The sequence below is a fragment of the Salinibacterium sp. NYA9b genome (genome assembly GCF_976973725.1).
In genome coordinates this window covers 2,219,741-2,446,941 of record NZ_OZ333476.1, presented here as the reverse complement: position 1 = coordinate 2,446,941, position 227,201 = coordinate 2,219,741, and the positions used below count along the sequence as shown (strand labels likewise).

Sequence of the window (227,201 nt, the reverse complement as noted above, 5' to 3'; positions counted from 1 at the left end):
ATTCATCAGATACTCGCAAGCACGCCGAAGTGGTTGGCGACTTCATCCACGGCTGCATTGCCGACGCTGGGTGCGCCGTAACCGACCTGACCGGTGTCGTGGCGGGAATGGGCCCAGGGCCCTTTACCGGCCTGCGGGTGGGCATCGTGGCGGCTCGAGCGTTTGCGTTCGGCGCTGGCGTGCCTGTGCTGCCCGTTGTGACCCACGACGCGATTGCCCTTGGCGAAACGGAACCGATCGTTGTGGCGACCGACGCCCGTCGCAAAGAACTTTACTGGTCGACATATGAAGGGTCGGATGCCGCGGGCTTGCCCGTGCGCGTTGCTGGACCCGCGCTCGCCCCTGCCGCCGCGCTCGCCGCGAGCGTTCCGAATTTCGACCACTTTCAGCTGAGGGACTCGGAGCCTGTGCTGGCCTCGAACCTGGCTCGCCTTGCGTTTCTGCTGCGCGAACACAATCGCCCCTTCGCTGGCGAAGAAGCGCTCTACTTGCGTTCGCCAGACATCACGCTCTCTGCAGGGCCGAAACGAGTGACCGCATGAGCTGGCAATTGCGCCGCGCTACTGAGAGCGACCTCGATGGAATCATGGCCATCGAGCACAGCGAGTTCGCAAACGACGCGTGGTCGAGCGACATGATGCGTGCCGAGATTCGTGACAACCACGGGTACTACGTGATCGCGCATCCGGTGGGGGAGCCCACGGTGGTGACGGCCTATGCAGGTTTACGGTCACCCTTTCGGTCGCCGCAAGCGGACATCCAGACGATTGCTGTTTCTTCGGATGCCCGCCGCCAGGGCATCGGCCGGGCGCTCATGCATGCGCTCATGGTGGAAGCTCGTGATCGTGGAGCGAGCGAACTCTTTCTCGAGGTGCGCGACGACAATCCTTCTGCGCAGCGCTTGTACGATTCGCTCGGGTTCGAGCGTATTGCGGTGCGACCGAACTACTACCAACCGGATGGGGTTGATGCCATCGTGATGCGACTCACTATTCCTGAACCCAAGCTTTCACCGGCGGTGGGCGCATGATGACGAATTCAGTGCCAGCGGTAGCACGCTCTCCCCTTTCGGGGCAGCTTCCCGCCAACACCACGAATCCCCTTGTGTTGGGTATCGAGACGAGCTGCGACGAGACCGGCATCGGTATCGTGCGTGGCAACCATTTGTTAGCCAACGTGATCTCATCCTCGATGGATGAACATGCCCGTTACGGGGGAGTGGTGCCGGAGGTTGCGGCCCGCGCGCACCTCGAGGCGATGCAACCGGCGTTGGAGCAGGCGCTCGCCGAAGCCGGCGTTGAGTTGTCAGAGCTAGATGCGATCGCGGTCACGAGTGGTCCGGGGCTTGCAGGCGCGCTCATGGTCGGAGTCGCGGCGGCGAAGGCGCTCGCGGTGGCCACGGGTAAACCGCTGTATGCGGTCAATCATTTGGTGGGCCACGTCGGCGCGGATGTTTTGCGTGACGATGGAACTGAGATTGAACTTCCCACGATCGCGCTGTTGGTGTCCGGCGGCCATACGTCGCTGCTCGAAGTGCGTGACCTGGTTTCTGATGTTGAGCTCCTCGGCGAGACGATCGACGATGCTGCGGGCGAGGCTTTCGATAAGGTCGCGCGTTTGCTCGGCTTGCCGTATCCGGGCGGGCCGCACATCGACCGTGTGGCGGTGGGAGGCAACCCGAAGGCGATCCGTTTTCCACGGGGACTCACCCATGCCAAAGACGTTGACCGTCACCGCTACGATTTTTCGTTCTCGGGCCTCAAAACGTCGGTTGCTCGGTGGGTTGAGCGCGAGCAAGACGCGGGTACTGATTTTTCGATTGCGGATGTCGCGGCAAGCTTCCGCGAGGCCGTCGTTGATGTTCTCCTCACCAAGGCCGTCTCAGCGTGTGTCGATCGCGGAGTTCCTCGCCTTTTGCTCGGTGGCGGAGTCGTGGCGAATGCGCGAGTTCGCGAGCTCGCTCGGGAGCGTTGCGCGGAGGCAGGGATCGAATTGCGCATTCCGCCGTTGTCGCTCTGTACCGACAACGGGGCGATGATCGCAGCGCTGGGAGCCCAGCTGATTATGGCAAGCAAAGAACCCTCAACGTTGGGCTTTAGTGCTGATTCGACGCTCCCGGTCACCCAAATTCAGGCGTAACACTGGCGAGAAATCTGGGTGTGCTGCGTTGACAGGCTTCTTTCAGGCTGAGAATATAGGTGCGCCGGTTTCGGCATCATCACCAAAGGAGACCTTCGTCATGTCAGAACCCACGCCTTACGCCGCATCGCCCGCAGGCGCGCCGGTTGCCAAATGGAACGTCCTCTCGATCATCTCCCTCGTGACGTCGGTTCTCGGCCTCAGCCTCGTCGGCATCATCCTCGGGCACATCAGCCTGAGCCAGATCAAGAAGACGGGTGAGCAGGGCAACGTGCTCGCCATCATCGGCCTCATCCTCGGATACCTCGGTTTCGTTGTCTTCCTCTTCCTCGCCATTGGCTTCGTCGTCACTCTCGGCGCTGTAGGAACCTCGTACTAAGTAGCAACTCACGAAAAGGGCCCGCACGCGAGTGCGGGCCCTTTTCTGTGGGGAGAGTCTTGCTAAAGTGTGCGCATGGCTACCAACAACTCAGACGACTCAATTCCGTCGATCTCAACGCCCGGCGCGTCCTCAACTTCCGGCGAGCCCCTGGCGAAGGCCACTCCCTCAGCTAAGAAGCCCGCAGCGAAGAAGTCGACTACCTCCAAGTCGACCACTGCATCCGAATCGACTTCTGCGGCCAAGGTAACCGCCGGGCCCAAGGTCAGTGCAGCAAAGAACACTCCAGCTAAGTCCGCAACCGCTAAGGCCTCAACAACGAAGGCTACGGCGACGAAGGCCGCCACTGCGAAGTCGACGACGGCCAAGGCTGCCACGACGAAAGCCGCGGCAACTAAGGCTGCAGCGGCCAAGACGACCGCTGCCACGACTGCAGCGGCTAAGACTGCCAAGGCAAATGAAACGGCTGCGCCCGCGTCTGCTGCGCCGACCGCAAGCAGCACGGGATCAAGTGTCCCGCCGGTATCGTCAGCGCCCAAGGCCGCCCCGGCTGCCCCCGCAGCGAGCGACGCCGTGAGCGCTGTTTCGCCCGCGGTAACACCACCCGCTGCAGCCGCTAATGATCCCTACTCTGCCCCGACCGGAACCCCAATTCCCGGCTATGCAGCCAGCGCCACCCCCGGTCAGGCGCCATATACGCCAGTCCCTGCCGGTCCGCCGCAGGGCCTGTCGATCGCCTCGATGGTTACCGGAATCGTGGGTGTCTTGTTGACCTTCGTCGGTATGGGACTCCTGCCTGCCGCAGCAGCCGTAGTTCTCGGACATCTAGCGCAGAAGAAGCAGAAGTATGCCCGGCCGTTCTGGTTGACCGGTCTCATCACTGGTTATGTCGGAGTCGGGCTGAGCATCATCATTGGGCTCGTCGTCGCAGCGGTATTCTTCCTGCCGTTCATGCTCATGGGTGGAAACGACTACCGCTTCTAATCGCCACTCTCCGCTGAGCTTCTCGCTCACCCGTTGCGGCGAGCTGCCTAGTCTCAGGCCGGCGTTGGCGTGACGCGCTGCGCAAGCAGTGCGCGCCGCTTGCCAGCAACGCGCGTCAGAATCAAGGTCGCGCTGTTCTCGCCCTTGAGCGAGAGTGACGTTCTAAAAGTCGCGGGGTCGATATCGACCCCGCGCTTTTTGATTTCCAGGGTGCCGATCTTGCGCGCCGCCAGTTCCTTTTTGAGTGAGCGCTTGTCGAGAGTGAAGTCCTCGACGATCTCGAAGCAGGTGGCGAACGGGCTCGCGACAGCGGCATCCGCACTGAAGTAGGCGATTGAAGTGTCGAGCATGCGCCCGTTCAGTTGTCGTGCGAGATCCCCGATGAGGCGCGCGCGGATGACAGCGCCGTCGGGTTCGTAGAGAAACTGCCCGAGCTCTCCCGCGGGTTCGTCTTCGCTGTCAGCGGCTGCCGTGAGTTCAGCGGTGCCGTGGTCTCCGATCACGAGGGCTGCTCGCCGGATGCCGGGGCGGGCGACAGCCCCAAACCAGAGTCCGAGCTCAACGACTTCGCGCCCAACTGAGATCCACTGGGCTTCGGCGGTGTCGGGGATGAGGTCGCGGTCGATTCCGGGGCCGAGTTTGATGCCGGTGGGGTAGCGCTCGGCAAGACCGAACGCAAAATCGAGGGAGGGCGTCCAGTCGGCGGGGTTGGTGAGGCGAACCCGGGCATCGCGGCGAGCAGGATCGAGATACACGCCGTCGATGCCAGCGAGGTCGGCGGTTTCGGCATCGCCATGAACGACCTGAGCGTTGCTCCACGGCGCGAGGTTGAAGCTGGCAATAGCGGCGGTGGTTTCGTCACGCTCAACGGCGGTGACGTTGATCTCGAGCGCCGCGATGGCGAGCGCATCCGCTCCAATGCCGCAGCCGAGGTCGGCCACCCATTTCACGCCGGCCTTCGAGAACCGACCGGCGTGCTGGGCGGCAACGGAAAGGCGAGTTGCTTGTTCGAGGCCAGCCTCGGTGAAGAGCATCCGGTCGGCAAACGGGCCAAACTTGCTGGCCGCTTTCGCGCGAAGTTTGGATTGGCTCAGCACGGCGGCAACTAGGCCGGGGCTGTGGCCGGCCTTGCGAAGCTCGGCGACGGTGCGCACGATTTCGTCACTCGAGTGCCAGGTCGGCAGCGAGTCCAAGAGGCGAAGGCCCTCGGCTGAAAGTAGCTCGCGCAATTCGCTCTGATTCATTCTCTAACCGTATCCGCATCCGTATTGGCACTCACGTTGATCGAGTGCCAACCAAGCCGTATAGTTGATCTGGCACTCCCGTACGGAGTGTGCCAGCCCAAGCACTTTAGAAAGAGGTCAAACGTGTCGGTGTCCATTAAGCCGCTCGAAGATCGCATTGTTATCAAGCAGGTCGATGCAGAACAGACCACCGCGTCTGGGCTCGTCATTCCTGACACTGCGAAAGAGAAGCCCCAAGAGGGTGAAGTAGTCGCTGTAGGTCCCGGTCGTATCGACGACAACGGAAACCGCGTGCCGCTCGACATCGCAGTTGGTGACAAGGTCATCTACTCCAAGTACGGCGGAACCGAGGTGAAGTACGACGGAGAAGACCTTCTCGTACTTTCGGCTCGCGACGTTCTCGCTGTCATCGTTCGCTAAGTAGTCTCTCGCTCACGCGAAACTAACTTTCTCGTCTCCCGTTCGCGGTGAGGCGTTTCGAAAGCCCAGGGCCTCGGCTCTGGGCTTTCGTCGTTCCTGGTGGCTTTCATGGGCAGCATCCGACCCTAGGATTTAGTAGTGACCTCCACTTCTTCGGCGACTGATCGCGTCTCGCCTAGCGGCCTCGGCTTTGCTATTTCTGCCTACGTCCTGTGGGGCGCGATGCCGATCGTGTTTTTCTCGCTCAAAGAGTCGGGAGCGATCGAGATTGTCGCGTGGAGAATCGTGCTGTCGCTGGTGTTTTGCGCGGCACTTTTGGTGGTCACGCGGGGATACGCACGGGTCATGGCGATCGTCCGCGATCGTCGTACCTTCTGGATGTTGGGCTTGGGTGGCGCCTTTGTCGTCGTCAACTGGCTCATTTACGTGTACGCGAGCCTGAACGGCCACATTGTGGAGGCTGCTCTCGGCTATTTCACGAACCCGATTGTCACGGTGCTGCTCGGGGTGCTCGTGTTGCGCGAGCGACTTCGCCCGCTGCAGTGGGTTGCCCTGGCGATCAGCGCGCTCGCTGTTCTCGTCTTGGCCATTGGCTACGGCAGCTTTCCGTGGATCGCGTTGGGCCTCGCTTTCAGCTTCGGTCTCTATGGGCTCGTGAAGAAAAACGTGGGTCCGAAGGCGGATGCCGTGGGCGGCCTCGCCGTCGAGACAGCGTTTTTGACGCCTGTTGCGATTGTTGTTCTGCTCGTGCTTGCGGCCAACGGGCAGCTCGCGGCGGGCACTGCGGGCCCGGGACACCTCACTTTGACGCTCTTTTTGGGTGCCATCACCGCGATCCCATTGATTCTGTTTGCTGCTGCAGCGCGGCGGTTGCCGCTCACCTATATGGGCTTGGCCCAGTACTTGGCGCCGATCCTTCAACTCATTGTCGGCGTCTTTGTTTTCCATGAGGCGATGCCGCCAGAGCGCTGGTTGGGCTTCGCGATCGTCTGGGTGGCGCTCGCCATTCTTACGTATGACCTGTTTCGGCACTCTTCTCGCACGCGGCTCGGTTCAGCCGCTGAAGCTCCGGGCGCACCGTAGTATTCCTCTGAAGGTGCGTGATCGCCCGAGATTGGGCACCGAGAGAGGTAAATCAATGACGAGGTTTCGCACGACTCGACGTGTGATTGTGGCGGCAACTATCGTTGTGGTTCTCGCAGCGTGCAGTTCACCGACGCCCACGGCAACGCCGGTTGCGGCATCAACGCCAACGGCAACTCCCGCTCCGGTCGTGACGCCGACGGGCGATGGCGTTCTTCGCATTGGAACGATCTTTCCTACCAGTGGCACGTTCTCCTTCTTGGCTGCAGCGCAAAAAGCGGGTGTTGCGGCAGCGGTGAAAGAAATAAATGCTGCCGGGGGAGTGAACGGTGAGCCTGTCGAGATTGTGGCGGTCGATTCGGGCGAGGCCAAGAACGCGAAGCTGGAATCGGGTTTCAAGACCCTGGTGTCAAAGGATGTCGACGTGGTGATCGGCCCGTCATCGTCGGTGCTGGCGCAGCGAGCGATCCCGTTGGCGATAGAGGCGAAGATCCCGCTCATTTCTCCTGCCGCGACGCTGTCGAGTCTCGACGACGTTTTTGACGACGGGTACTTTTTCCGCACCATTCCTGCCTACGACCAACAGGGGTACGCACTAGCGGAGGCATTGGCTGGTGGCGACACAACGCAGAGAATCGCTTTTGTCTATATCCACGATGAGGAGGGCGTAGCGCTGCACGACACGTTCGTCGAAGCACTCGCCGAGTACGACACCGAACTCGTCGCGGATGAGGTCTTCACGAGTGCAACGACGAAGTTCGACACGATCACCGCCAGCGTGAAGAAGGCAGAACCCGACATCGTGGTGATCGGGTCGACCTATGAAGCTGAGAAGGCAACGAAGGCCGCCATCGAGAAGATCATCGCGGCCGGATATAAGGGTTCGGAGCTCTGGCTCACCTCGCTGAACACGGGCGACTATTCGCAAGCGTTCAAGAACGGCACGCTCAAGGGCGTTCGCGGGGTGATTGAGGGAGTTCAGCCGTCGAAGACCTTCACCGCCACGCTCAAGGCCACCAACTCAAAGTTGACAACCTACCGCTACGGGGCCGAAGCGTATGACGCCACGATGGTGGCGGCGCTCGCTGCAATCGTGGCGGGGGACGATGCGGGTGAGGCCATCGCCGGTTCGCTTTACGATGTCTCGAAAAGCGGTGTGAAATGTCTGAGTTTTGAGGAATGCCTCGAAGTGCTCAAGACCACGAACGACATCGACTACGACGGTGTTTCTGGCCCCGTGAACTTCACTCCTGGTGGCAACGTAGAGCCCGCATTCTGGGGTTACTACACTTATGACGGCGAAAATAAGTTCGTCTATAAGACTGGCTCAATCGTCGGCTAGGTCGAGTGCCGCCCGGATTGGGGGCGAGATTGTGCCCATAAATGGCCCGCTCTGAGTTCTTCTTTTCAGCATTGGCCAGTACCGTAACAATGCCGCTCTCTGTTGGGGGTGGTAGATAGGAGCGACTGTGATGACATCCATGCCCTATGGATCACGCGTGTCGTTGCGAACCCGACGCGGGTTCACGGCAGTTGCAGGCGTTATCGCTGCGGCCCTTGTGTTGAGCGGATGCTCGGCCGAGGCGCCGGTTGAAGAGACCCCTGCGCCCAAAGATTTGACTCTCACCGTCGGAGCCCTGGTGCCCGAGTCGGGAGCGCTCGACAAATTCGGTCCGGCAGTGTCTGCTGCGATCGCATTGGCTGCTCAAGATGTGAATGACGCCAATGCCAAGCTCACGGTGAACGTGGAGTCGGCTGATTCCGGCGACTCCACGGGAACGACCGCTGAGGATGCCGTCACGGAGTTGCTCGCTGCTCGCGCGACGGTGATTATCGGCGGACTCTCCAACGGTATTTCCAAGAAAGTGATCGACACGATCACGGAAGCGGGCGTTGTCGAGATCTCGCCGGCGAACGATTCTCCTGACTTCTCCAACTACGGTGACAACAACCTGTACTGGCGCACCTCGCCGTCCTGCGCGCTCGAAGGCACCGCATTAGGCAATGAGATGGCAGAGCGTATTGGTGAGGGCTCGATTGCGATCCTCTCCGAGGACACCCTGTGTGAACCGCTTCTCCCGCGTGCCTTGAGTGAGGCATTCTTGCGTGGTGGTGGCGAATTGCTTTCGCAAGAGATGATCGATGAGAGCGCAATCGATCTCGATGAGCAGATCGATCGAGCGATCGCAGCCAAACCGGATGCCGTAGCAATCGTGGGTTCAAAGCGATCCGAGAAGATTGCCAAGGCTTTCATCGCTGCCGGTTACTCGGGCGACCAGCTCTTCTTTACCGGGCTATCGCTCGGCGAGCGTGGCTCGGGATTCGCGGCGGGCAGCCTGACCGGTTCCATCGTGACGCATCCGGGGCTTGATGTTTCGACGATCTCGGACTTCACCGATCGACTGCTGGAAATCAACCCCAGCCTCAAGGACTTCAGCTACGCCGCTGAGAGCTATGACGCGGTCATCCTCGCGAGCTTGGCGGCCTTGGCCTCGCAGAAAATTTCGGGAGAAGCAATCTCGAGCAAGCTGCAAGAGGTCTCTGGTGGCAGTGGTGACGGCGAAGTGGCGACAACATTTGCGGATGCCGCGAAGATTGTGCTCGATGGGCGCACCGTTGATTACGACGGTGTTTCAGGCCCGATAACCCTCAATGACAATGGTGATCCACAGGGCGCCATCATTGGGATTTACCAGTACGGTAGCGACAACGTGTACACCCGGATTAACTGAGAAACGCCCTTGTTTCTCAAAGTCTACGAATGGTAACGATTCCCAAGAGCGTTACAAGGCTGTAGTACAGACGTATTGTGCGGATGTGCCGGGTGGGCATAGCTTGACAGTGTGGTGACACGGTAGTGCCACATTTGATTCCTGAACACATTCGAAACGCAAGGAGCAACATGAGCGTATTCGCGAAGGCTACGGCCTCCCCATCACGGTCCAAGCGGACCCTGTTGAGCGGTCTCGCAATCGTCGGTGCAAGCGCACTGGTATTGGCTGGCTGTGCTACTGACGGTGGAGAAACCTCCACTGGATCCGAGGGTGGCGAACTGTCCCTCAAGCTTGGAACGGCACTGCCCGTAACCGGTAACCTCGCATTCCTCGGCCCGCCCGAGATCGCAGGAACCGAGTACGCAGCGTCGCAGATCAACGAAGCCGACGCTGGCATCCAGATCGACCTCATTCAGGGCGACTCCGGTGACACCGACAACAAGGCATACGAGACTGAAATCCCTCGCCTGCTCGGTGAAGACGTTTCCGCAATTCTTGGTGCAGCATCCTCGGGTGTTTCGCTTCAGTTCATTGACCAGGTTGTTGGCGCTGGAGTAATCCAGTTCTCGCCGGCAAACACCTCGGCCGCATTCACGACGTACGACGACAAGGGCCTGTACTTCCGTACCGCTCCTTCCGACGTGCTTCAGGGTGAGGTTCTCGGTAACCTGATCGCTGGCGATGGTCACGAGACCCTCGGCATGATCGTTCTCAATGACTCCTACGGAACCGGTCTTGCCGGCTACACGCAGGAAGCATTCGAAGCCGCCGGTGGTGAAGTTGTTTCACAGCCCACCTACAACACCGGTGACACCACGTTCGATGCTCAGATCTCTGAAGTTCTTGCTTCTGACCCTGACGCCATCGCGCTGATCACGTTCGAAGAAGTTTCGACCATGCTCCCGAGCATCGTCAGCAGCTTCCCGGCCGAGAACCTCTACTTCGTAGACGGTAACCTCGCCAACTTCGGTGACGAGTTTGCTACTGGAACCCTCGAGGGCGCCAAGGGAACTCTTCCCGGCCTGAGCGTCGACACGATTGCTGACTTCACGTCGGCCGTCAACGACTTCTGGGTCGAATCCGGACAGCCTGAGCTCGAAGAGTTCAGCTATGCAGCAGAGTCCTACGACTCGGTAATCCTTCTTGCTCTCGCATCGCTCGCAGCCGGTTCCACCGACTCCGCAGCAATCGCTGAGAAGCTTCAGGAAGTATCGGGTGGTTCGGGCAACGGCGAGAAGTGCACCACTTTCGCTGACTGTGCAGAAATCATCAACGGTGGCGACGTAGCTGACTACGACGGCATCTCTGGTCCGATCACCTTCGATGAGCTCGGTGACCCCACCGAAGCTCAGGTTGGTATCTACCAGTACGGTGAAGACAACACCTACAGCGCTTACTAAATCTCTCCGAGAGTCACTCTCTCAGAGAACGTAAGTTAGCTCAGAGAAAGGCCCCAACCCTCACCGGGTTGGGGCCTTTTTCGTGCGCCCCGCGTTCGGATGTTGTGCTGAATTTCTTTCACGGAAGTCACTAGCGGTGAACCAAACCTGAAACAGCGTCAGGAGCCGTCGTGTGGACGCGAAAGGGCTGTGCGTGAATATCAACCCGCCGAGGGGTGCAAACGCGGCTTAGCGGGCAGCGTGGCGCTCTCTAGCCCTATGGCGAGCCGTGAAGCTGAGCTGCGGAGCGGATGAGAGGGTCGCCCTTAACGCAGTGATGCCCCGTCCGGACGAATCCGGGCGGGGCATCAGGTGTTGCGAAGTGCTGGTGGCTAGGTGCCGAGGGTTCCGAGGTAGAGGCCAATAACCTTGGGGTCATTGAGCAACTCGCGCCCGGTGCCTTCGTAGGCATCGTGGCCCTGGTCGAGAACGTAGCCGCGGTCACAGATTTGCAGGCAACGACGTGCGTTCTGCTCAACCATGATCGTGGTCACGCCGGCCTTGTTGATCTCCGATACGCGGATGAATGCCTCATCCTGCTTCACTGGCGAGAGTCCAGCAGACGGCTCGTCGAGAAGGAGAACGTGCGGATCCATCATGAGTGCGCGAGACATGGCGACCATTTGGCGTTCTCCACCCGAGAGTGAACCCGCGCGCTGCTTGAGGCGCGACTTCAACTCGGCGAAGATGCCAGTCACAAATTCGAGACGCTCATCGTAGATCTTGGGGTTTTGGTACAGCCCCATCTGAAGGTTCTCTTCGATCGTCAGGCTCGGGAACACGTTGTTGTTTTGCGGAACAAAGCCAACACCGCGCGCTACAAGCTTGTTTGCTTTGAGCCCGGTGATGTTGTCACCGTTGAGGGTGATTGATCCGCCGCGCACCTGTACCTGGCCGAAGATTGCCTTCAACAGGGTCGACTTGCCGGCACCGTTCGGACCAATAATTCCGATCAGTTCACCCGGGTTAGCGACCAAATTGCAGTCGTTGAGGATGTCGACGCCGGGCAGATACCCTGCGGTCAGGTCCTTGACGTGGACAACCGCATTCTCGGTAGGGATTGCGTTCACTTGCCGGTCTCCTTGCGGTTAGCGATGTTTTCGTCGAGGTGTTTGACCTCCGCGGCGAGTTCGATCGCTTCAGTGTTGAGTTCGCCTTCGATGCGGCCCGTGACGATTCCCAAGTCGACATCCTGATGCGAACCGAGGTACGCATCGATGACGGCTTGGTTCTTCATGACCTCATCCGGGGGACCTTCAGCAACGACCTGACCTTCAGCCATCACGATTACCCAGTCGGCGATGTGACGCACCATGTGCATGTCGTGCTCGACGAACAGCACCGTCATGCCCTCTTCCTTCAGGTCGAGGATGTGGTCGAGCAGCGACTGAGTCAACGCGGGGTTAACCCCGGCCATGGGCTCATCCAGCATCACCAGCGTCGGCTGGCTCATGAGGGCGCGAGCCATCTCGAGCAGCTTGCGCTGACCACCGGAAAGGCTGGCGGCGAAGTCAGACGATTTGGCGTCGAGCTTGAACTTCTTGAGTAGAACGATTGCGCGTTCTTCGATTTCGGCTTCTTGCTTGCGCCAGAGGCTGGGGATCATGGCGCGGAAAATGTTCTCCCCGATCTGATCCTTTGCGCCGAGTTTCATGTTCTCAAGAACCGTCAAGAGCCCGAGGGCCTTCGTCAGCTGGAACGTGCGCACCTGGCCGAGGCCGGCCACTTTGTGCGCGCCCATTCCGGCAAGCGAGTGGCCATCGAAAGTCCACTTGCCTTCGTCGGGCTTGTCGAAGCCGGTCAGAAGGTTGAACAGCGTCGTCTTACCGGCACCGTTCGGACCAATCAACGCGGTAATCGCATTGCGGGGGATCTCGACGTGGTCGACGTTCACCGCGGTGAGGCCACCGAAGGTTCGACGAATTCCGTCAGCGATGATGATCGGGTCGACCTTGGCGACACCAGGAACGATGTCACCCTTGTGGAGTCCGGTTGTCTTTGCTCGCTGCACCGGCGCAGCCGATGCGTCATTACTTGACAAAGGTCAGCTCCTTCTTGTTGCCGAGGATGCCCTGCGGTCGATAGATCACGAGCAACATCAGTGCCACACCCACAAGGATGAAACGCACCGTCTGCGACTGCGTCGTGGTCATGAACGGCAAGAGGCCGACGTTGACCATGGCGGGAAGCAGGTTGCTCAGGAGGGTTTGCACACCCCAGAAGATCACCGAACCGATAATCGGTCCGAAGATCGTTGCAGCTCCACCGAGCAGCAACGCGGTATAGACGAAGAACGTGAGCGACGTGACATACACGCCGGGGTTCACCGAGGCCGGGAGGGCGTAAATGATTCCACCCATGGCACCGAAGACACCACCGAGCATGAGCGACTGCAACTTGTACGAGAACACGTTCTTACCGAGGGCGCGCACGGCATCCTCGTCTTCACGGATTCCCTTGATCACTCGACCCCACGGGCTGCGCATGACAGCCCAGAGGATGAAGGCAGCAAGCGCCAGAATTGCGATTCCGAAGATGCGAACCCACCAGCCGTTGGCGTTGTACTCCCACGGGCCGAAGCCGTAGGTGCCGTCAGGAATCGGGTTGAACGCACGGAAGCTCTCGTGGTAGCCACTCAGTCCATCGGCAGAGCCGGTGTACTTGTCGAACGTCGTGGTCAGGAACAACAGACGCACAACCTCGGCGGCCGCAATGGTCACGATCGCCAGGTAGTCACCGCGCAGTCGCAGGGTAGGAATACCGAGGATCAGGGCGAAGACAAGCGAGCCACCGACACCGACGAGCATGCCGCCCCACCACGGGAAACCGAAGGTGAGGATCGAGATCGCGTAGCCATAGGCGCCGATCGCCATGAAGGCGGCCATACCCATATTGAGCAAACCGGTGAACCCGAAGTGCATGGCAAGTCCGAGCGCCGCAAGGGCGTATCCGATCGTTGCCGGTGCAATCAGTGATGACCCGGTGTTGGAGAGAATTTGCAGAATATCCATGAGCGGCCCTAACCTATTCTCTCTTTGCGACCCAAGATGCCTTGTGGTCTGAACAACAAGACGATGATGAGCACGCCGAGCGCACCCACATACTTCAGGTCGGATGGGATGAAGAGGCTAGACGTCTCAACAAGAACGCCGACGATGATCGAGCCGACAAGCGCACCAAATGCTGTGCCCAGTCCACCGAGGGTTACCGCTGCGAAGACGAGCAGCAGAATCTGCGCCCCCATATCCCAGCGGATGCCTGGACGGAAGTAGGCCCACAGCACACCGGCGAGGCCGGCCATGGCTGCAGCGAGGATCCAGACCACACGGACGACCTGGTCGACGTCGATTCCGGATGCCGCTGCCAGCGACGGGTTGTCAGAGACGGCGCGAGTTGCCTTACCGATCTTGGTCTTAACGAGCCACCACGCGAAGATCACGATCACGACGATGCTGATGACCATGCTGATCATGTTGGTTTGGCTGAGCGATACCGATCCGAAGAGCGGAATATCGGGGGAGTCGGAGCCGGGCAGTTGCTCGGTTCCTCCTCCACGGAAGTACTGGAAGGTATAGCGCAGTGCCAGCGACAGACCGATTGACACGATCATGAGCTGAACGATACCGACGCCCTTCTTGCGCAGCGGTTTCCAGAGCGCGGCATCGAGTGACCACCCGAAGCCGGCGCTGAGGAGCACGGCAAGGGGTATCGCTATCCAGACGGGCCAACCGAGGTCGACCGACACAATTAGTGCCATCACCGCACCGAAGGTCACCATTTCTGCGTGCGCAAAGTTGGAGAGCCCGGTGGTTCCGTAAACGAGCGAGATGCCAATGGCCGCGAGGCCGAGCATCAGTCCGAAGTTCACGCCGTTGACGATACGTTCGACGAACTGATCGAAGAAGCTCGTGACGTTACGTTCACCGCGGCCGATAAAGAAGTTCATGACGGTCGAGCCACTGGGGCCGATCATCGCCTCTTTGACGTTGGGAGTGTCGTCGTCGCCCACCTCGTCGATTACCGCAATGCCCTCGGGCAGCGTGTCTTCGTTGAGCGTGACAGTGAATTCGTCACCGTCGGGAACGCCGACTTTCCAACGACCATCAGCATCCGTGGCTACTTCAACCTCGTAGCCGCCGCCAGAGATGGTGAGAAGTACACCCTCTAGCGCCACGCTCTCGAGCTTGACGTTACCGATGATGCTGTTGTCGTATTCGTCGACGTTAACCTCGTCGGCCATTGCAGGCATGGCCATCAGAGAGAAGGCGGCAGAAAGAGCAACAATGAGTGCTACAAGCACTCCTCGTCTATTTTTCCGTCGCGTGCGGCGATATTCCGCTGTGTTCACAGGACCTCCAGGAAGGGACCCAGCCGGAATCAAGAATCCCAGCGGGTTCTGACGTGTCGACGGCAATGACGACACCGGCCGATTGCGGTCCGACATACAAATGCTTGTCGGGTACAAAGCGGTGAAGCCATTATGCGGGGGAATGTTCTGGCATGAAACCCGTTAATATTGATTGGCCGGAGATTTAACACAAGATCACCGGTTTCGCGCTCCCGCCGTAAGGAAGATTTAACATGGAACAGCCAGACCCCTTCGGCTTCGTCGGCCTCACCTATGACGACGTAATGCTTTTGCCCGGGCACACCGACGTAATTCCAAGCGATGCTGACACCAGTTCACGTCTCACCCGCAGAATCCGGGTGTCTTCGCCGCTTATTTCATCGGCAATGGACACGGTTACCGAGGCTCGAATGGCCATTGCGATGGCCCGCAACGGTGGTCTTGGGGTGCTTCACCGCAACCTCTCGATCGACGATCAGGCGGCCTACGTCGACAAGGTCAAACGCAGCGAATCGGGCATGATTACCAATCCGGTAACAACTACGCAACAAGCGACTGTTGCCGAAGTGGACGCCCTCTGTGGCCAGTTCCGTGTCTCTGGTCTTCCTGTCGTGGAAGAAGACGGAACACTCGTCGGAATCATCACGAACCGTGACATGCGGTTCATCGAGCCAGAAGATATGGATTCGGTGCTCGTGCGCGACGTCATGACGACGACGCCGCTCGTGACCGCTCCAGTCGGTATCGACCGCGAGGGCGCCATCGCCCTCCTGAACAAGCACAAGATCGAGAAGCTGCCTCTCGTCGACGACGCAGGCAAGCTCAGTGGTCTCATCACCGTCAAGGACTTTGAGAAGACCGACCAATACCCCAACGCCACTAAAGACGAAGAAGGACGACTGCGCGTAGGAGCGGCAATTGGTTTCTTCGGCGACGCGTGGGAGCGCGCCGAACGCTTGCGCGATGCTGGTGTTGACCTCATCGTGGTCGACACCGCCAATGGCGAGTCCGCTGGCGTGATCGATATCGTTCGTCGCCTCAAGGCTGACTCGTCGTTTGACGCGATCGACATCATCGGCGGCAACGTTGCTACTCGCGCGGGTGCTCAAGCGCTCATCGATGCAGGGGTGGATGCCGTCAAGGTCGGCGTTGGCCCCGGATCGATCTGCACGACCCGTGTCGTGGCCGGTGTCGGAGTGCCGCAGGTGACCGCCGTGTACGAAGCGTCACTCGCAGCGCGGGAGGCCGGCATCCCGGTCATCGCTGATGGTGGCCTCCAGTATTCCGGTGACATCGCCAAGGCACTCGTTGCCGGTGCTGAGACCGTCATGCTCGGTTCGTTGCTCGCCGGAACCGATGAGAGCCCCGGCGACCTCATCTTCCTCAACGGCAAGCAGTTCAAGAGCTACCGCGGAATGGGTTCGCTCGGTGCCATGCAGACGCGAGGCAAAAAGACGTCCTACTCGCGCGACCGCTACTTCCAGGCTGATGTGCCGTCGGATGACCAGCTCATCCCTGAGGGCATCGAGGGTCAGGTTCCTTACCGTGGCCCGGTTTCCACCGTCATGTACCAGTTGCTCGGTGGTCTTCGTCAGTCGATGTTCTACACGGGAGCTCGCACCATTGAGGAGCTCCAGCAGAAGGGCAAGTTTGTGCGGATTACCGCCGCAGGCTTGAAAGAATCGCACCCCCACGACATCCAGATGGTTGTTGAGGCGCCGAACTACCGTCGCTAACACGCGCACTCGTCTTGGCCATTGCGCCCGGAAATGAGTGAGCGAGAGACGCTGAAGGCCTGCTGGAGCAATTGCTTCCAGCAGGCCTTCTGTCGTGAAGGGAGGTGTGTGCGTGCGCCCTTAAGCGGAGACGTCGCGGCGGTTGAAGACGACTCCGCCGAGCGCGAGCACAACGGCCGAGATGCCGAAGATGAGGCCGAGGGAACCCCCGTCGACTCCCTCGCTCAGCGGTGAATTGCCGAACGCCCAGTGGTACGGGGAGAGGTTGTGGAGCCATTCGACATCGGCACTTTGGTTGCCGAGCGAGTTGAGAATGTAGCCCAGCAGGGAGATTCCGGCCGCAGCGGCGGAGGCGAAGGCGCGGCGACCGGTGATGGCGCCGACGGCGAGGCCGAAACTGGCTGCGAGCACTCCCAGACCGAGTAGCGCCGCGCATCCAGCGACCACGTGGGCAGGCTCGAGGCCGATTCCCGAGGAATCGTTGAGCGCGAGAATCAGCAGCGCTGAGACGATGCTGAGCCATAGCAGTCGGAGCATGACGCCGAGACTGCGCTCGACCATGATCTGCACTCGGGAGACGCCGTGGGCGAGAGTGAGTTCGAGCGAACCCGATTCTTCGTCGCCTGCGATTGCGGCCGAGCTCCACAGCGTGGCGGCAATGGTGAACAGAACGAATCCGATCAGGCCGAGGAACGTGGCCTGGACATAGCCGGCGCCGCTCGTGAGGTCCTCGAAACCGAGAGTGCTCGAAAGCCCCTCGGGAATCGATTTGATGACCTCATCGAAGCCCGCGTTCTCGCCCGAGAACGACGAATACAACGGAACGTAGAGGAAAATCGCGCCGGCAACTCCGGCAGTCCAGCCGAGCAGGCCACGCCAAGAATCAGCGAGATTGCGGCGAGTGAGCGGGAGAAAGCTGGCGCTCGTAGGCTGACTCATTTGGTTGCCTCATTCGAGTAGAGATCGATGACTGACGATTCGAGATCTTGCTCTTCAACCCGGAGGTCGACCACGTGGAACGGGGCGATCGCCTTGACAAGCGCGTCGATGTGTCCCTCGACCGTGCCGGTGACTTGCACCACATCGCCAGCGGTGACGGCGAGATTGTCTAGTTGAGGCAGCGCAATCAATGCCGTGCGGATGTCGTCGGCTGCGGCATCCGTGAAGTCAATGACAACGCGGCGAATGGCGCTCGCTCGCAGGCTGGCAACGTCACCGACTTTTACTACGGTGCCGTTGCGCAGTACCGCGACCTGATCGGCAGCGTTCTGGATTTCGCTCAAGACGTGAGAGCTGAGGAACACCGTTTGGCCATTGTGTTGGGCTTCGCGCACCATCGAGAGGAACTCTTGTTGCACCAGAGGGTCGAGGCCGCTCGTAGGTTCGTCGAGCACGAGAAGTTTCGGCTCGTGCATGAAGGCCTGCACGAGCCCCAGCTTCTGCTTGTTGCCTTTGGAGAGAGTGCGTACGTGGCGGGTGAGGTCGAGCCCTAAACGCTCAGAGAGCGCGTCGATGCGGCCGGGCGCGACGGGGCCGCTGATCGCGGCGTAGTGCTTGAGTAGTGAGCGGCCAGTGATGCGGCCCTCGAGGAGCAGTTCCCCCGGCAGGAATCCGATGTCGCGGCGCAGCGCAGCACCGCCAGCGATGGGGGACTTGCCGAGCACCGTGGCGCTGCCGGACGTGGGGCGAATGATGTCAAGCAGTAGCCGCATGGCGGTTGTCTTGCCGGCGCCGTTGGGACCAATCATGCCGAACACGCTGCCGGTTTCGACGGCGAGGTCGAGGCCGTCGAGGGCACTATTGCTGCCGTAGCGCTTGGTGAGCGCGTGGGTTTCTATGGCGTAAGTCATGGGTGGGGCCGGAGCCCGGTCCTTCCTAGGAGGGAGTGGTTGAGGGGGTGTAAATGCCGTGGGTGTAGAGCTCGAGGGCGGCGTTGCCCATGCGGCTGAGGCTGTCGAGGCCGAAGTGACTGCTGCCGAGGCTGCGAGCGATGTGGCTTTGCAGGGTGAGTGTCGACAGGCTGTGGGTGACGAGGAGTACAGCGCGGGCGTGCTCGTCGGCGGTTGGCGTGATGGCGCCGCTGGCTACTCCCTCGCGCAGCATCGTGTGGGACATCTCGACAAAGCGGTCGAAGAGGTCGGCGCCCGCGACAGAGTCATCGGTGAAGAGGCGACCCAGGTAGATAAGCCAGGGCTCGAAGGTGGCGAGGTCGGCGTACCACTCGCTTACTGCCGCGCTCACGTCTCCTTCGCCCAGTCCCGCTTTGCGGTGGGTGACCTCCGTGATGATGAAGTCATCGCACGCGGCTTTGAGTTCGCGCATGCTTCCAAAGTGGTGGATGACGAGGCCAGCGCTCACGCCGGCCTCCGTTGCTACGGCGCGGGCGCTCGTTGCGGCGAACCCGTTACGCCCGATGAGACGAATTGCGGCGTCACGGATGCGGGCTTTGGTGGTGGAGTCATCCGATCTTGAACGCATGTTTAACAAACTAAACAGTTGTTTAATGGTTGTCAATGGTGGACAGGTTCCACCCAATCCTCGGCGCGGTAGGCTGGAGTAGTGAATGATTTCGAGATTGGCCGCGCCAAGCGCGCTCGCCGCGTCTACTCCTTTGATGACATCGCTATTGTGCCGTCGCGCCGTACGCGTGACCCCCGTGATGTGTCGGTGAGCTGGACGATTGACGCCTACACGTTCGACATCCCCGTGATCGCTGCTCCGATGGACTCCGTGGTCTCGCCAGCAACAGCAATTGCGATGGGAAAGCTCGGCGGGCTGGGAGTGCTCGACCTCGAAGGGCTCTGGACCCGGTACGAGAACCCCGAACCCGTTCTCGAAGAAATCCGTTCGTTGCCCGCCGACCAGGCGACCGCACGGATGCAGCAGCTGTATGCCGAGCCGATCAAGCCCGAGCTTGTCACTCAGCGTCTCGCCGAGATCCGCGAAGCCGGAGTGCCCGTCGCTGGCGCACTAAGCCCGCAACGCACACAAGAGCTGTACCAAACAGTGGTGGATGCCGGAGTCGACCTGTTCGTCATCCGCGGCACGACTGTGAGTGCCGAACACGTCTCCAAGACGACTGAGCCGCTCAACCTCAAGGAATTCATCTACGAACTCGACGTGCCCGTGATCGTGGGCGGTGCCGCAACCTACACCGCAGCACTGCACCTCATGCGCACCGGAGCCGCCGGAGTGCTCGTCGGATTTGGTGGCGGAGCCTCCAGCACCACGCGCACTGCCCTCGGCATCCACGCTCCCATGGCAACAGCGGTTGCCGATGTTGCTGGCGCCCGCCGCGACTACATGGACGAGTCGGGTGGACGCTACGTTCACGTCATCGCCGATGGTGGCCTCGGTACCAGTGGCGACATCGTGAAAGCGATCTCCGTCGGCGCCGACGCCGTCATGCTCGGCAGCACCCTTGCCCGCGCGACCGAAGCTCCTGGTGGCGGTTACCACTGGGGCCAAGAGGCGCACCACTCCGAACTTCCCCGCGGAAACCGTGTCGAAGTTGGGCAGCTTGCTCCTCTCGCAGAAATCCTTAACGGGCCATCGTCACACCCGAACGGTCAGTCGAACCTCATCGGTGCGCTGCGTCGCTCGATGGCCACCACCGGCTACTCCGACCTCAAGGAATTCCAACGGGTCGATGTTGTTGTTGCTCCGTACAATCCGCTGTAGCTAAACCCACGTTTACGTCAACTGGCGCTGGAGGAAAACAATGGTCACACTTCGATCGATTGCCCCGACAGCGCCACTGAGCGCTGAGCAACGAACAGCAGCCATTGCGGCGCTGCGCGACACTGAACTCGACATCCTCGTGATCGGTGGCGGCATCGTTGGCACGGGTAGTGCCTTGGATGCCGTGACGCGCGGCCTCAACGTCGGCATGGTTGAGGCGCGTGACTGGGCCTCGGGCACGTCGAGCCGGTCATCGAAGCTCGTGCACGGCGGCATCCGCTATCTGGAACAGCTCGACTTTCGGCTGGTGCGCGAAGCGCTCAAGGAGCGTGGCTTGCTCTTGCAGCGTCTTGCTCCTCATCTCGTGCGGCCGGTGCGATTTCTTTATCCGGTGACGAAGCCGATCTTTGAGCGGCTATATATCGGTGCCGGAATGTTGCTCTACGATCTTCTGAGTTACACGGGTGGGCGACCTCCCGGAGTGCCTCATCACCGTCACCTGACGCGCGGCCAGATGCTGCGGGCGGCGCCGAGCTTGCGCGCTGATGCCTTCCGCGGCGGACTTACGTACTACGACGCTCAAGTCGATGACGCCCGCTATGTATCGACGCTCGCGCGCACCGCGAGCTTCTACGGCGCTCACGTTGCGAACCGTGTTCGGGTCGAAGATTTTGTCAAGGTCGGCGAGCGGGTTGTCGGTGTGCTGGCGCACGATCTTGAGACGGGCGAGAAGTTTGAGGTTCGCGCCAAGCAGGTTGTCAACGCCACCGGAGTGTGGACCGATGACACTCAGGCGATGGTCGGTACGCGTGGCCAGTTCAAGGTGCGAGCGTCCAAAGGGGTGCACCTTGTGGTGCCGCGCGATCGTTTCCAATCGAAGCTGGGGCTGCTGCTGCGCACCGAGAAGAGCGTGCTCTTTGTGATTCCGTGGGGCCGTCATTGGCTCATCGGCACCACCGACACCGACTGGGATCTCGACAAAGCGCATCCCGCTGCCACGGCGGCCGATATCGACTATTTGCTGGCGCATGTCAATAAAGTACTGGCCGTTCCGCTGACCCGTGATGATGTCGAAGGTGTCTATGCTGGCCTCCGCCCGCTGCTCGCGGGGGAGTCAGACCTCACGTCAAAGCTCAGCCGCGAACACATTGTCGCCCACAGCGTTCCCGGTCTCGTTGTTGTCGCCGGCGGCAAGTGGACGACCTACCGCATCATGGCCAAGGACGCTGTGGATGCCGCGGTCGACGCTCTCGACGGCAAGATTTCGCCGAGCATCACCGAAGAGGTCGCACTGCTCGGGGCGGAGGGCTACCGGGCTGCATGGAACAAGCGCGCCGCCCTCGCGCGCAGTTACGACGTGCACAAGTCGCGCGTCGAACATCTTCTCAACCGCTACGGCGTGCTCGCCACCGAGGTGCTTGAGCTTGTGCGCGCGACGCCAAGTCTGGCCGAAGCGCTCCCCGGTGCAGACGACTACATCGCAGCCGAAATCGTGTATGCCACGAGTGCCGAAGGCGCGCTTCACCTCGACGACGTGCTCGCTCGCCGCACACGTATATCGATTGAGGCATGGGATCGCGGAGTCTCCGCTGCGCCCGTCGCGGCAGAACTCATGGCTGGTGTGCTGGGGTGGGATAAAGCCCGTACTCAGACGGAAGTTGAGCGCTACCTACAGCGGGTCGATGCAGAATTGGCGAGCCAAAAGCAGCCCGACGACGAGTCGGCTGACAGGGTTCGCCTCGCAGCACCAGATATTGTTAGCGAGTGAGTACGAGCAATTCCCCCCTGAGCACGCCAGCCCCCAGCACTGAGCCAGCGACGATGTGGGAAATCGCGCGTCGACCGCGCTGGATCGGCGCCCTCGTCTTGGCTCTCGCTATTGCCGCCAGTTTCGCAGCCCTCGGCCAGTGGCAGCTCAGCCGCAGCCTCGAGGGTGGCGAGATCACCGCGCAACAGAGCGAGAGCGTCGTTGAACTCGATTCGGTCGCTACAGCCCAAGAACCGCTGTCGTACCTCACGACAGGTCAAACGGTCACGCTCACGGCTGAGCTCATTGCGGGCGACTACGTCATCCTCTCCGACCGCAACAACGACAACCAAGGAATGGGCTACTGGGTCGTCGCTCATGGAGTCGAACCGAGCGGTGCGAGTATCGCCATCGCGTTGGGCTGGGCCGAGTCGGCGGATGCCGCGGCATCCGCTATCGCTGATTTAGACACGATGGCGACCACGCTGACGATCACCGGAAGGCTGCTGCCAACCGAGTCGCCCCAACAGTCTGACTTTGAAGAGGGGGAGCGCAGCGCACTCGCTGTCTCTGAACTCGTGAACCTGTGGTCAGAGGTTCCGGCGGGAACCTACGGCGGATATGTCATCAGCTTCGATGCTCCCGCAGGTCTCGAGACGATTGATTCGCCCCCGCCATCGACCGAGGTTTCGCTCAACCTGCTCAACGTGTTCTACGCCGTTGAATGGGTAGTGTTCGCGGGATTCGCCGTCTTCCTTTGGTTCCGCCTTGTGCGGGATGTGTGGGAAGAGGAGCGCGAAGCTCGCAGCTCTGACGCGGCCGTAGACTAGAGCCATGGCTCTCGGTCCCCGGCTTTCAGATATTCCCAGCATTCGACGCACTCTTTCGTTCTACAAGGTGTCGTCGATCGTCACCGGTACCTTCCTGCTTGTGCTGTGCCTCATGATGATCTTTCGCTACGGACTGGGCGGCGACATCGAGCTCAACGGCCCTTCCGCTTTCTTGACGCTCACGCCAAAAGAGCTCGTGCAGGGCATCAACGTATCGACCATCATTCTGATCGTTCACGGCTGGCTTTACGTCTTCTACGTCGCCGCAGACTTCATCCTGTGGCGCCTCACGCGTTACTCGTTCCTGCGCTTCCTCTACATCGCCCTCGGTGGTGTCATCCCTTTTCTGTCGTTCTTCCTCGAACGTCAGGTACCGCGACTCGTTGAGACGAAGATCGCGACCCTCGAATCCGCTGCAGCTGCGAAAGCGGCCGGCGCTGACTCCGCAAAGGCAACTGCATGACCGACTCCACGGCCACATCCGCAGACACGAATGCTCGCCCCGTGCTCGTCGTCGACTTTGGCGCCCAGTACGCGCAATTGATCGCACGTCGCGTTCGCGAAGCCAACGTGTACAGCGAGATTGTTCCTCACACCATCACCGCTGAAGAGATCGCGGCTAAGAACCCAGCCGGCATCGTGCTGAGCGGTGGCCCCTCAAGCGTGTACGAGCCTGGCTCGCCCGACCTTGACCCTGGCATCCTCAAGCTGGGTGTTCCTGTCTTTGGTATTTGCTACGGCTTCCAGGTGATGGCCCGTCAGCTCGGCGGCACCGTCGCGAAGACGGGGCTGCGCGAATACGGCGCTACCGACATGACTGTTCAGGGCGGTGGTGGAAACCTCTTGGGCGACCAGCCGTCAGAGCAAACCGTCTGGATGAGTCACGGCGATGCCGTCACTGAAGCTCCGGAAGGGTTCGCCGTGTTGGCGAGCAGCGAAGCGACTCCGGTTGCCGCGTTCTCCAGCGTTGAGCGCGGGTTGTATGGCGTTCAGTGGCACCCCGAGGTCAAGCACTCGACGCACGGTCAAGACCTGCTCGAAAACTTCTTGCACGACGCTGCGGGCATCCCCGCCGACTGGAACAGCGGCAACGTAATCGCTGAGCAGGTCGACCGTATTCGTGAACAGGTCGGTTCGGCCAAGGTCATTTGTGGTCTTTCTGGCGGAGTCGATTCCGCTGTCGCTGCCGCGATCGTGCACAAGGCTGTTGGCGACCAACTCGTCTGCATTTTTGTTGACCACGGCCTGCTGCGTCAGGATGAGCGTCGCCAGGTTGAAGAGGACTACGTCGCCTCGACCGGTGTGCGACTCGTCACCGTTGATGCCGTTGACCAGTTCATGGATGCTCTCGCCGGAGTCACTGACCCCGAGACAAAGCGCAAGATCATCGGCCGCGAGTTCATCCGCAGCTTTGAGAACGCCGCAGAAGCCCTCGTGCTTGAGACGAAGGGCAGCGAAGACACCGTCAAGTTCCTCGTTCAAGGAACGCTCTACCCGGATGTTGTAGAAAGTGGCGGAGGAACCGGCACCGCCAACATCAAGAGCCACCACAACGTCGGCGGGCTCCCCGAAGACTTGCAGTTCGAGCTCGTCGAACCGCTGCGCACCCTGTTCAAGGACGAGGTGCGTGCGATCGGTCGCGAGCTGGGATTGCCGGAGGTCATTGTTGGCCGCCAGCCGTTCCCTGGCCCCGGCCTCGGCATCCGCATCATCGGTGAAGTCACACACGACCGTCTTGAGCTGCTGCGCAAGGCCGACGCGATTGCTCGCGCCGAGCTCACCGCTGCTGGTCTTGATGACACGATTTGGCAGTGCCCCGTAGTTCTTCTCGCCGACGTTCGTTCAGTGGGTGTGCAGGGCGACGGTCGTACTTACGGTCACCCGATCGTGCTTCGCCCGGTGTCGTCGGAAGACGCGATGACCGCCGACTGGACTCGACTTCCGTACGACGTACTCGCCAAGATTTCTAACCGCATCACCAACGAGGTGGATGGGGTTAACCGCGTGGTTCTCGACGTCACGTCGAAGCCGCCAGGAACCATCGAGTGGGAATAGCGCTTTAACGACAAAGCCCCCGTCACTCGGCTACTGCCGAAGTGACGGGGGCTTTGTCGTTGCGAGACGGTGGCGCTAGTCGCGAAGGATCGCGAAGAAGCGCAGCAGCTCGAGGTACAGCCACACGACGGTGATCATGATGCCGAAGGTGCCCTTCCAACCGAAGGCGCGGGGTGCGCCGTTGGCGGCACCCTTCTGGATGAAGTCGAAGTCGAGCACGAGCGAGTACGCCGCCATGATGACGACGAGCACACCGAGAACGGCACCGAACGGAATACCGAGGATGGGGATTTCCGCGCTGCGGAGGCCGAAGGCGTCGTCGGTCGCTCCGGTGAGCATCATGACCATGTTCACGAGCGCGAAGACCATGTAACCGACCATCGCGATGAGGAAGACCTTGGTGGCCTTCTTGGATGCACGAATCTTGCCGCTCGCGAAGAGTGCGAGCGTGACGCCGACAACGACGATCGTCGCAATGACGGCCTGGGTGACGACTCCGCTATAGGCGTTCTCGTAGAAACGCGAGATGCCACCAACGAAAACACCTTCGACCGCCGAGTAGGCAAGGACGAGGGCGCCGGAGGGCTGCTTCTTGAAGATGTTGACGAGGGCGAGTACGAAGCCCACGAGACCAGCGCCCATCCACAACAGTGGCATGTCGGCAATCCAGCCGATGGCGGCGCCGACGAGCAGAAGCGCGAAGGCTCCTACGGTCTTAGCGATGGTGTCTTCGACGGTCATGACATCGCCGGAGTCGGGAGCCGACTCACGGTTGTACATGTCGTTAAGTTTTTGGTTGGATACCTGGTTCGCGACGGCGATTCCGCCGCGCGAGCTAAATGCAGCATCGCGGGAGAAAGCGGGGTTATTGAGTGCCATGATTCCTCTGGTTGGTGTGGTGTCACACGTTTGTGACGCACCCTTAAAACTACCGGAGTTCGCTGAGAAATGCCGCGTTTTAGCGCCGGGAGGCTGCGCTGACAGCGATCAGCCGAGCAAGCCAGGCTGCCGCCACGAGAACGACGAACGAAATGGCGAGTGCCTGAGGCATCTGCGAGTACTCCTGATAGAACCGCGGCAGGATGATGCCGTTGGCAATCGGGAGGGCAAGCGCGAGATACGAGATGAGCGGCCGGTGTCGCACGATGAGCCAGCACAGCAGCGGAATCACGAGGGTCCACATCGACATGGGGCCCGTGAGCATGAGCCAGATTTGGGTGACGGCGGGCAGGGCCACGATCATCCGTCGCCAGCCTTTGGCGGGCATGATCGAGTACCCGACGACCGTCGATGTGGTGCCGATGAGCAAAATGATGAGCGTGTAGTTGTTGGCGCCCTGCAGATGCATTGCGCCCGCGATGATGAGCACTAACCCCGCGTAATAACGGTCAGCGTAGTGACCCCACTTCAGCGGAAGGCGCCGGGTTGGTTCCCGGAACCGTCTCGGTGTCGGTGGCTTAGCGGCCATTGGTGAGCAGCGAGTACAACAGAATCGCCCACACGACTAGCCACACGTAGCCAAGAGCGGTGGCAATGATCGCCATGGCTTTGCCGCGTTCGCCCGTCTCTTTGATCTGGCGAAGGGCTAAGTGGCCGAAGATCAGTGCGGGAGGCCCGCCAATCGCGGCCAAGATGAGCGCGAGAATCGCCAGAGGGCTTGTTCGTTTCGCCGCCAGAGGGGCCGGGCGCGCAGCATCAGCGGACGTGGGTTCTCCGCAATAAATGCAGAACTTCCACTCCGGTTGCACTGTTGCAGCGCATGACGAACACTCGGGCATATCTAAATATTAGTGGTTGGTCGCGAAACGCATATTCTTGAGCCAATGAGCACCACCATTCGCCCGCTTGTGATCGGGCACCGCGGGGCAAGCGGATACCGCCCAGAACACACTCGAGCCGCCTACGAGCTCGCATTCACCCTCGGGGCGGATGCCGTCGAACCCGACATTGTGGCGACGAGGGATGGCGTGCTGGTGTTGCGCCACGAGAACGAGATTTCGGGCACAACAAACGTGGCGGAGCATCCGGAGTTCGCGGACCGCCGCACGTCTAAGACCATCGACGGCACAGCGATGACGGGCTGGTTTACCGAAGACTTCACGTGGGAGGAACTGAGCACCCTGCGGGCTCGCGAGCGGCTGCCCGAGGTGCGACAGGCGAGTACCGCCCACAACGATGCCTCGCCCATTCTGCGATTGGCTGACCTGCTCGAAGTTGTGGATCAGCATCCGGAGGCTGAGCGTCGCCCGCTGAAGATCGTGGCCGAGATTAAGCACGCGAGTTACTTTGCGTCAATCGGGTTGCCGCTCGACGAACTCTTCGCTCGCGACGTGAGCGGGTGGGCGACAGCCGACAATCTGATCATTGAGTCTTTTGAGCAGAGTGTGCTGCACAGCATCCGGGATCGTGGGGTTCTTGGCCAGCTCGTGTTCTTGCTCGAGTCGAGTGGGGCGCCGTCAGATTTGATTGCCCGCTTCGGCTCGAAAGCGCGGAGTTATGCCGATCACCTCAGCGACGACGGGCTTGCACAGTTGGCCCGCGAAGTCGACGGAATCAGTGTCGATAAGAAGATGCTGATGGTGAAAGACCTCGCCGGTAACCTCACCGGCACCAACGATCTCGTCGAGCGCGCCCATGCGGCCGGACTCCTCGTCTTTTGTTGGACGCTGCGGGCCGAGAATCGTTTCTTGCCCAAGAATTTGCGCTCGAGCAAGCAGCCAGAACAACACGGTGACTGGCGAGCGGAGTTTCGGATGCTCCTCGATTCCGGTCTCGACGGTGTCTTCGCTGACCAACCCGACCTCGCCGTCACCGCGCGCGGGTAGAGTCGAGGGGCCATGACGACTGCTCTTGACCCTCACGACCCTGGCCGTTCTGACGACGGGGATTCCATTAGCGACCCTCTGCTCGACGGGCTGAATCCGCGTCAACGGGAGGCGGTTGAATACCGCGGGCCTTCGCTGCTGATCGTGGCGGGTGCTGGCTCGGGTAAGACGAGCGTTCTGACGCGGCGCATTGCCGGGCTGTTGCGTTCGGGAGAAGCCTGGCCGAGCCAGATTCTCGCCATCACCTTCACTAACAAGGCTGCCGCCGAAATGCGGGAGCGCGTAGGTGCCATCGTCGGCAACACCGCCGAGGGCATGTGGATCTCCACGTTCCACTCCGCCTGCGTGCGCATTCTGCGGCGCGAAGCTGAAGCCTTCGGATTCTCCAAAAACTTCACGATCTACGACTCGGCCGACAGCAAAGCTCTGCTCAAGCGGATTCTCAAAGAACTCGACGCCGACATGTTCGGCCTCACGGTCAGCAAGGCCGCGAACCGCATTTCGCAGCTCAAGAATGAGCTAACCGACGTCGACGGTTTCGCACGGGATGCCAACATGAGCGACCCGACAGAGAAGAAATTCCTCGAGGTCTTCCGTCGCTACACTCGCGGCCTCAGCGACGCCAACGCCTTCGACTTTGATGACCTCATCGGGCAGACCGTGTACCTGTTTCGGGCCTTCCCGCAGATCGCGGCTACCTACCAACGTCGCTTCAAGCACATCCTTGTTGACGAATACCAGGACACCAACCACGCGCAGTATTCGCTCATCCGCGAGCTGACGCGGCCGCCGGCTCCCGAGCAATTCGAGACCTCGCCCGGCGTGCTCATCGCCGGCTCCAGTAGCGAGGCGGATGCCGCATCGCTGACGGTGGTCGGCGACAGCGACCAGTCGATTTATGCGTTCCGTGGGGCCGACATCCGCAACATCGTGGAGTTCGAGCGCGACTTTCCGAACTCGACCGTGATCTTGCTTGAGCAGAACTACCGCTCGACTCAGACGATTTTGGATGCCGCCAACGCGGTCATCTCCCACAACTTCGATCGTAAAGACAAGAAGCTCTTCACGACCGTGGGTGCCGGCGACAAGATCGTGGGCTTCACCGGCTACTCGGGCCACGACGAAGCCCAGTTTGTGGCTGACGAGATTCAGAAGCTGCACGATCAGGGCGTCGCGTATAAAGACGTCGCCGTCTTCTATCGCACCAACTCGCAGACGCGTGCGCTGGAAGAGATTTTCATTCGCGCGGCCCTGCCGTACCGAGTGCTCGGTGGCACCAAGTTCTATGAGCGCGCGGAAATCAAGGATTCCTTCGGCTATCTGATTGCGGTCGCCAACCCGGCCGATCCGCTGGCTTTGCGTCGCATCATGAACACCCCGAAGCGAGGCATTGGCCCGGCGACTGAAGCGGCGCTGCAGGCGTGGGCGGATGACCGGGGTATGACCTTGCGCGATGCGATGCGCAACGCCTCCGAGCTCGGCCTCGGCCCTAAGGTCACGAAAGCGATCGTCGGTTTGGCTGAGGTGCTCGACGAAGTGATGGCGAAGGTGGAGACATCCAAGCCCGCTGATATTTTGACCGAGTTGCTTGAGCGCTCGGGTTACCTGACGGCACTGCGTGCTTCGCAAGACCCGCAAGATGAAGCGCGCGCCGAGAACGTTGACGAGCTCGTGGCGGTGACGAAGGAGTTTGGCAAGAACAACCCCGACGGCACCCTGCTCGACTTCCTCACCGAGGTATCTCTCGTGGCGGCGGCCGATGATCTGGATGACTCCAGCGGAACCGTGTCGCTCATGACGCTGCACACCGCGAAGGGCCTCGAGTACGACTCGGTGTTCCTCACCGGCGTCGAAGAAGATCTGCTGCCGCACCGCATGTCGGCCAACGAGCCGGGCGGTCCCGCCGAAGAGCGTCGACTGTTCTATGTCGGCATTACGCGAGCCCGCAAGCGACTCTTTCTCTCGCTCGCCATGACCCGCGCCCAGTTTGGCGAAGTCAACGTGGCGATGCCGAGCCGCTACCTTCAAGAGATTCCCACCGAACTTATCGAGTGGAAGCAATCACCCGGAATGGCGAACTCGCGCGGCGGAACCCAGTCCCGTGCGCTCAACGCTCGCCGCGACGGCAGCGGTGGCGGAGGTTCGTGGTCCGGTTCGCTCCGGGCAGCGGCATCCGGCGGTCTCCCTCCGGCACCGCCGCGCGCCAAGACCGAGTGGGCCAGCCCCATCACGGCAACCGTGCGCGACAACGGTGACCTCACACTGGCGGCGGGCGACCGCATCCGCCACACTGATTTTGGTGACGGAACCGTGAATCAAGTCACGGGCGCTGGCCCTAAGAGCATCGCTGACGTTCAGTTCGACACCGCAGGGCGAAAGCGCCTGCTGATCAAGATTGCTCCCATTGAGAAACTTTGATTCTGAAGCAACGGCGAACTCTGGCAGCCCACGGCACGGGGAGCCACGGCTCGTGGTGCCGCGACTGCGACCCCTCGACACCGACGACGAGTTGACTCAGGCGCTCGCGGCAGTGCGGGTCGAGCTAAAGCTTCCCACCGAGTTCAGCGCCGAGGTTGAAGAGGCCGCCGACGCCGCGGTGGCAGCATTCGAGCCGCCCGAGCTAGACCTCACAGGCATCCCGTTCGTGACGATTGACCCCGAGGGCGCGACCGATCTCGATCAGGCGCTCTACCTCGAACGCACCGGCGAAACGCTGCGCGTGATGTACGCGATTGCCGAAGTGCCCGCCTTCGTGCTGCCCGGTTCCCTCGTTGATGCCGAAGCTCGCAAGCGCGGTCAAACCTTGTACGGTCCCGACGACCGAGTGCCGTTGCATCCGACGATCATCAGTGAAGACGCCGCTTCGCTTCTCGCTGGTGCGACGCGTCCCGCTTTTGTGTGGACCTTCGACTTGGATGCCGCGGGCGAGGTCATCGCGACAACTCTCGTTCGCGCGCAAGTGCGTAACCGTCGCCAGTTCAACTATGTCGAAGTGCAAGAGTTGCTCGACAACGACCGCGCGGACGAATCTCTCTCGTTGCTGCCCGAGTTTGGGCGCCTGCGCACCGAGCTGGAACGTCAGCGCGGGGGAGCAAGCCTCAACCGGCCCGACGAGGAAGTGGCTGTCGTTGATGGCCAGTATGTGATCGAGCGTCGAGCGTCGCTACCCGTCGAGGACTACAACGCGCACGTCTCGCTCATGACCGGCATGGAAGCCGCTCGCATCATGCTCGAAGGCAAAGTCGGCATTCTGCGCACGATGCCCGCGCCCGACGACGAGACTCTGGAACAGTTCCGGCGTCAGGTGGCGAGCCTCGGATGCCCGTGGCCCGAGAACCAGAACTATGGCGAGTACCTGCGCACCCTCGACCACTCCGACCCCCGCGCCCTCGCGGCAACCCACGCCGCCACCTCGCTGTTCCGTGGAGCGGGCTACACGCCCTTCGACGGCGAACTGCCCGAAGACACCATCCAGGCCGCTGTAGCCGCGCCCTACGCCCACGCCACAGCGCCGCTGCGTCGACTCGTCGACCGCTTCGTGCTTGTCGCGTGTGAAGCGATTGTGGCGGGGCGCGAAGTGCCGAAATGGGTGCGCGAAGCTCTTCCGCAACTGCCCAAGATCATGGGCCGCACGAGTCAGCTGGCATCGCAGTTCGACCGCGCCTCGGTCGACGTGATCGAAGCGGCACTGTTGCGGCCGCGAGTGGGCGAGGAGTTCGAAGCCACGGTCGTCTCGCAGCGCGGCGACGGTGGCGTCATCCAGATCGCAGAGCCCGTGATTACGGCTCGCATCTCCGGCACGGTTTCAGCTGGCGACACGGTGCGCGTTCGACTGGTGTCTGCCGAGATTGCGACGGGAACGATCGAGTTCGAACTCGCGTAACTCGCTCGTTCGTCCGCTTGGAGTCGCAGGCGAGGCTGCGCCTAGCTAGGTGGCGTCGGCGAGCGATCGCCGGAACGACGCCAGATACCGGCGCTGCGCCGCGAAGCGCACCCAGCGGGGAAGGTGCGGGTACACCGCGCGGGTGACCCGCATGATCCGGTCGAAGCGTTTCTGGTGGTGGGGTAGCGCATAGGCCTCGCGCAACTCACGGCTCAGCAGCCCGGCGGTCAGCACGCGAACGAGTGGCATTGACGCCCGCAGCCACCACGGTCCGCCGGTCGGATGTAGCAGCTGTTGGGCAACTCGTTGGCTCGCGTCCGTGACGCGCAACGAAGCCACGCTCTCGTTCCAGTAGGCAGCGAATGCCGCACGGTCGGCCGGCCACAGCGCGCGCGGAACGCCCAGCGCGGTCGCAATGACCGCGTAGTCGGCCAGCAGGGTTTCGGCATCCACTTCGCGCAACGGCCCGAACACCAGCTCGCGCACGCGCGTGGCGGTGTCGTACAGTGTGGCGGCGACCCACAACTGCAGCTGCGGGTCACGGGCGTCGTAGCTGTCTGCCCGCACCGGTCGGTGAGCCGCGCCCACTCGCCGCGCGACCTCGGCAGCCTCGGCCGGGGTGCCATAGACGGTGACATAGAGATACGTGAGGGTGCCGTTGAGACGATCCAAGGGGCGCCGCGCAAAGTCACTGTGCTCGGCCACCGCCTGACCCACAGCGGGGTGCGCGATTTGCAACAGGATGGCCGCCCCACCGCCGGCTAACAGAGCGACGTCGGCAGAGACATCCGCAATTCTGAGGGGGTCGGATGCGGGCACACGGCCAGTTTACGAGGCCCGAACCACAAGATTCGCTGATCTTTCGCCACATTCAGCCCGCTATCGGAAAACCCACAACGTTAGGCACGGTAAGGTTTTCTATTGGCGTGCGACTCATGGAGCCGACCAATTTGGCACCGATTCGCCGCCTTCCCCACTCACCATTACGCGCGGATTGGAATGAGCAGCGTGGATCTATATGAGTACCAAGCCAGGGACGTATTTGAGTCCTATGGCGTACCAGTACTTGCCGGCCTAATTGCCGACACCCCAGAAGAAGCCAAAGCAGCAGCCGAGAAAATCGGTGGAACTGTCGTTGTCAAGGCTCAGGTCAAGACCGGCGGTCGCGGCAAGGCGGGTGGTGTCAAGGTCGTTCACAACGCCGACGACGCTTTCACCGCAGCCGAGCAGATCCTTGGTCTCGACATCAACGGCCACACGGTCAAGCGAGTAATGATTGCTGCCGGTGCTCGCATCGCGCAGGAGTTCTACTTCTCCGTGCTGCTCGACCGAGCAAACCGCTCCTACCTTTCGCTGTGCAGCGTTGAGGGTGGAGTGGAAATCGAGGTGCTTGCTGTTGAGCGCCCCGAAGCTCTCGCCAAGATCGAGGTCAACCCGCTGACGGGTATCGACCTCGCGAAGGCCACCGAAATTGCGATCGCTGCTAAGTTCCCGGCAGAGCTCGTCGACAAGGTTGCTCCTGTCTTCGTGAAGCTCTACGACGTGTACAAGGGCGAAGACGCAACTCTCGTTGAGGTCAACCCTCTCGTGATCACCGAAGACGGCGACATTGTTGCCCTCGATGGCAAGGTATCGCTTGACGAGAACGCTGAGTTCCGTCACCCCAAGCATGCAGAACTCGAAGATGCTGCTGCCGCTGATCCCCTCGAGGCGAAGGCTAAGGCCAACAACCTCAACTACGTCAAGCTCGACGGTGAAGTCGGTGTCATCGGTAACGGTGCAGGCCTCGTCATGTCGACGCTGGATGTTGTTGCCTACGCTGGCGAAAACCACGGCAACGTGAAGCCAGCCAACTTCCTCGACATCGGTGGCGGAGCCTCCGCTGAGGTCATGGCCGCCGGACTCGACGTTATTCTCAATGACCCTCAGGTCAAGAGCGTATTCGTCAACGTCTTCGGTGGAATCACCGCGTGTGACGCTGTTGCCCACGGAATCGTGGGTGCGCTCGCCGCGCTCGGCGATGCCGCCAACAAGCCTCTCGTTGTCCGTCTCGACGGCAACAAGGTTGAGGAGGGTCGCGCGATTCTCGCAGAAGCGAACCACCCCCTCGTGACGCTAGCCGCCTCAATGGACGAGGGCGCCGACAAGGCCGCCGAACTCGCCAACGCTGCGAAGTAAGGAACCGAGCATGTCAATTTTCCTCAACAAGGATTCCAAGGTCATCGTTCAGGGCATCACCGGCGGTGAGGGCACCAAGCACACTGCTCTCATGCTCGCTGCTGGCACCCAGGTCGTTGGCGGCGTCAACGCACGCAAGGCTGGCACCACCGTGACGCACGGTGACGTTGAGCTGCCCGTGTTCGGCACTGTTGCTGAAGCAATGGAGAAGACGGGAGCGGATGTTTCGATCGCTTTTGTTCCTCCGGCCTTCACCAAGGATGCCGTTATCGAAGCTATCGACGCTGAGATGCCACTGCTCGTCATCATCACTGAGGGTGTTCCCGTCGGTGACTCGGCTGAGTTCTGGGCGTACGCGCAGGAGAAGGGCAACAAGACCCGCATCATTGGTCCGAACTGCCCCGGCATCATCACGCCCGGTGAAGCACTCGTCGGCATCACGCCGGCGAACATCACCGGCAAGGGCCCGATCGGTCTCGTCTCCAAGTCGGGAACGCTCACGTACCAGATGATGTACGAACTCCGTGACCTCGGATTCTCGACCGCAATCGGTATCGGTGGAGACCCCATCATCGGCACGACGCACATCGACGCTCTTGAAGCGTTTGAGGCCGACCCCGAGACCAAGGCAATCGTGATGATTGGTGAGATTGGTGGAGACGCTGAAGAGCGTGCCGCTGACTACATCAAGGCTCACGTGACGAAGCCTGTTGTGGGCTACGTTGCTGGCTTCACGGCACCCGAGGGTAAGACCATGGGTCACGCCGGTGCGATCGTTTCTGGCTCCGCCGGAACCGCTCAGGCCAAGAAGGAAGCTCTTGAAGCTGCCGGTGTAAAGGTCGGCAAGACGCCGTCTGAAGCAGCCAAGCTCATGCGCGAAATTCTCGAAACTCTGTAGCAAGCACTCTCGCTACACAGAAGCGCCGCCGTCCACTGGACGGCGGCGCTTCTGTCGTTTAACGGCGTCCCCCAAAGAGCGGACAATATGTCACGTTAACGTAACGATGAGTTAAAGGGGGGCCCCCATTAAGGGGTAGACCGCGCATATAGTGGCTCGTGGTGAGTGCCCGACCACCAGCTTTGCAAACACGCCATGATCAGCGTGTGTACGTCACATAAGCAAGTCCCATTCACAGAAGAATAGGAACATTCGTGAGCATTCGAAGAGTCATATCGGTGGTGGCAACGACAACTCTTGTCGCCACTTCCCTGGTTACGGGCGCCGCACTCGGCGCTACAGCTGCACCAGCATCCATTGGTGGCGGCGGCCAAACTGAATTCACCCCGGGGCGTTACATCGTCACGATGGTGGATCAGGCTGCTGCAACCTACGACGGTGGTGTGCGCGGTTTTGACGCAACAACCCCACCCGATGGCGAGCAACTCGACACTCGCCGCCAAGTAGTGCAGGACTACACCGAATATTTGGAAGAGAAGCAAGACGATGTCGCGGCATCCGTCGGTGCTGATATCGACTATTCGTACACGCTCGCGACCAATGGTTTCGCGGCAGATCTGACCGCGGCTCAAGCAGTCGAGCTCTCGGCAAATAAGCTTGTTGCCTCGATCGTTCCGGACGAGCTGAAGCACATCACGGCAGCGCAACGGTCGACAGAGTTCCTTGGCCTCGAAGGCGAAGACGGACTCTGGGCATCCATTGGCGGTGCTGAAGCTGCGGGTGAAGGAATCGTTGTCGGCGTGCTCGACACTGGCTTCGCTCCCGAGAACCCCGCCTTTGCGGGAGACGCCCTCGGCAGCACGCCGGGAGCAGCTCCGTATCTCGACGGTGGTTCCGTCGTCTACGAGAAAGCCGACGGCCAAACCTTCACCGGTGTCTGCACCGAAGGCGACCAGTTCACCGCTGACGACTGCACGACCAAGGTCATCAGCGCTCGCTACTTTGTTGATGGTTTCGGTGCCGGCAACCTCGGTGACACCAGCGTTGGCGAGTACGTCTCGCCGCGTGACGGTGACGGCCACGGATCGCACACTGCGAGCACCGCAGCGGGAAATTACGAAATCGACGCCAACGTTGGCGGAAACGCCCTCGGCTACTTCTCCGGTGTCGCCCCCGCGGCAAAGATCGCTGCCTACAAGGTGTGCTGGAGCGGACCAGACCCGGTCGCCACGACCGACGACGGTTGTGCATCCACCGACCTCTTGGCTGCAATCGACCAGGCTGTCGCTGACGGTGTTGACGTGATCAACTACTCGATCGGTGGAGGCGCTGCCACAAGCACCGTTTCGCCGACCGACCAGGCCTTCCTCGGTGCGGCTGCTGCCGGCGTTTTCGTCGCAGCCTCCGCCGGAAACGACGGCCCCGGAGCGACAACCCTCGACAACGCGGCACCGTGGATCACCACCGTTGCCGCCAGCACCATCCCGAACTACGAAGCCACCGTCACCCTCGGTGACGGCCAAGAGTTCGCCGGTGCCTCGATCACGGTTGACCTCGACCCTGCCGCAGAACCGCTGACGGGCGAGCTCGTCTACGCTGCGGATGTCGCGCTCGACGGTGCTGTTGACCCCGCGCTGTGCCTGGCCGACACTCTCGACCCGGCGCTTGTCACCGGCAAGATTGTGGTCTGTGACCGCGGTGTCATCGCTCGTGTCGACAAGTCGGCCGAGGTTGCTCGCGCTGGCGGTATCGGTGCGGTTCTTGTGAACGTGACGCCGAGCTCGACCGACCTCGACACTCACGTGATTCCGACCATCCACCTGGATGCTCAGTACCGCGATGCTGTCCTTGCGTATGCAGCGACCGAAGGTGCGACCGCGACCTTCACTCCGGGTAACGAAACCGCGTACCAACCGCCGACCCCTCAGGTCGCTGGCTTCTCGTCGCGTGGTCCCGTTGAAGCTGACGGCAGCGACATCATCAAGCCCGACATCTCGGCACCTGGTGTCGGAATCCTCGCCGCTAGCGCCAACGCTGAAGGAGCCGAGCCGACGTTCGCGCTTCTCTCGGGAACCTCGATGTCGTCACCGCACGTTGCCGGTCTTGCCGCGCTCTACCTCGGCGAACGCCCCAACGCGACTCCCGCCGAGATCAAGTCGGCATTCATGACAACTGCCTACGACACCGTGGATGCCGACGGAAACCCCGTCACTGACCCCTTCACGCAGGGTGCCGGCCACATCGATCCGACCAAGTTCTTTGAGCCTGGCTTGCTCTACCTGAACGGCATCGGCGACTGGCTGTCCTACATTGAGGGCGCTGGCTACGACGTGCTCGACCCCGCGGTCGAAGCAATCGATCCCAGCAATCTCAACCTGGCATCCATCGGTATCGGCTCGCTGACGGCAGCCGAGACGATCACTCGCACCGTGACCTCCACTCAGGCGGGCACGTTCGAGGCATCCATCTCGGTCCCCGGAATCGAAGCAACGGTCTCACCTTCAACGCTGACCTTTGGTGCTGCAGGCGAGACACAGAGCTACGAAGTGACGATCAGTCGAACGGATGCTCCGCTCGACCAATTCACCACCGGAGCCCTCACGTGGACCAGTGGCGACACCGTCGTGCACAGCCCCATCGCCGTGCGCCCCGTCACCATCCTCGCGCCGGACACAGCCAGCGGAACCGGAACCTACGGCGCCGTTGACGTAACGGTCACGCCCGGCGGCAACGGCGACATCCCGCTGACATCGACCGGTCTCACCGCTGGAGTCTTCTATGAAGACCCCACTGGCACCGAAACCGATCACTCGGGTTCTGGTGTGAGCGGAGACGAGTTTGAGTACGCAGCAACCGTGCCTGAGGGCACAACGTATGCGCGCTTCGATCTCGACTCGATCGATGACACCGCTGACCTCGATCTGATCGTGTACCTGCTCGATGGCAGTGGCACTCCGATCGCCGGGTGGCAGTCCGCCACGGGAGCCGCCGATGAGCGCGTCAACCTCGCTGATCCGACACCGGGTGACTACCTCGTGATCGCATCGGTGTATGCCGCGAACCCGTCTACCGCGTTCGACGTGCGCACCTTCGCCGTCGTTCCTGGTGCGGGAGAGCCCCTCGGGTTGGACCCCGAAGTTCTCCCGGGTGTGCAGGGTGAAGCAGTGAGCTACACCGCATCGTGGGAGGGCCTCGCCCCCTTCACGAACTACCTCGGTCTCGTCAGCTATGGCGACACGGGAGCAACAACCGCGATTGAGGTTGTGACGCAGGAAGATGTTCTGCCGGGAACGCCCGTGAACACCGTTCTGCCGACCATCTCGGGCAAGCCGCTCGTGGGCAGCAAGCTCACCGCCAACGCTGGCGAGTGGGATGTTGACGGGCTGAAGTTCAGCTACCAGTGGCAGGCGAACGGCGAGAACATCGCCGGCGCCGACAAGCGCAAGTACACGGTCACGAAGGCTGACGAGGGCAAGGCGATCACCGTCGTTGTCACCGCCAATAAGAAGGACCTGCCGAGCGCAAGCGCCACCTCTGAGGCCGTGATGATCAACTACAGCTCGAGCGTGAGCCTGTCAGTGAGCAAGCACGTTGCCTTCTCGTGGAACACCGTGAGTGCCACCATCCGAGTCGCTACCGGTGAGGATGCCGCAGCGACCGGAACCGTGAAGGTGACGGTCGACGGCAAGAAGGTCGACACCATCACGCTGGACGAAGCCGACAACGGAAAGGTGACGGTGAAGCTGCCGAAGCTCGACCGTGGCCTGCACCAGGTGAAGGCAGAGTTCACTCCGGCCGGTGAGAACGTGACCGGCTCAAGCAGCCGCAACGACTGGGTCTGGATCGTCTTCTAGACGACACCTGCTCAGGAGCAACACTCAACAACGGCTGGTCGCCTCCCCACGGGCGGCCAGCCGTTGTTGCGTGTTGGCGCGCTCGCAGGGTGAGGCGTGTTGGCGCGCTGGATGTTAGTCGTCGGTGGGGCGCCGCACGACGGGCGGCGGCCAGGCGGTGTAGCCGAGTTCGCGCGAGATATTGCGGGCGGTTTCGCGCAACACATTCAATACGTTGTCTTCGGGCGGCCACTCGCTGGAGTGCAACACGACGGCCACGGCGGCGATGACGTTGCCGTTGCGGTCGGCAATGGGCGCGGCAATCGAGGATTCGCCGAGCACCGCTTCATCTTGCTCCGTGGCGATGCCGCGCTCGGCAATCTGCGCAAACTGCAGAATGAGTTTCGAGGGGTCGGTGATGGTGTCACCGGTGAGGCTGCGGAGCGGTTTCTCAAAAAGTTGGTCGGCGGCATCCGCGTTGTAGGTCAGCAGGATTTTGCCCATGGCGGAGGCGTGCACGGGAATGGAGAGGCCTGTCTCTGGCATTTGTTCGGTGCCGTCTGGCCGGTTGTTGTGGTGGATGACGATGACTTCGTCGAAAAGTTCGGAGCCGAGGCGAACAGCGAGCCCGGTGCGTCGCGACAGTTCTTGGGTCCAGCGCATTGCGCGGGCACGCACGTCGAGGGTGTCGAGGTAGACGTTGGAGAGTTTCAGCAAGGCCGGGCCGAGCATGTAGCGGTTGCCGTTGGGTTCTTTGGCGACGAGTCCGTGTACCTGGAGGGACTTAACGATGCCGTGCACCGTGGACGGCGGCAGCGAGAGAAGGCCGGCGAGTTCCGTGATGCCGAGATGCCGGGCGCCCTGGAGCGACGACAGCACTTGTGCTGCTCGATCAATGGATTGGATCAACGCTGTTCCCCGTCATTTAGCCGGTATTCATTATCTCTGCACCACCGGTCTACTTTCGAACCGGTTGGGCTTGACAAGATGTAACTGAACGTAGCATATTCGACATTATCGAATAACGTTCCGATATTGACGAACGTTCGCGACACCCGGTCGCACGCGCAATACAAGTTCAAAGGAGAACTCATGGATGAGAACAAGCAGTGGCAGAAGCTGGCTGCGGAGTTTCTAGGAACCGCCTTCCTCGTTTTCGTCGGCGTTGGCTCAGTGCCCGCGACGTTCATCTTGAATGGCGATGAGCCGTTCACCATGGCGAGTCTCGGAATCATCTCCTTCGCGTTCGGTCTGATCGTTGTCGTGACGGTCTACGTCTTCGGCTACATCTCCGGCAACCACATCAACCCCGCCGTCACGATCGGCCTCGCTGTCGCTGGCAAGTTCGCGTGGCGTGAAGTTCCCGGCTACCTCATCGCTCAGCTCCTCGGTGCAACCGCCGGTGCCTTTGCGATCGTCGGCGTTCTTGGCCAGGCCGCGGTTGACGCCGGTCTTGGCGTCGCCGCCTACAACCCCGACACGATTCCCGTCAGCCAGGCATTCTTTGCCGAGTTCGTCGGAACATTCCTCCTCGTCTTCACCGTCTTTGGAGTCATCCACCGCAAGGCAGCCCCCGGCTTTGCCGGACTCGCCATTGGTTTCGTCGTCTTCGCCGCCATCATTCCCGTTGGCCCGATCACTGGCGCATCCATCAACCCCGCTCGTACCACTGGTCCGATGCTCGTTCAGCAGATCATGGGCGGCGAAGTGGCGTGGGAGCAGCTGTGGGTCTACCTCGTAGCTGAACTGCTCGCTGGTGTGCTTGCCGCACTCGCCTTTGGTTTTATTTCCAAGACCAACGCCGACAACGAGACCCTCACTGAAGCACTCACGGAAGAGAAGGCCAAGTAATGAAGAAACTGATCAATACCCCCGAATCGGTACTCGCCGACGCGCTCGCCGGAATCGACGCCGCGCATCCAGAGCTCAAGGTCGACCACGTCAACCGCGTGATCTACCGTGCAGAACCCACTCGCGCTGGCAAGGTTGCGCTGATCTCTGGTGGCGGCTCGGGCCACGAACCGCTTCACGGCGGCTTCGTTGGCTTGGGGATGCTCGACGCAGCGTGTGCCGGCGAAGTCTTCACCTCGCCAACCCCCGACCAGATGCAGGAAGCCACCAAGGTTGCTGACTCTGGTGCTGGCGTGCTGCACATCGTCAAGAACTACACCGGCGACGTCATGAACTTCGAGATGGCTGCCGAAATGGCCGAAGCGGAAACCGGAGTGAAGGTTGCCTCGGTCGTCGTCAACGACGACGTGGCTGTTCAGGACTCGCTCTTCACGGCCGGACGCCGCGGCGTTGGCCTCACTGTATTGCTCGAAAAGATCGTCGGCGCAGCAGCGGAAGAGGGACAAGACCTCGCCGCGGTCACCGCACTGGCACACCGCGTCAACGACTCCGGCCGCTCCATGGGCATGGCACTCACCAGCTGTACCGTTCCTGCCGCAGGCAAGCCGACCTTCGACCTGCCCGACGACATGATGGAAATCGGCGTCGGCATCCACGGAGAACCCGGTCGTCACCGCGAAAAGCTCGCGGATGCGGCATCCATTGCTAAGCAACTGGTCGACCCGATCTTGGCCGACATGGACTTCACAGGATCACCAGCCATTGTGATGATGAACGGTATGGGCGGAACCCCGCAGATCGAGCTGTACATCATGTACAACGAGGTCGCGAAGCTGCTCAAGGCTGCCGGAGTTGAGGTTGTGCGCAACCTCGTCGGTGACTACATCACGAGCCTTGATATGGCCGGATGCTCGGTCACGATCCTTAAGGCTGACGAAGAAATGTTGAAACTATGGGATGCCCCGGTGAACACCGCCGGGCTCCGCTGGGGAGTCTAAGAACTATGTCTACAAGCACCATCTCTCTCGACCAACTGATCGCCTGGCTTTCGCGGTTCCGCGATCTCGTGACCGAGAAACAGAGCTACCTGACCGAACTTGATTCGGCCATCGGCGACGCTGACCACGGCTCCAACATGGTTCGCGGTATGAACGCAGTGGTCGAGAAGATTGGTGCAGAACCCGCGACCGCCGCCGACGCACTGCTGAAGTCTGTAGGTATGACTTTGGTGACTTCCGTCGGCGGCGCGAGCGGCCCTCTTTATGGCACGCTCTTCTTGCGCATGGGCGTGAACGCTGGCCCCGTGGCTGAACTCGACGCTGCTGCCCTCGGCGCAGCACTGCGAGCCGGTCTTGAGGGCGTTGTGGCACGCGGCAAGGCTGAAGCGGGCGACAAAACAATGTTCGACGCGATCGCACCCGCGCTTGACGCGTGGGATGCTGCTGTCGCTGACGGCGCCGATGTCGCTGCGGCGGCATCCGTGGCTCTCGCTGCTGCCGAGAAGGGGCGCGACGCGACCGAACCTCTCGTTGCCCGCAAGGGTCGCGCAAGCTACCTCGGCGAGCGTAGCGCCGGACACATCGACCCGGGTGCCACCTCGAGCACACTGCTGTTCCAGGCTCTCGTCGACACCGTTTCGAGCTGATCGTGATTGGCATTGTGGTCGTAAGCCACAGCCCCGCGCTCGCGCAGGCCGCTGTGGATCTCGCGCTTGAAATGGTGGGGGAGACCCCGCCGCCGATCGCGATTGCCGCGGGTGCCGGCGACGGCATCATCGGTACGGATGCCGTGAAAGTTGCTGCGGCAATCGACGAGGTAGCCAACGGCGAGGGCGTTCTCGTCTTCATGGATCTCGGCTCAGCGGTGCTCAGCAGCACCATGGCCACCGAGTTCATGACAACAACTGACGAGGTGCGGCTCACCGATGCGCCCTTCGTAGAAGGACTCATTGCCGCGATTGTTCTTGCGAATGCAGGGGCCTCGCTCGACGAGGTCGACCGCGAAGCGCGGGCAGCAATGGGCGCAAAGCAGAGTCAGCTTGCTGACCAGGGCGGTGCCCCTGACGGGGTTGATGCTCCTGCCGCTGAGACATCCGCTGCGGACGCTCCTGCTGCGGATGCTGTGTCAGCCGACCCTACAGAGGTCACCGCCGAAGCCCCCCTCGTGAACCCTGACGGACTGCACGCGCGCCCCGCATCGCTCATCGTTCAGGCGCTCGCGGGAGTGGATGCCAAGCTCACGATCACCGACGTGACTGCGGGCAAGGGTCCAGTTTCGGGTAACAGCCTGATTGGAATCATGTCGCTTGGCGCCGCCAAAGACCACGTCTTGAAATTCACGGCCACCGGCGGCTCGGCACAACAGGCCGTCGACACTCTGGTCGCCATGACCGGCGAAGGCTTCGGGGAACTCGCGAGCTAGCGAATCCGCGGCGATGCCCGCGCGAGTTGTGCCCGCCTGAGCGTCGCCGGTCCGCCCGGCGGCGGCATCCGTCACGCTGACAGATCGATCTATTTTCGGTCCGCCGTCGCGGCTGTTGACGCGCGGGCGGGTACGCTCACCGAGACATGAATCGCCAGCTCACTCTTCTCTTCGCCGCCTTCGAGGCGCTCCTCGTTGTCGCTATCGGCATCGCGATTCCGCTGGTCCCGCTGACGCTGCTGTGGGGCATCCACTACGGCTTGGCCATCGACTGGACAGTGTTCTGGCGTGCCGCCGTTGATATTTGGCTTGTCGGCCACGGCGTCGACATCACCGTTGTGCTTGATCCGACCGTCGCGAGCGCCGTTGGGTTGCCCGCAGCGAGCACGCCGGTCACGATCACCATGGCGCTGCTCGGGTTCGCCCTTCTGACTCTTCTGCTCGGCGTTCGGGCTGGTCGTCGGGTCGCCGAGACTCCCCACATGCTGCTGGGCACTCTCGCCTCGCTCGCCACCTTCGGCGCAACGTCGCTCGTGCTCACCTTGTCGGCTTTGCACCCGGTGGCGCGCCCCTCGCTGTGGCAGGGCACCCTGTTACCGACGGTGGTCTTCGCGGTCGGCCTGCTGATCGGCAGCCAGATCGTTTCGGCGGCGAACCCTGTGTCGGGAGGCATCCGCCGCTGGATTGCCGGATGGCCAGCCCACGTACGCACGATCGTGGCCACCGCGCTGCGGGGCGGGGCGATCGCGGCTGCCGGTTTGCTCACGGTCGCGTCTCTCGTGACGACGCTCGCGATTGTCACGTCCTTCGCTGAGATCATCACACTGTATGAAGGACTCCACACCGAGGTGCTGGGTGGCGTCGCCGTGACGATCGGCCAACTCGCGCTGTTGCCAAACATCGTGTTGTGGGCGGCAGCCTGGCTCGTGGGGCCCGGCTTTGCGATCGGAACAGGTTCCGCGGTCTCGCCGCTGGCCACCACCCTCGGGCCCATTCCTGCCATCCCCGTCTTTGGCGCCCTGCCGAGCGGAGATTTCGCATTCGGATTCGCCGGACTCCTTGCTCCCGTTGTTGTCGGCTTCCTGGTGGCAGCCGTGCTCGGGCCGCGTATCGCCGGAGAACTTCGTCGCCGCGAACTGGCCATCGTCGCGGTCGGGATCGGATTCACGGCCGCCACCATCATGGGGTTGTTGACCTGGGCATCCGCGGGATCTGCCGGTCCGGGACGACTCGTCGATGTTGGCCCCCAGCCGTGGATTGTTGCCCTGTGGGCGTTCGTGGAGTTTTCGGTCGCAGCGGGGCTCGGTCTTCTGGCGTCCGCACGCCCGGAGCGCACTGACGACGGCTTCACTGAGCGCTAGGCTGGGTGCGTGCTCACACTCGTTGTCTTGATTTCCGGGGGCGGGTCTAACCTCGCCGCCCTGCTCGAAGCGGCCGAGAGTGCCGACTTTCCCGCCCGTGTCGTCGCCGTTGGCGCCGACCGCGTTGCTGACGGGCTCGACCATGCCGAGCATTACGGCATCCCCACCTTCTCGGTCGCGATGTCGAACTTCAAGAACCGCGACGAGTGGGGCGATGAACTGCTCGAGCAGATCCAATTCTGGAATGCCGACCTCGTCGTGCTGAGTGGCTTCATGAAGCTGCTGCCGCCGCGCGTCGTCGAGGCTCTTTCGCCCAACATCATCAACACTCATCCGGCCTACCTGCCGGAGTTCCCGGGAGCCCACGCGGTTCGAGATGCGCTTACTGCTGGGGCAACCCAGACGGGCGCCAGTGTTATCAAGGTCGACAACGGTGTCGATAGTGGTCCGATCATCGTGCAAGAGCGCGTTGCAATCGAGCCCGGAGACACCGAAGAACACCTGCACGCCCGCATTAAGCCGATTGAACGGCGCTTGCTCGTGCAGACGATCGAAGACATTGCCACCAATCGCATCAACCTAAAGGAACTCTGAATCCCATGAGCGGCCCCAGCCATAACCCAGCCGATTTCCGCGAACGCGATGTCGTTCCTATCCGCCGCGCCCTCATCTCGGTGAGCGACAAGTCGCGCCTCCTCGACCTCGCGGGTGCGCTTGCCGATGCGGGCGTAGAACTCGTCTCGACCGGTTCCACGGCGAAGACGATCGCCGAAGCCGGTTATGACGTCACCGAGGTATCGACCGTCACGGGTTTCCCGGAATCGCTCGATGGTCGCGTCAAGACGCTGCACCCCTCCGTGCACGCCGGCATTCTCGCTGACCTGCGCCTTGAGTCGCACGAAGCTCAGCTCGCCGAGCTCGGCATCAAAGCCTTCGACCTCGTTGTCGTGAACCTCTACCCCTTCGTGGAGACGGTTGCCTCTGGCGCTGCTCCCGCCGACATCGTCGAGCAGATCGACATCGGGGGCCCCGCCATGGTGCGCGCCTCCGCCAAGAACCACGCCAACGTTGCCATCGTCACGAGCCCAGACAGCTACGACGAGATCATCGCCGCGGCAGCGGGGGAGGGCACAACCTTCGCGCAGCGTTACGCGCTCGCCTCCAAGGCTTTCGCTCAGACCGCCGCCTATGACACCGCTGTGTCGCAGTGGTTCCTGACCGGTGCGCTTCTCGGTGAGACGGATGCCGCGGCATCCGCCCCCACACTGCCGGTGCACCTCGAGGTTGCCGCCGACCAGCTCGCCGTACTTCGCTATGGCGAGAACGCCCACCAGCAGGCAGCCCTCTACGGTGTGGCCGCGCAGCCCGGAATCGCGCAGGCCACGCAGCTCGGTGGCAAAGAGATGTCGTACAACAACTACGTGGATGCCGACGCCGCTCTGCGCGCCGCCTTCGACCACGACACTCCTGCTGTCGCGGTCATCAAGCACGCTAACCCGTGCGGAATCGCCACTGCAGCCAGCATCTCGGAGGCTCACGTTTTGGCGCACGCCTGCGACCCGATCTCGGCCTACGGCGGAGTGATCGCGGCCAACGGAATCATCACGAAGGCTGCTGCGGAGTCGATCGCCCCGATCTTCACCGAGGTTGTTGTTGCTCCCGGCTTTGAGCCTGAAGCACTCGAAATCTTGAAGGCCAAGAAGAACCTGCGCTTGCTGCAGCTGCCTGAGGGCTACGCGCGTGACAGCCGTGAGCTGCGCCAGATCTCGGGCGGCATGCTCGTGCAAGAACTGGATAAGCACTTCTCGCCGGCCTCCGCGTGGACGCTCGCTGCGGGTGACGCCGCCGATGCTGAGACTCTCGCCGACCTTGAGTTCGCGTGGCGAGCAGTGCGCGCCGTCAAGTCGAACGCTATTTTGCTGGCTAACGGCGGAGCATCCGTCGGTGTCGGCATGGGGCAGGTCAACCGAGTTGACTCGTGCCAGTTGGCGATCTCGCGGGCTGGTGACCGTGCCGCAGGTTCCGTTGCGGCCAGTGACGCGTTCTTCCCCTTCGCCGATGGCCTGCAGCTGCTGCTCGATGCGGGTGTGCGTGCGGTGGTTCAGCCTGGCGGTTCGATCCGTGATGAAGAAGTAATTGCGGCAGCGGTTGACGCCGGCGTGACCATGTACTTCACGGGTGAGCGCCACTTCTTCCACTAACAAATGTCGCCCGGTGTACGCCGGCTCTCCACGGGGAGCCGGCGTAGGGCAAACGCATAGAATCTTCCCGGTAGGTTGGGGCGCATGATCAGTGCACAACGGCGTATGGCCGCAGCTTTTATTTCCGGAATTGCCGTTGCCGGCACCGTCTATCTCGCAACCGGGCTGGCGTTCTTTACGTCGAACGGTGCCGCGGCAGAGAACCTGCCGACGATCGCCGAGTACTTCTTGCCGATGGCGCTTGTGCTCTTCTTGCTCTACTCGCTCGCGGCGGCGCTCGAGATTCACCGCTACTGGTACACGACCGCCGTGTCGGCTCTCGTGATCGGCATCGCTGCGGCCTTCTTCGGCACCGCCCTCGGCATCATTGCCTCGGGAGCCGAGTGGAATCCCGAAGCGATGGCATTCATCTTGGCGAGCCTGCTCGGCACGAACCTCATCTTTGTCGTAGCCACGATCGTGACCGCACTCACTGTTGGTCGCCGCGTGTGGTTTGCCATGGTCGCCCGTGCCCCGCAGCCGACCCCCACGCTCACCGCTCTCGTTCGCGCCCCTTCCTCGCGCATGGCTGAGGGAGAACTCACTCACCTCGACCGTGTTCCCGTGGATGCCGACCTTGCCGATGTGCAGTGGGAGGCCTACGTTGCCGCCCTCAAAGACAACGGCTTCGAAGTAATCGAAGTGCCCGCCGACGACGATCTCGCCGATTCTGTTTTCATCGAAGACACCATCGTGATGTTCGGCGAGGTTGCGGTGCTCACGAGCCCCGGTGCTGAGAGCCGTCAGGCCGAGATCGTTGCCGTGCGCACGAGCATCGACGACCTTGGTCTCGAACTCCACGAAATCACCGAACCCGGCACTCTCGATGGCGGAGACGTGCTCAAGGTTGGTTCCACGGTCTACGTCGGTCGCGGCGGCCGCACCAACGCAGAGGGCATCCGCCAGCTGCGGGCGATCGTCACCCCGCTCGGCTACACCGTGATTGCGGTGCCCGTGGAGAAGGTGCTGCACCTCAAGAGCGGCGTCACAGCCCTGCCTGACGGCACGATCATTGGGTACCCCGACCTCGTCGACAACGTCGACCTGTACGACCGCTTCTTGGCCGTTCCTGAGGCCGAGGGTGCTGCCGTTGTTGTGCTGTCGGATGACGCGGTTCTCATGTCGTCGTCGGCGCCCCAGACTGCTGCCCTCATCGAGAACTTGGGCTACCGCGTGGTTACCGTCGACGTGTCTGAGTTTGAGAAGATGGAGGGCTGCGTCACGTGCCTCTCCGTCCGCATCCGCTGAATTGAGACTCTGTCAAAAAATTTGTGGATAGTGATTGTGAAAGCGCCGGGGCGGGCATATTCTAAAAGGCTGTCTGCCCCGCGCCATTCACGACGAGGAGCAGCGGTTCACGGTCGCACACGACGCGACCCGCAGTAATCGCGATCCCTGAACGCAGGGATCCCTCTCGTCAAGGATCCATGGTGTCACCACAGTCTGACCAGCCAGAACGCGTCAAAGCGGTCGGCACTTTTACGGCTATCCGCCGGCTTTACCCCTACGCACAATCGGCCATGCCGTTCATCTACCTCGGCATGGCAGCAGCTCTCGCCGCCGGTATCGTTGCGCTGCTCATCCCGCAAGTGTTGCGCTCGCTCGTGGATGGGCCGCTTCAGTCGGGCGATTCAAGCCAGATTTGGCCCGCCTTCTTCATCGTTCTCGGGCTCGGCATTGTCGAGGCGATCATGATCGCGCTTCGTCGCTACTTCGTGCTCACGCCGGGAACCCATGTTGAAGCGCGCATGCGCAACACCCTCTACATGACCTTGCAGCACCTACCCGTGAGCTTCCACGACCGCTGGCCGAGTGGCCAGCTGCTGTCGCGCGCCGTCAGCGACCTCAACCTCATCCGCCGATGGTTGTCGTTTGGTCTCGTCTTGCTCGTGGTCAACGTGCTCACGATCATCGTGGGGCTGCTGTTCCTCGTGAACATCTCGTGGGTGCTCGGTGTGATCTTTATCGTCACGTCGATCCCGTTGTGGATCTACGGGTACGTCTTCGAAAAGAAGTACTCGATCGTGGCCCGCCGCAGCCAAGACCAAACCGGTGACCTCGCGACTGCTGTCGAAGAGTCAGTGCACGGCATCCGTGTTCTGAAAGCATTCGGGCGAGGAAAGCACGCGCTCGTCGGCTTCTCGGCTCAGGCCGAAAGCTTGCGTGGCACCGAGATTGAGAAAGCCCGCGCAATTGCCGGCATCTGGCTCTGGCTGCTGCTCGTGCCCGACGTCATGTTCGCGCTCGGACTTCTCGGCGGTGTGTGGCTCGTTGTCGAGGGCAATATCTCAGCGGGTGACCTGGTCGCGTTCTTCGCCACGGCCACCGTCTTGCGCTTCCCCGTGGAATCGATCGGCTTCTTGCTGTCGATGACGTTCGACGCGCGCACCGCCGCCGACCGTTTCTTCGAAGTGATGGACTCAGCAAACCCCATCACCGATCCAGAACACCCCGAAACGATCACGGATAGCCAGGGTCGCCTTCAGTTCACGAACGTGCACTACCGCTACCCCGATTCACCCGCGAACGTTCCCGATCTCGTGAACGGTATCGACTTGAGCATTGAGCCGGGGGAGACCATGGCCCTCGTGGGGCTGACTGGCTCAGGCAAATCGACGATCACAGCCCTGACGACACGTCTCTACGACGTGACGGAAGGATCGATCAGCATCGACGGCGTCGACATCCGCAACCTCACTCTGATTGAGCTACGGCGTCATCTTGCGATGGCGTTCGAGGATGCCACGCTGTTCTCGTCGAGTGTGCGCGAGAACGTGCTCATGGGGCGCCCCGATTCGACCGAAGAAGAACTGCGCGAAGCGTTGAGCATCGCGCAAGCCGACTTCGTGTACGACCTGCCCAAGGGCCTCGACACCCTCGTCGGCGAAGAGGGCCTGAGCTTGTCAGGTGGGCAACGACAGCGCCTCGCGCTCGCCCGCGCCGTTGCCGCGAAACCCGCGGTGCTCGTGCTCGATGACCCGCTCTCGGCGCTCGACGTCGATACTGAAGCGCTCGTCGAGGCCGCGCTGCGCAAGGTGCTGAGCTCCACGACGGCGCTCATCGTTGCTCACCGCCCATCGACCGTGATGCTCGCTGACCGCGTTGCTCTTCTCGAAGATGGCAAGGTCACCGCGGTCGGAAAGCACTCCGACCTGCTGGCCACCAGCAGTCATTACCGTTACGTCATATCCAGTCTTGAAGAGGAAGAGCAGGAGGTCAGTTCATGAGCGTGATGGGAACCTCCGGCGAAGAACGCAACGACTACACCAAGGACGAGAGCCGTCAGATTCGGCAGCGCTCGCTGCGCCTGCTCGGATCGCTGATCGCGCCCGTGCGCCTTCGTGTGGTTCTCACGATGGCCGTGGTTGTCGTGAGCACTGCCGCGCAAGTGGCTGGCCCCGCGCTGATCGCCTACGGCATCGACAACGCGTTGCCCGCCCTCATCGACGGCGAAACGTTGCCGCTCGTGCTCGTCGTCAGCGCCTACCTGTTCACGGGCATCGTTGGTGCATCGATGATTGCCTGGTACACCGTGCTGAGCGCGCGCGTGAGCCAAGCAATCCTGTTCGACCTGCGCAAACGCGTCTTCTTGCACACGCAACGCTTGAGCCTTGAATTCCACGAGAGCTACACCTCGGGGCGCATCATCGCGCGCCAAACGAGTGACCTCGATGCGATTCGCGAACTACTCGACTCGGGCATCAACCAGCTCGTGCAGGGTGCGCTCTACATGGGATTCATTGCTATCGCGATGTTCTCGCTCGACTGGGTGAGCGGCGTCATTCTGTTCTGCGCGCTCGTTCCGTTGGGCTTCCTCACGCGCTGGTTCCAGGTGCGCTCGCAATTGCACTTCCGTGAGACTCGCACGACTTCGGCCAAGCTCATCGTGCACTTCGTGGAAACCATGACCGGCATCCGTGCGGTGAAGGCCTTCCGCAAAGAAGAGCGCAACCGCGAACAGTTCGGCGGGCTGGTCGAGAACTATCGGGATGCCAACGCCCGCGTCATCCAATTGTTCGGAATCTTTGACCCGGGTCTGGTTCTCATCGGAAACGTTGCTCTCGCGATGATCCTGCTCGTGGGCGGCTTGCGCGTCTCGACTGGCGACCTTGCGATCGGTGCCCTGCTTGGTGCGCTGCTGTATGCCCGCCAGTTCTTTGCGCCCGCACAAGAGATGGCGATGTTCTACAACTCGTACCAGTCCGCTGCCGCGGCTTTGGAGAAGATTTCGGGAGTGCTTGAAGAGCGCCCGACCGTTGCTGACCCCACGACTCCCATTGACCTGCGCAAGGCCAAGGGAACCGTGACGTTCGACGGTGTGGAATTTGCCTACAACGCCGACAAAGTGATCCTGCCGAAGTTCGATCTTGAGCTGCCCGCCGGTCAGACGGTAGCAATGGTGGGAACGACGGGCGCCGGAAAGTCGACGCTCGCCAAGCTCATTTCGCGCTTCTATGACCCCAGCCAGGGCACCGTCTCGCTCGACGGGGTGGACCTGCGCAAGTTGCATCCGAAGGATCTGCGCCGTGCGATCGTCATGGTCACACAAGAGGCGTATCTGTTCTCGGGCAACGTTGCCGACAACATTGCTCTCGGCAAACCTGATGCCACCCGCGAGGAGATCATCGGTGCAGCGAAAGCAGTGGGCGCGCACGAGTTCATCGAGGCGCTGCCCAATGGGTACGACACCGACGTGAACAAGCGTGGTGGTCGAGTGAGTGCCGGGCAGCGACAACTGTTGTCGTTCGCGCGCGCGTTCATCGCCGACCCTGTTGTGCTGATTCTGGATGAGGCAACCGCGTCGCTCGATATCCCGAGCGAACGCCTTGTTCAGGCTGGCCTTCAGACGCTGCTCTCCGACCGCACCGCCATCATCATTGCGCACCGTCTATCGACGGTCGCAATCGCTGACCGCGTGCTAGTGATGGAACACGGTCGCGTTATCGAAGACGGCACCCCGCAAGAACTCATTTCGGGCTCCGGCAAGTTCGCGCAACTGCACGCGGCCTGGCGAGACTCGCTCGTTTAGGGGCGGTGTCGCGCTGACCGCAGGTCGACGCGATAGCTGCCGTCGGGCATCCATTTCAGCGGCGTTGATTCGGCCTCGTAGTGCACGAGTGCCCGGTCTTCGTGAGCGAGAGGTGGATGCCCGCCAGAACGGATGACGCGCCACCACGCCACGTCTGAGCCGTAGCGGGCCATCACGGTGCCGACTGCCCGCGCGGCTCGCGAGCCGATCGTGGCAGCCACCTCGCCGTAGGTCATCACGTGCCCCGGCGGGATCGACTCCACAACCTCGAGCACGCGGCTCACGAAGTCGTCGCTAGGAGCGGGCACGCTTAGAGCGTGTATTCGCCGAGCTTCTCGCCGTACTGAGTTTCGCCGACGACCTTAAAACCGACCTTGAGGAAGAACTGCTCCGGGCCGTCGTCGCCCTCTTCCCAAATGGCGGTGATGCGGTCGAAGCCACGGCTGCGTGCTTCTTCGCTGAGAGCCTTAACGGCGAAACGGCCGATGCCCTGGCCCTGCTCGTCTCCGGCGACGCTGACCCGCCAAATGCAGCTGCGGAACTCTTCTTGCGACGCATTGTTGTCGAAATTGCCCCGGACGAATCCGACAACTTTGTCGCCGTCGAGGACAACGCGCGGCCACGACGTCAGCGGGTCGATGAAGGCGTCCGCGATCGCGTAGGAGGGCGGCGTAACGAACTGCTCCTGCCCGCGACGCAGCGACAGGTTGTTGGCAGCCACGATGGTGCTTGCCGATAATTCTTCAAGTCTTAGCTCACCCATGAATACAGGCTAACCCGCGGTAGACAGATGCGCCAAGGTATCTCGATGTCGAGATACATAGGAAAAAGAGTAAGCTGGAGGTGGCCACTAACTAAGGAGCAAAGCTTGTCCAAGATCAAGGTAGAAGGCACCGTCGTCGAACTCGACGGCGACGAAATGACGCGCATTATTTGGCACCGGATCAAGGAAACCCTGATCCACCCCTACGTTGACGTCAACCTCGAGTACTACGACCTCGGCATTGAAAGCCGCGACGCAACCGACGACCAGATCACCATTGATGCGGCTCACGCCATCCAAAAGCACGGTGTTGGCGTCAAGTGCGCAACCATTACCCCCGACGAAGCCCGTGTTGAAGAATTCGGTCTCAAGAAGATGTGGCGCAGCCCTAACGGCACCATCCGCAACATCCTTGGTGGCGTTATCTTCCGCGAGCCCATCATCATCTCGAACATCCCGCGTCTCGTACCGGGCTGGAACAAGCCGATCATCATCGGCCGTCACGCCTTCGGCGACCAGTACCGTGCCACTGACTTCCGCTTCAAGGGCAAGGGAAAGCTGACCGTCGAGTTCGCTCCCGAAGATGGTTCAGAGCCCATGAAGTTTGAGGTCTACGACTCCCCGGGCGATGGAATCGCTCAGGTTCAGTACAACCTCGATGACTCGATCGTTGACTTCGCTCGTGCCAGCCTCAACTACGGCCTCACGCGCAACTACCCCGTGTACCTCTCGACGAAGAACACGATCCTCAAGGCCTACGACGGTCGCTTCAAGGACATCTTCGAGGAGATCTTCCAGACCGAGTTCAAGGACAAGTTCGAAGCTGCCGGCCTCACCTACGAGCACCGCCTCATCGACGACATGGTCGCTTCGGCCATGAAGTGGGAGGGCGGCTACGTCTGGGCCTGCAAGAACTACGACGGCGACGTACAGTCCGACACCGTAGCTCAGGGCTTCGGCTCGCTCGGCCTCATGACCTCCGTTCTGGCCACGCCAGACGGAAAGGTTGTTGAAGCAGAGGCAGCTCACGGCACCGTGACGCGTCACTACCGCCAGCACCAGCAGGGCAAGCCCACCTCCACGAACCCGATCGCTTCGATCTACGCGTGGACCCGTGGTCTAGCTCACCGCGGTGTGCTCGACAACAACCAGGAGCTCATCGAGTTCGCTTCGACCCTGGAAGACGTTGTCATCAAGTCGGTAGAGGGCGGTCACATGACCAAGGACCTCGCACTGCTCGTCGGACCGGACCAGAAGTGGGAAACCACCGAAGAGTTCCTCGACACGCTCGACAAGAACCTCGCCGCACGCCTCGCATAGTCTGCGTCTCGCGCGGTAACTGACTGGTTCACACCACGAGGTTTCAGGAAGGGCCCGAAAGCTTCGGCTTTCGGGCCCTTCCGCGTCTGCGCACCCGCCGGAAAACACCCAGCTGTCTCTCGTTATTCTTGAGCGGCGGGTGCTGTGAGGTGCCCACTCATGCAGAACGCGACAGCGTGCCAAGCGGTGCGCCGTGAGGAGGCAGCAGTGACCGTCGTCATAGCCGGATGTGGTGACCTAGGTATCGAGGCTGGGCTCCGCTTTGCGGCGCTGGGGCATCCTGTACTGGGCCTGCGGCGTTCAGTCGAGAAGCTGCCGCCCGAGATCGCTGGGCAATCCGTGGACTTGTCTGCGCACGTGCCCACGCTTCCTGCCGATACCAGCGTCGTAGTGATTGCCGTCAGCCCCGATGAGCGCACGCGCGACGGCTATCTCGCTACCTATGTCGAAAGCGTACGGAACATCGCCGCCGCTATTGAGCGAGACTGCGCTGCTGCGCCGAGGGTGATTTATGTCTCGTCCACCGCGGTCTATGGCGTCAGCGATGGCTCATGGGTCGATGAATCTACGCCGGCCACACCCGCCTCGCCGACCGCAACTGTCTTGCGAGAAGCCGAAGTGCTGCTGCTCGAGAGCGTCGCTAACTCGACAATTCTGCGCTTGGCGGGAATCTATGGGCCAGGCCGCACCCGTCAGATCGACCGCATCCGTGAGGGGAACGAAACCTTAGCGCTCACCCCTTACTTCACCAATCTGATCCATCGTGATGACGCTGCAGCGGCTATCGTGCACCTCGCGACAATGGCCACATCGCCCGCCAGTATCTACCTCGGGGTAGACGACGAGCCGGCCGATCAACGCGAGGTCATCGGCTTTCTCGCCCGCAGTATCGACCGACCGGTGCCGCCGCCGAAGGCAGACGACGGCGCCAACGATGGCAGGGGCCGCGGCAAGCGTTGTCGCAATGACCGGCTGAAAGGCGCAGGCTTCTCGTTCGTGTACCCGAGCTACCGCGAGGGGTATGCGGCAGTGCTCAGGGGAGTGGGAACCCTTCATCGCTAACGTCTCCTGCTCATTCGATGAGGACCGGGAAAGCGACCTCAGTTCCCGCAGAACTCATCTAAACTCTCCTCACCAGATCTAAGGGGGTTCGGGTGGCAACAGCCAATCGCTCACGGTCATCCTCTCGCTCGGATGATGAGCTCATTGACACAGTAATCGGCGGCCGGTATCGCATCACAGATCTGATCGGCCGCGGCGGCATGGCTTCCGTCTACCGGGCCCGTGATGAGTCGCTTCCCCGGGAAGTCGCGCTCAAACTGATGCTGCCTGGCCTGGCAAATCCGGATGAGATCCGGAGACAGCGCAACGAGGTGGAGACTCTCGCGGCGCTCAACCATCACGCATTGGTCACTCTCTTCGATGCGGTCACCGAGACGGCTGAGACTGCGGATCGCGTCTTTCTCGTCATGGAGTTCGTGGACGGTCCCAATCTGCGTGAAGCGATGACGGCTCCGTTGCCGTCGCCATTGGTGGCCCACCTCGGAGCCGATATTGCCGAGGCGCTTCATTACATGCACGGTCGTGGCGTCGTGCATCGGGACATCAAGCCAGCCAATATCTTGCTAGCGCCTTCGGAACTTCCGGACCGACAATTTCATTCGAAGCTTGCAGATTTCGGGATTGCACGTCTTGTCGATGGCGCGAAGATGACCTCGACGGGAACAGTCATCGGCAGTGCAAGTTACCTCAGCCCCGAGCAAGCACGCGGCAGTGACGCATTGGGACCTTCCGATGTCTATTCGCTCGGTCTCGTTTTGCTTGAAGCGCTCACGGGGCAGCGCGCGTTTCCCGGGAGCGCCGTCGAGACGATCGGTGCGCGCCTCAACACCCCACCCCGGGTGCCGGACGGTCTCAGCGCGGCGTGGCGACAGATGCTGGTCACTATGACGGCACTCGATGCTGAACAGCGGCCGCTTCCGATGGATATCGCTGTCGCTTTGCGGGCGCTCGCCTATTCCTCTGAGGATGTGAACGACGCCGAAGGTGAACCCACCCGTTCGCTCGTTCCCTCGGCGAACGGGACAAATGAGACAACGCGTCTCGAACCCACGAAGGCGTACGCCCGCGTGGAGACACAAGCAACCGAAGCGTGGCCTGCGCCGGAGGCCTCAGAATCTGCAACGGTATCAGCGGCAGCGGCATCATCCGCAGTGCCAGCGCCAGCGCCGAAGCGAAACCCCAGACTAAGTCGGCACAGCGTCAAGCGCCTCGGGATTGTGCTGGCTACCGCTCTCGTGCTCACCCTGGGTGTGGTCGCGTGGACAACTACTCAGAACCAACAGGCGACTCCGTCTGAACCGACGTCGCCCAGCTACCCGGTGGTTCCTGGCGAGCTTGGCACGCACCTCGAGCAGCTCCAAGAGAGCGTGGAGCCATGAATCTCAGAAATCTAACCCTCCCGCGCCGCATCGTCGCCGTCGGCGCTGCCCTCATGCTCGCCCTATCGTTGAGCGCCTGTGCGCCAACCTCACCGGACTTCGATCCCGACGCGGCGGCGCTGCTGCAGTCATCGGTTGCTGATGTAACTGATGCTGCCGCGGCGGGTGACCCCGTGGCAGCCCTGGCAGCCCTCGATGTTCTCCAAGAACAGCTCAACGAGAACACCGCGACCGGTGCCATCGGAGCTGAGCAAAGTGCCCGAATCCAAGCGTCTCTCGACCTTGTACGCGCCGACCTTACGGCGGCGTTGCCTGACCCCTCGCCCGTTACCGATCCGGTGGACGAAGAATCAGACGAAACATCGAACGGCAACGGCAACAGCAACGGCAACGGCAACGGCAAGGACGACGATAAAGAGAAAGACGACAAGGGCAACAAGAAGGATTAGGCGCAGTCTGTCGTGCGCGATTTTTGGTGCGCCGGCATCGGCTCCTTGCTCTCATCCAACGCTCGGCTAGTACTCGGCCAGCATTGAGGATTGCTCCCTAGCGTCGAAGGGCCAGTACAACTGCGCAACCTTCGACGAATTGGAGACACCATGTCATCTCATGCCCACGCAACAGCAGATCAGCTCGGCACCATCCGCTCCATCATGAAGAGCACGCGCATCGCGATGCTCACGAGCGTGTCCGCGGATGGCGCGCTTCACAGCCACCCCATGACCGTGCAGGAGGCAGAGTTCGATGGCGACTGCTGGTTCTTGGCTTCCGCCGAGTCGGACACCGTTCAGCAGCTGCTCGCGAATCCTCACGTCAACCTCGCGTACGCGGGTTCGTCTGAGTGGCTGTCGCTGGCCGGCTCCGCCGAAATTGTCCGGGATGGCGTCAAGAAAGAAGCGCTCTGGGACACCTTCACCGACGTGTGGTTCGACGGCGGTGCGGAAGATCCTTCGGTGGTGCTGATTCACGTGAAGGCCGACTCGGCACAGTATTGGGAGAGCCCCGGCAAAGTGGCGACTCTCGTTAGCGTTGTCGCTGCGAAGGTAACCGGGGATGAGCCTCACACCGGGTCATCCGAATCGGTCACGATCTAGTTCTCCAACAACACACGCTGAGAGGGACGAGGCTCTGATGAAACGACTGCCAGTATTGCGAAACGTTGACCGTCTAGAGGAAGCGGCCGCGCTCGATCCCGCTGTAGAGAAGACGCGGGGCGTCGTGGATGCAGTTCTTCGCCCGCGGTGGTTGCGAGACCTGCTGCATGGCGTTCCGCTGGGTCACCCCGTGCATCCGCTCGGTGTGCACGTTCCTCTGGGCGCGTGGATCTCGGCGGGCGTGCTGGATGCCCTGCCCGGAACCGAGAAGGCGTCGCGAGCACTCGTCGGAGTTGGTGTGCTGGGAGCGAGCGGAACGGCGGTCGCCGGATTTGCGGACTGGTCGAAGCTCGACGAGAAGCAGCAGCGTGTCGGCATCGTGCATGCCGCGGTCAACATTGTGGCGACAGGATTCTTCGCGGCATCCTTCGTGCAGCGCACCCGCGGAAAGCACACGAGTGGCAAGGTGCTGAGCTACGCGGGGCTGGCCATCGCGTCGGGCGGCGGCTACCTCGGTGGCCACCTGACCTACCGCCAAGCAGCGGGCGTCAGTCATGCTCCCGACGTCGAGGCGACCTTCCCCAGCGGGTGGCAGCAGCTAGCGCCGCTCACTGAGCTTGCGGATGGCTCACTCGAGAAGCGCGTTGTCGCCGATACCGAGGTGGTGGTCTTCCGTCGCGGAGGCCGCGTCTCCGTACTCTCGAACACGTGCAGCCACCTCGGAGCCGAACTCCACGACGGGTACGTCGTCGGCGATGACTCCACCCCGGGCGGGGCGTGTGTGGAATGCCCCTGGCATCAGAGTGCGTTCTCGCTCGACACGGGTGAAGTCATCCACGGGCCAGCGACAAGTCCGCAGCCACGCTTCGAGAGCCGAGTCGTGGATGGCACGGTGGAGATTCGGTTGCCGCTCTAGTCGAAGCGCAATCCCTCGGGGCGCGATCCGCGCAGGGCGAGCACGAGCACGATAAGGGCGCCGAGCGGGACGAGTGCGAGAAACGCCCACCCTCCCGAGAGGTTCGAGTCGTGGAGGCGCCGCACGGCAATGGCGATGCCGGGAACTGCTGTGAGCAACACCCAGCCTCCCGCGATGAAGGAGAGAAACACGAGTGCGGGAGAAGTAGCCGTGGTGGCACCGCTCCAGCTTGCGATGCTGAGAGTCGGATAAACCAGCGAGCCGAACGGGCCCACGGTGAGTTCAGTCACCATGGGGCGGCCGGCAATCAGAAGCGGCGCGACGACCTCCAACGCGGTGACCACAGCGATGTTCACGAGCATCCACCACCAGTATTCGCTGCGACTGGCGCGCCCGCGCATCCGGAACGAATGATCGAAGAACCGACGCATCGCGACTCGCATCGACGCCCCGAGGAGTGGTGCGCTCGCCGGCTCCATCGTGGGTGCTGCCGTGGCAGTGAAGGTCATGCCCACAGCTTAGGTGAGCGAATTTCGTTTCATAAGTCTAGGACGACGGTTTTTTCTCGGAGGAGCCGGGCAAGGTGGGGGCTGGGTTTCCCGAGGTTGCTGCCATTTGCGTCGCATGCTCGAGGAGCACGTGCTTAAGCTCAGCCACCTGCTTCGTGAGATCCGTGACTTCGCGACGGGTAGCGACATGCGAGAGCTCGTCTTGAGCCGCCACTCGTTCCACGATCCAGGAGGCGAGGGTTGCGGTCACGACACCGAGCAGGGCGATTCCGGCCACCATCACGCCAGCGGCAATCACCCGACCGAGCGTCGTCGCGGGATAGATGTCGCCGTAGCCGACGGTCGTGATCGTGACGAAGGCCCACCAGATGCCGTCGCCCAGATTGCTGATTTGGGTGCCGGTCACGCTGCGCTCGGTATCCAAAATGGCGAGCCCGGCGACAAACACGAGCAGGAGAGATGATCCGACCGCATAGGTGAGCACGCCACCGCGCACGGCGGTTCCCGCCCGACGTTGCAGCACGTTCAGAAGCGTGACCAAGCGTAGGAGGCGCAGCGGGCGCAACATCGGCAGCACGACAACAAACAGGTCGAAGAGGTGCTTTCTGAACCAGAACCAGCGTCGGTCAGCCAGTACCAGATTCACGAGGTAGTCGGCCACGAATACCACCCAGGTGACGGCGATGATGATTTCGGCGACGAGCATGGCGGTGCCGTCGAGGTTGGCGATCACTTCCCACGCATACGCGATAAGGAAAATTACGGCGGCAACGGTGAGCGGAATGTCCATGATCTGTTGCCAGCGCCGTTGAGTCATGGTGTCGAGCCTAGCGAGGCACAAGCGTCGTGCGGTGCAGAAAGCCGCTAAGGGGAGCCTGTGCTGGCTGGCCGGATGCCGCGAACGAGAGTACAACGAAGGTATGGCTACATTCCTTTCCGTAACGCTGCGCTCGGCCGTGCGTCGCTATCCGCTGGTTGCTCTCACGGTCGTGGTCGGCGTCGTGGGGCTCGCGCTGAACTGGACTCCGGCATCCGCCGTCGTTCCGTGGTTGTTGTCGCTCTATGCGCTGGCGGTTGCCGTGCGCGAGGGCGTGTCGATGGTGCGCAAGCTGCTGCAGCATCAGTTCGGGCTTGATGTGCTGGCGGTCACCGCGATCGTCGCGACGGTGGTCGTCGGCGAGTACTGGGCGAGCATCGTGATTGTGCTGATGCTCACCGGTGGTGAAGCACTCGAAGATTTTGCGGCTGGTCGCGCCAAGCGTGAGCTGAACGCGTTGCTCAGCCGTGTGCCTCAAACGGCCCATCGGCTGACGGCCGCCGGTGACCTGGTCGACGTGCCGGCCACTGAAGTGGCAGTCGGGGATCGTCTTGTGGTGCGTCCGTCTGAGATTGTGCCGGTGGATGCAGTGCTTGTCTCCGCAGCGACCGCCATCGACGAGTCATCCCTCACCGGTGAAAGCATGCCGGTTGAGAAAGTCACCGGAGACCTGTTGTTGAGCGGTTCAGTGAACGGGCCAGAGGCAGTCACAGTGCAGGCGAGCGCTCGCGCCGCTGACAGCCAATACCAAAGGATTGTCGAGCTCGTCACGGAAGCGGCCGAGAGCAAAGCACCGATCGTGCGCCTCGCCGATCGGTACGCGGTGCCGTTTACGCTCATCTCTATCGGCTTGGCTGCAATCGCGTGGTGGATTTCGGGTGACCCCGTGCGGTTCGCCGAAGTGCTCGTGGTGGCGACGCCATGTCCGCTGCTGATTGCGGCCCCGGTGGCGTTTATGGCCGGGATGTCGAGTGCCTCCACCTATGGCGTCGTCGTGAAGAACGCCGGCACTCTTGAGGTGCTCGCTCGGGCGAAAACTGTCGTGTTCGACAAAACAGGCACGCTCACGAGCGGTCGTCCCGTTGTGGTCGACGTTCGTCCGCAGGGCGCGCTAAGCCGCGACGAGCTGCTGGCCCTGGTGGCTGCCGCAGAACAGTATTCGTCTCACGTGCTCGCGGCATCCCTCGTTGATGCAGCGAAGCACGAGTCTCTCGACCTTCCTGAGGTGTCGGATGCCCGCGAAGTGGCGACCCACGGAGTGCAGGCTCGAATCGACGGCAGGCTCGTGACCGTCGGCAAGCCCGCGTTCGTCGCCGAACAGGCTTCCGCACTCACTGGCATCGATCTTGCGAGCGGTGAAGCTGCCGTCTACGTCGGCATCGATGATCAGTACGCCGGCGCGATCGTGCTGCGCGATGCTGTGCGGCCCGAAGCGGCCCGCACCCTGACAGGACTGCGCGAGCTGGGCATCCAGAAAACGTTGATGCTCACGGGGGATGTGGAGCAGACGGCGCGCAAGGTCGCCGACGAACTTCACATCAGCGAAGTTCATGCGGAATGCCTGCCTGAAGATAAGGTGCGTCTCGTGCACGCGACTAGCCCGCACCCGGTCGTGATGGTGGGGGACGGCGTAAACGATGCCCCCGTACTGGGAGCCGCTGATGTTGGCATCGCGATGGGCGCCAAGGGTTCGACGGCGGCGAGCGAGTCGGCTGACGTGGTGATTCTCGTCGACGATCTCTACCGCGTGGTCTCGGCGGTGCAGGTCAGTCAGCGCACGGTGCAGATTGCGTTGCAAAGCATTTGGATCGGTATCGCCATCAGCATCGGGCTCATGCTTTTTGCGATGACGGGAGCGCTGCCCGCTGTGGTCGGTGCGGCGCTGCAAGAAGTCGTTGACCTCGTCACAATCCTCAATGCGCTGCGGGCTCTGAGCCTCAAACGTCGCTTGCGCTAATACCCCGAGAAGTAGTCGGTGTGGATGCGGCGGGCTCCGTTAGCGCGCAGCGTCGCCTTGAGGTCGTTGACCAGGGCGGGCGGGCCCGAGAGATAGGCGCGGCGGTCAGCCAAATCGGGCACGAGCGCGGAGAGGGCGTCGCCGTTCATCCGTCCCTCGCTGCCGAGCACCCAGCCCTCAGGAAGCGACTCGACCGGCTGCGGCCCGAACACAATGACGCGCACGCCGGCTTCGACAAAGAGTCCGCTGAAGGGCAGTGTCTCAGTGCTTGAGGTGGCGTAGATCAGCACGATGTCGCGTTCGTCATCGTGCAGGTGAGAGTGCGCGATATGGCTGGCGAAAGGCGTGACACCGATGCCGCCGGCGACGAGCAAGAGCGGCTCGGTGGTCTTTCGCGGAAGTACGAAGTCGCCCCAGATGCCGGTGGCGTTCACATCAGCGCCGCGGGGCAGTGCCAGAAGCGCGGCTTTGAAGCTGCTCGATTTCTCAGGCGCCGTAAACGTAATCGACAGGGTTGCCCCCGCCGAGGGTGCTGACGAGATCGTGAAGTATCGACGCGCTCCCCGCAGGTCGGGCGAGGGATGCGGCAACGTGAGCTCAATGTATTGACCCGCCCGGAACGAGAGGGTGCGATGCGGGGCAAAGGTGAGTTCCCACGTGCCGGGAGCTATCTCTTCTGTTTCGGTGAGTGTCATACGGATGGTGCGGCGCTGGGTGAAGGCGAAAGCGACCAGGTTGCCGATGAGGAGTGCCAGCAGCGGGTCGCTGTAGAGGCTACCGATGGAGAACGGGATAGCGACGAGCAGCGCGACGAGGGCGGCGATGCTGAGGCGTTGCCACCGTCGTGGCGGCAACGTGAGGGGTTCGCTGAGCATGAAGCCGACGAAGAAGATCAACTGCGACGACGTGAAGGTCACGGCAATCGCTTCGGCAATGTCACCGCCATTGGCGAGCGTGAGAGCGATGCGGATGCTGGCCGCGAGCACCACAAAGGTGATCCCCAGATCGAGACGCTGGGTGCGATACAGGATGAGGAAGGCGGCGATCACGATCAGCGGCTGTAACCACGGTGTGCCAATCCACCAGGTGGGGAAGCCGATCGGAATCCAGTAGAAGACGTAGGCGCCGAGCGCAGCAGGGTTGAAAATATGGCGCCCGCGGAATGCGATCAGAAACTTGGATGCCGCCGCCGCTGTTGAGGCAAGCGCGATCGCCAGCAGCCCATCGAGTTGCAGGCTCGGTGCCATGATGAAGAACACGAGCAGCCCGGTGATGAGCGACGATTCGAGGTGAGCACGCTGCCGCACGATGCGGGCGCCGAGCCAGCTGGTGGCGACGCTGAACACGACTGCGATGGGCAGGCTGGCAAGCAGAGCGAAAGGGTCGGGGGAGATGAGGCCGACGAAGGCGAGCACGATCGAGGCCACACCGATGACGGCGAGGGAGCCAAGCACGAGGGTGTACATCGGCACGGCACCGAGGGTGCGATCTAGCCAGCGCTTCATAAAAACAATTCTCCGGTGAATCCCGGCGAGTGCTCTACTCGACCGGTGGACAGCATCCGCACCCACTGAAAATCGAACTCTTCGGCGAGCTTCGCGGGGTCGGCAAAAAACAGTGCGGTGGCGAGGCCGTCGGCTTCGAGCGCGGTGGGGGCAATTGCCCACGTGGCGATGATGCGGTCGGTGGGGAGGCCCGTGCGGGCATCCAGAATGTGGTGCAGCCCAGCCCACGCGCGTCGGTTGGGGGCTGAGGCGCAGATTGCCTCATTGCTCACGGTCACGACTCCGATGGCTTTGCTGGTGTCGAGCGGATGCTCCAGCGCGACCCGCAGTTCACCCGCGCCCCGGTGCAGCATGTCTCCGCTAGCATCCACCGTTGCCGCGGTGACGCCGTGCTCGGCGAGAACCGCGGCGACGAGATCGACGAGGTAGCCCTTGCCTGCGGCGCCGACGTCGAGCATGGCGGGCGTGAGGGTGGTGAGGGTACTGCCGTTCCAGCTGATGGCTTCGTGCCAGTCGGGCACGCGCGTGCGGGTCGCGGTGGGCTGCAACGAGTAGGTGCGGTCGTAGCCGAGCTCTTCCAGGGCGCGGCCCACGAGCGGACTCATGGCGCCGGCGGTGGCATCGTAGAGGCGGCGGTAAAGCTCGAACAGTGGGGGAGCATCCGCCGGGAAAAGGTAACTGCCGGGGGTTCGTGCAATGCGACTGACGAGGGAGTCGTCACGAAATCGCGAGTACGTGCGATCGAATTGCTCGATGCGGCGCTCGACTGCCGCGAACACCTCAGGGACGAGGGGTTCGGTGGTATCAATCTGCCAGGGCGCACCAATGGCATCGAACTGTTTACTGGGCGAGGGCATCCGCCTTGATGGCGTCGACTGCGTTGTTGAAACCGCCGCTCGTGAGGGAGGAGCCCGCTACTTTGTCGACGGAAAGTTCGTCGATCTTCTTGCCCACAACTTCGGCGGCGATTCCGTCAATGAACTCGCCTTGAAACTGCTTCGAGTTGGGGTTGTCTCCGTTGCCGACAACGGTGACGTCGGTAATGACGTTACTTTCGAGAGTGAGCGTCACGTCGACGTTTTCTTGGCCGTCGGGGGAGGTGTATTCGCCCGACTCTGTGTAGGTGCCGTCGGTGTACTCGGCACCGGTCGCGGTGGCATCGGGAACAGTCGTTTCAGCCGAACCGACATCCGCAGTGGTTGCCGTGCTTGAGCAGGCGGAGAGTGCACCCACGAGGGTGACACCGGCAAAGAGGGCAACGGCGGTCTTGTTGTCGGTGAGGCTGCGCATGGGGCTCCCAGAGGTAGGCGAGTGTTCAGTATGCCCGAGCAACCCTGACGGGAAGCTGGAACTTCGGCATCGCTCACGACGGTTGGTTGCCGTCAGCCGTCGAGTTGTGTTCCCTCGTCGCTACCGAGCGGATTGTGAGCATTCGGCACGCTTGTAGGCGGCGCACTGCTCTCTCCATCGTCGTCGCTCGGCGTTGCGTCATCCGAATCGTCGAATTCTGGAGCGGCATCGATGGCCTGCTCGAGTTCATCGACGAGGAGCGATTGGGGCGCGATGATTCCTCCCCGGTACCCGGCGCGAGCAATCATGTGCGCCGACACCGGAGCGGTGATCATTTGGAAGATGAGCAAGAAGATCAGCAGGAGAATCGTGGAGAGTTGACGTTCTTGCAGGGCGATGGCCAGGAGCACGAACGCTAAGCCCAGAATTTGGGGCTTGGTCGTCGCGTGCAGGCGTGCAATGGCATCCGGAAAACGGAGAAGGCCAACGCCGGCAGCGACGGAAAGGAAGCCGCCGAGCAAGAGAAATAGGCCGGTAAGGATGTCGAGGATTGAGTCGAGAATCATGAGTTGGTTCTCCTCGACACATAGCGCGCCACCACAACGGAACCGAGGAATGCGGTGCTCGCGAGCACGAGCATTGCGGGCAGGCTTCGCGTGTGGCCGTTGTAGACCATCTCCGCTCCTAGCGCGCAAATGATCGTCGTGAGCAGCATGTCTGAGGCGATCATGCGGTCAAGGATGGAGGGGCCGCGGATGATGCGGTAGAGCGCCAGCAGGCCGGCCACGAGCAGCATCACACCGACGGCAATAAATACCCATTCGCTCATCGGGTGGCCTCCGCTTCGTGAATCCGAGCAAGATCATCTTTCGATCCGATGGCGCGGACGATGCGCGCTTCGACAACGAGAACTTTGGTGCGCATCGCCTCGACGTCGGCGGCCGTTGTCGTATCGAAGGAGTGGAAATACAGGATGGCGCGTTCCCGATCGGCTTCAACGACGATGGATCCCGGAACTAGCGACATCGCAATCGCGTCGAGCGTCATGACGAAGTCGGAACGGGTGCACAGCTGAACCGCAATGACCGAGGACGTGGGAATCGGCCGCGGGTTCAGAGCCTGGAACGCCACCGTAAACGACGCTACGGTGACGTCGGCGATGAAGTGGGCGATAAAGACGAGCGAGTACCAGAGGTTCAGCCGCCCCGAAATATCGGCGGGGGGCAAATACAGCACTCGGGTCACGGCGATCGCCACGAGGAATCCGGTCAGGATGTTGAGCCACGAGAATTGGCCCCAGAGCACGCCCCAGAGCACCACGAGCCCGAGCAGCAGTGGCAACTGCTGCCAGACCCGGCCGCGAACTTCGGTGCGCGAGACCTTGCGTGCACTCGCTGATTCGGAGGCGGTCGGAGTCATTGACGCCGTTACAGAGGAGGGCTGGTTGTCATGAGGACTCATTCAAGGCCTCCCGGAAACACAGTGTTGACGTAGTAGGCCGGGCCATTGATGTTCTCACCGGCGTTAGCGCTCAGATCGAAGAGCGGGGTCGCGAAGACGGTGAGCGCGATGCTCACCGCCACCATCGCGACGGTGGCGCCGACCATGATTCGAGGTGTTGTGCGCACTGATTCGACGGTGGGGGAGCTTCCGGTTTCTGCCCGCATCGCCAACGGATTTTCGTAGTCGGCAACCTCTTCAGCATCGCGCCAGAAGATCATGCTCCACGCGCGAGCGAGGGCATAGAGAGTGAGCAGCGACACGGCCGCGCCGCAGCCGATCAGTACCCACGCGAGCACGGAACCGTTGTTGGCCCCGGCCTCGAACAGCGCCAGCTTGCCGAGGAATCCGGAGAAGGGAGGGATACCGCCCAAGTTCAACAGGGGGATGAAGAACAGCACCGCAATCATGGGACTGGTCTTGAGCATCCCGCCCAGTTTGTTGATGCCGGTCGTGCCACCTTGACGTTCCACCAACCCGGTGGCCAAGAAGAGGGTGGTCTGAACGGTGATGTGGTGAACGATGTAGAACGTGGCCGCGGCGAGGCCGGCCGCCGTGTCGATGCCGATACCGAACAGCATGTAGCCGATGTGGCTGATGAGCGTAAAGGACAACAGTCGCTTGATGTCGGACTGCGCAACGGCTCCCAGAATTCCGATCACCATCGTGAGCGCCGCCACAACGAGCAGCACCGTATTGAGTTGGCCATCCGGGAAGATGATCATTTCGGTGCGGATGATCGCGTAGACGCCGACTTTGGTGAGCAGGCCGGCGAAGACAGCCGTTACCGGCGCGGGCGCCATCGGGTAGGAGTCGGGCAGCCAGAACGACAGCGGGAAGACTGCAGCCTTGATGCCGAACCCAATCAGCAACATGACATGGAGGATCAACTGGATGTCGTCGGGCAACTCCGCGAGTCGCACGGTGAGCTGCGCGATGTTGACAGTGCCGGTCGCACCGTAAATCATGGCGATGGCCGCGAGGAAGATGGCGGAGGAGACCAGGCTCACGACGATGTACACGGTGCCGGCACGGATGCGCGGCTTGGTGCCCCCCACGGTGATCAGCACGTAGCTCGCGACGAGAAGGATCTCGAAACTGACATACAGGTTGAAGAGGTCACCCGCGACGAAGGCGTTGAAGACTCCGGTCGCCAAGATGAGGTAGGTCGGATAGTAGATCGAGACGGGAGTTTCGCGGTCGCCATCGGCGAGGCCTTGGCCCACCGAGAACACGAGAACGGCAAGAAGCACAGCGGCGGAGACGACGATCATGAGGGCCGAGAGCCGGTCGACCACGAGCACGATGCCGTAGGGGGCAGGCCACCCTCCGACTTCAACGGCAATTGCGCCATTGGTGTTGACGGCCACTAGCAAGGCGGCACCGATCAGGAGAACGGCGCTGAGCACGCTCACGGCAATGAGCGTTTGAACGCGGGGACGGTTGGCTTGGGTGAGAGCTGCTGCCGCGCCGAGCAATGGCAGGAGAACGACAAGAGTGGTTAGTGCGCTCATGCGTCTTCCTCCTTCTCGTCAATTTCTCGCTGTCTGCGTTCGGCCGCCAGGCTCTCTTGCTCCTCGCGTTCCTCTTGCTTCTTGAGGTCGAGGGCGGTGGAGATGGCCGCTGCGGCGCGAGTGCCGAACTCGGTGTCATCACCGTCAACGGCACGATCGGTGGTCACCGAGGTTTTCCTGCTGCCCATCGCGAGGTCTTCTGAATCGTCGTAGACCACATCAGCGTTGGCTAGTCGCCACGACCGGTAGATAAGGGCGAGCAGGAATGCTGAGACGCCGAAGGTAATCACGATGGCGGTCAGGATGAACGCCTGCGGCAGCGGATCGGCGGTGGCATCCTCTTCGCCAAAGAACGCTGCAGCTCCGGAGGGCCCCGAGACGATGAGGATCAGCAGGTTGGTGGCATTGCCCACGAGCAAGAACCCCAACAAAACGCGCGTCATGCTGCGCTCGAGAAGCAGGTATACCCCTACCGAGTAGAGCACGACCATGATGACGACGAGGGTGAGAGAGGCGTTCATATGGTGCTTCCGCTCTCGAGAGATTCAGAGGATTCTTCGCGCTGACGGTCGATCTCAGCTCCGAGGCTGCGGAGAACATCCAGCACCATTCCAATGACGACGAGGTAGACCCCGATATCGAAGAGGGTGGAGGTAGAGAACTCCACATGGCCGAGCACGGGAATCGTCGTTTCGAAGAAGGTGGAGGTAAGAGCATCCGCCCCCAAGAGCAGTGGCACGGTTGCGGTTCCCGCCGCGAGCACGAGCCCGACCCCAAGGATGCGCCCGGCGTCAAAGGGTGCCGCTGCGCCGAGTTCGTAGCGTCCACCGGCGAGGTAGCGGCCTGCCAGTGCGAGTCCCGCCACGAGACCGGCGGCGAACCCGCCTCCCGGCAAATTGTGGCCAGCAAACAAGAGGTAGATCGACAGCACGATCAGGGGGTGGAAGAGCAGGCGAATAACAACTTCGAGGAGAATCGACCGGTTCTCGGGAGCCAACTTGCGGCCCGCGAGTAGCCACGCGTTGCGCGTCGACGGGTCTTGAACGCCGGGCAGATACTCGGAGGAAACGACCTCACGCGACGGCTTGAGACGAGCGCGGATCGTTCCACGGGCGCGGGTTTCGGAGACGCGGGGCAGGTTGTCGGTGCGGCTGCGCAAGAACACCAGACTGGCGACGCCGGTGGCCGCAGCCACGATCACCGAGAGTTCTCCGAGGGTGTCCCAACCGCGGATGTCGACGAGCACCACGTTGACGACGTTGCGGCCGTGACCGATCTCGTACGCGAGTTCAGGCAGCGACGCGGAGATGGGATCTGCACTTCGGGCGCCGAGCGCGACGATGGCGACGATGCCCATGAGGAGGCCGACGGAGAGGCCAACGGCAGCACGCAAAACGCGTCGCGAACTGCCGTGCGCTTTGCCCAAGCGAGCAGGAAGTCGCCGGAGCACTAATACGAAGGCAATCAGAGTGACGGTCTCGACCAGCACCTGAGTGAGAGCGATATCGGGAGCACCGTGGAATGCGAACAACGCGGCCATGCCGTATCCCACGACTCCCACGAGCACAGCAGCTTGGAACCGCTTCTGGGCGCCGAGCAGGGCGAGGGCGGCAACGATCATGACCGTACCGATAGCGAGTTGCCCCGGGCTGTCAAAGAGTCGGATGGAGTCGGGCCACGTGCGATTCAGCGCCAGCGTGCTGCCTACCGAACCGACCATCACGAGCAGGATGACGGTGAGGTAGAACGGCAGCGAACCTCGTTGAGTGGTTGCTGTCACTCGCAGGGCAATGCGGTCGAGCGTGCGCAGGCCGGAGCGGTACAGCTTGTTCGAGTCGACCAGCGAGGGCACTCGGGACTGAAGCCTGAAGACCTGGGCGCGTGCCCAGAAGAGTGCGAGACCGCCGAGGAGGGTGGCGGCAGAGATAAAGAAGGCCGCATCGAAGCCGTGCCAGAGTTTGAGGGAATACTCGTAGCCCTCCGAGGGGAACAGCTGCGAATAGCCTTCGAGCACGGTTCCGATGGTGCCGAAGAGCGGTGCGAGCACGAGTCCAGTGAGCGCAAGAATCGCCGGCGACGACAGGAACCAGACATTCTCATGCAGCGGCCGCACTGTCTCGACGCCCTCTTTGCGGGCGAAGGCGCCCCAGAGGAAACGTGCGCTGTAGGCCACAGTGAGGGTGGACCCCACGGCGACTCCGACGACCGCGATCCAGCCGAGTGCCGATCCCGTGCTGGCGCTTTCGAGGAAGCTGGCGAGAACTGCTTCTTTGGCGACGAACCCGGCGGTGAAGGGGATACCGGCCATCGATGCTGCGGCGATGATCGCGACCGTGGCGAGGAAGGGCGCTTCGCGGCCGAGCCCGCTCAACTTGGTGAGGTCGCGCGTTCCGACGCGGTGGTCAATGAGCCCGACGACCATGAACAGCGCCGCCTTGAAGAGAGCGTGAGCAAGGAGCAGCGCAACTCCAGCGAGAGCCGCGGTGCGAGTGCCAAAACTCACGATCGTCAGCAAGAACCCGAGCTGACTGACGGTGCCATAGGCAAGCAAAAGTTTGAGGTCGACCTGGGTGAGCGCGCGCCATCCGCCCACCAACATCGTGAAGACTCCCAACCCAAGGAGCAGCGGCTGCCAGCCGGGGGTTTCAGCGAACCCGGGTGCCAGTCGAGCGATGAGGTAGATACCAGCCTGCACCATCGCGGCAGCATGCAGATAGGCGCTGACCGGGGTCGGGGCGGCCATCGCCGAGGGCAGCCAAAACTGGAACGGAACGATGGCCGACTTGCTGAGCGCGCCCACGAGAATCAGCATGATCGCGATGGTGACAGTGGTGCCCTCGGGGGCGAGGTCGATGAGCCGCGCCAAGCTGGCAGTGCCGGTGCGTTCGGCCAGCATGACGAGCCCAACCAACATCACGAGCCCACCGGCGGTCGTGACGATGAGGGCCTGCATTGCAGCAATGCGGCTCGCGAGTCGACCGGTGTTGTGGCCGATAAGGAGGAACGAGAATACCGTCGTGGCTTCCCACAGGATGAAGAGCAAGTAGACGTTGTCGGCGATCACGAGGCCGTACATCGTGCCCGTGAACGCGAGGAAGACCGCAGCGAAGCGACCAAGACCTTCTTCGGTGGCAGCGAAGTACTTGATGCAATAGAGCATCACGAGTGTGCCGACGCCGGTAACGACGAGGGCAAGCAGCCACGAGAGGGTGTCTACCCGAAAACTCAGATCGAGGTTCAGCTGGGAGATCCACGGAATGGTTTGCGTCGGCGGCGTATCGGCGAGAACGGCGGGAGTCTGCAGCAGGGTGTAGATAAATGCCGCTGCGGGAATGATGGCCGTGACGAAGAAAACACGAACGCCAATGCGGCGGGTGAGCGCAGGGATCACGAGGGAAACGAGCGCGAACGCACCGAGCAGCGCTATCACAGGGCTCTCCGCTGTGAGCTGGGGCTGGAACCTTGCGGATTCAGTGCAGTTCTCCCTTAGGGTGCTCGATCTGGTAGTCGAGTGCTGCAGCGCAACCAGGGCGAGTGGTGTTGCGGCAGAGTGGCGAGATGGTCGGTGTCTTCGTCACGAACATTCTACCGGACGAATATCTGGACGGGTGGTGAAGTCGTCGATGGGGGTGCTGCAGGGATTCGCAGAGACCACTTCGGCAATCCTCCCTCGATCACACTGGGTAGCTCTAAAGTCGATGGCATGGCAGAAATAGTGATTGTCGACTCGAAGGAGGCGGCGGGCGAAGTCGCTGCCGACCTTATCGAAGCGCTCGTGCGTCAGGCTCCGGATGCCGTCCTAGGCCTAGCAACCGGGTCGACGCCCTTAACAACGTGGGCTGCGCTCGCGGCTCGAGCCCTCGACCTTTCTGCTGTGCGGGGTTTCGCCCTCGATGAATATGTCGGATTGCCTGCGGGGCATCCCGAAAGCTACCGCTCGGTCATCACGCGCGAAGTTGTTGAACCGCTCGGGTTGACGCCCGAGCTCGTGCAGGTGCCGGCCGAGAGCGGGCCCATCGAAACGGCGGGTGATGACTATGAGCGCGCGATTGTGGCGGCCGGTGGTGTTGACCTGCAGATTCTGGGAATCGGTTCGACGGGGCACATTGGGTTCAACGAGCCTGGATCGTCGTTCGCCTCCCTCACGCGAGTGAAGACGCTGACCCAGCAGACCCGACTCGACAACGCGCGCTTTTTCGATTCGCCCGATGATGTGCCCAAGCACTGCATCACGCAGGGGCTCGGCACTATTCAACGCGCGGGCCACCTTGTCTTGTTGGCGTTTGGTGAGGCGAAGGCGGCGGCGCTCGCGGGAGCGGTCGAGGGGCCGGTGACGGCGAGCCTTCCGGGATCGGCAATTCAGTTGCATTCAACCGTCACGGTAATTGTGGATGAGGCTGCGGCATCCGAGCTGAAGTATGCCGACTACTACCGGTATTCGTGGGATAACCGACTCGACTGGGAACGGTTGCGCTAAGTCATGACGAACTATGTGGCGCTGCTTCGCGGCATCAATGTGGGCGGCTCAAACGTGATCAGCATGGCGGCGTTGAAAGAGTGCTTCGCCGATGCTGGCTTCGGTGACGTGCGCACCTACATCCAGAGCGGCAACGTCGTGTTCGCCTCTGATGCAAACGGCAGTGCCGAGCTCGAAGTCACAATTGAGCGGATGCTGCGCGAGCGGTTGGGCGCAGACATCCTCACCGTCGTGCGTTCCCGCGACGAGTTCGCGGCGACCGTGGCGGCCGCCCCGAGTAACCACGGTGCTGCGGAACTGCTGAGCGACGTGCTCTTTCTCAAGCGGCCTCTGACGGCCGCCGAAGCACTGACGCAACTGCCCGAACTCCATCCGCAGGTCGACTCTGTTTCAGCCGGCCCAGACGCGCTCTACTTCTCGCGCACCGTTGTCGATTCAGCGAAATCGCGCGTCGACCGACTGCGCGCAAACCGGCTCTCTAAGCGGATGACGGTGCGCAACTGGCGCACAACCTTGAAACTGCGCGACCTGCTCGAGGTCGATTAGCGGAAAATAATCGTGCGTGCCCCATCGAGCAGCACGCGGTCTTCGGCGAACCATTTCACGGCCTGCGTGAGGGTGCGGCTCTCTTCGTCTTGACCGATCGACCTGAGTTCGCTTGAGGTGCTCGCGTGATCCACGCGCACGACGTTTTGCTCAATGATCGGGCCCTCGTCGAGGTCGCTCGTCACGAAGTGCGCGGTCGCACCGATGAGCTTCACGCCGCGAGCGTGGGCCTGCTTGTAGGGGTTCGCGCCCTTGAAGCCGGGCAAGAAGGAGTGGTGGATGTTGATGATCTTGCCACTCAACTGCGCGCACAGTTCAGGCGACAGAATCTGCATGTAACGGGCGAGCACCACGAGCTCAATGTCGTGCTCTTCGACAACTTCGATGATGCGCTCTTCGAACGCCAACTTCTGGCCAGGTGTGGTGACCGCGTGCGACTCGAACGGCACCTCATAGAACGCGGCGAGCGAGCCAAGGTCGGGGTGGTTGCTCATGATCAGCGGCATATCGATGGGCAACTGGCCAGCGCGCTGGCGGTAGAGAAGGTCGTTGACGCAGTGTCCAGCCTTGGATGCCAACACGAGAGTACGCAGCGGGCGCCCCACAACGTCGAGTTGCCATTCCATCGCGTACCGCTCGGTCACGGGGGCGAGAGCGTGCTCGAATACTTCGCGCGGAGCATCCGATTCCACTTGGAGGCGCATGAAGAAACGGCCGGTGTCTCCGCTGGAGAACTGCTGCGATTCGGTGATGTTGCCGCCGGCCTCAACGATGGCGCCACTGATGGCGTGAACGATGCCGGGCTTGTCATCACAAGTGAGAGTTACGATCCAGTGCATTGAGGTAGTCACTGATTTAGCGTACCGGTGCTCACGGTAGAGTTAGTCAAACATGAGCACGCCACACACTTCCTCGCCATCGTCTTCTCAAGCATTTCCGTGGGCGGGCCTCTTCACTCTCTCGGCACTGATCTTCACCTCGGTAACCAGCGAATGGTTGCCCACCGGTTTGTTGCCGGAGATCGCCGCCGAGTTGTCGGTGTCAGAGTCGCAGGTCGGTCTGCTCATCACGATCTTCGCCGCGACTGTCGTTGTCTCTACGGCTCCGCTCGCCGCGCTCACGCGTAACCAGCCCCGCAAGAAGCTCGTGATCATCGTGCTGATTGTCTTCGTGATCGGCAACCTGCTTGCTGCCGTGGCGCCCAACTATGCGGTGCTCGTGATCGCCCGCATCATCGGTGGGCTTTCGCACGGACTGTTCTGGGCGGTAGTCGGTGCTTACTCGGCTCACCTCGTTCCGCCGCACCAGGTTGGCCGCGCCGTTGCTGTCACGAGCGCGGGCGCGACTGCCGCCTTCGTGCTCGGAGTGCCCGTCGGAACCGCTCTCGGTCACGCCCTCGGCTGGCGCCTCGCCTTTGTCGTCATCGCGATCATCATCGCGGCCCTCACCATCATGGTCGTGCGCATCTTGCCGCCTGTCGATCACCAGCAGCCCCTCGCCACCGGCGAGATCTCGATCCCGCTGCGCAAAGACCGGTCAGTTCCCGGCGTGATCTACGTGTGTATCTTGGTCGCTCTCGTGATGCTCGGCCACAACCTCTTCTACACCTACATCGTTCCGTACCTCATCGGCCCGGCCGGAATCGACACCGGTGCCGTCGCCGGCGTGCTCCTCATCTTCGGTGCCGCTGGTGCGCTCGGGCTCGCGCTCGCCGGTCTCCTGATCGACCGCTTCCCGCGCAGCATCATCCCCGTCACCGTTGCGCTCGTCGCTATCTGCGCCGTGCTGCTCGCCATGTTCCCCGCCGAGCCCGCCATCATGTTCACCGTCATCGTCGTCTGGGGAACCGCCTTCGGTGGCGTTCCCGCGATGATGCAAACGCGACTCCTACAGTTGGCCTCTCCGCGGATGCGCGACGTCGGCTCGGCCTACCTCACGACCTCGTTCAACATCGGTATCGGTGGCGGCGCGCTCGTGGGCGGCATCCTGCTCGACAACTACGGGGTCATCTCGTTGCCCTACGTCGACGCCGCCATTCTGGGCGTTGCTGTGATCTTCGCGATCATCGGCGGCGAACTGCTTAGGCGACGAGGCGCGAAGGCCGCGGCAATTCGCGACCAGCAGCCCACACCGCCCGTACCTTAAGGTCGGCATCGAGCAGCACGGCGTCAGCGGCAAATCCGGGTGCAAGCGAACCTAGGTCGCCGGAGCGCCCAATGGCCCGGGCAGGAACAGCGGTAGCCGCGGCAACAGCCTGGGGAACGCTCAATCCCACTTCGGTGACAGCGCGGCGCACCGCGGCATCCATTGTCAAGGTCGATCCGGCAATTGCGTCGCTGTCGCTCAAGCGGGCAACGCCGTCGGTCACCGTGACATCGAGAGAGCCGAGAAGGTAGTGGCCATCACCAGCGCAGGTCGCAGCCATCGCGTCGGTAACCAGCGCGACGCGGCCCGGGGCTGAAGCGAACAACATTTTTACGACATCCGGATGCACATGCACGCCGTCATTGATGACCTCAAGCGTGACACCGGGGGAGTGGAAAGCGGCAGCCACCGGGCCGGGAGCGCGGTGATGGATTTCGCGCATGCCGTTGAACGCGTGCGTCAAAATGCTGGCGCCAGCCTCGAACGCGGCGCGAGTCTCGGCGTAGGTGGCGGCCGTGTGGCCAACCGCTACGCGCACATCGGCGGCGACGAACTGGGCAACAGCGTCGGCGCCGCCCGAAAGCTCAGGGGCCAGTGTGACCTGGCGCAGCGTGCCATTGGCCGCAGCCAATAGCTGCTCGATCTCGGTGGGCGTGGGGGCGCGAAGTGTGGCCGGGTTGTGTGCTCCGCGAAACTCGTTGTCGATAAACGGACCCTCGAGGTGGCTGCCCAACACGAGCGGATCGCGGTGCGCGAGTGCGGCGACCTCGGTCAACCGTTCAACCAGGTATTCGTGGCAATCACTAATCAACGAGAGAACAGACCGAGTGGTGCCATGACTGCGGTGGGCGGCAAGCGCCGTTGTGATGGCATCCAGCCCATCGTCGAAGGAGACTCCGTTGGCTCCATGAGAGTGGATGTCGATGAAGCCGGGAGTAAGAAAGTCGCCTTCGGCGTCGGTAACGATGGTTGCCGCATCCGCTCCCTCGCGCCAGGAGTCCCCAGTGCCGGTGGCCGCAATGCTGTCGTTCGTGAACGCTACCCACGCGTTGTCGCGCTGCACACCGTCGCTCACGAGCGTCGCGGAGTGGATGATGCGGGTAAACATGGGTTCCGTTCAGGGGAGGAAGGGTGCTCTCAGGCGTGGCGTTTAGCGCGACGATGTAGTCCAAAGTCTGACAGAAATAGGGTGTATCTCAAGGGTGCGTTAGACCACTTTGGGCTCAGACTTCTTTCCGGCCGTGCGGAAATGAGACAAACACTAACTGCTTGCGTTGAGCGTTCACCCGGTATCTTGGAAGTATCCACCCCGTCGCAAGGAGATCATCTGTGTCAACGTTCCTTTCGCCTCTCTCTGAGGTAGACCCTGAGATCGCTGCGGTGCTCGCTCAAGAGCTCGACCGTCAGCGCAATACTCTCGAGATGATCGCGAGTGAGAACTTCGTTCCGCGCGCTGTTCTTGAGGCGCAGGGGTCGGTTCTCACCAACAAGTACGCCGAGGGTTACCCCGGGCGCCGCTACTACGGTGGTTGCGAATTTGTGGATATTGCCGAGAAGCTTGCCATCGACCGCGCCAAGAGCCTCTTCGGTTCCGCGTTCGCTAACGTTCAGCCCCACTCGGGTGCGTCGGCCAACGCCGCCGTACTGTCGGCTATCGCCAAGCCCGGCGACCGCATCCTCGGTCTCTCGCTCGACCACGGCGGGCACCTCACGCACGGCATGCGCCTCAACTTCTCGGGCAAGCTGTACGAGGCTCACGCCTACGGTGTGAACGAAGAGACCGGCGTTCTTGACATGGCGGATGTTCGTGCCAAGGCCATTGAGGTTCAGCCGCAGGTCATCATCGCTGGGTGGTCGGCTTACTCGCGTCAGCTCGACTTCGCTGAGTTCCGTTCGATCGCCGATGAGGTCGGAGCTGTGCTCTGGGTCGACATGGCGCACTTCGCCGGACTCGTTGCCGCAGGCCTGCACCCGAACCCCGTTCCTTTCGCGGATGTCGTGTCGTCGACCGTTCACAAGACCATTGGTGGTCCCCGCTCGGGCTTCATCCTCACCAACAACGTTGACATCGCCAAGAAGATCAACTCCAACGTGTTCCCCGGTCAACAGGGTGGACCACTCATGCACGTGATCGCCGCCAAGGCCACCGCTTTCATGCTCGCGGCATCCGATGACTTCAAGGACCGCCAGGAGCGCACGCTTCGCGGCGCCAAGCTTCTTGCTGAGCGTCTCGTTCAAGACGACATGACGTCGATCGGCATTGACGTGCTCACGGGAGGCACCGACGTGCACCTCGTGCTCGTCGACCTGCGCAAGTCAGAACTCAACGGCCAAGAAGCCGAAGACCTGCTGCACTCCGTCGACATCACGGTCAACCGCAACGCTGTTCCGGCTGACCCGCGCCCGCCGATGGTGACCTCTGGTCTCCGCATCGGAACGCCGGCGTTGGCCACCCGCGGATTCGGAGACGCCGAATTCACCGAGGTTGCCGACATCATCGCCGAAACCCTCAAGCCCGGTGCCGACATTGCCGCGTTGCAGCGTCGAGCCCGCGCGCTCGCCGATGCCTTCCCGCTCTATGAAGGACTCGAGAGCCCCGGTAGCTGGGCCTAACCAGCACCAGCAACAGAACCAGCAGAATCTCGGCCGTTCGCGGTCGCTAATCAAGAGCCCGTCGTCGTGTGAACACAGCGGCGGGCTCTTTAGCGTTTAATAGACAAGGCAGTTGATAGACATGGCAGTTGTAGGTGGCCGATCAGCGCATGGGCCCGAGGGGAACGGAAAACGATGACCGCAGTAAAGCTTGATGGTGTTGCCACAGCAACCGCAGTGAAGAATGAACTGCGCATTCGCGTCGACGCGCTCAAGGCTCGCGGCATCACTCCGGGCCTCGGCACCCTTCTGGTCGGTGACGACCCCGGAAGTCGTTCCTACGTTGCCGGCAAGCACCGCGACTGTGCCGAAGTGGGCATCGAGTCGTTCCGGGTCGATCTGCCGGCCACGGCATCCGCTGACGAAGTTCGGGATGCCATTGTGGCGTTGAACGAAAACCCTGCCGTTACCGGTTACATCATTCAGCTGCCGCTGCCCGCCGGTCTCGACGAGAACGCAATGCTCGAACTCATGGACCCCGCCAAGGACGCGGACGGACTGCACCCCACCAACCTCGGTCGCCTCGTGCTGGGCGTCGGTACGAAGCTCGATTCGCCGCTGCCCTGCACCCCGGCCGGAATTGTCGAAATGCTCGAACGCTACGACGTTCCTATCGCGGGCAAGCACGTTGTCGTTGTCGGTCGCGGTTTGACGGTCGGCCGCCCCATTGGACTGCTCCTCACCCGCAAAGGGCTGGATGCCACGGTCACCCTCACTCATTCCCGTACGACCCAGCTGGAGACTCACGTTCGCCAGGCGGACATCGTGGTTGCCGCCGTCGGCTCTGCTGGCCTTATTCGCCCTGAGTGGATCAAGCCCGGAGCAGCCGTTCTCGACGTCGGAATCACCCGCGTGATCGACGAAGCAACCGGCAAGGGCCGCCTCGTCGGAGACGTTGATCCTGGCGTTGCTGACGTCGCCGGCTACCTCTCGCCCATGCCGGGCGGCGTTGGCCCGATGACCCGCGCGATGCTCGTGAAGAACGTCGTTGACGCGGCCGAACGGCTGTAACGGTGAGCTCGAAGCGTCCGGCGCCGCAGCAGGGTAGCGCCACTCAACGCACCCCGCGCAAGCGTCGGTTTCCGTGGGCCCAAATGTGGGTGTGGACAGGCACGATCGTGGCGATTGCCTTCGCTGTCGCCCTCGTGCTCAAGATCGTGAGCGAATAGCGAATACGCCTTAGCGGTCGCGCAACGCCCCGAGCGACGGCAGTACTTCGGTCACCGTCGGCTGGCCCATAGCGTGCTCGGCGAAGGCGCCATCGAGAGCAACGCGCACTCGCGATGCGGTGTCGGTGTCGACGAGAGCGACGGCTACTCCGCTAAAGGGACGGCCGAGCATCCGCGCGCCAAGTGCTCCAGATGCCAGAGCAGTTTCCACGGCAAGGTCGACCTCGGTGGTGGAGATTCCGTAGTCGTCGCGCAGACTCGCGTGCGACGCATCGAGCAGGGCGCCCAGCAGGCGAGGCGTCTCGTCACGGATAGCGAGAGCCGCGTCGCGGACCCGCTGGTTTTCAGTGATGGTGTGGAGGGTGCGACGCACTTCGTCATCCGCGACCGCTGTTTCGAGTTCGTCGGCGGTGGGCGCATCGGTGTCGATGACCAGCAATTCAAGGCCTGCGGTTTTCCAATCGAGGGGGAGGGGCTCGGGGCGGGATTCGCCTTCGAGCCGCACGAGGGCGTGGTCATCGAGCGCAAAGACGCTCGCGGCAACGTCGGGGTGCTCGGAAAGCTGAGCGGTGTGCTCGTCCAAGTTCCACAGATTCGTGAGGGCGAGAGCCAGTGCCGCCTCCAACGCCGACGATGACCCCATGCCGGCCCCGACAGGAATGGTGGTGTCGATGAACACGTCAATGCCGCTCAACGCGTCGGAATCAGCGGATGACGCCGTCACCTCCTGCACGATGGCGAGCGCACTGCGGCTCCAGCCTTCTACCGCGGTCGTCGCTAGCTCGTCGAGTTCCACCGTGACCATCTCGTCGACGAGGGCACTCGCGATGCGCACGGTGCGGTCAGGGCTGGGGCCGGCGGCGAGCACGGTGCGACGGTTGATCGCGATGGCGAGTTCGGCATCCGTGTCAGGGCTATCGGGGGTGCCGAGCAGGGTGAGGCGACCCGGCGCCGACCAGACGCCAGCGGCGGGGCGACCGAACACGGCCTCGAAGTCGTTGAGAACGTCATCGCGAATATCTGACATGAGTGCTTCCTTCGTTGTTGCGTCTGCGCCGGTAGGCTGTTGCGGTGAGCACGCCTACAGGAACCCAGTACATCATCACTCGCGCCACTGAGCAGGGCGAAGCGCGAGCGACCATCACTGAACTTGCCGCATCGTTGCGTGAGTTCAGCATCGGTGGTGTCGATCTTGTGGAGTCCTACGCCGAATCGGCGATGCCGCCCTTCGCTGATGGCATCGTTTTGGTGCCGTGGCCCAATCGCATCGAAGACGGCACGTGGATGCTCGACGGTGAGCCACAGCATCTCGACATTACCGAACGCGACCGTAACAACTCCATCCACGGCCTGCTGCGCAACACGGGGTATTCACTCATTGAGCGCACAGAAGGCTCGGTCACTCTCGGCGCCACGATCTTCCCGCAGCACGGTTATCCCTTCCACGTGCACACCACGGTGCGCTACGAACTCGTCGAGGGCGGACTGCGCGTGAGCCACACTGCCACCAACCTGTCGGATGCCGCAGCCCCCTACGCGCTCGGAACCCACCCGTTCTTCAAAATCGGTGACACTCCCATCGCGGAGCTGACGCTCACGATGACCGCCGCCACTCGCTTCGAGTCGAACGAGCGCCTCATCCCGACGGCAGAGGTAGCCGTGCCCGGAACGGACTTTGACCTGAGCGCTGGCCGCCCCATCGGTGAACTTGATCTCGACATGGCATTCGCTGGCGTCGAAGTCGTCGAAGGAGTCGCGGCTCGCCTCACTGCTCCCGATGGCCGCGAAGTACGCGTGACGGTCGACGAGAAGTTCGACTTCGTTCAGCTCTTCACGCCCCGCAACTTCCCGACCCTCGCCGGCATTAGCCAGGTCGTCGCAATCGAGCCCATGACAGCGGCGCCCAACGCGTTCAACACCGGCCGCGGACTGCTGTGGTTAGAGCCCGGTGCCCCGTTCTCGGCGACGTGGGGAGTCGAGTTCTCCGCATGACCCAGCCCGACGTGAGTTCAGCACCCCGAGCCCGCGATGTGCGCCGGTGGCGACGGTATCTCGCCGCCGAACGAGCCGAAGCAGCCGTGTATCGGGATCTCGCATCCCGCCGCACGGGAGAAGAACGCGAAATCCTGTTGGCGCTCGCCGCCGCCGAAAAACGCCACGAGGACCACTGGCTGGTCTTGCTGGGGGAGCACGCCGGTCGACCGCTCCCCACCGATCCGCGCACCCGGATGCTCGGCTTCCTGGCCCGACGCTTTGGCTCGGTCTTCGTGCTCGCGCTCGCCCAGCGCGCCGAGTCACGGTCGCCGTATCTGGATGACGACGACGCGACCGACACGATGGCCGCCGACGAAGCCGTGCATGAGGAAGTGGTTCGCGCTCTCGCTACCCGTGGGCGCCAACGGCTCTCGGGAACGTTCCGCGCCGCCGTGTTCGGAGCAAACGACGGGCTCGTCTCCAACCTCGCCCTCGTGCTCGGTATGAGTGCTGCCGGCCTTCCCAACGCTGTCGTGCTGCTCTCCGGAGTCGCCGGCCTCCTCGCAGGCGCACTCTCGATGGCCGCCGGCGAATACGTCTCGGTGCGATCGCAACTCGAACTCGAACAAGCCGCAGCGCACGGACCCGTCGCCACCGACTCCGTCACCCACCTCGACGTCGACGAAAACGAACTCGCCCTCGTCTACCGGGCGCGCGGAATGTCCGCTCAGGAGGCCGAGCTGCACGCCGCCGAAGTGCTCGCCGGCCGCCAAACGGATGCCACGACAGCGACGGCAGAACACAACCCGATCGGCTCAGCGCTCGGGGCTGCGGCATCCAGCTTCGGCTTCTTTGCGTCGGGCGCCGTCATTCCCGTGCTGCCGTATCTCTTTGGCGCCGAAGGACTCACCGCTGTGGTGATTGCGTCGGTCTTGGTGGGAATCGCCCTGCTCGTTACCGGCTCGATTGTGGGACTGCTTTCTGGGGCCTCACCGCTCAAGCGTGCCCTGCGTCAACTCGGTATCGGTTTCGGTGCTGCTGCGGCAACGTACCTCCTCGGACTACTATTCGGGGTAAGCGTCGGCTAAACCCCGGAGGTTGTCATGGCTTCAGCACTCATCGTTGTAGATGTGCAGCAAGGTTTCGATGATGCTGCCTACTGGGGGCCACGCAACAACCCCGACTGCGAGTCGAATATTGGTGTTCTGATCGGGCACTGGCGCCGCGAAGGCTGGCCCATTGTGTATGTGCGGCACGATTCCAACGACGACACGTCGCCGCTGCATCCAAGCTCGCCAGGCAATGCCTTCAAGGAGTTGCTCTCGGGCACCCCCGATCTGCTCGTCACCAAGAGCGTGAATTCGAGTTTTCATGGCAGCCCCAACCTCGACGAGTGGCTGAAAGCATCCGTTATTGATTCGATTGTGGTGTGCGGCATCACCACCAATCACTGCTGCGAAACGACCGCGCGGGTGGGCGGCAACCTCGGCTACGACGTCACATTTGTGGTGGATGCAACCCACACGTTCGACCGCGAGGGCCCGTTTGGCGAAGAAGTAACCGCCGCCGAGCTGTCGCGCATCACGGGAGTGAACCTGCACGACGAGTTCGCTCAGGTAGTGCTGACCCGTGACCTCGTGGGCGGAAATGCGGGATTCAGCGGCGTCGTGCTCTAGAGCAGCGCGCTATTGCGACCAATCGCAAACCAGATCAGTGGTCCGAGGAATGGTGCGACCAGAATCACGATGAGCCACAGGAGTTTGGTATTCGTGGGCATAGTGGAGCGGTAAATCTGCAGCAACGCCACGGCGATTAGGGCCACGTAGGCGACGATCGCGAGAATACCGATCACGTTCCACAAGACAACTTCAGACATGAAAGCCTCCCGATAGGCTGTTCGACCGCGTGGAGCGGGTACGTCAACTGTAGCGAGCATCGCTCATTAATCAAGCGAGGGATGAGCGTAGGGTTCAGAGCAAGCCAGCCCCAGTGCGGGCGTGCGCGCGACACCGACGTTGCTCGCCAGGCGGAGAGTGCGACCCGTGGCCAAGTTTCTTTTTCTCTACAAAGGTTTCGAGCAGCCCACCCCCGAAATCGGTGCTGCCTGGATGAGCTGGTTCGGCGACGTAGGCGACGCCATGATTGACCCGGGCAGTCCGCTCAGCCCCGGCGTCGAAGTGACACGTGATGCTGTGACCCCGCTCGAATTCGGCCTCGAGGCCTTCACCGGGTATTCGATAATCGAAGCGGCCGATAAGGATGCCGCTGTCGCGCTCGCGAAAACCAACCCGATGATCACGAGCGTGATGGTCTACGAACTCGGCAGCATGTAGTTCGGCGTCGCCGGGCGCAATCCGACCGATTCTCAGCGGGTCAGGCTACTCTCAGAGAAGCTAAAGGCACGCCGATTTTCGGTCGCTTGGCAGCTCACTCACGCTATAACGACGGGGCCCCCATGATTGACCATGTTTCTTCTCCTGCGGTAATGAACCGCGACGATGTTGTACTGCACGATGGACTCCTCGCGCTCAGCAATGACACTCTGACGCCGCGCGAAGCAGTGCGGGACGATCTGCTGTTTATTCGCGGCATTCTTGATGACGCTGAGATCCCGTTTCTGCTCGTGCGCGGCGACGGTGAGACCCCAGTTGTTGCCGTCGATTGGAAGGATCGCAAGGCGCTGAAGAACGCTTTGGTCACGGCCTGCCAGAACGAGCCCTTCTATGTGAAGCCGGCGCGCATCAAGGAGAACGGCAAGCCTGTTGCTTCGGATGAGCGCGATAGCCCCGTGTTGGTCGCCGATGGTGTGCTGGTCTCGTCGATCAAGGCAAAAGCGATGATGCTGTTTCGGCCTCGAGTTGAGCCCGCGGGTCGCCTGCGTTTCGATGCGCCATTCGGTGTGCGTCTCGAACTGTGGGAGCACGTGCGCAACGAGGTTGTCGCGCCGAACCCTAACGCCCTCATGCGCCGCTGGGTGCCGCGCAGTGAAGCCATCGACGACACCGTTGAGTTCTATGGGCAGTCGTGGCCGACGCTGAAGGGCATGTTCGAGCCACTGGCCAGCGACATCCAGTTCGACATCGACATTGTGTTCTCGTGGGTTGATGGTGCCGCGGTCGAGTGGCAAAAGGCGAGAGCTGCCCGCATGGCGAACTTCATTGTGGGCGAGGGCGACGACTCTGAGGCGCGCTACCGGCAGTTGGATGAGCTCAAGTACGCGCTTCGTTCCGTGCACTTGTTCGCGCCGTGGATTCGCAATATCTACATTGCTACTGATTCTCCGCGACCGGCTTGGTTGGCCGAGCATCCGCGGGTCACGTTGATGCGCAGCGAAGACTTCTTCGCGAACCACGACGACCTGCCAACGCACAACTCGCATGCGGTCGAGAGCCAGCTGCACAACATCCCGGGCCTCAGCGAACATTTCTTGTATTCCAACGACGACATGTTCTTCGGTCGCTCGGTAAGCCCGTCGGCGTTCTTCACCCCTGGCGGCATCTCGAAGTTCATCGAGGCACGCACCCGCATCGGTTTGGGCGAGAGCAGCATTGAGCGCTCCGGCTTCGAGAACGCGGCGCGGGTGAACCGTCGACTACTTCAAGAGAAGTTCGGCGCGACGATCACTCGTCACCTGGAGCACGCGGCAACACCGCTGCGCGTTTCGGTGATGAAAGAGCTCGAGCAGACCTTTCCGGAAGACTTCAAGCGCACGAGTGCGAGCGCCTTCCGTCAGGCCACCGATGTGTCTGTCACGAACTCGCTGTACCACTACTACGCCCTGCTGAGCGGCAAGGCAATGATTCAGGCGGATGCCAAAGTCAAGTACGTCGACACGACGTCGCTTGAGGGGTTGCGCAAGATGCGCTCGCTGCTGCGCAAGCGCACGAGCGACTTCTTCTGCCTCAATGACGGCAGCTTCCCGGAGATCTCGGTCGAGGATCGGGCAGCCGCAGTCGGCTCATTCCTTGATGAGTACTACCCGGTTGCAGCGCCGTGGGAGTTGCCCGAGCCTGAGTAGCGGCTAGCGGCTAGCGGCTAGCGGTCGCAGCGTAGTGCTCTACGCTGCGATGGTGATTGCTGAGACCGTGTGTGTGGCGACGTTATCCTGAGCGTCATCGGTGACGTTGCTGGGCGCTGCGTCAGTGGTGCTGTCGGCGGGGCTGCTGGCCGTCACGTGCGGGTTCACTGCGGGGGCGATCGTGATGCCCTCCTTGACCAGAATCGCAGCGGTTTCTTCTGGCGTCACATAGGCGAGACTGCCGTAGTCGCCGAGCGGAACGACCGAGTGTAAGACGGTGTCGTCATACACGTGCACCAGGTTGAACGACTGGGCGCCATCGCGGCCACGGCTGCCGCCAACGGCCACGTTGAGGTCTTGCGTGTAGCAGGTCGCCGAGGCGACAGACACGGGGATGCCGGCGAAGGTTGCCGCCGTGGAGTAGTGCAGGTGGCCTGCGATGATGCTGCGGATGTCGCTGCCACGAATGACGGCCGCGAGTTCTTTCTGGCCACGTAATTCGACGGTCACCGCAAGGTCAAGCACGGCGGGTACCGGCGGGTGGTGCATGGCGAGAATGGTGCCGTGGGGTGCCGGGGTGGCAAGCACATTCTGCAACCACAGCAGCTGGGCATCCGTCACATGGCCGTAGTGGTGGTCGAGAACGGTGGAATCAAGCGAGATGATGCGAAGCCCATTGATGTCGATGACTCGGTCGATGGGGTCTTCGGAGGCAGCCTCGTCGAGCAGGTGGGAGTTGAACGCAGAACGGTTGTCGTGGTTGCCCATGACCCACACCACACGAGCGCCGAGGCGTTCTGCTGCAGGTTCGACGATTTCGCGAATAGCACGGTAAGCCACAGGGTCGCCCTTGTCGGCGATGTCGCCGGTGAAGACAATTGCTTCCGGACGGGAATTGGATGCCTCGAGTTCGGCAAACAATTGCCGGAGTTTGACCTCGCTGTCGAGGGAGTCGTAGAGCTTCCCCCCGTTTGCCAAGAAGTGAGTGTCACTCAGATGCAAAACGAAATGGTCGGGCCGTGGATACTGCGACGCGTAGCCGGTCATAGAGGTAGTCCAACACTTCAACATGGATGCGAGGTGAACATACTGCGGCAAGTTGCAGCGCGGTACAAGGGTTTAGGCGGGTCGCGCCGCGGTTTGTGGCCCGGTTTGGGGGTCTCAGTGGGCGTCGGGGTACGCCGTTTCGGTGCCGCAAAAGCGGATGCTGCTTCTCTCGTAGCCCGTTGGGGGAAGCATAGATCGTGGCAAGCGAGATACTCTCGACTAGTGCGCTCGGGGGAGTGCGCTTGGGGGAAAGAATGACTGAAGACGTTCACACTGTGCCGGTAGTCTCGCCGCGAGAAGCGGTGGGTGACTTGATTGATCGCCCGGCCGCGTACTCAGTTATTGAAGAACTGTTCCGCGTTCAGGCGACGATGGAGCCGCGCAGCGCGCTTCGGCGGGTTTTCGGCGCCCGACCTATTCACGCGGATGCGCAGAGCTGGTTCGCCGGGGCGATCGGTGAGCTTAAAGTCGGCGAGCTTCTTTCGCGACTGGGGCCGGAGTGGACGGTGTTGCATGCGGTTCCGGTGGGTACGGGTGCGAGCGATATTGATCACGTGGTCATTGGCCCAGCCGGTGTATTCACTATCAACACCAAGCGCCACCGAGGTAAGAAGATATGGGTCGGCGACAGAATGCTCATGGTCTCCGGACAGAAGACGGATCACCTTCGCAATTCCCGTCATGAGGCCAAACGGGCAGCCAAGCTACTAACGAAGGCCACCGGTATCTCCGTTGAGGTGCACCCGGTACTGGCAATCGTGGAACCCGCATCGTTCACATTTCGGCAGCGGCCTGCAGACGTCAGCATCATGGATGCTCGCCGACTGCCCCGCTGGCTGAAGCGCCGCCGGGCTGTCCTGGCCCCTGACGAACTCGCACGAATTATCGATGCCGCGGCAGAGGTGCGCACGTGGCACCCGACCGCAGACCTCTCGATAGATCCCTCCTACCGTGAACGTTTTTCCGAACTTGAGCGCAAGGATCATCAGGCCTACCTAGTTCGATTGGCGTGGTCGCTTGCTATGGCCATTGCGGCGGGTGCCGTCGCAGTCTCATTCCTCACTTCGTTCACGGCAGGTTTTTGATCGTTCCGCAGGCTCCATCGAAAGCGCTGAAGTGGTCTAAGTTCCCGCCCCGAAGAGTTCGACGTTGTTACGCTGCTGTGAAACCGAAGTCTGCTTTCAGTGCGGTGACGACAGCGAGTGGTTTCCCGCTTTCTGCTGTTGTTGGTGCTGTTTTACCCGAGATGTGCACCGTGATCCCCACCGCTTTATTCCGTTCGTCGTTCTCTGCTCTGCGAACCGGCTTTGCTGCTGTTGTCGCGTTGGCGCTGTTCGTGCCCGCTCTCGGGGTGGCGCTGCCCGCCAGTGCTGCTCCAGTAACGGTGACGACTGAAGCCGAATTGCAGTCGGCGATTGCAGCCGCGGATACTCAAGTGGGCGCAGACGTTATCAACATCGGCGCTGACATCCTCGACGTTGACGTTCTGCTCGATGTGGACGACGAACTCACGATCAACCTCAACGGGTACTCCGTGGGGAGCGTCCGTGTTCGGGCTGCGGCTGATCTCACCCTCGAGGGCCCAGGATCGTGGACAGCAGGCATTGACTATGGCGGCAACTCGGCCGACGAGCGCGACGGTGACCTTAATGCGGCACCCGGATTAGGTGTGCGCGAGGGCAGTACGCTCACGATTAGCGGCCTCACTGTTCATGCGTATGGAACCTTCTGCGACGCCGCCATTGGCGGCTGGAACACCTCAGCGGTGCTCGTGTGTGCATCGACCACCATTGTGGAACCGGGAAGCATTGTGATCGTTGGCAGCGACGTTTACGCCAGAGGAGGATCCTCTGCGTCGGGAATTGGAGGCGGGGCGTTCTCGCAAAGCTCCACCGTGTCGATCACCGGAAGTGTGGTTGAGGTTTCTGAAGGAATTGGAAGTCAGGATCGATTCGGCGAGACTGGCCCGAACGTGCTCACCGTACAGAACTCAACCCTCATCGATGCGGTCATCGAGCAGACAGCGGTATTTGACAGCGGCACCGTACGCTTTCAGGGGCGGTCAGAAATTCGACAGCCACTGCGCAATGAGGGGACTATCGAAGTTGATCCCGCGGGAACGCTGAGGGTCACCGCCGCCGTGACCAATAATGCGATCATTCGGCCATCGACTCTCGTCACGAACGTCGGCGACATGATCTCTGGCAATTCTTACCGGATCATTGCTGATGTGAACGCTGTGGCCCCCGCGGCACCTGCAACCACAGTTCTCACCGCGTATGCGCCGACACTGGCCGCTGCCGGGGAAGAGTTTCCTGCTGTGAGCAACGGGCAACTCGTGGTCTCGGGATGGAACACTGCTCCTGATGGATCGGGGGTGACCGTCACGACCTCAACCGCCCTCTCAACGCTCGCTGACGCATCCGGAGATCTCGTTGTGTACGCACAGTGGGTTGACCCTGTTCTCACAATGGCCCCACTGCTCGCCGCGGTGACCGCAGGAGATTCGCGCAGTTTCACTCTGGATGCTTCAGGAACCGAGCAGACGGCAGCGGCGACGTTCGTTTCCTCCAACACGAGCGACGTGATCAGCGGGAACGTGATCACCGCTACCGAGGTGGGAACGCGCACGATCACGGCCCGATATGGCACCTTCGCCGTCTCAACTGAGCTGAGCGTTGAAGCGGCGGAGTTCGGCGCGCTCACCGTTACCCCTTCAGTAGCCGACGTTGATCAAGACGGTTCCGTCACCCTCACGATCGCTGGCTTCGACGCGTACGGAAACCCCGTTATGGTCGACGCTTCTTCAGCAGTCGTGACGAGCAGTGTTGCGACTGATGTTATCGATGGCCTCACCGTGACCTTCCCCCATGCCAGCCCTCACACGCTGACGGTGACGCTCGGGGCGATCTCCGGGTCGACGACGATTAATGTGATCCCTGCCGCGACCACGGCGGCTGCGGGGCTTGCTTACACGGGATCAGATTCGGGCGCAGCCGGACAGCTGATGTGGCTTGCGCTTGCGCTCGTGCTCGCCGGGCTCGCTCTGGTCGCAGCCCGAGTCGTGGCGGGTCGGGCCTAGCCCCGCCAGCTGTGCTGCGGCGCGAACGAAAAGCATGAGTTGGCCGCGAACAACGCTAGTTCTCGAGGCCCCGTCTCACTTACACGGCCCCGAAGAACTCGTAGTCGGCCACGAGTTCCGCGAGTAACGCGGGTGGCAGCTCCGAGAATTGTGCTGCGCCACCGCTGCCGCGCGGAGTGATCCGGCGAATGGTGAGCGCCCCGAGTTCGATAGGGATGTTAGTTTCCGGCAAGCTGCTTCCCGAAAACGACAGCACGCCTTCCAACCCGACGGTATCGAACCGCTTCACGTATTCGAAGAAGCTCACGTCGTCGCCCGTCTCCCCGCGGTTCCATTCCCTCGCTTTCGCTCGCGATCGAAGTCGGAACGACTCACTCTCCGTCCCGTCGAGGTTGTCGCGCCGTGACTCCGTTCCTGTGATGGCAATCGGGGTTGCGCCGAATTGGTCAAAGCCGAGCCCGAAGGGGGCTGCACTCGCGCGCCAGGCCTCAATCCCGGAGGTGTCGAGCGTTGTCGGGTGCGCAACGCTCACGCGGGCATCCGGGGTCACTTCGACAGGCGAGCCATCAACGGTTCGTAGGGTGCCATCGAGATCAGGGCGAACTGTGATGCGGTCGACGTGCCAGACCAACGCCGCAACGAGAACGCCCATGATCGGATGCTCGAGCAGCCGCTCGCCCCACTCAGCGCCAGTCCACTCCCGTCGTACGCACATCGCGTCGTAAAGCCGTCGGCGTTGGGTTGTGACGACCGCGGTGAGTTCCTTCTTGTTGGTGGCCCAGTGGGTTTTCGCTGCCGCAGCAGATTCGTCAGCCTTGCGCGGGGCGGGGAGTGCCTTGATCAGTTCGCCCTCAGCGGTTTCGAGACTGAGTTTGAGAGAGGTGCCGAAGCGCGCCATAAACGAGCGCGGCCCATAGTCGAGCGCGAACGAACGTGAGCTGTCGAGACCGGCAGTCGGGATCATCCGATCGGCAAGCTCGTCTGTCGACCACCCTCGCGCCTCGGCAATCGCATCGACAAGCTCGCCAGCCCGCTTTTGGATGCCGGCGGTGCGATACCGCCGTGCCGTCGCGACGAGGAGCTGGGTCGGTTCTGGATCGCCCGAGAGCGACAAGACCACGAGGAGTGCGTCGATCTGCGCCCGCTTCAAATGCTTTCGTCTCATGTACTGCCGCACGATTTCGGCAAGCTCGGCGCCTGGAACGTGGCTGCAGAGGGAGAGGATGCCGCGGTGTGCTGTCGCGGTTGGCACCTTGCCATATTCCCGCAAACGTTCCCGCTCGAAATAGTCCAACTCTCTTGAGTTCGCGAGAGAAAACTCCGGTGGCAAATCTGCATCCACGATGTCAAAGAACAGCAGAGTTTCGCGCGTAATTTCCGGATCATCTAGAGCGAGTGCCTTCACGATGCCTGAATAGCGGATAGCAGCTGTGAACGCTTTCTCCATGGAGACGGCGTCGTCTTTCGTCGCGTCGCGTGCGATCCACGTCGTCAGCACGAAGCGGCCGAGTGCACTGGCGCTCGCCGCAGTGAGCGTACGCAGGTATAGCGGCAGCAGGCCAGCACCTGCAGGGTCTTTCAGCGTGAAGCCGAGAACGATCCACCAGCGCAGAACGTCGGAGGGCACCTCAACGCCGTCCGCGTAGGCGGCCGTCGGCAGGTCGGCGAAGGGAAACCACTCCATCTCCTTGGGCAGGCCCTTAGCGAGTCCCTTGGCTGCCTCGGACGCAAGAGCAGATGGCTGCAGATAAACACCGATGTTTCGCCCTAGTCGCTCAAGCGCGGCGATGATCGTTGCGCGAACTGTCGGGACCGTTTCTTGTTCGAGTTGCTGAGCGAGTGCATCAACCGCCCAGTCGCCGCCGAGCGATCCCACCCAGACCACTGCTGCGGTGCGAATTTCGGTGTTGCCGACGCGGAGAGACTCCTCGGCGATGCGCTCCGCCAGGCCGTGCTTCTCCAGCACCCGCTGAGCCGCTGCGCGATTCGACTTTGCAGTGCCGATTGCGAGGTCAGCGACAAGGGGTAAGTAGCGCGCAGCGAGACGGGGAGATGCTTCCAGAATCGGAAGCACATCGGCGCGCAAATCATTGCCGGACCAGTGGTCTTCGATCTCACCGAACTCAAGACCCAGAACCACATCAAATTTATGAGGGTTCTCAGCCATGAAGCCCACGAGTTGGGAGGGCAACAGCGATGGTCCGCTGAAATAGTCGGTGAGCGCTGAACCGAAGATATGGATGTTGGCGTTGCCGACCGTCGACCCCGATTGGATGAGCACGTGTGCGATCGAACGAGCGTCGATCTCCCGATCGCTATCGCTGGCTCCACGTCCCCAGTAGGAGGTTCCCGATTGCCGTACCCAGTTGACGGGGGCGAAGCCCACGAGGCGATGGCTCACGTGATTCAGCGGGTACAACAGAGTGCGCTCGAGTGCCTCGCCTCCGTAGGAGAGGTAGTTGACGACCTGGCGTAGTGCCTCAAGTGTCGCGTCTGCCTCAGCGACCTGTCCCTGATAGGACTCAACTAAATTGCCTGTGGCGTTGCCCGGGTATTTCTTGAGAAAATCCTCTCGTTCTTTCTTTGCCGATTCGACCAGGCGGCTCTGTCGTGCGCGGTAGTCAGCGACAGCCGTGCGTATCGATTCGACAGCGTCGTCGTCGAGCACATTCTCGGCGAGTGGCACCATCGCGGGTACCTCAATGTGCTCCGGGGCTCCATACAGCTCGTAAATGGCGAGGCGTTGAATCGCCCGATCGATCTCTACGGTGCCCTTCGTGCCTCGTGCAAGCGCGCGCTCAAGTACACCGATGGCAGCCGGGATATCTGGCACGTTCTCCAGTGCGTAGATGACCCTTTCGCGATGGGCTGCAGACCCCGTTTCGAGAAGAGTTTCGAGAACGGCGAGTTGGCGGGCAGGGGCGATTCCGCGGAGAACGGCCAGTGCAGGCATCCGCAATTTCTTATCGCCGTGAATGGCGAGGGCCGCGATGAGCTCCCCATGCATCTCTGCGAGCGGGGGATGGCTCGCGGCGATTCTCACTAACTCGAAGAGCGCTCCGTACGTGAATTTGGGGAGCAAGTCTTCAAGCGCGTCGGCGTTCGTGACGAGAAACTCAGCCATGCCGGGAATCGCTCGAAGTCCGGTAGCTCGATAGCGAGCGTAACTGTCTGCAGTGCCGATTAGTTCGGCGATCAACATTCGGGGGAGATCACTCTCGTTCACCTGCTCAAGTCGCATGAGAGCAGCGATTCTTTCAATCGTTATCGACGTGAACGGAATGTCGGCAAACCTCCGCCGTCCGTTGCGGCTGAAAGCAGACAAGGCATCCATGAGGAGCGCCCACGCAGAGTTGGGCATCGTGCCGGGAGTGCTGAGGGGCTCGACTCGAGCCGCCGAGAGAAAACGACCCCACCGCACGAGAGTCTCATCGTCGGCTCGCTCAATGGACTCCAGCTGAAGGTAGAAGTCCGTGCGGGTAAGGGTGTCGATGCTGCAAAACGCGGCACGGTCGTTCTTGCTGAGCCGCGACGGATAATCCTGATTGCTGCCGTCGAAGACGTAGTCGAGAATGTCGTGACGCAGCACAACATCCAATTCCGCCAAAGAATCTGCGAGCAGAGTGCGGGGGTCGCTGGATGTCATGTGGTTCCTCACCGGGACGCGAACACGGGGTGAGTGAACCTCACAATGAAATGCTACGGGGCTGGATGCTACCGCGCTGTCCCCACATAGGGGTGCGTTGAGCGCGACGTAGACAGCGTCGCGGCAGCACTCGCGGTGAGGGTCCTAGCCGCGCAGGGGGAACTCGGCGAGTTCCGTCTCCCACGCCGCGACCGCCTGCTTGAGGTCACTCGGCGCGATCGTGAGGTCCATGAAGAATTCCATCTCGCTCGTCACGCTCGGCGGTTGTGACTCAAGCCAGAGGAACACGCGGAGCACGACGGCAGAGGGATCCCAACTCACGAGACCAAATCCGAGGTTCGGTTCGACGTGAGAAATGGTGGGCTGCAGCGCGCCCGCCCCGCTCAGCTCTATTGGCTCAACAAGTCCGCGGGCGGCACGCGTCAGCCACGTGCCCAAGTTGAGCGCTTCCTCGACGAGCAAGCAGGGGTCGAGAAAGTTCCACTCTTCGGTGCCGCAGCGCGCACGCCCGTCAATCAACAGCCAGTTGGCATCGTAGGGATCGACCCGTACATCCTCAAACTGATAAGCCATCGGCTCGATGCTGAGGTAGTTCGTTCCGCCAGCGTCCCATAACTCCATGGTCAGGAGCCTAATCGCGGCACGCTCCTGAATGCGGAAAACAACCGCAAGCCGGAAAGGAGCCGAAATCAGCTATCCCTCAGGCGGAGAAAAATGTGGGCCCGCCGGGACTCGAACCCGGGACCCGCGGATTAAAAGTCCGATGCTCTACCAACTGAGCTACAAGCCCTACACGTTAAGCGTACCGTGAACTTATGGCAGATAACTTCCATAAGCCCACTCAATACTCTGGAGATAAGTTTGACACATTCGAAGGCGGTCAGGATCCAGCCCAAATAATGCGCGCGGCCCATGACACGGCCCATGCACTCATCGATGGTGCCCGCAATTCGGATGACCCTGCCGTAGTCGACCGCATCGTTGCGTACACCGACAAGCACGGCATCGATGCGCTCGCCGAACTCTGGTCGCGATCGAGCGCCAGCAGCCTTCCGGGCGCACTTTGGCGCATCTATCTGCTGCGTGCTGTCATCCAGCAGGATGCGGTGGGCACGAGCCTTCTCTTCCAGCGGGGCATCGACACTCTTCCCACTATCGATGCCGCCGTGACCGGTGCCGTGAATCCGACCGGGCCTCACGAGATCAAGGAGCTTGCTGACCAGATTTTGCGCGGGCTCTTCCACGGCGACTTTGGGGTCGCCCTCGATCGTGCGGCGTCCTTCAGTCGTATCTTGGCATCAGGGGCGACGAGCGTTGCGGATGATCAGGAGCTCCTCAATCCCGAGCGTGCGAGTGAGCTCACCACTCGAGCCGCTCGCTACTCGCTCACCGCCCAAGAGTTCACGGCCTGCGCGAAACTATTCCGCGCAGGTTCGCTCGACTAGTTCACTCCGGCCTGGTGCAGCTTCTCGAGTCGTTTCGCTCGGGCCGCGCCCGATACCTGCACGGTGACGACGATGATCAGCGCAAAGATGAACACTGCCGAAGCGAGAACGTTCGCTTCAGCAGGGATTCCTCGCGCCGCCGATACCCAGATGTACTTGGGGAAGGTCGACACAGCGCCCGAGTTGAAGTTGGTGATGATGAAGTCGTCGAATGACAGCGCGAACGACAGCAGGGCGGCGGCGAGAATACCGGGGAGCAACAGCGGGAACGTGATGCGCAGAAACACCTGAAGCGCTGAGCCGTAGAGGTCGCGGCCGGCTTCTTCGAGCGCCGGGTCCAAGCTGGCAACGCGGGCCTTTACCGCGACGACCACAAAGCTGATGCAGAACATCGTGTGGGCCAAAATGATGGTCAGCATGTCCTTCGGAACACCGATCGACAGAAACTGGGCAGCGAGTCCAGCCCCCAGCACAACTTCCGGGGTGGCCATGGGGAGGAACAGGAACAGGCTCAGCTGCGAGCGGAACTTGAACCGATAGCGCACCATCGCTATGGCGATCATGGTGCCCAGGGTGGTCGCCAGCACTGTTGCTACGACACCGATGAAGATGCTGTTACCGAAGGCCTCGCAGACTGCGCCGTTTTGCACGTTGCAGACGTTGAGCCACTTGTCGAAAGTGAATCCGCGCCACGTGATGTTCGACTTGAGCGAATCGTTGAAGCTGTAGACGAAGGTGTAGCCGATCGGAATCATGAGGATCAGCAGCGCGAGGGCGCTGTACGCGGGCAAAACCCATTTGCTGATGGAGTGTTTCACAGCAGGTCCTCCGTTCCAGACTTTTTCACGTAGATGCTTACCATCACGAGAATTGCTGACATCAGAATGATGGAGAGAGCTGCTCCCGCCGGAAAGTTTTGCAGCACAAGAAAGTTCGCCTCGATCACATTGCCCATCATTTGGGTTCCGGTGCCACCGAGAAACTCTCGGCTCGCATTGATGTAGTCACCCGCCGCAGGAATGAACGTGAGCAGGGTTCCTGCCACGATGCCCGGCATGGAAAGCGGGATGGTTACCTTGCGGAAAACGTGGAAGGGGCTGGCATAAAGGTCGCTACCGGCTTCGAGGTAGCGCACGTCGAGCCGTTCCAGAGTCGTGTACAACGGCAGCGTCATGAACGGGATGAAGTTGTAGGTGAGGCCGAAGATCACCGAGAAGGCGGTTCCCGTGACGTGGGCATCCGGGGCAAGCAGCGACATCGCTTTGAGCGAGGTCACCAGGAACGACTCATCCGAGAAGATCTGCTTCCACGCCAGCGTGCGCAGCAGAAAGCTGATGAAGAACGGCGCGACGACCATTACCAGGGCGAGGCTCTGCAGCAGCGGCCAACGACGAGCTTTGACCCCGATGAAATACGCCAAGGGGTAACTAATGATCAGAGCAAAGAACGTGGCCGTGATCGCGTAGCCGAATGAGCGAAGAATGTGGGGCCAGTACGCGCTGATGACGTCTGTGTAGTTTTCCCAACGGAACGCGTAGCTGAACTCTCCAATGTCTCCGAACTCTGCCGGCACCTTGAACGACGTCAGCAGCAGCGACACCAGGGGCGCGAGAAAGAAGAGAACAAGGTACAGGATGCCGGGCAGGAGCAACAGGAGCGCTACCGGGCTCTTCTTCTTGATGCTGTCAGAAGAAGTCGGAGCAGCTGTCGTAGAGAAAGCCGCGAAAGCCATCGCTACGCACCCTCGAGGTGGCGCTGCGCGGCAATCGAGCGAGTGTCGAAGTCAGCCTCGAACCGCGGAGCATCCGCAGGATCGTCGTCAAGGCCAAAACCGTGGCCAACGCCCCAGCTGACCCACACTTCATCTCCGAACTTGACGTCAGAGCCGAAGGTCATGTTTTGCGCGAACACAATGAGCGTGCCTGCGCCGGGGACCTCAACCAAATACTGCGTGCTCACGCCGCTGAACGAGACATCCGTGACGCGGCCGGGGCCCATCACGTTGACATCAGCGTCATGTGGGGGCTTTGCGGAGTGCAAGGTCAACTTCTCGGGGCGCACGCCGATCGTGATTTCACCGGTTGTACGGTGCGCTCGGGTGGTGGGCACGACAACTTTGTGACCCGCGACATCCACTGCCACACCCGCGCTTGTCGTGCTCACAACGGGGCCGGTGAACAGATTGGACTGCCCCAGGAAGTTCGCCACAAACGATGTCCTGGGCAATTCGTAGAGCTCCTGGGGGGCGCCCATCTGCTCGATGCGGCCCTTGTTCATCACGGCGATCGTGTCGGCCATAGTCATGGCCTCTTCTTGATCGTGAGTCACGTGCAGGAAGGTGAGACCGACATCCTCTTGGATGGTTTTGAGCTCAAGCTGCATTTGGCGACGCAACTTGAGGTCGAGTGCTCCCAGCGGTTCATCGAGCAAAAGCAGTGCTGGCCGATTGACGATGGCGCGCGCCAGCGCAACGCGCTGCTGCTGCCCTCCGGAGAGTTGCTGAGGTCGCCGGCTAGCGAGGTGGTCAAGTTCCACCAGTCGCAGCACTTCGTGCGCTTTGCCCAGCGGGTCGGCCATCTTGCGGCGACGCAACCCAAAAGCGACATTCTCCAGTACGGTCATGTGCGGGAAAAGGGCGTAGCTCTGAAACACCGTGTTGACGGGGCGCTGGAACGACTTCTGGTTGGTCACATCGGTGCCGCCGACCAGGATCCGTCCGGCGGTGGGAGCCTCAAGGCCAGCGACGAGTCGCAGCGTCGTTGTCTTGCCGCAGCCAGACGGTCCGAGCAGTGCAAAGAATGACCCTGCGGGGATCGTGAGATTGAGCTCCTCAATCGCAGTGAAGCCGGGGAAGCGTTTGTGAATCCCCACCAACTCCAGGTCGGCGCCACTCTCCGCGAACGTGTCTGTCGTCATTAAGCTGCCCCGAGCACGACGCTCTGGAAAGCGGTGTTGTACTTCTGCTCCTCAGAGCTGTCGAGCTCACGGAACACGAACGCTTTCGACAGCATCTCGTCGTCGGGAAAAATCAGTTTGTTGTTGGCGAGCTCAGGATCGATGGCGGCGGCGGCCTCTTGGGCGCCGCTGACCGGAGTGATGTAGTTCACGTAGGCGGCGACCTCAGCAGCGACCTCGGGGTCGTAGTAGTAGTTGATCATTTCTTCCACGTTTGACTTCGCGCCACTGCCGATCGGCACCATGAAGTTGTCGTTCCACAGAGTTCCGCCATCGTCGGGAACGATGAACTCCCACTTGTTACCGTTTTCGGCATTCAGCTGCACGATGTCGCCCGACCACACAATTGCAGCCACGGTGTCGCCGTTGACGAGGTCCTCTTTGTACGAGTTGCCCTTGATGTTTCGAATCTGGCCATCGGCCACTTGCTTCGAGAACTCGTCGATCGCTGCGTTGAACTCGTCGTCGCCCCAGTCTCCGGCGATATCGACGCCCTGAGCGAGCATGATCAGGCCCATGGTGTCGCGCATCTCCGAGAGCACTCCGACGCGTCCCTTGAGCTCGGCTTTCCAGAGATCCTCAACGGATTCGATTCCGCCGGGCAGCAGTTCCTTATTCCAGCAAATGCCTGCGAAGCCGCCCTGCCAAGGGATGCTCAACTCGCGACCCGGGTCAAAGTCGACGTTCTGCAGCGACGGCAACAGGTTGTCGACGTTCGGCATCTTGCTGCGATCAAGCTTCTGCGCGTAGCCAAAGCGGATGAGGCGAGTGGCCATCCAGTCCGTGAGGCAAACGACGTCGGCACCAATATCTTTGCCGAGCGAGAGCTGGTCTTTGACCTTGGCGTAGTAGGTGTTGTTGTCGTCAACAGCTTCGGTGTATTCGACCGTGATGCCGGTCTGAGCTTCGAAGGCGTCGATGGTGGGGTAGTTGCCCGCATCATCGACGTCGACATACAGCGCCCAGTTGTCCCAACGGACGAGCTTGTCGGTGGCGCTGGTGTCTGGGGCTGCGGTCAATTCAGCAGGGCCGGTCGAGCAGGCAGAGAGTGCAAGCCCGGTCGCGCCTGCAGCGGCACCAGTCAGCAACGCACGTCGATTCATGGTGGCGCTCTGGGCCTTGCGGACCAGCTCGCGGATGATCGGATCAGCAGGTAAAGGCTTGGACTTCATGACAAGTTCTCCTAGCATTCGTGACGTGCACCGGACGCCCCGCTGCGCTGTAGGGCTGACTGATATTTGCACATATGCGCAGGAAAATCATTAAAAAGTGTCGAAAACATCGGCATTGCAATATATTTGTCACGAAATCCGCACAAACCGGAAACAAAGGGCGTCTGCTCACAGGAGCGCATTCGGAGCGTGCGCACAGGAAGCCCTTTGCTACACTTTTCTTCGCCGGGCCACAGTAACCCCGGGCTCCAAAATTAGCCGCTTAGAGCGGCCCTGCGTCGTGAGGCGTTCTCTGTGGCTCGGCTTTTCTTCTGTCCGGGCACAATGCTGCACGACAGTACTGCGCCGCGAGACAACACCACGGTTTCTGAATGCCGACCAATCCCTTTGCGCAAGGGCACCGAATCACCCACCAGTGAAAGCAACCGACACAAGCCATTGTCGGCCCGCATCCACTGACTGAAGATTCGCTGCTGAACCCGAAAACTGCGATGAAGGAGCACAGGAACCTGTCATGCTTGTCCTTATGCCTCGTGAAGCTGATGTCGGCGTAACGCCCGAAGAACCCGGCGTGCCCGCCACAAGCCCGCAAGACCTACTCGAGCGTGTCTCCACCGGTGATCAAGCCGCTTTTAGCGAGCTCTACGACCAGATGGCTCCCCGAGTCTTTGGACTCGTCAAGAGGCTCCTGCGTGACCATTCGCAGTCCGAAGAAGTGACGCAAGAAATCTTCTTAGAGATCTGGCAAACCGCAACCCGTTTCGATTCGAACCGGGGCGCCGCGGTCAGCTGGATTCTCACCATGGCTCACCGCCGAACTGTTGACCGTGTGCGTGCATCACAGTCGTCTCGCGACCGTGACGTACGCATCGGCATCCGTGATCACAACCCGGACTACGATCACGTTTCAGAAACCATAGAAGTCCGACTCGAACACGAAAGGGTAGAGAAGGCCATGTCCCGACTGACTGAACTCCAGCGCCAAGCTGTTTCCCTTGCGTATTACGGCGGCTACAGCCACAGTGAGGTGGCGACCATGCTCAAGGTTCCTGTCGGCACTGTCAAAACCCGACTACGTGATGGAATGATCCGCTTACGCGACGAAATGGGGGTGGCATCATGAACGACCGCAACGACGACTTCGCCGCCCAATCTGGCGCCTACGCCCTCAACGCGTTAAGCCCAGAAGAACGCGAAGCATTCGAGAAGCACCTGGCCTCGTCCAGCGAAACTCGCACCGAAACCACTGAACTCTCTGACACAGCAGTAGCGCTCGGCCTGGCCGTTGACCCGGTCACGCCGCCGCCGGCGCTCAAGAACAACCTCATGGCGCTGATTGCGCAGACTCCGCAGTTGCCGCGCGAAGCCGACGTTGCTGCAGAAAGCGACGCCAACAGTGTGGATGCCGCATCCGCGCCACTCGCACACGTCACGCCGTTGGCGGCTTCGGCTGCGCTCGCGGCTGACGACTCGGCTGAGCAGTCAAGCACCGCGCCTGCTGCTCCGGCAACTCCCGCGGAGACCAAGGCTCAGGCCCGCTGGTTCACGCGTCCGGCTACGGCGCTCGCCGCAGTGGCTGCCGCCGTGGCGCTCATTGTTGCGGGTGGGGTGGTGGCTGATTCCATCGGTCGCTCAAGCATTGAGCAGTCCACTTTTGCGTCGCAGCAGGCTGACCAGCTTGCGGCAATTAATGCGGCGAGTGATTCGCAGCGGCTGGTTTCGACTGTTACGGGCGGCGCGACGGCTACCTTCGTGTGGTCGAGTGAACTCGCATCATCCGCAGTGATTGTGGATGGTCTTGAAGCGCTGCCCGCTGATCAGGTTTACGAACTCTGGTACATCGATGACTCTGGCGCTCGGCCGGCGGGTCTCATGGATGCCGCTGACGATGGTCCCACCTGGCGCGTGCTCGATGGCGAGATGGGTGCCGGCGATATCATCGGTGTCACGATCGAACCTCAGGGCGGCTCGGATGCACCAACCACCGATCCCATTGTTGTCTTCGAGAGCGCGTAAACTGTTGCTGAGTCGCTAACGCAGGCTGGCTCGCCCACGCAGCTGGCTCGCGTCACTCGCGAACTGTCGCACTCAGAGGAGCAATCATGATCGGCAGGGGAACCCAAGTTCTCCGGGCGCTGATCGTCGCTGCCTTCTCGGTCTTTGTTGCCGCAGCTGCTCACGTTTTTGGTGGCGGCAGCATGCCCAGCTGGGTTGCTCTCGTTCTCGCTCTTACTTTCGCGGCGCTCATCAGCATTCCGCTCATCGGAAAGCGGATGTCGCTTCCGCGCGTCGCCGTGGCGGTCACGATTGCTCAAACGCTCTTCCACACCGTCTTCGCGGTTATCGGCAATCCGGGCAACGTCGTGGCTCAGTCCAGCGGACACCACGACCTCGCGTTCACGGTCCTCGCTGGGTCGATTAACCATGGCTCGCACGGTGCGGGGGCGATGACCGCAGGGCACATTGTTGCCGGCATCATCACGATTGTGGCGCTGCGTCAGGGCGTGACCGCTCTCAGTTCGATTGCCGCGAGTGCTGGCCGCCACCTTCGTCACTTGTTCTCGACACAGGTTGTTCCGGTTGTTATCCGTCGCACGGTTGTTGCTAACGCCGTCTGCCGCGACGAGTTTGTGGCAACGCTTCAGTTATTACGTTCCGTTGTGAGCCGCAGAGGGCCACCGACCGTCAGCGCGGTCTTCTCCTAACCTTCTCTGCAGTGTGGCGGCTTCGTGCCGCCCCTGTGCGGTTGCGCGCACGCCCCTGATGGGCTGTGTGTGCCTCCGCGATGACAACGGAAAGCTGACAACTCAGATGACGTTTGTGCGTACTTATGCGCGCGTAGTCGGGGGAGTGGCTCTTGCTGCTCTGCTCGTATTCGCGATGCCTCAGACGGCTTTTGCCCACGATCAAATCATTGGGCAAGGTCCGAATGAGAACGAAGTGCTTGAGGTTGCCCCGAGCGAGATCGCTCTCGAATTTACGGGCGAGCTCATGGACATCACGCAACTTGCCATGGTGGTGGATGCCGACGGCACCGACTGGGGCAGTGGACCCATGCAGGTGACAGATCGCACCGCCATCCAGCCTCTGCTGCCTGACACGCCCGAGGGCAGCTATCAGGTGCGGTGGCGTGTGGTGTCGAGCGATGGCCACCCGATTTCGGGCAGTTTTGAATTCGCGGTTGGTCAGGAGACGCCGGGGGCAACTTTCGGCCTCGAAGAAGAAGCCTCGGAGCAAGAAGACACCGCAGCCTCAGCAACAGACAACTCGACAACGGGCATGAGTCCGCTCGTTGTTACCAGCCTCATCGGTGCCGGCAGCGGCATCGTCCTTTTTGCCGGAGTCATCGCAGCGCGATGGTTCTGGATTCGACGAAAGAAGTAATACAGAAATGATCCGCACCAAAAACACCTTTAGCCTCATCGCCGTTCTCGCGGCAGGGGCACTTGCTCTCGCCGGATGCTCGACCACAGCATCCACCGATGGCGACGACAGCATGGAGTCGACCGCCACTACTCTCACGACGTCCGACACGTGGGTCAAGGCAATCGACAGCGGCATGACGGCCGCGTTCGGCATGGTTGAAAACCCCACCGATCACGACATCACGATCGTGTCGGCGACCACGAGTGCCTCAGATATGACGGAACTCCACGAGACGCTGGAGAACGAATCGGGCGACATGGTCATGCAGCCGATCGAGGGTGGCTTCACCATTCCGGCGGGCGGAATGCTCATGCTTGAGCCCGGCGGAAACCACATCATGATCATGGGCGTTACTGACCCGATTCTTGCGGGAGATGACGTCACTGTCACCCTCACGCTCGATGATGGCAGCACGCTTGAGTTCACGGCTCCGGCCAAGGACTACTCCGGCGCCAACGAGAACTACGAGGGCGACGACGAGATGGACATGGACAACGGCGACACGGACCACGATGACATGGAGATGGACGAATAATTGTCTGAACCAGTAGAGCCTGACACTTCGCGTCGGCTCTCGCGGCGGCACCTCCTCTGGGGCGGTGCCGCTGCGGCGGGCGTCGGCGCGGCAACAGCAGCCGGAGTGAGCATCGTTGGTGGCACTTCGGGTTCGGTCGCACCGACGAGCTCTGGCGATGCCACGACTGCGGGTTTCACCCCGCAGGAGGCCTTTGAAAGTGCTGTGCCGTTTTATGGGGTGCACCAGGCTGGCATCGAAACGCCAGCCCAGTCAAACGCCGTCTTTATCGCGCTCGATCTACGCGACGATATCGACGCTGCTGGGTTGCGTCGCCTCATGAGCGTCGTGACGGATGACGCGGCTCGCCTCACGGCGGGGCAGCCTGCGTTGGCGGACTCCGAGCCTGAGCTCGCCGTCATCCCGGCGCAGCTCACGGTCACGTTCGGATTCGGTCCTCGCGTTGTCGAGCTGGCAGGCAAAGCTGCTCCCGAGTGGCTGCGCCCGCTTCCCGCCTTCGGTATTGACCAGCTCGATCCGGCGTACTGTGATGGCGATCTCCTCATCCAGATCGCTGCCAATGACCCTCTGACGGTCACTCACGCTGCGCGAATGCTGCTCAAGGATGCTCGGAGCTTTGCTCTGCCGCGGTGGTCGCAGAGCGGCTTCCGTCGCGCGGCGGGAGCCGAGAATCCCGCCGCCACGATGCGCAATCTGTTTGGTCAGCTCGATGGCACCGGAAATCCTTCGCCTGGCACCACCGAGTTCAGTGACGCTGTGTGGAGCACCGACGTTCCTTCGTGGCTGGAGGGTGGCACGAGTTTCGTGTTGCGCCGTATCGTCATGGATCTCGATGGCTGGGACAAGATCGACCGCCTCGGCCGCGAGGAGACGATCGGTCGCACCCTCGACACCGGTGCGCCCCTCACTGGCACCGTTGAGGGCGACGAACCCGACTTGGAGGCCAAAGACAGACTGGGCTTCCCTGTCATTCCCGCTTTCGCCCATGTTCGTCGGGCGAAAGAGAACGAGGCAGCAAACAAGATGTTCCGTCGTGGCTACAACTACGACGACACGGTGCTGACGGGCGCCGAGAGCGTCTCGAACTCGGGGCTGCTGTTCGCCGCATTCCAAGCGGATGTCGATAAGCAGTTCGTTCCCGTGCAGAAGGCTCTCGACACGCTTGACTTGCTCAACACGTGGACAACGCCCGTCGGGTCTGCGGTCTTTGCTATTCCGCCCGGCTGTCAGCAGGGTGGCTACATCGGAGACACCCTCTTTTAGAGCGTGCGAGCAGACAACGAGAACAGCCCCCGGCCAGCTGGCGCGGGGGCTGTTCTGTTGTGCTCAGGCGGCTCGTTAGCCGAACTTGCCCGAGACGTAGTCTTCGGTTGCTTGGATGCTGGGGTTCGAGAAGATCGTGGTGGTGTCGTCGTATTCGATGAGCTTGCCTGGCTGGCCGGTGCCCGCGATGTTGAAGAATGCGGTGCGGTCAGAGACTCGGGCGGCCTGCTGCATGTTGTGGGTCACGATCACGATCGTGTAGTCCTGCTTGAGTTCCTCGATGAGGTCTTCAATGGCCAGGGTCGAGATGGGGTCGAGGGCCGAACACGGCTCATCCATCAGTACGACGTCGGGCTTGACGGCGATGGCGCGCGCGATGCAGAGTCGTTGCTGCTGTCCACCAGAAAGTCCTGATCCTGGCTTGTCGAGGCGTTCTTTAACTTCTTGCCACAGGTTCGCCCCGATGAGGGACTGCTCGACGAGGTCGTCGGCGTCACTCTTGCTCATGCGGGAGTTGTTGAGCTTCACACCAGCAATCACGTTGTCGCGAATCGACATCGTGGGGAACGGGTTGGGGCGCTGGAAGACCATGCCCACTTGGCGGCGAACGCTTACGGGGTCAACACCGGGCGCGTAGAGGTTGTTGCCGTCAATGAGCACTTCACCCTCAACGTACGCACCGGGGATCACCTCGTGCATACGGTTCAGGGTGCGCAGGAACGTTGATTTGCCGCAACCAGACGGGCCGATGAAGGCGGTGACGGTGCGGGGCTCAATGGTGAGTGACACACCTTCTACAGCGCGAAACTTGCTGTAGTAGACGTTGAGGTCATTGACTTCGATGCGCTTAGACACGAGTGGGGGTTCCTTCGGTTATCGACCGGTCTTGGGGGCGAAGATCTTGGCGATGATGCGTGCCAGGAGGTTCAGTGCCATCACGATCAGGATGAGGGTGAGTGCTCCAGCCCACGCCCGATCGATGTAGGCCTGGGCGTCGGTGCCCTGAGAAATGTAGGAGCTGTACACGAATACAGGCAAGCTCTGCATCCGGTCGCTGAACAGCGAGTAGTTGAAGTTGTTGGTAAAGCCAGCGGCAACCAGCAGCGGGGCGGTTTCACCGATGACGCGGGCGATGGAGAGCATCACACCGGTCGTGATTCCGGCGATGGATGTCGGCAGCACAACCTTCAGAATGGTCAGCCACTTGGGCACGCCGAGTGCAAACGCAGCCTCACGCAGTTCGTTGGGCACGAGTCGCAGCATTTCTTCGCTCGAGCGCACGACCACGGGGATCATGAGCACCGACAGGGCGACTGCTCCGGCGATTCCGACGCGAACGCCGGGGCCGAAGAAGATCACGATGAGGGAGTAGGCGAAGAGACCGGCGACGATCGAGGGGATGCCGGTCATGACATCCACGAAGAAGGTGATCGCTTGGGCAAGACGACCGCGCCCGTATTCGACGAGGTAGATCGAGGTCATGAGCCCGATGGGCACCGAGATGATGCTTGCCGCGAGTGTCATTTGCAGGGTGCCGATGATGGCGTGGGCCGCACCGCCACCTTCGCCGACGACGTTACGCAGCGAGAGGGTGAAGAAGTCGAGGTCGAAGCGGGCAGCGCCGTTGATCGCCACGGTGTACAGCAGCGAGATGAGCGGCAGGAGCGCGATAACGAACGCGAGCGTAACCAGAGTCGTCACAAGGCGGTCTGTGGCGCGACGGTGGCCTTCAACGAGCCGTGAGACGGTCACGAGAACGACGCCGTAGAGCACGACGCCCAAAAGCACGGCGCCGACGACGTTGAATTCGGCTGCATCCTGGCCTGCTTGAACGAACAGGAAGATGATGACGAAAGTGGCAAGGCTGCTGATCAGGATGAGCAGGGGAGCCCAGCGGGGCAGTTGCCCGGCGGCGTAGGCGTTTTCGATGGGGCGCGCGGGTGTGGTGGTAGTCATCAGTTCGCTCCCGAGAATTCCTTGCGGCGGTTGACGATGTAGCGCGCGATCGTGTTGACGATCAGCGTGATGGCGAACAGGATCAGGCCTGTTGCGATCAGTACGTTCACATTGAGTCCGTAGGCCTCGGGGAAGCTCAGTGCGATGTTGGCGGCGATTGTCGACGGGTTAGTCGAGCTGATCACGTTGAAGGTGATGACGTTGGAGGCCGACAGCACCATCGCAACAGCCATGGTTTCGCCGAGGGCCCGACCGAGGCCGAGCATTGCTCCCGAGACGATGCCGGCGCGACCGAAGGGAAGCACCGCGATTTTGATCATTTCCCAGCGCGTGGCGCCGAGGGCGAGTGCAGCTTCTTCGTGCAGCACCGGGGTCTGGAGAAAGACTTCGCGGCAGATGGCGGTGATGATCGGCAGGATCATGACGGCGAGCACGATGGAAGCGGTGAGGATGGTGCGGCCGGTGCCAGAGGCAGGGCCGGCAAAGAAGGGGATCCAGCTGAGGTTATCGGCAAGCCACGCGTAGGCGGGCTGCACGCCGACGGCGAGAACGTTGCCACCCCAGAGGCCGAAGACTACGGAGGGCACTGCGGCAAGCAAGTCGATGATGTAACCGAGGGTTGCTGCCAGCGGGCGCGGCGCGTAGTGCGAGATGAAGAGCGCGATGCCGATGGCGATCGGTACGGCCATGATGAGGGCGAGGCCAGCTGACCAGAGCGTTCCGAAGACGAGCGGGCCGACATACGCCCAGAAGTTCGTTCCTTCAAGGAGCGTCGTCTTCTCGGGATCCGCGGTTATTCCGGGAACTCCCTGGATGACGAGGAAGGCAGCGACGGCGGCGAGAATCGCGAGGATGAGCGCGCCAGCGGTGAGGGCCGTACCTGAGAAGAGGCGGTCTCCGGGGCGCTGTTTCGCGCGAATACGGGCGGCCGCAGTCGAGGTCATGTGTCGAGTATCCCTTATCCCTGGCTTGGCTTAGTGCGTGATCTGTACTGCGTGGTGCTCACGGGGACTGCGCGGTGCGCCGGGCCCAGTGCAAAGTCTGCCCGACCCCGCTGCCAGTAGCAACGGGGTCGAAGCAGACTCGAGGTGTTACTTGATGGCGTCTACTGCAGCCTGAGCCTTCTCGAACAGCGTCGAGGAGATCGGAGCTGAACCAGCGGACTCTGCGGCAGTTGCCTGGCCTTCGTCGCTAATGATGTAGGACATGTAGGCCTTCACCAGGTCAACGTTGTCGCTTGATGCGTACTCGTTGCAACCGATGAGGTAGCTGATCAGGACGACCGGGTAGACACCCGATGCGTCGGAGGCGCGGTCGATCTCTACAGCGAAGTCGGTCTCGCCGCGGTCTGCTGCGAAGGGCGAGGCGTCAACGATTGCTGCTGCAGCTTCAGGCGAGTACGGCACGTACTCGTCGCCGACCTTGACAGCAACGATTCCGAGGTCACCGGCGCGCGATGCGTCGGCGTAGCCGATGGTTCCGGTTCCGTTGGTTACTGCGTCAACGAGACCAGAGGTCTGAGGAGCACCCTCGCCACCGAACTCGGTTGGCCAGGCTTCGATCGATCCGACGGTCCAGACCGACGAAGCTGCAGCCGACAGGTAGTCGGTGAAGTTCGCGGTCGTTCCCGAGTCATCAGCGCGGTGAACTGCGGTGATGCCGAGGTCGGGGAGGTCTACGCCATCGTTCTGGGAGACGATTGCATCGTCGCTCCAGTTGGTGATTTCACCCGTGAAGATGCCGGCGATCGTGTCAGCGTCGAGGTTGAGCGAGTCAATGCCGTCGATGTTGAAGATGATCGCGATGGGGGAGATGTAGGCCGGGATCTCGAGGATGCCGGTGCCGGGTACGCAAGATGCGAAGTTGTCTTCAGCGATTTCTTCGGCGCTGAATGCGCGGTCGGATCCAGCGAACTGGCTTCCGCCACCGATGAACGTGTCGCGTCCTCCACCAGAACCGATGGGGTCGTACTCGACCGTGACGTTCTCGTTGGCCGTCTGGAATCCAGCAACCCAGGCCTCCTGGGCTGACTGCTGCGACGAAGCTCCGGCGCCAACGAGGGTGCCAGTGAGGTCGGACATGTTCTCATCGCTGCTGCCGTCTTCGGCTGCTGTTGCGCAGGAGGAGAGGAGGATCGTGCCTGCGATAGCAATGGCACCGATGGTGCCAAGACGCTTGAAGTTCACAGTTTTCCCTTCGGAATGTTGATTACAGGTTTCAGGTCGGTGCGACCCAAATAGAAAACTTAGGCACGGCAGGTAGCCACCTTCGCCCGGTTAGGTAAACGGGAGGTAAACGCCGAATCAACATGAGAAGGGTGAGCCCCGGTTTCGCGGGGATGACGACGGGGAGGAGCTGTAAATTACTTCATCGCGGCTACGGCGGCCAACGCTTTCTCGTAGAGCGAGTCCGAGATGGGGGCCGAACCGGCAGACGCGGCAGCAGCCTGCTGACCTTCGGGACTGATCACGTAGTTCAAGTAGCCCTTAATGACATCCAGCCGGTCGGTGGCAGCATATTCGTTGCAGGCGATGAGGTAGCTGATGAGCACAACCGGGTACACGCCGCTGGCGGTGGATGCTCGGTCAATGTCGACCGCAAAGTCTGTGTCGCCACGGCCTTCCCCAAACGGCGAGACATCGACAATCGCTGCGGCGGCTTCTGCCGAGTAGGAGACGTACTCGTCACCGACCTTCACGGCGACGGTGCCGAGGTCACCGGCGCGCGAGGCATCGGCGTAGCCAATCGTTCCCGTTCCGTTGGTGACAGCATCCACGACACCGGATGTTTGCGGTGCCGCTTCACCGCCGTACTCGAGCGGCCATTTCTCGATTGAGCCAACCGTCCAGGCGTCGGGTGCTGCGCCAGAGAGGTAGTCGGTGAAGTTGGCGGTGGTGCCCGAGTCATCGGCGCGGTGTACGGCGGTGATGTTCAGGCTGGGCAGCTCAACGGTGGGATTTTGCTCGGCGATGGCCGCGTCATCCCACTGATCGATCTCGCCCGTAAAGATGCCAGCGATGGTCTCGGCGTCGAGGTTGAGCGAGTCGATCCCCTCGAGGTTGAAGATGATGGCGATCGGTGAAATATAGGCAGGGATTTCAAGGATGCCGGTGCCGGGCACGCACGAAACGAAGTCGGCTTCGGCGATTTCTTCGACCTTGAATGCGCGGTCGGATGCCGCGAACACTGCGCCACCACCGATGAAGGTGTCGCGTCCTCCTCCGGAGCCGATGGGGTCGTATTCGACCGTTGCCGCCACGTTGGCGAGCTGGAAACCTCGAACCCATGCCTCTTGCGCTGCCTGCTGTGACGAGGCGCCGGCGCCGATGATGGTGCCGGAGGGGCCAGACGCGTCGCTAAGGTCGGTGGGTACACACCCGGTGAGCGCGAGTGCGCTGGTCATCGCGATGATGCTGACGGTGCCGAGGCGGGTGAACTTCACTGGGGTCCCTTCGAGAAAATGACGTGCACGTCATTGTCTCGCGAATTCCCTAGTAATTCACCGCCCGGCAACCTTGATGGCCTGCAGGGTGGGCAGGCTTGACTTAGGACTCGTGGGTCTCTACCGCTACGAGGCGCGGTTTTTTGGCATCGCGGGCGAAGTGCAGCACCGAAAAATCACCGGTATTGAGCAGGGCCGCTGCGCGCAACTGGGAGTCGGGCTTTGCCTGGGCGGCTTCGGCGAGCGCCCCCACTATCTGTGGCAATACGGGCCCGTGACTACACATCACGGCGGTCTGCTGCTTCTTGAGTCGCTTGGCGACGAGGGCGGTCACCGCTTTGCCGTTGCTCGCGTAGGCGTCTTGGCTCAGATCATCGGTCGCTTTGATTTCGAGTTCGGTGCGTTGCGCGAGCGGGGTGATTGTGGCGAGGCAGCGCGCTGCGGTGCTGCTCAGGATGCGGTCGGGGGCGAAAGCAGCAATGCTCCCGGCGATGGTGGCAGCCTGGTCTGTTCCGCGGTGCATGAGCGGGCGGGTGGCATCCGGTCCGTCCCAGGTTTCCCCGGGAACGGCTTTGCCGTGGCGAACGGCGATCATCGCAAAGGTGCGCGCGTTACCGGCGTCGTAGACGGCCGCGAAGCGATCGAGAATGTCAATGTCGTGCGTGTAGCTGACCTTTTTGCGTGCTTTTGCCAGCGATAACCATTCGAGCGAGGAGATTTCGCCGTTGGGGGTGAACTTGGCGCGCTCAAGAATGTGGTCGTTCACTTCGGCAGCCCAGTAGTGCACATACTTGTCGCGGCCGTTAGCGAGTGTGTAGTGCACGTCGCCGAGTGGCACCCCGAGATCGACGGTTAACCCGGTCTCTTCGAAGATCTCGCGCACAGCGGTCTCCGGCAGCATCTCACCAGGGTCGAGCTTGCCCTTGGGCAGCGAGACGTCCTTGTGAACGGTGCGATGCACGAGCAACACTCGCGGTTTGCCGTCGACAACGCGCCAGCAGACTATGCCTGCGGCGAGGACCGGAGTGTTCGCGGCGCTCACCGGCGAGACCCTCCTCGTTTGCGCTGCGTTATTCGCTTCATAAGAACATTCTGCATGTCATTGAGGGGTTCACCGGTCTCTGAACGGCCGTGGCGCACCCAATCGCCTGCCGCATCGAGCCACCACGAGGAGGTCTCTTCGTCGACGGCGAGGTCGAACATGTACTCGAGTTCAGCGATGTCGTCGGGTTCGACGATGCGCACAAGGGCTTCAACGCGACGGTCGAGGTTGCGGTGCATCATGTCAGAACTGCCGATGTACACCTGAGGGTCTCCGCTGTTGTGGAACGCAAATACTCGCGAGTGCTCCAAGTAGCGACCGAGGACCGAGCGCACCCGAATGTTTTCGCTAAGGCCGGGAACTCCCGCCCGCAGGGAACAAATCCCGCGCACCACGATGTCGATCGGAACGCCAGCATTGCTCGCCCGGTAGAGCGCGTCAATGATCGCCTCATCCACCATCGAGTTCAATTTGATGCGGATGCCTGATGGCAGGCCTTCGCGAGCGTTGGCGGCTTCGTTCTCAATCTGCTTGATGAGGCCCTTGCGCAGATGGCGCGGAGCCACCAGAAGCCGCTTGAACTTCTTTTCGATCGCGTACCCCGAGAGCTCGTTGAAGAGTCTCGTGAGGTCTTTTCCGACTTGATCGTCGGCCGTGAGCAGCCCCAGGTCTTCATAGAGGCGGCTGGTCTTCGGGTTGTAGTTTCCCGTGCCGATGTGGGCGTAGTGACGAAGCTTGCCCTCTTCTTGGCGCACCACGAGCGCTAGCTTGCAGTGGGTTTTGAGGCCGACGAGTCCGTACACGACGTGCACTCCGGCTTTCTCGAGCTTGCGAGCCCACGAGATGTTCGCGGTCTCGTCGAAGCGGGCCTTGATCTCGACAAGTGCCAGAACCGCTTTCCCGGCCTCAGCAGCGTCAATGAGTGCCTCGACGATGGGGCTGTCACCACTCGTGCGATACAGCGTCTGCTTGATGGCCAGCACGTTGGGGTCAGCGGCGGCCTGCTCGAGGAACGCCTGAACACTCGTGGAGAACGACTCATAGGGGTGGTGCAGCAGGATGTCTTTGCGTGCGATCGCTCGGAAGATATCCGCCCGCTCATTGCCCTCGGTCGGCATGAGGCTGCGACTCGTGATCGGCACGTGGCGCGGATACTTCAGCTTGGGTCGGTCGATGCCGGCGAGCTGAAAGAGTCCGCTGAGATTCAGCGGTGCCGGAAGGCGATAGACCTCTTGCTCGGTGATCTTGAGCTCGCGAACGAGCAAGCCGAGCGTGACGTCATCCATGTCGTCGGTGATTTCGAGCCGGATGGGCGGCCCAAAGCGACGGTTGAGAATCTGCTTCTCGAGCGACTTGATGAGGTTCTCCGACTCATCTTCGTCAACGTTGACATCTTCGTTGCGGGTAACGCGAAACTCGTGGTGCGCCAGAATCTCCATACCGGGGAACAGGGCGCCCAGGTGATTGGAGATCAGATCTTCGAGCGGGATGTAGCGCAGCTGGTCGCTGCCATCATCCGGCAATTGGATGAAGCGCGGCAGAACGCTCGGCACTTTCAGGCGCGCGAACTCTTCTTTTTGGGTCTTCGGGTTACGCACTCGAATCGACAGGTTGAGCGAGAGCCCCGAAATGTAGGGGAACGGATGCGCGGGGTCGACCGCCAGCGGCATCAGCACGGGAAAAATCTGATTGGAGAAGATGTCGTGAACGCGCTCGCGGTCTTCCGGCCCGAGATCGGCCCACGTTTCGATATGGATGCCCTCGGAATCCAGTGCAGGCTTCACACTGTTGCGAAACTCGGCAGCGTGGCGCTCTTGCAGGGCGTGGGCGGCCGCACTCAGTTCTTCGAGAACCTCTGCCGGCGCCCGGCCGGTGTTGCTTGGCACGGCAAGCCCGGTGTCGATACGGCGCTTGAGGCCAGCAACGCGCACCATGAAAAACTCATCGAGGTTGCTCGCAAAGATGGCCAAGAAGTTGGCGCGTTCGAGCAGTGGCAGAGACTCGTCTTCGGCTAGTTCGAGCACGCGCTGGTTGAAGGCTAGCCAGCTCAATTCCCGATCAAGGTAGCGATCGTAAATCAGTGTTCCATCATCAACACTCGACGACTCGTCATTGTCGTACTCGTCAAGCGAGTCCGTTGCAGAGCTCGGGTCGACGATCGCGGTCTCGTTGTCCATCCCCTCATCCTGCCACTGAGTGATGAACAACTGATTAACTCCGCCCACACTGGGAGGCAGTTGATAGGGCTTTGCTAGACAGCGATACTTTGCTGATCGAGGTCGGCGGTGGAACTAGTAACTACATCTACGGCGGGGGCTTTTTCTGTCTCTTCCGCGATATTGAAGCAGTAACCAACGTTGCGTACGGTGCCGATGAGCGATTCGAGATCCCCGAGCTTGGCGCGCAAGCGACGCACGTGCACGTCTACCGTGCGGGTTCCACCGAAGTAGTCGTAACCCCAGACTTCGCTCAAGAGCTGCTCACGCGTGAAAACATGCGAGGGGTGTGAGGCCAAGAAGCGCAGCAATTCGAACTCTTTGAAGGTGAGGTCGAGAGAGCGGTCGCGCGCCTTCGCCGAGTAGCTGGCTTCGTCGATGACGATTCCGGATGCTCGAATCTTCGAGGCAGAACTCTCACCTTCGCGGCGGGCCAGTGCCAACCGGATGCGAGCATCCACTTCGGCTGGTCCGGCACCTGCAACGAGGAAATCGTCGATGTGCCATTGGTGATTGACTGCCGCCAGGCCGCCGTCGGTGACAATGGCGAACAACGGAACCGCAATTCCGCTGGAATTGAGCACGTTGCACAGCCCTTTGGCTGCCGCAAGATTTGTGGTCGCGTCGACCATGATGAGGTCTGTCGTTGGGGCGGCAACAAGAGTTGCAGGCGCAGCAACGACTACCTCCACCGTATGGCTGAGCAATCCCAGGGCTGGGAGCGGTTCAACGTCGGGCGCAGAGCTAAGCATCAAGATGTGTGCCATATGGCCTCCCCACTGCGTGAAAGAAATTCTAGCGCGTGCTCGCGCTCTCCCTTGACGGGGCCCGGCTTCGCCCATTCGTCGATACGATGGGGAGCATGACTTGGCAAAAGTGGAGCGTCGTGCCCGTATGGGCATTAAGTCTTATCGGTGCCGTCATTATTGGTGTCTTCGAGGCACCGGAGCTGCGGGTGACGTGGCTGGCGATCGTGCTGGCGGCCTGCGTCATTCTTACTTTCGTTATCCAGTTGATAATTCACCGCAAAGAGGGATTCGTGGCGCGAGCCACCGCCAGCATGGTTGGCGCGCTTGTCATCGTCGCGGCCGCTACCGCGATTTTCGCTCTGATTTAGTGCGGTTCGGCTGCACAGGGATAGGATTAGTACATGCTTCTCGCACTTGAGCTCTTCTTCGTCGGCCTTCTCGGTCTCGCGACGCTGTCAATCGGCTACGTGTCGGTTGTCGTTGTCTACAACCTCTTTCGCGGCCAGCGCTAACCGCGCCGCATCGTGATTGAGCTAGACACCTCCGGCCCCGCTGAACTCGCGCCACTTTCGTGGCTCGTTGGACTGTGGGAAGGCACTGGCATCGTCGACTATAAGTTCGGCGAAGAGTCACGCAGCGTCGAATTTGGGCAGCGCATCAGCTTCACTCACGACGGTCTTCCGCACCTCAACTACAACTCGTACACGTGGTTGCTTGACGACAAGCAAACTCCGCACGTCACCGAAACCGGGTACTGGCGACTTCGCCGTCCCGCCACCGAGGGAGACCCCGGTCCCGGCCTGTTGCCCGCGATCGGCGAACGCCCCTACGGCACGGCTGACGACGTCGAAACGCTGCGCACAGCCGACGGCGGCTTCGAAATCGAAGTATCGATCGTGCATCCAAGTGGCATCAACGAGTTTTATATCGGCGAAGTGAAAGGGCCACGCATCGATCTGGCTACCGACGCCGTGATGCGCACCGAAAGCGCCAAAGAGTACACGGCAGCTACTCGCATGTTCGGCCTCGTGGAAGGCCACTTGCTCTGGGCGTGGGATATTGCCGCGCTCGGCCAAGATCTCCGCACGCACGCTTCAGGAAGACTCGCTCGTGTCGAATAATTCCTTTGCGGCTCGGCCCGGCGCGGTCGGAACCCCTCCCGAGCATTACGGAAACCCGTTTGGCGAGCAACGCGCTCTTGTCGAGGGGCGTTCCATTGTCGAGCTTGCCGACCGCGCAGTCATCACGATCACCGGTCCCGACCGGCTCACGTGGCTCGACTCTCTGACGACACAGTCGCTCAAGGGGCTTCAGCCCGGAGAGAGCGCCGAAACGCTGTTGTTGAACCCCAACGGTCGCGTTGAGCACGCCATGCGCCTTGTCGACGACGGCGAGACCGTCTGGTTGCTTGTCGATGGTTCGCAACGCGAGGCCCTCGCCGCCTGGTTCGATCGCATGCGCTTCATGCTGCGCGTCGAAATTGCCGACCGCAGCGACGACTTCATGACGATTGGCAGTTTCGGCACCTCGCTTGAGCTTCCCGTTGCCGTATCGCGCGACACCGCACTTGACTGGCACGATCCGTGGGCAACCGTGACTCGTGGCGGGCACCAGTACTCCACAACTGATGCGCACCCGGCTGCCACCTGGAACTACCGTGAATCACTCGTCGCAGCCGACGCCGACCTCAGCGGTTTCGCCGCCGCAGGATCGCTCGCCGTCGACGCACTCCGCATTGCTGCCTGGCGCCCGGGCTACAGCTCCGAAGTCGACGACCGTACTATCCCGCACGAACTCGACTGGATGCGCTCCGCCGTGCACCTCAACAAGGGTTGCTACCGCGGGCAAGAGACAGTGGCCAAGGTGCACAACCTTGGGCACCCGCCTCGTCGCCTTGTGATGCTGCACCTCGACGGCTCTGAGGGCGCGCTACCCGAAGCGGGTGCCGAAGTGAAACTGGGCGAAAAGACTGTCGGCAGCGTCACCGCTTCCGCACGACACTTTGAGCTGGGACCCATCGCTCTCGCCGTGATCAAACGGGGAGTGAATGCCGCGGAGACTCTGGCTGTTGCCTCCGACATCGGTGAGATCGCCGCAGCGCAAGAAGTGATCGTTCCGCCTGACGCGGGTGCCGAAGCCAACGTGCCGCGCCTGCCTCGGCTCGGAGCCGTCACTCGCGGCTAGCACCATCCATTCGCTGTCCACAGTCCAAGCGACTCTGAACGTTCATTGCGAGTGACCTGTCATGGATGCACGTAACGTCGCTGTTCTCGGTACTCTTGAGGTATGACTCACACCCTGATTTTGTTGCGCCACGGCAACTCCGAATGGAACCAAAAGAACCTCTTCACCGGATGGGTGGATGTCGGGCTCACCGATCAAGGCCGCACCGAAGCGAACCGCGCAGGCGAGCTCATCGCCGCGTTCGACAAGCAGCCTGACGTTCAGTACACCTCGCTGTTGAAGCGTGCGATCCACACCGCAAACATCGCGTTGCAGGTCGCTGACCTCGACTGGCTGCCCGTGAAGCGCTCATGGCGACTCAATGAACGCCACTACGGCGCTCTGCAGGGTAAAGACAAGGCGCAGACTCTCGAAGAGTTTGGCGAAGAGAAGTTCATGACCTGGCGTCGTAGCTTTGACGTGCCGCCGCCCCCGCTCGACGACGATGCTGAGTACAGCCAGGTTCACGACCGCCGCTACGTCGGCATCGACGGTGAGATCCCTCGCACCGAGAGCCTCAAGCTCGTGATCGACCGCATGTTGCCCTACTGGGAGTCGGACATCACCAAGGACCTCGCCGCAGGCAAGACCGTGCTCGTCACCGCCCACGGCAACTCGCTGCGCGCGCTCGTGAAGCACCTCGATGGCATCTCGGATGACGACATCGCGAGCCTCAACATCCCGACCGGTATCCCGTTGGTGTACGAACTCGACGACAACTTCATGCCGATCAAGCCGGCCTACTACCTCGACCCCGAAGCAGCAGCAGCCGGTGCTGCCGCTGTTGCGTCGCAGGGCAAAAAGTAGCCTTCAGCCCCACGCACGCTTAACGCACAAAGCCCCGACGAGAACGAATCTCGTCGGGGCTTTGTCGCGGAGTGACGGGGTTAGTCGTCTGTCGGAACCCAGTCGCCGGTAGCAAGGTACTGAACCTTCTTGGCGATGGAGACCGCGTGGTCTGCGAAGCGCTCGTGGTAGCGAGACGCCAGAGTGGCATCGACGGTATCAACCGCTGCGCCCTTCCACGTCTCACCGAGCACCTTGTCGAAGACGCTCAAGTGCAGCGCGTCGATCTTGTCGTCGTCGTTGCGAATCTCTTCAGCAACGCGCACGTCTTCATGCTTGAGCAGCTCGACCAGCTTGTTGGCGACCGCGACATCGAGTGCACCGAGTTCTGCGAAGGTTCCTCGCAGCGACTTCGGCACAACCTTGTCGGGGAAGCGGTAACGCGCAAGCTGAGCAATGTGCTCAGCCATGTCACCCATGCGCTCGAGTGAAGCGCTGATGCGCAGGGCGCTCACTACAATCCTCAAGTCGCGGGCGACTGGTTGTTGACGAGCGAGGATATTGATCGCAAGCTCATCGAGTTCGGCTGCCGCCGCATCAATCTGGTCGTCGTCTGCGATCACTGTTTCTGCCAGTGATACATCCGACTCATTAAATGCTTTTGTGGCGTTGTCGATCGACACCGCCACCAGGCTGGCAATTTCCACGAGGCGATCTTGCACCTCGCGTAGTTCTTGTTGAAATACTTCGCGCACGCTATCTACGTCCCTTCGATACGGGCATGACGAAGCCCGCACGGCTTAGGCCACCCTGCCCGCGTCAGGTTAACAGCAGGTGTTGGCGGCCTGAACTTTATCTGAAGTGAGCCCCCGTCGCGAACTTGCGGCAAGTGAACGCCTCAGATGTAACTAACCTAGTGGCTATGGACTCTGCGTGGCTCGTGCCGGCCGCCCTCGCTTTCGGGGTATTTCTTGGCAGCGGTATGTCCTTCATCATTTATGCGGCCGCTAAACGCGGTCAGCGGGCTGCCCACGTGGTGTCTTCTGCGGTGCCGGATGGCGTCGATCAGGTCATTGATGCGCTTGAATCCGCGGGTATCGTGCTCGATCCGTCGAACAACATCATGAAGGCGTCTAATGCGGCGCTGACCTACGGTCTCGTCTGGAATCACGCGCTCGTTCATCCCGAGCTTGTGGAGTTCGTCGACCAGGTTCGCCGCACTGGGGTGCCCATTGCGCAAGAAGTTCACGTTTCTCGTGGCCCCTTCGGCGACGCGAACATTTATCTTTTCGTTCGTGTTGCTCGCTTGGGCACGCGATACGTTTTACTGTTGGCCGAAGATCGCACCGAGTCGTACCGACTGGACGAGGTACGGCGCGACTTCGTCGCCAACATCAGCCACGAGCTGAAGACCCCGATCGGCGCTGTTGGATTGCTGGCAGAAGCGCTCGTGAGCGCTTCTGATGAACCGGATCAAGTGAAGCGATTCGCAAAACGGCTCACCAAGGAGTCGCATCGTCTCGCTCGCATCACGCAAGAGATCATCGAACTTTCACGACTGCAGTCTGCTGACGGGCTTGCCAAAGCGGCTCCTGTCGACATCGACACCGTCGTGTCAATCGCGATCGATCAGAACCGTGCGGTGGCGGAGTTCAACAAGGTCACGCTCGTGAGTGGCGGGCTGACCGGGTTCGAGACGTTCGGCGATGAAACCCTTCTTGTGCTCGCCCTCGACAACCTCATCTCTAACGCCGTGCAGTACTCGCCCGAGAACACTCGAGTCGGCATTGGGGTAAGGCACCGTGACGGTGCCGTCGAAATTTCCGTCACTGACCAGGGCGTCGGAATTCCGGAAGAGGAACTCGACCGTGTCTTCGAACGCTTCTATCGCAGTGACCCCGCCCGCAGCAGGCACACGGGCGGTAGTGGGCTTGGCCTCAGCATCGCTAAACACGTTGTGCAAAACCACGGTGGCGACATCCGTGTGTGGTCGCAGCTTGGCCACGGTTCAACTTTCACGATTCGACTACCCGAGATCGATCCCGACGTAATTAACGCAACAGGAGAAAAACAATGACTCGCATTTTGATCGTCGAGGACGAACCGTCGTTGAGCGAGCCCCTTGCGTTTCTTCTCGAGCGCGAAGGCTACGAAACAACCATCGCCGAAGATGGACTTGCCGGCCTCGCGGAATTCGACCGCAATGGTGCCGATCTGATCCTGCTCGACCTCATGTTGCCTGGCCTTGCCGGCACTGAGGTTTGTCGCGAGATTCGCACGCGTTCCAGCGTTCCGATCATCATGCTCACGGCCAAAGACAGCGAAGTGGATATCGTGGTCGGTCTCGAGCTGGGAGCGGACGACTACGTAACGAAGCCGTATTCGAGCCGCGAGCTCTTGGCCCGCATCCGTGCCGTTTCTCGCCGTCGTGCGGAAGACATCGACGACACCGATTCGGTTCTTGAAGCCGGGGGAGTGCGCATGGATGTCGAGCGCCACACGGTGTCGGTGGATGGCAAGGATGTCACCATGCCCCTGAAGGAATTTGAACTGCTCGAGCTCTTGTTGCGCAACGGCGGTCGCGTACTGACGCGCGGCCAGTTGATCGATCGAGTGTGGGGTGCTGATTACTTCGGCGATACGAAGACGCTTGATGTGCACATTAAGCGCATCCGCTCGAAGATCGAGAAGACGCCGTCTCAGCCGACGATGCTCGTGACGGTTCGCGGTCTCGGGTACCGCTTCGAAGACTAGAGATCAGCGGGGGTGCATGCCGGACTCGCTGAGCCGGTGTGCACCGCTAGGCGCCCCTCTGTGTCGCTGGGGTGAACGAACGCTAGTGCGGGCTATTCGCCGAGCGCGCTTGCCGGAGCGAGGTCGCTGTAGATCGGGTTGTCGCCGGAGATGACCGGAACGAGAAGTTCTTGGCCGCCCTCGTCGCCGAACTGCATGTAGATCGGGAAAAGCGCGCCAGCCTTGACGCCGGCATCGGTGATGACGATCGTGTCGCCGTCTACCTCGGTGCCGTAGGTCTTGACTGCGTTGGAGGTGATCGGCTTCGAGATGTCGATGCGCTCACCGTCGGCCGATTCGTACTGAAGGCGCAGGCTGCCGCTCGTGGTGGTCGTGTTGACGACCGTGATCATGAGGCTTACAGCGCTGTTGTCGTCGTTGCTGATGGCAAGAACGTTGCGCACCTTGACGTCGCCAACCTCGGCTCCGATGCCGTCGCTGGGGTCATAGTGGTTCAATGTCGCCGTAGGCGTGATGAACGAACAACCGGCGGTGCCCACTAGGAGAGCGCCGGCAATAAGGGCGGAGGCTGCAGCGCGTGCTGCGCGAGTGCGTACTGTCACAGATCCATACTATAGATAGCCGAGCCGAGGGGTTTACTTAGGCAAGCCTTACCATGTGTTTACTGTGATAAACTGGGTTTTCTTCGAGAGGACCACTATTCATGTTGTTTGAGGTCGGCGAGACAGTCGTTTATCCCCACCACGGTGCTGCAACCATCACCGAGGTTAAGAAGCGCACCATCAAGGGTGAAGAGAAAGTTTATCTAAAGCTCAATGTAACCCAGGGTGATCTCACCATCGAAGTGCCTGCAGAGAATGTTGATCTCGTGGGTGTTCGCGACGTTATCGGTCGCGAGGGACTCGACGCAGTATTCGAGGTGCTCCGCGCGCCGTTTACTGAAGAGCCCACTAACTGGTCGCGCCGCTATAAGGCCAACCTGGAGAAGCTTGCTTCTGGCGATGTCATCAAGGTTTCCGAAGTTGTTCGCGACCTGTGGCGCCGTGACCAAGACCGCGGGCTTTCAGCCGGCGAGAAGCGCATGCTTGCCAAGGCACGTCAGATTCTTATCTCCGAGCTCGCTCTTGCTGAGAAGACTGACGAAGACAAGGCATCGCTGGTTCTCGACGAGGTTCTGGCTTCCTAAGCCTCGAATAGCTGGCCGTATTCACAGGTGAGCATGGGTAGGCTGATTCGCTACGTCTTTCTGGCGGAGGAGTATTTCCTCGCCCATCGATTTGGAGATACCCGCCCCCTATGACTCAACAGAATGCTCCGCGCATTGCAGTAATCCTGCTCGGCGCCGGAAACGGTACCCGCCTCGGCCGTAACGAGCCAAAAGCTTTCGTTCATCTCGCTGGCCGTCCGACCCTGAGCCGTGCTCTTGAATCCGTGTTCGCCATGGTCGATCCGATTCAAGTCATCATCACGGTACCTAAGTCGTACGCTCCCATCGCCAAGCAGCTTGCGCGCTCGGTTCCGGGCGGTCGCGACCACGAGCCAACGATTATTGTCGGTGGCGCTACTCGCCAAGAGTCCGTGGCAGCCGCGCTCGACTTCCTCGAGCCCAGCGTCGATGTTGTTCTCGTGCACGATGCCGCGCGCCCGCTAACCCCGAGCGTTGTCTTCGACTCTGTTGCTGCTGAAGTTCGCAGCTCCGGCGCTGGCGTTGTTCCCGGCCTGCCGGTTGCCGACACCATCAAGCGCACGGATGACAGCGGCCTGATTGTTGAGACCGTTGATCGCTCGGTGCTCATGGCCGTCCAGACCCCACAGGGCTTTCCCCGCGACCAGCTCGTCGCGTCGCACGCCGCTGCTCAAGAAGAGCACACCGATGATTCAGCGCTGGTAGCCGCCGCCGGGTATCCCGTCTCGATCATTGCTGGCGACCCTCTCGCGTTCAAGATCACCACGGCGTGGGAGCTTCGTCGCGCCGAACAGCTGTTCACCGAATCCGCGGCCACCGGCATCCGGGTCGGCACGGGCACCGATGTGCACGCCTACGACGAGACCAAGCCGCTCTGGCTTGCGGGTCTTCACTGGCCAGACGAGGTCGGCCTTCGCGGTCACAGCGATGGTGACGTGGTTGCACACGCAATCTGCGACGCAATGTTGTCCGCAGCAAAGCTCGGTGACCTCGGCAGCGTCTTCGGCACGAGCGATCCCAAATTCGAAGACGCTCACGGTGATGTGTTCCTGCGTGAAACTCTCTTCCTCCTTCGGGATGCGGGTTTCGAGGTCGGCAACGTTTCCGTTCAGCTCATTGGCAATCACCCGATGGTGTCGCGCCGCCGTGTTGAGGCAGAGGAGTTCCTCAGTGGAATCCTTGGTGCTTCGGTGAGTATCGCTGGCACGACATCCGATGCTCTCGGCTTTACGGGCCGCGGCGAAGGAATGGCGGCGATCGCTACAGCGCTCGTGCACGTGCGCACCGTCGCCGAAGCGGCACACAGCAAGGGCTAGCTTCCCGCGTCACCCCTGGCGCTGGACTCTTTCTGGGTCCCGTCGCTTTGTCGTCGTTTTTCGAGCCTCGTTGCGCAAGTTCTAGCGGTATGGGGCGCGCTGTCGCGCCCTCGGACAGAATCTGAGCGGTATTTTTTTTCGGTTCTGCCTTGGTTCATTGCTTGTCGGACTGCTATACCTGTTATTACACGACTGTGAGCCCAATGCTCACATATGTGCAAATGCAGTACCAGGGTCGATGGGGACACGCACCTCACGTCTACGCCGCCGGCCCTGACAGGCGCCGACAACGAAGTTGCGGCTGGAGAAAGGTGTGAGATGCAATCTGTTCTGGACACGATAATCTGGGCGGCGGATTCGCCGCCAGTGCCGGCCAGCGACAACCCGTTCATTCAGGCCCTTACGTGGGGTGCAACGCACTTCATCGGCCTCTTCAACGCTTCGGGCGAAGCCCTTGTCGGTTTGGCTACCGGCATCCTGCCGACACTGATCGTGCTCCTCACGTTCATGTACGCAATCACCACCTGGGTGGGCGAAGCGCGCATGACTCGTGCGGTGCAGTGGTCAGCTCGTTGGGCCATCACTCGCTACACGCTCATGCCCATCATCGCGGTCATTGTGTTGACCAACCCGATGGCGTACTCCTTCGGCATCTATCTACCCGAACGACAGAAGCCGGCGTTCTACGACTCAGCAGTATCGTTCGTGCACCCCGTTACGGCTTTCTTCCCGCACGCTAACGCCGGCGAGATCTTCGTCTGGGCTGGTGTCTCGGCTGGAGTGCTCTCCATCGCTCCTGAAAAGTACCCGCTGCTCGCGCTGCTGTACTTCGGAACCGGCATCGTCGTTATCTTCATTCGTGGCATCGTCACCGAATGGATCACGAACCTGCTCATCCGTCGCCAGGGTCTGACCGCCGTCTTTGACGAGTACGACCGCGAATTTGCTTTGGCCAGTGAACGCTTCATCGAGGCAAAGTCGACCAAGAAAACCGGATCCTCGGTTGCCACTGAAGGGACGGTGTGATCATGACTGAGAACACCTACAACAAAGTATTCGTCAAGCCCGGCAACGGCGGCTGGGGCAAGGGCCTCCTGCTCGAGCCCAGTGAGACCAAGAACGTCGTTCTCTCGGTAACCGGTGGCGGAATCCACCCGGTCGCCGCGCGTATCGCTGAACTGACCGGCGCAGAAGCTGTCGACGGCTTCACCAACAGCATCCCCGAAGAGCGCGTTGTCGCTGTCGTGATCAACTGTGGTGGAACCGCTCGCATCGGCGTTTACCCCAAGAAGCGCATGATGACAGTGGATGTCTTCCCGGGGGAGCCATCGGGCCCCCTCGCGAAGTACATCACCGACGATGTCTTCGTCTCCGCAGTAGGAACCGAAGATGTTGAACTGGCCGGAGGCTCAGCAGCGTTCGCAACTCACGCTGCTGAAGCGGCTGCAGCATCCGAAGCCGCAATTGGCAGCCCCGCACCGTCGGGAGCGTTCGGTACAAGCAACGTGACGCACTTCACGGCCGAGACCACAACCGGTGGTGGTTTCATCGGTTTCTTCTCGAACATCGCTACACGCTTTGGTTCGGTCATCGGAAACATCATCAACACGCTCCTGTCGTCTGGTCGCCAGACTGTTCAGCTCGTGCTGCAGACGATCCTCCCGTTCATGGCGTACGTGAGCCTCTTGATCGGTTTCGTCACCTACTCCGGACTGTCGGACCTGATTGCGCAAGCCGTCACGCCGCTGGCCTCGAACCCGATCGGTCTCATCCTCCTTGGGGTGATCACGGGGCTACCGTTCCTGTCGCCCATCCTGGGACCGGGTGCGGCTATCGCTCAGGTCGTCGGTGTACTCATGGGTACACAGATCGCCGCTGGCGCTCTGCCCGTGCAGTACGCACTGCCGACGCTGTTCGCCATCAACGGTCAGGTTGGTTGTGACTTCGTTCCCGTGGGTCTTGCCCTCGGAGAAGCCAAGCCAGAGACGGTCGCAGTGGGTGTTCCCGCTGTACTCTTCTCTCGCCTGATCACATCGCCGCTGGCAGTCCTGATCGCGTGGGGCGCAAGCTTCGCACTGATCTAACCAGCACAACCACCACACGTAACAGCAGAGAAAAGCGAGACAGCAATGACTACCTACTACCGCAGCGAGGTCACGTCCATCGGAACGGACGCCACCGAAATGTTCGAAGGAGGAGTGGTGATCTTCTTCGGAGAACCCTGCCCCACCGAACTGGCTGAGGTAAGCGTGGTCCACACTGTCGCGCACCACCACCCGCAGCGCGACCCCCAGCCGGGAGACGTGCTGCGGGTGGGGGACTCTGAAGTCACCATTACGGAGGTCGGCGAAATTGCCGGACACAACCTCCGCACGCTTGGCCACTTCGTGGTCTACAGCGACCCAGAAGACAGCCAGAAAGTTCTCCCCGGCGCCATTCACGCGAAGGGCACACTCTCGTTGCCCAACGCGGGCGTCACCATTGAGCTCATCGAAGGTAGTTGACATGGACACCGGCTTCGCATTGCTGCTGATGGCAGCGCTCGTTCTGAGCGTTGTATTCAGCCTTCTTCAACAGCGCACGTACTCACGTGCAACCAAGCGCCTGGGAACCAGCTTCCTCGGCGTCAAAGACCACTTCCTCGTCTCCGGACGAGGCAAGAACTTCCTCCGGGGAGCGATCGTGCTTCTCGTCGTCGACGCATCAACGTCGCGCATCGTGGCCGCTGAGGCCATGGTGGGCAGCACCGTGATGGCGCACTTCAAGCCGCGGCCCGAGCTGATCGGTGATCTTGATACCGCCGTGCTTCGCACGAAGGAAAAGATGATGACCGCAGCCGTGGACTATGCGACCAAGCAGTACTGGGTCACGTACAAGCGCAACGTCGCAGCGGCAGCCCGCAAGTAGCGACCGTGCATGTTCGGGTGCTTAGGCATCCGGCATTGCATCGTCGTTCCTATCGGGGCATACTAAATACACATACTTGATTAACTAACGCACATAAGTGCATATAACGTGGTTTCAAAGGGGTAGTCATGGGTTACACAAACAAACTGCTTGCGCGTCAGCGTGAGGTCGGTCGTCCCGTCCGCATCGGACTCGTGGGAGCAGGCCAGATGGGCTCCGGCTTCATCGCCCAGATCGCACGTCAAAAGGGCGTCGACATCACCGCCGTCGCCGACATCGCGATCGACCGTGCCGTAAGCGCTCTCGCCAACGCCGGCATCACCGACGTCGACCAGTCGGCCGACCTTGACGCTCTCGCCGCCACGATCGAAGCGGGCGGCCACGTTGTCGTCAACGACGCTCTGACGCTCCCCAAGCTCCCCATCGACATGGTTATCGAGTGCTCGGGCGTTCCCGAGATCGCCGCCAAGGTCGCGCTGGCATCGCTGCTCGGCGGCAAGGACGTCGCCCTCATGACGGTGGAAGCAGACGTCACCGTCGGTCTCCTCCTGGCTCGCATCGCAGCGCAGACCGGCAACATCTACACGGTCTGCCGTGGCGACGAGCCCGTTGAGTGCCTCAAGCTCGTCGAGTACGTCGAAGACATCGGTCTCGACGTTGTTCTCGCCGGTAAGGGCAAGAACAACCCCCTCAACGAAACCGCTACCCCCAGCAGCCTCGAAGCAGAAGCAAAAGCCAAGGGCATGAACCCGCGGATGCTGTGCAGCTTCGTCGACGGAACCAAGACGATGATCGAGATGGCTGCCCTCGCTAACGCGGCAAACCTCGAGCTCACGAAGCGTTCGATGCACGGACCGGCCGCAACGGTGCCGACCTTGCAGGACATCTTCAAGCCCATCGAAGACGGCGGAATTCTCGACCGCAGCGGTGTTGTTGACTACGCCACTGGCCCGGTTGCTCCTGGAGTGTTCGTTGTGGCCAAGGCAACCGACCCCGTTGTTCATGAGGAGCTCAGCTACCTCAAGCTCGGCGAGGGCCCCTACTTCGCGTTCTACCGCCCGTACCACCTCGCGAGCGTCGAGGCAGTGCTCTCGATTGGTGAGGTCATGATCGACCGCCAGCCGTCGCTTGCTCCGATCGCCTGGAACGCCGATGTTTCGGCCATGGCCAAGCGTGACCTCAAGGTCGGCGAGAAGATCGACGGTATCGGTGGCGAGCACGTCTACGGCGATGCTGTTCCGGCAGCCGAGGCTAAGGCCGGGCGCGAACTGCCTATCGGTCTCGCATCGGCGGGCACGCTCATCCGTGACGTTGCCCAGGGCACCGCGGTGACCTACGACGACGTACAGCTCGACGAAACAAAAACCATTGTCATCTTGCGCAAGCTGCAGGATGCCCTTCTCGCCGATGGCCAGTTGCAGGTTCCTGCACTCGCATCGTTGCTCTCCGCCTAAGAAAGGTGACCTCTATGAACACGCAGATCGTTGCGGACCGCGAACTCGCGGCAGCCAGCCTCGCCACCATGTGGAAGATCCGCCGCTTTGAAGAAGCAGTGGAAGACCTCTACGGTCGAGGCCTCATGCACGGCACCATGCACCTCTCGATCGGTCAAGAAGCCGTGCCGACCGGTGCGTGCCTCGCCCTCAACAAGGACGACTACATCACCTCGACGCACCGTGGCCACGGTCACTGCATCGCCAAGGGCGCCGACATGGAGCGCATGATGGCCGAACTCCTCGCCAAGGAAACCGGCTACTGCCGCGGACGTGGCGGCTCGATGCACATTGCGGATACCGAAACCGGAAACCTCGGCGCTAACGGCATCGTTGCCGGTGGAATCCCGATCGCGACCGGCGCAGCGCTGTCGGCCAAGATGCGCGGCACCAAGCAGGTTGCTGTGAGCTTCCACGGTGACGGTGCGATGGGTGAAGGTGCCTGGCACGAGGGTGTTGTGCTCGCGGCCATGTGGCAGCTTCCCGTGGTGTTCCTGTGCGAAAACAACCTCTACGGAATGTCGATGTCGTCGGAGAAGGCCTTCAATCTCGACCAGCTTTCTGACCGCGCAAAGGGCTACGGCATCCCCGGAGTCACCGTCGACGGTAACGATGTTCAGGCTGTCTACGATGCCACGAAGGAAGCGGTTGACCGCGCTCGTGCCGGCGGCGGACCGACCTTCATCGAAGCGAAGACGTACCGCTGGCGCGGACACTCGAAGTCAGATAAGAACCTGTACCGCACGCGCGACGAGATCGATGAGTGGCGCGGCAAGGACCCGATCCCGCACTTCGAAGCTCTGGCTCTCGCCGCCGGTGGCCTGACGCAGGCTGACATCGACGCTGTGCGCGACAACGTGCGCACCGAGCTGCGCAGTGCCGTTCAGCGCGCCAACGCTGCGCCGGACGCCACTGCTGACGATCTTCTTTCCGCCGTCTACGCAAGGTAACAACGATGACTATTGAGACGACCGCGGCCCAGCCCGCAGCGGCCCCCGCAACGGCCGAGACAGTGACAATGACCTACTCTGAGGCCATTCGCGACGCTATGCGCATCGCCATGGCTAAGGACCCCGCCGTCTTCATCATGGGTGAAGACGTCGGAACCTACGGTGGCGCCTTCGGAGTGACCGGCGAGCTGATCAACGAGATCGGCCCCGACCGCATCCGCGACACCACCATCAGCGAGCTCGGCATCATGGGTGCCGGTGTCGGTGCAGCGATGACGGGCATGCGCCCGATCGTGGAGATCCAGTTCTCTGACTTCACGGCTCAGGCCATGGACCAGATCGCGAACCAGGCAGCGAAGATCCACTTCATGCTCGGCGGCGCGGTGAGCGTGCCGATGGTTATTCGCGCTCCCGGCGGTTCGGGAACGGGTGCTGCCGCGCAGCACTCGCAGAGCCTCGAAGCGTGGTTCGTGCACATTCCTGGACTCAAAGTTGTCATGCCAGCCACGGCGGATGACGCCAAGGGCCTGCTGCTGTCGGCCATCGACGACCCCAACCCGGTCATGGTTATCGAGCACAAGCTGCTCTACAAGACCTCGGGAGAGGTGCGCACGGGAGACATCCGCACTCCGCTCGGTGTCGCTGCTGTTCCTCGCGAGGGCAAGGATCTCACGATCATCGCCACCGGTGTCGAGGTGAGCCGCGCGCTCGAGGCTGCCGAGATTCTCGCCGCCGACGGTATCGAAGCAACCGTGGTCGACCCGCGCACACTCAAGCCGCTCGACAGCGACACCATCCTGCGCACCGTCAAGGCCACCGGTCGTGTCCTGCTCGTTCAAGAGGCTGTGCGTACACTCGGCTTCATGTCCGAAGTATCTGCGATCATCTCCGAGTCGGATGCCTTCGGCTACCTTCGTGCGCCGATCAAGCGTCTTGCTGGCCTCGACATTCCCATCCCGTACGCACCCAAGCTCGAACGTGCTTCGGTTCCTCAGGTTGAAGATATCGTCGCGGCAGCCACTGATCTCGTTCGGAAGTGGTGACATGTCTGAGCTGCCACTGACAATGCCCAAAATGTCCATGACCATGGAAGAGGGCACGATGGTCGCGTGGCTCAAGCAGGAAGGTGACTCGGTTCGATCCGGGGAACCGATCTGTGAGGTCGCGACCGACAAGGTCGACATGGAAGTGGAGTCGCCATTTGATGGTGTGCTCGCTCGCATCATTGCGCAGCCCGATGACGTCTACGCGGTAGGCGACACGATCGCGTTCATCACAACCGAAGCTGATGACCTGCTCGGCGGACTCTTCGATGAGCCCTTTGTTGAGGCTCCGGCTGCGGTCGCGGCTGACGCGGCTCTGCCCGTTGCTGCGCCTGCGCCGATCGCCACCGGTTGGATTCCTGCCGTTCCGGCCGCACGCAGTGCAGCAGAAGCCGCAGGCATCGACCTTGCGACCGTGACACCGACCGGCCCAGACAACACCGTGCGGGTCGCGGATGTCGAAGCGGCTACCGCAGCACCCGCTGCGCCAGTTGCGGCACCGGTCGCGCCAGCCGCTCCCGTTGCCCCTGCGGTCGTTCCGACCGCTGCAGCACCCGTCGCTGCTGCCGTCCCGGCAGCAGCGACCCCAGCGGCGCCCGCTGTCGCTCCCGCTGCTGCCGCAGCCCCCGCTCCCGCGGTGGACCCGGTAGAAGCTCGCCGTCTGCGCACCCGCAAGCAAGTTGCCAAGGTGATGTCGGCATCCGCTCTCGTTCCGCAGTTCACTGCCTACGTTGATCTCGATTTGTCAGCTTTGGCTGCCGTGCGCAAAACCACGCTCGGCGGCGCAAGCTGGACCGCACTCTTTGTGCGGGCTCAAGCAATCGCTCTGGCCGAGAACGCTGCGCTCAATGGCACCTGGACTGATGGGGGAGTTGCTGCCAACGAGCACATCGGAATCGCGCTCGCGATTGACTCACCATCGGGGCTCATCGCGCCAGTGCTGACGAACTCGCACGAGGGAACGCTCGCTGAGCTGGTAGCCGAAATCGCCACCGTCGTAGACGAGACGCGTAACGGCACACTGCCGCCAGCGCGCCTCGGCGGCGGAACAAGCGTATTCTCGAACCTGGGTGGATTCGGCGTGGAATCGTTCAACGCACTACTGACACCACCGCAGTCGACGGCTCTGTCGTCGGGGGCCGTCAAGCCACGCATGCGCGTGTTCGCTGATGGAACCTTCGGTGTTCGTTTGAGCTGCACGATCGGCCTCACCGTCGATCACCGTGTAGCTGACGGTGCGGATGCCGCACGCATGCTCGCGACCATCACCAACCTCGTCGCGACCCCGGAGCGCTTGCTCTAGAGCCGCAACCCGCTCGCGGGTTCCACCCCAGCGCTCCGTACGGGCGCTGTCCACCACGTTTCGAAATAGGTACACCATGTCAGAACGCACAGCCACAATCGTTTCGCCGTCCGGACTTCATGCCCGCCCCGCTGCACTGTTCACGCAGGCCGTCAGCAAGAGCGGTTTCAAGATCACTGTCGCTAAGGGTGAGAAGGCTGTCAACGCAGCCAGCATCCTCGCGGTGATCTCGCTCGGCGTTGCTCAGGGAGAAACCGTCACAATCGCTTCGGACGATGAGGGCGCTGACAGCGTTCTCGACCAGCTCGCAGAGCTACTCGCCACCGTCGAATAACTCGTTACCCAGAAGGCCCGCACCGGCATGGTGCGGGCCTTCTGTGCGTTAAGCGCCGTTCACCGGTGGGCGATTCTCCTTCAGTGCCGTCTAGTGCGCGCACAAAAGCCCCGCTCCTTCCTGGGGGAGCGGGGCTTTCGGCGGCGAAGCCAGGCCGGTTAGGCCTTGGCTGCTTCTTCGTCGGATGCTGCAACAGCATCCGCTTCGACCTGAGCACGAACGATGTCGCGCTTCTTTTCGAGGCGGCTCACCCAGTAGGCGAATCCGAGGGAGAGAACGGCGAGGACCGCAATGGTCCAGCCGCCGAGGTTTGCTACTCCGAAGAACAGACCGGTCAGAGGGTTAGCTCCGTCGACGAGCGACGAGATGAGCTGTGATCCCTGGTTGTCGCTGAAGCCGGACGCTTCGGCGATGGCCGTGAACTGCGGTGCCGTTGCGGTGGCGATGAACAGGCCGATCGCAATAACGATGGCGCCACCGATGACGGAGCGCACGATGTTGCCGCGGAAGATCGGAACCATCATGGCCACGATGAACGGCAGGGTCGCAAGGTCAACGAGCGGCAGCACCTGGTTGCCCAGGGGAGCAAGCGCAATAGCGATCAACACGGTAACCGGCACGAGCACGAGCGACGTGGCGAGCACAGCGGGCTGTCCTACTGCGATCGCGGTGTCGAGTCCGATGTAGAACTTGCGGCCGGGGAAACGCTTCTGCACGAACTCGCGAGCGGAGTCGGAGACGGGGATGAGGCCTTCCATGAGGATCGACACCATGCGCGGCAGTAGCAGCAGAACGGCAGCGAGGCTGATCGCGAGAACGAGAATTGCGATCGAGTCTTCACGCGGGTCGTCGAAGCCGAAGCCAGCAAGCCCGATGATGATTCCGAGCACGAGACCCAGGATCATCGATTCGCCGAAGACACCGAAACGCTTCTCGATGGACTGCGGGTCGGCCTTCAGGTTGCGGAAGCCGGGGATGCGGTCGAAGATCCAGTTGAAGGGGATCGCGAACAGAATGTACGGCGCGCTGGTGCCGTGCGGGAACGAGATGTCGGGGAAGTTGAAGTACTTCTGAATCAGCGGCGCAGAGAGGTCGGCGAGGGCCAGAACGATCACCATGTGCACGGCGGCGGCGGCGATACCGATCCAGAAGTTGTCGGTGACGGCACCGACGAGAGCGCCGACGAGGGCGAAGTGCCAGAAGTTCCAGAGGTCAATGTTGAACGTGCGGGTAAGGCCTGACCACAGCAGCAGCATGTTGACGAGGATGCCGACAGGGATAATCACCGCCCCGATGGTTGATCCGAAGGCGATGGCGGCGCTCGCGGGCCAGCCAACGTCGAGAACGGTGAGGTTCACGCCGAGGTTCACGGCGAGAGCCTGCGCGGCGGGACCAACGGTGCCGGCCATGAGACCGATGACGAGGTTGATTCCGATGAAGCCGATACCGATGAGGACACCGGCGCGGAGGGCTTGGCTAAACTTTTGGCCAAGAATCATGCCGAAGATGGTGATGAGGATCGGCAGGGTGACCGCGGCACCGAGTGCCGTGAGATAGCTGGTGATATTCGTCAGAATATCTTCAATGATGTTCAACGTTGAACGTCCATTTCTCTGTCTGAAGTGAGTGGTGTGGGTGCGCTAGAGCGCGCTGTAATGCACCGCAATGGTTAACTGCGGTGCACGACGTAGGGGTGAATTAGGCGAACTGCTTCTCGATTTCGGCATACACCTTGTCGAGGCCCATTCCGGTAAGGAACGGGAGTCCGGCGATAACGGGGATTCCGACCGAGTCGGGCACTTGGGTAGTGGCGACGATGAAGTCTGCAGCGAGGTCGCCGCGCAGAGTGTCGGTTACTTTGCCTTGCGAGATTGTGGCGTCGAGGCCCTTGGAGGCGCAGAAATCCTTAATCTTGGTTGCAACCACGGTGGATGTTGCTACTCCGGTGCCGCAGATCACGAGGATGCGTTTTGAGGCCAATTTCGATACTCCAATGTATTCGCGAAGGACTGTTGTGACACAATTATGCACGTTTGATGTACAAATGTGTACAAGTGGTTCTTGTTTTGACTATGACAGTCACCAAGAGCCCGACAGGCACGAGACTTAACCACCGCCAATGAAGGATGAGGGTTCATGAGCGACACGACCAACGCAGCTGCGGCAGACACCAACCACGACGGCGCGACCGCGACCGTAGTGCCCCGCGCCGACCTCAGTTTTGTGGGGCTGCGGGCGAATTCGAGTGCGGAAGTTCTCACGGCTTTCGCGACCCAGGCACTCGCCGTCGGAGCCGTGCATCCCACCTATGAGGTGGCACTTCTCGAACGCGAAAGCGCGTACCCCACCGGGCTGCCGACCGTCATCCCTGTCGCTATCCCGCACGCGGATGTCGAGCATGCCATCGAATCAGGCCTCGGGATTGCGATGCTGGCAGAGCCAGTTCACTTCGGCGAGATGGGCGGAGCCGACTCCACTGTCGCAGCCAGAGTCGCGGTGCTCATTTTGGTCACCGAGCCGCACGCGCAAACGGAGATGCTCACGCAACTCATCGCCGTGTTCCAACTCGATGGCTGGCACGAGGCTCTGAGCGCCGCCACGACTCCCGAGGAACTCGCCTCAGCGTTCGCGGGCCTGCTGGCCTCAACCGCCGCTCAATAACGACGAAGGGCCGCACCATCATGGTGCGGCCCGACTGTCGTGCCGGTTCCTACTTCATTCCGCTGAGGGCGACGCCTTTCACGAGGAAACGCTGAAGAGTGACAAACAGAATGATCGTCGGGATCATGCTGATCATCGTTGCGGCATTGATGAGGTTCCACTGGTTGAATTCTGATCCCGCGAAGTTCACGAGCCCTACTGTCACCGTGTACATCGCTTCGTCTTGAGCGACGAGCAGTGGCCAGAGGAACGTGTTCCAGGTGAACATGAACTTGATGATCACGAAAACTACGATCGCGGGGGCAACCATGGGGGTGATGACCCGGGTCAAGATTCGCAGTTCGCTCGCGCCATCCACGCGGGCAGCTTCAACGTAGCTGTAGGGGATGCCCTCCATGAACTGTCGGAGCAAGTAGACCCCGAGAACCGTAAACAGGTCGGGCAGGGCCATGCCGATGTAGGTGTTAGTGAGGCCAGCCTCGGAGACCATGAGGAACATCGGAATGACGAGTGCCTCTTGGGGAACCATAAACAGGGCGAGCACTAAGAGAAAAATCGGTTCTTTGAAGGGGAACTGGTAGTAGGCAAAGGCATACGCCGCGAGAAGTGCGATGACCAAACTGGTCACAATGCCAATGCCCGTCACGATGAACGAGTTGGCGATGTACTGCCCGAAGTTGTATTGCGCAAAGAGCTCGACGTAGTTGTCGAAATTGAAAAAGTTATCCGGCAACCAACGAACGGGCACTTCGAGAATCTCCGACGGCTTCTTGAGCGACGAAAGAGCAACCCATACCAGCGGCAGCATCATCACGAGGCCGCCGAGGGTGAGGGCCGTGAAAATGCCGGCTTGCTTCAGATTATTGGCCGTGCGCCACGAGCGTGAGCGTTTTCTGGTCGCGGCTGGCGCAGGCGGTGCGGTGGTGCTGGCTACTGGGTGGTCTTTTACCGATGAAGTACTCATTCTGAGATGTCCTTCGTGAAGATTTTACGAATTACGGCCGTGATCGCTACCAAGAACACAAAGAAGATCACCACGTAGACGGCGGCTTCCCCCCACCGGTCGAGGCGGAATGCCAACTCGTAGATTTCCATAACCATGGAGCGGCTTGAGCCGACCGGGCCGCCCTTCGTCGCCACGAAGGGAAGCTCAAACAGTTTGAACGCATTCATCACTTCGACGCTGATGACCAGCACTAGCTGCTTGTTCAGCAAGGGCAGAGTGATCGACCACAGCATCCGAAGCGGCCCGGCGCCATCGAGCCGGGCCGCTTCGTAATAGGAACGATCGATGCCATTGAGGCCAGCAACCAAGATGATCACGTTGAACCCGAGTCTGGCCCAGATGTACATGATCGCCAGCGACGGGATGACTTGCTCATCGCTTGTCAGCCAGTCTTGACCGGCGATTCCAAAGAATCCAAGGATGCTGTTGGCGAGCCCATAGGCGGGGTTGAAGATCCACAGCCACACAAATGCCACCGCGGTGAGCGAGGCAACGACGGGTGCAAAGTAGAGCGCCCGAATCAGCCCGGAGCCACGTTTCCACATCAAGGCGTTGAAGCCGAGAGCCACGATGAGCGCGAGTACGACGCCGGCAGGCACCCCGAGCAGTGTGAAGTACAGGGTGTTTCCTGCGGCGTTGATGAACCGCTCGCTCGTAACTACGGATACATAATTCTCGATGCCGATGAACTCACGCCGTCCGATGACGGACCAGTCAAAGAAACTGATCACAATGTTGTACCCCAGAGGAATGAGGAACAACAGAACGACGAAGAACAGGGCGGGAGCGAGAAAGAGGAACGCTCGAATCGTGGTGCGTCGAGAGTAACTTTTCTGTCTCCCAAGAGTGGGGACTGTCATGGTGTGAAGCCTTTCGAACTGGGTGGAGTACCTAGTTGCCTCGCTCGAGAAGTTCGTTGACCTCTGTGACGGCGGCGTCGAGCGATTCGCGAACATCGTCGCCTTGAAGGGCGCGTTCTATAGCGGCACCGACTGCCGTAGCTATTTGGTTGGTGTACGGCGCGTTGTAGACCGGTCCGGCACCCTCAGCGAGCTGCTTTTGAACGGCGACGTAGTCGGTGCGATCGACCACGTAGGGATCGTCAAAGTTCTGCGACCACACGGGCATATAGCCTTCGAGCTGTGCCAGTTCGAGGTCGAGTTCGGGGTCGGAGATCGCCCGCATCCAGTCCCAGGCCAGATCCTTGTTCTGGCTGCTGTCGTTGACCATCCAACCCCAGTTGAAGAGCAGGCTTACCTTCGGGTAGCCGGCGTCACCGGTGGGGTAGGGCACGACCCCGAATTTCACCTCGGGAGCATTCTGCTTGAGCCAGCCCTCATACCAACCCTCGCGGAAGGTCATCGACGAGAGGCCCTGCGCGAAAGTGTCATCGGGGGTACCAAGCTGCAAGCTTGAAACGCCGTCGGTCACCATGTCTTGCATGTATTGAATCCCCGCGACCGTTTCGTCGCTGTTGAGGTAGCCGTCGGCGGTTGAGTTGTCTTCCGCGTACAGGCGTCCGCCGAACGCGTGAATGTAGGGGAGTGCCTTATCGACGATGCCGGTCGGATTTCCCGAATAGCGAAGGGCCATTCCGTTGCGGGTGACTGTGCCGGAGGAGTCTTGAGTCGCGAGCAGATCAGCGTATTCACGCAGTTCCTCGAAGGTCTCGGGAGGGTTGTCGGGGTCGAGTCCGACTTCAACGAACTGGTCGATGTTGTAGAAGAGTTCCATGCCGAGGTCGGAGCTGACGGGATAGCCGCTCCACTCGCCGTCTACCTTGAAGTTGCCGGCGGTGAGCGGAGTCAGGTTCTCTTCCCACAGCTCTTGCAGATCATCCGGAGCTTGGCCGGCTACGCCGAGCGCGCCGCCGTAGTACGACACTTGACCCATGAAGATGTCGGGGGCATCGCTCTTGCTCGCAAACCCGGCGGTGTAACGGGCTTCGTATTGGCCGTAGGGAATGTCGACGTACTTGATAGTGACGTTTGGGTGCTGCTCTTCGAAGTCAGCAATCTTGTCTTTATAGAAATCTGTTGTTTGGCGCCAGTTGTCCTGGGGGTTCCAAATCGTCAGTGTTGCTTCGCGTTCGGGATCGGTCGATGCCGCTGAACATGACGACAAACTGACCGCGGCGACTACTGCCAGTGCCAGCGTTCGTTTAATGCTGTGTTTCATTCGGTCCTCCTTGACTGATGAGCATTTCCGCGCTGTATGCCTGTGCAACATACGCACGCATTGTGCATCTTATGGGCGCCCCGAGAGGGCTGTCAAGCAAAAAACAACTTCTCTGATATACCAATATCTGTGCGTATAATGCACAGTGTGTGCGCTGAATGTGATGTTCGTCCCAGGGCGAGGCACTGCTGCGCAGCACTATGACGAGAAGGAAGAGGGCACGAAATGGGAAACACTTTGCAGGGTAAATCCGCGCTGGTCACAGGTGGCGGCGTCGGAATTGGGCGCGCAATTGCGGCTGGATTGGTAGCAGAGGGGGCACGCGTTGCTCTGACCTATCGATCGCACGCGCCGGAAGAGAGTTTCTTGAACGAGCTTGAGCGCGCGTCAGGGCATCGCCCGCTAACTATTCAACTCGATGCCACCAGCGAGGCTGAGGTCGAGTCCGCGATTGCGCAGGTTGCCGCTGAGTTCGGGGCGATCAACATTCTTGTCAATAACGTTGGTGGGCTAGTCGAGCGGTCATCGATTGCAGAAATGAGCGCCAACCTCTGGGATCAAGTCGTCGCTGTGAATCTCGACAGTCTGTTTCTGACCACCAGGCATGCACTGCCTATCTTGGCGGCGGAGGGCGGGCGGATAATCAACATCGCGTCTCTGGCTGGACGCAACGGTGGACATGCGGGCGCAACTGCCTACGCCACGACCAAGGCTGGCATCTTCGGATTCACTCGCGGGCTGGCCAAAGAACTCGGTCCGGCCGGAACGACCGTAAACGCGATAGCCCCAGGTTTCATCGAGGCAACGCCGTTCCACGACCGTTTCACCTCAGCCGCTTCGAAAGCGGCGACGATCGAGACTATTCCTGTTGGGCGTGCCGGAACGCCAGAAGATGTCGCCTCGGCGGCTACGTGGTTGGCCAGTCCGTCAGCAAGCTTCGTCAGTGGCATCGTGCTCGATGTCAACGGCGCACAGTACTTCGGATAGCGCGTGATTAGCGCACCGATCATCCACCCACCTATTCTGGGAGCGCTCGCTGCTGCGGGGCATAAGTCCACGATCATGATTGCGGATGCGCACTTTGCGGCGGCGTCGATCTCGGGTCGCCGGGCGACAGTGGCCTATCTGAACTTCACGGCGGGAGCTCCGCTCACCACTGATGTCCTTGCCACCCTGACGCGCATGGTTCCGTTTGAGCGCTATACGAGCATGCTGACGCTCGACGCAATAGAGAGCCCCGTCTGCGGCGAGGTCAAGCAAATCTTGGGTGTCGATGTGCCTCATGACGTGTTGGAGCGAGATGCTTTCTACGATCTCATTCGCAGTGACAATCTCATCTTGTGCATCGTCACCGGCGATACGCGGCGATTCGCCAACATTCTCGTCACCGTTGGAGTGAATACTCAAACAGCGGTATCGTGACAGAACCAGTCGAATGCGTGCACAGGGTGTGCGGATGATGCAACGGAGTGAACCATGTCACAAACTGTGAGCAGGGCGATCGACATCCTCGAATACTGCAGCGAGCACCCTCGTGAACTTCGGGAGATCGCCGCAGAGCTTGGAGTGCATCGAACGACAGCTCTCAGGATTTTGCAAACAATGTCGGCGGCGGGGTTTGTTCGCAAAGATGACTTTGGCCGATACGGTGTGGGGTTTCGCCTCGCCGGGCTTGCGCAGTCCGCCATTAATCAGTTCGATCTGCGCACCGTGGTTCACCCTTACATCGTTCGACTCTCTGAATCGACCAATCAAACGATCCAGTTCGCCGTTCCCCAAGAGGGGCATATCGTTTACGTCGATAAGATCGAGCCGGTTCAAAGCATCAGTCTTAACACTACGATCGGGGGATTCGTCGTGCTGCACACCGCGGGCGTCAGCAAAGCGATTCTTGCGAACCTCGATATCCCGTCCCGCGATCGGATCCTGGCGAATGCAACTTTCACGAGCTACACGCCGAACACCATCACGACCAAGGGCGAGTTTCTCGACCGACTAGCCACCGTCAAAGAGCGCGGCTGGGCGACCGATGAGGGCGAATTCGATATCGTTTCGAATTGTATTGCGGCCCCGGTCTGGGATCATAACGAGCGCGTCACCGGCGCTATCTCGATCACATCATTCCGGGAGAAGGCCGATATCGCAGAGCTCGTCAAGAACATTGACGACCTTTTAGATACGACCACCGCGATCTCGAGGGAGCTCGGCTGGCGTCCACGAAACGAAGAAGCCAGCGCTGAGGTCTCAGGCGCGCCTAACGTTGGTTGAGGAGCGCGAGCGCGAGGTCGGAGTCGACAACCAGCACGTCAAAGAGCCCACCCTTCAGCGCAGCATGGGTGCCCTCTAGTTTCTGGGCTCCGGCGGCGACGCCTACGACGGTGGGAATGTTGCCGAGCTCGTCAAGGTCGATCGCGATAACGCGGTCGTTGACGACAGACTCGACCAGTTTTCCGTCGCGGTCGAAGAAGCGCGTGCAGCAGTCACCGACGGCTCCGGATGCCGCGAACTCGCTGCGTTCTGTCTTGCTCAGGTTCATCGACTCGATGATGGCCCCGGAAGCTCCGACGCCGACGTTACCGACACCGACAATGGCGATCTTGGCGCGCCGTGATGCGTTCAGAACGCCCGTGATGGAGGGCTCGCGCAGGAATGCTTCGCGGGATTCGCGGGATTCGACGACGGCGGGCGCGTAAAGGCGGCGGTGCTGCGCTCCCAGTTTGGTGGCGAGCAAGCGCACGAGAACGTTGCCGTCGCGAGCGGAATCGACGATGGAAAGCCCACCGACGAGAGGCAAGACTTCGATGTTCTCGTGGGAGGCGTCATCCGGAATCTCGTCGACGACGGCCTGAACGCTCGAACCCCAGGAGAGTGCCACGCCGCCATCGCGGGGCAGATTGTCGATGAGCCACTGGGCGCCGAGTGCGCCAACGCGGGAAAGTTGATTGTCGGCACCGGTGCTGGGGGCGACGCGGCACTCGCGCAGTCCGTAGCGGGCGACGAGCTGGGCTTCGAGGTCTTGAGCGCGACCGAAAGGATCGTTGATGCGGATCTCGACGATGCCGTTCTTGCGGGCGTCAGCGAGAACGCGCGAGACGTTCGATCGCGAGACGCCAATCTCTTGGGCGACTTCGGCTTGTGATTTGCCCTCGAGGTAATAGAGAGTGGCTGCCTTCACAAGCATGGCCTGATTGCGTGGACTGGGTATCGGTCCATTCCTCTCTCATGCTTCGTTGCTGATTTGCACTGATTCTACTTCGGTCTTCACACCCGTGCGCGTGATTTGCAGGGTTCTGCTAGCTAGGAGTGTGGAAGGCTTGCCGGCCAACGCGCTAGTTTCCACAGGAAACATCCGAATTTTGTGCGGGCCAAATCCGGCTGGCTCACTTCTGGGGCACAGCCAAGGTTCAGACGATCGGGAGTAAATTGGGAGGATCGGATCAGGTTACAAACCGAAGAGAAGAGAACACAATGACAAACATTCAGCGTGTAACGGTTCTGGGCACTGGAGTGCTCGGATCGCAGATCGCCTACCAAACCGCGTTCAGTGGATTTGAGGTCGTGGCATACGACATCAACGACGAGGTGCTCGAGAAGGCGCGCACTCGTTTCGACGGACTCGCGAAAACGTACGTTGACGACAGCGTCGCTGGCGCGGCAGACGGCAAGGCACAAGAAGCTCTCGGACGCGTACGATTCTCGTCCGACCTCGCCGACGCCGTCAAGGATGCTGACCTCGTCATCGAGGCCATCCCCGAGATTTTAGACCTCAAGAAGACCACGTACGCCGAGCTGGGAAAGCTCGCTCCCGAACACACGATTTTCGCCACGAACTCGTCGACTCTGTTGCCGAGCGACATGAAGGACTCCACCGGTCGTCCTGACAAGTTCCTGGCGCTGCACTTTGCCAACCAGATCTGGAAGTTCAACACTGCCGAGATCATGGGCACGAGCGACACCGATCCCGCAGTCTTCACTGCAGTGGTCGAATTCGCTTCGTCCATCGGAATGGTTCCCATTCCGATCCACAAGGAGAAGGCCGGCTACGTTCTCAACTCCTTGCTCGTTCCGTTCCTTAACGCTGCGGCAGAGCTCGCGGCCGATGGTTACGCAGAGCCCGCTGACGTTGACAACACGTGGCGGATTGCCACCGGCGCCCCCATGGGACCGTTCCAGATCCTTGACGTTATTGGGCTCACGACTCCGTACAACATCATGTCCCACGGCGACGAGAACACGAAGCGGTTCGCCGAGTGGATGAAGGCCGAATACATCGACAAGGGCTACCTCGGTATTTCCACCGGTCGAGGCTTTTACACCTACACGAAGTAGTGCTGAGAGGCACGGGGGTGCTCACCTTCCCCCGTGCTCTCTACCCGACCGTGTAACGTCCAGCGTTGGTCGCTAAACTTGCTTAGTGACTATTCGCCTTTATGACACTCGCAGTGCCAGCCTTCTCGACCTCGATCCCCGTGAGCCGGGCAAGGTAGGCATCTACGTGTGCGGCCCCACCGTGCAGTCATCCCCGCATATCGGCCACCTGCGTTCAGCGCTCGTGTACGACATTTGGCGTCGTTGGCTCACCTATCGGGGGCTCGATGTCACGATCGTGCGCAACGTCACCGACATCGACGACAAGATTTTGACCCGAGCAGCGGATGCCGCAGCCGAAGGCTCGACCGAACAGTGGTGGGCCTTGGCTTACCGTGTCGAACTCGAGTTCACCGCGGGCTACAACGAGCTCGGCATTCTGCCGCCGACCTACGAACCCCGCGCCACCGGCAACATCGGTGAGATGCGCGAGTTGATCGCCACCCTTATCGAGCGTGGCCATGCTTATGCCGCAAGCGACGAATCCGGCGACGTCTACTTCGACACCCAGTCGTGGCCCTCCTACGGTGAACTCACTCGCCAAAAGCTCGACGACATGGTCGCCGCAGCCGATGCCGACCCTCGTTCCAAGCGTGACCCCCGCGACTTTGCCCTCTGGAAGGGCAGCAAGCCGACCGAGCCTGAGTCGGCGTCATGGTCATCGCCTTGGGGTAATGGGCGTCCAGGGTGGCACATTGAGTGCTCTGCCATGTCTCGCCGCTATCTGGGTGGGGCCTTCGACATCCACGGTGGCGGCCTCGATCTGCGGTTCCCTCACCACGAGAACGAACTCGCTCAATCGACTGCGGCTGGCGACGAGTTCGCTCGCCACTGGGTGCACAACGGTATGGTCAACGTCAACGGGCAGAAGATGTCGAAATCACTCGGCAACTCGGTGTTCGCTCGCGACCTTTTGGACGCCGCTCGGCCCATCGTGGTGCGCTATTTATTGGGAGCGGCCCATTACCGCTCCACAATCGACTACACTGACACGTCACTTGCTGAAGCGGAAGCAGCCTTTGAACGCCTTGAGGTGTTCATTGAGCGTGCCTCGCGTCGACTGCGAGACACTCGCTTCGACGTCGCGAACACCACAGAGGTGCCCGAGGCATTCGGCGAGGCTATGGATGACGACCTCGCAGTGCCTCAGGCGCTCGCGGTCGTGCACGAGACGATTCGTTCGGGCAACGCTGCCCTCGACGACGGAGATCTTGCGGCGGTTGCCACCGCGCGGTCACACGTGATCGCTATGGCACAGGTTTTGGGTATCAACCCACTTGATCCACGATGGGGTTCTGAGCGTTCAGAGCCAGCCGTTGCTGCTTTGTCAGTACTGGTTGAACAGCTCATTGAGGATCGCAATACGGCCCGCGCAGCAAAGGATTTTGCTGTCGCAGACCGAATCCGTGATGAACTATCAGCGGCGGGCATCGCACTAGAAGATGACTCGACCGGATCGCATTGGAGCTTGCCGTGACTGATCGGCGCTTCCGACAGGAGCAACACTCGTGAAAAACCCAGGTAACACACCCCGCGCAGGAGCGGTACGCAAGGGCCGCAAGGGCCCCCAGGTCGGCTCGGGAGGCCAGGGACGTCAGGCTCTCGAAGGTCGCAAGCCCACCCCTAAGGCAGAAGACCGCCCGTACCACCCCGCGGGCAAGCGCAAGGCTGCTGCCGAGCGCTATGAAGCAGCCGGTGGAACTCGCCGCAACGGTGGCAAGCCCTCTGAGGGTGGCCAGCGTCCGAGCCAGCCCAGCCGGTCGCGGGTAGCGAAGTCTGCCGACGAGTCCGAGATGGTCACGGGCCGCAACTCGGTGCTCGAGGCTCTTCGCGCCAAGATCCCCGCCCACACTCTCTACATGGCTGCACGCATCGAATACGATGACCGCGTCAAGGAGATCCTCAAGCTCGCGACCTCGCGCGGCATTGCCGTGCTCGAAGTGATGCGTCCAGAACTTGACCGCCTTGCTGGTTTCGACTCCGTGCACCAGGGCTTCGCCCTCAAGGTGCCGCCGTACGAGTACGCGCATCCCATGGAACTGCTCGACAAGGTAGAAGCACGCGGCCAGGTTCCGCTGCTCGTTGCCCTCGACGGCATCACCGACCCGCGCAACCTTGGCGCCATCGTGCGCTCGGTTGCCGCGTTTGGTGGCCAGGGTGTCATCGTTCCGCAGCGTCGCTCAGTCGGCATGACGGCATCCGCGTGGAAGACCTCCGCCGGTGCTGCTGCTCGCACGCCCGTTGCCATGGCTAACAACCTCACGCAGATGATCAAGGAATACAAGAAGCGCGGTGTCTTCGTGCTCGGACTTGATGGGGATGGCGACGTGTCGCTTCCCTCCTTGCCGCTGGCGAAAGAGCCCGTCCTGATCGTTGTCGGCAGCGAAGGCAAGGGTCTCTCTCGACTCGTTACCGAAAACTGTGACGCCATCGTCTCGATCCCGATCAGTGCATCGACCGAGTCGCTCAACGCCGGTATCGCCGCGAGTGTCACGCTCTATGAGATCTCGAAGCTGCGTTCAGCAGCTCGCAAAAAGAAGTAGCGTGCCGCAGGAGTGATCCTGCGCCGCAACGCAGAGAGCCGCTGCCCCCGAGGGGACAGCGGCTCTCTGCGTTTAAGGCTGCTGTTAGCTGGCGCTGACCGCGTCAAGCGCAGCCGTGATGTCGTTCATGAGGTCATCGACGTGCTCGAGCCCGACCGAGACGCGCACAATTCCCGCTCCGGGCTTCGCTTCCGACGCAACCGGGCGGTGCGTGAGTGATGCCGGATGCTGCACGAGGGTGTCGATTCCGCCGAGCGATACCGCGTGCGTGATGAGCTTTACCGACTCCGTGAACTTCGCTGCAGCGTCGTAGCCACCGGCGAGGTCAAGAGCGATGAGCGAGCCGGCACCGTCGGATTGCGTGCCAATGAGGCCTGACGGGTCCTGGCCGGGAAGGCCAGGGTAGAGCACGCGAGCGAGTGCGGGGTGGCCGTCGAGGCGACGAGCAAGCTCCCCAGCGGTCTCCTGCTGGGCGCGTACGCGCAGGGGAAGTGTGCGAAGTCCGCGGTGCAGCAGGTAGGCCGCAAACGGGTGCAGAACGCCACCGGTAAGGGCGCGAACGTTGCGCAGGGCCTTGGCGTGCTCCTCGCTTGTCGCGATAACGCCGCCCATGACATCCCCGTGGCCGCCGAGGTACTTGGTGGCGCTGTGCAGCACCATGGCTGCACCGAGTTCGATGGGGCGCTGCAGAACGGGGGTCGCGAAGGTATTGTCCACGAGAACGGGCACGGTGCCGGCGGCTTCGACGACCTTCTTGATGTCGACGAGCTCGAGAGTGGGGTTCGCGGGCGACTCAATGATGACGAGGCCCGTGTTGGGCTGAATAGCGTTGACGATCGAGTCGGCATCCGCCCAGGTCACAGTCGTGCCGAGCAGTCCGTTGTCGAGCACGTGGTCGGTTCCGCCGTAGAGCGGGCGAACGCCCACAACGTGCGGGCGGCCGGCGGAAGCGATAGCGATGAGCACCGCGGAGAGTGCTGCCATGCCGCTGGCGTAAGCGACGGCTGCTTCAGCGCCTTCGAGGGCCGCGAGGCTGTCTTCGAAGCGAGCAACTCCGGGCTGCCACAAACGCTGGTACACCGCAGAGTGTCCATCGATGAGGGGATTTCCCGTGGCGAGGTTCTCGTAGGAGTCGCCACCCACTTCGACGCTGGGCAGCGGGTTGGTCGTGGAGAGGTCAATAGAGGGAACGTGTTGACCAGATTCCTGCACGCCCTCCATTCCCGCGTGAACAGCAAGGGTTTCGAGATGGATGTCGTGAGGCAGCATTACTTGATAACAGCAGAAACTTCGACGCTAATCAACTCTCCTGCAGAATCTTCACGAATTGTGTCGTTTTTCGCATAAGCTGCGACGCAGGAGGCGACCGTGAGAGAGAACACCAGTGTGCCGATCGACTCAATCGATCAAAAAATCTTAGCGAGCTTGGCCGGCAATGCTCGGATGTCCGGATCGGCGCTCTCTGCAGCAGCAGGAGTTTCCGAGTCAACAGTCTCCCAACGTCTTCGCCGGCTGCATGATGAAGGCTATTTGCGAGGCTTTCACGCTGATATCGATGTGGCCAAGCTCGGCGTGAGCGTGCAAGCTCTCATCTCGATCAAGCTCGTCAAGCACGTGCGCGAGGACGTGGATGCCTTCCGAACCGCCGCTCCCCACTGGCCTGGGGTGCTGGCCTTCTTCCACACCGGCGGCGGAGACGACTATCTTCTCCACGTTGCGGCTCACAACGCGGCAGAGCTCAGAGACTTCGTGCTCACCTATTTAGCGGGTCATCCGGCCGTGGCGCACTCCGAGACCAATCTGGTCTTTGAGCATGTGACCGGGCGCGGACTCGAGCAGCTCTTGTCGTAGCGCGTGAGGCGGCGCTAGACCTTGAGGCGCCAGTCCTCTTCGTCATCGCCACCGTCATCCGCCGCGGCTAGCTCACCCTGTATCGAGATGGGCATCGTGAACGAGCCCGTTGGCGGGTTGATCATCGTTGCCTCGTCGCGCCGGAACTGCAGAACGTTTTCTACATAGCTGCCAACCGCTTCAGCCAGCGGGATGTCGTGACCGGAATCCTGCGCGAGCTGACGACGGTGATCCAGCAGCTGGTGGAATGCCTCAGCAGGTTCAAGCTTGCCGCGCATCTCTTTCGGGATCGCGCGAATGACAGGTTCGAAGACGCGTGCTGCCCACTCATGGGCAAGCATCTCTTCGTCCATGTCTTGCTTGTCGAACGCGGCGCGGTAGGAGTCCATGTCATTGAGCAAGCGGCGAGCTTGGTTTTCTTGAGCATCGAGACCGGTCAACCGCAGCAGACGACGTGAGTGGTGTCCGGCATCCACAACCTTCGGCTGAATGCGCACGCGGGTGCCCGAGTCTTCCGTCTTGATGGCGAGTTCTTCGATGTCAAAGCCGAGAGCGTTGAGACGCTCAACGCGCTGGTTGATGCGCCAGCGTTCTGACTGGTCGAAGCGTTCGGAACCCGTGAGTTCCTGCCACAGCGTGCGGTACTGGGCGACGATGCCATTGCTGATCTCGACGGGGTCAATGTCTTGTTCGAGTCGTCCGCCGGCCTGCAGGTCGAGCAGTTCGCCCGCAATGTTGACGCGACCGATTTCGAGGTCGTTCTCGCGTTGACCATTCGACAGCCGGTCATACAGCTGCCCGGTCTCGGCATCCACGAGGTAGGCCGCGAACGCGCCAGCGTCACGGCGGAAAAGAGTGTTGGAGAGCGAAACATCGCCCCAGAAAAAGCCGACAATGTGCAGGCGAACCAGCAGCACCGCCAGAGCATCGACGAGTCGCCGAGCGGTCTCGGGGCGCAAGCTTTGGGAATACACAGCGCGGTAGGGGAGTGAGAAGCGCAAGTGTCGGGTAACAAGAACCGACTTCAGTTCTTCGCCATCGGCCGCCGTGCGGTTCGTGATGATCGCGAGCGGGTCAACACAGGGAACGTCGAGTTTCTGCAGCGTGCGCAGCATCTCGTACTCGCGCTTGGCGAGCTCGCTCGAGGTCTCTTTGATCGCCACGACGTAGCCGCTGAGATTGGCAAAGCGCACGAGGTGTCGCGAAATACCCTTCGGCAGGATCGCGATGGAATCATCGGGCCACAGCTCAAGCGGCAACTCCCACGGCAGATCCAGCAGGGCCGGATCGACGGTGGCGGCGGTGATGTTGACAGAACCAGTCATTCACGTGTCCTTGAAAATAGAACGAGCCCGCCAAACATCCGAACTGGGTTCGACGTCGACGGGCTCGATCGTAAAGCGGAAGTTAGCTTGCGACTACAGGCTTCTTGGTGAGGCGCAGGCCCGACTCGGTGTCGAACACGTGCACGTGGTGAGGCTCAGGGGTCAAGAAGACCTTGTCGCCAGCGTTCGGGTGCGAGCGGCCATCAACGCGAGCAACGATGTCAACACGCTCACCCTTGATTTCTGCGTGGCCGTAGAGGTAACCGTCAGCACCGAGTTCTTCAACCAGGTCAACATCAACGGGAAGACCGTTGCCCGTCGTCGAAACAATGACGTCTTCAGGACGGATGCCGATGGTGACGGTCTTAGCGTCGGTTTCGCCGAGGGTCTCAGCGTCAACCGCAACAACAGCGTCGCCGAACTGCAAGCCACCGTCGACAATGTCAACGCTGAAGAGGTTCATGGCTGGGCTGCCGATGAAGCCAGCAACGAAGATGTTCTGCGGTGCTTCGTACAGGTCGCGAGGAGTACCAACCTGCTGGAGGATGCCATCCTTGAGCACAGCGATGCGGTCACCCATGGTGAGCGCTTCGGTCTGGTCGTGAGTCACGTAAACCGTGGTGACTCCGAGGCGACGCTGCAGGCTAGCGATCTGCGTACGAGTCTGAACGCGAAGCTTGGCGTCCAAGTTCGACAGCGGCTCATCCATGAGGAAGACCTGAGGTTGGCGAACGATGGCGCGACCCATGGCAACGCGCTGACGCTGACCACCCGAGAGTGCCTTGGGCTTGCGGCTCAAGTAGGGCTCGAGGTCAAGAAGCTTCGCTGCTTCGAGTACGCGAGCGGCGCGCTCTTCCTTGTTGATGCCAGCGATCTTGAGCGCGAAGCCCATGTTCTCGGCAACCGTCATGTGTGGGTAAAGAGCGTAGTTCTGGAAGACCATGGCGATGTCGCGGTCTTTCGGCGGAACGTCGGTGACGTCGCGGTCGCCGATGAGGATGCTGCCATCGTTGACCTCTTCAAGGCCGGCGAGCATGCGAAGGCTGGTGGACTTGCCGCAACCCGATGGGCCGACAAGTACGAGGAATTCGCCGTCTTCTACGTGAAGATTCAGCTTGTCTACAGCGGGGACCGTTGATCCCGGGTAGAGACGTGTTGCATTGTCAAAAGTTACAGACGCCATTGTTCTAGTTTTCTCCTTCACCGGCAGGTACGTGCCGGACGATCCGTTGTGATGGACAGCGATCGAAATCGCGTTTCGTCATTATTGCACTCTTTTGGGGGGTGGATGACAGAGTGGTCCACCCCAGAACAGTGCGCATCTTAGGATTCGGTTGGGCAATTCCCAGAGATTTCTCCTAGGATTCGAGAGGTGCGCCGTCATTTCTGGGCGCCCCACACAGCGATATACACGGCAGATGAGGTTCGATTGAGCAACGGCAACCCCGGCGACAGCCGACTCAGCAAGAATGAGCGGCGCGAGGCAGCGCGCGAAAAGGCTCGCATTCAGCGTGACGAACAGAAGAAGAAGGATCGCCGCACGAAGTGGATTCTTCAGGGCAGCGTTGGCCTCGCGCTCGTCGCCATCGTCGCAGTAATCGCGCTCGTACTCGTGAACTCGAACCAGCCAGCAGGCCCAGGCCCGCAGAACTTTGCTAGCGACGGAATCCAGCTCAATCAGGGCTTCATCGCGACGACATCCGACGCTCAAGCAGCAGACGCTGAGCCCATCGCGAACGATCGCGACGAGGAATCCGGTGTTCTCGACATCCAGATGTATGTCGACTACCTGTGCCCGATTTGTGGTTCTTTCGAGCAGACCAACGGTGCCTACATTGAGAGCCTCGTTGCCAACGGTGCGGCAACTCTCGAAGTGCACCCGATCACGATTCTTGACCGTCTTTCGCAGGGTCAGCGTTACTCGTCACGTGCGGTCAACGCCGTTGCGTGTGTTGCAGACACTTCGCCGAACGACTTCTACGCGTACCACTCGCTGCTTCTCACCGAAGAGGTGCAGCCTGAAGAGAACACGAGCGGTCTCAGCAACGAAGAGCTCATCGAACTCTTGGATGTCGCCGGCGTCGAAAGCACCGACGCGATCGCCGAGTGCATCACCGATGAGAGCTTCAAGTCGTGGGTGAGCAACTCAACTGCTCGCGCTCTTTCGGACCCCATCCCCAACTCTGACGTCGGAGCGGTCACCGGAACCCCGACCGTTCTCGTCAACGGAATCAAGTACGAGGGTGCAGTAAACGACCTCGTCAGCTTCCAGGCATTCGTTACTCAAGCTGCCGGTGATGACTTCATCGAAAGCTCAACGCCTACGCCTACGCCGACACCTACTCCGTAGCTCGCGCTAGCGCACGAAACGGGCCCCCGATCCGGTTGGATCGGGGGCCCGTTTCGTTGTGCAGAGGAGCGCTGATTATCCGAAGGTGTACGAATACGCTTCGACGGGAAGCTGTAGATGTTGGTGCCCGATGAACACTTCTCGTGGCCGCCATAGTTCACGAACGAGCTTCTCGGTGGTCTGGTAGCTATCTTCACCGAACGTGATGTGACGGCCAACGACCTCAGCGCCAGCCTTGACGCTGGCCGGAACCTTCTCAAGGCGTACTCGGGGGAGTGGGCGTCGATGACGTTTAGGCCGAGGTCCTTGTTCTGCTCGTTGACGAGACCGCCCAAGTTGAGCTGTTCTGCAATCTGTGCTGAATTGCTGAATTGGTCTTTCAGTGCGCTCGTGTATTCGGGAACGAGGCCGAGAGCGAGAGCGTTCACACCGCAAACGCAACCGTTTACCTCATCGATGGTGTCCTCACCCCCGGTGCGTATTTTGTAGCAAAACTTACGGGGATCCGCGCCTGGCGCGGGTCCCCGTTTGTGCGTTAGGGCCCGTAGTTGCAGGGTTTCTGGTGCATCGCCACGGGGTAGACGCGGGGCTCTAGGGTCGTGAGGGCGATGCGCTTTCGTTACCTCGAGGCTTGACTTTCTTCCCTTGGCAGAGTTATTTTCTCTAAGTGAGCAATGAAGCCGTAAGCCGATTCGATGAGGCGACCTCTGTACGTGCGCAGGTCTTGACCATGCTGCGCGACAGCGGACCGTTGCCCCGAATTGAACTCGCCCGCCGCGCTCACCTCAGCCCCACCACCATCACCCGTGCCGTCAGCCAGCTCGTTGACGAAGGCGTGATCGTCGAGGGCAACTCGATCTCACCGACCAAGCTCGGTCGGCCCGCCACCGAGATTTCGATCGTCCGCGACGCGTTCGTCGTCGTCGGCGTTCAAGTGGGCGTCGGCTTCGTTCAGCTCGGTCTTATCGACCTGCTGGGCGGCACTGTGGCATCCAGCTCGCTCAGCTACGACATCGAGACCCCCGCCACCGAGGTCATGGTGGAGGCCGCGACCGCGATCAACGAACTTATAGCGGCATCGGAATATGACCAGTCGATGGTCATCGGCGTTGGAGTGGCCGTTCCTGGTCCCGTGGATGTCGCGGGCCGAAGCATCCTGCTCCCCATCAACCTGGACTGGCGCGATGTTCCCGTCGCCGACATCCTCGAACCGCTCACCGGACTTCCTGTCACCGTCGAGCACAACGTTCGCTCAATGGCGCTCGCCGAAGCCCGCTTCGGTGTCGCCAAAGACCTCGGCAGCGTTGCGTTCATCTACTTGCGCACCGGCCTCGGCGCTGGCCTCGTCGTTGAGGGGCAGCCCTTCGCTGGCGGCGTGCGTGGGGCCATTGAACTCGGTCACTTGCACGTTATCGACAACGGCATCGACTGCGTCTGCGGCGGAAACGGATGCCTCGAAACCATCGTGAGCGAAGGTGCCCTGCAGCGCCAGCTCGCCGAAGCCGGGCTCTCGAGCAACGGCGGGGGAGCACTCACCGCGCTGTACGCCGCGGCGGACACGAACGAGACCGCGCGAGCATCCATCGACTCGATCATCACCCAGTTGGCTACCGCAACATCGGCCATCGTCAACCTGCTCAACCCCGACGTGATTCTGCTGGGGGGCGCGCTCGCCGAGGTGCCCGAGGCTTTCTTCGAGCGCCTGACCGAACAGACCCGCCAACAAGTGTTTCCGCTCATCCGCCCTCTCGTTCGTATCGAGCCATCGTCGCTCGGCATGTACGCGGGAGTGCTCGGAGGCGGAACCGCTGCGCTTGAACGCTATTTCTACATCTAAACCACAACTTCTCCATCGAACCAAGAGGACCGGACAATGACGTCGAACAGGAACGTGACATGACAGATCGAAAGGCCGAACCAGAGGCCCTGACCATGGCAACACCGACAGCTATCGCTGAGGACACCGAAAAGGGCGAGCGTTCTCTCAAAGGGCTGTACGTCATCACGTTCTTCCTGGGCATTGGAATCTGGACGCTGAGCGCCGTACTCTCGCGCAACGCGCTCATCCCGACGCCCATCGATGTCGTTGCCAGCTTTGCGGAGCTCATCGCCAATGGAACCCTCTGGGGCCACACCGTGACGAGCCTCAGCCGAGTCACGACCGGATTCCTCCTCGGTGTCGCGCTGGCCATTCCCGCCGGCTTCCTCATGGGCTGGTACTGGCTGGCGCGGGGGTTGCTTGAGCCGTGGATTCAGTTCTTCCGCACCATCCCGCCGCTCGCGCTCATCCCGCTGGTCATCGTGATCCTCGGAATCGGTGAGACCGCGAAGATCTTCGTGATCTTCCTCGCCGCGTTCCTCTCCTGCGTGCTCGCGACCTTCCAGGGAGTGCGCAACGTGGACATCACCCTCATCAATGCCGCGCGAGTGCTCGGCGCCAAGGACTTCACGATCTTCACCCGCGTTGTCATTCCGGCATCCACCCCGTTCATCTTCGTCGGAATGCGCGTCGCGCTCGGTGCCTCGTGGGCGACCCTCGTGGCCTCGGAGCTGATCGCCGCCCCGACGGGTCTTGGACGGATGATGCAGCAAGCCGCCCAGTTCTTGCAAACCGACCGCATCGTCGTCGGCATCATCATGATCGGTGCGCTCGGCTTCATCATGGACCGTTTGCTTCTTCTCGCCGAACGGCGACTTACTCGCTGGCAGGAGACTCGCTAATGCCTCTCATCTCGATCAAAGACGTCACCAAGATCTACAACACGGAGCGCGGCCGCACGGTCAGCCTCGACCACGTCAGCCTCGACGTGGAGCAGGGCGAGTTCATCACTCTCGTCGGGCCAAGTGGCTGCGGCAAGTCCACGATGCTCAACCTCGTCGGCGGCTTGCTCATGCCGACCTCTGGTCAAGTGCTCGTGAACGACGAACCCGTCAAGGGCCCCGGCCCCGACCGCGGTGTGATCTTTCAGCAGTACGCACTGTTCCCGTGGCTTACCGCTCAAGAAAACGTTGAGTTCGGGCTTCGCCTGCAGAAGGTACCCAAGAAGGAGCGGGCCGAACGTGCCATGCACTACTTGAGCCTCGTCGGTCTTCAAGACTTCGCCAACGCGCTGCCCAAGGAACTTTCGGGCGGTATGAAGCAGCGTGCGGCAATTGCGCGGGCCTACGCCGTGCATCCATCAGTACTGCTCATGGATGAGCCATTTGGTGCCCTCGATGCCCTCACCCGGGTTCAGATGCAGGATGACCTGCTCGAGACCTGGGAAAAAGAAAAGCGCACCGTGGTGTTCATCACCCACGACGTTGACGAGGCCGTGTACCTCGCCAGCCGGGTGGTGGTCATGAGCCCACGCCCCGGTCGCATCAGCGAAATTATCGACGTTCCCCTCGCGTATCCACGCGGGGAGGAGATTCGGCTCTCTCCCGAGTTTGCCGAGATCCGCGCCAGAGTGTGGCGCGGAGTGCACCACCACGAATGACCCAACCACTCATTACCAATCAATCATCTCCAATCACAGGCAAGGACGCCCCATGAAGAAGAAAATGCTCGGCGCGGCAGCAGTCGCCGCAACATTTGCTCTCGCATTGACCGGTTGCACGACGGATGCCGGTAGCAACGAGAGCGGCGAAGAACTCGTCGCCATCAACGTCGGCTACATCGACACCAGCATCAACGGTGTCGGCATTATTGCCGTCGCTAATGAACAAGATCTCTGGACCAAGGCTGGCCTCGACGTCAACCTCGTTCCCTTCACCAACGGCCCGACGCAGATCCAGGCTATGGCCAGTGGCTCGCTCGACGTTGGTTACATCGGTGGTGGCGCCATGTGGATGCCCGCCTCAGGCCAGGGCACCGTCATCACCCCCAACGAGAGCACCTTTGGTGACTTCCTCATTGCTTCGCCCGAGTCGGGGGCAACCGAAATGGCCGACCTCAAGGGACTCAAGATTGGTGTTCCGGATGGCGGATCGGGCGAAATGATTCTCGCACTCGCCCTCGAAGAAGCCGGCCTCACCGAAGCTGACATCGAGCGCATCCCGCTGGACCCGCCGAGCGTCGTTTCGGCATTCGTTGCTGGCCAGATCGATGTCGCAGCAATCTTCTCGCCCTTGAGCGACCAGATCTTCGAGTCGGTTCCTGACGCTCAGGTCATTGCTAACAACGTCGACTTCCCCGAAACCGAGTTCCTCGGAGCCTGGGTTGCCTCGAACGACGCGATTGCCGACAAGAGCGAAGCGCTTACCCGCTTCCTCGAGGTCTTCATCGAAGCGAACGACTACCGCATCTCCGACACCGAAGACACTGTTGCTCTCTCAGCTGCGCTCTCGGGTGCTCCCGCAGAACAGCTTCAGAGCCAGGCCGATGGACTCGAATGGTGGACATCTGACCAGATCTTGGCTGACAACGCCGACGGATCAACCTACGAGCGTTTCGGTTCCTTCACGCAGCTGTTCCTTGACGTCGGTCGCCTGACGGCAGACGAAGCTGCAGCACCGGAGGACTTCATCAACGTGGACCTCTTCGCCGCAGCCAAAGACAACCTCAAGTGACCGGTCGGCTAGGGACCGGTGATCCGGTCCGAATAGGGATCGTGGGCGCCGGGTTCGTAGCCGACTTCTACCTTCGAGCACTCGGCAGCATCCGCGGGCATGACGTAACAGTTGTTGCGGCACGCTCGGCGGAGTCGGGGACAGCATTCGCGGAACGCTTTGGCATTCCGGTAGTTGTCTCCACTGTCGCTGAACTCGTGGAGCGCGACGATGTCGACATCGTCATCGTCGCGCTCCCGCAAGACCAACACGTGGCAGTTGTTGCCGCTGCGGCGGCCGCGGGCAAGGGCATCATTTGCACCAAGCCGCTCGGCCGTAACTCCGCCGAAGCTGCCGAGTGTCTGCGACTCGTTCGCGACGCAGGCGTCTGGCACGCCTACGCCGAAACCGAAGTGTTTGCTCCGGGCCTCGTGAAAGCGAAAGAACTCGTGGATGCCGGCGCCGTTGGCCGAGTGACCTCGGTTCGAGCGCGGGAATCTCACGGGCATCCGCACAAGCACGCTCGCGATGTTTCGCGCTCTGGCGGCGGACCACTGCGTGCTCTCGGCTGCCACTGTGTAGCGATCGGCCGCTGGTTCATCGGCTACGACACCGCCCCCAAGGAAGTCTTTGCGTGGGGTGCACGACTCTCGCGCGATGACGTCGAAACGGAAGACACCGCTGTGGCGCTCATCCGTTTCGAGGATGACCGTATGGCTCAGGTCGAAGTGAGCTGGGGCCACATTGCCGGGTTGGATGTGCGCAACGAGATTCACGGAACCGCGGGCTGGATCGGCACCGACGAAACCGGCGAGACGGGCATCCGTGCCTTCGCAGGAAACCCCGCTGACTATGTCGTCGAAAAAGCCGGAGCCGCAACCGGCTGGATCACCCCGGTGCCCGACGAGCCCTGGGTGTATGGCTACCACGGGGAACTCACCCACTTCGTGGAGTGCTACCGCGCGGGCGTCGAGCCCCGCCAAACCTTTGTTGATGGCTACATCGACAACGCAATCATTGATGCCGCGTATCGCTCCATGGAGGTCGGAACCTGGGTTCCGATCGACATGTCCGCGGTCTAACGCAGCACGCTGAACGACGAAAGAACACTAATGACTGAGAAAGCCACGCGCCGCCCCAACATCGTGATGATCCTCACCGATGATCACGCCTCGCACGCCATCGGTGCGTATGGGTCGGTAGTGAACCAGACTCCGCGCATCGACGAGATCGCGCAGCGGGGATGGAAGCTCGACAACTGCTTCGCGACCAACTCACTGTGTTCGCCGAGTCGGGCATCCATTCTCACCGGGACATATAGTCACATCAACGGTGTCAGCACGCTTGTGACGCCGATCGATGCGAGCCAGCCGACCTTCGTGTCGCAGCTGAAAGAGGCCGGCTACCGCACCGCCATCGTCGGCAAGTGGCACATGGGCGATGGCGGAGAAGCTGACCCCCAGAACTTTGACTACTGGGATGTGCTCATTGAGCAGGGCGAGTACCACGATCCAAAATTCTTGAACCCGGATGGCCTGCGCACCGTTCCGGGTTATGCGACTGACATCATCACCGACCTGTCGCTCAAGTGGGTCGATGAGCTCGAGGGTGACGACCCGTGGTGCGTTCTGATTTACCACAAGGCACCGCACCGCCCGTGGGAGCCCGACGAAAAGCACGCCGGAATGTACTCCGACCCCATCCCAGTGCCCGCGACGTTCACCGATGACTACGAAACGCGCACGTCGTCGGCTCGCCGGGCCGCGATGCGCATCGCCGAAAATCTCAACGAAGACGACCTCAAGCAGACACCACCCGAGGGGCTCACGTATGACGAGCTCGCTCTGTGGAAGTACCAGCGCTTCATGGAGGACTACCTCGCGTGCGTCGCCTCCGTCGATGACAACGTTGGCCGCGTCACCGACTGGCTCACAGAGCGCGGCGACTTCGACAACACCCTTCTCATGTACAGCTCAGACCAAGGCTTCTTCTTGGGCGACCACGGTTGGTTCGACAAGCGCTTCATGTACGAAGAATCGTTGCGGATGCCGTTCGTGCTCAGCTATCCAGCTCAGCTGGCGGCCGGCAAGTCGTACGAGGGCATCGTGACCAATGTTGACCTCGCGCAAACGATTCTCGACGCCGCCGGGGTCGAACACCACCCGCGGATGCAGGGCCGCAGCCTCTGGCCCGACCTCATCGAAACTCCGGATGTCGAACCCGCCGAGGGCATGTACTACCGCTACTGGGAGAACGACGATGTCTTCCATCGCGCGCCCGCCCACTACGGCTACCGCACCGACCGCTACAAGCTGATCTTCTTCTACAACGACGGATTGGGTGTGCCAGGAACTGGGCCGTTCTCGTACCCCTCCGAGTGGGAAATGTACGACCTCGAAACCGATCCCGACGAACTCAACAACGTCTACGGAACGGCCGAATACGCCGAAGTCGAAGCAGGTATGAAAGTCAAAATGTGGAAGGCGCAGGCGTCATTCAAGGATGAGCCGCACCCCAGCCAGCCGAAACCGGTTGGCATCTAAAGAACTTTTCGAAAGTTTTTTCAGGGCACGTGTCGATTCGGCACGTGCCCTGCGTCATGTCAGTGAGGGCAGGGAAATCCCCGGCCCCGAAAGGACATGATGACGCTGAACTTTCTGGCAATCGCGGTAGCCACGGTGGCAGGGATGCTCGTCGGGTGGGCCTGGTTTTCACCAGCGCTTCTCGGCAAGCCGTGGGCGGCGCGTGCCGGGATAGATCTGGCTGCGAAAACTCCCGGGTGGGCGTATCTATTGGCGCTTGTGGCCACGGCCATAACGGCAACGGCGCTGGCGCTTGCAGCAGCGATCACCCACGACCAGTTTGGTGGTTCGTTTCTGACCGTGACGTTGGCTGTGGCATCCATTGGCTGGCTCGGTTTTACCGCGTCGCGGAACGCTGTCGAGTATCTTTTTGAGAAGAAGTCCCCGACGCTGTTTGCGATCGATATGGGTCATCAACTTGCAGTTCTCATCGTCATGTCCGTTGTTATTGGCCTTTTTGGCCACACTTCACAAATCGGTTAGGGAGAAAAACATGCAGTACATGATCCTGATTCATTCTGAACCCATGGACGGCCCGAACCCGGGAGAGCCCGGATTCGACGAGATGATGGCGCCCTGGATGGCCTACAACCAGAAGCTCATTGATGGCGGCCACTATGTTGCGGCCGACCAGCTGCAGGGCGTCGAGACCGCGACCACGATTCGCCGGGCCTACGGTGCCGGCGACACGATCGTCGATGGCCCGTTCGCTGAGACCAAGGAGCACTTCGGCGGCTTCTACATTGTGGAAGCTAAAGACTTGGATGAGGCGCTTGCGCTCGCTGCCGAGGTTCCGATTCCGGCCGGCTCGCTCGAGGTTCGCCCGGTGGTGCCCTCGTAGCGTGCCTGACAACTCAGAGGCGGTCACCCGCCTGGCGCGTGAGGAGAGTGGGCATGTGCTCGCTCTTCTCACGCACCGCTTTGGGCTCGACGTTGCCGATGACGCGGTGCAGGATGCGCTCGTTGAAGCGCTGAACTGGGGCAGCGTTCCTGACAACCCCGCCGCGTGGCTCTATACGGTCGCGCGTAATCGGGCGGTAGACCGTGTGCGACGAGAGGCTGCGGCTGCTCGACGACTAGCGCGAGCAGCGCCCGATCTTGTGCAGGCCGCAGAGCGCAACGGCGCCAGCGGCGGGCACGGCGGACTCGGCGGCAACCAGGAGGAGGTGCCCGAAATGATCGATGATGCTCACTATTCGGGCGACGAACACCTGCGGCTGCTGCTGCTCTGTTGTCACCCGGCGCTGAGTCGAGACACCCAAGTGGCACTGACCCTCCGGCTCGTCGGCGGCCTCACGACGGCGGAGATTGCCGCGGCATTCTTGCTGCCCGAGCAGACCCTCGCGCAACGAATCGTGCGGGCGAAGCGCAAGATCCGCGACGCGGGCATCCCGCTCAGCATCCCCGAAGACCTCACGTCGAGAGTCGATGCCCTGCTCACCGTGGTGTATCTCATTTTCAACGAGGGCTATCTCTCGCGGGGGAGTGCGGCAGGCGCCCGCATCGACCTCGTGGAAGAAGCGATTCGACTCACGATCACCGCGCGCGAGCTGCTCCCCGGCAATACCGAAGTCGAAGGCCTATTAGCGCTGGAGCTGTACGCTCGCGCCCGCCACGACACTCGCTTTCGCGGCGACGAACTGATTCTCCTTGAGCATCAGGATCGCACCCGCTGGGATGGCGAACTCATCGAGCAAGCGAACGGGCTTCTGGGTGGCGCGTTGAGTCGCCTGCAGCCGGGGCCATTCCAAACCCAAGCGGTGATTGCGCGTCACCATGCCACCGCGCGCACTGCTGCCGACACCGACTGGTCGGCTATCGCATCCGCCTATGCCGTGCTGCTGGCTATGACGGGTGGATCGCCCGTGGTGGCGCTCAATCGCGCCGTCGCGGTGTCAATGGCCGATGGCCCCGATGCGGGCTTGCGGTTACTCAACGACGTCACCGGTCTTGACAGCTATCACCTGTACTGGGCGACTCAAGCGGAGCTGCTGCTGCGTGCCGGTGACGCGGATGCCGCGGCCATCGCCTTCGCCCGAGCGCGCGAACTGGCTATGAATGCCGCCGAGCAGCAGCATCTCGATCGCCGTATCGCGCAACTGCCCGAGTAGCTCCAGCGGAGTCCCGCTCGCCCCGCAGTTAGGGCCGCTTCGGAGCGGGCGTCGGCTGCGCATAGTGGTGCTCGCCATTCGCGCCCTTTTCCACGACGTCCCGGATGCGGGCTGCGCGCACCGCTGGCGTCTTGATGCCGGTAAGGCGCGCATAGATCTGAAAGCGTTCGCTCCGGGTGAGGCTGGCGTGGAACTCCGCCGAGGCGGGGTTTGCGTCGAGGGCGGCCTGAAGGTCGGGGGGAGTCGTCATGTTCTTCTGGCTGTAGGCGGCATCCCAGCGGCCATCCGCTTGGGCGCGTTCGACTTCGGCGAGACCGCCGGGGCGCATCGTTCCCTCCTCGATGAGGCGAGCAACATGGTCGCGATTTACTTGTGACCACGGGCTGTTCTTGCGGCGCGGAGTGAACGCTTGCAGCGTGTAGTCGTCGTCGAGGCGTGCCATTTGACCATCGATCCATCCGAAGCACAGGGCAACGTCGAGCGCTTCGCTCCAGGTGATCCCAGTGGCCTTCGATAGTTTCTTGCGCAGTTTGAGGCGCACGCCCTCGAGCGAGGGCTCGCTTTCAAGGTAAGCCGTCCACTCGGCGATGGTGACGTCGAGGATGGGTTTGTCGGCGAAGCTGGCCACGGTGAAGTCCTCCTAGAGTGCGTCGCCCTCAAGCATCGCACCATCCACTGACGGCTACTCCTGCTCGCTGAACAAACACTGATTCGTTGCTGGGCGCGAATCGGGCGTTGAATAGACTCATGCGAGCTACTTACATTTACGGCGCCGGCGATGTCCGCGTCATCACTGCCCCTGACCCCAAGCTCATCGAGAGCACCGACGCAGTCGTTCGCATTACGCGGGCGTGCGTGTGCGGCAGCGATCTGCACCCCTTCCATTCGATGCCAGCGGATGCGGATGCTCGCCCCATCGGCCACGAATTCATCGGCGTTGTCGAAGAGCTCGGCAAAGACGTTTCTACGCTCAAGGTCGGCGACTTCGTCATCGCGCCCTTCGCGTACTCCGACGGAACCTGCGAGTTCTGCCTCGAAGGGCTCCAGACCTCGTGCATCCACGGTGGCTACTGGGGCAACGGTGGCATCACGGGCGGCCAGGCCGAAGCCGTGCGCGTGCCCTTCGCTGACGGCACCCTCGTGAAGGTTCCCGGCACCGTTGACGAGTCACAGTACGCCGGCCTCTTGTCTCTCTCTGACGTCTATGCCACCGGCTGGCACGCCGCCTACAAGGCTCGCGTCGCTCCCGGCCAGACCGTTACCGTGATCGGTGACGGCGCTGTCGGCCTCCTCGCTGTGCTCTCTGCCAAGCAGATGGGTGCTGAGCGCATCATCCTCATGGGGCGCCACAAGGCACGCACCGACCTTGGCATCCACTTCGGAGCCACGGATGTCGTAGCCGAGCGGGGCGAAGAAGGCATCGCCATGGTGCGCGAACTCACCGGCGGCTCCGGAAGCCACGCGGTTCTCGAAGCTGTCGGCTTCATGCCCGCCTACGAGCAGGCCCTCGGGGTCGTTCGTGCCGGCGGAGTGATCAGCCGTGTCGGCGTTCCGCAGTACGAGAATGCCCCGGTCGGCCGCGGCAGTCTCTTCGGCAAGAACGTCGGCCTTGTCGGCGGTGTGGCCCCCGCTCGCGCCTACATCGAGCAACTGCTGCCTGGTGTGCTCGACGGAACCGTAAACCCCGGCCTCGTCTTCGACCAGACCGTGAAACTCGAGCAGACCCCCGACGGCTACGCCGCGATGGATGAGCGCACCGCTCTCAAGGTGATGGTCGACCCGACGTAGCAGTCGCGCGGCATCCCGACGACTAGCGGGAGGGCTCAATGCAGCCTGCGGACGACGTGGATGCTCTGCCAGAAATCGAAAATCACGCCGTGTAGGGTTGTTTCGTCATCTGGTCGCGCGTTCACGGATCCACGTGGAGAACGACTTCAGCCGCAGGCTTATAGTGCGAGGAAACCCTATGAAGGCAACATTTCTTTACGGCGCGGGCGACGTCCGAGTGGAGACAGTAGCGGACCCGGTGATCCAGCTTCCGACAGACGCTATCGTCCGGGTGGTTCGTGCGTGTGTCTGTGGCTCAGACTTGCACCCGTATCACACGCGTAAGCCAGGCCTGGTTGGTGCTCCGATGGGCCACGAGATGGTCGGAGTAGTCGAAGAAATCGGCTCTGAGGTTTCTACCGTGAAGCGAGGGGACCTCGTCGTCGCCACGTTTACGTACCAAGACAACACCTGCGTTTTCTGCCAAGAGGGATTCCACACATCGTGCCTCCACGGCGGCTTCTACAACAAGCCCGAAGTCGGCGGCTTCCAAGCGGAATACGCGCGGGTGCCGCAGGCTGACGGCAGCCTGGTGACGGTGCCGGGCATCGACGAGAACAGTGAACTTATTCCGTCGCTTCTCGCCCTGTCCGATGTTTACCTCACTGGCTATCACGCCGCGCACATGGGGCGGGTCGGTGCGGGACAGACGGTGACGGTGATCGGCGACGGCGCGGTCGGGTTGTCGGCCGTACTGGCGTCAAAGAAGCTCGGGGCCGAGCGGGTCATCCTCATGGGGCGGCATCAGTCGCGCACTGATCTCGGTGTCGAGTTCGGGGCAGACGAGATCGTGGCCGAGCGCGGAGAAGAAGGAGTCGCCCGGGTGCGCGAACTCACCCGCGGCGAGGGTAGCCACGTCGTTATCGAGGCGGTTGGCCACTTCCCGGCATACCAGCAAGCTTTGGGATCCGTCCGTGTGGGCGGCACCATCTCGCGCGTAGGCGTTCCCCAGTATTCCGAGGCTCCGATCGGATGGGGTTCACTCTTCAGCCGCAACATTACGCTCACGGGTGGCCCCGCCCCCGTGCGCGCCTACATCGAATCCGCGCTCCAGGACGTGCTCGACGGCTCGATCGCCCCGGGTCGCGTCTTCGACCGCGTCGTGGGTATCGACGAGGTTGCACTGGGATACGCCGCCATGGACTCGCGCGAGAGCCTCAAGGTGATGGTCGCCTTCTAAGCCCTGAGCTGGTTTCTCGTCAGCGGGACCACGAGCTGTGGTCTCGTCAGCGGGACCATGACTGGAGCGCGGTGATAGCCCGGTCGAGGTATTCATCGCGAACCGTCACGGCAAAGCGCACGAATTGCGTGCCGCTCGGACCGTAGAACTCGCCGGGCGAGACAAGCACGCCGATGTCGGCGAGCGCCATCGCGGTATCAATTCCGCTTTCGCCCCGCGTGGCCCAGAGGTACAGGCCGCTTTCCGAGCCGTGAATCTGGAGTCCGGCTGCCTCGACGGCAACTCGGAGACGCTCGAGGCGGGAGGTGTAGAGGGCGCGCTGCTCGGCCACGTGCTCATCATCGGACAGGACTGCGCTGAGCACCTGCTGCACGGGCGCGGGGACCATGAGACCTAGGCTGCGGCGCTTCGACGCGATCTTTCCGATCAGTTGCTCGTCTCCGGCGATCATGCCGCCTCGGTACCCAGCCATGTTGGACTGCTTGCTGACCGAATAGCAGGCGAGAACCTGGCTCATGTCGTCGCCAACTACTCTGGGGTCGAGGATAGAGGGGATCCGCTGCCCGTCGACCTCATTCAACACGGCGTAGCACTCGTCGCCGACGATCACCGCACCGAGCTCACGAGCTCGGGCGACAGCACGACGCAACTCCTCAACGGTCAAGGTCTGACCGTCGGGGTTGCGAGGGGAGTTCAGCCAAATGAGTTTGGTCCCTTCAGGCCACTTGGCCGGATCGTCCTCAGCAACGACGCTGGCACCCACGGCGAGCGCCCCCGCTTCATAGGCGGGATAAGCCAGTGCGGGGCGTACCACGACGTCATCCGCGCCGAGCCCGAGCAAGAATGGCAGTAGACCCAATAGCTCTTTGGACCCGATCGTGGGTAGAACACCCTCTCGATTGAGAGGGACGCCACGTACGCGGTCGAACCAGTTCACCATCGCGTCACGCAACTCGACGACCCCAATGGTCAGGGGATAGCCAGGTGCGCCGCCCGCTGAAGCCAGCGCATCAATAAAGACTTGCGGCGTCGGGTCGACAGGGGACGCGGTCGCGAGGTCGGCAAACCCGCCCGGGTGGGCGACTGCGCGACGGCGGAGCTCGGCCGACACCTCCATCGCTGAAGGGCTCACAGGAGCCGAAGACCCCACGGGGGCGCTCACGCGGCTACTCCGGAGCAGCGAATCGAGCGAATCGATACCGCCAGGGGAAGGGGCGATCGGGCTCCGGTGTGGTTAAAGAAAGCATCCATGTCATCCATAAAATCAGCGCTTCCTATGAATCTCATGGACGTGAACAGCCCATTGGTGTTGTGGGCACCGCTTTTAGGGTGATGAATGACCCGACGTAATAGACGTGTGGCACTCCGCCGACGGCCACTGGTTAAACAGCGATGTCGAGGACAGCTAGGGTTAAAACAACCCCGACTGCCCTCGACATCTTTGCTGGGCCTCCTGTCGGATTCGAACCGACGACCCCCGCTTTACAAGAGCGGTGCTCTAGCCAGCTGAGCTAAGGAGGCTTGGGCCAACGCCCTATTTTAGACATGACTTCACCTATGCTCCCAACCAACCCGCGCAGTCGCCGTCGCGCGCTCGCCGGAATCATCGCTGCAATCGTCGCTGGAGCCCTTGTTGCAGGCCAAAGTCGCATCAATGGAGAGCTCGCAGTAGAACTTCACGATTCGACTCTCGCGGCCCTCATTTCGTTCGGATCAGGGCTCGTCATCCTCACTCTGATCGTTCCGTTTGTGCCGAGTGCACGCGCCGGCTTCCGCACCCTGGGCGTCGAAGTGAGAAGCAAACGTCTTCCCTGGTGGTATCTCACCGGTGGAACCTTTGGCGCATTTTTCGTGCTCACTCAAGGTCTCGCTGCAACAGCCCTCGGAGTAGCGCTGTTCACCGTTGCGGTAGTGGCGAGTCAAACCATTAGCTCTGCGGTCATCGACCGAGTCGGAATCGGCAGCCTGCAGAAGCGGCCCGTTACTCCGCTCCGAGTGGCGGCATCCGCCCTCGCCGTGGGCGCAGTCATTTTTTCGGGGCTGTCAGACCTGCGCCTCGACGGACCCTTCCTGCTGGTGTTCTTGCCGCTTGCCGCTGGCTTCGGGATCGGATGGCAGCAAGCCATCAATGGTCACGTGCGGCATGTGACGCGTTCGCCGCTCACCGCGACCTACGTCAACTTCATTGCGGGCACCTCGGTGCTGGCAATCGCAGCGATCGTTTTTGGTTTTGTTGGCGGCTGGCAGCACGAGTTCCCCACCGACCTGACGCTGTATCTCGGGGGAGCGATCGGCGTGATCTTCATCATCGTTGCCGCAGTGCTCGTGCCCATCACCGGAGTGCTGTTCTTTGCGCTTGGCTCGATCGCCGGGCAATTGCTCGGAGCGCTCGCTCTCGAACTTCTTTTGCCCACAGACAGCGATGGGGTGGCACCAACCACCATAATCGGCGTGGTACTCACCCTCATCGCAGTGGCGATCGCTTCGCTCTCAGGCAAGCGACCGCCCAAAACGCTGCTGTCGAACTAGTCCTGCTCGTCGAACTCCAGCGAGCTCGAGTTCAAGCAGAAACGGTCACCGGTCGGTGTCTGGCTGGCGTCGTCAAAAAGATGTCCGAGGTGCGAGCCGCAGGTTGCACAGACAACCTCGGTGCGCACCATCCCGAGTGAGCGGTCTTCACGCAGCTCAACAGCATCCGGGTTGATTGCTTCGTAGAAGCTTGGCCATCCCGAACCGGAGTCGAACTTGGTGTCGCTCTTGAACAGTTCTGCGCTGCACGCACCGCAACGGTAGGTTCCCGCACGCTTTTCGTCGAGAAGGGCGCCAGACCACGGACGGTCGGTGCCGGCTTCACGCAGCACTGAAAACTTGATTCCGAGCTCTTCGCGCCATTGCTCGTCTGTCTTAGTCACCTTGTACGTCATGTGGTCTCCTCTATTCGTGAGCTTTCTCTGCTCAGTACATTAAACTCGGGGATGTGCCTATTGATTCCGTGATCGCCAAGTCTTGGGGCGAATTAACAACATCCGAGCTCTACTCGATCATGAAACTACGCACTGACGTATTTTTTGTTGAGCAAAAAGTCGACGAGACCGAACTTGATGACCGTGATCAAGAGGATGCCACCCGCCACTATTGGCTCGCCGACGGTGCTGACGTCGTCGCCTACATCCGCGTCCTGTTCAACGAGACAGCCGAACACCTCGACGGTCACCGTGTCATCGGTCGCGTTGTCGTGCGCGACGACCACCGCGGTGAAGGCCTCGCCCAGATCATCATGAAGCGCATCGTTGACGACTTCGGTGGCGAAGGGATGCTGCTGCACGCCCAGGAATACATCGTGCCGCTCTACACAAAGTTCGGTTTCGAAGCCTTCGGTGAGCTCTACGACGAAGCCACCATCATGCACCAGTCGATGTACCGCGCAGGTCGCTAATGCGTGGCCTCAACGTCTGCGTGCTCGGCCCCGCCGCGCTCATCGTCACCGCGGTTCTTATTGCGCTGACGCCGATGACCAGCAATGCTGCAGTTCTGGATGCCGCGGGCACCCCTTCTGCGCCGGCAGACGTCACCCTCGCGGCCGACTCTGACAGCTGTGACGTGACGGATGCCGCCATCACCTGGGGGCTCAAAGAGTCGCTGCGGTCATACATCAGCGGCACCATCGCCAACGGCGAATGGGCGGTGAGCGACGGTGCCACCTACGAAACTCCCCACTTCGGTTGGACGGCAGGCTCCGGCCAACTCGACGCGGGCAGCGGCACTCTGGCTTTTGACGGCAGCCTTCGCCTCACGGGCCACGACGGCATCCTCGACACCACCCTCACGGGCCTTGAGATCGTCTTCGACGGCAGCACGACCGCCAACCTCGTTTTCGATGTCTTTGGAACGACCCAAGAAGGGCTCCCCGTAAACGAGAGTGCTGTCGAGTTCGCAACGATTGATGTCTCAGGCATCACCGTCGCCGATGGCGTAGCAACGCTCGCGGGCGCACCCGTCGTGCTCACTGAAGCAGGATCGGAAGCCTTCGGCACCTATCCGGCTGGGGAAGAATTCGACCCCATCACCGTCACTTTCAGCGCCAACCCCGAGTGCATGCCGCAACCTCAGGATGGCAACCAAGCCCTGCTAAGCGCTCTCATCATCGTCGGCGCCATCATCGCAATCCTCGTAGCGATCGCCATCGTTCTGATTCTGGGACGCCGGCGCCGCCGCAAGCGCGCTGCGGCAATGTAGCTGACGCTCTACGAACCGGACGTTGGCGCGTAAATCGCCCGAGCGAGAGCATCAAGCACCGTGACCGTGCGCGGGCCGAAGCTCAAAATTTCGCCGTCATCCATCTGGACGAAGCGCTGGTTCTTGCCCGCTTCGGTGAGCGCGACCGCGGGGCGGGCTTCGAGCAATCCACTCACGCCGCCAACACTGTCGAGACCGCCCGTCATCACCAGAATGAGATCAGGGTTCGCCGCGACCATCGCCTCGTCCGTCATGGGGCGCATGCCTTCGAGACCGATCTCGGCTGCGACATCCACACCGCCGAGCGCATCGATCAGCACATCTGAGCCCGACTCTTGACCGAACAAGTAGTAGATCCCTGACGTGCCCCGCAAGTAGAGGAACATCATCCGCAGCCGGTCACCCGAGGGAACGATCTGAGCGATCTCAGCGACCTTTGCCTCGATCGTGGCGCTGAGTTCCGCAGCCAAGGCGTCGCCGGCGGCGGAAACCCCCAGTGCTGCTGCGGTTTGACGTGCCAACTCGGCGATGCCCTCAAGAGAAGGATCCGTGTCGACGAACACCACCGGAATGCCCGCGTCGCGCAGTTGCAGCACCACATCGATCGGGCCAATCGAGCCATCCGTCAATACAAGATCAGGGCGCAGCGCCAAAATGGCCTCGCTATTGACGGTGTGAGCGTTCGACGTAATCACCGGAAGAGTGGATGCCTCATCAAACGTCGTTGAAATATCCCGCGCCACCAGCGAATCCAGCATTCCCAGACCGGCAATCGTCGCCGCGATGGAGCCCGAAATGTCCATAGAAATCACACGGTCAGTCGATGACACCGTGACGGGCACATCGCCAGCCAAATCGTGTGAAACCACCGTCACCGGCAACGACTGGGCAGGAGCGCTCAGGGGAGCGAGGATTCCGGATGACGGAAGCGCCGCCTGAACCAGCCCGCTGTAATCCTTCGCATCATCCAGCACCGTCAACGCGGTGAGGGGAGAAGCGAGATCAGCCGTGACCGTCACCGTCGGAGTCTCCGCAATAGTGGCAGCCGAACATCCACTGGCGGCAAGCACAACACCAGACAACACCGCCGCAGCAGTGAACAGTCGAGTGCGCATGACAACCAATCAGAAATATCGGGTACTAAGGCAATCCTAACCTCGACTCGCTCCAATTGGTCCACGAAGCCGAGTCGTTCGGCGGGCGCGCAGCCCCAACGCCCTAGGCTTGCCAACACAGTGGAGGTATTGCCGTGTCCGAAAACGAAGCCGCGTCGCATCCCACTACACGCCTGTCCGAACGCGACAGCCTCATCCTCGACTTTGAGCGCGAATGGACCCGACACGTCGGCGCCAAAGAAGAGGCCATTAGCTCCCAGTTTCAGGTGTCAAGCGCACGCTATTATCAAATGCTCAATGCGGTAATCGACTCACCGGCAGCCGTGCGCTACGACCCCATGTTGGTCTCGCGACTGCGCCGCACTCGAGACAACCGGATGCGCAACCGATCAGTGCGCACCCCCGACCACAACGAAGAATTGACAGACTAAGCAATGGCGAGTTACCCGAAAGACCGATTCGACGAACTACCCGACGACGTCGACCGCATAGGAGCCCACCGCGGCCCTCGACGACGCGGACGCGGCTGGATCGGCTTCGCCTGGGCCCTGCTCGCCACCGGCGTGCTTGTCTTCGGCGGTCTCTTCGCCCTTAGCCAGTACCTCGATGACGACCTCGGCATCCCCTTCTTCGCCACACCAGAAGAGGCTGTCGTCACCCCAGAACCCACCGAAACCGTCCCGCCCGTCACCGACCCCGCCGCAATAGACCCCGAACGCGCGCTCACCATCGACGTGCTCAACGGAACACCGGAAAGCGGACTCCAAACCACCGTCTTTGACGAACTCACCGCAGCAGGATGGCCGACAGGCAGCGCAGCCCCAGCCTCCGCGCGAGACATCGAAGACACCTACGTTTATTACAGCAATCCCGACGATGAAGATGTCGCTGCCGGCCTTGTTGCCGCCATCGGCCGCGGCGAAATTCGCCTCGTGGAAGAAGACATCTTCCCCGGCGCAGAACTCACCGTCGTTCTTGGCACCGACTACCTCACCCCCTCAGCAGAAGCCACAGAAGAGCCCACAGAATAAAGGGAAGCCCGCACTGCGGGCTGACGCACGCTCGCCCTGATGGGGTGCGCTGCGTCGACTTCTGATTGCCCGCTCCGAGTGCGCTGCGCTGTCTTGCACTCACCCCCGTCGAGTGCTAATTTTGACCTTGGCACTCGCACAGTTCGAGTGCCAACTTATTCGCTTGTACGACGTCCGGGAGGGACGAGAAACACACATGGCAAAGATCATTGCTTTCAACGAAGAGGCCCGTCGCGGCCTTGAGCGCGGCCTGAACATTCTCGCTGACGCCGTAAAGGTCACGCTCGGCCCACGTGGCCGCAACGTAGTTCTTGAGAAGAAGTGGGGCGCTCCCACCATCACGAACGACGGTGTATCCATCGCCAAAGAAATCGAGCTCGACGATCCTTTCGAAAAGATCGGTGCTGAACTCGTCAAAGAGGTAGCAAAGAAGACGGATGACGTTGCCGGAGACGGTACGACCACTTCTGTTGTTCTTGCTCAGGCTCTCGTTCGCGAAGGCCTCCGTAACGTTGCTGCGGGTGCAGACCCCATCAGCCTCAAGCGCGGTATCGAAAAGGCAACCAACTCGGTCATCGAGGCACTCATTGCGAGCGCCAAGGAGATCGAGACCAAGGAAGAGATCGCGGCTACCGCATCCATTTCTGCTGGTGACCCCGAGATCGGTGCACTTATCGCTGAGGCGATCGACAAGGTCGGCAAGGAAGGTGTTGTCACCGTTGAGGAGTCGAACACGTTCGGCACCGAGCTTGAGCTCACCGAAGGTATGCGCTTCGACAAGGGATTCCTGTCGGCATACTTCGTCACCGACCAGGAGCGCCAGGAAGCGGTCTTCGAAGACCCCTACGTTCTTATCGTCAACGGCAAGATCTCGAACATCAAGGATCTGCTCCCCATCGTCGACAAGGTAATCCAGAGCGGCAAGCAGCTGCTCATCATTGCTGAAGACGTTGACGGAGAAGCACTCGCAACTCTCGTTGTGAACAAGATCCGTGGCATCTTCAAGTCGGTTGCCGTCAAGGCTCCTGGCTTCGGAGACCGTCGCAAGGCTCAGCTCGCTGACATCGCCATCCTCACCGGTGGCCAGGTCATCTCTGAAGAAGTTGGACTCAAGCTCGAGAACGCAACTCTCGAACTCCTCGGTCGCGCCCGCAAGGTCGTTATCACCAAGGACGAGACCACGATCATCGAAGGTGCTGGTGAAGAAGAGGCGATCGCAGGTCGCGTCAAGCAGATCCGTGCCGAGATCGACAACACTGACAGCGACTACGACCGTGAGAAGCTCCAAGAGCGTCTCGCCAAGCTCGCCGGTGGTGTTGCAGTTATCAAGGCTGGTGCCGCAACTGAGGTTGAACTCAAGGAGCGCAAGCACCGCATTGAGGACGCAGTCCGCAACGCCAAGGCTGCTGTTGAAGAGGGAATCGTCGCCGGTGGTGGCGTGGCCCTGATTCAGGCTGGCAAGATCGCATTCGACAGCCAGGCAATGGCTGACTTGGTCGGCGACGAAGCAACCGGAGCGAACATCGTCCGCGTTGCTATCGACGCACCGCTCAAGCAGATCGCACTCAACGCAGGCATGGAGCCCGGTGTTGTTGCTGACAAGGTCCGCAACCTCCCCATCGGTCACGGCCTCAACGCAGCAACCGGCGAATACGTCGACATGCTCGCTGCAGGCATCAATGACCCGGTAAAGGTAACGCGTTCGGCTCTGCTCAACGCATCGTCGATCGCCGGTCTGTTCTTGACGACCGAAGCCGTCGTTGCTGACAAGCCTGAGAAGAACCCGGCACCCATGGGTGACCCGTCGGGCGGAATGGACTTCTAAGTCCCACCGCTCTACACAGCTTCACTGCACTACACAGAATGGGCGTCTCCTTCGGGAGGCGCCCATTCTGTCGTTAACGAGAGTTTCTGTGGGTGGGGGAGTCTCTAGCACCCGCAGCGCGCTGGGCGTGCTGGGGGTGCTGGGGGTGAGCTTGGGCGCGTTGTGAGCGTGCCTGGGCGTACCGCTAGCGGGAGAAGAGGCGCGCGTTTGCGGCTTCGATCTCCGCGTACTGCTGCCCGGCCTGGCTGAGGGCGGTATTGATCGCGGCGAGGTTCTCTTCTACGCGCTGTTGAGTGGCCTTCCAGTCGGTGACGACCGTGGAGAAGGCTGTCGCTGCCTGCCCGGTCCACGAGCCCTGCAGGTTCGTGAGTTGACCGTGAAGGCCAGCAACTTCCGCTTGGATGCGGCCAATGGAATTCTGAACCGCTCCGGTGGCGCTGAGAACGGCTTCGCTATCTACTTGGTATCGAGTCATAACTCGACGGTAGATTCCCGGTCCGCGTTGCGGCGGTCGCTATTCCGCTTCGGTGTCGTCTGACGGGCTCGGAGTGCTGGGGAGGAGTGGAAGCTCCACACGGAAGGTTGCGCCGCCTCCGGGTGTCTCAAGCGCCTGCACGGTGCCGTGGTGGGCTGTGACGATGGCCGCAACGATGGCGAGCCCTAGGCCGCTTCCGCCGGTGTCGCGGTTGCGCGAGCTGTCGGCACGCCAGAAGCGTTCGAAGACCTTGGCGCGAATCTGTTCCGGGATGCCCTCGCCGTGATCGATAACCGACAACACAGCCAGCTGGCGCTCATGGTCAACTCCAACGCCGATCTCAACAGGAGTGTCTGTGGTGAAGCGCAGAGCGTTGGTGACCAGGTTGGTGAGTACCTGGCGAATCTTGTTCTCTTCGGCCATCACAACGGCGTTGAGGTCCTTCGGCACCGGCGCAATGGCCTGAGTGAGACGAGCAGTCGCCTTAGCGACGGCGGCAGACTTCTTGCGGGATGCCAAGCGTGAGAGGCGAGCGCCTGCGGCAGCAATGGGGCCGGTGGCGAGCGCGGCAACTCCGCGAGCGGGCGTGCTGGGATCGGGGTGTGAGCTCTCGGGGAGGGTGATCACCTTCGTGTCGGTGTCAGCATCCGCGGTGAGGTCTGCCTTGACGATCGCGTCGGAGTCAATGCGGGGGTTGGTGTTGATGACGGTGACGACGCGGCCGGTCGAGGCACGAGCATCCATCGCGGCATCATTGGCCAGCGGCAAGAGGTCGACTTCGGTGAACTGCACCGGTTTGCTGCCATCGATGCGCGCCAGCTCGAGGAGGTCTTCGACGAGCCCGCCCATGCGGATCGCTTCTTTCTCGATGCGCTCCATGGCCTGAGCGATGTCGTCCGACTTAGTGATAGCGCCCATGCGGTACAGCTCGGCGTACCCACGCACGGTGACGAGGGGGGTGCGAAGTTCGTGGCTGGCGTCACCGACGAAGCGGCGCATCTGATCAATCGTGCGCGCGCGGTCGGCGAATGCGCGGTCGATTCGGCCAAGCATGGAGTTGAGGGAGCGGTTGAGCCGCCCCACTTCTGTGTTGGGGGTGGCGACAGAGAGTCGCTGATCGAAGTCTCCGTCGGCAAAACGCGCCGCGGTCGCTTCCACTTCGCGCAGTGGCGCGAACGTCGAGGTGACCAAAAGGCGCGTGAGCGCTCCACCGACGATGACAACGGTGAGGCCGAAGAACAAGAAGATGGCGGCGTAGCGAGCCACAATGGCGTTGGAGTCGCTCAAGTCGCGGGCGATGACGATCGTCACAAAGTCAGGGCCGATGGTGCTGATCGCGGGGTAGGCAATCACTCTCCATTGCCCTCCGATGGCTGTGCTGGGAAGAGTGAACGGGGCGGTCTGTGAATTTGCAACGGCGATCGTGAGACCGTCGAGAACGGGGCGCGAGGCATCCTCTTCCCGGCTGTTGCAACGCATGCTGCCGTCGTGGTTGAGCACCGCGAAATAGAGGTCATTGGGCAGGCGAGACACACTGCACTGAGGATCGCGGGTTGTGCCGGTGTATTGGATGCGGCCATCGAGCCCATCGGCGGCGGCGGTGATTTTGTCGTCGGTTTGCTCGATCAGATAGTCGCGCAACACTGCGGCGGTTCCGACACCGGCAACGAGGAGCCCCATGGTGAGCAGAAGCACCGTGACTCCGGTGACCTTGGTGCGCAAAGAGATGCGGCTCCAGGCGTCGGGGATGTTCTCCTGCATGATAGTGAACGGTACCTTGCGTGTCTGGGAATCGGGAACGAATATGGCCAGCCGAACATGAACAATTACATGTCAGCTGGCCATCGTTGGTGGTTACGGCTTTGCTGCCTTCAGCATGTAGCCGAATCCGCGCTTGGTTTGGATGATCGGCTCTTCGGTGTGCTGATCGAGCTTGCGGCGCAGGTAGGAGATGTAGCTCTCTACGATGCCGGCATCGCCGTTGAAGTCGTACTCCCACACGTGATCGAGGATCTGAGCCTTCGAGAGCACGCGGTTGGGGTTCAGCATGAGGTAGCGAAGCAGCTTGAACTCGGTGGGGCTGAGTTCAATTTGTTCGTTGCCGATCGATACCTCGTGGGTGTCTTGGTCCATCGTGAGGTCACCGGCGCGGATGATCGTCTCTTCGTCATCTTGCATCGTGCGGCGAAGAATCGCCTTGATGCGGGCAACGATTTCATCGAGGCTAAACGGCTTCGTGACGTAGTCGTCACCACCGACGGTGAGGCCGGTGATCTTGTCTTCGGTGTCGTCTTTTGCCGTGAGGAACAGGATGGGAGACGTGTAGCCGGAGGCACGGAGGCGTTTGGTCACGCCAAAGCCGTTCATGTCCGGCAGCATCACGTCGAGGATGATCAAGTCGGGTTCTTCTTCGAGAACAGCCGAGATGGTCTGGGCGCCGCTTCCTACCGCGCGCACCGCAAATCCCGCGAAGCGCAAGCTCGTCGTGAGCAGATCGCGAATGTTCGGTTCGTCGTCAACAATGAGAATTTTCGGTCCGTCAGCCATGTGCCCAGTATCTGCGTGTTTCCTGAATGTGACCTGATAGCTCAGGGCGTGTCGGCAAGTTGTTCACCAGATCGTTCATTGAGTATTTGTTAATTTTAAGCATAGGGTGGCTGCATCGGGATCAGGCGAAGGGGAATCAACTGATGAAGAGATTGATCATAGGAACGCTTATCGCATTCGGCGTGGGAGCCATCGCACTCGCCACCATCACGCTTCTGTCGAACCTCGCTCGGTCGCAAGACATTACCTGGTGGAGCGTCAATGGGGTCACCCCGATGTGGCCGCTCAGCGTCGGATTCGGCGCTCTCTGGCTGATGGCCCTGAGCTTCGCTTTTCTCGTTGTGCTTTCGGTGGTCGGCCTGGCGAAAGACTTCATGATCAAGCGTCGTGCTCGCCTCGAGGGCGAACCGGTCTGAACGAAGTCGGTTATCCGGCGAGTTGAAACAGGTACGCGAACGCAGTTTTTGTGTACGCGATACCTCGACCGCTGGCGCGAATGAGGTCGGCGGTGGCCTGTTCTGGTTTCTTGGGAATCAGATAGCGATCGAGATCGCTGCTGTCGATTCTGTAGCGTCCATCGCGGTGGTGGACGGCGCCCACTAGGGTCAGACGTGGATCAAGGGCGGCGAGGCTTGCATCCCCGTGGCTGCTATTGGCAAGGAAGAGCCCGCGCGGCGCCAGATACCGCGCGCAGGAATCCAACGCGGGGCCGGTGAACAGGGCAATGATCAGGTCGAAGGATGCGTCGGCCAGCGCAAGCGGCTTCAGGAAATCGGCCTTGAGGAAAGTGATCTCGGCCGCGGCTCCCGGCAACGTGGCGCCTTCCAGCTCACCCCGGACCCGCTCGGCGTCGGCAAAGAACGCGGCGGCCCGGCGGTCGGTATCTACATAGGTGACGGCGGGGATGCTGGTCGAGGGAGACAGATCGAGGTAGCTGCCCACATTGAGCGCAGCGACCGGTGCCCAGTGCTCGAGCAGTGCGCGGTACATGTCTGACCGATCACCGATCGACTCTCGATAGCTCAGCCACGATGGGCTTGACTGCGATGACGTGGACGATGGCGACTGTGGCATAGAAAGGGGCCCCTGGGCTCTGTGGTGGGGTTCAACCGTAGCCGGTGCGGTAGCTCTCAATGGTTTGCACGATGCGGCATCCGGGCACCTCGACTTCAGGGGTACCCGGGAGCACACTGGAACGATGGATGACTCAGCCGACACCGTCGTGGGCGGCGTGTCGCCTCCTGCGCCATTTGACGGGCGCGATGCGTCCACGTAAGTTCGCGGTAATTATTTAGTGGCACGCATCAAACATTTCTATTCATGCAATTCCTTGACTGCCGAGGATACGCACGCCCCGCGGAGGAACCGTCATGAGCGCAACAGATTCCACGAGCATGATCGAAGATGCCATGAGAGCCGCACTCGCGTTGTCACGGCAGGCACTCCAAGCGGGAGAATTTCCGTATGGAGCCGTCGTCATCGATTCGAGCGGTGCGATCGTGGGGCGTGCCCACGATCGTGTCGAGACGGATGACGATCTCACCAGTCATGCAGAAATAATGGCGGTGAAAGATGCCGTTCGCAACCATGGGCGATCCCTTGCCGGATGCACCCTCGTGAGTGGAGTCGAGCCCTGCGCCATGTGCTTCTCTGCCGCCTGGACGGCGGGCGTCGAGCATCTGGTTTTCGGCCTCAGCATGAGCGAGATGCTCGAACTGCGGCCCGACGCCCTCGACGAGATCTCCATCGATTCCACTGCGCTGAGCGCGCTCACTACCCGACGCCTCAGCGTTGCATCGGGTGTGCTCGCCGAGGAGTGCCGAGCCCTCTGGGCGCGCTAGTCCAGAGGCAGCGCTCGGTTGAGGCCAGCAGCGCGACTGGATGCTGGGCGGAGAATTCGCAAGCGACCTAAGCCGTCAGGTCTGCGGCATCCAGAATCGTGTAGCTGTAGCCCTGTTCGGCCAAGAACCGTTGGCGGTTTTGTGCGAAGTCTTGGTCGACCGTGTCGCGTGCCACGAGCGTGTAGAAGTTGGCGGGCAGGCCGCTCTCCTTGGGGCGAAGCAGGCGGCCAAGACGCTGAGCTTCTTCTTGGCGAGAGCCAAATGAACCACTAACTTGCACGGCGACGGTCGCCTCGGGCAGGTCGACCGAGAAGTTGGCAACCTTTGACACGATGAGCACCTTCGTGACGCCGTCGCGGAACTCTTGATACAGACGCTCGCGCTCCGGAACGGAGGTGGCACCGGTCAGCTTGGGAGCATTCAGCTGCTCAGACAGATCATCGATCTGGTCGAGGTATTGCCCGATAACGAGAATGCGCTCGCCGGCGTGCTTTTTCACGAGCGCGCGCACCACTTCAGTTTTAGCGGGTGCTGTTGCGGCCAGTCTGTAACGTTCGTCATCAGCGGATGCCGCGTACTCAAGCCGCTCGCTCTCGGGGAGGTCAACGCGCACCTCGAAGCAGCTAGCGGGGGAGATGAAGCCCTGGGCCTCAATCTCTTTCCACGGGGCATCGAAACGTTTGGGGCCGATGAGGGAGAACACGTCGCCCTCGCGCCCATCTTCGCGAACAAGCGTCGCGGTGAGGCCGAGGCGACGGCGTGCTTGCAGATCAGCGGTGAGCTTAAACACGGGCGCAGGCAACAAGTGCACTTCGTCATAAATGACGAGGCCCCAGTCGAGAGCATCCAGCAACGCAAGGTGGGCGTACTCGCCTTTTCGCTTCGCCGTCAGGATTTGGTAGGTCGCGATCGTGACAGGCAAAATCTCTTTCACCTGCCCCGAATACTCACCCACTTCTTCTTCAGTGAGGGTGGTTCGCTTCAAGATTTCGGCTCGCCACTGGCGCGCAGAAACCGTATTGGTGACCAAAATCAGGGTCGTGGTGTTGCTTTGCGCCATCGCGCCGAGGCCCACCAAGGTTTTGCCGGCGCCACAGGGCAGCACGACGACGCCTGAACCGTGGTCGAAGAAATTGTCGATGGCGTGCTGCTGGTACTCGCGCAAACCCCAGCCCGAGGCATCCAGATCAATCTCGTGAGGGGTGCCTGGCGTGTAGCCGGCGTTGTCTTCAGCCGGCCAACCGAGTTTCAACAACTCTTGCTTGAGCTGCCCGCGGGCCCATGGCTGGACCACAAAAGTGTGGTCGCCGCGACGTTCGAACAGCAGGCTTGCGACCTTCTTGGCGCGCGTGATCTCGCGCAGCACCGCCGGGTCAGTGGCAGTCAGGGTCAACGCGCCGTCGTCGTCACGATCAATGACGAGGCGGCCATAGCGGCCAACCGTCTCAGCAATATCTACGCTGACACTCTGCGGGATAGGAAACTTCGAATACTTCTCGAGCGTCTCCAGCATCGCGGGAGCGTCGTGACCTGCGGCCCGAGCGTTCCACAGTCCCAAACGCGTGATGCGGTAGGTGTGGATGTGCTCGGGGGCGCGCTCCAGCTCCGCGAAAACGGCCAAATCATGGCGCGCGTCTTCGGCCAAAGGGTGCGCTACCTCAAGCAGAACCGTGCGGTCAGACTGCACGATCAGAGGTCCGTCGGGTGCTGTGTTCATCCGACCTAGACTACGCCCGGATGCTTAGCGTTCGTTGGTGGCTTCCACCCCGACGATGCTCTTCAGCGGTAGCGTTCGCTCAATATCGGCTGCACGGTCGAGGCCGCGCATGCGACCAGCTGCCACGCTGGAAGGTTCGAGCGTGTACTGCACGAGATGGCCATCTGGCATTTTCACCGTGACAAACAGCAGCAGTTTGTTGCGAATCGCGACCTCGATTTGTCGCGACAACCACGCCTGATCTTCATCGCCGGTGGCGCCACCCTGGCCACTGCGCAGCTTCGCCAGCAACTTATCTGGGCCGTCATCTTGAGGCTCTTCTGTGCTTGCAGCACTAACTTGGTCGCGTCGCAGCGACAAGATCGCGCCCTCCGAGTTCTCGGCGGCAACCGGGTAACGGGCATCGCTCAGCGCCCAAAAGAGCTGCTCGACTCCGAATCGCGAGACCAAACGGTCGCCCTCGAGGCGCAATCCGAAGGCACCAAAGTTGGGATCAACCGCGATCGACTGCAGAAGCACTGAGTCAGGAGAAATGACGTAACTGCCGGCCGCCCCTTGCTGGCCAACCCGCACTAGGCCGTGGCGGCCCGCAGCCTCCGTTAGCAAATACTCGACGGGCTGGGGAACCCCCGTCAATGAGATGTCAGTCAAGAAGCTTCGAATGCTGTCAAGCGTCTCGCCGAGCGTCATGGCATGGTGCAGGCTCGATCGCGAGATGCGATAGGTGGATGCCAGGGCGCGGGTCTCGACGTCGGCAATGACGCGCAGCCGAGCATCCAATTGCGGCGCCAACGGTCCTGGCGAAATCACGCTGAGGTCGGGCTGCACATAAACCTGATGCACTTCGTTGGGAAAGACCGCGGCCATGGCGGCGGTTGCTTCTGTCGTTGTGCGGGTGAGCAGGGCAACGCCTGCGCTGCTGGGGAGGCGATTGGCCGTGACGCCCAGGAGGCCAGCATCGCGGGCGTAGCGACGCACCTTCTCGAGCATCGACTCAACCCCGGCGGGGAATAACCAGCGCGTGTAGTCCTCGACGCCGTCGCCCCAGAAGCTGTGAGTGCGGTCGGCCAAGATGGTGCGGATGTCGTCAGGAATTCCCTGATGCCACGCCTCAGCCAAGTGCACCCAGCGTTCAGCCGCGCCGCGCGACATCCACTCGGTGGCATCGGCGGTTGGCATCCACTGGGCATTCGTGGTGGCGATGAGACCGGCACGTTCTGCGATGTCGACGAGGCCGGCGATCTTGTCGAGAGGAACCGACATCGCTGCCGCCAGCCGCTTTGAGTCGGGGAGGGAGACTCCGCCGCGCGCCAAATCGCGCACGGGACTCGAACGCAGCTGATTGATGAGTTCGGTGACTTCGTTGGTGGTCGCGAACGCGTTCTCGGCGGCGATGCTGTCGATACTGTCGCGCTCGGAGGGTTCAACCGACGTGAGAGTGGAGGGCGCGGGAGTGTCGAGCAGTTCACCGGTGGAGGGCAAGCCATCGAATGGCCAACCTGCCAACTGGTCGGTTACGCCGTCAGGGGCGCTGTAGCGACCGCCACGATGAATGAGCAGGGCCAAGCTCACGAGCCGATCGAGTCGACGCTGAACGGCAACCTCGTCGTCACCAAAGTGCCCGACGGCAGAGGCGACTTCCTGCGCGGTAAGGGACGCAGTGTCAGCGACCACCGCGAGAGTGGCAAGCGTGGGGCGGTCGAGATCGCGCAGCACGCGTTCAACCGAGGTGGACTGCTGCAGAGCATCCGCTAGGTCAAAGAAGTCGCTTACAGAGTTGCCGCGCACCGTGCGTGAGCGCAACAACTCAAGAAGTTGATTGTCGTCTAGTGCCCGCAGTTGAGCGGCGAGCAGAAGAGCCGCATCGCTAATTGTGGCCATTCCTATATTCACGTTGGCGACGGCGGCCATTCAACACGAGAAGGGTGATGATGAAAACGACGCCCAAAGGCAAAGCAAAGTAGGGCATAGTGATCACTACGGGCCACACACCGTAATCGAATACGGTTTGGCCCACTGCGGTAGCAACGACTACGGCGACAAAGCTAAGCACAGCGAGTGCGATCGAGATGGCGACCAGGTATGCGAGCACACGCTCGATGCGAAGGTCGCGTTCAGTTGAGTGATTTGTCACGTTGACAAGGATACGCGCCCGTTTACGTTCTAAGCTTGAGTCACGACTACAAAGGAGCATGCCCATGCCTACCGGCAAGGTTAAGTTTTACGACGACGAGAAGGGTTTTGGCTTCATCATGAGTGATGAAGGCCAAGAGGTCTTCTTGCACGCCTCAGCGCTGCCTGCGGGCACGACTGGGATCAAGGCGGGTACACGCCTCGAATTCGGCATTGCTGACGGCAAGAAGGGCGCTCAGGCGCTCTCCGTGCGCGTCATGGATGCTCCTGCAAGCATGGCCAAGATCAACCGCAAGCCCGCCGATGACATGGCCGTGATCATTGAAGATCTCGTCAAGCTCATGGACGGCATCGGTTCTGGCCTCAAGCGCGGTCGTTACCCTGATAAAACCCACGGCGCCAAGATCGCCTCCATGCTACGTAAAGTTGCGGACGAACTAGATGCCTAATAGCCAGTACGAAAAGCTTGCTCGGGGAGCACTCCTCGAGATCACCACTGATGCGTCGATTGGTGCGCTCGTCGGTGAGCAGATCGAAAGCGAAGGCACCGTTTCGGTACTCTTCGCTTCGGCTCTGCCGGGCTATCCGGGCTGGAATTGGACCGTCAGCGTTGCTCACGTTGAGGGTCAGGACCCCACGGTTCTTGAAGCAGAACTCATGCCGGCCGAGGGCGCACTGCTCTCGCCCGACTGGGTGCCGTGGTCTGAGCGTCTTGCGGAGTACAAGGCCGCGCAGGCCGCTACTGAAGCGGCGGATGCCGAAAAGGCTGCTGCAGAAGAAGCCGACGACGATCTTGACGACGACGACGATGATGACGATGACGAGTTCGGCTCGTCCGTCTTACACGGCGGTGACCTCGACGGCGTTGACATTGATGCATCGGATGATGATGAGTCAGACGATGACGACGAAGAGTCAGACGACGACTACGACACTGGTGCGTTTCGCGGCGGTGACCACGAGGGCGTGAGCGTTGATGACCTCGACGAGTCGGATGACGACGACGACGATGATGACGATTCAGACGATGCTGAACTCGACGACGATGATGACGAGTCAGATGATGACGACGACGATTCGGACGAAGAAGACTAGCGAGTTCGCTTTCCGCGCTGTGCGTGCGTGTAGATCAGGCCGATAAGGCCGAGCACGAGGCCCGCAACGGCAGTCCAGAGCCACCACAGGTTTCCGGATGCATTGAGCGGTTCGATAAAAAGCAGCAGCAGTGCAAGACCGATGATCCACAACACCATGCCCACGAGCATGGCTTTGCGGTCGTCGGTCTGCACCGGCTCAGGATCTAGCCGGCGTTCTGAGTCTTTCAACCAGATACGCACGGTTTCAGATTAGTGGCTGTTGGCGATCACATACTCAATCGATGACACCAATTTGCGGATGTCATCCGGTTCGATGGCAACGAAGGTGGCGACCCGCAGTTGGTTGCGGCCCAGTTTGCGGTACGGATCGGTGTCGACAATTCCGTTGGCGCGGAGCGTCTTAGAGATTGCGGCGGCGTCGATTGCATCGTCGAAGTCGATCGTTGCGATGACCTGCGAGCGGTGCTCAGGGTTGGTGACGAATGGCGTGGCGACATCGCTGGCGGCAGCCCAGTCGTAGAGCACCGACGAGGATTCGCGCGTGCGAGCATCCGCCCAGGCCAGTCCACCGTTGCCATTGATCCAGTCGATCTGGTTCTCGAGCAGCAGCAGGGTGCTGAGTGCGGGAGTGTTGAGGGTCTGGTTGAGGCGCGAGTTGTCGATCGCGTTCTTGAGCGACAAGAACTCGGGGATGTAGCGACCCGACGCGGCGATGCGCTCGACGCGCTCGATTGCCGCGGGGGAGAAGAGAGCGATCCACAGGCCGCCGTCTGATGCAAAGTTCTTCTGCGGTGCAAAGTAGTAGACATCTGCTTGGTCGGCGTCGAAGTTCACGCCGCCGGCTGCGCTCGTGGCATCGACAACAGTGAGTACGTTTGCGTCGTCGAAGCGGCGCACGGGGGCCATCACGCCGGTAGAGGTCTCGTTTTGGGGGAACGCAAAGACGTCAGCGCCGTCGATGTCGTCGAGTTCGGCGAGCGACCCGCCCGGGGCGGTGACGACATGAGGCGATTCAAGGTGGGGTGCTGCGGCCGCTTTCGCGAACTTGGAACCGAATTCTCCGAAGGAGAGGTGCGCGCTGCGACGCTCGATAAGGGCGAAGGCGGCGGCATCCCAGAACGCGGTGGAGCCTCCATTGCCGAGTACTACTTCGTAGCCCTCCGGGATCTGGAAAAGCTCTCCGAGGCCCGAACGTACGCGGCCAACGAGGTCACGAACCGGTGCTTGGCGGTGGGACGTGCCGAGGATGTTTCGCGCGCTAGAAACGAGATGCTCGATCTGTTCGGGGCGCACTTTGGAAGGGCCAGCTCCGAATCGTCCATCGGAGGGAAGGAGGTCAGTAGGAATCGTCAGGCTCGGCATGCGTCCAATTCTATTGGCCAGTTCGGGCTAGTCTGGTTTCATGACCGATCTCGTTGACACCACCGAGATGTACCTGCGCACGATTCTTGATCTCGAAGAAGAGAACATTGTCCCGTTGCGGGCCCGCATCTCTGAGCGGCTCGGCCACTCTGGCCCGACCGTCTCGCAAACCATCGGCCGCATGGAACGTGACGGCCTCGTCGTCGTAGAAGGCGACCGCCACCTCGAATTCACGGTTGAGGGCCGGCGTCGTGCCACGCATGTCATGCGCAAGCACCGTCTTGCTGAGCGGCTCCTCGCCGATGTTATTGGTCTCGACTGGGCGCTCGTTCACGACGAAGCCTGCCGGTGGGAGCACGTGATGAGTGAGCAGGTAGAGCGCAAGCTCATCGAAATTCTTGATCACCCCACCGAGTCGCCTTATGGCAACCCCATTCCTGGCTTGGAAGAGCTGGGTGGTGTTGCTGCGGCATCTTTCAGCGACGGCATGGTTAACATCGTTGAGCTTGTCGCTGAAACAACCACCCCGGTGACCGGACTCATCCGTCGATTGGGTGAACCCGTGCAGTTCGAACCTGAACTGTTGCAGCAGCTGTTTGGTGCTGGCGTTATGCCAGGTAAGACAGCCACATTCGCTGCTGCAGACTCCTACGTTGCGGTCACCGTTGAAGGGTTTGGCGAAGGTCTCGAGCTGCCCAACGAGGTTGCCGTTCATATCTTTGTGGAGAAGCCGAGCGCGTAGCTTTCGGATTCCGGCGTTCACCGAGGCGTAACCGTCTCGTCATCCGATTCGGCGCGCCCGCGTGCAATGTGCCCCAAAAACTGGGTTAGCCTGTAGCCCTTGGAGTTCACGAATGAACCGGAGAATCGCATGTTAAGTAGGTGCAGCATCCAAACCGTGGATGCGCGTGCCCACTTCCACATACGACACAGCAGTACTGTGCGCAGCAGTTTTTGCGCGCTGAATCACTAGGCATCGTCTTTCGACGGTGCCTTTTTGTGTTTCTGCCTCCTTTTCGCTGAATTTCGGGGAAGTCGATTGCCTGCAAGCCGTGCAGGCTCTTTCGAGAGGATGACAATGCGCACTTTGGTCCTGAACGCCGGCTATGAGCCGCTCGCGGTCGTGTCCTTTAAACGAGCCGTTGTGCTCGTGATGAATCAGAAAGCGACAGTTATCGCTGCCGACCCGGATCATCCGGTGTGGAGCGCGAGTGAATCGTGGGAGCGACCGTCGGTCATCATCCTTCGAAATTATGTGCGTATTCCTTCTACGCGCAGGTTGCCGGTTTCTCGTCGTGGAGTGCTGCGACGTGACGGTCACCGGTGTGGCTATTGCGGGGCTTCCGCAAACACCATCGACCACGTGATGCCTCGCTCTCGCGGTGGCGAAGATTCGTGGGAAAACCTGGTGGCGTGCTGCTTGCGTTGCAACAACGTGAAGAGCAATCGCACTCCCGCGGAGATGAACTGGCGCCTGCTAATCAAACCGCGTCCGCCGCACACCAGCGCGTGGTTGGTGCGGGGTATTGAAAGAGGACTCCCAGATTGGGAAGAATATTTGGCTCCAGCGGCGTAACTGTTATGCTGTTGTGATTATTCCTGTGTTCAAGGATTTCCCTAGTTTTCTTTGAGCGCGCTCCACCTGAAGGTTCCCGATTGTCCCGTATCTCATCTGATGGCCCGGACGTTTCCGGCGTGCCCTCGGCGGAACCTTCGAGTGAAGCTCCTATCTTTCTTTCGCGTCGCGAAGCACGTGCCGCACGAGATGCTGCGACTATCGGCAAGCCTGTAGCTGCGCCGCAGATTCCTCGTGCTCCCGCTGCGGTCGCTCACGATGAGGCACCGGTTGTGTACACCCCGGCAGCCCCCGCGCTGAATAACCGTGTTGCGCCGATCGTTGCTCAGGCACCTCGTGCCCACTCGGCTCCGAAAGCCACAGCCAAGCGTGTTCGCAAGAGCCCGCTTCGCGCTGTGGCGTCGATGGCTGTTATTGGCGGGCTGTTTGCTGTGGCAGGGTTGCCGGCCTACGGCCAAGGCGGTCTGATCTCAGACGGGGGAACACTCGTGTCAGTTTCTGCAGTCGCGGATGCCGCTCAAGCGAGAGTCCAGTCGGTGACGGTTAGCGCTGAGCTGGAATTGCCGGAGCTCACGCGTGATCAGTTCGAGGCGACATCGCCCGAAGACCTGGCAGCGATTCAGCAGCAGGATGCGATTGCCTCGGCAAACGCGCTCTACGCTTCATCGGGCGCTCAAGCATTGGGCGATGACTACCCGTGGCCGACTGCGGGCAGCAGCCTTTCACCTTTGAATTACTACTACCGCCAGTGCACCGACTTTGTAGCGTGGCGGCTGAACCGCGACGTTGGTTCCTTCGCGGCACCGTTCCGCTGGGCCTGGGCAGATCTCACGCCGAATGGTGGAGACGCATACCAGTGGAAGTCGGCTTGGGAGACCCACGGCTGGACCGTGAGCGCGACTCCCGTTGTCGGTTCTGTGGCGTGGTTTGGCTGGGACAACCACGTTTCATACGTGAAGCAAGTCAATTCCGACGGTTCAGTTCTGCTTGAGGAATACAACTACGTCTACCTCTCCTATGGTCAGCGCACCATCCCGGCCAGCGAGGTCGAGTCGTTCCTCTACCCGCCAGGCCAGTAACTGTTTGGTGTGACCGCGCGCTGGCGAGCATGAAGCCTGCGAGAGTAATTGTGTGGAGTGATTGATCATGACTGACGACGAACTCATGACAACGTTCGAAAACAACACCATCGCGCCTGCCGCGTTTTCACACGAACGTCATGTTCGCGTGGCGTGGTTGCTTGCTCGTGCGTATGGCGCTATTGACGGCTTCGAACGTCTCGCGGTCGGCATTAAGAGCATGGCCGTGCGGGCGGGCAAACCGGATGCTTTTCACATCACGCTCACTCGTGCCTGGTTTGACCTCATTGCGCTGGTCGATGACGTGGATGACGCACCGGAGCTGCTCGACAAGTCCATCATCAAACGTTTCTACTCACGCGAGCGCATCGCTGAGGGTCGCACGCAGTGGTTGGAGCCCGACCTGCAGCCGCTGCAGTATCCGCTGCCAGCCGCGATCGATGGTGCGGCAGCGCCGACCCCGTAACGCTGGCCCTCTGGCTGAGGGTTCTTCGTGCCGTACTCGGCTACACTCGAAAAGCCAGCCTCTGTAGCTCAACGGAAGAGCAACTCCGTCCTAAGGAGCAGGTTGGGGGTTCGAATCCCTCCAGGGGCACACTCACTTTCTTGCGAACCGGGCTCTTTGGGCCAGGTTATTCGGAGCGTTTCGTTTGCGTAACAAAGAATGCTCACCTCTCACGTCGCGCCGCGCTATTCATATGCTCTAGATATGACCAAGACACGGAGAGCGCTGGCAACGGCAGCTCTCGGCGCCGTGGCGATGATGTCGCTCTCAGGGTGTCTCGCTTGCAGCGCCGTCGGCTACGTCAACAACGGTCCTGCCGTGATTGAGCTAGAAGATGCGCTGCACGAGGCTGAGATGCTCTCGGCCTGTTTTGGCGAGGAGTGCGTTGTGCAACCGGTGACTCGAAGCGACGGCAAACAGTGGGAAGTGCCGCAAGAGCCGCCATACGTGGATGACTCTGTCTTCGTCTTGGGAGGAGAACGCTCGCTCCACGTGGTGGTATCTGACCGCGACGGGTTTGTGATCAGTGACGCAACATATGAGATTCCGGTAAGCGTTGAGCGACGCGGGCTGTTCGGCCAGTGTTCTGGGCCAGTCTCGTTTGAGCCAGTCTTGATCGAAGCACGCCAGTAACATTTCACGAAACGTCGGCTGACAAACTCTCAGCGTTTGTCGTTTACCTGAGCGTTACCGCGCCGCTAACTCCGGTGTTTAGCGTGGGCACCAACATGAGCGAGTTGAGATGGCGTGGCACAGCGGCGGGGGAGTTTCCCCTCATCGCTTCTGTGCAAGAACACGGCATGCTCAAGGATGCACTGGAGAGCGACGTAGCGCGCATCAACCTGCTGGTGGGAGACATCAATTCTCTCGCAGGCATGGTTGCCCGCATCCATGACGCCGGTAAAACAGCCCATGTTCATCTTGAACTCGTGGGCGGAATCAGCCGAGACGGTGCTGCCGTGCAGTTTCTTGCGGAACACGTCGGAGTTGACGGAGTCATCACTACCAAGAGCGCTGCGGTTGCTGCCGCACGAAAGCTCGGCATTGCGTCGGTGCAGCGGTTCTTCGCTGTCGATACTCACGCGGTCGACAACGCGATGCGCCAAGTGCACGCGAGCCGTCCCACCGAGGTCGAGGTGATGCCAGGGCTGATGCCGCGCGTCATCCGCGATCTCAGAGCCAGCATCCAGCAGCCCCTCATCGTCGGTGGGCTCATCCGTAATCCTGACGAAATCGACGCCGTGCTCGACTGCGGCGCCGACTACGTATCTACCGGAAACCCCGCACTGTGGCGGCGTCGACGGTCACGAATTCATACCCGCGTCGCCTAACCTCGACGCTTCCCGAGGCAGATCACCGCCTCACCAGAGTTACCAGCACCACCCACAACTGAAAACACACCCCAGGGCAGAGTCACTAGAGAGCACCCGGAGGGTCAGCATCATCAACGCGCACGGCACAGCCGTGTGGTGCGTTGGCGCTGCTGACTCCCCGGGTTTTTTTATGCCCAGAACCGAACGAAAGAAGTCCCAATGACTGCGTCACCCCTCATCCTTGGCCACCGAGGTGCCATGGCCTACGCCCCAGAGAACACCCTCGAGGCCTTCGAGCTCGGCGCAGACCTAGGCGCGGATGGCATGGAAATCGACATCCATGCCACCAGCGACGGCGTGATTGTCGCCATTCACGACGACACGATCGACCGAACGTCGAACGGTACGGGCCGCGTCTCGGAACTCACTTTCGGTGAGTTGCGCCGTTTGGATTTCGGAACAGGAAACCCGGGCGATTACGCCGGCGCTCTCATCCCGACGCTCGACGAAATCTTTGACCTTGTTGAACGTCGCAGTCTCGTACTGAATATCGAAGTCAAAGACATCTACCGTCACGACAAGGCCTACGGTGAGTTGGCTCGTCGTGCTGCCGATGAAGTACTGCGCCGGGGTCTCGTCGAGCAAGTCTTCTTCTCATCGTTCAACCACACGTCAATGGCAGAGCTCAAGCTCAGCCACCCCGACGTGCGAACCGGTCTGCTTCACATGATGTCACTGCACGAGATCGGCAACTACGCTGCCACGACCGGTGCGGATGCCATCCATCCCGCTCATCTGGCCCTCACGCCCGAGACCATGCGGCAGGCGCGCGCGGCGAACCTTGCCGTGAATGCCTGGACTATGCCAGCGCCATTCTCCAGCCGGAGTGAGGCGGAACAGATCGACGACCTCATCGCCGCCGGTGTTGATTCGATCATCACGAACACCCCGGATATCGCTGTCGCGCGGCGAGCAGCGCTCGCGAAAGCAGAGGCACTCGTATGACTCTCGTTTTTGCGCGTCGAGGTGCCGCCGACGTTGCACCGGAGAATTCTCTTGCCGCGATTGAGCAGTCGCTTCGCCGTGGGGCTGACGGGGTCGAAATCGACGTTCGACTCTCACGGGATGCTGAACTTGTAGCGCTTCGCGGCGCAAGCGTTCTCTACGATGGTCAGCCAAAGGCGCTTGTCGAAGAGCTCACCTTGGCTGAGCTGAAGACGGTCGACATTGGCGTTGGGCGCGAGGGATTCGCTGGCACCCGAATTCCGACGCTTGCTGAAGTGGTCGAGTTGCTGGCCGGTTCCGATGCCCATCTCATCCTTGATGTGAAGGAAGACCCGCAGCACAGTGAGGGAGCCAGCCCCGCCGCTGTTGCGGTCGCAGAGCTCGTGCACAAGCGTCGTATGCACGAGCGCGTGACAATCACCTCCACTAATCATGTGTCGATGGCGGCGCTTGCTGTCGCGCATCCGTCTCTCAAGATTGGTCTTCGCCACCTTGTCGTGATGGAAGAGGCCGCATCGTATGCCGCCGCGGTCGGAGCGATCGCCCTTCACCCGATCGCTGTCGGCGCCGCCACTGGCGACGTGCATGGTGCGCGAGCTCTCGGCGTGATGGTGTGCGCCTCCACCCTGGTTGCCGAGTTCTGGCCCGTCACCGAAGAGGAGCAGCTCGATCAACTCTTCGCTCTCGGGGTCGACGCTGTGGTCACCGATTCGTACCAATCCGCTCTCAACCGTCGAGGAGTATCCGCATGAACCGGTCTGCATTGAGCAGCGGCGATCGACCGACCATCGACAGCCGCATCATCGCCCACCGCGGTGCCAGCAGCTACGCGCCGGAGAACACTCTTGCCGCGTTCGAGCTTGCCGCCGAAATGGGAGCGACCAAGATCGAATTGGATGTTGACGTTACGAGCGACGGACACCTGGTCGTCTTGCATGACCCCCGTGTCGATCGCACGTCAGACGGCATGGGCTGGGCGCGGGATTTCACTCTCGCCGAGTTGCGCGTGCTCAACTTCGATCGCGGGTTTGAGGGCCAGTTCGCTCGCGCGGTTACTCGCATCCCGACGCTCAGTGAAGTGTTGTCGTTCGCGGCCGAGCGAGGCGTCTGGGTCAACATCGAGACGAAAGATTTCACCAACTCGTGGGGTGCTGTCAACGATCTCGTTGCCGCCGAAGTTCGCGCGCATGATGGGGTTGACTCGACCCTGATTTCGTCGATCAACCATCGCGCTATCGCTGGTTTCGCTCGCTCCTACCCAGAGTTCACGACGGCGATCGCATTCGTCGAAACCTTCGCCGATCTGCCCGGCTATGCGCGCCGCTGCGGCGCGAACGTGTTGCACCCCCATTTCTCCCTCATCAACGAGCGATTTGTGGCGGAAGCGCGAGAGCACGGGCTGGGCATCAACGCCTGGACTGTCGACGACGACGCATCCGCTGACCGCATCCTCGAGTTCGATATCGATGGTCTGATGTCGAATCGACCCGACGTCGGCAACGTCCAGAACCGCGGCGTCGATAACCGCGGTGACCAGCACCCACCACACAGCACATCCCACGACACGGAGGCACGCGCATGAGTCAGATTGAACTGCGAAACATTGGTAAGTCGTATGGCGACAAGGAGATCATCCCGAGCCTTGATCTCACGATCGAAGCCGGCAGCTTCTCGGTTCTCGTTGGCCCGTCAGGGTGCGGAAAATCGACAACGCTGCGCATGATTGCCGGTCTCGAGAAGCCAACCACTGGCACGATCTCGATTGGCGGAAAGACGGTCGACAATGTGACTCCCGGTCAGCGTGGTGTCGCCATGGTCTTTCAGAACTACGCCATCTACCCGACGATGACGGTGGAAGAGAACATCGAGTTTGGCCTGCGCAACAACAAGGTCCCCAAGCTGGAGCGCCGCGAACTCGTGCACGAGATTGCAGAGACCGTTGGCCTCACGCCGCACCTGCGCAAAAATCCTGATGCGCTGTCGGGCGGCGAACGCCAGCGGGTTGCGTTGGCGCGCGCCATGGTCAAAAAGCCTGCCGTCTTTCTCATGGATGAACCGCTCTCCAACCTCGATGCGAAGCTGCGCCAGCACATGCGCATTGAGCTCATCGAACTTCACGAACGCCTCGGGGCAACCTTCGTCTACGTCACTCACGACCAGGTCGAAGCGATGAGTATGGGCACCTCGATTGTGCTCATGGACGCGGGCCGCATCCAACAGCAATCGGCACCGACCGAGCTGTACGCGAAACCGCAGAACGTGTTCACGAGTCGCTTCATCGGAACCCCGCCCATGAACGTCGTGCCCATTGCTGCATTCGGTGCGGATGTCGCCGCCGATGCTCCCGAGGGTGCCGAGTGGCTCGGAGTGCGCCCTGAGCGACTCACGTTTGCCGACACCAGCCGCCCCGTGGTGCCAGGCGAAACTGAGCTCACGGTCACCATCATCGCCCTCGAGAACCTTGGAGCGGAGCTCGTGTACCGCGCCGTGCTGCCCGACGGCTCGCGCATTGCGATTAAGCGCTTCGACGAGATCGCGCGCCCCCTCGGTGACGCTCTCGTGCGGGTCGAGACCAACGACATCCACTGGTTTGATGCCAACGAAGAGCGCATCGCCGAACCCGCCATCTCCGGCCAGGTTCGCGAGGTCGTCTCCGCATGAAAACCTCGCTACTGAGAGATCGACGGCTGTTGCCGTACGCGCTCATCGCGCCAGCGCTCGTGATTCTCGCTGTCTTCTATCTGTATCCGATCGGCTACAACGCCGTACTGAGTGTCTTCTCCTGGGACCTTCGTGGCCCGATGAAGTTCGTGGGTTTCGGAAACTTCGCCGAGCTCTTCACTGACCCTGACTTCGGCAAGGTCATCCAGAACACACTCGTGTATATGGGCATGGAAGTGTCACTCGTCATGATCTTCGGTCTGATCTTGGCACTGTTTCTTAATCGCCAAGGCTGGCTCAGCGAGTTCTTGCAGGGCGTCAGCTTTGCTCCCAACGTGATCGCGCTGGTCTCGGTCTCGCTCATCTTTGTGTGGCTGATGGATGACGACATCGGGCTGTTCAACCAAATCTTGAGCGCAGTCGGGCTTGAGCCTGTTGGCTGGCTTTCCGATACCGAAGTCGCCCTGTTCTCGCTGGTTCTTGTGTCGGTCTGGAAGTCGGTCGGGCTGAACGCCTTGATTATCCTCTCGGCGTTGCAGTCGATTCCGCGGTACCTGTTCGAAGCCGCGGACCTCGACAATGCTTCGGCGTGGACCCGCTTTCGCAAGATCACCATCCCGATGATCTCGCCCACGCTGTTCTTTCTCGTTCTCGTCAACGTCATCGGGTCGTTTCAGGCCTTCGACACAATCAACGTCATGACGCAGGGCGGACCGCAAAGCTCAACCAACACACTCATCTTCGCCGTCTACCGCGAAGGCTTCGAGTACTACCGAGTTGGTTATGCCGCTGCGATCGCCGTCGTGCTGATGGTGCTCGTGGGCCTCATCACCGTGCTTTACTTCCGCGCGTTCCAGAAAAGAGTGCACTACCGATGACTACGACGATTGCCCCTCCTACGCCACCCACGGCTGCCGGTTCTTCGCGCGGCCCCGCGTCGCCACCGCCACCGCCCGTTACACCGACCGCTCGCACGGCCCGAATCGGCTCGATTCTGTGGAAAGCGGTGCGCGTCATCGGGCGCATCGTGGTGTCGCTCCTGCTCGTGTTGGTGTTCGCCGGTCCGTTCTACTGGATGGTGCTCACCGCCTTTCAGACAGCATCCGAAGCTCTCTCCATTCCTCCGCAGTTCTGGGTGGACGCCGTGCGCTGGGATAACTTCATTGCAGCGTTCGACCGGGTGAACTTTGGCCACTTCGCACTGAACTCGGTAATCGTCACGGGCGGCACCCTGCTCGGTCAGTTTCTGATCATCGTGCCGGCCGCTTATGCCTTCGCACGTTTCCACTTCAAAGGCCGCGACGTGCTCTTCGGCGTCGTGTTGGCGACGATGATGATCCCTGGCCAACTGATCTTCCTTCCGGTGTTCGCGATGTACGCCAAGATGGGGCTGCTCAACACACACCTCTCGCTGATCTTGCCCTTCATCGCGAGTGGGTTCGGCATCTTCTTGCTGCGTCAAACCTTCATGCGAGTGCCCGACAGCTTGATCGAAGCAGCGCGACTTGATCACGCGAGTGAGTTCACGATCATCCGTCGCATCATGTTGCCGCTGGCCAAACCGACCATCGTGACCATCGGGCTGATCACGTTCATTGGCACCTGGAATAACTACTTCTTCCCGCTGGTCTGGACCACCACGGATGCGGCCCGCACGCTTCCGGTGGCCGTGCCGCGACTCGAAGCGCTCGATGAGATCGCGCCGACCATTGTGATGGCCGGAAACATGCTCCTCGTCGTGCCGATCCTCATCGTGTTCCTGTTTGCGCGCCGTCACATCATCTCGGCGTTCACCTATACCGGCGTCAAATGATGCCCTTCGATTTCCTCGTCCGCATCAACCAACAACGCACCACCTCAACACGCACCACCTCAACCACATCAAAGAAAGGCACCACCATGTCCTCTACCCGTTTCTCGCGAGGTCGGGCACGCGCCGGCGTTCTCGCTTCGATTGCCCTCGGCTCGGTTCTGCTCTCTGGCTGCACCGCAGCCAATGCGGATGCCGCTAGCTACACCTACGAGCCCGGTGAAGAGACCGTCGAGCTTGAGTTCTGGACCGCAGCCGTTGAAGACGTGAACCAGGAGCTCGTTGACATGTTCAACGAGACCCGTGGTGACGAGCTCAACATCCACGTCACCGCCAACTACCAGGGCGACTATGTTGAGACCGAGCAGAAGGTCAACGCGGCAGCGCTCGCTGACACTCTTCCCAACATGTTTGTGGATGAGGTCGGAATGACCGACCGGTTCGCTCGCGCCACCACCACGCTCAACCTCGAGCCGTACATGGCGGCTGTCGAAATGGACGACGCGGACTTCCAGATGGGCGAAACCGACAACCTCTACGTTGATGGCGACATGTACGCCTTCCCGCACATGCGCAGTGTTCCCGTGATGTACGTAAACCAAGACATGATGCGCGAACTCGGCCTCAAAGAGACCGGCCCCGAAACATTCGACGAGTTTGAGGAGTACCTCGAGGCGGCTCACGACTACGTCGGCGGCCCCGCGATGATCTTCTGCGACTACGACTTCTGGGTCATGGAAGCACTCTTCTACTCGTACGGCGGAACCGCTGTGCTCAACGACGACGAGACCGCGTCGATGTATGACACCGAGGGTGCCATCAAGACGATCGAGTGGATCGCCGACCTCGAAGACCGCGACCTCATCAAGGTCACCGGTGCTGCAGACGTGAGCGCGTTCTTCGCGGCAGCCGGCAGCGCAGATACAGCATTCACCTTCTTGAGCTCGGGCGGCATCCAGTCGATCCTTGGGCTTGCTGCCGGTAACGGAGTGGATGTTGGTGTCTCGCTGATTCCCGCCGGTGACAACGGCCAGCGTGGTGTCTCAGTCGGTGGATCGAACATCTACCTCGCCAACACCGGTACGGACCAGGAGAAGGCCGCAGCATTCGAGTTCATGAAGTGGACAAGCGACACCGAGCAGGCTGCCTACTCCTCGTCGCGCACCGGGTACCTGCCCGTGCGTCTTTCGGCTCTCGAAACCGACCTGATAAAGGACCTCATGGAGACCACTCCTGGCTATGCGGTTGCTGCTGAGCAGATCACCTACGGCAAGCCTCGCCCGATGACGAAGGCCTACAGCGAGCTCGAAGACCTCATGACCGAGCGCATCCACGCCATCTACTTCGACGACCTCGACGCGTCAGAAGCGATGCTGGCGCTCGCTGAAGAAGTCAACGAAGTGCTGAACCGCTAGCGTTCTCCACACGCACGAAAACAACGGCCGTGAACGGGGAAACCCGCTCGCGGCCGTTGTCGTTGTGCCGTGAGGAGCACGCGCGAACAGCACGTCGCGGACGGAAGGGTCTTTGGGACGGTGCCCATCAGCGCACTGTCGCGTTCGCACGCACACCTCTAGTCGTACCAACGCCACCGTTGTAGCGTGGGGCTATGACAACAGGCGTGTCGGAGGAACCGTGGCACGCGCTCGATTCTGCTGAGGCGTTTGTTCGACTGAAGACGAGCGCGCAGGGGCTGAGCACCGCCGAGGCCGCCGAACGGCAAGCCGAGTATGGGCCGAATCGGTTGGAAGTGCGCAAGCCAACGCCCGCCATAGTGGTGGCATTGCGACAGTTTCGTTCGCCGCTGATCGCGATCCTGTTGGTGGCCGCGACGATTACGCTGCTGCAGCAAGATTGGGTCGACTCGACCGCCATTCTCATTGTTCTCGTGCTGAATGCCTCGATTGGTTTTTGGGAAGAGACCCGGGCCGAGCGAGAAATGCGAGCCCTCGCCTCGCTCGCTGTTCCACGGGCACGCGCTCTGCGGGACGGCCACGTCATCCGTCTTCGAGCGGTGGATCTCGTTCCCGGTGATGTTGTCACGCTGGAGAGCGGTGAGCAGGTAACCGCAGATGTCAGAATTGTTGATGCTCACGCGCTTCAGGTTGATGAATCGATGCTCACGGGCGAGTCGGAGCAGGTTCACAAAACTCCTGACGCGGTTCCCGTGCATGCGGCGACGGCCGACCGCCGCGGGATGCTCTACAGCGGTACGTTCGTCACGTCTGGCCGTGCTCGTGGTGTGGTCGTCGCGACGGGTCGCGACACGGAGCTGGGGCGGATAAACGAACTGATCCAAACCCGCCCGGAGAAGACGCCACTCCAGCGGAGCATTAACAGTCTCGAACGCCGCATTGGAGTCTTCGTGGCAGTCGTTGCCGTCGCGGTGATCGCGACTGGTCTGCTGCTCGGCGAAGAACTCGAATCGGTCTTGCTATCGGCGATCGCCATGGCGGTAGCAACCATCCCTGAGGCGTTGCCCGTCGTGATGACGGTCGCGCTGGCACTCGGAGTGCGCCGGATGGCAACCCAGGGCGCGATCGTGCGCACGCTGCCGGCCGCCGAAACGCTCGGCTCGACGACGGTGATTGCGAGCGACAAGACGGGTACGCTCACCCAAAACCGCCTCGCGGTCGAGCGGGTGTGGGTGCCAGACCGCGGCGTCATTGAGGTTGAGGGCATGCGTTACGAGCCGAGTGGGGTGCTGCACCATCTCATCATGGCGGGTGCACTCGTGAACGAGGCACACTCTCGCGATGACGACGAAGGCGGTTTCATCGGTGATGCCGTCGATGTTGCGCTTGCAGTGCTCGCACGCTCGCTTGGTGTTACGAGTGACGATGACGAGCCCGATCAAGTGGCACGGCTGCCGTACGAACCACAGAACCGTTATTCACAATCGCTGCGCCGTAACGACAAGCGGGAGACGGATGCGGCACTCATGCTGTACGTCAAGGGCGCGCCGGAGCTCGTGCTCTCGATGTGTAGCGAGGAGGCCGGGGGAAGCCCCCTCGATGCGACCGCACGCCAGCGGGTGTACGACGCTCAAGCTCAGCTGGCCAGCGATGGTTACCGCGTGCTGGCAATCGCCTGTCGAAGGGTGGAGCACAATGAGCTCACGGGTCCGGAACTTCCGCACCCCAGCAAGCTGCAACTGCTCGGCCTTGTCGCTCTCACCGACCCTCCGCGGGCGGAGGCCCTCGAGTCGATCGCCCTCTGTGTTGGGGCGGGGATCCGCGTCATCATGGTGACGGGTGATCACCCGTTGACGGCTACGACGATCGCACGACGACTCGGAATCGCCGATTGTGACGATGTAATCACGGGGGCCGAACTCGACGACTTAGACGATGCTGCGCTAGCTGACCGGGTGGCTCACGCCGGCGTTATCGCCCGTGTTTCACCGTCAGACAAGCTTCGCGTTGTTCAGGCATTGCAAGCCACGGGGGAAACGGTCGCGGTGACGGGGGACGGCGTGAACGACGCCCCCGCGCTGAAAGCGGCCGCAATCGGTGTTGCGATGGGCAAGGCGGGCACCGACGTTGCGCGAGAAGCTGCGGATGTCGTGCTCACCGATGATCGTTTTGCGACCGTCGTCGAGGCGGTTCGGCAGGGCCGCATCGTGTTCTCGGCCATCCGCAAATCAACGTTCTTTCTGCTGTCGACTGGCTTCGGAATCATGCTGGCCGTCGCTATCAGCTTCTTTTTCGATCAGCCACTGCTGCTTATCCCGGTGCAGGTGCTGTGGATCAACGTCGTCACGAGCGGTCTGCAAGATGTTGCGCTCGCGTTTGAACCCGCCGAGGGGGACGAGCTTCGGCGGCGGCCGCGGGCAGCGAGCGAGGGAATCCTGTCGCGTGAGTTGTGGATGCGCACCGTGATGTCGTCGAGCTGGATGGCGACCGTGCTGATCATCACGTTCCAGCTGGCGCTCGCGGCTGGCTATGAACTGGATCGCGTGCGCACGATCACGATGACGGTCTTTGTGCTGATGAGCTTCTTCCAAGCAGGTAGTGCGCGCACCGAGCGACGTTCGCTCTTCACGATCAGTCCGTTCAGCAACCCGTTCCTTGTTGCGACCGCCCTCGGCTCGCTTGGGCTGCAGTGGCTTGTGATGTCGTGGCCGGTCAGCGCCAGCGTGCTGCAACTCGTGCCGCTCACGCTCGGGGAGTGGATGGGGTGCGCAGCCGCCGCGTCGACCGTGCTGATCTTCATCGAGGTCGAAAAGCTTGTGCGCCGGGTTTTGGCGGGGCGAACACGATTGTGAGCGCTACGCCTGGGGCCACTATCGATTTTCCCTCTCCAGATAGAGCAAGAGACGGAAGGCCGAGCAGCCCTCGAGGCTCTGCGTAAATACCCGACAGCAAGCACAGCGGCTTCGCTGACCTCCTTCCGGGAGCCGCTCGCCTGGGGCTGTTCAGAATTCCTATTCCGCTTCCCTGCCAAGCTTTTTCTGCGCCCGAGAAATTGATACCAAACCATTTAGCGTTGGGCGCCGAATCATCTACATGTCACTCACCAGAACACTTCGGGCACCGAAAGCCACCCTCGCAGGTGCGCTCATCTTGCCTGCACTTCTCATTGCGCTCTCGGGATGTGCAGGTTCTCAACCGTCCGCAACGACGCCGTCCGAGACGAGCGGGAGCGAACAGCCCGCCGAAACCGACGAAAACGTTGTCACGACTATCGGCCTGAAGTTCATGCCGAAGGATCTCACCGTCAAGGTCGGTACGACGGTTACGTGGCAGAACGGCGAGACGATCGGTCACACCGTTACCTCCGGAGCTTGGGGCGACGTCAACGAGTCGACCGGTCTCCGCGGGACGCAAACACCAGACGGCCTCTTCGACCACGACCTAGCTCCGAAGGGCCAGGAGGGCGACACGTTCTCCTACACCTTCGACGAACCCGGCGAGTACTCGTACTACTGCCAACCGCACTTGACCATGAACGCAACCGTCACGGTCGAACCGTAAGAACCCGCACGACACAACGCACCACCAACAAAAAACATCAACAAGGAGAAGAAGCAATGCGTAAATTCACAGCAATCACCGGTCTCGGACTCGCAGCGGCACTCACACTCTCGGGCTGCTCGGCAGCTACAGAGGCTCCGGCCACCACTGATGAGAGCAACTCTTCGATGGTCGTCGACACAGTAAACAGTGACGGCTCCGCACTGCGTGCATCGCTAACGGCCCTGCTCGCTGACCACGTCTACCTCGCCGGTGCAGCCATCGACCAGGCGCTCGCCGATGGTGGCGACCTTACGACGGCCGATGTTGCCGGAGCAGTCGAAACGCTCGACACCAACTCGGTCGAGATCGCAGCCCTCGTGGGCTCGGCTTACCCCGATGCCGAGCAGCCGTTCCTCGATTCCTGGCGCTCGCACATCCCGTTCTTCGTGAACTATGCAGTCGCGAAGGCAACGGATGACCAGGCTGGCATCGACCAGGCAATGTCAGATCTCGGCGGCTACGCAGTGTCGTTCGGCCAGCTGATGAATTCGGTTGTTCCTGAGCTCTCGGCTGAAGATGTACAGGCCGGCCTTGAGACGCACGCTTCATCGCTCATTGCAGCGATCGACGCCAACATCGCCGGTGACCCTGCCTACTTCGCGCTGCTGAAGGAAGCTGCTGGACACATGCCGATGACGGCAACAGCTCTCGCTGGCGGAATTGCAGCCAACAAGGGTATTCAGTAAAACCAATTCACGAGTGAGCCGGCGGGGAGCGATCGAATCGCTCCCCGCCGGTTTCATTGTTTCCGGGAAGTTGTTGAGAGAAAGGGCAAGTACATGAAGATTTTCAGTATTGCGGCACGGATTTGGATTGCACTCGCGTTGCTGGTTAACGCCTACGTGCACTTTGTTCTCGCGACTCCGTTCGATGCCATTGTCGGCTCGCTCGTCAGTCAGGGCGCGTTGTTCCGCATCCAGGGCGTGATGAATATCCTCGCGGCCGTTCTGGTCCTGGCGGTGTACCGCTGGTGGACCGGGCTGGTCGTGGCAGTGATCGCGGCGGGCGGCCTTGCACTCTTGGTGGCATCCGTTTATGTTCCATTGGACCTGAGTGCAATTGGGCTTCCCGTCATCTACGAGCCTGTCTGGTATTCCGACAAGGTGATAGCAGTCATCGCTCAGGGCTTCGCGCTAATCGGCGGCGTCGCGGTGGCGCTGCTTACTCGTAGCGCAAAGACTCAACCGGGTCGGCCTTAGCAGCGCGGGCGGCGGGCAGGGTGCCCGCGAGGAACGCGATGGCCATGACGACCAGGATGATCACGGTGACCGATAGTGGGTCGAAGGCGATCAAGGTGAGCCCCGGGAGGTCAGCGAGGAGTGCCCCGGCGAGCACCGAACTGATGCCTGTTCCGACGAGCATCCCGATGCCGACACCGATCGCGCTCCCGAGGAAGCCGATGATGACAGCTTCGAGGCTGAAGAGCCCGAAGATTTTGCCGCCGCCCATTCCCATGGCTTTCATGAGGCCGATTTCGCGGGTGCGTTCCTGTACCGACATGAAGAGGGTATTCACGATGCCGAAGCTTGCTGCCAGCAGGGCGATGATGGCGAAGGCGTTCAGCACGAGCACGATGGCGTCGATGATGGTTTTGAACGTTCCGAGCTGGTCGGCCACGGTCGTGCCGGTGTAACCGGCATCGGTGAGGCGTTCCTTGAGGGCTGTGACATCGGCATCCGTCGCGGCAGCATCGAAGCGGATGCTCGCCTGGGCGTAGCGCTCTTGCTCATCGAGAGCGATTCCGATGTTCTGCGTCGAGTACAGCTCGTCAGTCAGCGCATCGTTCACGACCAGTCCACCGGCACCAGTGGCGGCGATGCTTTCTTCGGCGACGCCCACGATGGTCGCGTCGACGAGATGCTGGGTGCGTTCCGCGTCAGTGATCGCGATCGTCAGGGTCTGGCCCACCGCGGCATCCGCGTCAGCGAAGCCGAGCGATTCCGCATAAGAGATTGGCACATTCAGTTCGAAGGCATCCGAATCGGCGGAGGGAGCTGTGCCGGCTGCAAGCTGCACGGTCTGGCCATCAACGAGTCCGCCCACGGAGGTCAGGTACTGGGGGCCGTCGCCTGACTGGATCCAGTCAGGAGAAATTGACTTGGTTGCCTCAACATCGAGCACGCCGTCAATGTTAGCGAGCGTCTCTAGATCGTCGGGGGTGAGGGCCACCACGGTGGAGCCGGGGCGGTTGAAGCCATCGCTGGCAATCGCATCGGGGTCGTATTCGGCGGGCCCAGAGCTGTCGGCGAAGCCGGCGTTGGCGTCTTGGCTTACTGACACGGTCATAACATCTTCCGCGCCGATCGAGGTCACCGTGTCATCGATGTAGCGATTGATGCCAGTGCCGAGGCCATTGGTGATGGTGAGCGTGAAAGCACCAACGAAGATCGCGAGGATCGTCAGAACGGTGCGGGTCTTCGAGCGGAAGGTATTGGATGCGGCGGTGCCGATCAGGTCGAGGGCGTTCATGCGGCCACCTCCGTGGTGTCGTTCACGAGGAGTCCGTCGCGAATGTAAATGCGGCGATCGCAGCGGGCAGCCAACTCATCATCGTGAGTGACGACAATGAGGGTGATGCCCTTGTCGCGGTTGAGTGCAAAGAGAATGTCTTCGACATTGCCTCCCGTCGCGGTGTCCAAGTTTCCGGTGGGTTCATCCGCGAAAATGATGCGCGGGTTGTTCACGAGCGCGCGGGCAATCACCGAACGTTGCTTCTGGCCGCCCGACAGGTTGACGGCCTTGTTCGACGCTTTGTCATCCATCTCCAATTGCTCAAGAGCGGCGTGCGCGCGTGCCTTCCGCTCGCTGCGGCGCACCCCGGCAATCTTCATCGGGAGCATCACATTTTCCAGAACGGAGATGTTGGCGGTGAGAAAGAACTGTTGGAACACAAATCCGAACGTCTTGTTGCGCGCACGATTGAGCTTCTTGCCCTTCAACGTGCTGGTGTCGATCCCTTCAAGCTCAACCGTTCCGGCGGTCGGGGCATCAAGAAGCGCAAGCACGTGCATGAGGGTCGACTTTCCCGAGCCGCTCTTGCCGATGATCGCGACGCTCTCGCCCTCGTTGATGTCGAAGGTGACACCTTTGAGCGCGTCAAAGCGGTTAGGGCCTTTGCCGTAGGACTTGTGGACATCCTTGACTCGGATGATGGGGGTAGTCATACGCCCCAGTCTCGCTGACTTCAGCGCTGAGCGAGTCAGCCGAGGGGAGTCACTGGCCTACGGCGAGAGAAGTATCTTCTGCGGTCTACTTCTTGAGCGCTGCTTGGCGTTTCTGCTCAGCAGCACGCTCGAGGCGTTCGATGCGCAACACGTCGACAAGCAGCAGGGCAATGGGCACCACGGATGCGACGCCCCACCATTCTTGATCTCCGCCAGTGTTTACATAGATGACGTTGAACACCACGGCCCAGATGAGCCCGCCGATGAGCCACACCAGTCGCCACCACGGAGTGGTGAGTTGGCGGATGCGTGCCTTCACAAGGGAGGGCTTCGCTGGGGGAGTGGCGTTGTCGGGCATGCCTGCTGGCGCGTCGTCGTGCATCCGCCAACTCTACGTTCTCTCTGTGCTCGCTGGGAAAAGCATCATGGTTCGATGGAATTGAGGGGATGCTGAGTAATTCTTTTCTACAGTGAGAGTGGCGCCACCGCGCTAGCCACTTGTGAGAAAAGGGAGACCATGGCACACGACCAATACACCTTCGTTGATCCAACCACTCGCTTCGAGAAGGTTTCGCCTCCGAAGCAGCATCAGCCGGAACCGGGTCTTGACTCAGAGTTGAAGCCGCTCGCTGACCTTGGCGAAGACAGTTATCGTGGCAGCGGCCGCCTTTCGGGCCGCCGGGCTCTCATTACGGGTGCCGACTCGGGAATCGGGGGCGCTGTCGCTATTGCGTTCGCGCGAGAAGGAGCCGATATTGCCCTCTCCTATCTCCCGAGCGAACAGAGCGATGCCGAGCGCATTGCCGGCTATATCCGGGATGCCGGTCAGCAGGCACACCTCTTCCCTGGCGACATTTCGAACGCGGAAGCTTGCCGCACCCTCGTCGCAGACGCCGCTGAAAAACTGGGCGGCCTCGATACTCTCGTGAACAATGCGGGAAAACAGGTCTTTTGCACCAAGCTCGAAGATCTCACCGACGAGGCATTCGATCAGACGTTCAAGACAAATGTCTATGCAATGTTCTGGATCACCAAGGCCGCACTCGAACATTTGCCGGCGGGCTCCACAATTATCAACACCACTTCCGTTCAGGCCTACAAGCCATCACCGGTGCTTGTCGATTACGCCTCGACGAAGGCCGCGATCAATTCGTTCACGAAGGCAACAGCGGCTCAGCTGGCTGAACGCGGTATTCGAGTCAACGCGGTTGCTCCGGGGCCAGTCTGGACACCGTTGCAGGTGTCAGATGGACAGCCTCAGGAGAAAATCGCCAGCTTCGGGCACGATACCCCTCTGGGGCGAGTCGGTCAGCCCGCTGAAATGGCGCCAGCGTACGTGTTCCTAGCATCGGCTGAATCGAGCTATGTCATCGGCGAAACCCTCAACGCGAATGGTGGAATTCCGACGCCTTAGCCACGTGCACGGCTGGATTCACCGAATACGTTTGGCTTCTTGAAACCTTTACGTAACACCCAACGGTCACGTTTAACGTTCCCGAAACATAACTGAGGGTCTAACGAAACGCTAAGACGGGATGCTTTGTCGTGCGGGTCAGTGGGAGTGGAATAACCCGACACTCACTGACAATCCGCAAAAGCATCCGTGTGCACAGGGCGCACAAAGCGAAAGAGGTTGAGATGGATACAGTCGTATGGGTACTCATTAGCACTGCATTAGTGCTGCTCATGACCCCCGGTTTGGCATTCTTTTACGGTGGACTCGTAAAAGAGAAGTCAGTAGTCAGCATGATGATGATGAGCTTCGGATCGCTCGGCCTTGTTGCCGTTCTCTGGATCCTCATCGGTGCAAACATGAGCTCGATCGACGGATCGGTGTGGTCGTTCGCCGGCAACCCGTTCAGCAACTTCGGTCAAGAAGGCGTCGCCGGCTCTGACCTCCTCGTTGTTGCATTCGGTGGAACCTTCGCCATCATCACCACCGCACTTATCTCCGGTGCCATCGCAGACCGTGCTCGCTTCGGACCCTGGATGATCTACACCGGTGTGTGGGCAACGCTCGTTTACTTCCCCGTTGCTGCATGGGTATGGGGCGGTGGCTGGATCCAGAACCTCGGAGATAGCCTCGGTGGCCTTCCTGCAGTTATCGACTACGCCGGTGGTACCGCCGTTCACATCAACGCTGGTGCAGCTGCTCTCGGACTCGCCCTGGTGCTCGGCAAGCGTGTTGGTTTCAACAAGAACATCACCCAGCCTCACAACGTTCCTCTCGTCCTTATCGGTGCAGCACTGCTCTGGTTCGGTTGGTTCGGATTCAACGCTGGTGCGTCTAGCGATCCAGACGAGGCCGGCCTGATCGTGTTCAACACGCTCGCCGCTCCTGCCGCAGCAATCCTCGGTTGGATCGTTGTTGAGAAGCTCCGCACGGGTAAGGCCACCGCAGTTGGCGCCGTATCGGGTGTTGTTGCTGGTCTCGTTGCCATCACCCCCGCTTGTGCAAACCTGACGCCTGGTTGGGCCTTGGTTCTCGGTCTTGTCGCCGGTGCCGTGTGTGCTCTCGCTATCGAGCTCAAGTACAACCTCGGCTTCGATGACTCGCTCGACGTAGTGGGACTCCACCTCGTCGCCGGCGTCATCGGAACCATCTACCTTGGCTTCTTCGCCACCGACACCGGACTCTTCACTGGTGGAGATGCAGGACAGCTCGCCGTTCAGACGATCAGCGTGCTCGCCGTAGCAATCTTCTCCTTCGTAATGTCCTGGTTGATCGGAACCGCGATTCAGAAGACCATCGGATTCCGCGTTACTTCGGAAGAAGAAATTGCTGGTATCGACCTCGCCGTCCACGGCGAGTCGGGTTATGCACTGTCGACGCAGGAAACTGTATCGGCTAAGTAGAACCCACAACCTCGGGAGGGGCACAGTTGTTATCGCAACTGTGTCCCTCTTTTGGTGGTTAACGAACAAACCCCGCGCCCTCTGGTCCATGCCAGGGGAAGCGGGGTTTCGTCGTGCGCGTGCGCGTACACGGAGGTAGGCGTGCGCCTCGTCGAGGCAGGTTACGGCTGCAACCGCATCCGCTTCCATTCGCCAGAGGCGGCACGCGTGAAGCGCACGCGGTCGTGGAGGCGGGAGCTGCGGCCCTGCCAGAACTCGATCGTCGAGGGCTCAACGACAAAGCCACCCCAGTCTTCTGGTCGGGGCACGTCGCGGCCTTCGAACTCAGCCTCGAGCTCGATCACACGGGCTTCAAGCACGGCCCGGGATGCGAGGGGTTGCGATTGTTCGCTGGCGTGCGCCGCGATCTGACTACCTCGCGGTCGCGTGGCGAAGTACGCGTCAGAAAGGGCAGCAGCGACAGGCCGAGCGGTTCCTTGCACGAGCACTTGCCGGTGGATCGAATACCAGGGGAAGACGAGCGCCGTGGCGGGATTCGCCAGCAGCGCGCGGCCCTTGATGGAACTGTAGTTCGTAAAGAACTCGAATCCGGTGTTGTCGATGGCGCGCAGCAGCACGGTGCGGCTACTGGGGGAGCCGTCGGCGTCAACGGTCGACAGCACCATCGCATTGGGTTCGTAGACATTCGCTTCGCTGGCATTGGCTAGCCAGAGGCGGAACTGCTCTATGGGGTCAGCGAGCACGTCCGAATCATTGAGCGGCAGCTGGCCGTAGTCGGTGTGGGTGCTCAAAGGGTCGGACACGGTGCATCCTTTCGACAGCGTGCGGGGTGCGCGCTGGTTAGTCCTCGTCTTCGATGAGGGCCTTGTTGCGGTCGGGGATGCCGTCCTCGTTCATGTCGCGCTTGCGAGCGAGTCGAGAATCCCAGCGGAGGCTGATCGCGGCGAGGATCGCCGCGAGTCCCGTGCCGATGAGAATGGCAAGTTTTGCACCAGTGGTGTGTTCGCTGTCGGGGAAGGAGAGCTCTGCGATGAGCAGGGAGACAGTGAAGCCGATTCCCGTGAGGAATCCGATGGGCAACAGGTCTCGCAATCCGATCGAGTCGGCGAGACGGAACTTTGTCACCTTGGTGATGAGAGCGGTCGTGCCGAGCACTCCGATGATCTTTCCGACCACCAGCCCGACGATGATGGCAGCGACAACGGGCTGCACAATTACGTCGCTGACGCTTTCACCGTCACCACCGAGGGAAACTCCGGCGGCGAAGAAGGCGAAGACGGGCAGCGCGATTCCGGATGACGTGGGGCGGACCGCATCGTCGAACGCGTGCGTGCGAGTGTCTTTCTCTCCGTGGATGAGTTTCGCTGGAACGGTGAAGCCGAGAACGACGCCTGCGATAGTCGCGTGAACTCCGGAATCGTGCATGAATGCCCAGGCAACGAGCGCAAGGGGAACCAGCAGCCACCAGCGAGGCTTGCGTGAGCGAACCACGAAGCCGAAGAGCACGATCGCGATGAGTGAGAACAGCAGCGAGAGGAGGTCGATGCTCTCTGTGTAGAAGAGGGCAATGATGATGATCGCGAGCAGGTCGTCGACGACAGCCATTGTGAGCAGGAAGGTGCGCAGGGCGCGGGGGAGTCCGCGACCGAAGATCGCGAGCACTGCGAGGGCGAACGCAATGTCGGTGGCGGTGGGAATCGCCCAGCCTCCGAGCGCAGTCGAGTCACCCGAAACGAGGATGATCAGCGTGAAGAGTAGCGCGGGAAAGAGCATCCCGCCGATTGCAGCAAAGACAGGAACGGCGGCTTCGCGCGGTTTGCGCAGGCTGCCAGCAACAAGCTCCTGCTTGAGCTCGACGCCAACCACGAAGAAGAAGATCGCGAGCAGGCCGTCTGCCGCCCAGGTGGCCAGCGAGAGATTCAGGTGAAGAGCCTCAGGGCCGATGGTGGTCTCGGCAAGAGCTGCATAGCCGTCACGCCACGGCGAATTGGCCCAGATGAGGGCGATCGCTGCGGCAACCATCAGCAGCACACCGCTGGTGGTCTCCATGGTGACCCACCGGCGTACTCGCTTGCGGGGGCTCAGTTTCTTGACGGATGTGGTCACAAAATTCCAGACGTTGAGGTTCGTCAGCGGGGTCGCCGACACAATCGCCGACCAGACTTCCCGGCACTCCGCTCGCAATTCTACCGGTTGTGCGCCTGAGGGAGTGCACGGAAAGGCCGCGGGCCTGACCATGCGCTCCACTGACCATGGGAGTTGTCTCAGAATCACGCCTCAGGCTTGCTGACGGCCACTCACTAAGGAAGCGTGGGGGTTTCATCTCGCTGAACCTGGAAGGACGAACATATGCTCACCCTCACCGAAACAGCCACCACGGTCGTCAAGACGATCGTCGAGCAGGACCCCAATACGGAAGCCTCGGGCCTCCGCATCAACGGGGAACCTGGTGCCCCTAACCTCACCGTTGCCGTCGTTGCGGCACCCGAGGCTGGCGACTCTGTCGTCGAAGCTGACGGCGCCCGCGTTTTTCTTGAAGAGAACGCCTCGGTCGCATTGAGCGACAAGACGCTCGATGCCAGCGTGGGCGAGAACGGCGCAGTGAACTTCGCCATCGTCGACAACGCGTAACTAGTTACTACTTTTGTAGCTAGACCAGATCGTAGCTAGACCAGAATTCGTCGGCGCGCGGTCGAATGAATTCTGTACCTAGTAGCGGGCGAGAGCGTCAGCATCTCGAGCATGAGTAACCGACCGGCGAATAGCATCCAATGCTTCAACCGGATCAGTCTCGGCTTCAGCGATCATTAGCTGGCGCTCCGCCTCTGCTAGTCGAGTGCGGGCGCGCGCACTTGCGCCGCTGCGTCCCACGAGTTCGTGCACGACGGAGATCTGACTCCGCGCCGCCACCAGAGTCCCTTGGTAGGCAGCGCGTGCGTGTTCAAACCGCTGTTGCTGGTTACGCGCCGTCGCAAGAGCCGTATCCAGCTCAGCAGCAGCATCCCCGAGCAGGGCCAACTGCTCAAACGGATCATGAAGAACTCCGGATGCCGGTGCCGTCTGCTCGAGCGCCCTTTCGTTGGCAGCGATTGCAGTCACAATGCGCGCTCCACTCGTCGGATCGGGAGCAGTTTCTCGTGCCACCCGCGCTTCGAGCAGGTCGCTCGCGCTGTCCGCGCGCATCCGAGTCACCGCAGCGTCGGCTTGGGCTAGTTCGTTGACGGCGCTCTCGGCAGCAGACACGGCGCGATCGGCACGATGAAGAGCAGTGGCGGCGGCGCGAAGGGTGTCGGTGACCGCATTGACGCCGGTGGGGCTGATGCCGGGCGCTGCGGCATCCAGTGCTGTCTCGCTCTCATCGAGGGTGGTGCTCGCTGTATCGAGGTGGTGACGTGCAGCTTTCACCGCTGACTCCACGTAGGTGGTTGCGAGCTCCGCGACTGTGTCCTGCGCCGTGGTCTGCCGCAACCGCACAGCCGTCAATCGGGCTCGCAATTGCTGTTCTGTCTCCGCTGCGCCTACCTCGCTCCGACGCCGCTCAGCGAAGGCGGTATCGAAGCGATCGAGCTTCGCGAGTGCCTGTTCGCACAGGGCTGTCATCTGCAAGGTGATGCGGCGGCGCACATGGTCGGCCGTCGCGGAGACGTCGTCACGCTGCTGGCCGAGTCGAAAGGCTTCTGTGAGCTGGCCGCGCGCTTCGGCAAGAGCACTCGCAAAGTCGCGGGAGGCTGCGGCGCCGAACTGGGCCACCGCAAAACCGAGTTCGTAGTCGGCCTCGCGCACCCGATCATCCAGCGTCACCAACAGACTGGCCGCGCGAGATTCCAAGGCCGACTGCGACGACGTTCCCCGGATGCCGCGGTCGCCTCCGCGACGAAACAAGACGATGAAAGCGATAACCCCGATCGCCAGCACGAGCACGACGACAGTGGCGACGGCGATCGTGGTGCCGCGCAGGAGTTCGGCGGTGTCGGTGGCGACGAGGAAGGGCAGGGCATGAGGCACCATGCACCGTATTCTAGGGCGGTTTGTCGCGAGAACTGGGGGTGGGGCTACCGGGTGAGTCTGGCGAAACTCGTGGTTGTTGCACGCTTTCTGGAGGTAACTCGCTTAAGGTGGCGGTGTGTGGCGTGCAGATAGAGTTTCCGATGATTTCACGGTCGACCCAGATTCGGGCGACCATGACGTTGACGACGGCGAAAACGAGCACGCTCACGCCCACGTTCAAGTAACAGCGCCTCACACGCTGAGTTTTGGTGAGCCGAACATTATGGCCGGAAACGTTGCAGAGCCCACGTGGACGCTGTGGCGTTCGCAATTGTCAGAACTGGGTGGGCGTTCGCCTCTCATCCACTTCGTTGATTCGCCTCGCACGCGAGTCGATCTTTCGACGACGCATCCCGGTGGTCTTGCCCAGTTCATCACCGGTAAGCGCACTCTGTTGTCGAGTCTGATTCGCGATGATGTCGCCCTGCGCTCGGCGAAGACAGCCGCTGGGGCTGTCGCCGCGAAGGGCCTTGAGCTGGCAACTGCCCGCGGCATTGACTCGGTGCACCTGGGAATCGGTATCGCTCGCTGGACCCACGATGATGTCGAATTCTGCGGCCCCGTCTTGCTGCGCCCGCTCGCTATTCGCCGTCACGGTCGTGACTTTGAACTCAAACTTCGTGGTGCCGCCTTCTTGAACCCTGCGCTTGCCCGCGCTCTTGATGAACAGTTCCATTTGCGGCTCGATGCTGAATCGTTTGTCGCGCTCGCCGATGCCGACGGCACCTTCAAGCCGAACCCGGTTATTGACCGGTTGCGCGGTTTGACCTCGCACCTCGATAACTTCTCGGTGAGCCCGCGTCTCGTGGTGTCGTCTTTCGCGGACGTCGCTCACGGTCTGGCCGACGACGCCGCTGACCTCAAACACCCCATCCTGGATGCGCTTGCCGGCAACACTGCTGCCGCCTGGACGATCAAGGAAGGTTATGCGCCGGTTCCCGCTCTCTCCGCTGATGAGCGCTCGCCGCAGACCGACAATCTTCTGCTTGATGCGGATGCCGAACAAGAGAATGTGATTGCCCAAATCGAGGCAGGCAACTCTCTCGTCGTTCGCACTCTGCCCGGCACCGGTGGCACGCAAACTATCGTGAACGCGGTGGGTGCCCTTGTTGCTCAGAACAAGCGTGTTCTCGTGGTCAGCCCGCGTCGTGCATCGCTGCAATCGATCGCTGACCGCTTCGCTGACATCGGGCTGCCGGGTCTCTCGGTCGCACCGCGCACGCTTCGCCGCGACATCATCCGTTCCATTTCTCGCAGCGAGAAGGCCAGCCGTCCACAGATCGAAGACGTGGATGACGCCCTGCTGCGTTTGCGCAAGATCATGCTCGACTACCGCGAGTCCATGTCGGTTGCCGACGGTGTGCTTGGTGTCTCGGTGCTCGATTGCGTCTCAGAACTCAGCCGTTTGGCGCTGTTGCCGACACCGCCGTCCACGACCGCTCGTTTGTCGCGGGAGGCAGTGGAGAAGCTCGCGAAGGATCGCAGCGCAGCCACCGGCGTGATTATTGCTGCCGCCAAGCTCGGCGAATTCAAATACGGTCCCGGAGATTCACCCTGGTATGGCGCCCAGTTCGCTAATGGGGGAGAAGCTCTTAAGGCCCACGGTATTGCTCAGCGTGCGAACGAGCAGTTGTCGTCGCTGCTGGATGTCGCTAACCGTCTTGTCTCGAACACCCGCATGCGTCCGTTCCAGAGCATCGATGAGCTTGGCGTCTACTTGCGGCTGCTCGTTGATCTTCGCGAAACGCTTGACCGCTTCGTGCCGACCGTGTTCGACCGTGCCATCACTGAGCTGATTGCCGCTACTGCTCCGCGTCGCGATTTTCCTGACATGACGAGCGCGAACCGTCGCCGTCTCAAGAAGCTTGCCCTCGAATACGTTCGCCCCGGCGTTCGCGTGCCCGACATGCACGGCGCTCTCAAGCGCATCCAGAAGCAGCGGGTGCTGTGGCACCGTTTCGTGGCCGAAGGCGCGAGCCCAGCCGTTCCCGTGGGAATCGGTGAAGTGCAGCGGTCGTACCAGCAGGTTTCCGACGATCTCGCAGCCCTCGACATCCCGCTGGGCATCGCTGACTCGCACATGAACCTCTCGAGCCTTCCGATCCCGTTCTTGATCGAGAAGGTCGAGTCGCTCGCGGCCGAATCTGATGTGCTCAACAACCTGCAGGAGCGCACCGCTCTCATGGGCAGTTTGCGTGACCTCAAGCTGAACCCGCTGATCGAAGATTTGGCTCAGCGCCATGTTCCTGAAGATCAAGTGGCGGCAGAACTCGAACTGTCGTGGTGGAAGTCGGCTCTCGATTCCATGCTCGAAGTTGACCGTGCGCTGCTCAACGCCAACACGAGTGTTGTCGACCGTCTCGAAGCCGATTTCCGTCTCGTCGATGAAGCTCACGCTTCTGCCAATGCCAAGCAGCTCTCGTGGCAGATCGCCGAAAACTGGAAGATCGGTCTCGTCGACTGGCCCGATGAGGCTAGTGCTCTCAAGCGCGCTCTCGCCAAGGAACGACTCACGTCCTTCGACGTGCAAACCTCGGCACCCCACTTGTCGCGCACCATTGCGCCCGTGTGGCTTGCTTCGCCCTACGAAATCGATTCGGTTGTCGACACCATGCCGTTCGATACCGTCGTGCTGGTTGACGCCGGTGCTGTGACGGTCGCCGAAGCGGCCGGAGCAATCCGCCGCTCGAAGCAAGTCGTCGTTATTGGCGACCCTGTCATCCAATCGCCGACACCGTTCGAGACGGCGGTGCGCGATGCGACCGGCGATGCTGCACCGCTCGTTGACGACGAAACGCGCGAAGCACTCGTTGACGACTCTGCTTTCGCGAAACTCAGCGGCTTGCTGCCGACCCTCACTCTCACGCGCAGCTACCGCCCCGGCGGTGAAGAGCTCGCCGAACTGGTCAACCGTCGTTTCTATGACGGCCAGATCGAGTCGCTGCCCTGGGCGGGAAGTTTCCTCGGTCACGGCAGCCTCGCTGTCAGCTACGTCGCTGACGGAATTGGAATGCCCGACCCTGACTCTGGCGCTGTTGAAAGCCCTGACGCCGAAGTCTCTCGCGTTGTCGAACTCGTTCTCGACCACGCCACCAAGCGTCCGCAAGAGTCGCTCATGGTCATCACGGCAAGCCCCGTGCATTCTGTTCGTGTCATGCAGGCGGTGTTGGATGCCGTCAGCCGTCGTCGCCCGGAACTGCTCGATGTCATCATCGGCGATCGTGCCGAACCGTTTACGGTCACCACGATTGATCAGGCTGTGGCGCAAAGCCGCGACCGCGTTATTTTCTCCATTGGATATGGCCGCACACCACACGGTCGCGTGCTCTCCGACTTCGGTTCGCTTGGTGAGCCCGGGGGAGAGCGCCTGCTTGCTGTCGCGATGACGCGGGCACGTCGTTCGCTCGAAATCGTCACATCGTTCCGCTCAGAAGACCTCGACGACGGGCGCATGAAGCACGGCGCTGTTGCTCTGGCTGAAGTGCTCGACGAAGTGGATGCCCGCTTTGCTGAAGTTCCTGTGCCCGACGACAGCGACCCCATGCTCGTTGACCTCGCTCGCCGCCTCGAAGCTCGCGGACTGCGGGTTTCGCTCGGGCACCGTGGCAAGCTCGGCCTCGTCGCCTCGCGCGGTGGTCGCTGTGGCACCATCGAGACCGACGCTATGGTTCACGAATCAAGCCTGCGCGAATCGCTGCGATTGCGTCCTGAGTTGCTACGTCGTCTCGGCTGGCACTACTTGCGGGTGCACGCGTTCGAACTCTTCAGCGACCCCGATCAGGTTGCCGACAAGGTAGCCCGGATGCTCGGAGCAGAACCTGCTCCCACGACCGAGCCCATCACGATCATCCCCGCCACCCGTCCGCAGCAGTAATGGCAAACAGCACCCATCCCGAGCAGTCGGGCGCACCGGCGAGCGATCGAGCGTCTGAGGGCGAGCAGTGCAGTGCGGCGGAAGCCGAGCAGTCGGGCGAGCCGCGCGCGAAGCCCACGAAGCGTCGCCGCGTGACGACGGCTCCGCCGGCGGGGTCAGATCCGCATCCGCCTGCTGAACCGGAACGGCATCAGGTTAACGAAAACGACGAGCGGCTCAAGGGCGACAAACCTCCGCATTGGGGGTAAGTGCCTTGGCCGCTCGCCGATAGTGTGTGAGCTACAGCGGTAGCTGCGAGCTGCGAGCTGCGGTGCGCTAGCTGTTTTGCTTAGCGAGCAGGTCGCGAATCTGCAGAAGCAATTCTGCTTCGGTGGGGCCGGCTTCAGGTTCAATAACGACCGGCTTGCGCGCGTTCGCGAGCTTGTTGGCGTAGTTCATCGGGGCAACGATGGCGAAGTACACGACGGCTGCGACGAGCACGAACTGGATGATCGCCGCGATGACCGCGCCGAAATAGATCACTGCCCCGCTGGTGCCAACCTCGACCGGGAGTGCTGTCGCCAGTGACTCTGCACTAAACAGGGCGCCGATGAGCGGGTTGAAAACCGCTTCGACAATGGTGTTGACGACTGCCGTGAACGCAGCGCCAATGACGACTGCTACGGCTAAGTCAATGACATTGCCACGCAGAATAAATTCTTTGAATCCGCTTAACATGGGGGCTCCTTTTAGTAGGGGATACGTCAACTATGACGCTTTAGCGGCCGATGATGAAGAAGATGACGAAGAAGTAGTGGAAGAAGTCGACGAGCTCGACGACCCTGAATCACTCGAACTTGAGCCGGATGTCTCCGACGATGACGGTTGTGAGCTCGAGGAGCTGGAGCCCGAGGAGCCGGAGCTTGAGTCGCTCGAACTCGTGGTGGAACGCGAATCGTTGCGGTAGAAACCAGAGCCGTTGAAGGTGACTCCGACGGCGGAAAAGATCTTGCGCAGTTTGCCTTGGCAGGCGGGGCACACCGTGAGCGAGTCGTCGGTGAACGATTGCTGAATATCGAACGCGTTGTCGCACTCGGTGCAGCGGTAGGAATAGGTAGGCACGAGATCCTTAGTTGTGCTCGGTGATGGTCACAATTCCCGTGGGGGTAACTATGCCGTTTACTGGTTGGTCATGAATTTCGGTGGGAACTTCATCCACAAATTCGCTGTCGAAGATCACGGCGTAGACGGGCGGCTTGGTCTCCATGGAGCCGAGGGTCTTGTCGAAATAGCCGCGCCCCCAGCCCATGCGCATGCCGGAACGATCCACGGATGCCGCAGGCACGATGATGAGGTCGACATCATTGATGGCGATCGGGCCGAGCACGTCGCTCGTAGGCGCTGGCATCCCGATGAGGTCCTGGTCTTCATCTTCGCCGTCGTAGGGAGCCCAGTCGAGCAGACCGTCGGCGCGCGAGATGGGAAGCAGCACGGTGATGTCGTGTTCGCAGGCCCAGTGCAAGAATCCGCGGGTTTCTGGTTCGTCGGTGGTGGAAAGGTAGGCGGCGATCGAGGTAGATCCGAGTCTCTGAGTGAGCTCGATGAGGTGCTCTGTTACACCAGTGTTAAATTCTTCCCGCTCTTTGGCGGTGCAGATGCGTCGGCGTTCGCGTAATTCGGCCCGGAGTGCACGTTTATCGTGACTGACGTCGTCGGTCATATAAGCATTCTACGAGACTGGCCGACTACGCTGTACCTATGGCTACGAAGATTACTAAAGCGGTTATTCCTGCTGCAGGTCTGGGCACACGATTTCTCCCGGCAACGAAAGCTATGCCGAAGGAGATGTTGCCGGTTGTAGATAAACCGGCCATCCAATATGTCGTAGAGGAGGCGGTTGCCGCTGGCCTCACTGACGTGTTGATGATCACTGGGCGTAACAAAAACGCTCTTGAAAACCATTTCGATCGAATGACCGAGTTGGAGTCGACGCTCCAGCAAAAGGGCGACACTGACCGGCTATCCAAGGTCGAGTTCTCTAACGACCTCGCCGACATGCACTACGTACGTCAAGGTGACCCGCGCGGTCTCGGCCACGCCGTTCTCCGCGCCAAAATGCATGTGGGTCACGAACCGTTCGCCGTATTGCTCGGTGACGACCTCATCGACGACCGCGACGTTCTGCTCTCCCGCATGCTCGAGGAGCAAGAGGGCCGCAACGCGACCATCATTGCTCTCATGGAGGTCGACCCCGCGCAAAGCCACATGTATGGCATCGCGACAGTGGAACCCACCGATGATCCCGATGTTGTGCACATCACCGGACTCGTCGAGAAGCCGGCTCAGGGCACGGCGCTCTCCAACCTCGCCATCATCGGCCGCTACGTGTTGAGGCCAGAAATCTTCGAGGTTCTTGAGCGCACCGATCCCGGCAAGGGCGGCGAAATCCAATTGACGGATGCCCTGCAGGAGATGGCAGAGAACGATATAGCCGGTGGCGTTTACGGCGTCGTGTTCCGCGGCCGTCGTTATGACACTGGTGACCGTCTCGACTACATCAAGGCCATCGTGCAGCTTGCTGTTGAGCGCGACGACCTGGGCCCTGACCTGCGCCCGTGGCTTAAGCAGTTCAGCTCAACACTGGACTAGCGGATGGCGTTTGGCATTCCGACGCTTGGCGACGGAAACATCAGTATTCGGCCCATTCGGGTGCGAGACGCTCGTGCGTTAGAAACAGAACTCCGTGACAACCGGGGGTGGCTTCGCAAGTGGGAGGCCACCAGCCCGGTTGGTCCGTCGTCGTTCGACGTGAAGTCGAGCATCCGCGGTCTACTGCAACAGTCTCGCGTTGGCACCGGTTTGCCGTTCGTCATTGAATACGACGGCGTAGTCGCTGGCCAACTCAACGTGTCGTCCATCACGTACGGGTCGCTCGCTTCGGCATCCCTCGGGTACTGGGTGTCAGAACGCTTCGCTGGCAAAGGTCTCACCCCAACCGCGGTAGCGCTCGCCACCGATTACTGTTTTTTTCAGCTCGGTCTTCACCGCATGGAGATCTGTATCCGGCCCGAGAACGAGCCGAGCCTTCGTGTGGTCGAGAAGCTGGGGTTCCGTTACGAGCAACTGCGTCGCCGCTTCATCCACATCGATGGCGACTGGCGTGATCACTTCTGTTTCGCGCTCACGGTCGAAGAGCTTCCTCAGGGAGTCTTTCAACGGTGGAAATCAGGAAACGCCCCCGAGCAGGATGCTCACATTCCCGCCGAGGACCGTGTGCGGGCCGCGCACCCCTTGGCGCTTCCCCAGCGCTAAGTCGCTCTCGCGCATCTCATCGGCGAGCGCACATCAACGCGCTGTAGCCGTTGTTGCTGGGGGACTCTCAGCAACTTGTCACGTCACTACCGCGTGCCGACAGCCCGACACGCACGGATACTCGTAGCGTATAGCCATGGAACTCACCAGCATCGGCGGCGGCGTCATGATCGCGCTCGCTGCGGCGCTGTGGCTCGTGTACTTGGTTCCGAACTGGTTCAAGAATCGCGAGTACTTGGCTACCGAACGAAATGCCGTTCGACTTCAGCAAACAATCCGCATTCTCGCGCAGACCTCAGAGATCCCGGACGAGGTGCGCGCCGAAGCTGTTGCACGGCAAGCGGCGGAACTCGCCAAGGCAAGCGTGAACCAAGGACCGGTCGCGGTCGGTCGCGCCGTTACCCCACCCACTCGAGAGCAAGCTCTCGCCCTCTCCGCACGACGCTTGCGCCGCACGCGCGCCTTCACGGGAGCAGTCCTCCTCGCGAGCGTTGCCGTTATTGCTGTGCAGATCGTCATGATCATCACGGCCGGAGCCGCCATCATTTCTGGCACCTGGCTCGTTCTCGCCGCCGCCACGATGGCGGGTATTAGTGCGAGTGCGATGCTGTCGCGGCTAGCAGAACGCTCACGCAGCCGTCGCGAGAGCAGTGCACCACGAGTTCGTACCGCCGCACCCCGCCGTCGCGTTGTTCTTTCGTCAGAAGCTCCCATCGAAGACGTCACGTCAAAGGTCAGCTGGACCCCGGTTCCCGTGCCGAAGCCCATGTACTTGACCCGCAGCAACGCACCGGAATCAGCCGTTGCGGCAGCCCGCCACGCTGGGCAGATCGACAGCGAGCTTCGGGCCGCGGCGGAATCCGCCGAACAGGCTCTGCGCGCAAACACTGTCGCGATGGCTTCGGCTACTCGCGAAAGGGAACTTGCGCGTGATGCTGAGCGTGCAGCGACCGCCGCGGCGGAGACTCCGGTTGTGGCATCCGTCCCCAGTCGTTTCGCTGGGATGGGCATCGTCGAAGAATCGGGCAACTCGCTCGACCTCGACGCCGCGCTTGCTCGTCGTCGCGCGAGCTAGCACCTCGCGCTCCTGATTCGCCGCTCGGCACCGGGCAGAACAATAGGGCGTGCCGTGCGGAGATTCTCCGCACAACACGCCCCGTCGCTGATCTAGTGTGTTGTCGCTGTTTCAGCCCCGTGACCGCTGAGTGAACGCACATCCATCTCGGCGGCAAGCGCCGGATCTTCCTTCTCACGCGACGTGATCGTCCCCAACCAACCGAGCGCGAACCCGAGTGGAATCGAGACGATGCCGGGGTTCTGAAGGGGGAAGATAGCGAAATTCACGCCTTCACCCAGCATTGATGTCGGTGTTCCGCTCATGACGGGCGAGAACACGATCAACAGAACCGCTGCCGAGAGGCCACCAACCATGCTCCACACTGCGCCGCGAGTGTTGAACCGCTTCCAGTACAGGGAGTACAGGATCGTGGGCAGGTTCGCGCTTGCCGCAACAGCGAACGCGAGAGCTACGAGGAAGGCAATGTTCTGACCTTGAACACCGATACCTCCCGCGACGGCGAGGACACCGATCACGACGACGGTGCGACGAGCGATCTTGACTTCCGCATCCGGGTCTCCCTTGCCCTTCTTGATCACGTTGGAGTAGATGTCGTGAGCGAAGGACGCCGCTGCCGTGATCGTGAGCCCGGCCACCACCGCGAGGATGGTGGCGAACGCAATCGCCGAGACGAAGCCAAGCAGCAGTGGCCCGCCGAGTTGCAGCGCCAGTAGTGGAGCCGCAGAGTTCACTCCGCCCGGAGCATCCAGGATCGTTGCGGAACCTACGAGGGCTGCCGCACCGTAACCCAACACGAGGGTGAGGATGTAGAAGCCGCCGATGAGCCAAATCGCCCACACGACTGAGCGCCGTGCTTCTTTGGCGGTTGGTACCGTGTAGAAGCGCATGAGCACGTGAGGCAGGCCTGCCGTGCCCAGCACGAGGGCGAGCGACAGTGAGATGAAGTCGAGCGGATTCGCGCCGTACTTGAGCCCCGGCGCCAAAATGGCGTCAGCGGGTGTCGCCACGGAGTTGTCGACCGCGCTCTGCAGCACGCGCGACAGGTCGAACCCGTTGAGCACGAGCACCCAGATCGCCATCGCGATTGCGGCGCCCACGAGGAGGAACGCTTTCACGATCTGCACCCACGTGGTGCCCTTCATGCCGCCAATCAGCACGTACAGGATCATGAGTCCACCGACGATGGCGACCACGATGGACTGACCGACCTTGTCGTCAATGCCGAGGAGCAGCGAGACGAGACCGCCAGCTCCGGCCATTTGAGCGAGCAAGTAGAAGAAGCAGACGGCGAGCGTCGTTAGTGCTGCTGCCATTCTCACCGGACGCTGCTTCAGGCGGAAGGAAAGTACATCCGCCATCGTGAACTTGCCGGTGTTGCGCATGAGTTCAGCTACGAGGAGCAGGGCGACCAGCCACGCCACCAAGAAGCCGATGGAGTACAAGAAACCGTCATAGCCATTGATCGCAATGGCGCCAACAATGCCGAGAAAGGATGCCGCCGAGAGGTAGTCCCCGGTAATGGCGAACCCGTTTTGCGGTCCGGTGAACGAACGACCGCCCGCGTAATAATCTGCCGCCGACGCGTTGTTGCGGCTGGCGCGAATAACGATGAACAGCGTAATTCCGACGAACCCGATGAAGATCGAGATGTTGAGAACCGGATTGCTCTGGGACTCAGCATCAACGGCCGCGGCGGCGAGCATTCCTAGGGTGGTGGCGATCATGCTGCAGACTCCTTTGCTGCGAGATCTTCTCTGATCTGGGCGGCGAGCGGATCCAACCGCCGATTAGCGAACGATACGTACGTCATGGTGATGGCGAACGTGGTGATGAACTGGCCGAAGCCGAGCAGCAATCCAACGTTGATGACGCCGAAGACGGGCGTTGCCATGAAGTCATGCGCGTATGCGGCCAAGATCACGTAGGTGAAATACCAGACGAGGAAGAAGACCGTGAGCGGGAACACAAACGAGCGGTGTCGCCGTTTGAGTTCGATGAACATGGGGTCCTTCTCCTCCTCTTGATAATCGAGCCCCGGCTTCACACTCGGCGCGTTGCCGGTCTCGCCGGGCGGGGAGAGCACATCTTTCGTGGGGGAACTTTCATCAGACATTTGGGGCCTCCTTGCCACAAACAATTGAGAGGGGAATGGGTGAAGCGGGAACTAGGGGGAGCGAGTGCGTCCGGCAGCGGTGTACAGCGCATCAAGCACGGTGACGTCTTCAATCGTCGGAGGAATGCGCACCTCGTCGCCGTCGAAGATCTGGCGAATAGTTTTGCGAAGAATCTTGCCCGAGCGCGTCTTGGGCAGCCGCTCGACAACCATCACGTCCCGGAAGGCGGCGACCGGGCCGATGACCTCGCGCACCAGCGCCACGAGTTCGATGGCGAGGTCATGCTCTAGGCGATTGCGGCCGTGCTTCATCGTGATGAACCCAGCAGCCCGCTGGCCTTTCAGCTCGTCGTGCAATCCGAGAACCGCGCACTCAGCGACATCCGGATGCTGCGAAAGCACTTCCTCCAGCGACCCTGTCGAGAGGCGATGTCCGGCCACGTTGATGACGTCGTCGGTGCGACCCATGACAAAGAGGTAGCCGTCGTCATCAAAGTAACCCGCGTCGCCCGTGGCGTAATACCCGGGAAACTCGTCGAGGTAGGAGCTCGCGAACCGCTCCGGACTGCCCCAAAGCCCCATGAGGGCGCCAGGAGGTAGGGGCAACTGGATAGCAATGTTTCCCTCGGTGCCCGGCGTCGTCACATCGTTGCCGTCACCGTCGAGGATGCGGGGTTGGAAGCCCGGCATCGGCACGCCAGTCGATCCCGCCTTAGCCGGTAGCTGCTGAACTCCGCGCGGATTTGCGCAGATTGGCCATCCCGTCTCGGTCTGCCACCAGTGGTCGATGATGGGAACACGGATGCCGTCGTTGGCCCAGTGCCAGGTCTCAGTATCGAGGCGCTCACCCGCGAGATACACCGCTTGCAGGCTGGAGATGTCATATTTTCCCAGCTCATCGAGCGCGGGGTCTTCACGGCGGATAGCGCGGAGCGCCGTCGGGGCCGTGTAGAGCACGTCAACTTTGTAGTCCTGGATGATGCGCCAGAAGGTTCCTGCGTCGGGGGTGCCAATAGGTTTGCCCTCGTACAAGACGGTGGCCGCGCCGGCCAGTAATGGGCCGTAGACGATGAAGGAGTGGCCAACGACCCAGCCGACATCCGAAGCGGTAAAGATCGTGCTGTCGTTGCCGACATCGTAGATATGACTCATTGCCCACTGCAGTGCCACGGCGTAACCGCCGGTATCGCGAACGACTCCTTTGGGGCTCCCGGTGGTGCCCGAGGTGTAGAGGATGTAGAGCGGGTCTTGAGCGCGCATTTCGACGGCGTCAGCCGGCACAGCGGCGGCCTCAAGCTCATCCCAGTCCAGCCAGGCCACGTCGAGAGAGCCTCCGCTGGTGGTGCCGGTGGAGCCGGTTGCGTATTCGGCGATGTCGCCGTTGATGTGCGGGCGTTCTTTGACCACGACGTAGCGCACGCTTCCGGTGCTCAGCGCAATGGCTTGGTGCACGATCGGCAGGTACTCCACGGTGCGGGATGGCTCGAGGCCTCCCGTCGCGGTCACGATCACGGATGGCGTGGCGTCGTTGATTCGAACGGCCAATTCGTTGGCGGCGAACCCTCCAAACACGACGGAGTGGATGGCACCGATGCGTGCACACGCGAGCATCGCCACAACAGCCTCAGAGATCATTGGCAAGTAGATCAAGACACGATCGCCAACGCCGACTCCGAGCTCCTGCAGTGCGCCGGCGAACGAGCGAACGCGTTCGAGCAGTTCCGCGTAGGTGAGGACTTGTTGCTCGCCCGTCATGGCGGAGTCGGTGATGAGAGCAGGGTTGCCTCCTCGACCGGCGGCAACGTGGCGGTCGAGGGCATTGACGCTCATATTGAGCGTGCCGTCGGCGAACCAGCAGCCCTGGTCGGTTCCGGGTTCGTGGGCGTGCGTTGGAATGGAAAGCGTTGGCGGGGTTATCCACTCAACCCGGGAGGCTTGCTGGAGCCAAAACCCGTGCGGGTCGTGAGTGGCGTGTTCCTGAATTTCAGCGAAAGAACCGCTCTGCTGGCGCGAGCGCACAATCGTGCTCTGCGCCGAGACTCGCTCGAGCGAAGGGGCATCTGACATCGATTTCTCCTTTGAAATGCTTGATGTGGATTCTCAGTTGAGGCGGGAGAATCCCGTGCTAGCCTCAGATTACGGAGGGGCGTACAGCACGTAATACCCCCGAAAGTTGGGAATCCGCAATGACGCAGATGTCTGAACCAAGTGACTTCGATTTGATCCAACAGGCCACTCGGGAGATCGCCGCGAGCACTGGTTTCAGCCTGTCGTTTGGCGGCCTCACCTCGGGAATTGAGCTCACCGTCAACGCTTTTAGCGGTGCTCGAACGGGCAAGCTCGATGGTCTAAAAGTGCGAAAAGAGCGCGGCCTTGGTGGGCTAGCTATGGCTCAACGCAGCCCACGTTTTACTCGCGACTACGAGCACTCGCCCGACATTACCCATGACTATGACGGTGCTGTCTTGGGCGAAGGCGTCGTGTCACTCTTGGCGATCCCGATCATTGCCGGGGGAACGCTTCGGGGCCTCATCTACGCCGGCTCGCACTTCCTCGTGGAGCCCGATACTGCGGCGGCACGACCTGCAGTGGCCATTGCTACCGCTCTGGGTAATGAGCTTGCCATTCGCGACGAAGTCACGCGTCGAATGCTGGCGCTGCGCTCGAATCAGGGTGGCGGATTGTCACCGGTCGCGGAGGAACACCTTCGGGAACAGTTCGCTCAGCTTCGCCAACTTGCGGCCACGGTTTCGGATCGGGAGGTGCGGCAAAAGCTTCGCGACATCGGGCGCGGAATGTCTGAAGCGCTGTGCAGTGGAGCTGACGCTGCGCAGGCTCGCCCGACCGTGCAGCTATCGCCGCGAGAGACGGATGTGCTTTCATGTGTCGCGCTTGGCTACAGCAACGCGCGCACTGCTGCACTCCTCTCGCTCACGGAACAAACGGTTAAGGGATACCTGGGGAGCGCCATGAAGAAGCTCGATGCGTCGTCACGCTTCACTGCCGTCTCCACCGCACGCAAGCTCGGGTTGATGCCCTAGGGCTGGCCGAGTGCCCCGGCAGCCGATCTCAGGTGTCGAACGCTCGTTCCTGAGTGATATCGTTGATGCTGTAGTACGGGCCCTTGGCGCAGTTGGTAGCGCGCCTCGTTCGCATCGAGGAGGTCAGGAGTTCAAATCTCCTAGGGTCCACCACTCGCTTAGCCAGAGCCATCGGCCAGTTCGCGAAACACGAAAGAGCTGCGGTCGCTAGATAAAGCCGTTCTCGGTTGCCACCCGCACGGCATCTGGGCCAGAGCTGACATCGAGCTTGCGGTAAGCGTTGCGCAGCTGAGATTTCACCGTGTTCACGGAAATGAAGAGAATCTGTGCCACATCTTCCAGGCGTGACACCTGTGCAAGAGTGGCGAGCACCTCACGCTCTCGAGGGCTCAACGGGTTGATGAGCGCGATCCGAGCGAACGGCTGGGCCACGGCATCAAAGAGTGTGACGAGTTCTGGTGCACGACGCGAGGCAAGCTCTCGCAATTCCGTGTGGGGGACCATCACGCTAGGGCTCGTGAGACCATGGCGCGACATGACGTCGGCCGCTCGTCGGAGCGACTTCTCGGCATCCGTCTCATGGCCGCGGAGAGCGTCGCGTGCGGCGTCCAACAGCAGCGCTTCGGCAAATTCTCGTGGTGTTCCGTGTGCGTGAAGGAACTCAGGATGCTGGGTGCTGGACGGCGAAAGGGTTGAGCCAGAGGAAAGCGCGAGTCGCTCCCGAGCGAGCATCGCCGCGCACGTGTCCGAGCCAGTTGCGCGGTCAAGTTCCTGTTCAGCAGTCGTGCGGTGGCCGAGCGCTAGCTGAAGGTCGGCTTTCATCGATTGCAGGAGTGAGCGCGCATAGTCGCTGATTGGGCGGAACTCATTCTGCTTTACCGCAGCAGTGAGCTCATCGAACGCGACCTGGGGGCGGCCAGCGGCAAGCTGCAGTCGGGCCCGAGTCCACACGATGGTTGGCCAGTGTTCAAGGTGGTCGAGGCGTGCGCCGACGAGGGCGATAGCGCTAAGTCCGCGTTCCGGCTGACCGTCTTCGAGATCCCGCAAGGCCGATGCAATGTGCCAGCCGGTCGACGGCACGCTCGTTCGCCAACCAGGACGGTTGACGTGGGTCACGGCATCCAATTGGGCAGAAGCGTCACGCATGTTCCCGGTGAACGCATAAACATAGGCCAGCAAACTAGAGCGGTGTTGCGTGCGTCCTTCATGGTGATCGGCAGCGAGAAGGTGGGCAATGCTGATTGCCCGTTCCCAGCGTCCGAGCAGAATATTCGTGATCACGATCTGGATGATTCCTGCGCTGATGGCGTGCATCGTCGCGCTACGGGTTGCAGCGCTGAGAAGTTCGACTTGGGCGACAAATCGATCCCCCTCGGCGGCGGCGTCCTCGTAGCGACGCGCGGCTCTGAGCCCAGCAAAGCGTGCCAACGAAAGCAGCAGTCTTTCGTGCGGCAGGGAACGCGGCCACTCCGAATCGACACTGTCAATTCCGTGCGCGACGAGCTGGCGCAGACGGGCGGAGGGAGTGCGTTCTCGCTCGCTCATGACAACGGCTAATGAAATGGCCGCGGTGCCGTGCAACGCCACGATGTCGGTCGGCAACTCGCTCAGAAGCGTATGAAGTTCATCCTGTTGGTAGACGATAAGTTCGGAGAAATGGTGGGCGACAGTCGGCCACAACTGTTCGTACGCTCCTGCACTGATGAACAGTTTTATGGCCTCAAGGCCGTTGCCGCTCTGGCTCAACTGCGTGGCGCTCGTGAGGCGGGCAATGCGCAATTCTTCGGCGCTGAGGCTGTGTGCTGCGTGAATCTGGAGCGCCTCTGAGATCAGCGGATGAAACCGGAACACAAATGTGGAACCAACTTCGCGGAACTCGCCAAGACCCTCATTCGCAAATTCTTCAAGAGTCGATTCAGCGTCGACAATGCTCCGGCCGCTCAGCGTGCTGGCTAACGCGATCGACAACTCAGGGGGGAGCGACGCAACTGCCGCAAAATGCAGTTGGTGTGCATGCGCAAACGCCGGCAGAAGGCTCTGGGCGATGTGGGCGGCCAACTGGCGCGTGAGTGCAGCGGGGTCAGCGACGGGTGCGTCCACTGACTCGGGGCGCTGCATCAGAAGGGTGACAGCGATGCGCGTCGCGAGGGGGTGGCCTCGGGTCGCCGCGTGAGCAATGAGGGCGTGCTCCGCCGAGAATCGTGTTGCATTCGCGAAGAGGTCGCGGGTTTCTTCCGGCGTGAAAGCGAGAGCGTCCTCGGTGATGACAGTCGAGTGGATGCGCGCCGCGACGTCGAGGGCTTCAAAGTGACCGCGGCGTCGAGTCGTAACGACAACCGTGAGCCAGTGGCTCTGTTTGAGCAGCCAAACGATGTCGAGCGCATTGTCGTCGTCGACGAGGTGAAAGTCGTCGAGTACCAGACGAGTGGCAATGCGGTCGTGCTCGAGCTGGGCCAATACCAACCCCGGAACGTCATCGAGCTCCGCGTAGCCCAGAATGAAATTGGAGAGGGGGCTCTCGTCAGTCACAGAACCGATTGCTTGGAAAGCACGGACGATCCTGCGCCAAAAACTCGAGCGTGAGCGAGCTCCATCGTCGAGCGAGACCCACAGATCTCGCTGGGGCGCTGCCGCCGAAGGAGATTGGTCGCGTAACCAGGATGCCACGAGACCGGATTTTCCCGAGCCGCCGGAACCACGCACCACGATAAGAGCGCTATCGCGCGCCGAATCGAGCAGAGAACTCAGACGAGTGCGCTCAATGAATCCGTGTGGGATAAGCGGGATGCCGCTGCCGTCGGTGCGACGCGCGGAGGCATCTCGACTCTGGGTTGGCACTGTCATCCGATTCTGGGCACGCACAAAGCACCCCTCATCACCATTCTCGCGGTGGGTAGCACCCGATTTCAACGGGACACAGCACTGCGGCGTGAAAAATGGGGTGAAATGTGGATCGGCGTGCAGAATTCCTAGTCGGCGATGTTCAGGAGCAAATGACCCGAGGACACCGTGAGGCCGACACTGGCGTTCATTGTCGCGATAACGCCATCTTTGTGAGCGACGAGTGGCTGCTCCATCTTCATGGCTTCAAGCACGAGGATGAGGTCGCCCTTGACGACCTTGTCGCCCTCGGCAACCGCGACCTTCACGATCGTTGCCTGCATCGGGGCCTTGACCGAGTCGCCCGTGATGGTGTTGACGCTGGATGCTGCACGACGCTTCGGAGCGGCTGAGAGCGTTGCGCCGGTCGAGGTGCTCGGTACCAGTTTCGAGGGGAGGTTCACTTCGACACGCTTGCCGTTGACCTCAACGACCACGTTGTGGCGAGCTACAGCAGGCGTCTCGTCAGCGAGTGATCCGGTCCACGGCTCAATGTCGTTGTCGAACTCGGTCTCGATCCAGCGTGTGTAGATGGTGAACGGTTCGCTCGTGAACGCAGGATCGCGAACGATCTTGCGGTGGAACGGAAGCACCGTCGGTAGACCAGCAACCTCGAACTCGTCGAGGGCGCGGCGTGAACGCTCGAGAGCATCCTCGCGGCTAGAGCCGGTAACGATGAGCTTGGCGAGCAGGGAATCGAAGGCTCCACTGATCTCGTCGCCGGTCGTGACACCGCTGTCGACGCGGATGCCAGGGCCGCCAGGCATGCGCAGAACGTGCACGGGGCCGGGGGAGGGCATGAAGTTGAGTCCGGCATCCTCACCATTGATGCGGAACTCGAAAGAGTGACCGCGCGGGATGGGATCGTCGTAGTCGAGAACTCCGCCTTCAGCGATGCGGAACTGCTCCCGCACGAGGTCGATGCCCGTCACTTCTTCGGAGACGGGGTGTTCGACCTGGAGGCGCGTATTCACTTCGAGGAACGAGATTGTGCCGTCCTTGGCGACCAAGAACTCACATGTGCCGGCGCCGAGGTAGCCCACCTCGCGCAGGATCGCTTTGGACGATTCGTAGAGGGCTTTGTTCTGCTCATCGCTCAGGAACGGGGCCGGCGCTTCTTCCACAAGCTTCTGGTGGCGGCGCTGCAGCGAGCAGTCGCGAGTAGAGATCACGACGACGTTGCCGTGAGCATCCGCAAGACACTGAGTTTCAACGTGGCGCGGCTGGTCGAGGTACTTCTCGACGAAGCACTCGCCGCGACCGAACGCGGCGACAGCCTCGCGGGTAGCGGAATCGAACAGCTCGGGGATCTCTTCGCGAGTGCGGGCAACCTTGAGGCCACGACCGCCGCCGCCGAATGCTGCCTTGATGGCAACGGGAAGACCGTGAAGGTCAACAAAGTCGAGAACCTCAGCAGCACCCGAGACCGGGTTCAGCGTTCCGGGAGCGAGCGGTGCGCCGACTTTCTCCGCAATGTGGCGGGCGGAAACCTTGTCGCCCAGCTTCTCGATGGCATCGGGTGAGGGGCCGATCCAAATGATGCCAGCGTCGATGACGGCGCGAGCAAACTCGGCGTTCTCGGCCAAGAAGCCATAGCCGGGGTGAATGGCGTCCGCCCCAGAGCGGCGAGCGATCGACAAAATCTTGTCGATCACGAGATACGTCTCAGCGCTCGTGGAGCCCTCGAGGGCATACGCCTCGTCGGCGAGCTTGACGTGCCGAGCATCCCGGTCCTGATCGGCGTAGACCGCCACTGAACCGATGCCACTGTCTTTAGCCGCGCGGATAACGCGAACGGCGATCTCTCCGCGGTTGGCGATGAGAACCTTCGTAATACGAGCCATAGTGACCTAGCTTATGGGGATGACGGCCGAAGCCTTGGGGTGAAGCGCACAAAAATATGGGACAAGCACTGTGAATGCCTACAGAGCGGGCCGATCGATGTTCCAGAGATCCGTCCACTCGGCGTCAAACTCACGCATGAGCTGGCGCACCAACGACACCGAGAGCCCCACGACAGCGTGCGGATCACCCTCGATGCTCTCGATGAAAGCGGCGCCGAGACTGTCGATGGTGAACGAGCCGGCAACTTTCAGCGGCTCTCCGGTAGCGACGTAGGCATCGATTTCGGCATCCGAAATATTGGCGGCGAAGCTCACGCTTGCGCTGGAGACAGCACCGGTGGCGCCACGAACCTGGCCTCCGCGGTGATCGATGAGCCAGTGCCCGGAATGCAATACCCCGGTGCGGCCGCGCTGAGCAAGCCACCGCTGTCGCGCGATCTCTGGCTCATGTGGTTTTCCGAATAATTCGCCATCCAATTCGAAAGCAGAATCGCCGCCCAGAATAAAGCCATCAATCGGGGCACCATTCACCAGCGCGCCCACAACCGCTTCGGCCTTGGCGCGAGCCAACAAGTCAACAAGCGCGGGGCCGTCGAGAGGGCCAGGGGCCGCAGCAGCGACTGCGTCTTCGTCAACGCCAGAGGCCAAAAGCACGGGGTCGACGCCCGCCGCGCGCAGGGTTGCGAGTCGCGCAGGAGAGGTGGACGCAAGATAAAGGCGCACAAAGGCTCCTATGCTCAAGGGATGGGTGAATTGCTTGGCGAAATGATCGAAGTAGACGTTACCAACATTGCGCACGGGGGTGTCAGTGTGGCGCGGCACGACGGCCGTGTCGTGTTCGTCTCCGACGCGATCCCGGGAGAACGGGTGCTCGCGCGCATTACCGACGACACAAAGAAGTCGTTCTGGCGCGCGGAGACAGTAAAAGTTGTAACGCCGAGTGAACACCGTCAAGAGCATGTGTGGTCGGCGGCGAGTGTTGACCGCGACCCCGACAACCGTGCGGGCGGAGCCGAATTCGGTCACATCGAGCTCAGCCATCAGCGCGAGCTCAAAGCTCAGATCCTCAGCGAGTCTCTCGAGCGCATGGCCAAAGTCACCCTCGCGCCCGTCGTCGAAGCCGTTCCCGGTGACGATGAACGCAAGGGACTCGGATGGCGCACCCGCGTCAGCCTGCACGTTGACGAACACGGAAATGTTGGCCCGTTCGCGGCCCGTTCGCACCGCGTTATCTCTGTCGCCGACCTGCCGCTCGCCACTCCAGAGCTCTCTGCCGGTGCACCGCTCGGTGAAAACTTTGATGGCTTCGAGCGCGTAGACATCCTGAATCCCAGCTCGGGCGGAGTTCGCCTGATCATGGGTAAGCAGAAGCCGCAGGTCATCACCGAAACTGTGGGGGAGCGCGAATTCACGCTGCTCGATTCCGGATTCTGGCAAGTGCACCACGGCGCTGCCGCGATGCTGACGTCTGCCGTGCAAGACGCGATCGATCCCGCTCTGTTTGACCCTGCGGCATCCAACCTCGATTTGTATGGGGGAGTCGGGCTGTTCGCCGCCGCGGTGGGCGACAAGTTCGGTCCAACGACCAAGATCACTACCGTCGAAGCCGAGTCGTCGGCTACCGATCACGCCGCCAATAATCTCTCGGACTGGTTGGGCGCCCATGCCGAAACTGGCCGCGTTGACCGGTGGCTGCGTCAGCACCTCAAAGAAGCTACGGCTGTTGAGCGTGACCGTCTGGAACGCTCCACGATCATTCTCGACCCGCCGCGGTCGGGTGCTGGTCGGGAAGTTGTCGACCTCGTTGCCAAGGCGCGCCCTGCGCAAATTGTGTACGTTGCGTGTGACCCTGTCGCCTTCGCGCGGGATGTTGCCTTCTTCTCCGAGCGCGGCTACGGACTCTCGGGAGTTCGAGCGTTCGATCTCTTCCCGCACACTCACCATGTCGAGGCTGTGGGAACGTTCACACGTAACTAGCTCAGTGTGTTGGGCTGACAAAGCCGCATGTTCGCGCTCTCTCGCACTACTATGGGGGACAGAAACTCAGGAGGACGCCACATGGCCCAGACAGAACCATCCGGGACAGAAACGCCCAGTGAGAGTGCCCAGCGCAATATCACCGTCGCCGTTGTCGATGACCACGAATCAGTGCGATTGGGCCTCAAGGCTGCCTTTATCGACGAGGGATACGACTTCGTTCTCGCCGCAGCAACCGTGAAAGAACTTGTAGAAGGCCTCAACGGTCGTGAAGTTGACGTCGTTGTGCTCGACCTGTCGCTCGGTGATGGCTCGACCGTCACCGACAACGTCAAGAATGTTCAGGCCACTGGCTCCGCCGTGCTCGTGCACAGCATCGCCGACCGAGTCGCCAGCGTGCGAGAAGCTCTTGCTGCCGGTGCCGCCGGAGTGATCCCTAAGTCGTCGGCTACCAAGACCGTGCTCGCTGCCGCTGCAACCGTCGCCCGCGGAGAGGTGCTCAACAATCTTGAATGGGCCACCGCTATTGACGCCGACCGCGACTTCTCCAAAGCACAACTCGGTCGCCGCGAGCGTGAAATCCTGCACCTCTACGCCTCGGGACTGCCGCTCAAGCTCGCAGCCCAGCAGCTCGGCATCGGTTACTCAACCGCGCGCGAATACCTTGACCGCATTCGTGTCAAGTACGTCGAGGTCGGACGCCCAGCGCCCACCAAGGTAGACCTATTGCGCCGCGCAGTCGAAGACGGCATCCTGCCGGGACTCGATTCTGAAGGCGGCGATGGCCACTAGCCTGGCGGTGGCGCGACCCGCGCCGACGGCAAAGCAGCCGCGAAACCCGATCAGCCGCAAACAGGTTGAGCGGGTTATTTCGCGTTCCGTGGCCGTTATTGGCCTGGTCTTTGGCGCCCAAACGCTGCCGTGGCTACTGGCCCAAGCGAGCGAAGCCCAGCCGTGGTGGTTGCTGATTTTTGTTCCGGCGTTGTTCGGAATGCTCATCGTGGTTGTCATTGCCTCGTTTGCCAACAAAGCAGTGCGTGCGGCGCACGGTACGTTCGCCGTGATCTACTTTCTTGCTCTGCTGAGTTGGCCGTTCACGGTGATCCCTGGCGTGGAAGTCTTCAGCGGAATCCATTGGCTCAACTACCTCATCACGGTAGCGACGGCTATGGCAGCAATTTCGTTCAGCCGAGTGCTTGCTACGATCTACCTCTTTGCTGCGCCGTTGGTGTACCTCATCGTGCGCATTCTCCCAGTGGGCGGTGGGGCGCCGTGGCAACTTGCAGTGCTCGAAACGTTCTACGCCCTCATTCTCGGCAGCGCGATCATGATCATCGTCACGATGCTTCGGCAGGCAGCATCCAACGTCGATAGTGCGCAAGCGACGGCGCTATCGCGGTACGGCAATGCTGTGCGCCAGCACGCTACTGAAGTGGAACGCGTGCAGGTGGACTCAATCGTTCACGACAGTGTGCTCACGACGCTCATCTCTGCGGCTCGCGCCTACACGCCCGAAGCTGAGCGGCTCGCGGCAGTCATGGCCGGCAATGCAATTGGCCATTTGCGTGAAGCCGCGGCAACGTCGCCCGACGACATCTCAACCGTGCAGGCCACTGATCTTGCACAACGGGTCGTCACCTCGGCGGAGTTGCTCGCCTCTAATTTCACGTGCGCCGTTCGCAGCGTTGGCGCTCGCTCGCTCCCTGTGGTCGCGGCAGAAGCGGTCCACTCTGCTGCCGTGCAGGCAATGATGAACAGCATCCAGCACGCGGGCGGCTCTGACATTCAGCGCAGTGTCGAGGTGCGCGGTCTTGAAGGTAACGGCATCGAAGTTCTTGTCACCGATACCGGGGCGGGATTCGATCTGGACTACGTGCCGCAAGAACGTCTCGGGGTGCGGGTATCGATTGTGGAACGAGTGGCGAATGCCGGTGGTCGAACGGCTATTGCCTCGGTTCCCGGCGCGGGAACACAAATCTGCATCCAGTGGCCGCACGGCAATCGCAGTGACGAAGTGAACACTGAAAGCGTGCGCACGATCGAGAACGACGCCCAGGGGGATGAGCTGTGAACATCGGAGTTCCTCGCTACCTGATCGTCGGCATGGCGGCGCTCTTCTCGGCGTACCACATCGTTTTGGCGAACTACACGATCGATATCCCTGACACACCCGGTCCGATCTACGTTGCCATGGTTCTTTACGGTGTGGCTACGATCGTCAGCCTGTTGCCGTGGGGCCCCGTGCGGATGCCGATCTGGATGGCGACCTTCAACTTCGCCACCGTCGTCGCGATCTCGCTGCTCGTCGCCAACGAGCTCGACTTCACTCGCGAGGGTGGCACCGGTTACGCAACGTGGTACGTCGCCGCGAGCGGAACCCTGTTGACGATCACGTCGACCCGTGGGCGCCACACCTTTGCCTGGTTAGGCATCGGGTTCCTCGTGGCTCACACGTTTAGCCTTGGCCCCGTTGGGCCAGCTGGTCTCTTCAGCTTGGGCATCATTGGAAGCGCGTCCTGGGTTGCTGTCTCGCACGTGCTCTCGAGTGGACTGGCGAAGGCATCCAAGGATGCGCAGCGGTTCGTTCTCGCTGAGCAGGAAGCGACCGACTGGCAAGCGGCGCAAGATGCCCACGTGCACGAACGGCAATTCCGGCTCGAGCAGACCGGAATGATGGCGCTCGACATGCTCGAACGAATTCGGGAAACCGACGGTGATTTGTCGGAAGCCGAACGCCGCGAGTGCCTCAACCTTGAGGGAGCCATCCGCGATGAGATTCGCGGTCGCAAACTCCTGAACGATGCCGTTCGTGACCAAGTCATGATCGCTCGTCGCCGTGGAGCCACGGTGACCCTGCTCGATGAGGGCGGGATTGACGACCTGTCAGATGAGGACCTCGATCGGGTGCTCAACCGCCTTGCGCAAGCGATCCAGTCGACGAGCGCAGACAAGGTGATTGCGCGCACCGTCCCTGAGGGATCGGATGTCGCGATTACGGTGGTGGGGTTGCACAGCGCCGGCGATGGCGAATCAAGCGCTCTCGGTCTGGATTCACTCGAAGAGGATGTCGTCGACATCTGGCTCGAGATCCCGCGCGTCGACAGCATCAGCGTCTAGCGGCACTGGTCGCGCCCTCTGCGGGTGGCGGGCTGAGCGCGTTATCGTGTGCTCAAACGCGGTTCTAACGCCGGAGAGCCCCGCTGAAGGCTGTGCGTGGTGCGTGTGCTGGCGGTGGGCCGACTGGTTAAAGGCGGAAGGACCGGAGTGGCTATAAGAAGCACTTCTCCGGTCCTTCGCTAGAACCCGGATCAGGGCGATAACCCGAATACCGTCCTGATCCGCCCCCAAAGAATTGGCCCGCTTACCCTAGTCGGCCAATCTTTGGCGGTGTAACTCCTATGGAGATCCACCTAGCAGTTAATATTCTGCATCATGCAAACAACTAACAAAGTCGGTTTTTAGGGGGACTCTCGGGGGACAATTCGTCAATTCAGGTGACAAAGTGGCCCTAATTTACAGTTTTCGACGAAATCCGCACCCCGCGAACGGGGTACGACTACGAAACCACATGTTTTCGTCAAAAGGCGGTGCAAAAGCGCCGTCGCTAGCGGCGAGCGCTCGCCTTCCATGCCCCAGGACCGGGAGTGAGCGGTTGCCGAATCGGCCGTTGGCTGCGGGCCCATGCCGTGATCGGGGCCGTCTCATCGGCTCCTGCAAGCTCCGCGGATTCGAGCAGGGCGGCACGAACGACCGCCGTAACCGCTGCTGCCTCCTCTGGCGTGACGTTGCGCGAGACGATGCGGATGTCGGCCGGCTCGTCCTGCGTGTGCTTGCCGGTCACAGCGGAATGTTTCCGTGCTTCTTGGGCGGCATGCTCGCGCGTTTGGTGCGCAGTGCGCGTAGTGCCTTGACGACCTGCACG

223 protein-coding genes, 4 tRNA genes and 1 pseudogene (2 of these 228 running past the window's edge) are annotated in these 227,201 nt (G+C 61.3%); 140 read left to right on the top strand and 88 right to left on the bottom strand.

Features of this window, described 5'->3' with window-relative positions; all coding sequences use genetic code 11:
- From tsaB to ACWFSR_RS11740, 5 genes are all read left to right on the top strand, one after another.
- Positions 1–542, top strand: the 3' portion of a protein-coding gene (gene tsaB, locus ACWFSR_RS11760) for a tRNA (adenosine(37)-N6)-threonylcarbamoyltransferase complex dimerization subunit type 1 TsaB (RefSeq protein WP_447522438.1). The gene continues 79 nt to the left of window position 1, outside the view; only the last 542 of its 621 coding nucleotides appear in the window; its start codon lies beyond the left edge, outside the window; the stop codon is at positions 540–542.
- Positions 539–1,030 carry a ribosomal protein S18-alanine N-acetyltransferase gene (gene rimI / locus ACWFSR_RS11755; RefSeq protein ID WP_197106419.1) on the top strand — a complete coding sequence of 164 codons (492 nt, stop codon included), beginning with the start codon at positions 539–541 and terminating at the stop codon, positions 1,028–1,030. Before tsaB ends, rimI begins: the two co-directional genes overlap by 4 nt.
- Positions 1,030–2,139: a tRNA (adenosine(37)-N6)-threonylcarbamoyltransferase complex transferase subunit TsaD gene (gene tsaD, locus ACWFSR_RS11750; RefSeq protein WP_231599846.1), complete on the top strand. Its 1,110-nt coding sequence runs from the start codon at positions 1,030–1,032 to the stop codon at positions 2,137–2,139. Before rimI ends, tsaD begins: the two co-directional genes overlap by 1 nt.
- 100 nt (positions 2,140–2,239) lie before the next feature.
- Entirely contained in the window at positions 2,240–2,518 is a 279-nt protein-coding gene (locus ACWFSR_RS11745) for a DUF4190 domain-containing protein (protein WP_197123265.1), read from the top strand.
- A gap of 75 nt (positions 2,519–2,593) precedes the next feature.
- Positions 2,594–3,502, top strand: a complete 909-nt coding sequence (locus ACWFSR_RS11740) for a DUF4190 domain-containing protein (RefSeq protein WP_447522437.1) — start codon at positions 2,594–2,596, stop codon at positions 3,500–3,502.
- Between the two features lie 53 nt (positions 3,503–3,555).
- On the opposite strand, the gene ACWFSR_RS11735 is transcribed toward ACWFSR_RS11740, so the two are convergent.
- On the bottom strand, positions 3,556–4,746 hold the full coding sequence (locus tag ACWFSR_RS11735; protein ID WP_197106416.1) for a class I SAM-dependent methyltransferase: 1,191 nt from the start codon (positions 4,744–4,746) through the stop codon (positions 3,556–3,558).
- A gap of 123 nt (positions 4,747–4,869) precedes the next feature.
- Between ACWFSR_RS11735 and groES the strand changes: the two genes are divergently transcribed.
- The 5 genes from groES to ACWFSR_RS11710 all read left to right on the top strand — a co-directional run bounded on the left by groES (position 4,870) and on the right by ACWFSR_RS11710 (position 10,423).
- The gene (gene groES, locus ACWFSR_RS11730) at positions 4,870–5,166 is read left to right on the top strand and encodes a co-chaperone GroES (protein WP_197106415.1); all 297 of its coding nucleotides are present in this window, start codon (positions 4,870–4,872) and stop codon (positions 5,164–5,166) included.
- 138 nt (positions 5,167–5,304) lie between these two features.
- The gene (gene rarD / locus ACWFSR_RS11725) at positions 5,305–6,249 is read left to right on the top strand and encodes an EamA family transporter RarD (RefSeq protein ID WP_197106414.1); all 945 of its coding nucleotides are present in this window, start codon (positions 5,305–5,307) and stop codon (positions 6,247–6,249) included.
- A gap of 55 nt (positions 6,250–6,304) precedes the next feature.
- Positions 6,305–7,591: an ABC transporter substrate-binding protein gene (locus ACWFSR_RS11720; RefSeq protein WP_447522436.1), complete on the top strand. Its 1,287-nt coding sequence runs from the start codon at positions 6,305–6,307 to the stop codon at positions 7,589–7,591.
- Between the two features lie 130 nt (positions 7,592–7,721).
- Positions 7,722–8,981, top strand: a complete 1,260-nt coding sequence (locus tag ACWFSR_RS11715) for an ABC transporter substrate-binding protein (protein WP_447522435.1) — start codon at positions 7,722–7,724, stop codon at positions 8,979–8,981.
- A gap of 170 nt (positions 8,982–9,151) precedes the next feature.
- Entirely contained in the window at positions 9,152–10,423 is a 1,272-nt protein-coding gene (locus ACWFSR_RS11710) for an ABC transporter substrate-binding protein (protein ID WP_447522434.1), read from the top strand.
- Between the two features lie 371 nt (positions 10,424–10,794).
- Here ACWFSR_RS11710 and ACWFSR_RS11705 read toward each other — a convergent pair whose 3' ends face one another.
- Genes ACWFSR_RS11705 through ACWFSR_RS11690 form a run of 4 tightly spaced genes read right to left on the bottom strand, consistent with a single transcriptional unit; the run spans position 10,795 to position 14,762 of the window.
- Positions 10,795–11,532 (bottom strand): ABC transporter ATP-binding protein, encoded by a 738-nt coding sequence (locus tag ACWFSR_RS11705; protein ID WP_197106410.1) that lies wholly within the window; start codon positions 11,530–11,532, stop codon positions 10,795–10,797.
- Positions 11,529–12,503 (bottom strand): ABC transporter ATP-binding protein, encoded by a 975-nt coding sequence (locus ACWFSR_RS11700; protein ID WP_197106409.1) that lies wholly within the window; start codon positions 12,501–12,503, stop codon positions 11,529–11,531. The genes ACWFSR_RS11705 and ACWFSR_RS11700 overlap by 4 nt, the downstream gene beginning before the upstream one ends.
- A complete protein-coding gene (locus ACWFSR_RS11695) occupies positions 12,493–13,473 on the bottom strand; it encodes a branched-chain amino acid ABC transporter permease (protein ID WP_197106408.1) in 981 nt (326 codons plus the stop codon). Before ACWFSR_RS11695 ends, ACWFSR_RS11700 begins: the two co-directional genes overlap by 11 nt.
- Before the next feature lie 8 nt (positions 13,474–13,481).
- Positions 13,482–14,762 carry a branched-chain amino acid ABC transporter permease gene (locus ACWFSR_RS11690; RefSeq protein ID WP_197123279.1) on the bottom strand — a complete coding sequence of 427 codons (1,281 nt, stop codon included), beginning with the start codon at positions 14,760–14,762 and terminating at the stop codon, positions 13,482–13,484.
- Between the two features lie 281 nt (positions 14,763–15,043).
- Here ACWFSR_RS11690 and guaB point away from each other — a divergent pair, with 281 nt between their 5' ends.
- Positions 15,044–16,546, top strand: a complete 1,503-nt coding sequence (gene guaB, locus ACWFSR_RS11685) for an IMP dehydrogenase (RefSeq protein ID WP_197106406.1) — start codon at positions 15,044–15,046, stop codon at positions 16,544–16,546.
- A gap of 120 nt (positions 16,547–16,666) precedes the next feature.
- Here the strand turns inward: guaB and ACWFSR_RS11680 are convergent, their stop codons facing one another.
- Genes ACWFSR_RS11680 through ACWFSR_RS11670 form a run of 3 tightly spaced genes read right to left on the bottom strand, consistent with a single transcriptional unit; the run spans position 16,667 to position 19,024 of the window.
- Positions 16,667–17,485 (bottom strand): ABC transporter permease subunit, encoded by an 819-nt coding sequence (locus tag ACWFSR_RS11680; RefSeq protein WP_447522433.1) that lies wholly within the window; start codon positions 17,483–17,485, stop codon positions 16,667–16,669.
- The gene (locus ACWFSR_RS11675; RefSeq protein ID WP_197106404.1) at positions 17,482–18,396 is read right to left on the bottom strand and encodes an ABC transporter ATP-binding protein; all 915 of its coding nucleotides are present in this window, start codon (positions 18,394–18,396) and stop codon (positions 17,482–17,484) included. The genes ACWFSR_RS11680 and ACWFSR_RS11675 overlap by 4 nt, the downstream gene beginning before the upstream one ends.
- Before the next feature lie 25 nt (positions 18,397–18,421).
- Positions 18,422–19,024 carry a TetR family transcriptional regulator gene (locus ACWFSR_RS11670; protein ID WP_447522432.1) on the bottom strand — a complete coding sequence of 201 codons (603 nt, stop codon included), beginning with the start codon at positions 19,022–19,024 and terminating at the stop codon, positions 18,422–18,424.
- An 81-nt stretch (positions 19,025–19,105) separates the two neighbouring features.
- Here ACWFSR_RS11670 and ACWFSR_RS11665 point away from each other — a divergent pair, with 81 nt between their 5' ends.
- Genes ACWFSR_RS11665 through guaA form a run of 5 tightly spaced genes read left to right on the top strand, consistent with a single transcriptional unit; the run spans position 19,106 to position 24,859 of the window.
- On the top strand, positions 19,106–20,227 hold the full coding sequence (locus tag ACWFSR_RS11665) for a GuaB3 family IMP dehydrogenase-related protein (RefSeq protein WP_197106402.1): 1,122 nt from the start codon (positions 19,106–19,108) through the stop codon (positions 20,225–20,227).
- A 40-nt stretch (positions 20,228–20,267) separates the two neighbouring features.
- Complete coding sequence (locus ACWFSR_RS11660) at positions 20,268–21,995, top strand: glycerol-3-phosphate dehydrogenase/oxidase (protein ID WP_447522431.1); 1,728 nt, start codon at positions 20,268–20,270, stop codon at positions 21,993–21,995.
- A complete protein-coding gene (locus tag ACWFSR_RS11655; RefSeq protein ID WP_447522430.1) occupies positions 21,992–22,804 on the top strand; it encodes an SURF1 family cytochrome oxidase biogenesis protein in 813 nt (270 codons plus the stop codon). Before ACWFSR_RS11660 ends, ACWFSR_RS11655 begins: the two co-directional genes overlap by 4 nt.
- A 4-nt stretch (positions 22,805–22,808) precedes the next feature.
- A complete protein-coding gene (locus ACWFSR_RS11650) occupies positions 22,809–23,267 on the top strand; it encodes a DUF3817 domain-containing protein (protein ID WP_197106400.1) in 459 nt (152 codons plus the stop codon).
- Positions 23,264–24,859, top strand: a complete 1,596-nt coding sequence (guaA, locus tag ACWFSR_RS11645) for a glutamine-hydrolyzing GMP synthase (RefSeq protein WP_197109502.1) — start codon at positions 23,264–23,266, stop codon at positions 24,857–24,859. Before ACWFSR_RS11650 ends, guaA begins: the two co-directional genes overlap by 4 nt.
- Positions 24,860–24,934: 75 nt before the next feature.
- On the opposite strand, the gene ACWFSR_RS11640 is transcribed toward guaA, so the two are convergent.
- The 3 genes from ACWFSR_RS11640 to ACWFSR_RS11630 form a co-directional block, all read right to left on the bottom strand.
- On the bottom strand, positions 24,935–25,738 hold the full coding sequence (locus ACWFSR_RS11640; protein ID WP_197109503.1) for a Bax inhibitor-1/YccA family protein: 804 nt from the start codon (positions 25,736–25,738) through the stop codon (positions 24,935–24,937).
- A gap of 79 nt (positions 25,739–25,817) precedes the next feature.
- Positions 25,818–26,228: a hypothetical protein gene (locus ACWFSR_RS11635; protein ID WP_231599646.1), complete on the bottom strand. Its 411-nt coding sequence runs from the start codon at positions 26,226–26,228 to the stop codon at positions 25,818–25,820.
- An 88-nt stretch (positions 26,229–26,316) separates the two neighbouring features.
- Positions 26,317–26,607, bottom strand: coding sequence for a DUF4190 domain-containing protein (locus ACWFSR_RS11630; protein WP_197109505.1), 291 nt, complete (start codon positions 26,605–26,607; stop codon positions 26,317–26,319).
- Between the two features lie 75 nt (positions 26,608–26,682).
- Between ACWFSR_RS11630 and ACWFSR_RS11625 the strand changes: the two genes are divergently transcribed.
- Genes ACWFSR_RS11625 through ACWFSR_RS11615 form a run of 3 tightly spaced genes read left to right on the top strand, consistent with a single transcriptional unit; the run spans position 26,683 to position 31,567 of the window.
- Positions 26,683–27,684 carry a glycerophosphodiester phosphodiesterase family protein gene (locus ACWFSR_RS11625; RefSeq protein ID WP_447522429.1) on the top strand — a complete coding sequence of 334 codons (1,002 nt, stop codon included), beginning with the start codon at positions 26,683–26,685 and terminating at the stop codon, positions 27,682–27,684.
- 12 nt (positions 27,685–27,696) lie between these two features.
- Positions 27,697–30,102 carry an ATP-dependent helicase gene (locus ACWFSR_RS11620; protein ID WP_447522428.1) on the top strand — a complete coding sequence of 802 codons (2,406 nt, stop codon included), beginning with the start codon at positions 27,697–27,699 and terminating at the stop codon, positions 30,100–30,102.
- 52 nt (positions 30,103–30,154) lie between these two features.
- Positions 30,155–31,567: an RNB domain-containing ribonuclease gene (locus tag ACWFSR_RS11615; protein WP_447523446.1), complete on the top strand. Its 1,413-nt coding sequence runs from the start codon at positions 30,155–30,157 to the stop codon at positions 31,565–31,567.
- Positions 31,568–31,612: 45 nt separating this feature from the next.
- On the opposite strand, the gene ACWFSR_RS11610 is transcribed toward ACWFSR_RS11615, so the two are convergent.
- Entirely contained in the window at positions 31,613–32,386 is a 774-nt protein-coding gene (locus ACWFSR_RS11610) for an oxygenase MpaB family protein (RefSeq protein ID WP_447522427.1), read from the bottom strand.
- A 189-nt stretch (positions 32,387–32,575) separates the two neighbouring features.
- On the opposite strand from ACWFSR_RS11610, the gene sucC reads away from it, so the two are divergent.
- From sucC to ACWFSR_RS11595, 3 genes are all read left to right on the top strand, one after another.
- Positions 32,576–33,745, top strand: coding sequence for an ADP-forming succinate--CoA ligase subunit beta (gene sucC / locus ACWFSR_RS11605; RefSeq protein ID WP_197106392.1), 1,170 nt, complete (start codon positions 32,576–32,578; stop codon positions 33,743–33,745).
- 10 nt (positions 33,746–33,755) lie between these two features.
- On the top strand, positions 33,756–34,643 hold the full coding sequence (gene sucD / locus ACWFSR_RS11600; protein ID WP_197106391.1) for a succinate--CoA ligase subunit alpha: 888 nt from the start codon (positions 33,756–33,758) through the stop codon (positions 34,641–34,643).
- A gap of 254 nt (positions 34,644–34,897) precedes the next feature.
- Positions 34,898–38,497: a S8 family serine peptidase gene (locus ACWFSR_RS11595; RefSeq protein ID WP_307784107.1), complete on the top strand. Its 3,600-nt coding sequence runs from the start codon at positions 34,898–34,900 to the stop codon at positions 38,495–38,497.
- A gap of 114 nt (positions 38,498–38,611) precedes the next feature.
- On the opposite strand, the gene ACWFSR_RS11590 is transcribed toward ACWFSR_RS11595, so the two are convergent.
- Complete coding sequence (locus tag ACWFSR_RS11590; RefSeq protein WP_197106390.1) at positions 38,612–39,385, bottom strand: IclR family transcriptional regulator; 774 nt, start codon at positions 39,383–39,385, stop codon at positions 38,612–38,614.
- Positions 39,386–39,568: 183 nt separating this feature from the next.
- On the opposite strand from ACWFSR_RS11590, the gene ACWFSR_RS11585 reads away from it, so the two are divergent.
- The 10 genes from ACWFSR_RS11585 (at position 39,569) to ACWFSR_RS11540 (ending at position 51,378) form a co-directional block, all read left to right on the top strand.
- Positions 39,569–40,327 (top strand): MIP/aquaporin family protein, encoded by a 759-nt coding sequence (locus ACWFSR_RS11585; protein WP_197218695.1) that lies wholly within the window; start codon positions 39,569–39,571, stop codon positions 40,325–40,327.
- Complete coding sequence (gene dhaK / locus ACWFSR_RS11580) at positions 40,327–41,325, top strand: dihydroxyacetone kinase subunit DhaK (RefSeq protein WP_197106388.1); 999 nt, start codon at positions 40,327–40,329, stop codon at positions 41,323–41,325. The genes ACWFSR_RS11585 and dhaK overlap by 1 nt, the downstream gene beginning before the upstream one ends.
- A 5-nt stretch (positions 41,326–41,330) precedes the next feature.
- Positions 41,331–41,972, top strand: a complete 642-nt coding sequence (gene dhaL, locus ACWFSR_RS11575; RefSeq protein ID WP_197106387.1) for a dihydroxyacetone kinase subunit DhaL — start codon at positions 41,331–41,333, stop codon at positions 41,970–41,972.
- Positions 41,973–41,974: 2 nt separating this feature from the next.
- Complete coding sequence (dhaM, locus tag ACWFSR_RS11570) at positions 41,975–42,748, top strand: dihydroxyacetone kinase phosphoryl donor subunit DhaM (protein ID WP_447522426.1); 774 nt, start codon at positions 41,975–41,977, stop codon at positions 42,746–42,748.
- 146 nt (positions 42,749–42,894) lie between these two features.
- Positions 42,895–44,109 (top strand): cell division protein PerM, encoded by a 1,215-nt coding sequence (locus ACWFSR_RS11565; protein ID WP_197123316.1) that lies wholly within the window; start codon positions 42,895–42,897, stop codon positions 44,107–44,109.
- 9 nt (positions 44,110–44,118) lie between these two features.
- Positions 44,119–44,703 (top strand): phosphoribosylglycinamide formyltransferase, encoded by a 585-nt coding sequence (gene purN / locus ACWFSR_RS11560; protein WP_197106384.1) that lies wholly within the window; start codon positions 44,119–44,121, stop codon positions 44,701–44,703.
- Positions 44,704–44,708: 5 nt separating this feature from the next.
- Positions 44,709–46,310: a bifunctional phosphoribosylaminoimidazolecarboxamide formyltransferase/IMP cyclohydrolase gene (gene purH, locus ACWFSR_RS11555; RefSeq protein ID WP_447522425.1), complete on the top strand. Its 1,602-nt coding sequence runs from the start codon at positions 44,709–44,711 to the stop codon at positions 46,308–46,310.
- A gap of 84 nt (positions 46,311–46,394) precedes the next feature.
- A complete protein-coding gene (ddaH, locus tag ACWFSR_RS11550) occupies positions 46,395–47,597 on the top strand; it encodes a dimethylargininase (protein ID WP_447522424.1) in 1,203 nt (400 codons plus the stop codon).
- Between the two features lie 179 nt (positions 47,598–47,776).
- Positions 47,777–49,576 carry an ABC transporter ATP-binding protein gene (locus ACWFSR_RS11545; RefSeq protein WP_197106382.1) on the top strand — a complete coding sequence of 600 codons (1,800 nt, stop codon included), beginning with the start codon at positions 47,777–47,779 and terminating at the stop codon, positions 49,574–49,576.
- Positions 49,573–51,378 (top strand): ABC transporter ATP-binding protein, encoded by a 1,806-nt coding sequence (locus tag ACWFSR_RS11540; RefSeq protein WP_197106381.1) that lies wholly within the window; start codon positions 49,573–49,575, stop codon positions 51,376–51,378. Before ACWFSR_RS11545 ends, ACWFSR_RS11540 begins: the two co-directional genes overlap by 4 nt.
- Here the strand turns inward: ACWFSR_RS11540 and ACWFSR_RS11535 are convergent.
- Entirely contained in the window at positions 51,375–51,686 is a 312-nt protein-coding gene (locus ACWFSR_RS11535; protein WP_197106380.1) for an MGMT family protein, read from the bottom strand. The genes ACWFSR_RS11540 and ACWFSR_RS11535 overlap by 4 nt on opposite strands.
- Before the next feature lie 2 nt (positions 51,687–51,688).
- The gene (locus ACWFSR_RS11530; RefSeq protein WP_197106379.1) at positions 51,689–52,141 is read right to left on the bottom strand and encodes a GNAT family N-acetyltransferase; all 453 of its coding nucleotides are present in this window, start codon (positions 52,139–52,141) and stop codon (positions 51,689–51,691) included.
- 105 nt (positions 52,142–52,246) lie between these two features.
- Between ACWFSR_RS11530 and ACWFSR_RS11525 the strand changes: the two genes are divergently transcribed.
- The 6 genes from ACWFSR_RS11525 (at position 52,247) to ACWFSR_RS11500 (ending at position 57,912) form a co-directional block, all read left to right on the top strand.
- Complete coding sequence (locus ACWFSR_RS11525) at positions 52,247–53,461, top strand: NADP-dependent isocitrate dehydrogenase (protein ID WP_197106378.1); 1,215 nt, start codon at positions 52,247–52,249, stop codon at positions 53,459–53,461.
- A 207-nt stretch (positions 53,462–53,668) separates the two neighbouring features.
- Entirely contained in the window at positions 53,669–54,523 is an 855-nt protein-coding gene (locus ACWFSR_RS11520; RefSeq protein ID WP_197110144.1) for an NAD-dependent epimerase/dehydratase family protein, read from the top strand.
- Between the two features lie 92 nt (positions 54,524–54,615).
- A complete protein-coding gene (locus ACWFSR_RS11515) occupies positions 54,616–55,902 on the top strand; it encodes a serine/threonine-protein kinase (RefSeq protein WP_447522423.1) in 1,287 nt (428 codons plus the stop codon).
- Complete coding sequence (locus tag ACWFSR_RS11510; protein ID WP_197106375.1) at positions 55,899–56,351, top strand: hypothetical protein; 453 nt, start codon at positions 55,899–55,901, stop codon at positions 56,349–56,351. The genes ACWFSR_RS11515 and ACWFSR_RS11510 overlap by 4 nt, the downstream gene beginning before the upstream one ends.
- 150 nt (positions 56,352–56,501) lie before the next feature.
- Positions 56,502–56,996 (top strand): pyridoxamine 5'-phosphate oxidase family protein, encoded by a 495-nt coding sequence (locus ACWFSR_RS11505; RefSeq protein WP_197106374.1) that lies wholly within the window; start codon positions 56,502–56,504, stop codon positions 56,994–56,996.
- A gap of 37 nt (positions 56,997–57,033) precedes the next feature.
- Positions 57,034–57,912, top strand: a complete 879-nt coding sequence (locus tag ACWFSR_RS11500; RefSeq protein WP_447522422.1) for a Rieske 2Fe-2S domain-containing protein — start codon at positions 57,034–57,036, stop codon at positions 57,910–57,912.
- Here ACWFSR_RS11500 and ACWFSR_RS11495 read toward each other — a convergent pair.
- On the bottom strand, positions 57,909–58,421 hold the full coding sequence (locus ACWFSR_RS11495; protein WP_447522421.1) for a DUF805 domain-containing protein: 513 nt from the start codon (positions 58,419–58,421) through the stop codon (positions 57,909–57,911). The genes ACWFSR_RS11500 and ACWFSR_RS11495 overlap by 4 nt on opposite strands.
- 37 nt (positions 58,422–58,458) lie before the next feature.
- Complete coding sequence (locus tag ACWFSR_RS11490; protein WP_197106371.1) at positions 58,459–59,238, bottom strand: potassium channel family protein; 780 nt, start codon at positions 59,236–59,238, stop codon at positions 58,459–58,461.
- Between the two features lie 103 nt (positions 59,239–59,341).
- Here ACWFSR_RS11490 and ACWFSR_RS11485 point away from each other — a divergent pair, with 103 nt between their 5' ends.
- A complete protein-coding gene (locus ACWFSR_RS11485) occupies positions 59,342–61,195 on the top strand; it encodes a heavy metal translocating P-type ATPase (RefSeq protein ID WP_447522420.1) in 1,854 nt (617 codons plus the stop codon).
- Here the strand turns inward: ACWFSR_RS11485 and ACWFSR_RS11480 are convergent.
- The 9 genes from ACWFSR_RS11480 to ACWFSR_RS11440 all read right to left on the bottom strand — a co-directional run bounded on the left by ACWFSR_RS11480 (position 61,192) and on the right by ACWFSR_RS11440 (position 70,434).
- Positions 61,192–62,700: an FAD-dependent oxidoreductase gene (locus tag ACWFSR_RS11480; protein WP_447522419.1), complete on the bottom strand. Its 1,509-nt coding sequence runs from the start codon at positions 62,698–62,700 to the stop codon at positions 61,192–61,194. The genes ACWFSR_RS11485 and ACWFSR_RS11480 overlap by 4 nt on opposite strands.
- A complete protein-coding gene (locus ACWFSR_RS11475; protein WP_447522418.1) occupies positions 62,697–63,557 on the bottom strand; it encodes an FAD:protein FMN transferase in 861 nt (286 codons plus the stop codon). Before ACWFSR_RS11475 ends, ACWFSR_RS11480 begins: the two co-directional genes overlap by 4 nt.
- Positions 63,541–63,990, bottom strand: a complete 450-nt coding sequence (locus ACWFSR_RS11470; RefSeq protein ID WP_447522417.1) for an FMN-binding protein — start codon at positions 63,988–63,990, stop codon at positions 63,541–63,543. Before ACWFSR_RS11470 ends, ACWFSR_RS11475 begins: the two co-directional genes overlap by 17 nt.
- 92 nt (positions 63,991–64,082) lie before the next feature.
- Positions 64,083–64,556: a monovalent cation/H(+) antiporter subunit G gene (gene mnhG / locus ACWFSR_RS11465; RefSeq protein WP_197106366.1), complete on the bottom strand. Its 474-nt coding sequence runs from the start codon at positions 64,554–64,556 to the stop codon at positions 64,083–64,085.
- Positions 64,553–64,819 carry a monovalent cation/H+ antiporter complex subunit F gene (locus tag ACWFSR_RS11460; protein ID WP_197106365.1) on the bottom strand — a complete coding sequence of 89 codons (267 nt, stop codon included), beginning with the start codon at positions 64,817–64,819 and terminating at the stop codon, positions 64,553–64,555. Before ACWFSR_RS11460 ends, mnhG begins: the two co-directional genes overlap by 4 nt.
- Positions 64,816–65,451, bottom strand: coding sequence for a Na+/H+ antiporter subunit E (locus ACWFSR_RS11455; protein WP_447522416.1), 636 nt, complete (start codon positions 65,449–65,451; stop codon positions 64,816–64,818). Before ACWFSR_RS11455 ends, ACWFSR_RS11460 begins: the two co-directional genes overlap by 4 nt.
- The gene (locus ACWFSR_RS11450) at positions 65,448–67,004 is read right to left on the bottom strand and encodes a Na+/H+ antiporter subunit D (RefSeq protein ID WP_197106363.1); all 1,557 of its coding nucleotides are present in this window, start codon (positions 67,002–67,004) and stop codon (positions 65,448–65,450) included. Before ACWFSR_RS11450 ends, ACWFSR_RS11455 begins: the two co-directional genes overlap by 4 nt.
- Positions 67,001–67,525 (bottom strand): Na(+)/H(+) antiporter subunit C, encoded by a 525-nt coding sequence (locus ACWFSR_RS11445; protein ID WP_197106362.1) that lies wholly within the window; start codon positions 67,523–67,525, stop codon positions 67,001–67,003. The genes ACWFSR_RS11450 and ACWFSR_RS11445 overlap by 4 nt, the downstream gene beginning before the upstream one ends.
- The gene (locus tag ACWFSR_RS11440) at positions 67,522–70,434 is read right to left on the bottom strand and encodes a Na+/H+ antiporter subunit A (protein WP_447522415.1); all 2,913 of its coding nucleotides are present in this window, start codon (positions 70,432–70,434) and stop codon (positions 67,522–67,524) included. The genes ACWFSR_RS11445 and ACWFSR_RS11440 overlap by 4 nt, the downstream gene beginning before the upstream one ends.
- A 273-nt stretch (positions 70,435–70,707) precedes the next feature.
- Between ACWFSR_RS11440 and ACWFSR_RS11435 the strand changes: the two genes are divergently transcribed.
- Both ACWFSR_RS11435 and ACWFSR_RS11430 read left to right on the top strand, forming a co-directional pair.
- Entirely contained in the window at positions 70,708–71,481 is a 774-nt protein-coding gene (locus ACWFSR_RS11435; RefSeq protein WP_197106360.1) for a glucosamine-6-phosphate deaminase, read from the top strand.
- Between the two features lie 3 nt (positions 71,482–71,484).
- Entirely contained in the window at positions 71,485–72,027 is a 543-nt protein-coding gene (locus ACWFSR_RS11430) for a DUF1697 domain-containing protein (protein WP_447522414.1), read from the top strand.
- On the opposite strand, the gene purU is transcribed toward ACWFSR_RS11430, so the two are convergent.
- Complete coding sequence (gene purU / locus ACWFSR_RS11425; protein ID WP_197110145.1) at positions 72,024–72,866, bottom strand: formyltetrahydrofolate deformylase; 843 nt, start codon at positions 72,864–72,866, stop codon at positions 72,024–72,026. The two genes, ACWFSR_RS11430 and purU, sit on opposite strands and share 4 nt — an antisense overlap.
- Before the next feature lie 52 nt (positions 72,867–72,918).
- On the opposite strand from purU, the gene ACWFSR_RS11420 reads away from it, so the two are divergent.
- Positions 72,919–74,172: an MFS transporter gene (locus ACWFSR_RS11420; protein WP_197106358.1), complete on the top strand. Its 1,254-nt coding sequence runs from the start codon at positions 72,919–72,921 to the stop codon at positions 74,170–74,172.
- On the opposite strand, the gene nagA is transcribed toward ACWFSR_RS11420, so the two are convergent.
- On the bottom strand, positions 74,108–75,280 hold the full coding sequence (gene nagA, locus ACWFSR_RS11415) for an N-acetylglucosamine-6-phosphate deacetylase (protein WP_447522413.1): 1,173 nt from the start codon (positions 75,278–75,280) through the stop codon (positions 74,108–74,110). The genes ACWFSR_RS11420 and nagA overlap by 65 nt on opposite strands.
- A gap of 221 nt (positions 75,281–75,501) precedes the next feature.
- On the opposite strand from nagA, the gene glyA reads away from it, so the two are divergent.
- From glyA to ACWFSR_RS11400, 3 genes are all read left to right on the top strand, one after another.
- On the top strand, positions 75,502–76,785 hold the full coding sequence (gene glyA / locus ACWFSR_RS11410; protein WP_197109529.1) for a serine hydroxymethyltransferase: 1,284 nt from the start codon (positions 75,502–75,504) through the stop codon (positions 76,783–76,785).
- Between the two features lie 174 nt (positions 76,786–76,959).
- Complete coding sequence (locus ACWFSR_RS11405) at positions 76,960–77,835, top strand: bifunctional methylenetetrahydrofolate dehydrogenase/methenyltetrahydrofolate cyclohydrolase (RefSeq protein ID WP_197109530.1); 876 nt, start codon at positions 76,960–76,962, stop codon at positions 77,833–77,835.
- Between the two features lie 2 nt (positions 77,836–77,837).
- The gene (locus ACWFSR_RS11400) at positions 77,838–77,993 is read left to right on the top strand and encodes a hypothetical protein (RefSeq protein WP_447522412.1); all 156 of its coding nucleotides are present in this window, start codon (positions 77,838–77,840) and stop codon (positions 77,991–77,993) included.
- A 10-nt stretch (positions 77,994–78,003) separates the two neighbouring features.
- On the opposite strand, the gene ACWFSR_RS11395 is transcribed toward ACWFSR_RS11400, so the two are convergent.
- Positions 78,004–79,020, bottom strand: coding sequence for a galactokinase (locus tag ACWFSR_RS11395; RefSeq protein WP_447522411.1), 1,017 nt, complete (start codon positions 79,018–79,020; stop codon positions 78,004–78,006).
- Between the two features lie 44 nt (positions 79,021–79,064).
- Here ACWFSR_RS11395 and ACWFSR_RS11390 point away from each other — a divergent pair, with 44 nt between their 5' ends.
- Genes ACWFSR_RS11390 through ACWFSR_RS11380 form a run of 3 tightly spaced genes read left to right on the top strand, consistent with a single transcriptional unit; the run spans position 79,065 to position 81,643 of the window.
- Complete coding sequence (locus ACWFSR_RS11390) at positions 79,065–79,985, top strand: aldose 1-epimerase family protein (RefSeq protein ID WP_307783803.1); 921 nt, start codon at positions 79,065–79,067, stop codon at positions 79,983–79,985.
- The gene (locus ACWFSR_RS11385) at positions 79,982–81,055 is read left to right on the top strand and encodes a VIT1/CCC1 transporter family protein (protein ID WP_447522410.1); all 1,074 of its coding nucleotides are present in this window, start codon (positions 79,982–79,984) and stop codon (positions 81,053–81,055) included. The genes ACWFSR_RS11390 and ACWFSR_RS11385 overlap by 4 nt, the downstream gene beginning before the upstream one ends.
- Positions 81,056–81,070: 15 nt before the next feature.
- Positions 81,071–81,643 (top strand): cysteine hydrolase family protein, encoded by a 573-nt coding sequence (locus tag ACWFSR_RS11380; RefSeq protein ID WP_197136558.1) that lies wholly within the window; start codon positions 81,071–81,073, stop codon positions 81,641–81,643.
- On the opposite strand, the gene ACWFSR_RS11375 is transcribed toward ACWFSR_RS11380, so the two are convergent.
- Entirely contained in the window at positions 81,640–81,843 is a 204-nt protein-coding gene (locus tag ACWFSR_RS11375; RefSeq protein ID WP_197136557.1) for a PLDc N-terminal domain-containing protein, read from the bottom strand. The two genes, ACWFSR_RS11380 and ACWFSR_RS11375, sit on opposite strands and share 4 nt — an antisense overlap.
- A 166-nt stretch (positions 81,844–82,009) precedes the next feature.
- On the opposite strand from ACWFSR_RS11375, the gene ACWFSR_RS11370 reads away from it, so the two are divergent.
- Together ACWFSR_RS11370 and ACWFSR_RS11365 are read left to right on the top strand one after the other, a co-directional pair.
- Positions 82,010–82,300 carry a hypothetical protein gene (locus tag ACWFSR_RS11370; RefSeq protein WP_447522409.1) on the top strand — a complete coding sequence of 97 codons (291 nt, stop codon included), beginning with the start codon at positions 82,010–82,012 and terminating at the stop codon, positions 82,298–82,300.
- 152 nt (positions 82,301–82,452) lie between these two features.
- Positions 82,453–83,985, top strand: coding sequence for a stealth family protein (locus tag ACWFSR_RS11365; protein ID WP_231600547.1), 1,533 nt, complete (start codon positions 82,453–82,455; stop codon positions 83,983–83,985).
- Between the two features lie 39 nt (positions 83,986–84,024).
- Here ACWFSR_RS11365 and ACWFSR_RS11360 read toward each other — a convergent pair whose 3' ends face one another.
- On the bottom strand, positions 84,025–85,032 hold the full coding sequence (locus ACWFSR_RS11360) for a phosphodiesterase (RefSeq protein ID WP_447522408.1): 1,008 nt from the start codon (positions 85,030–85,032) through the stop codon (positions 84,025–84,027).
- A 254-nt stretch (positions 85,033–85,286) separates the two neighbouring features.
- On the opposite strand from ACWFSR_RS11360, the gene ACWFSR_RS11355 reads away from it, so the two are divergent.
- Complete coding sequence (locus tag ACWFSR_RS11355; protein ID WP_447522407.1) at positions 85,287–86,117, top strand: nuclease-related domain-containing protein; 831 nt, start codon at positions 85,287–85,289, stop codon at positions 86,115–86,117.
- Between the two features lie 170 nt (positions 86,118–86,287).
- Complete coding sequence (locus ACWFSR_RS11350; protein ID WP_447522406.1) at positions 86,288–88,114, top strand: hypothetical protein; 1,827 nt, start codon at positions 86,288–86,290, stop codon at positions 88,112–88,114.
- 79 nt (positions 88,115–88,193) lie between these two features.
- On the opposite strand, the gene ACWFSR_RS11345 is transcribed toward ACWFSR_RS11350, so the two are convergent.
- The 3 genes from ACWFSR_RS11345 to ACWFSR_RS11335 form a co-directional block, all read right to left on the bottom strand.
- The gene (locus ACWFSR_RS11345) at positions 88,194–91,760 is read right to left on the bottom strand and encodes a DUF4132 domain-containing protein (RefSeq protein WP_447522405.1); all 3,567 of its coding nucleotides are present in this window, start codon (positions 91,758–91,760) and stop codon (positions 88,194–88,196) included.
- 144 nt (positions 91,761–91,904) lie between these two features.
- Positions 91,905–92,381, bottom strand: a complete 477-nt coding sequence (locus ACWFSR_RS11340) for a WapI family immunity protein (RefSeq protein WP_447522404.1) — start codon at positions 92,379–92,381, stop codon at positions 91,905–91,907.
- Between the two features lie 96 nt (positions 92,382–92,477).
- Positions 92,478–92,550 (bottom strand) — tRNA-Lys (locus ACWFSR_RS11335).
- A gap of 25 nt (positions 92,551–92,575) precedes the next feature.
- Here ACWFSR_RS11335 and ACWFSR_RS11330 point away from each other — a divergent pair.
- Positions 92,576–93,205, top strand: coding sequence for a DNA-directed RNA polymerase subunit beta (locus tag ACWFSR_RS11330; protein ID WP_197106337.1), 630 nt, complete (start codon positions 92,576–92,578; stop codon positions 93,203–93,205).
- Here ACWFSR_RS11330 and ACWFSR_RS11325 read toward each other — a convergent pair.
- From ACWFSR_RS11325 to ACWFSR_RS11310, 4 genes are read right to left on the bottom strand one after another with little or no spacing between them, the layout of a single operon-like run.
- On the bottom strand, positions 93,202–94,023 hold the full coding sequence (locus ACWFSR_RS11325; RefSeq protein ID WP_197106336.1) for an ABC transporter permease: 822 nt from the start codon (positions 94,021–94,023) through the stop codon (positions 93,202–93,204). The genes ACWFSR_RS11330 and ACWFSR_RS11325 overlap by 4 nt on opposite strands.
- Complete coding sequence (locus tag ACWFSR_RS11320; RefSeq protein ID WP_447522403.1) at positions 94,020–94,937, bottom strand: ABC transporter permease; 918 nt, start codon at positions 94,935–94,937, stop codon at positions 94,020–94,022. Before ACWFSR_RS11320 ends, ACWFSR_RS11325 begins: the two co-directional genes overlap by 4 nt.
- A gap of 2 nt (positions 94,938–94,939) precedes the next feature.
- Positions 94,940–96,121 (bottom strand): ABC transporter ATP-binding protein, encoded by a 1,182-nt coding sequence (locus ACWFSR_RS11315; RefSeq protein ID WP_447522402.1) that lies wholly within the window; start codon positions 96,119–96,121, stop codon positions 94,940–94,942.
- Entirely contained in the window at positions 96,121–97,332 is a 1,212-nt protein-coding gene (locus ACWFSR_RS11310) for an ABC transporter substrate-binding protein (protein ID WP_197109540.1), read from the bottom strand. The genes ACWFSR_RS11315 and ACWFSR_RS11310 overlap by 1 nt, the downstream gene beginning before the upstream one ends.
- A 514-nt stretch (positions 97,333–97,846) precedes the next feature.
- On the opposite strand from ACWFSR_RS11310, the gene ACWFSR_RS11305 reads away from it, so the two are divergent.
- The 6 genes from ACWFSR_RS11305 to ACWFSR_RS11280 all read left to right on the top strand — a co-directional run bounded on the left by ACWFSR_RS11305 (position 97,847) and on the right by ACWFSR_RS11280 (position 102,556).
- A complete protein-coding gene (locus ACWFSR_RS11305; RefSeq protein WP_447522401.1) occupies positions 97,847–98,455 on the top strand; it encodes a sigma-70 family RNA polymerase sigma factor in 609 nt (202 codons plus the stop codon).
- Positions 98,452–99,348 carry an anti-sigma factor gene (locus ACWFSR_RS11300; protein WP_447522400.1) on the top strand — a complete coding sequence of 299 codons (897 nt, stop codon included), beginning with the start codon at positions 98,452–98,454 and terminating at the stop codon, positions 99,346–99,348. The genes ACWFSR_RS11305 and ACWFSR_RS11300 overlap by 4 nt, the downstream gene beginning before the upstream one ends.
- Positions 99,349–99,434: 86 nt before the next feature.
- Positions 99,435–100,037: a hypothetical protein gene (locus ACWFSR_RS11295; protein ID WP_447522399.1), complete on the top strand. Its 603-nt coding sequence runs from the start codon at positions 99,435–99,437 to the stop codon at positions 100,035–100,037.
- 106 nt (positions 100,038–100,143) lie between these two features.
- Positions 100,144–100,716: a copper resistance CopC family protein gene (locus tag ACWFSR_RS11290; RefSeq protein ID WP_447522398.1), complete on the top strand. Its 573-nt coding sequence runs from the start codon at positions 100,144–100,146 to the stop codon at positions 100,714–100,716.
- Between the two features lie 7 nt (positions 100,717–100,723).
- Positions 100,724–101,293, top strand: a complete 570-nt coding sequence (locus tag ACWFSR_RS11285) for a copper chaperone PCu(A)C (protein WP_197109545.1) — start codon at positions 100,724–100,726, stop codon at positions 101,291–101,293.
- On the top strand, positions 101,294–102,556 hold the full coding sequence (locus ACWFSR_RS11280; protein WP_447522397.1) for a Dyp-type peroxidase: 1,263 nt from the start codon (positions 101,294–101,296) through the stop codon (positions 102,554–102,556).
- Between the two features lie 75 nt (positions 102,557–102,631).
- On the opposite strand, the gene pstB is transcribed toward ACWFSR_RS11280, so the two are convergent.
- The 8 genes from pstB to ACWFSR_RS11240 all read right to left on the bottom strand — a co-directional run bounded on the left by pstB (position 102,632) and on the right by ACWFSR_RS11240 (position 111,979).
- Complete coding sequence (pstB, locus tag ACWFSR_RS11275) at positions 102,632–103,411, bottom strand: phosphate ABC transporter ATP-binding protein PstB (protein ID WP_197106326.1); 780 nt, start codon at positions 103,409–103,411, stop codon at positions 102,632–102,634.
- Positions 103,412–103,429: 18 nt separating this feature from the next.
- Complete coding sequence (pstA, locus tag ACWFSR_RS11270; RefSeq protein ID WP_197106325.1) at positions 103,430–104,512, bottom strand: phosphate ABC transporter permease PstA; 1,083 nt, start codon at positions 104,510–104,512, stop codon at positions 103,430–103,432.
- The gene (gene pstC, locus ACWFSR_RS11265) at positions 104,512–105,456 is read right to left on the bottom strand and encodes a phosphate ABC transporter permease subunit PstC (protein ID WP_197106324.1); all 945 of its coding nucleotides are present in this window, start codon (positions 105,454–105,456) and stop codon (positions 104,512–104,514) included. The genes pstA and pstC overlap by 1 nt, the downstream gene beginning before the upstream one ends.
- A gap of 147 nt (positions 105,457–105,603) precedes the next feature.
- Complete coding sequence (locus tag ACWFSR_RS11260; protein ID WP_197106323.1) at positions 105,604–106,698, bottom strand: phosphate ABC transporter substrate-binding protein PstS; 1,095 nt, start codon at positions 106,696–106,698, stop codon at positions 105,604–105,606.
- A 176-nt stretch (positions 106,699–106,874) separates the two neighbouring features.
- A complete protein-coding gene (locus ACWFSR_RS11255; RefSeq protein ID WP_197109547.1) occupies positions 106,875–107,954 on the bottom strand; it encodes a phosphate ABC transporter substrate-binding protein PstS in 1,080 nt (359 codons plus the stop codon).
- A gap of 103 nt (positions 107,955–108,057) precedes the next feature.
- A complete protein-coding gene (locus tag ACWFSR_RS11250; protein ID WP_447522396.1) occupies positions 108,058–108,996 on the bottom strand; it encodes an NUDIX hydrolase in 939 nt (312 codons plus the stop codon).
- Positions 108,993–111,173 carry an RNA degradosome polyphosphate kinase gene (locus tag ACWFSR_RS11245; protein WP_197106320.1) on the bottom strand — a complete coding sequence of 727 codons (2,181 nt, stop codon included), beginning with the start codon at positions 111,171–111,173 and terminating at the stop codon, positions 108,993–108,995. The genes ACWFSR_RS11250 and ACWFSR_RS11245 overlap by 4 nt, the downstream gene beginning before the upstream one ends.
- A 74-nt stretch (positions 111,174–111,247) precedes the next feature.
- Positions 111,248–111,979, bottom strand: coding sequence for a response regulator transcription factor (locus ACWFSR_RS11240; protein WP_197106319.1), 732 nt, complete (start codon positions 111,977–111,979; stop codon positions 111,248–111,250).
- A 95-nt stretch (positions 111,980–112,074) separates the two neighbouring features.
- Here ACWFSR_RS11240 and ACWFSR_RS11235 point away from each other — a divergent pair, with 95 nt between their 5' ends.
- From ACWFSR_RS11235 to ACWFSR_RS11220, 4 genes are all read left to right on the top strand, one after another.
- Positions 112,075–112,329, top strand: a complete 255-nt coding sequence (locus ACWFSR_RS11235; protein ID WP_197106318.1) for a hypothetical protein — start codon at positions 112,075–112,077, stop codon at positions 112,327–112,329.
- A 156-nt stretch (positions 112,330–112,485) separates the two neighbouring features.
- Entirely contained in the window at positions 112,486–113,082 is a 597-nt protein-coding gene (locus ACWFSR_RS11230) for a nitrobindin family protein (protein ID WP_197109549.1), read from the top strand.
- A complete protein-coding gene (ygfZ, locus tag ACWFSR_RS11225) occupies positions 113,072–114,145 on the top strand; it encodes a CAF17-like 4Fe-4S cluster assembly/insertion protein YgfZ (RefSeq protein ID WP_197109550.1) in 1,074 nt (357 codons plus the stop codon). The genes ACWFSR_RS11230 and ygfZ overlap by 11 nt, the downstream gene beginning before the upstream one ends.
- 102 nt (positions 114,146–114,247) lie before the next feature.
- Positions 114,248–114,991 (top strand): phosphoglyceromutase, encoded by a 744-nt coding sequence (locus tag ACWFSR_RS11220; protein ID WP_197106315.1) that lies wholly within the window; start codon positions 114,248–114,250, stop codon positions 114,989–114,991.
- Between the two features lie 80 nt (positions 114,992–115,071).
- Here ACWFSR_RS11220 and phoU read toward each other — a convergent pair whose 3' ends face one another.
- On the bottom strand, positions 115,072–115,725 hold the full coding sequence (phoU, locus tag ACWFSR_RS11215) for a phosphate signaling complex protein PhoU (protein WP_197106314.1): 654 nt from the start codon (positions 115,723–115,725) through the stop codon (positions 115,072–115,074).
- Between the two features lie 167 nt (positions 115,726–115,892).
- Between phoU and ACWFSR_RS11210 the strand changes: the two genes are divergently transcribed.
- Positions 115,893–117,047, top strand: a complete 1,155-nt coding sequence (locus ACWFSR_RS11210) for a sensor histidine kinase (RefSeq protein WP_197106313.1) — start codon at positions 115,893–115,895, stop codon at positions 117,045–117,047.
- Complete coding sequence (locus ACWFSR_RS11205; protein WP_197106312.1) at positions 117,044–117,724, top strand: response regulator transcription factor; 681 nt, start codon at positions 117,044–117,046, stop codon at positions 117,722–117,724. The genes ACWFSR_RS11210 and ACWFSR_RS11205 overlap by 4 nt, the downstream gene beginning before the upstream one ends.
- 92 nt (positions 117,725–117,816) lie before the next feature.
- Here ACWFSR_RS11205 and ACWFSR_RS11200 read toward each other — a convergent pair whose 3' ends face one another.
- Positions 117,817–118,326, bottom strand: coding sequence for a hypothetical protein (locus ACWFSR_RS11200; protein ID WP_197106311.1), 510 nt, complete (start codon positions 118,324–118,326; stop codon positions 117,817–117,819).
- A 101-nt stretch (positions 118,327–118,427) separates the two neighbouring features.
- Here ACWFSR_RS11200 and ACWFSR_RS11195 point away from each other — a divergent pair, with 101 nt between their 5' ends.
- From ACWFSR_RS11195 to ACWFSR_RS11145, 11 genes are all read left to right on the top strand, one after another.
- Positions 118,428–118,910 (top strand): CarD family transcriptional regulator, encoded by a 483-nt coding sequence (locus ACWFSR_RS11195; protein WP_129072070.1) that lies wholly within the window; start codon positions 118,428–118,430, stop codon positions 118,908–118,910.
- Positions 118,911–119,020: 110 nt separating this feature from the next.
- A complete protein-coding gene (gene ispD / locus ACWFSR_RS11190; protein ID WP_197106310.1) occupies positions 119,021–120,226 on the top strand; it encodes a 2-C-methyl-D-erythritol 4-phosphate cytidylyltransferase in 1,206 nt (401 codons plus the stop codon).
- 318 nt (positions 120,227–120,544) lie between these two features.
- A complete protein-coding gene (srlA, locus tag ACWFSR_RS11185) occupies positions 120,545–121,252 on the top strand; it encodes a PTS glucitol/sorbitol transporter subunit IIC (protein WP_197106309.1) in 708 nt (235 codons plus the stop codon).
- 2 nt (positions 121,253–121,254) lie between these two features.
- A complete protein-coding gene (srlE, locus tag ACWFSR_RS11180; protein ID WP_197106308.1) occupies positions 121,255–122,310 on the top strand; it encodes a PTS glucitol/sorbitol transporter subunit IIB in 1,056 nt (351 codons plus the stop codon).
- Positions 122,311–122,355: 45 nt separating this feature from the next.
- On the top strand, positions 122,356–122,730 hold the full coding sequence (locus tag ACWFSR_RS11175) for a PTS glucitol/sorbitol transporter subunit IIA (RefSeq protein ID WP_197106307.1): 375 nt from the start codon (positions 122,356–122,358) through the stop codon (positions 122,728–122,730).
- A 1-nt stretch (position 122,731) separates the two neighbouring features.
- Positions 122,732–123,133, top strand: coding sequence for a transcriptional regulator GutM (locus ACWFSR_RS11170; protein WP_197106306.1), 402 nt, complete (start codon positions 122,732–122,734; stop codon positions 123,131–123,133).
- 128 nt (positions 123,134–123,261) lie between these two features.
- Entirely contained in the window at positions 123,262–124,587 is a 1,326-nt protein-coding gene (locus ACWFSR_RS11165) for an NAD(P)H-dependent oxidoreductase (RefSeq protein ID WP_197109552.1), read from the top strand.
- Between the two features lie 14 nt (positions 124,588–124,601).
- Complete coding sequence (locus ACWFSR_RS11160; RefSeq protein ID WP_197106304.1) at positions 124,602–125,576, top strand: thiamine pyrophosphate-dependent dehydrogenase E1 component subunit alpha; 975 nt, start codon at positions 124,602–124,604, stop codon at positions 125,574–125,576.
- 5 nt (positions 125,577–125,581) lie between these two features.
- Positions 125,582–126,619 (top strand): alpha-ketoacid dehydrogenase subunit beta, encoded by a 1,038-nt coding sequence (locus ACWFSR_RS11155; RefSeq protein WP_231599651.1) that lies wholly within the window; start codon positions 125,582–125,584, stop codon positions 126,617–126,619.
- Position 126,620: 1 nt separating this feature from the next.
- Positions 126,621–127,922, top strand: a complete 1,302-nt coding sequence (locus tag ACWFSR_RS11150; protein WP_447522395.1) for a dihydrolipoamide acetyltransferase family protein — start codon at positions 126,621–126,623, stop codon at positions 127,920–127,922.
- A gap of 76 nt (positions 127,923–127,998) precedes the next feature.
- The gene (locus tag ACWFSR_RS11145) at positions 127,999–128,256 is read left to right on the top strand and encodes an HPr family phosphocarrier protein (RefSeq protein ID WP_197106302.1); all 258 of its coding nucleotides are present in this window, start codon (positions 127,999–128,001) and stop codon (positions 128,254–128,256) included.
- 158 nt (positions 128,257–128,414) lie between these two features.
- Here ACWFSR_RS11145 and ACWFSR_RS11140 read toward each other — a convergent pair whose 3' ends face one another.
- Together ACWFSR_RS11140 and ACWFSR_RS11135 are read right to left on the bottom strand one after the other, a co-directional pair.
- Complete coding sequence (locus ACWFSR_RS11140; protein WP_197106301.1) at positions 128,415–129,851, bottom strand: PTS galactitol transporter subunit IIC; 1,437 nt, start codon at positions 129,849–129,851, stop codon at positions 128,415–128,417.
- A 103-nt stretch (positions 129,852–129,954) separates the two neighbouring features.
- Positions 129,955–130,236, bottom strand: coding sequence for a PTS sugar transporter subunit IIB (locus tag ACWFSR_RS11135; protein ID WP_197106300.1), 282 nt, complete (start codon positions 130,234–130,236; stop codon positions 129,955–129,957).
- Positions 130,237–130,392: 156 nt separating this feature from the next.
- Between ACWFSR_RS11135 and ACWFSR_RS11130 the strand changes: the two genes are divergently transcribed.
- Positions 130,393–130,917 carry a PTS sugar transporter subunit IIA gene (locus ACWFSR_RS11130; RefSeq protein WP_447522394.1) on the top strand — a complete coding sequence of 175 codons (525 nt, stop codon included), beginning with the start codon at positions 130,393–130,395 and terminating at the stop codon, positions 130,915–130,917.
- 49 nt (positions 130,918–130,966) lie between these two features.
- On the opposite strand, the gene ACWFSR_RS11125 is transcribed toward ACWFSR_RS11130, so the two are convergent.
- The 3 genes from ACWFSR_RS11125 to ACWFSR_RS11115 are packed head-to-tail and all read right to left on the bottom strand — an operon-like array spanning position 130,967 to position 134,101.
- Entirely contained in the window at positions 130,967–131,881 is a 915-nt protein-coding gene (locus ACWFSR_RS11125; RefSeq protein ID WP_447522393.1) for a carbohydrate ABC transporter permease, read from the bottom strand.
- Entirely contained in the window at positions 131,878–132,783 is a 906-nt protein-coding gene (locus tag ACWFSR_RS11120) for a carbohydrate ABC transporter permease (RefSeq protein ID WP_447522392.1), read from the bottom strand. Before ACWFSR_RS11120 ends, ACWFSR_RS11125 begins: the two co-directional genes overlap by 4 nt.
- A gap of 31 nt (positions 132,784–132,814) precedes the next feature.
- Complete coding sequence (locus tag ACWFSR_RS11115) at positions 132,815–134,101, bottom strand: ABC transporter substrate-binding protein (protein ID WP_447522391.1); 1,287 nt, start codon at positions 134,099–134,101, stop codon at positions 132,815–132,817.
- Between the two features lie 225 nt (positions 134,102–134,326).
- On the opposite strand from ACWFSR_RS11115, the gene ACWFSR_RS11110 reads away from it, so the two are divergent.
- Genes ACWFSR_RS11110 through ACWFSR_RS11100 form a run of 3 tightly spaced genes read left to right on the top strand, consistent with a single transcriptional unit; the run spans position 134,327 to position 136,369 of the window.
- The gene (locus tag ACWFSR_RS11110) at positions 134,327–135,088 is read left to right on the top strand and encodes an SDR family NAD(P)-dependent oxidoreductase (protein ID WP_447522390.1); all 762 of its coding nucleotides are present in this window, start codon (positions 134,327–134,329) and stop codon (positions 135,086–135,088) included.
- A gap of 3 nt (positions 135,089–135,091) precedes the next feature.
- On the top strand, positions 135,092–135,523 hold the full coding sequence (locus ACWFSR_RS11105; protein WP_447522389.1) for an RbsD/FucU domain-containing protein: 432 nt from the start codon (positions 135,092–135,094) through the stop codon (positions 135,521–135,523).
- Between the two features lie 54 nt (positions 135,524–135,577).
- Entirely contained in the window at positions 135,578–136,369 is a 792-nt protein-coding gene (locus tag ACWFSR_RS11100; RefSeq protein ID WP_447522388.1) for an IclR family transcriptional regulator, read from the top strand.
- Here ACWFSR_RS11100 and ACWFSR_RS11095 read toward each other — a convergent pair.
- Entirely contained in the window at positions 136,356–137,282 is a 927-nt protein-coding gene (locus tag ACWFSR_RS11095; RefSeq protein ID WP_447522387.1) for a sugar-binding transcriptional regulator, read from the bottom strand. The two genes, ACWFSR_RS11100 and ACWFSR_RS11095, sit on opposite strands and share 14 nt — an antisense overlap.
- 287 nt (positions 137,283–137,569) lie before the next feature.
- On the opposite strand from ACWFSR_RS11095, the gene ACWFSR_RS11090 reads away from it, so the two are divergent.
- The 3 genes from ACWFSR_RS11090 (at position 137,570) to rlmB (ending at position 141,012) form a co-directional block, all read left to right on the top strand.
- A complete protein-coding gene (locus tag ACWFSR_RS11090; RefSeq protein WP_197109555.1) occupies positions 137,570–138,430 on the top strand; it encodes a 3-hydroxyacyl-CoA dehydrogenase in 861 nt (286 codons plus the stop codon).
- Positions 138,431–138,515: 85 nt separating this feature from the next.
- A complete protein-coding gene (gene cysS, locus ACWFSR_RS11085; protein ID WP_447522386.1) occupies positions 138,516–139,946 on the top strand; it encodes a cysteine--tRNA ligase in 1,431 nt (476 codons plus the stop codon).
- Positions 139,947–139,977: 31 nt separating this feature from the next.
- Positions 139,978–141,012 (top strand): 23S rRNA (guanosine(2251)-2'-O)-methyltransferase RlmB, encoded by a 1,035-nt coding sequence (gene rlmB / locus ACWFSR_RS11080; RefSeq protein ID WP_197106295.1) that lies wholly within the window; start codon positions 139,978–139,980, stop codon positions 141,010–141,012.
- An 84-nt stretch (positions 141,013–141,096) separates the two neighbouring features.
- Here the strand turns inward: rlmB and ACWFSR_RS11075 are convergent, their stop codons facing one another.
- Positions 141,097–142,281, bottom strand: coding sequence for a trans-sulfuration enzyme family protein (locus ACWFSR_RS11075; protein ID WP_197106294.1), 1,185 nt, complete (start codon positions 142,279–142,281; stop codon positions 141,097–141,099).
- A 99-nt stretch (positions 142,282–142,380) separates the two neighbouring features.
- On the opposite strand from ACWFSR_RS11075, the gene ACWFSR_RS11070 reads away from it, so the two are divergent.
- Positions 142,381–142,863: an Lrp/AsnC family transcriptional regulator gene (locus ACWFSR_RS11070; protein ID WP_197109558.1), complete on the top strand. Its 483-nt coding sequence runs from the start codon at positions 142,381–142,383 to the stop codon at positions 142,861–142,863.
- A gap of 14 nt (positions 142,864–142,877) precedes the next feature.
- Here the strand turns inward: ACWFSR_RS11070 and ACWFSR_RS11065 are convergent, their stop codons facing one another.
- Both ACWFSR_RS11065 and ACWFSR_RS11060 read right to left on the bottom strand, forming a co-directional pair.
- The gene (locus ACWFSR_RS11065; protein ID WP_197106292.1) at positions 142,878–144,188 is read right to left on the bottom strand and encodes a DUF4032 domain-containing protein; all 1,311 of its coding nucleotides are present in this window, start codon (positions 144,186–144,188) and stop codon (positions 142,878–142,880) included.
- Positions 144,189–144,270: 82 nt separating this feature from the next.
- Entirely contained in the window at positions 144,271–145,371 is a 1,101-nt protein-coding gene (locus ACWFSR_RS11060) for an ABC transporter ATP-binding protein (protein ID WP_197106291.1), read from the bottom strand.
- Between the two features lie 246 nt (positions 145,372–145,617).
- Between ACWFSR_RS11060 and ACWFSR_RS11055 the strand changes: the two genes are divergently transcribed.
- The 11 genes from ACWFSR_RS11055 (at position 145,618) to ACWFSR_RS11005 (ending at position 155,761) form a co-directional block, all read left to right on the top strand.
- On the top strand, positions 145,618–146,538 hold the full coding sequence (locus ACWFSR_RS11055; protein ID WP_231599652.1) for a DsbA family protein: 921 nt from the start codon (positions 145,618–145,620) through the stop codon (positions 146,536–146,538).
- 235 nt (positions 146,539–146,773) lie between these two features.
- Entirely contained in the window at positions 146,774–146,827 is a 54-nt protein-coding gene (locus ACWFSR_RS11050) for a hypothetical protein (protein ID WP_197107171.1), read from the top strand.
- Between the two features lie 378 nt (positions 146,828–147,205).
- A complete protein-coding gene (locus ACWFSR_RS11045) occupies positions 147,206–148,375 on the top strand; it encodes an ROK family transcriptional regulator (protein WP_197109559.1) in 1,170 nt (389 codons plus the stop codon).
- 59 nt (positions 148,376–148,434) lie between these two features.
- Positions 148,435–149,259, top strand: coding sequence for an ABC transporter permease (locus tag ACWFSR_RS11040; protein ID WP_231599653.1), 825 nt, complete (start codon positions 148,435–148,437; stop codon positions 149,257–149,259).
- Positions 149,259–150,017 carry an ABC transporter ATP-binding protein gene (locus tag ACWFSR_RS11035; protein ID WP_197106288.1) on the top strand — a complete coding sequence of 253 codons (759 nt, stop codon included), beginning with the start codon at positions 149,259–149,261 and terminating at the stop codon, positions 150,015–150,017. The genes ACWFSR_RS11040 and ACWFSR_RS11035 overlap by 1 nt, the downstream gene beginning before the upstream one ends.
- Before the next feature lie 52 nt (positions 150,018–150,069).
- Complete coding sequence (locus ACWFSR_RS11030; RefSeq protein ID WP_197106287.1) at positions 150,070–151,089, top strand: ABC transporter substrate-binding protein; 1,020 nt, start codon at positions 150,070–150,072, stop codon at positions 151,087–151,089.
- Positions 151,086–152,150 (top strand): Gfo/Idh/MocA family protein, encoded by a 1,065-nt coding sequence (locus tag ACWFSR_RS11025; RefSeq protein WP_447522385.1) that lies wholly within the window; start codon positions 151,086–151,088, stop codon positions 152,148–152,150. The genes ACWFSR_RS11030 and ACWFSR_RS11025 overlap by 4 nt, the downstream gene beginning before the upstream one ends.
- Before the next feature lie 30 nt (positions 152,151–152,180).
- Positions 152,181–153,611 (top strand): sulfatase family protein, encoded by a 1,431-nt coding sequence (locus ACWFSR_RS11020; RefSeq protein WP_447522384.1) that lies wholly within the window; start codon positions 152,181–152,183, stop codon positions 153,609–153,611.
- A 99-nt stretch (positions 153,612–153,710) separates the two neighbouring features.
- Complete coding sequence (locus tag ACWFSR_RS11015; RefSeq protein WP_447522383.1) at positions 153,711–154,133, top strand: DUF1761 domain-containing protein; 423 nt, start codon at positions 153,711–153,713, stop codon at positions 154,131–154,133.
- A gap of 10 nt (positions 154,134–154,143) precedes the next feature.
- Positions 154,144–154,491, top strand: a complete 348-nt coding sequence (locus ACWFSR_RS11010) for a YciI family protein (RefSeq protein WP_447522382.1) — start codon at positions 154,144–154,146, stop codon at positions 154,489–154,491.
- A 1-nt stretch (position 154,492) separates the two neighbouring features.
- A complete protein-coding gene (locus ACWFSR_RS11005) occupies positions 154,493–155,761 on the top strand; it encodes an RNA polymerase sigma factor (RefSeq protein WP_447522381.1) in 1,269 nt (422 codons plus the stop codon).
- A 28-nt stretch (positions 155,762–155,789) separates the two neighbouring features.
- Here the strand turns inward: ACWFSR_RS11005 and ACWFSR_RS11000 are convergent, their stop codons facing one another.
- Positions 155,790–156,389 (bottom strand): YdeI/OmpD-associated family protein, encoded by a 600-nt coding sequence (locus tag ACWFSR_RS11000; RefSeq protein WP_447522380.1) that lies wholly within the window; start codon positions 156,387–156,389, stop codon positions 155,790–155,792.
- A gap of 119 nt (positions 156,390–156,508) precedes the next feature.
- Between ACWFSR_RS11000 and ACWFSR_RS10995 the strand changes: the two genes are divergently transcribed.
- Positions 156,509–157,549: an alcohol dehydrogenase catalytic domain-containing protein gene (locus ACWFSR_RS10995; protein ID WP_197109566.1), complete on the top strand. Its 1,041-nt coding sequence runs from the start codon at positions 156,509–156,511 to the stop codon at positions 157,547–157,549.
- 178 nt (positions 157,550–157,727) lie between these two features.
- Complete coding sequence (locus tag ACWFSR_RS10990; protein ID WP_447522379.1) at positions 157,728–158,768, top strand: zinc-binding dehydrogenase; 1,041 nt, start codon at positions 157,728–157,730, stop codon at positions 158,766–158,768.
- A gap of 46 nt (positions 158,769–158,814) precedes the next feature.
- Here ACWFSR_RS10990 and dapC read toward each other — a convergent pair whose 3' ends face one another.
- Together dapC and ACWFSR_RS10980 are read right to left on the bottom strand one after the other, a co-directional pair.
- The gene (dapC, locus tag ACWFSR_RS10985) at positions 158,815–159,900 is read right to left on the bottom strand and encodes a succinyldiaminopimelate transaminase (protein ID WP_447522378.1); all 1,086 of its coding nucleotides are present in this window, start codon (positions 159,898–159,900) and stop codon (positions 158,815–158,817) included.
- A 315-nt stretch (positions 159,901–160,215) separates the two neighbouring features.
- Positions 160,216–160,289: transfer RNA gene (locus tag ACWFSR_RS10980), tRNA-Thr, on the bottom strand.
- Between the two features lie 36 nt (positions 160,290–160,325).
- Between ACWFSR_RS10980 and ACWFSR_RS10975 the strand changes: the two genes are divergently transcribed.
- A complete protein-coding gene (locus ACWFSR_RS10975) occupies positions 160,326–161,297 on the top strand; it encodes a DMT family transporter (protein ID WP_197106279.1) in 972 nt (323 codons plus the stop codon).
- On the opposite strand, the gene msrB is transcribed toward ACWFSR_RS10975, so the two are convergent.
- Positions 161,294–161,692 carry a peptide-methionine (R)-S-oxide reductase MsrB gene (gene msrB / locus ACWFSR_RS10970; protein WP_197106278.1) on the bottom strand — a complete coding sequence of 133 codons (399 nt, stop codon included), beginning with the start codon at positions 161,690–161,692 and terminating at the stop codon, positions 161,294–161,296. The genes ACWFSR_RS10975 and msrB overlap by 4 nt on opposite strands.
- 53 nt (positions 161,693–161,745) lie before the next feature.
- Here msrB and ACWFSR_RS10965 point away from each other — a divergent pair, with 53 nt between their 5' ends.
- Together ACWFSR_RS10965 and ACWFSR_RS10960 are read left to right on the top strand one after the other, a co-directional pair.
- On the top strand, positions 161,746–162,204 hold the full coding sequence (locus tag ACWFSR_RS10965) for a GNAT family N-acetyltransferase (RefSeq protein ID WP_447522377.1): 459 nt from the start codon (positions 161,746–161,748) through the stop codon (positions 162,202–162,204).
- On the top strand, positions 162,204–163,004 hold the full coding sequence (locus tag ACWFSR_RS10960) for an HtaA domain-containing protein (protein ID WP_447522376.1): 801 nt from the start codon (positions 162,204–162,206) through the stop codon (positions 163,002–163,004). Before ACWFSR_RS10965 ends, ACWFSR_RS10960 begins: the two co-directional genes overlap by 1 nt.
- Before the next feature lie 8 nt (positions 163,005–163,012).
- On the opposite strand, the gene ACWFSR_RS10955 is transcribed toward ACWFSR_RS10960, so the two are convergent.
- Complete coding sequence (locus tag ACWFSR_RS10955) at positions 163,013–164,119, bottom strand: ABC transporter substrate-binding protein (RefSeq protein ID WP_447522375.1); 1,107 nt, start codon at positions 164,117–164,119, stop codon at positions 163,013–163,015.
- Between the two features lie 134 nt (positions 164,120–164,253).
- Here ACWFSR_RS10955 and ACWFSR_RS10950 point away from each other — a divergent pair, with 134 nt between their 5' ends.
- The 3 genes from ACWFSR_RS10950 to groL all read left to right on the top strand — a co-directional run bounded on the left by ACWFSR_RS10950 (position 164,254) and on the right by groL (position 166,975).
- Positions 164,254–164,550, top strand: a complete 297-nt coding sequence (locus ACWFSR_RS10950) for a DUF3263 domain-containing protein (RefSeq protein ID WP_447522374.1) — start codon at positions 164,254–164,256, stop codon at positions 164,548–164,550.
- 3 nt (positions 164,551–164,553) lie between these two features.
- Positions 164,554–165,150, top strand: a complete 597-nt coding sequence (locus tag ACWFSR_RS10945; protein WP_197106274.1) for a LytR C-terminal domain-containing protein — start codon at positions 164,554–164,556, stop codon at positions 165,148–165,150.
- A 196-nt stretch (positions 165,151–165,346) separates the two neighbouring features.
- Complete coding sequence (groL, locus tag ACWFSR_RS10940) at positions 165,347–166,975, top strand: chaperonin GroEL (protein ID WP_197106273.1); 1,629 nt, start codon at positions 165,347–165,349, stop codon at positions 166,973–166,975.
- Positions 166,976–167,159: 184 nt separating this feature from the next.
- On the opposite strand, the gene ACWFSR_RS10935 is transcribed toward groL, so the two are convergent.
- From ACWFSR_RS10935 to ACWFSR_RS10925, 3 genes are all read right to left on the bottom strand, one after another.
- Positions 167,160–167,450, bottom strand: a complete 291-nt coding sequence (locus ACWFSR_RS10935; RefSeq protein ID WP_197109571.1) for a WXG100 family type VII secretion target — start codon at positions 167,448–167,450, stop codon at positions 167,160–167,162.
- A 39-nt stretch (positions 167,451–167,489) separates the two neighbouring features.
- Positions 167,490–169,211: an ATP-binding protein gene (locus ACWFSR_RS10930; protein WP_447522373.1), complete on the bottom strand. Its 1,722-nt coding sequence runs from the start codon at positions 169,209–169,211 to the stop codon at positions 167,490–167,492.
- Between the two features lie 93 nt (positions 169,212–169,304).
- A complete protein-coding gene (locus tag ACWFSR_RS10925) occupies positions 169,305–169,997 on the bottom strand; it encodes a response regulator transcription factor (RefSeq protein ID WP_197106270.1) in 693 nt (230 codons plus the stop codon).
- A gap of 143 nt (positions 169,998–170,140) precedes the next feature.
- Here ACWFSR_RS10925 and ACWFSR_RS10920 point away from each other — a divergent pair, with 143 nt between their 5' ends.
- A complete protein-coding gene (locus ACWFSR_RS10920) occupies positions 170,141–170,413 on the top strand; it encodes a hypothetical protein (RefSeq protein WP_447522372.1) in 273 nt (90 codons plus the stop codon).
- Between the two features lie 10 nt (positions 170,414–170,423).
- Here ACWFSR_RS10920 and ACWFSR_RS10915 read toward each other — a convergent pair whose 3' ends face one another.
- Positions 170,424–170,987: a hypothetical protein gene (locus ACWFSR_RS10915; protein ID WP_447522371.1), complete on the bottom strand. Its 564-nt coding sequence runs from the start codon at positions 170,985–170,987 to the stop codon at positions 170,424–170,426.
- Positions 170,988–171,367: 380 nt separating this feature from the next.
- Here ACWFSR_RS10915 and ACWFSR_RS10910 point away from each other — a divergent pair, with 380 nt between their 5' ends.
- Positions 171,368–171,838 (top strand): nucleoside deaminase, encoded by a 471-nt coding sequence (locus tag ACWFSR_RS10910; RefSeq protein ID WP_447522370.1) that lies wholly within the window; start codon positions 171,368–171,370, stop codon positions 171,836–171,838.
- 67 nt (positions 171,839–171,905) lie between these two features.
- Here the strand turns inward: ACWFSR_RS10910 and ACWFSR_RS10905 are convergent, their stop codons facing one another.
- The 3 genes from ACWFSR_RS10905 to ACWFSR_RS10895 are packed head-to-tail and all read right to left on the bottom strand — an operon-like array spanning position 171,906 to position 175,689.
- Positions 171,906–173,555, bottom strand: a complete 1,650-nt coding sequence (locus ACWFSR_RS10905) for a DNA repair helicase XPB (RefSeq protein WP_197106265.1) — start codon at positions 173,553–173,555, stop codon at positions 171,906–171,908.
- 24 nt (positions 173,556–173,579) lie between these two features.
- Complete coding sequence (locus tag ACWFSR_RS10900; RefSeq protein WP_197109575.1) at positions 173,580–175,436, bottom strand: helicase-associated domain-containing protein; 1,857 nt, start codon at positions 175,434–175,436, stop codon at positions 173,580–173,582.
- Complete coding sequence (locus ACWFSR_RS10895; protein ID WP_307783812.1) at positions 175,423–175,689, bottom strand: hypothetical protein; 267 nt, start codon at positions 175,687–175,689, stop codon at positions 175,423–175,425. The genes ACWFSR_RS10900 and ACWFSR_RS10895 overlap by 14 nt, the downstream gene beginning before the upstream one ends.
- A 64-nt stretch (positions 175,690–175,753) precedes the next feature.
- On the opposite strand from ACWFSR_RS10895, the gene ACWFSR_RS10890 reads away from it, so the two are divergent.
- Both ACWFSR_RS10890 and ACWFSR_RS10885 read left to right on the top strand, forming a co-directional pair.
- The gene (locus tag ACWFSR_RS10890; RefSeq protein ID WP_197106262.1) at positions 175,754–176,137 is read left to right on the top strand and encodes a cold-shock protein; all 384 of its coding nucleotides are present in this window, start codon (positions 175,754–175,756) and stop codon (positions 176,135–176,137) included.
- A complete protein-coding gene (locus ACWFSR_RS10885; protein ID WP_197109576.1) occupies positions 176,130–176,783 on the top strand; it encodes a DUF3027 domain-containing protein in 654 nt (217 codons plus the stop codon). Before ACWFSR_RS10890 ends, ACWFSR_RS10885 begins: the two co-directional genes overlap by 8 nt.
- Here the strand turns inward: ACWFSR_RS10885 and ACWFSR_RS10880 are convergent.
- The gene (locus tag ACWFSR_RS10880) at positions 176,780–177,025 is read right to left on the bottom strand and encodes a DUF2530 domain-containing protein (protein ID WP_447522369.1); all 246 of its coding nucleotides are present in this window, start codon (positions 177,023–177,025) and stop codon (positions 176,780–176,782) included. The two genes, ACWFSR_RS10885 and ACWFSR_RS10880, sit on opposite strands and share 4 nt — an antisense overlap.
- Positions 177,026–177,034: 9 nt before the next feature.
- Positions 177,035–178,147 (bottom strand): phosphoserine transaminase, encoded by a 1,113-nt coding sequence (gene serC, locus ACWFSR_RS10875; protein ID WP_447522368.1) that lies wholly within the window; start codon positions 178,145–178,147, stop codon positions 177,035–177,037.
- Positions 178,148–178,187: 40 nt separating this feature from the next.
- Between serC and ACWFSR_RS10870 the strand changes: the two genes are divergently transcribed.
- The 18 genes from ACWFSR_RS10870 (at position 178,188) to ACWFSR_RS10785 (ending at position 194,313) form a co-directional block, all read left to right on the top strand.
- The gene (locus ACWFSR_RS10870) at positions 178,188–178,889 is read left to right on the top strand and encodes a metal-dependent transcriptional regulator (protein ID WP_197109577.1); all 702 of its coding nucleotides are present in this window, start codon (positions 178,188–178,190) and stop codon (positions 178,887–178,889) included.
- A 336-nt stretch (positions 178,890–179,225) separates the two neighbouring features.
- The gene (locus tag ACWFSR_RS10865) at positions 179,226–179,723 is read left to right on the top strand and encodes an HNH endonuclease (RefSeq protein WP_197106257.1); all 498 of its coding nucleotides are present in this window, start codon (positions 179,226–179,228) and stop codon (positions 179,721–179,723) included.
- A gap of 80 nt (positions 179,724–179,803) precedes the next feature.
- A complete protein-coding gene (locus ACWFSR_RS10860) occupies positions 179,804–180,802 on the top strand; it encodes a CHAP domain-containing protein (RefSeq protein ID WP_447522367.1) in 999 nt (332 codons plus the stop codon).
- A gap of 67 nt (positions 180,803–180,869) precedes the next feature.
- Entirely contained in the window at positions 180,870–181,268 is a 399-nt protein-coding gene (locus ACWFSR_RS10855; protein WP_447522366.1) for a hypothetical protein, read from the top strand.
- 57 nt (positions 181,269–181,325) lie between these two features.
- Positions 181,326–181,397 (top strand) — tRNA-Arg (locus ACWFSR_RS10850).
- 114 nt (positions 181,398–181,511) lie between these two features.
- Positions 181,512–181,940, top strand: a complete 429-nt coding sequence (locus ACWFSR_RS10845; RefSeq protein ID WP_197106254.1) for a hypothetical protein — start codon at positions 181,512–181,514, stop codon at positions 181,938–181,940.
- A gap of 95 nt (positions 181,941–182,035) precedes the next feature.
- Positions 182,036–182,638, top strand: a complete 603-nt coding sequence (locus ACWFSR_RS10840; protein ID WP_197106253.1) for a glycerol-3-phosphate responsive antiterminator — start codon at positions 182,036–182,038, stop codon at positions 182,636–182,638.
- A gap of 201 nt (positions 182,639–182,839) precedes the next feature.
- On the top strand, positions 182,840–183,625 hold the full coding sequence (locus ACWFSR_RS10835) for a glycerophosphodiester phosphodiesterase (protein WP_447522365.1): 786 nt from the start codon (positions 182,840–182,842) through the stop codon (positions 183,623–183,625).
- Entirely contained in the window at positions 183,622–184,377 is a 756-nt protein-coding gene (locus ACWFSR_RS10830; protein WP_197109582.1) for a glycerophosphodiester phosphodiesterase, read from the top strand. Before ACWFSR_RS10835 ends, ACWFSR_RS10830 begins: the two co-directional genes overlap by 4 nt.
- Positions 184,374–185,207 carry a glycerophosphodiester phosphodiesterase gene (locus ACWFSR_RS10825; RefSeq protein ID WP_447522364.1) on the top strand — a complete coding sequence of 278 codons (834 nt, stop codon included), beginning with the start codon at positions 184,374–184,376 and terminating at the stop codon, positions 185,205–185,207. Before ACWFSR_RS10830 ends, ACWFSR_RS10825 begins: the two co-directional genes overlap by 4 nt.
- Positions 185,204–186,286, top strand: a complete 1,083-nt coding sequence (locus ACWFSR_RS10820) for an ABC transporter ATP-binding protein (RefSeq protein ID WP_197106249.1) — start codon at positions 185,204–185,206, stop codon at positions 186,284–186,286. Before ACWFSR_RS10825 ends, ACWFSR_RS10820 begins: the two co-directional genes overlap by 4 nt.
- Positions 186,283–187,164 (top strand): carbohydrate ABC transporter permease, encoded by an 882-nt coding sequence (locus ACWFSR_RS10815; RefSeq protein WP_197106248.1) that lies wholly within the window; start codon positions 186,283–186,285, stop codon positions 187,162–187,164. Before ACWFSR_RS10820 ends, ACWFSR_RS10815 begins: the two co-directional genes overlap by 4 nt.
- Positions 187,161–188,099: a carbohydrate ABC transporter permease gene (locus ACWFSR_RS10810; RefSeq protein ID WP_447522363.1), complete on the top strand. Its 939-nt coding sequence runs from the start codon at positions 187,161–187,163 to the stop codon at positions 188,097–188,099. The genes ACWFSR_RS10815 and ACWFSR_RS10810 overlap by 4 nt, the downstream gene beginning before the upstream one ends.
- Before the next feature lie 86 nt (positions 188,100–188,185).
- Positions 188,186–189,511, top strand: coding sequence for an extracellular solute-binding protein (locus ACWFSR_RS10805; protein WP_447522362.1), 1,326 nt, complete (start codon positions 188,186–188,188; stop codon positions 189,509–189,511).
- Positions 189,512–189,705: 194 nt separating this feature from the next.
- On the top strand, positions 189,706–192,363 hold the full coding sequence (locus ACWFSR_RS10800) for a cation-translocating P-type ATPase (protein ID WP_447522361.1): 2,658 nt from the start codon (positions 189,706–189,708) through the stop codon (positions 192,361–192,363).
- A gap of 241 nt (positions 192,364–192,604) precedes the next feature.
- The gene (locus ACWFSR_RS10795) at positions 192,605–193,072 is read left to right on the top strand and encodes a cupredoxin domain-containing protein (RefSeq protein ID WP_197109586.1); all 468 of its coding nucleotides are present in this window, start codon (positions 192,605–192,607) and stop codon (positions 193,070–193,072) included.
- 56 nt (positions 193,073–193,128) lie between these two features.
- Positions 193,129–193,800, top strand: a complete 672-nt coding sequence (locus ACWFSR_RS10790; protein WP_197106243.1) for a hypothetical protein — start codon at positions 193,129–193,131, stop codon at positions 193,798–193,800.
- A 93-nt stretch (positions 193,801–193,893) separates the two neighbouring features.
- Positions 193,894–194,313: a hypothetical protein gene (locus ACWFSR_RS10785; protein WP_197109588.1), complete on the top strand. Its 420-nt coding sequence runs from the start codon at positions 193,894–193,896 to the stop codon at positions 194,311–194,313.
- On the opposite strand, the gene ACWFSR_RS10780 is transcribed toward ACWFSR_RS10785, so the two are convergent.
- The 3 genes from ACWFSR_RS10780 to ACWFSR_RS10770 form a co-directional block, all read right to left on the bottom strand.
- Positions 194,276–195,583: an ABC transporter permease gene (locus ACWFSR_RS10780; protein WP_447522360.1), complete on the bottom strand. Its 1,308-nt coding sequence runs from the start codon at positions 195,581–195,583 to the stop codon at positions 194,276–194,278. The genes ACWFSR_RS10785 and ACWFSR_RS10780 overlap by 38 nt on opposite strands.
- The gene (locus ACWFSR_RS10775) at positions 195,580–196,278 is read right to left on the bottom strand and encodes an ABC transporter ATP-binding protein (RefSeq protein ID WP_197106240.1); all 699 of its coding nucleotides are present in this window, start codon (positions 196,276–196,278) and stop codon (positions 195,580–195,582) included. The genes ACWFSR_RS10780 and ACWFSR_RS10775 overlap by 4 nt, the downstream gene beginning before the upstream one ends.
- Positions 196,279–196,363: 85 nt before the next feature.
- A complete protein-coding gene (locus ACWFSR_RS10770; RefSeq protein WP_197109590.1) occupies positions 196,364–196,660 on the bottom strand; it encodes a hypothetical protein in 297 nt (98 codons plus the stop codon).
- Between the two features lie 135 nt (positions 196,661–196,795).
- Between ACWFSR_RS10770 and ACWFSR_RS10765 the strand changes: the two genes are divergently transcribed.
- Positions 196,796–197,692 carry an SDR family oxidoreductase gene (locus tag ACWFSR_RS10765; protein WP_197109591.1) on the top strand — a complete coding sequence of 299 codons (897 nt, stop codon included), beginning with the start codon at positions 196,796–196,798 and terminating at the stop codon, positions 197,690–197,692.
- A gap of 224 nt (positions 197,693–197,916) precedes the next feature.
- Positions 197,917–199,134, top strand: a complete 1,218-nt coding sequence (locus tag ACWFSR_RS10760) for an ammonium transporter (protein WP_197106237.1) — start codon at positions 197,917–197,919, stop codon at positions 199,132–199,134.
- A 161-nt stretch (positions 199,135–199,295) separates the two neighbouring features.
- Here ACWFSR_RS10760 and pdxH read toward each other — a convergent pair whose 3' ends face one another.
- Positions 199,296–199,937, bottom strand: coding sequence for a pyridoxamine 5'-phosphate oxidase (gene pdxH, locus ACWFSR_RS10755; RefSeq protein ID WP_447522359.1), 642 nt, complete (start codon positions 199,935–199,937; stop codon positions 199,296–199,298).
- 37 nt (positions 199,938–199,974) lie between these two features.
- A complete protein-coding gene (gene nhaA, locus ACWFSR_RS10750) occupies positions 199,975–201,282 on the bottom strand; it encodes a Na+/H+ antiporter NhaA (RefSeq protein WP_307783814.1) in 1,308 nt (435 codons plus the stop codon).
- A gap of 201 nt (positions 201,283–201,483) precedes the next feature.
- On the opposite strand from nhaA, the gene ACWFSR_RS10745 reads away from it, so the two are divergent.
- Positions 201,484–201,765 (top strand): iron-sulfur cluster assembly accessory protein, encoded by a 282-nt coding sequence (locus ACWFSR_RS10745; RefSeq protein WP_197106235.1) that lies wholly within the window; start codon positions 201,484–201,486, stop codon positions 201,763–201,765.
- A 78-nt stretch (positions 201,766–201,843) separates the two neighbouring features.
- Here ACWFSR_RS10745 and ACWFSR_RS10740 read toward each other — a convergent pair whose 3' ends face one another.
- Complete coding sequence (locus ACWFSR_RS10740) at positions 201,844–203,142, bottom strand: hypothetical protein (protein ID WP_447522358.1); 1,299 nt, start codon at positions 203,140–203,142, stop codon at positions 201,844–201,846.
- Positions 203,143–203,257: 115 nt separating this feature from the next.
- Between ACWFSR_RS10740 and ACWFSR_RS10735 the strand changes: the two genes are divergently transcribed.
- Both ACWFSR_RS10735 and ACWFSR_RS10730 read left to right on the top strand, forming a co-directional pair.
- Complete coding sequence (locus ACWFSR_RS10735) at positions 203,258–207,055, top strand: DEAD/DEAH box helicase (protein WP_447522357.1); 3,798 nt, start codon at positions 203,258–203,260, stop codon at positions 207,053–207,055.
- Complete coding sequence (locus tag ACWFSR_RS10730) at positions 207,055–207,303, top strand: hypothetical protein (protein WP_197106232.1); 249 nt, start codon at positions 207,055–207,057, stop codon at positions 207,301–207,303. The genes ACWFSR_RS10735 and ACWFSR_RS10730 overlap by 1 nt, the downstream gene beginning before the upstream one ends.
- Before the next feature lie 67 nt (positions 207,304–207,370).
- Here the strand turns inward: ACWFSR_RS10730 and mscL are convergent, their stop codons facing one another.
- Positions 207,371–207,772 carry a large conductance mechanosensitive channel protein MscL gene (gene mscL / locus ACWFSR_RS10725; RefSeq protein WP_197109596.1) on the bottom strand — a complete coding sequence of 134 codons (402 nt, stop codon included), beginning with the start codon at positions 207,770–207,772 and terminating at the stop codon, positions 207,371–207,373.
- Here mscL and ACWFSR_RS10720 point away from each other — a divergent pair.
- The gene (locus ACWFSR_RS10720) at positions 207,771–208,001 is read left to right on the top strand and encodes a hypothetical protein (RefSeq protein ID WP_447523460.1); all 231 of its coding nucleotides are present in this window, start codon (positions 207,771–207,773) and stop codon (positions 207,999–208,001) included. The genes mscL and ACWFSR_RS10720 overlap by 2 nt on opposite strands.
- 14 nt (positions 208,002–208,015) lie before the next feature.
- On the opposite strand, the pseudogene ACWFSR_RS10715 reads toward ACWFSR_RS10720, so the two are convergent.
- Together ACWFSR_RS10715 and ACWFSR_RS10710 are read right to left on the bottom strand one after the other, a co-directional pair.
- Positions 208,016–208,156, bottom strand: a pseudogene (locus ACWFSR_RS10715) (FmdB family zinc ribbon protein); the annotation flags it as partial.
- Between the two features lie 7 nt (positions 208,157–208,163).
- Entirely contained in the window at positions 208,164–208,754 is a 591-nt protein-coding gene (locus ACWFSR_RS10710; protein WP_197106229.1) for a 5-formyltetrahydrofolate cyclo-ligase, read from the bottom strand.
- Between the two features lie 38 nt (positions 208,755–208,792).
- Between ACWFSR_RS10710 and galU the strand changes: the two genes are divergently transcribed.
- The 3 genes from galU to ACWFSR_RS10695 all read left to right on the top strand — a co-directional run bounded on the left by galU (position 208,793) and on the right by ACWFSR_RS10695 (position 211,421).
- The gene (gene galU, locus ACWFSR_RS10705) at positions 208,793–209,683 is read left to right on the top strand and encodes a UTP--glucose-1-phosphate uridylyltransferase GalU (RefSeq protein WP_197106228.1); all 891 of its coding nucleotides are present in this window, start codon (positions 208,793–208,795) and stop codon (positions 209,681–209,683) included.
- Positions 209,684–209,686: 3 nt separating this feature from the next.
- Positions 209,687–210,346, top strand: coding sequence for a GNAT family N-acetyltransferase (locus ACWFSR_RS10700; RefSeq protein ID WP_197106227.1), 660 nt, complete (start codon positions 209,687–209,689; stop codon positions 210,344–210,346).
- A gap of 136 nt (positions 210,347–210,482) precedes the next feature.
- Positions 210,483–211,421 carry a hypothetical protein gene (locus ACWFSR_RS10695; protein ID WP_197106226.1) on the top strand — a complete coding sequence of 313 codons (939 nt, stop codon included), beginning with the start codon at positions 210,483–210,485 and terminating at the stop codon, positions 211,419–211,421.
- A 92-nt stretch (positions 211,422–211,513) separates the two neighbouring features.
- On the opposite strand, the gene ACWFSR_RS10690 is transcribed toward ACWFSR_RS10695, so the two are convergent.
- Genes ACWFSR_RS10690 through ACWFSR_RS10680 form a run of 3 tightly spaced genes read right to left on the bottom strand, consistent with a single transcriptional unit; the run spans position 211,514 to position 215,604 of the window.
- Positions 211,514–213,148 carry a solute symporter family protein gene (locus ACWFSR_RS10690; RefSeq protein ID WP_231599654.1) on the bottom strand — a complete coding sequence of 545 codons (1,635 nt, stop codon included), beginning with the start codon at positions 213,146–213,148 and terminating at the stop codon, positions 211,514–211,516.
- Positions 213,145–213,537, bottom strand: coding sequence for a DUF485 domain-containing protein (locus tag ACWFSR_RS10685; RefSeq protein ID WP_197123581.1), 393 nt, complete (start codon positions 213,535–213,537; stop codon positions 213,145–213,147). Before ACWFSR_RS10685 ends, ACWFSR_RS10690 begins: the two co-directional genes overlap by 4 nt.
- A 51-nt stretch (positions 213,538–213,588) precedes the next feature.
- On the bottom strand, positions 213,589–215,604 hold the full coding sequence (locus ACWFSR_RS10680; protein ID WP_197106224.1) for an AMP-binding protein: 2,016 nt from the start codon (positions 215,602–215,604) through the stop codon (positions 213,589–213,591).
- 119 nt (positions 215,605–215,723) lie between these two features.
- On the opposite strand from ACWFSR_RS10680, the gene ACWFSR_RS10675 reads away from it, so the two are divergent.
- Positions 215,724–216,578 carry a LuxR C-terminal-related transcriptional regulator gene (locus ACWFSR_RS10675; protein ID WP_197106223.1) on the top strand — a complete coding sequence of 285 codons (855 nt, stop codon included), beginning with the start codon at positions 215,724–215,726 and terminating at the stop codon, positions 216,576–216,578.
- A gap of 77 nt (positions 216,579–216,655) precedes the next feature.
- Positions 216,656–216,731, top strand: a tRNA-Ala gene (locus ACWFSR_RS10670).
- Between the two features lie 54 nt (positions 216,732–216,785).
- Here the strand turns inward: ACWFSR_RS10670 and ACWFSR_RS10665 are convergent.
- The 3 genes from ACWFSR_RS10665 to ACWFSR_RS10655 all read right to left on the bottom strand — a co-directional run bounded on the left by ACWFSR_RS10665 (position 216,786) and on the right by ACWFSR_RS10655 (position 222,025).
- The gene (locus tag ACWFSR_RS10665; protein WP_447522356.1) at positions 216,786–219,416 is read right to left on the bottom strand and encodes a LuxR C-terminal-related transcriptional regulator; all 2,631 of its coding nucleotides are present in this window, start codon (positions 219,414–219,416) and stop codon (positions 216,786–216,788) included.
- A gap of 131 nt (positions 219,417–219,547) precedes the next feature.
- A complete protein-coding gene (locus ACWFSR_RS10660; RefSeq protein ID WP_197106221.1) occupies positions 219,548–221,302 on the bottom strand; it encodes an acetyl/propionyl/methylcrotonyl-CoA carboxylase subunit alpha in 1,755 nt (584 codons plus the stop codon).
- 78 nt (positions 221,303–221,380) lie between these two features.
- Positions 221,381–222,025: a Maf family protein gene (locus ACWFSR_RS10655; protein WP_197106220.1), complete on the bottom strand. Its 645-nt coding sequence runs from the start codon at positions 222,023–222,025 to the stop codon at positions 221,381–221,383.
- Positions 222,026–222,046: 21 nt separating this feature from the next.
- Between ACWFSR_RS10655 and ACWFSR_RS10650 the strand changes: the two genes are divergently transcribed.
- The 4 genes from ACWFSR_RS10650 (at position 222,047) to ACWFSR_RS10635 (ending at position 226,396) form a co-directional block, all read left to right on the top strand.
- Positions 222,047–223,279 carry a class I SAM-dependent RNA methyltransferase gene (locus ACWFSR_RS10650; protein WP_197109602.1) on the top strand — a complete coding sequence of 411 codons (1,233 nt, stop codon included), beginning with the start codon at positions 222,047–222,049 and terminating at the stop codon, positions 223,277–223,279.
- A gap of 81 nt (positions 223,280–223,360) precedes the next feature.
- Positions 223,361–224,071 carry a response regulator transcription factor gene (locus tag ACWFSR_RS10645; protein ID WP_197123595.1) on the top strand — a complete coding sequence of 237 codons (711 nt, stop codon included), beginning with the start codon at positions 223,361–223,363 and terminating at the stop codon, positions 224,069–224,071.
- The gene (locus tag ACWFSR_RS10640) at positions 224,061–225,350 is read left to right on the top strand and encodes a sensor histidine kinase (protein WP_197106217.1); all 1,290 of its coding nucleotides are present in this window, start codon (positions 224,061–224,063) and stop codon (positions 225,348–225,350) included. Before ACWFSR_RS10645 ends, ACWFSR_RS10640 begins: the two co-directional genes overlap by 11 nt.
- Positions 225,347–226,396 (top strand): hypothetical protein, encoded by a 1,050-nt coding sequence (locus ACWFSR_RS10635; RefSeq protein WP_307783816.1) that lies wholly within the window; start codon positions 225,347–225,349, stop codon positions 226,394–226,396. Before ACWFSR_RS10640 ends, ACWFSR_RS10635 begins: the two co-directional genes overlap by 4 nt.
- A gap of 487 nt (positions 226,397–226,883) precedes the next feature.
- Here the strand turns inward: ACWFSR_RS10635 and ACWFSR_RS10630 are convergent, their stop codons facing one another.
- Together ACWFSR_RS10630 and ACWFSR_RS10625 are read right to left on the bottom strand one after the other, a co-directional pair.
- The gene (locus tag ACWFSR_RS10630; protein WP_197106216.1) at positions 226,884–227,120 is read right to left on the bottom strand and encodes an acyl-CoA carboxylase subunit epsilon; all 237 of its coding nucleotides are present in this window, start codon (positions 227,118–227,120) and stop codon (positions 226,884–226,886) included.
- A protein-coding gene (locus tag ACWFSR_RS10625; protein ID WP_197107163.1) for an acyl-CoA carboxylase subunit beta crosses the window boundary here: on the bottom strand, positions 227,117–227,201 show its 3' portion. It continues 1,487 nt past the right edge of the window; the window shows 85 of its 1,572 coding nt (coding positions 1,488–1,572); its start codon lies beyond the right edge, outside the window; the stop codon is at positions 227,117–227,119. Before ACWFSR_RS10625 ends, ACWFSR_RS10630 begins: the two co-directional genes overlap by 4 nt.

Bases quoted from the DNA above. Each gene is read 5' to 3' on its own strand.
- rimI (WP_197106419.1), top strand. From the start codon at position 539: ATGAGCTGGCAATTGCGCCGCGCTACTGAGAGCGACCTCGATGGAATC.
- tsaD (WP_231599846.1), top strand. From the start codon at position 1,030: ATGACGAATTCAGTGCCAGCGGTAGCACGCTCTCCCCTTTCGGGGCAG.
- ACWFSR_RS11745 (WP_197123265.1), top strand. From the start codon at position 2,240: ATGTCAGAACCCACGCCTTACGCCGCATCGCCCGCAGGCGCGCCGGTT.
- ACWFSR_RS11740 (WP_447522437.1), top strand. From the start codon at position 2,594: ATGGCTACCAACAACTCAGACGACTCAATTCCGTCGATCTCAACGCCC.
- ACWFSR_RS11735 (WP_197106416.1), bottom strand. From the start codon at position 4,746: ATGAATCAGAGCGAATTGCGCGAGCTACTTTCAGCCGAGGGCCTTCGC.
- ACWFSR_RS11720 (WP_447522436.1), top strand. From the start codon at position 6,305: ATGACGAGGTTTCGCACGACTCGACGTGTGATTGTGGCGGCAACTATC.
- ACWFSR_RS11715 (WP_447522435.1), top strand. From the start codon at position 7,722: ATGACATCCATGCCCTATGGATCACGCGTGTCGTTGCGAACCCGACGC.
- ACWFSR_RS11710 (WP_447522434.1), top strand. From the start codon at position 9,152: ATGAGCGTATTCGCGAAGGCTACGGCCTCCCCATCACGGTCCAAGCGG.
- ACWFSR_RS11695 (WP_197106408.1), bottom strand. From the start codon at position 13,473: ATGGATATTCTGCAAATTCTCTCCAACACCGGGTCATCACTGATTGCA.
- guaB (WP_197106406.1), top strand. From the start codon at position 15,044: ATGGAACAGCCAGACCCCTTCGGCTTCGTCGGCCTCACCTATGACGAC.
- ACWFSR_RS11680 (WP_447522433.1), bottom strand. From the start codon at position 17,485: ATGAGTCAGCCTACGAGCGCCAGCTTTCTCCCGCTCACTCGCCGCAAT.
- ACWFSR_RS11675 (WP_197106404.1), bottom strand. From the start codon at position 18,396: ATGACTTACGCCATAGAAACCCACGCGCTCACCAAGCGCTACGGCAGC.
- ACWFSR_RS11670 (WP_447522432.1), bottom strand. From the start codon at position 19,024: ATGCGTTCAAGATCGGATGACTCCACCACCAAAGCCCGCATCCGTGAC.
- ACWFSR_RS11660 (WP_447522431.1), top strand. From the start codon at position 20,268: ATGGTCACACTTCGATCGATTGCCCCGACAGCGCCACTGAGCGCTGAG.
- ACWFSR_RS11650 (WP_197106400.1), top strand. From the start codon at position 22,809: ATGGCTCTCGGTCCCCGGCTTTCAGATATTCCCAGCATTCGACGCACT.
- guaA (WP_197109502.1), top strand. From the start codon at position 23,264: ATGACCGACTCCACGGCCACATCCGCAGACACGAATGCTCGCCCCGTG.
- ACWFSR_RS11640 (WP_197109503.1), bottom strand. From the start codon at position 25,738: ATGGCACTCAATAACCCCGCTTTCTCCCGCGATGCTGCATTTAGCTCG.
- ACWFSR_RS11625 (WP_447522429.1), top strand. From the start codon at position 26,683: ATGAGCACCACCATTCGCCCGCTTGTGATCGGGCACCGCGGGGCAAGC.
- ACWFSR_RS11620 (WP_447522428.1), top strand. From the start codon at position 27,697: ATGACGACTGCTCTTGACCCTCACGACCCTGGCCGTTCTGACGACGGG.
- sucD (WP_197106391.1), top strand. From the start codon at position 33,756: ATGTCAATTTTCCTCAACAAGGATTCCAAGGTCATCGTTCAGGGCATC.
- ACWFSR_RS11585 (WP_197218695.1), top strand. From the start codon at position 39,569: ATGGATGAGAACAAGCAGTGGCAGAAGCTGGCTGCGGAGTTTCTAGGA.
- dhaK (WP_197106388.1), top strand. From the start codon at position 40,327: ATGAAGAAACTGATCAATACCCCCGAATCGGTACTCGCCGACGCGCTC.
- dhaL (WP_197106387.1), top strand. From the start codon at position 41,331: ATGTCTACAAGCACCATCTCTCTCGACCAACTGATCGCCTGGCTTTCG.
- ACWFSR_RS11565 (WP_197123316.1), top strand. From the start codon at position 42,895: ATGAATCGCCAGCTCACTCTTCTCTTCGCCGCCTTCGAGGCGCTCCTC.
- purH (WP_447522425.1), top strand. From the start codon at position 44,709: ATGAGCGGCCCCAGCCATAACCCAGCCGATTTCCGCGAACGCGATGTC.
- ddaH (WP_447522424.1), top strand. From the start codon at position 46,395: ATGATCAGTGCACAACGGCGTATGGCCGCAGCTTTTATTTCCGGAATT.
- ACWFSR_RS11545 (WP_197106382.1), top strand. From the start codon at position 47,777: ATGGTGTCACCACAGTCTGACCAGCCAGAACGCGTCAAAGCGGTCGGC.
- ACWFSR_RS11540 (WP_197106381.1), top strand. From the start codon at position 49,573: ATGAGCGTGATGGGAACCTCCGGCGAAGAACGCAACGACTACACCAAG.
- ACWFSR_RS11530 (WP_197106379.1), bottom strand. From the start codon at position 52,141: ATGGGTGAGCTAAGACTTGAAGAATTATCGGCAAGCACCATCGTGGCT.
- ACWFSR_RS11510 (WP_197106375.1), top strand. From the start codon at position 55,899: ATGAATCTCAGAAATCTAACCCTCCCGCGCCGCATCGTCGCCGTCGGC.
- ACWFSR_RS11505 (WP_197106374.1), top strand. From the start codon at position 56,502: ATGTCATCTCATGCCCACGCAACAGCAGATCAGCTCGGCACCATCCGC.
- ACWFSR_RS11500 (WP_447522422.1), top strand. From the start codon at position 57,034: ATGAAACGACTGCCAGTATTGCGAAACGTTGACCGTCTAGAGGAAGCG.
- ACWFSR_RS11495 (WP_447522421.1), bottom strand. From the start codon at position 58,421: ATGACCTTCACTGCCACGGCAGCACCCACGATGGAGCCGGCGAGCGCA.
- ACWFSR_RS11490 (WP_197106371.1), bottom strand. From the start codon at position 59,238: ATGACTCAACGGCGCTGGCAACAGATCATGGACATTCCGCTCACCGTT.
- ACWFSR_RS11485 (WP_447522420.1), top strand. From the start codon at position 59,342: ATGGCTACATTCCTTTCCGTAACGCTGCGCTCGGCCGTGCGTCGCTAT.
- ACWFSR_RS11480 (WP_447522419.1), bottom strand. From the start codon at position 62,700: ATGAAGCGCTGGCTAGATCGCACCCTCGGTGCCGTGCCGATGTACACC.
- ACWFSR_RS11475 (WP_447522418.1), bottom strand. From the start codon at position 63,557: ATGCCCTCGCCCAGTAAACAGTTCGATGCCATTGGTGCGCCCTGGCAG.
- ACWFSR_RS11470 (WP_447522417.1), bottom strand. From the start codon at position 63,990: ATGCGCAGCCTCACCGACAACAAGACCGCCGTTGCCCTCTTTGCCGGT.
- mnhG (WP_197106366.1), bottom strand. From the start codon at position 64,556: ATGATTCTCGACTCAATCCTCGACATCCTTACCGGCCTATTTCTCTTG.
- ACWFSR_RS11460 (WP_197106365.1), bottom strand. From the start codon at position 64,819: ATGAGCGAATGGGTATTTATTGCCGTCGGTGTGATGCTGCTCGTGGCC.
- ACWFSR_RS11455 (WP_447522416.1), bottom strand. From the start codon at position 65,451: ATGAGTCCTCATGACAACCAGCCCTCCTCTGTAACGGCGTCAATGACT.
- ACWFSR_RS11450 (WP_197106363.1), bottom strand. From the start codon at position 67,004: ATGAGCGCACTAACCACTCTTGTCGTTCTCCTGCCATTGCTCGGCGCG.
- ACWFSR_RS11445 (WP_197106362.1), bottom strand. From the start codon at position 67,525: ATGAACGCCTCTCTCACCCTCGTCGTCATCATGGTCGTGCTCTACTCG.
- ACWFSR_RS11435 (WP_197106360.1), top strand. From the start codon at position 70,708: ATGGCAGAAATAGTGATTGTCGACTCGAAGGAGGCGGCGGGCGAAGTC.
- ACWFSR_RS11430 (WP_447522414.1), top strand. From the start codon at position 71,485: ATGACGAACTATGTGGCGCTGCTTCGCGGCATCAATGTGGGCGGCTCA.
- purU (WP_197110145.1), bottom strand. From the start codon at position 72,866: ATGCACTGGATCGTAACTCTCACTTGTGATGACAAGCCCGGCATCGTT.
- ACWFSR_RS11420 (WP_197106358.1), top strand. From the start codon at position 72,919: ATGAGCACGCCACACACTTCCTCGCCATCGTCTTCTCAAGCATTTCCG.
- nagA (WP_447522413.1), bottom strand. From the start codon at position 75,280: ATGTTTACCCGCATCATCCACTCCGCGACGCTCGTGAGCGACGGTGTG.
- ACWFSR_RS11405 (WP_197109530.1), top strand. From the start codon at position 76,960: ATGACCGCAGTAAAGCTTGATGGTGTTGCCACAGCAACCGCAGTGAAG.
- ACWFSR_RS11395 (WP_447522411.1), bottom strand. From the start codon at position 79,020: ATGTCAGATATTCGCGATGACGTTCTCAACGACTTCGAGGCCGTGTTC.
- ACWFSR_RS11385 (WP_447522410.1), top strand. From the start codon at position 79,982: ATGACCCAGCCCGACGTGAGTTCAGCACCCCGAGCCCGCGATGTGCGC.
- ACWFSR_RS11380 (WP_197136558.1), top strand. From the start codon at position 81,071: ATGGCTTCAGCACTCATCGTTGTAGATGTGCAGCAAGGTTTCGATGAT.
- ACWFSR_RS11375 (WP_197136557.1), bottom strand. From the start codon at position 81,843: ATGTCTGAAGTTGTCTTGTGGAACGTGATCGGTATTCTCGCGATCGTC.
- ACWFSR_RS11365 (WP_231600547.1), top strand. From the start codon at position 82,453: ATGAACCGCGACGATGTTGTACTGCACGATGGACTCCTCGCGCTCAGC.
- ACWFSR_RS11360 (WP_447522408.1), bottom strand. From the start codon at position 85,032: ATGACCGGCTACGCGTCGCAGTATCCACGGCCCGACCATTTCGTTTTG.
- ACWFSR_RS11355 (WP_447522407.1), top strand. From the start codon at position 85,287: ATGACTGAAGACGTTCACACTGTGCCGGTAGTCTCGCCGCGAGAAGCG.
- ACWFSR_RS11345 (WP_447522405.1), bottom strand. From the start codon at position 91,760: ATGACATCCAGCGACCCCCGCACTCTGCTCGCAGATTCTTTGGCGGAA.
- ACWFSR_RS11340 (WP_447522404.1), bottom strand. From the start codon at position 92,381: ATGGAGTTATGGGACGCTGGCGGAACGAACTACCTCAGCATCGAGCCG.
- ACWFSR_RS11330 (WP_197106337.1), top strand. From the start codon at position 92,576: ATGGCAGATAACTTCCATAAGCCCACTCAATACTCTGGAGATAAGTTT.
- ACWFSR_RS11320 (WP_447522403.1), bottom strand. From the start codon at position 94,937: ATGGCTTTCGCGGCTTTCTCTACGACAGCTGCTCCGACTTCTTCTGAC.
- ACWFSR_RS11315 (WP_447522402.1), bottom strand. From the start codon at position 96,121: ATGACGACAGACACGTTCGCGGAGAGTGGCGCCGACCTGGAGTTGGTG.
- ACWFSR_RS11310 (WP_197109540.1), bottom strand. From the start codon at position 97,332: ATGAAGTCCAAGCCTTTACCTGCTGATCCGATCATCCGCGAGCTGGTC.
- ACWFSR_RS11305 (WP_447522401.1), top strand. From the start codon at position 97,847: ATGCTTGTCCTTATGCCTCGTGAAGCTGATGTCGGCGTAACGCCCGAA.
- ACWFSR_RS11300 (WP_447522400.1), top strand. From the start codon at position 98,452: ATGAACGACCGCAACGACGACTTCGCCGCCCAATCTGGCGCCTACGCC.
- ACWFSR_RS11295 (WP_447522399.1), top strand. From the start codon at position 99,435: ATGATCGGCAGGGGAACCCAAGTTCTCCGGGCGCTGATCGTCGCTGCC.
- ACWFSR_RS11290 (WP_447522398.1), top strand. From the start codon at position 100,144: ATGACGTTTGTGCGTACTTATGCGCGCGTAGTCGGGGGAGTGGCTCTT.
- ACWFSR_RS11285 (WP_197109545.1), top strand. From the start codon at position 100,724: ATGATCCGCACCAAAAACACCTTTAGCCTCATCGCCGTTCTCGCGGCA.
- pstA (WP_197106325.1), bottom strand. From the start codon at position 104,512: ATGACTACCACCACACCCGCGCGCCCCATCGAAAACGCCTACGCCGCC.
- pstC (WP_197106324.1), bottom strand. From the start codon at position 105,456: ATGACCTCGACTGCGGCCGCCCGTATTCGCGCGAAACAGCGCCCCGGA.
- ACWFSR_RS11245 (WP_197106320.1), bottom strand. From the start codon at position 111,173: ATGGACAACGAGACCGCGATCGTCGACCCGAGCTCTGCAACGGACTCG.
- ACWFSR_RS11240 (WP_197106319.1), bottom strand. From the start codon at position 111,979: ATGGCACACATCTTGATGCTTAGCTCTGCGCCCGACGTTGAACCGCTC.
- ACWFSR_RS11235 (WP_197106318.1), top strand. From the start codon at position 112,075: ATGACTTGGCAAAAGTGGAGCGTCGTGCCCGTATGGGCATTAAGTCTT.
- ACWFSR_RS11220 (WP_197106315.1), top strand. From the start codon at position 114,248: ATGACTCACACCCTGATTTTGTTGCGCCACGGCAACTCCGAATGGAAC.
- ACWFSR_RS11210 (WP_197106313.1), top strand. From the start codon at position 115,893: ATGGACTCTGCGTGGCTCGTGCCGGCCGCCCTCGCTTTCGGGGTATTT.
- ACWFSR_RS11205 (WP_197106312.1), top strand. From the start codon at position 117,044: ATGACTCGCATTTTGATCGTCGAGGACGAACCGTCGTTGAGCGAGCCC.
- ACWFSR_RS11195 (WP_129072070.1), top strand. From the start codon at position 118,428: ATGTTGTTTGAGGTCGGCGAGACAGTCGTTTATCCCCACCACGGTGCT.
- ispD (WP_197106310.1), top strand. From the start codon at position 119,021: ATGACTCAACAGAATGCTCCGCGCATTGCAGTAATCCTGCTCGGCGCC.
- srlA (WP_197106309.1), top strand. From the start codon at position 120,545: ATGCAATCTGTTCTGGACACGATAATCTGGGCGGCGGATTCGCCGCCA.
- srlE (WP_197106308.1), top strand. From the start codon at position 121,255: ATGACTGAGAACACCTACAACAAAGTATTCGTCAAGCCCGGCAACGGC.
- ACWFSR_RS11175 (WP_197106307.1), top strand. From the start codon at position 122,356: ATGACTACCTACTACCGCAGCGAGGTCACGTCCATCGGAACGGACGCC.
- ACWFSR_RS11170 (WP_197106306.1), top strand. From the start codon at position 122,732: ATGGACACCGGCTTCGCATTGCTGCTGATGGCAGCGCTCGTTCTGAGC.
- ACWFSR_RS11165 (WP_197109552.1), top strand. From the start codon at position 123,262: ATGGGTTACACAAACAAACTGCTTGCGCGTCAGCGTGAGGTCGGTCGT.
- ACWFSR_RS11160 (WP_197106304.1), top strand. From the start codon at position 124,602: ATGAACACGCAGATCGTTGCGGACCGCGAACTCGCGGCAGCCAGCCTC.
- ACWFSR_RS11155 (WP_231599651.1), top strand. From the start codon at position 125,582: ATGACTATTGAGACGACCGCGGCCCAGCCCGCAGCGGCCCCCGCAACG.
- ACWFSR_RS11150 (WP_447522395.1), top strand. From the start codon at position 126,621: ATGTCTGAGCTGCCACTGACAATGCCCAAAATGTCCATGACCATGGAA.
- ACWFSR_RS11145 (WP_197106302.1), top strand. From the start codon at position 127,999: ATGTCAGAACGCACAGCCACAATCGTTTCGCCGTCCGGACTTCATGCC.
- ACWFSR_RS11130 (WP_447522394.1), top strand. From the start codon at position 130,393: ATGAGCGACACGACCAACGCAGCTGCGGCAGACACCAACCACGACGGC.
- ACWFSR_RS11125 (WP_447522393.1), bottom strand. From the start codon at position 131,881: ATGAGTACTTCATCGGTAAAAGACCACCCAGTAGCCAGCACCACCGCA.
- ACWFSR_RS11120 (WP_447522392.1), bottom strand. From the start codon at position 132,783: ATGACAGTCCCCACTCTTGGGAGACAGAAAAGTTACTCTCGACGCACC.
- ACWFSR_RS11115 (WP_447522391.1), bottom strand. From the start codon at position 134,101: ATGAAACACAGCATTAAACGAACGCTGGCACTGGCAGTAGTCGCCGCG.
- ACWFSR_RS11110 (WP_447522390.1), top strand. From the start codon at position 134,327: ATGGGAAACACTTTGCAGGGTAAATCCGCGCTGGTCACAGGTGGCGGC.
- ACWFSR_RS11100 (WP_447522388.1), top strand. From the start codon at position 135,578: ATGTCACAAACTGTGAGCAGGGCGATCGACATCCTCGAATACTGCAGC.
- ACWFSR_RS11095 (WP_447522387.1), bottom strand. From the start codon at position 137,282: ATGCTTGTGAAGGCAGCCACTCTCTATTACCTCGAGGGCAAATCACAA.
- ACWFSR_RS11090 (WP_197109555.1), top strand. From the start codon at position 137,570: ATGACAAACATTCAGCGTGTAACGGTTCTGGGCACTGGAGTGCTCGGA.
- ACWFSR_RS11075 (WP_197106294.1), bottom strand. From the start codon at position 142,281: ATGCTGCCTCACGACATCCATCTCGAAACCCTTGCTGTTCACGCGGGA.
- ACWFSR_RS11065 (WP_197106292.1), bottom strand. From the start codon at position 144,188: ATGACTGGTTCTGTCAACATCACCGCCGCCACCGTCGATCCGGCCCTG.
- ACWFSR_RS11060 (WP_197106291.1), bottom strand. From the start codon at position 145,371: ATGGCGTCTGTAACTTTTGACAATGCAACACGTCTCTACCCGGGATCA.
- ACWFSR_RS11040 (WP_231599653.1), top strand. From the start codon at position 148,435: ATGACAGATCGAAAGGCCGAACCAGAGGCCCTGACCATGGCAACACCG.
- ACWFSR_RS11035 (WP_197106288.1), top strand. From the start codon at position 149,259: ATGCCTCTCATCTCGATCAAAGACGTCACCAAGATCTACAACACGGAG.
- ACWFSR_RS11030 (WP_197106287.1), top strand. From the start codon at position 150,070: ATGAAGAAGAAAATGCTCGGCGCGGCAGCAGTCGCCGCAACATTTGCT.
- ACWFSR_RS11020 (WP_447522384.1), top strand. From the start codon at position 152,181: ATGACTGAGAAAGCCACGCGCCGCCCCAACATCGTGATGATCCTCACC.
- ACWFSR_RS11015 (WP_447522383.1), top strand. From the start codon at position 153,711: ATGACGCTGAACTTTCTGGCAATCGCGGTAGCCACGGTGGCAGGGATG.
- ACWFSR_RS11010 (WP_447522382.1), top strand. From the start codon at position 154,144: ATGCAGTACATGATCCTGATTCATTCTGAACCCATGGACGGCCCGAAC.
- ACWFSR_RS10995 (WP_197109566.1), top strand. From the start codon at position 156,509: ATGCGAGCTACTTACATTTACGGCGCCGGCGATGTCCGCGTCATCACT.
- ACWFSR_RS10990 (WP_447522379.1), top strand. From the start codon at position 157,728: ATGAAGGCAACATTTCTTTACGGCGCGGGCGACGTCCGAGTGGAGACA.
- ACWFSR_RS10975 (WP_197106279.1), top strand. From the start codon at position 160,326: ATGCTCCCAACCAACCCGCGCAGTCGCCGTCGCGCGCTCGCCGGAATC.
- msrB (WP_197106278.1), bottom strand. From the start codon at position 161,692: ATGACGTACAAGGTGACTAAGACAGACGAGCAATGGCGCGAAGAGCTC.
- ACWFSR_RS10960 (WP_447522376.1), top strand. From the start codon at position 162,204: ATGCGTGGCCTCAACGTCTGCGTGCTCGGCCCCGCCGCGCTCATCGTC.
- ACWFSR_RS10955 (WP_447522375.1), bottom strand. From the start codon at position 164,119: ATGCGCACTCGACTGTTCACTGCTGCGGCGGTGTTGTCTGGTGTTGTG.
- ACWFSR_RS10945 (WP_197106274.1), top strand. From the start codon at position 164,554: ATGGCGAGTTACCCGAAAGACCGATTCGACGAACTACCCGACGACGTC.
- groL (WP_197106273.1), top strand. From the start codon at position 165,347: ATGGCAAAGATCATTGCTTTCAACGAAGAGGCCCGTCGCGGCCTTGAG.
- ACWFSR_RS10935 (WP_197109571.1), bottom strand. From the start codon at position 167,450: ATGACTCGATACCAAGTAGATAGCGAAGCCGTTCTCAGCGCCACCGGA.
- ACWFSR_RS10930 (WP_447522373.1), bottom strand. From the start codon at position 169,211: ATGCAGGAGAACATCCCCGACGCCTGGAGCCGCATCTCTTTGCGCACC.
- ACWFSR_RS10925 (WP_197106270.1), bottom strand. From the start codon at position 169,997: ATGGCTGACGGACCGAAAATTCTCATTGTTGACGACGAACCGAACATT.
- ACWFSR_RS10920 (WP_447522372.1), top strand. From the start codon at position 170,141: ATGAAGAGATTGATCATAGGAACGCTTATCGCATTCGGCGTGGGAGCC.
- ACWFSR_RS10915 (WP_447522371.1), bottom strand. From the start codon at position 170,987: ATGTACCGCGCACTGCTCGAGCACTGGGCACCGGTCGCTGCGCTCAAT.
- ACWFSR_RS10910 (WP_447522370.1), top strand. From the start codon at position 171,368: ATGAGCGCAACAGATTCCACGAGCATGATCGAAGATGCCATGAGAGCC.
- ACWFSR_RS10905 (WP_197106265.1), bottom strand. From the start codon at position 173,555: ATGAACACAGCACCCGACGGACCTCTGATCGTGCAGTCTGACCGCACG.
- ACWFSR_RS10900 (WP_197109575.1), bottom strand. From the start codon at position 175,436: ATGGCCACAATTAGCGATGCGGCTCTTCTGCTCGCCGCTCAACTGCGG.
- ACWFSR_RS10890 (WP_197106262.1), top strand. From the start codon at position 175,754: ATGCCTACCGGCAAGGTTAAGTTTTACGACGACGAGAAGGGTTTTGGC.
- ACWFSR_RS10885 (WP_197109576.1), top strand. From the start codon at position 176,130: ATGCCTAATAGCCAGTACGAAAAGCTTGCTCGGGGAGCACTCCTCGAG.
- serC (WP_447522368.1), bottom strand. From the start codon at position 178,147: ATGCCGAGCCTGACGATTCCTACTGACCTCCTTCCCTCCGATGGACGA.
- ACWFSR_RS10870 (WP_197109577.1), top strand. From the start codon at position 178,188: ATGACCGATCTCGTTGACACCACCGAGATGTACCTGCGCACGATTCTT.
- ACWFSR_RS10865 (WP_197106257.1), top strand. From the start codon at position 179,226: ATGCGCACTTTGGTCCTGAACGCCGGCTATGAGCCGCTCGCGGTCGTG.
- ACWFSR_RS10855 (WP_447522366.1), top strand. From the start codon at position 180,870: ATGACTGACGACGAACTCATGACAACGTTCGAAAACAACACCATCGCG.
- ACWFSR_RS10845 (WP_197106254.1), top strand. From the start codon at position 181,512: ATGACCAAGACACGGAGAGCGCTGGCAACGGCAGCTCTCGGCGCCGTG.
- ACWFSR_RS10840 (WP_197106253.1), top strand. From the start codon at position 182,036: ATGAGCGAGTTGAGATGGCGTGGCACAGCGGCGGGGGAGTTTCCCCTC.
- ACWFSR_RS10835 (WP_447522365.1), top strand. From the start codon at position 182,840: ATGACTGCGTCACCCCTCATCCTTGGCCACCGAGGTGCCATGGCCTAC.
- ACWFSR_RS10830 (WP_197109582.1), top strand. From the start codon at position 183,622: ATGACTCTCGTTTTTGCGCGTCGAGGTGCCGCCGACGTTGCACCGGAG.
- ACWFSR_RS10825 (WP_447522364.1), top strand. From the start codon at position 184,374: ATGAACCGGTCTGCATTGAGCAGCGGCGATCGACCGACCATCGACAGC.
- ACWFSR_RS10820 (WP_197106249.1), top strand. From the start codon at position 185,204: ATGAGTCAGATTGAACTGCGAAACATTGGTAAGTCGTATGGCGACAAG.
- ACWFSR_RS10815 (WP_197106248.1), top strand. From the start codon at position 186,283: ATGAAAACCTCGCTACTGAGAGATCGACGGCTGTTGCCGTACGCGCTC.
- ACWFSR_RS10810 (WP_447522363.1), top strand. From the start codon at position 187,161: ATGACTACGACGATTGCCCCTCCTACGCCACCCACGGCTGCCGGTTCT.
- ACWFSR_RS10805 (WP_447522362.1), top strand. From the start codon at position 188,186: ATGTCCTCTACCCGTTTCTCGCGAGGTCGGGCACGCGCCGGCGTTCTC.
- ACWFSR_RS10800 (WP_447522361.1), top strand. From the start codon at position 189,706: ATGACAACAGGCGTGTCGGAGGAACCGTGGCACGCGCTCGATTCTGCT.
- ACWFSR_RS10795 (WP_197109586.1), top strand. From the start codon at position 192,605: ATGTCACTCACCAGAACACTTCGGGCACCGAAAGCCACCCTCGCAGGT.
- ACWFSR_RS10790 (WP_197106243.1), top strand. From the start codon at position 193,129: ATGCGTAAATTCACAGCAATCACCGGTCTCGGACTCGCAGCGGCACTC.
- ACWFSR_RS10785 (WP_197109588.1), top strand. From the start codon at position 193,894: ATGAAGATTTTCAGTATTGCGGCACGGATTTGGATTGCACTCGCGTTG.
- ACWFSR_RS10780 (WP_447522360.1), bottom strand. From the start codon at position 195,583: ATGAACGCCCTCGACCTGATCGGCACCGCCGCATCCAATACCTTCCGC.
- ACWFSR_RS10775 (WP_197106240.1), bottom strand. From the start codon at position 196,278: ATGACTACCCCCATCATCCGAGTCAAGGATGTCCACAAGTCCTACGGC.
- ACWFSR_RS10770 (WP_197109590.1), bottom strand. From the start codon at position 196,660: ATGCACGACGACGCGCCAGCAGGCATGCCCGACAACGCCACTCCCCCA.
- ACWFSR_RS10765 (WP_197109591.1), top strand. From the start codon at position 196,796: ATGGCACACGACCAATACACCTTCGTTGATCCAACCACTCGCTTCGAG.
- ACWFSR_RS10760 (WP_197106237.1), top strand. From the start codon at position 197,917: ATGGATACAGTCGTATGGGTACTCATTAGCACTGCATTAGTGCTGCTC.
- ACWFSR_RS10745 (WP_197106235.1), top strand. From the start codon at position 201,484: ATGCTCACCCTCACCGAAACAGCCACCACGGTCGTCAAGACGATCGTC.
- ACWFSR_RS10740 (WP_447522358.1), bottom strand. From the start codon at position 203,142: ATGGTGCCTCATGCCCTGCCCTTCCTCGTCGCCACCGACACCGCCGAA.
- ACWFSR_RS10730 (WP_197106232.1), top strand. From the start codon at position 207,055: ATGGCAAACAGCACCCATCCCGAGCAGTCGGGCGCACCGGCGAGCGAT.
- ACWFSR_RS10720 (WP_447523460.1), top strand. From the start codon at position 207,771: ATGGGGGCTCCTTTTAGTAGGGGATACGTCAACTATGACGCTTTAGCG.
- mscL (WP_197109596.1), bottom strand. From the start codon at position 207,772: ATGTTAAGCGGATTCAAAGAATTTATTCTGCGTGGCAATGTCATTGAC.
- ACWFSR_RS10710 (WP_197106229.1), bottom strand. From the start codon at position 208,754: ATGACCGACGACGTCAGTCACGATAAACGTGCACTCCGGGCCGAATTA.
- galU (WP_197106228.1), top strand. From the start codon at position 208,793: ATGGCTACGAAGATTACTAAAGCGGTTATTCCTGCTGCAGGTCTGGGC.
- ACWFSR_RS10700 (WP_197106227.1), top strand. From the start codon at position 209,687: ATGGCGTTTGGCATTCCGACGCTTGGCGACGGAAACATCAGTATTCGG.
- ACWFSR_RS10695 (WP_197106226.1), top strand. From the start codon at position 210,483: ATGGAACTCACCAGCATCGGCGGCGGCGTCATGATCGCGCTCGCTGCG.
- ACWFSR_RS10690 (WP_231599654.1), bottom strand. From the start codon at position 213,148: ATGATCGCCACCACCCTAGGAATGCTCGCCGCCGCGGCCGTTGATGCT.
- ACWFSR_RS10685 (WP_197123581.1), bottom strand. From the start codon at position 213,537: ATGTCTGATGAAAGTTCCCCCACGAAAGATGTGCTCTCCCCGCCCGGC.
- ACWFSR_RS10680 (WP_197106224.1), bottom strand. From the start codon at position 215,604: ATGTCAGATGCCCCTTCGCTCGAGCGAGTCTCGGCGCAGAGCACGATT.
- ACWFSR_RS10675 (WP_197106223.1), top strand. From the start codon at position 215,724: ATGACGCAGATGTCTGAACCAAGTGACTTCGATTTGATCCAACAGGCC.
- ACWFSR_RS10660 (WP_197106221.1), bottom strand. From the start codon at position 221,302: ATGGCTCGTATTACGAAGGTTCTCATCGCCAACCGCGGAGAGATCGCC.
- ACWFSR_RS10650 (WP_197109602.1), top strand. From the start codon at position 222,047: ATGGGTGAATTGCTTGGCGAAATGATCGAAGTAGACGTTACCAACATT.
- ACWFSR_RS10645 (WP_197123595.1), top strand. From the start codon at position 223,361: ATGGCCCAGACAGAACCATCCGGGACAGAAACGCCCAGTGAGAGTGCC.
- ACWFSR_RS10640 (WP_197106217.1), top strand. From the start codon at position 224,061: ATGGCCACTAGCCTGGCGGTGGCGCGACCCGCGCCGACGGCAAAGCAG.